General features: G+C 58.5%; 232 protein-coding genes, 2 tRNA genes and 1 pseudogene (1 of these 235 running past the window's edge). 114 read left to right on the top strand and 121 right to left on the bottom strand.

The features are described 5' to 3' along the window. Together HFP51_RS09935 and HFP51_RS09930 are read right to left on the bottom strand one after the other, a co-directional pair. On the bottom strand, window positions 1-1,799 hold the 5' portion of the coding sequence (locus HFP51_RS09935; RefSeq protein WP_176875579.1) for a hydantoinase/oxoprolinase family protein. Its footprint begins 244 nt before the window's first position; only the first 1,799 of its 2,043 coding nucleotides appear in the window; it begins with the start codon at window positions 1,797-1,799; its stop codon lies off the left edge, out of view. A gap of 25 nt (window positions 1,800-1,824) precedes the next feature. Further along, window positions 1,825-2,730 carry a hydroxymethylglutaryl-CoA lyase gene (locus tag HFP51_RS09930; protein WP_176875578.1) on the bottom strand — a complete coding sequence of 302 codons (906 nt, stop codon included), beginning with the start codon at window positions 2,728-2,730 and terminating at the stop codon, window positions 1,825-1,827. Window positions 2,731-2,795: 65 nt separating this feature from the next. On the opposite strand from HFP51_RS09930, the gene HFP51_RS09925 reads away from it, so the two are divergent. Beyond that, on the top strand, window positions 2,796-3,977 hold the full coding sequence (locus HFP51_RS09925; RefSeq protein ID WP_176875577.1) for a CaiB/BaiF CoA-transferase family protein: 1,182 nt from the start codon (window positions 2,796-2,798) through the stop codon (window positions 3,975-3,977). A gap of 4 nt (window positions 3,978-3,981) precedes the next feature. Further along, window positions 3,982-4,611 carry an isochorismatase family protein gene (locus tag HFP51_RS09920; protein ID WP_176875576.1) on the top strand — a complete coding sequence of 210 codons (630 nt, stop codon included), beginning with the start codon at window positions 3,982-3,984 and terminating at the stop codon, window positions 4,609-4,611. Here the strand turns inward: HFP51_RS09920 and HFP51_RS09915 are convergent. Then, the gene (locus HFP51_RS09915; RefSeq protein ID WP_176875575.1) at window positions 4,587-5,228 is read right to left on the bottom strand and encodes a GntR family transcriptional regulator; all 642 of its coding nucleotides are present in this window, start codon (window positions 5,226-5,228) and stop codon (window positions 4,587-4,589) included. The two genes, HFP51_RS09920 and HFP51_RS09915, sit on opposite strands and share 25 nt — an antisense overlap. Before the next feature lie 101 nt (window positions 5,229-5,329). On the opposite strand from HFP51_RS09915, the gene HFP51_RS09910 reads away from it, so the two are divergent. Genes HFP51_RS09910 through HFP51_RS09895 form a run of 4 tightly spaced genes read left to right on the top strand, consistent with a single transcriptional unit; the run spans window position 5,330 to window position 9,430 of the window. Further along, window positions 5,330-6,064 carry an aspartate/glutamate racemase family protein gene (locus tag HFP51_RS09910; protein WP_176875574.1) on the top strand — a complete coding sequence of 245 codons (735 nt, stop codon included), beginning with the start codon at window positions 5,330-5,332 and terminating at the stop codon, window positions 6,062-6,064. Beyond that, window positions 6,061-6,450, top strand: coding sequence for a nuclear transport factor 2 family protein (locus HFP51_RS09905; RefSeq protein WP_176875573.1), 390 nt, complete (start codon window positions 6,061-6,063; stop codon window positions 6,448-6,450). The genes HFP51_RS09910 and HFP51_RS09905 overlap by 4 nt, the downstream gene beginning before the upstream one ends. 24 nt (window positions 6,451-6,474) lie before the next feature. Then, window positions 6,475-6,873, top strand: coding sequence for a nuclear transport factor 2 family protein (locus HFP51_RS09900; protein WP_176875572.1), 399 nt, complete (start codon window positions 6,475-6,477; stop codon window positions 6,871-6,873). Between the two features lie 22 nt (window positions 6,874-6,895). Further along, window positions 6,896-9,430 (top strand): TonB-dependent receptor, encoded by a 2,535-nt coding sequence (locus HFP51_RS09895; RefSeq protein ID WP_176875571.1) that lies wholly within the window; start codon window positions 6,896-6,898, stop codon window positions 9,428-9,430. Window positions 9,431-9,513: 83 nt separating this feature from the next. On the opposite strand, the gene HFP51_RS09890 is transcribed toward HFP51_RS09895, so the two are convergent. The 3 genes from HFP51_RS09890 to HFP51_RS09880 all read right to left on the bottom strand — a co-directional run bounded on the left by HFP51_RS09890 (window position 9,514) and on the right by HFP51_RS09880 (window position 13,564). Next, on the bottom strand, window positions 9,514-10,011 hold the full coding sequence (locus tag HFP51_RS09890; protein WP_370462913.1) for a cytochrome c family protein: 498 nt from the start codon (window positions 10,009-10,011) through the stop codon (window positions 9,514-9,516). A gap of 90 nt (window positions 10,012-10,101) precedes the next feature. Continuing rightward, on the bottom strand, window positions 10,102-11,253 hold the full coding sequence (locus tag HFP51_RS09885) for an acyl-CoA dehydrogenase family protein (protein WP_176875569.1): 1,152 nt from the start codon (window positions 11,251-11,253) through the stop codon (window positions 10,102-10,104). A gap of 133 nt (window positions 11,254-11,386) precedes the next feature. Beyond that, a complete protein-coding gene (locus tag HFP51_RS09880) occupies window positions 11,387-13,564 on the bottom strand; it encodes a tetratricopeptide repeat protein (RefSeq protein ID WP_176875568.1) in 2,178 nt (725 codons plus the stop codon). A 1,007-nt stretch (window positions 13,565-14,571) separates the two neighbouring features. Here HFP51_RS09880 and HFP51_RS09875 point away from each other — a divergent pair. The 5 genes from HFP51_RS09875 (at window position 14,572) to HFP51_RS09855 (ending at window position 19,002) form a co-directional block, all read left to right on the top strand. Next, window positions 14,572-15,369, top strand: coding sequence for an enoyl-CoA hydratase/isomerase family protein (locus HFP51_RS09875; RefSeq protein ID WP_176875567.1), 798 nt, complete (start codon window positions 14,572-14,574; stop codon window positions 15,367-15,369). Between the two features lie 9 nt (window positions 15,370-15,378). Beyond that, window positions 15,379-15,726, top strand: a complete 348-nt coding sequence (locus HFP51_RS09870) for a molybdenum cofactor guanylyltransferase (protein WP_255454630.1) — start codon at window positions 15,379-15,381, stop codon at window positions 15,724-15,726. Between the two features lie 334 nt (window positions 15,727-16,060). Next, on the top strand, window positions 16,061-16,906 hold the full coding sequence (locus HFP51_RS09865) for a hypothetical protein (protein ID WP_176875566.1): 846 nt from the start codon (window positions 16,061-16,063) through the stop codon (window positions 16,904-16,906). An 84-nt stretch (window positions 16,907-16,990) separates the two neighbouring features. Continuing rightward, complete coding sequence (locus HFP51_RS09860; protein ID WP_218135295.1) at window positions 16,991-17,497, top strand: D-Ala-D-Ala carboxypeptidase family metallohydrolase; 507 nt, start codon at window positions 16,991-16,993, stop codon at window positions 17,495-17,497. Between the two features lie 140 nt (window positions 17,498-17,637). Then, window positions 17,638-19,002, top strand: coding sequence for an exopolysaccharide biosynthesis polyprenyl glycosylphosphotransferase (locus tag HFP51_RS09855; RefSeq protein ID WP_176875565.1), 1,365 nt, complete (start codon window positions 17,638-17,640; stop codon window positions 19,000-19,002). Window positions 19,003-19,052: 50 nt separating this feature from the next. Here the strand turns inward: HFP51_RS09855 and HFP51_RS14820 are convergent, their stop codons facing one another. The 7 genes and pseudogenes from HFP51_RS14820 to HFP51_RS09825 all read right to left on the bottom strand — a co-directional run bounded on the left by HFP51_RS14820 (window position 19,053) and on the right by HFP51_RS09825 (window position 25,204). Continuing rightward, complete coding sequence (locus HFP51_RS14820; RefSeq protein WP_370462966.1) at window positions 19,053-19,385, bottom strand: hypothetical protein; 333 nt, start codon at window positions 19,383-19,385, stop codon at window positions 19,053-19,055. Between the two features lie 3 nt (window positions 19,386-19,388). Beyond that, window positions 19,389-20,000, bottom strand: a pseudogene (locus HFP51_RS14815) (glycosyltransferase family 2 protein); the annotation flags it as partial. Between the two features lie 9 nt (window positions 20,001-20,009). Beyond that, entirely contained in the window at window positions 20,010-20,786 is a 777-nt protein-coding gene (locus tag HFP51_RS09845; protein ID WP_176875563.1) for an FkbM family methyltransferase, read from the bottom strand. Between the two features lie 116 nt (window positions 20,787-20,902). After that, on the bottom strand, window positions 20,903-22,243 hold the full coding sequence (locus HFP51_RS09840) for an oligosaccharide flippase family protein (protein WP_176875562.1): 1,341 nt from the start codon (window positions 22,241-22,243) through the stop codon (window positions 20,903-20,905). Continuing rightward, window positions 22,240-23,175 carry a glycosyltransferase family 2 protein gene (locus tag HFP51_RS09835; RefSeq protein ID WP_176875561.1) on the bottom strand — a complete coding sequence of 312 codons (936 nt, stop codon included), beginning with the start codon at window positions 23,173-23,175 and terminating at the stop codon, window positions 22,240-22,242. Before HFP51_RS09835 ends, HFP51_RS09840 begins: the two co-directional genes overlap by 4 nt. Then, window positions 23,172-23,924: a WecB/TagA/CpsF family glycosyltransferase gene (locus HFP51_RS09830; protein ID WP_176875560.1), complete on the bottom strand. Its 753-nt coding sequence runs from the start codon at window positions 23,922-23,924 to the stop codon at window positions 23,172-23,174. Before HFP51_RS09830 ends, HFP51_RS09835 begins: the two co-directional genes overlap by 4 nt. Before the next feature lie 41 nt (window positions 23,925-23,965). Then, complete coding sequence (locus HFP51_RS09825) at window positions 23,966-25,204, bottom strand: O-antigen ligase (protein WP_176875559.1); 1,239 nt, start codon at window positions 25,202-25,204, stop codon at window positions 23,966-23,968. A gap of 174 nt (window positions 25,205-25,378) precedes the next feature. Between HFP51_RS09825 and HFP51_RS09820 the strand changes: the two genes are divergently transcribed. The 27 genes from HFP51_RS09820 (at window position 25,379) to HFP51_RS09690 (ending at window position 50,500) form a co-directional block, all read left to right on the top strand. Then, complete coding sequence (locus HFP51_RS09820; protein ID WP_176875558.1) at window positions 25,379-26,155, top strand: DUF2569 family protein; 777 nt, start codon at window positions 25,379-25,381, stop codon at window positions 26,153-26,155. 354 nt (window positions 26,156-26,509) lie between these two features. Further along, window positions 26,510-27,301, top strand: coding sequence for a phosphatase PAP2 family protein (locus HFP51_RS09815; RefSeq protein WP_176875557.1), 792 nt, complete (start codon window positions 26,510-26,512; stop codon window positions 27,299-27,301). Window positions 27,302-27,780: 479 nt separating this feature from the next. After that, window positions 27,781-27,963 carry a Flp family type IVb pilin gene (locus tag HFP51_RS09810; RefSeq protein ID WP_176875556.1) on the top strand — a complete coding sequence of 61 codons (183 nt, stop codon included), beginning with the start codon at window positions 27,781-27,783 and terminating at the stop codon, window positions 27,961-27,963. A gap of 74 nt (window positions 27,964-28,037) precedes the next feature. Then, the gene (gene cpaB, locus HFP51_RS09805; RefSeq protein WP_176875555.1) at window positions 28,038-28,904 is read left to right on the top strand and encodes a Flp pilus assembly protein CpaB; all 867 of its coding nucleotides are present in this window, start codon (window positions 28,038-28,040) and stop codon (window positions 28,902-28,904) included. A gap of 1 nt (window position 28,905) precedes the next feature. Next, the gene (locus tag HFP51_RS09800) at window positions 28,906-30,417 is read left to right on the top strand and encodes a type II and III secretion system protein family protein (RefSeq protein WP_176875554.1); all 1,512 of its coding nucleotides are present in this window, start codon (window positions 28,906-28,908) and stop codon (window positions 30,415-30,417) included. Window positions 30,418-30,422: 5 nt separating this feature from the next. After that, window positions 30,423-30,701: a hypothetical protein gene (locus HFP51_RS09795; RefSeq protein ID WP_176875553.1), complete on the top strand. Its 279-nt coding sequence runs from the start codon at window positions 30,423-30,425 to the stop codon at window positions 30,699-30,701. Between the two features lie 10 nt (window positions 30,702-30,711). Beyond that, the gene (locus HFP51_RS09790; protein ID WP_176875552.1) at window positions 30,712-32,265 is read left to right on the top strand and encodes a pilus assembly protein TadG-related protein; all 1,554 of its coding nucleotides are present in this window, start codon (window positions 30,712-30,714) and stop codon (window positions 32,263-32,265) included. A 1-nt stretch (window position 32,266) separates the two neighbouring features. Continuing rightward, window positions 32,267-32,770, top strand: coding sequence for a TadE/TadG family type IV pilus assembly protein (locus tag HFP51_RS09785; protein WP_176875551.1), 504 nt, complete (start codon window positions 32,267-32,269; stop codon window positions 32,768-32,770). Between the two features lie 5 nt (window positions 32,771-32,775). After that, on the top strand, window positions 32,776-33,405 hold the full coding sequence (locus HFP51_RS09780) for a TadE/TadG family type IV pilus assembly protein (RefSeq protein ID WP_255454629.1): 630 nt from the start codon (window positions 32,776-32,778) through the stop codon (window positions 33,403-33,405). Between the two features lie 116 nt (window positions 33,406-33,521). Beyond that, a complete protein-coding gene (locus HFP51_RS09775; RefSeq protein ID WP_176875550.1) occupies window positions 33,522-34,616 on the top strand; it encodes an AAA family ATPase in 1,095 nt (364 codons plus the stop codon). A 2-nt stretch (window positions 34,617-34,618) separates the two neighbouring features. Then, complete coding sequence (locus HFP51_RS09770; RefSeq protein ID WP_176875549.1) at window positions 34,619-36,004, top strand: CpaF family protein; 1,386 nt, start codon at window positions 34,619-34,621, stop codon at window positions 36,002-36,004. Next, window positions 36,001-37,002 (top strand): type II secretion system F family protein, encoded by a 1,002-nt coding sequence (locus tag HFP51_RS09765; RefSeq protein WP_176875548.1) that lies wholly within the window; start codon window positions 36,001-36,003, stop codon window positions 37,000-37,002. Before HFP51_RS09770 ends, HFP51_RS09765 begins: the two co-directional genes overlap by 4 nt. 2 nt (window positions 37,003-37,004) lie before the next feature. Continuing rightward, window positions 37,005-37,967 (top strand): type II secretion system F family protein, encoded by a 963-nt coding sequence (locus tag HFP51_RS09760; protein WP_176875547.1) that lies wholly within the window; start codon window positions 37,005-37,007, stop codon window positions 37,965-37,967. Continuing rightward, complete coding sequence (locus HFP51_RS09755; protein ID WP_176875546.1) at window positions 37,967-39,184, top strand: LytR C-terminal domain-containing protein; 1,218 nt, start codon at window positions 37,967-37,969, stop codon at window positions 39,182-39,184. The genes HFP51_RS09760 and HFP51_RS09755 overlap by 1 nt, the downstream gene beginning before the upstream one ends. Then, on the top strand, window positions 39,181-39,993 hold the full coding sequence (locus HFP51_RS09750) for a tetratricopeptide repeat protein (protein ID WP_176875545.1): 813 nt from the start codon (window positions 39,181-39,183) through the stop codon (window positions 39,991-39,993). Before HFP51_RS09755 ends, HFP51_RS09750 begins: the two co-directional genes overlap by 4 nt. After that, window positions 39,990-40,547, top strand: coding sequence for a prepilin peptidase (locus HFP51_RS09745; protein WP_176875544.1), 558 nt, complete (start codon window positions 39,990-39,992; stop codon window positions 40,545-40,547). The genes HFP51_RS09750 and HFP51_RS09745 overlap by 4 nt, the downstream gene beginning before the upstream one ends. A 592-nt stretch (window positions 40,548-41,139) precedes the next feature. After that, window positions 41,140-41,772 carry a hypothetical protein gene (locus tag HFP51_RS09740; RefSeq protein WP_176875543.1) on the top strand — a complete coding sequence of 211 codons (633 nt, stop codon included), beginning with the start codon at window positions 41,140-41,142 and terminating at the stop codon, window positions 41,770-41,772. A gap of 31 nt (window positions 41,773-41,803) precedes the next feature. Continuing rightward, complete coding sequence (locus HFP51_RS09735) at window positions 41,804-42,394, top strand: hypothetical protein (RefSeq protein ID WP_176875542.1); 591 nt, start codon at window positions 41,804-41,806, stop codon at window positions 42,392-42,394. Window positions 42,395-42,436: 42 nt separating this feature from the next. Continuing rightward, window positions 42,437-43,033, top strand: coding sequence for a hypothetical protein (locus HFP51_RS09730; RefSeq protein ID WP_176875541.1), 597 nt, complete (start codon window positions 42,437-42,439; stop codon window positions 43,031-43,033). Window positions 43,034-43,071: 38 nt separating this feature from the next. Further along, window positions 43,072-43,659: a hypothetical protein gene (locus tag HFP51_RS09725; RefSeq protein WP_176875540.1), complete on the top strand. Its 588-nt coding sequence runs from the start codon at window positions 43,072-43,074 to the stop codon at window positions 43,657-43,659. Between the two features lie 39 nt (window positions 43,660-43,698). Then, window positions 43,699-44,310: a hypothetical protein gene (locus tag HFP51_RS09720; RefSeq protein ID WP_176875539.1), complete on the top strand. Its 612-nt coding sequence runs from the start codon at window positions 43,699-43,701 to the stop codon at window positions 44,308-44,310. A 46-nt stretch (window positions 44,311-44,356) separates the two neighbouring features. Further along, entirely contained in the window at window positions 44,357-44,908 is a 552-nt protein-coding gene (locus tag HFP51_RS09715) for a hypothetical protein (RefSeq protein WP_370462957.1), read from the top strand. A gap of 7 nt (window positions 44,909-44,915) precedes the next feature. Then, entirely contained in the window at window positions 44,916-45,509 is a 594-nt protein-coding gene (locus tag HFP51_RS09710) for a hypothetical protein (RefSeq protein ID WP_176875537.1), read from the top strand. After that, entirely contained in the window at window positions 45,506-46,069 is a 564-nt protein-coding gene (locus HFP51_RS09705; RefSeq protein ID WP_176875536.1) for a hypothetical protein, read from the top strand. Before HFP51_RS09710 ends, HFP51_RS09705 begins: the two co-directional genes overlap by 4 nt. Before the next feature lie 30 nt (window positions 46,070-46,099). Beyond that, window positions 46,100-46,855 (top strand): molecular chaperone, encoded by a 756-nt coding sequence (locus tag HFP51_RS09700; RefSeq protein ID WP_176875535.1) that lies wholly within the window; start codon window positions 46,100-46,102, stop codon window positions 46,853-46,855. A gap of 103 nt (window positions 46,856-46,958) precedes the next feature. After that, on the top strand, window positions 46,959-49,442 hold the full coding sequence (locus tag HFP51_RS09695) for a fimbrial biogenesis outer membrane usher protein (protein ID WP_176875534.1): 2,484 nt from the start codon (window positions 46,959-46,961) through the stop codon (window positions 49,440-49,442). A gap of 23 nt (window positions 49,443-49,465) precedes the next feature. Further along, window positions 49,466-50,500, top strand: coding sequence for a hypothetical protein (locus HFP51_RS09690; RefSeq protein WP_176875533.1), 1,035 nt, complete (start codon window positions 49,466-49,468; stop codon window positions 50,498-50,500). A 12-nt stretch (window positions 50,501-50,512) separates the two neighbouring features. Here HFP51_RS09690 and HFP51_RS09685 read toward each other — a convergent pair whose 3' ends face one another. Together HFP51_RS09685 and HFP51_RS09680 are read right to left on the bottom strand one after the other, a co-directional pair. Then, entirely contained in the window at window positions 50,513-50,920 is a 408-nt protein-coding gene (locus HFP51_RS09685; RefSeq protein WP_176875532.1) for a hypothetical protein, read from the bottom strand. 124 nt (window positions 50,921-51,044) lie between these two features. Next, entirely contained in the window at window positions 51,045-51,683 is a 639-nt protein-coding gene (locus tag HFP51_RS09680) for a LuxR C-terminal-related transcriptional regulator (RefSeq protein ID WP_176875531.1), read from the bottom strand. Between the two features lie 680 nt (window positions 51,684-52,363). Between HFP51_RS09680 and HFP51_RS09675 the strand changes: the two genes are divergently transcribed. The 3 genes from HFP51_RS09675 (at window position 52,364) to HFP51_RS09665 (ending at window position 55,181) form a co-directional block, all read left to right on the top strand. Further along, complete coding sequence (locus tag HFP51_RS09675) at window positions 52,364-53,674, top strand: sensor histidine kinase KdpD (RefSeq protein ID WP_176875530.1); 1,311 nt, start codon at window positions 52,364-52,366, stop codon at window positions 53,672-53,674. Then, complete coding sequence (locus tag HFP51_RS09670) at window positions 53,671-54,348, top strand: response regulator transcription factor (protein WP_176875529.1); 678 nt, start codon at window positions 53,671-53,673, stop codon at window positions 54,346-54,348. Before HFP51_RS09675 ends, HFP51_RS09670 begins: the two co-directional genes overlap by 4 nt. A gap of 233 nt (window positions 54,349-54,581) precedes the next feature. Then, window positions 54,582-55,181, top strand: a complete 600-nt coding sequence (locus HFP51_RS09665) for a MarR family winged helix-turn-helix transcriptional regulator (protein ID WP_176875528.1) — start codon at window positions 54,582-54,584, stop codon at window positions 55,179-55,181. 55 nt (window positions 55,182-55,236) lie between these two features. On the opposite strand, the gene HFP51_RS09660 is transcribed toward HFP51_RS09665, so the two are convergent. Both HFP51_RS09660 and HFP51_RS09655 read right to left on the bottom strand, forming a co-directional pair. Beyond that, window positions 55,237-56,148 carry a LysR family transcriptional regulator gene (locus HFP51_RS09660; protein WP_176875527.1) on the bottom strand — a complete coding sequence of 304 codons (912 nt, stop codon included), beginning with the start codon at window positions 56,146-56,148 and terminating at the stop codon, window positions 55,237-55,239. A 406-nt stretch (window positions 56,149-56,554) separates the two neighbouring features. Further along, a complete protein-coding gene (locus HFP51_RS09655; RefSeq protein ID WP_255454627.1) occupies window positions 56,555-57,013 on the bottom strand; it encodes a DUF4396 domain-containing protein in 459 nt (152 codons plus the stop codon). Between the two features lie 70 nt (window positions 57,014-57,083). Here HFP51_RS09655 and HFP51_RS09650 point away from each other — a divergent pair, with 70 nt between their 5' ends. Genes HFP51_RS09650 through HFP51_RS09640 form a run of 3 tightly spaced genes read left to right on the top strand, consistent with a single transcriptional unit; the run spans window position 57,084 to window position 60,176 of the window. Next, window positions 57,084-57,356, top strand: coding sequence for a metal-sensitive transcriptional regulator (locus HFP51_RS09650; RefSeq protein ID WP_176875525.1), 273 nt, complete (start codon window positions 57,084-57,086; stop codon window positions 57,354-57,356). Window positions 57,357-57,369: 13 nt separating this feature from the next. Further along, window positions 57,370-59,133, top strand: a complete 1,764-nt coding sequence (locus HFP51_RS09645) for a copper resistance system multicopper oxidase (protein WP_176875524.1) — start codon at window positions 57,370-57,372, stop codon at window positions 59,131-59,133. Next, on the top strand, window positions 59,130-60,176 hold the full coding sequence (locus tag HFP51_RS09640) for a copper resistance protein B (protein ID WP_176875523.1): 1,047 nt from the start codon (window positions 59,130-59,132) through the stop codon (window positions 60,174-60,176). Before HFP51_RS09645 ends, HFP51_RS09640 begins: the two co-directional genes overlap by 4 nt. 33 nt (window positions 60,177-60,209) lie before the next feature. Here the strand turns inward: HFP51_RS09640 and HFP51_RS09635 are convergent, their stop codons facing one another. The 4 genes from HFP51_RS09635 to HFP51_RS09620 are packed head-to-tail and all read right to left on the bottom strand — an operon-like array spanning window position 60,210 to window position 62,144. Then, window positions 60,210-60,935: an SDR family NAD(P)-dependent oxidoreductase gene (locus HFP51_RS09635; RefSeq protein ID WP_176875522.1), complete on the bottom strand. Its 726-nt coding sequence runs from the start codon at window positions 60,933-60,935 to the stop codon at window positions 60,210-60,212. Beyond that, window positions 60,928-61,338, bottom strand: coding sequence for a tautomerase family protein (locus tag HFP51_RS09630; protein ID WP_176875521.1), 411 nt, complete (start codon window positions 61,336-61,338; stop codon window positions 60,928-60,930). The genes HFP51_RS09635 and HFP51_RS09630 overlap by 8 nt, the downstream gene beginning before the upstream one ends. Before the next feature lie 15 nt (window positions 61,339-61,353). Beyond that, window positions 61,354-61,671 (bottom strand): hypothetical protein, encoded by a 318-nt coding sequence (locus HFP51_RS09625; protein WP_176875520.1) that lies wholly within the window; start codon window positions 61,669-61,671, stop codon window positions 61,354-61,356. After that, window positions 61,668-62,144, bottom strand: a complete 477-nt coding sequence (locus HFP51_RS09620) for a helix-turn-helix domain-containing protein (RefSeq protein ID WP_176875519.1) — start codon at window positions 62,142-62,144, stop codon at window positions 61,668-61,670. Before HFP51_RS09620 ends, HFP51_RS09625 begins: the two co-directional genes overlap by 4 nt. A 95-nt stretch (window positions 62,145-62,239) precedes the next feature. Here HFP51_RS09620 and HFP51_RS09615 point away from each other — a divergent pair, with 95 nt between their 5' ends. Then, complete coding sequence (locus tag HFP51_RS09615; RefSeq protein WP_176875518.1) at window positions 62,240-62,908, top strand: glutathione S-transferase family protein; 669 nt, start codon at window positions 62,240-62,242, stop codon at window positions 62,906-62,908. A 30-nt stretch (window positions 62,909-62,938) separates the two neighbouring features. On the opposite strand, the gene HFP51_RS09610 is transcribed toward HFP51_RS09615, so the two are convergent. Beyond that, entirely contained in the window at window positions 62,939-64,459 is a 1,521-nt protein-coding gene (locus HFP51_RS09610; protein WP_176875517.1) for an MFS transporter, read from the bottom strand. A 127-nt stretch (window positions 64,460-64,586) separates the two neighbouring features. On the opposite strand from HFP51_RS09610, the gene HFP51_RS09605 reads away from it, so the two are divergent. Then, entirely contained in the window at window positions 64,587-64,964 is a 378-nt protein-coding gene (locus HFP51_RS09605) for a DoxX family protein (RefSeq protein WP_218135294.1), read from the top strand. A 42-nt stretch (window positions 64,965-65,006) separates the two neighbouring features. Here HFP51_RS09605 and HFP51_RS09600 read toward each other — a convergent pair whose 3' ends face one another. The 3 genes from HFP51_RS09600 to HFP51_RS09590 all read right to left on the bottom strand — a co-directional run bounded on the left by HFP51_RS09600 (window position 65,007) and on the right by HFP51_RS09590 (window position 68,379). Then, window positions 65,007-66,020: a hypothetical protein gene (locus HFP51_RS09600; protein ID WP_176875516.1), complete on the bottom strand. Its 1,014-nt coding sequence runs from the start codon at window positions 66,018-66,020 to the stop codon at window positions 65,007-65,009. A gap of 3 nt (window positions 66,021-66,023) precedes the next feature. Beyond that, complete coding sequence (locus HFP51_RS09595) at window positions 66,024-67,397, bottom strand: vanadium-dependent haloperoxidase (protein WP_176875515.1); 1,374 nt, start codon at window positions 67,395-67,397, stop codon at window positions 66,024-66,026. 592 nt (window positions 67,398-67,989) lie between these two features. Then, complete coding sequence (locus HFP51_RS09590) at window positions 67,990-68,379, bottom strand: hypothetical protein (RefSeq protein ID WP_176875514.1); 390 nt, start codon at window positions 68,377-68,379, stop codon at window positions 67,990-67,992. 359 nt (window positions 68,380-68,738) lie between these two features. Here HFP51_RS09590 and HFP51_RS09585 point away from each other — a divergent pair, with 359 nt between their 5' ends. From HFP51_RS09585 to HFP51_RS09575, 3 genes are all read left to right on the top strand, one after another. Next, window positions 68,739-69,137, top strand: coding sequence for an MBOAT family protein (locus HFP51_RS09585; protein ID WP_218135293.1), 399 nt, complete (start codon window positions 68,739-68,741; stop codon window positions 69,135-69,137). A 32-nt stretch (window positions 69,138-69,169) separates the two neighbouring features. After that, window positions 69,170-70,714 (top strand): amidohydrolase family protein, encoded by a 1,545-nt coding sequence (locus HFP51_RS09580; protein WP_176875512.1) that lies wholly within the window; start codon window positions 69,170-69,172, stop codon window positions 70,712-70,714. Between the two features lie 133 nt (window positions 70,715-70,847). After that, window positions 70,848-71,504, top strand: a complete 657-nt coding sequence (locus HFP51_RS09575; protein ID WP_176875511.1) for a hypothetical protein — start codon at window positions 70,848-70,850, stop codon at window positions 71,502-71,504. Between the two features lie 241 nt (window positions 71,505-71,745). On the opposite strand, the gene HFP51_RS09570 is transcribed toward HFP51_RS09575, so the two are convergent. The 9 genes from HFP51_RS09570 to HFP51_RS09530 form a co-directional block, all read right to left on the bottom strand. Further along, window positions 71,746-71,821: transfer RNA gene (locus tag HFP51_RS09570), tRNA-Phe, on the bottom strand. 41 nt (window positions 71,822-71,862) lie between these two features. Next, window positions 71,863-72,060 (bottom strand): DNA gyrase inhibitor YacG, encoded by a 198-nt coding sequence (locus HFP51_RS09565; RefSeq protein ID WP_176875510.1) that lies wholly within the window; start codon window positions 72,058-72,060, stop codon window positions 71,863-71,865. Window positions 72,061-72,147: 87 nt separating this feature from the next. Continuing rightward, on the bottom strand, window positions 72,148-73,197 hold the full coding sequence (locus HFP51_RS09560) for a phosphotransferase (protein ID WP_176875509.1): 1,050 nt from the start codon (window positions 73,195-73,197) through the stop codon (window positions 72,148-72,150). Between the two features lies 1 nt (window position 73,198). Continuing rightward, on the bottom strand, window positions 73,199-74,296 hold the full coding sequence (locus HFP51_RS09555) for a hypothetical protein (protein WP_176875508.1): 1,098 nt from the start codon (window positions 74,294-74,296) through the stop codon (window positions 73,199-73,201). A gap of 51 nt (window positions 74,297-74,347) precedes the next feature. Then, window positions 74,348-75,352: a ribonuclease E/G gene (locus HFP51_RS09550; protein ID WP_176875507.1), complete on the bottom strand. Its 1,005-nt coding sequence runs from the start codon at window positions 75,350-75,352 to the stop codon at window positions 74,348-74,350. Beyond that, window positions 75,345-75,917, bottom strand: coding sequence for a nucleoside triphosphate pyrophosphatase (locus HFP51_RS09545; RefSeq protein ID WP_176875506.1), 573 nt, complete (start codon window positions 75,915-75,917; stop codon window positions 75,345-75,347). The genes HFP51_RS09550 and HFP51_RS09545 overlap by 8 nt, the downstream gene beginning before the upstream one ends. A 15-nt stretch (window positions 75,918-75,932) precedes the next feature. Continuing rightward, window positions 75,933-76,151, bottom strand: a complete 219-nt coding sequence (gene infA, locus HFP51_RS09540; protein ID WP_010162480.1) for a translation initiation factor IF-1 — start codon at window positions 76,149-76,151, stop codon at window positions 75,933-75,935. A 106-nt stretch (window positions 76,152-76,257) separates the two neighbouring features. Further along, window positions 76,258-77,121: a transcriptional regulator gene (locus HFP51_RS09535; protein WP_176875505.1), complete on the bottom strand. Its 864-nt coding sequence runs from the start codon at window positions 77,119-77,121 to the stop codon at window positions 76,258-76,260. Beyond that, window positions 77,114-78,352, bottom strand: a complete 1,239-nt coding sequence (locus HFP51_RS09530; protein WP_176875504.1) for a GNAT family N-acetyltransferase — start codon at window positions 78,350-78,352, stop codon at window positions 77,114-77,116. Before HFP51_RS09530 ends, HFP51_RS09535 begins: the two co-directional genes overlap by 8 nt. Window positions 78,353-78,787: 435 nt before the next feature. Here HFP51_RS09530 and HFP51_RS09525 point away from each other — a divergent pair, with 435 nt between their 5' ends. After that, complete coding sequence (locus HFP51_RS09525; protein WP_176875503.1) at window positions 78,788-79,249, top strand: PaaI family thioesterase; 462 nt, start codon at window positions 78,788-78,790, stop codon at window positions 79,247-79,249. Window positions 79,250-79,327: 78 nt separating this feature from the next. Here the strand turns inward: HFP51_RS09525 and HFP51_RS09520 are convergent, their stop codons facing one another. From HFP51_RS09520 to hisG, 7 genes are all read right to left on the bottom strand, one after another. Beyond that, complete coding sequence (locus tag HFP51_RS09520; protein ID WP_176876633.1) at window positions 79,328-81,430, bottom strand: sodium-translocating pyrophosphatase; 2,103 nt, start codon at window positions 81,428-81,430, stop codon at window positions 79,328-79,330. A gap of 175 nt (window positions 81,431-81,605) precedes the next feature. After that, window positions 81,606-82,547, bottom strand: coding sequence for a thiamine-phosphate kinase (gene thiL / locus HFP51_RS09515; RefSeq protein WP_176875502.1), 942 nt, complete (start codon window positions 82,545-82,547; stop codon window positions 81,606-81,608). A gap of 56 nt (window positions 82,548-82,603) precedes the next feature. Next, window positions 82,604-83,050, bottom strand: a complete 447-nt coding sequence (nusB, locus tag HFP51_RS09510) for a transcription antitermination factor NusB (RefSeq protein WP_176875501.1) — start codon at window positions 83,048-83,050, stop codon at window positions 82,604-82,606. Next, window positions 83,050-83,574 carry a DUF1993 family protein gene (locus HFP51_RS09505; RefSeq protein ID WP_176875500.1) on the bottom strand — a complete coding sequence of 175 codons (525 nt, stop codon included), beginning with the start codon at window positions 83,572-83,574 and terminating at the stop codon, window positions 83,050-83,052. The genes nusB and HFP51_RS09505 overlap by 1 nt, the downstream gene beginning before the upstream one ends. Before the next feature lie 70 nt (window positions 83,575-83,644). Continuing rightward, on the bottom strand, window positions 83,645-84,172 hold the full coding sequence (locus tag HFP51_RS09500; protein ID WP_176875499.1) for a DUF1993 family protein: 528 nt from the start codon (window positions 84,170-84,172) through the stop codon (window positions 83,645-83,647). Window positions 84,173-84,181: 9 nt separating this feature from the next. Further along, entirely contained in the window at window positions 84,182-85,480 is a 1,299-nt protein-coding gene (gene hisD, locus HFP51_RS09495) for a histidinol dehydrogenase (protein ID WP_176875498.1), read from the bottom strand. Next, on the bottom strand, window positions 85,473-86,135 hold the full coding sequence (hisG, locus tag HFP51_RS09490) for an ATP phosphoribosyltransferase (RefSeq protein WP_176875497.1): 663 nt from the start codon (window positions 86,133-86,135) through the stop codon (window positions 85,473-85,475). The genes hisD and hisG overlap by 8 nt, the downstream gene beginning before the upstream one ends. Before the next feature lie 47 nt (window positions 86,136-86,182). On the opposite strand from hisG, the gene HFP51_RS09485 reads away from it, so the two are divergent. Together HFP51_RS09485 and HFP51_RS09480 are read left to right on the top strand one after the other, a co-directional pair. Continuing rightward, entirely contained in the window at window positions 86,183-87,229 is a 1,047-nt protein-coding gene (locus HFP51_RS09485) for a DUF2332 domain-containing protein (RefSeq protein ID WP_176875496.1), read from the top strand. Between the two features lie 68 nt (window positions 87,230-87,297). Further along, complete coding sequence (locus HFP51_RS09480; RefSeq protein WP_218135292.1) at window positions 87,298-88,035, top strand: aspartate/glutamate racemase family protein; 738 nt, start codon at window positions 87,298-87,300, stop codon at window positions 88,033-88,035. 58 nt (window positions 88,036-88,093) lie between these two features. Here the strand turns inward: HFP51_RS09480 and HFP51_RS09475 are convergent, their stop codons facing one another. Then, on the bottom strand, window positions 88,094-88,393 hold the full coding sequence (locus HFP51_RS09475; protein WP_176875495.1) for a BolA family transcriptional regulator: 300 nt from the start codon (window positions 88,391-88,393) through the stop codon (window positions 88,094-88,096). A gap of 121 nt (window positions 88,394-88,514) precedes the next feature. Between HFP51_RS09475 and HFP51_RS09470 the strand changes: the two genes are divergently transcribed. Genes HFP51_RS09470 through cobT form a run of 3 tightly spaced genes read left to right on the top strand, consistent with a single transcriptional unit; the run spans window position 88,515 to window position 91,907 of the window. Beyond that, a complete protein-coding gene (locus tag HFP51_RS09470; protein WP_176875494.1) occupies window positions 88,515-89,024 on the top strand; it encodes a J domain-containing protein in 510 nt (169 codons plus the stop codon). A gap of 35 nt (window positions 89,025-89,059) precedes the next feature. Further along, entirely contained in the window at window positions 89,060-90,067 is a 1,008-nt protein-coding gene (gene cobS, locus HFP51_RS09465; RefSeq protein ID WP_176875493.1) for a cobaltochelatase subunit CobS, read from the top strand. Between the two features lie 10 nt (window positions 90,068-90,077). Further along, window positions 90,078-91,907 (top strand): cobaltochelatase subunit CobT, encoded by a 1,830-nt coding sequence (gene cobT / locus HFP51_RS09460; RefSeq protein ID WP_176875492.1) that lies wholly within the window; start codon window positions 90,078-90,080, stop codon window positions 91,905-91,907. A 133-nt stretch (window positions 91,908-92,040) separates the two neighbouring features. On the opposite strand, the gene HFP51_RS09455 is transcribed toward cobT, so the two are convergent. Next, a complete protein-coding gene (locus tag HFP51_RS09455; protein ID WP_255454626.1) occupies window positions 92,041-92,493 on the bottom strand; it encodes a glycine zipper 2TM domain-containing protein in 453 nt (150 codons plus the stop codon). A 194-nt stretch (window positions 92,494-92,687) separates the two neighbouring features. On the opposite strand from HFP51_RS09455, the gene HFP51_RS09450 reads away from it, so the two are divergent. Further along, on the top strand, window positions 92,688-93,686 hold the full coding sequence (locus HFP51_RS09450) for an esterase-like activity of phytase family protein (RefSeq protein ID WP_176875491.1): 999 nt from the start codon (window positions 92,688-92,690) through the stop codon (window positions 93,684-93,686). A 327-nt stretch (window positions 93,687-94,013) separates the two neighbouring features. Here the strand turns inward: HFP51_RS09450 and rpmB are convergent, their stop codons facing one another. Then, on the bottom strand, window positions 94,014-94,298 hold the full coding sequence (gene rpmB / locus HFP51_RS09445; protein WP_176875490.1) for a 50S ribosomal protein L28: 285 nt from the start codon (window positions 94,296-94,298) through the stop codon (window positions 94,014-94,016). Between the two features lie 119 nt (window positions 94,299-94,417). On the opposite strand from rpmB, the gene HFP51_RS09440 reads away from it, so the two are divergent. Further along, window positions 94,418-94,873, top strand: a complete 456-nt coding sequence (locus HFP51_RS09440; RefSeq protein WP_176875489.1) for a nucleoside deaminase — start codon at window positions 94,418-94,420, stop codon at window positions 94,871-94,873. Window positions 94,874-94,881: 8 nt separating this feature from the next. On the opposite strand, the gene HFP51_RS09435 is transcribed toward HFP51_RS09440, so the two are convergent. Next, window positions 94,882-95,577 (bottom strand): OmpA family protein, encoded by a 696-nt coding sequence (locus tag HFP51_RS09435; RefSeq protein ID WP_176876630.1) that lies wholly within the window; start codon window positions 95,575-95,577, stop codon window positions 94,882-94,884. Window positions 95,578-95,696: 119 nt separating this feature from the next. Between HFP51_RS09435 and HFP51_RS09430 the strand changes: the two genes are divergently transcribed. Continuing rightward, window positions 95,697-97,040, top strand: a complete 1,344-nt coding sequence (locus HFP51_RS09430; RefSeq protein WP_370462912.1) for a hemolysin family protein — start codon at window positions 95,697-95,699, stop codon at window positions 97,038-97,040. A 105-nt stretch (window positions 97,041-97,145) separates the two neighbouring features. After that, window positions 97,146-97,328: a hypothetical protein gene (locus HFP51_RS09425; RefSeq protein WP_176875488.1), complete on the top strand. Its 183-nt coding sequence runs from the start codon at window positions 97,146-97,148 to the stop codon at window positions 97,326-97,328. Here HFP51_RS09425 and rpoN read toward each other — a convergent pair. The 5 genes from rpoN to HFP51_RS09400 form a co-directional block, all read right to left on the bottom strand. After that, on the bottom strand, window positions 97,325-98,815 hold the full coding sequence (rpoN, locus tag HFP51_RS09420) for an RNA polymerase factor sigma-54 (RefSeq protein WP_176875487.1): 1,491 nt from the start codon (window positions 98,813-98,815) through the stop codon (window positions 97,325-97,327). The two genes, HFP51_RS09425 and rpoN, sit on opposite strands and share 4 nt — an antisense overlap. Window positions 98,816-99,091: 276 nt before the next feature. Further along, window positions 99,092-99,871 carry an LPS export ABC transporter ATP-binding protein gene (lptB, locus tag HFP51_RS09415; protein WP_176875486.1) on the bottom strand — a complete coding sequence of 260 codons (780 nt, stop codon included), beginning with the start codon at window positions 99,869-99,871 and terminating at the stop codon, window positions 99,092-99,094. 86 nt (window positions 99,872-99,957) lie between these two features. Beyond that, window positions 99,958-100,503, bottom strand: coding sequence for an LptA/OstA family protein (locus tag HFP51_RS09410; protein WP_176875485.1), 546 nt, complete (start codon window positions 100,501-100,503; stop codon window positions 99,958-99,960). A 5-nt stretch (window positions 100,504-100,508) separates the two neighbouring features. Continuing rightward, window positions 100,509-101,147, bottom strand: coding sequence for an LPS export ABC transporter periplasmic protein LptC (locus HFP51_RS09405; RefSeq protein ID WP_176875484.1), 639 nt, complete (start codon window positions 101,145-101,147; stop codon window positions 100,509-100,511). Then, window positions 101,140-101,757: a ribonuclease D gene (locus HFP51_RS09400; protein WP_176875483.1), complete on the bottom strand. Its 618-nt coding sequence runs from the start codon at window positions 101,755-101,757 to the stop codon at window positions 101,140-101,142. The genes HFP51_RS09405 and HFP51_RS09400 overlap by 8 nt, the downstream gene beginning before the upstream one ends. Window positions 101,758-101,883: 126 nt before the next feature. Here HFP51_RS09400 and HFP51_RS09395 point away from each other — a divergent pair, with 126 nt between their 5' ends. Both HFP51_RS09395 and HFP51_RS14750 read left to right on the top strand, forming a co-directional pair. Further along, window positions 101,884-102,396: a hypothetical protein gene (locus HFP51_RS09395; protein WP_176875482.1), complete on the top strand. Its 513-nt coding sequence runs from the start codon at window positions 101,884-101,886 to the stop codon at window positions 102,394-102,396. A 135-nt stretch (window positions 102,397-102,531) separates the two neighbouring features. Continuing rightward, window positions 102,532-103,230, top strand: a complete 699-nt coding sequence (locus tag HFP51_RS14750; RefSeq protein WP_176875481.1) for a cold-shock protein — start codon at window positions 102,532-102,534, stop codon at window positions 103,228-103,230. A 94-nt stretch (window positions 103,231-103,324) separates the two neighbouring features. Here the strand turns inward: HFP51_RS14750 and HFP51_RS09385 are convergent, their stop codons facing one another. From HFP51_RS09385 to HFP51_RS09365, 5 genes are all read right to left on the bottom strand, one after another. Beyond that, a complete protein-coding gene (locus HFP51_RS09385; protein ID WP_176875480.1) occupies window positions 103,325-106,471 on the bottom strand; it encodes an autotransporter domain-containing protein in 3,147 nt (1,048 codons plus the stop codon). Window positions 106,472-106,821: 350 nt separating this feature from the next. After that, window positions 106,822-110,187: an autotransporter domain-containing protein gene (locus HFP51_RS09380; RefSeq protein ID WP_176875479.1), complete on the bottom strand. Its 3,366-nt coding sequence runs from the start codon at window positions 110,185-110,187 to the stop codon at window positions 106,822-106,824. Between the two features lie 260 nt (window positions 110,188-110,447). Next, entirely contained in the window at window positions 110,448-111,254 is an 807-nt protein-coding gene (locus HFP51_RS09375) for a hypothetical protein (RefSeq protein WP_176875478.1), read from the bottom strand. A gap of 99 nt (window positions 111,255-111,353) precedes the next feature. Next, window positions 111,354-112,184 carry a DMT family transporter gene (locus tag HFP51_RS09370; protein ID WP_255454625.1) on the bottom strand — a complete coding sequence of 277 codons (831 nt, stop codon included), beginning with the start codon at window positions 112,182-112,184 and terminating at the stop codon, window positions 111,354-111,356. Between the two features lie 14 nt (window positions 112,185-112,198). Further along, the gene (locus HFP51_RS09365; RefSeq protein ID WP_176875477.1) at window positions 112,199-113,782 is read right to left on the bottom strand and encodes a cisplatin damage response ATP-dependent DNA ligase; all 1,584 of its coding nucleotides are present in this window, start codon (window positions 113,780-113,782) and stop codon (window positions 112,199-112,201) included. Window positions 113,783-113,833: 51 nt separating this feature from the next. On the opposite strand from HFP51_RS09365, the gene HFP51_RS09360 reads away from it, so the two are divergent. Continuing rightward, window positions 113,834-114,658, top strand: coding sequence for a metallophosphoesterase (locus HFP51_RS09360; RefSeq protein WP_176875476.1), 825 nt, complete (start codon window positions 113,834-113,836; stop codon window positions 114,656-114,658). Here the strand turns inward: HFP51_RS09360 and HFP51_RS09355 are convergent. From HFP51_RS09355 to HFP51_RS09340, 4 genes are all read right to left on the bottom strand, one after another. After that, window positions 114,655-115,152 (bottom strand): DUF6265 family protein, encoded by a 498-nt coding sequence (locus tag HFP51_RS09355; RefSeq protein ID WP_176875475.1) that lies wholly within the window; start codon window positions 115,150-115,152, stop codon window positions 114,655-114,657. The genes HFP51_RS09360 and HFP51_RS09355 overlap by 4 nt on opposite strands. 104 nt (window positions 115,153-115,256) lie before the next feature. Continuing rightward, the gene (locus HFP51_RS09350) at window positions 115,257-115,748 is read right to left on the bottom strand and encodes a Dps family protein (protein WP_176875474.1); all 492 of its coding nucleotides are present in this window, start codon (window positions 115,746-115,748) and stop codon (window positions 115,257-115,259) included. Between the two features lie 115 nt (window positions 115,749-115,863). Then, on the bottom strand, window positions 115,864-116,430 hold the full coding sequence (locus HFP51_RS09345; RefSeq protein ID WP_176875473.1) for a TMEM165/GDT1 family protein: 567 nt from the start codon (window positions 116,428-116,430) through the stop codon (window positions 115,864-115,866). Window positions 116,431-116,442: 12 nt separating this feature from the next. Then, on the bottom strand, window positions 116,443-116,775 hold the full coding sequence (locus HFP51_RS09340) for a hypothetical protein (RefSeq protein WP_176875472.1): 333 nt from the start codon (window positions 116,773-116,775) through the stop codon (window positions 116,443-116,445). A 252-nt stretch (window positions 116,776-117,027) separates the two neighbouring features. Here HFP51_RS09340 and rpmG point away from each other — a divergent pair, with 252 nt between their 5' ends. Next, on the top strand, window positions 117,028-117,195 hold the full coding sequence (rpmG, locus tag HFP51_RS09335; protein ID WP_176875471.1) for a 50S ribosomal protein L33: 168 nt from the start codon (window positions 117,028-117,030) through the stop codon (window positions 117,193-117,195). 33 nt (window positions 117,196-117,228) lie between these two features. Here the strand turns inward: rpmG and HFP51_RS09330 are convergent, their stop codons facing one another. Together HFP51_RS09330 and HFP51_RS09325 are read right to left on the bottom strand one after the other, a co-directional pair. Next, window positions 117,229-118,302 (bottom strand): phytanoyl-CoA dioxygenase family protein, encoded by a 1,074-nt coding sequence (locus tag HFP51_RS09330; RefSeq protein WP_176875470.1) that lies wholly within the window; start codon window positions 118,300-118,302, stop codon window positions 117,229-117,231. A 31-nt stretch (window positions 118,303-118,333) separates the two neighbouring features. After that, window positions 118,334-118,696, bottom strand: a complete 363-nt coding sequence (locus HFP51_RS09325) for a response regulator (RefSeq protein WP_176875469.1) — start codon at window positions 118,694-118,696, stop codon at window positions 118,334-118,336. A gap of 38 nt (window positions 118,697-118,734) precedes the next feature. Between HFP51_RS09325 and HFP51_RS09320 the strand changes: the two genes are divergently transcribed. From HFP51_RS09320 to HFP51_RS09295, 6 genes are read left to right on the top strand one after another with little or no spacing between them, the layout of a single operon-like run. Continuing rightward, complete coding sequence (locus tag HFP51_RS09320; RefSeq protein WP_176875468.1) at window positions 118,735-119,016, top strand: DUF3572 domain-containing protein; 282 nt, start codon at window positions 118,735-118,737, stop codon at window positions 119,014-119,016. Then, on the top strand, window positions 119,013-119,636 hold the full coding sequence (locus tag HFP51_RS09315; protein WP_176875467.1) for an HAD family hydrolase: 624 nt from the start codon (window positions 119,013-119,015) through the stop codon (window positions 119,634-119,636). The genes HFP51_RS09320 and HFP51_RS09315 overlap by 4 nt, the downstream gene beginning before the upstream one ends. Then, window positions 119,633-120,103: a RidA family protein gene (locus tag HFP51_RS09310; protein ID WP_176875466.1), complete on the top strand. Its 471-nt coding sequence runs from the start codon at window positions 119,633-119,635 to the stop codon at window positions 120,101-120,103. The genes HFP51_RS09315 and HFP51_RS09310 overlap by 4 nt, the downstream gene beginning before the upstream one ends. Next, on the top strand, window positions 120,096-120,815 hold the full coding sequence (locus tag HFP51_RS09305; protein WP_255454624.1) for a glycerophosphodiester phosphodiesterase family protein: 720 nt from the start codon (window positions 120,096-120,098) through the stop codon (window positions 120,813-120,815). The genes HFP51_RS09310 and HFP51_RS09305 overlap by 8 nt, the downstream gene beginning before the upstream one ends. After that, window positions 120,812-121,960 (top strand): GNAT family N-acetyltransferase, encoded by a 1,149-nt coding sequence (locus HFP51_RS09300; protein WP_176875464.1) that lies wholly within the window; start codon window positions 120,812-120,814, stop codon window positions 121,958-121,960. Before HFP51_RS09305 ends, HFP51_RS09300 begins: the two co-directional genes overlap by 4 nt. A 50-nt stretch (window positions 121,961-122,010) precedes the next feature. Further along, window positions 122,011-124,077 (top strand): prolyl oligopeptidase family serine peptidase, encoded by a 2,067-nt coding sequence (locus tag HFP51_RS09295; RefSeq protein ID WP_370462911.1) that lies wholly within the window; start codon window positions 122,011-122,013, stop codon window positions 124,075-124,077. A gap of 66 nt (window positions 124,078-124,143) precedes the next feature. Here HFP51_RS09295 and rpsU read toward each other — a convergent pair whose 3' ends face one another. Next, window positions 124,144-124,347: a 30S ribosomal protein S21 gene (gene rpsU, locus HFP51_RS09290; protein WP_176869605.1), complete on the bottom strand. Its 204-nt coding sequence runs from the start codon at window positions 124,345-124,347 to the stop codon at window positions 124,144-124,146. 234 nt (window positions 124,348-124,581) lie between these two features. On the opposite strand from rpsU, the gene HFP51_RS09285 reads away from it, so the two are divergent. The 6 genes from HFP51_RS09285 to HFP51_RS09260 all read left to right on the top strand — a co-directional run bounded on the left by HFP51_RS09285 (window position 124,582) and on the right by HFP51_RS09260 (window position 131,530). After that, entirely contained in the window at window positions 124,582-125,346 is a 765-nt protein-coding gene (locus HFP51_RS09285; protein WP_176875462.1) for a class II aldolase/adducin family protein, read from the top strand. A 71-nt stretch (window positions 125,347-125,417) separates the two neighbouring features. Then, window positions 125,418-125,996, top strand: coding sequence for a (2Fe-2S)-binding protein (locus HFP51_RS09280; RefSeq protein ID WP_176875461.1), 579 nt, complete (start codon window positions 125,418-125,420; stop codon window positions 125,994-125,996). A gap of 146 nt (window positions 125,997-126,142) precedes the next feature. Continuing rightward, window positions 126,143-127,168, top strand: coding sequence for an RcnB family protein (locus HFP51_RS14650; protein WP_255454623.1), 1,026 nt, complete (start codon window positions 126,143-126,145; stop codon window positions 127,166-127,168). Window positions 127,169-127,282: 114 nt separating this feature from the next. Continuing rightward, a complete protein-coding gene (locus HFP51_RS09270; RefSeq protein ID WP_176875460.1) occupies window positions 127,283-128,557 on the top strand; it encodes an amidohydrolase family protein in 1,275 nt (424 codons plus the stop codon). Between the two features lie 59 nt (window positions 128,558-128,616). Then, window positions 128,617-129,297, top strand: a complete 681-nt coding sequence (locus HFP51_RS09265; protein ID WP_176875459.1) for a 2OG-Fe(II) oxygenase — start codon at window positions 128,617-128,619, stop codon at window positions 129,295-129,297. A gap of 358 nt (window positions 129,298-129,655) precedes the next feature. Beyond that, window positions 129,656-131,530 carry a DUF885 family protein gene (locus HFP51_RS09260; RefSeq protein WP_176875458.1) on the top strand — a complete coding sequence of 625 codons (1,875 nt, stop codon included), beginning with the start codon at window positions 129,656-129,658 and terminating at the stop codon, window positions 131,528-131,530. A gap of 52 nt (window positions 131,531-131,582) precedes the next feature. Here the strand turns inward: HFP51_RS09260 and HFP51_RS09255 are convergent, their stop codons facing one another. Both HFP51_RS09255 and HFP51_RS09250 read right to left on the bottom strand, forming a co-directional pair. Next, window positions 131,583-132,128 carry a histidine phosphatase family protein gene (locus tag HFP51_RS09255; protein WP_176875457.1) on the bottom strand — a complete coding sequence of 182 codons (546 nt, stop codon included), beginning with the start codon at window positions 132,126-132,128 and terminating at the stop codon, window positions 131,583-131,585. Next, a complete protein-coding gene (locus HFP51_RS09250; RefSeq protein WP_176875456.1) occupies window positions 132,125-134,860 on the bottom strand; it encodes an ATP-dependent DNA helicase in 2,736 nt (911 codons plus the stop codon). The genes HFP51_RS09255 and HFP51_RS09250 overlap by 4 nt, the downstream gene beginning before the upstream one ends. A gap of 39 nt (window positions 134,861-134,899) precedes the next feature. Here HFP51_RS09250 and HFP51_RS09245 point away from each other — a divergent pair, with 39 nt between their 5' ends. Next, entirely contained in the window at window positions 134,900-136,480 is a 1,581-nt protein-coding gene (locus tag HFP51_RS09245) for a lysine--tRNA ligase (protein ID WP_176875455.1), read from the top strand. Here the strand turns inward: HFP51_RS09245 and HFP51_RS09240 are convergent. The 5 genes from HFP51_RS09240 to rpmF all read right to left on the bottom strand — a co-directional run bounded on the left by HFP51_RS09240 (window position 136,477) and on the right by rpmF (window position 139,430). Then, on the bottom strand, window positions 136,477-136,830 hold the full coding sequence (locus HFP51_RS09240; RefSeq protein WP_176875454.1) for a MerR family transcriptional regulator: 354 nt from the start codon (window positions 136,828-136,830) through the stop codon (window positions 136,477-136,479). The genes HFP51_RS09245 and HFP51_RS09240 overlap by 4 nt on opposite strands. Before the next feature lie 11 nt (window positions 136,831-136,841). Next, entirely contained in the window at window positions 136,842-137,141 is a 300-nt protein-coding gene (locus HFP51_RS09235) for an integration host factor subunit alpha (RefSeq protein ID WP_176875453.1), read from the bottom strand. Between the two features lie 85 nt (window positions 137,142-137,226). Continuing rightward, window positions 137,227-138,186 carry a beta-ketoacyl-ACP synthase III gene (locus tag HFP51_RS09230; RefSeq protein WP_255454621.1) on the bottom strand — a complete coding sequence of 320 codons (960 nt, stop codon included), beginning with the start codon at window positions 138,184-138,186 and terminating at the stop codon, window positions 137,227-137,229. After that, window positions 138,183-139,229, bottom strand: coding sequence for a phosphate acyltransferase PlsX (plsX, locus tag HFP51_RS09225; protein ID WP_176875452.1), 1,047 nt, complete (start codon window positions 139,227-139,229; stop codon window positions 138,183-138,185). Before plsX ends, HFP51_RS09230 begins: the two co-directional genes overlap by 4 nt. A gap of 21 nt (window positions 139,230-139,250) precedes the next feature. Then, entirely contained in the window at window positions 139,251-139,430 is a 180-nt protein-coding gene (rpmF, locus tag HFP51_RS09220; RefSeq protein ID WP_176875451.1) for a 50S ribosomal protein L32, read from the bottom strand. A 210-nt stretch (window positions 139,431-139,640) separates the two neighbouring features. Here rpmF and HFP51_RS09215 point away from each other — a divergent pair, with 210 nt between their 5' ends. Then, window positions 139,641-140,069, top strand: coding sequence for an MAPEG family protein (locus HFP51_RS09215; protein ID WP_176875450.1), 429 nt, complete (start codon window positions 139,641-139,643; stop codon window positions 140,067-140,069). Window positions 140,070-140,075: 6 nt separating this feature from the next. Here the strand turns inward: HFP51_RS09215 and HFP51_RS09210 are convergent, their stop codons facing one another. Continuing rightward, the gene (locus HFP51_RS09210; protein ID WP_176875449.1) at window positions 140,076-140,741 is read right to left on the bottom strand and encodes an MBL fold metallo-hydrolase; all 666 of its coding nucleotides are present in this window, start codon (window positions 140,739-140,741) and stop codon (window positions 140,076-140,078) included. Window positions 140,742-140,771: 30 nt separating this feature from the next. On the opposite strand from HFP51_RS09210, the gene pabB reads away from it, so the two are divergent. Continuing rightward, window positions 140,772-142,589 carry an aminodeoxychorismate synthase component I gene (pabB, locus tag HFP51_RS09205; RefSeq protein ID WP_176875448.1) on the top strand — a complete coding sequence of 606 codons (1,818 nt, stop codon included), beginning with the start codon at window positions 140,772-140,774 and terminating at the stop codon, window positions 142,587-142,589. Between the two features lie 9 nt (window positions 142,590-142,598). Here pabB and HFP51_RS09200 read toward each other — a convergent pair whose 3' ends face one another. Genes HFP51_RS09200 through HFP51_RS09185 form a run of 4 tightly spaced genes read right to left on the bottom strand, consistent with a single transcriptional unit; the run spans window position 142,599 to window position 146,272 of the window. Beyond that, a complete protein-coding gene (locus tag HFP51_RS09200) occupies window positions 142,599-143,330 on the bottom strand; it encodes a hypothetical protein (RefSeq protein ID WP_176875447.1) in 732 nt (243 codons plus the stop codon). 9 nt (window positions 143,331-143,339) lie between these two features. Then, window positions 143,340-144,518, bottom strand: a complete 1,179-nt coding sequence (locus tag HFP51_RS09195) for an aromatic amino acid transaminase (protein ID WP_176875446.1) — start codon at window positions 144,516-144,518, stop codon at window positions 143,340-143,342. Between the two features lie 9 nt (window positions 144,519-144,527). Beyond that, on the bottom strand, window positions 144,528-145,421 hold the full coding sequence (locus tag HFP51_RS09190) for a prephenate dehydratase domain-containing protein (protein WP_176875445.1): 894 nt from the start codon (window positions 145,419-145,421) through the stop codon (window positions 144,528-144,530). Beyond that, window positions 145,418-146,272: a prephenate dehydrogenase/arogenate dehydrogenase family protein gene (locus tag HFP51_RS09185; RefSeq protein ID WP_176875444.1), complete on the bottom strand. Its 855-nt coding sequence runs from the start codon at window positions 146,270-146,272 to the stop codon at window positions 145,418-145,420. Before HFP51_RS09185 ends, HFP51_RS09190 begins: the two co-directional genes overlap by 4 nt. Before the next feature lie 197 nt (window positions 146,273-146,469). Between HFP51_RS09185 and msrB the strand changes: the two genes are divergently transcribed. Then, window positions 146,470-146,964, top strand: a complete 495-nt coding sequence (msrB, locus tag HFP51_RS09180) for a peptide-methionine (R)-S-oxide reductase MsrB (RefSeq protein WP_176875443.1) — start codon at window positions 146,470-146,472, stop codon at window positions 146,962-146,964. Between the two features lie 5 nt (window positions 146,965-146,969). Continuing rightward, complete coding sequence (gene msrA, locus HFP51_RS09175) at window positions 146,970-147,662, top strand: peptide-methionine (S)-S-oxide reductase MsrA (protein ID WP_176875442.1); 693 nt, start codon at window positions 146,970-146,972, stop codon at window positions 147,660-147,662. A gap of 44 nt (window positions 147,663-147,706) precedes the next feature. Here the strand turns inward: msrA and pdeM are convergent, their stop codons facing one another. From pdeM to HFP51_RS09150, 5 genes are all read right to left on the bottom strand, one after another. Next, window positions 147,707-148,369 (bottom strand): ligase-associated DNA damage response endonuclease PdeM, encoded by a 663-nt coding sequence (gene pdeM, locus HFP51_RS09170; protein WP_176875441.1) that lies wholly within the window; start codon window positions 148,367-148,369, stop codon window positions 147,707-147,709. Between the two features lie 26 nt (window positions 148,370-148,395). Further along, window positions 148,396-149,802: an MFS transporter gene (locus HFP51_RS09165; RefSeq protein WP_176875440.1), complete on the bottom strand. Its 1,407-nt coding sequence runs from the start codon at window positions 149,800-149,802 to the stop codon at window positions 148,396-148,398. Between the two features lie 30 nt (window positions 149,803-149,832). Further along, window positions 149,833-151,056, bottom strand: a complete 1,224-nt coding sequence (locus HFP51_RS09160; protein WP_255454620.1) for a dipeptidase — start codon at window positions 151,054-151,056, stop codon at window positions 149,833-149,835. 159 nt (window positions 151,057-151,215) lie between these two features. After that, window positions 151,216-151,620 (bottom strand): hypothetical protein, encoded by a 405-nt coding sequence (locus tag HFP51_RS09155; protein WP_176875439.1) that lies wholly within the window; start codon window positions 151,618-151,620, stop codon window positions 151,216-151,218. A gap of 188 nt (window positions 151,621-151,808) precedes the next feature. After that, a complete protein-coding gene (locus HFP51_RS09150; RefSeq protein ID WP_176875438.1) occupies window positions 151,809-154,232 on the bottom strand; it encodes a ligase-associated DNA damage response DEXH box helicase in 2,424 nt (807 codons plus the stop codon). A gap of 104 nt (window positions 154,233-154,336) precedes the next feature. On the opposite strand from HFP51_RS09150, the gene HFP51_RS09145 reads away from it, so the two are divergent. Beyond that, window positions 154,337-155,245 (top strand): sulfotransferase domain-containing protein, encoded by a 909-nt coding sequence (locus HFP51_RS09145; RefSeq protein WP_176875437.1) that lies wholly within the window; start codon window positions 154,337-154,339, stop codon window positions 155,243-155,245. Between the two features lie 6 nt (window positions 155,246-155,251). Here HFP51_RS09145 and HFP51_RS09140 read toward each other — a convergent pair whose 3' ends face one another. Beyond that, window positions 155,252-155,791: an HD domain-containing protein gene (locus HFP51_RS09140; RefSeq protein WP_176875436.1), complete on the bottom strand. Its 540-nt coding sequence runs from the start codon at window positions 155,789-155,791 to the stop codon at window positions 155,252-155,254. A gap of 40 nt (window positions 155,792-155,831) precedes the next feature. On the opposite strand from HFP51_RS09140, the gene HFP51_RS09135 reads away from it, so the two are divergent. Further along, window positions 155,832-156,830: a ligase-associated DNA damage response exonuclease gene (locus HFP51_RS09135; RefSeq protein ID WP_176875435.1), complete on the top strand. Its 999-nt coding sequence runs from the start codon at window positions 155,832-155,834 to the stop codon at window positions 156,828-156,830. Between the two features lie 171 nt (window positions 156,831-157,001). On the opposite strand, the gene HFP51_RS09130 is transcribed toward HFP51_RS09135, so the two are convergent. From HFP51_RS09130 to HFP51_RS09115, 4 genes are all read right to left on the bottom strand, one after another. After that, entirely contained in the window at window positions 157,002-157,406 is a 405-nt protein-coding gene (locus HFP51_RS09130; protein WP_176875434.1) for a DUF1801 domain-containing protein, read from the bottom strand. Beyond that, window positions 157,406-158,788, bottom strand: coding sequence for a phosphoglucomutase/phosphomannomutase PgmG (gene pgmG / locus HFP51_RS09125; RefSeq protein WP_176875433.1), 1,383 nt, complete (start codon window positions 158,786-158,788; stop codon window positions 157,406-157,408). Before pgmG ends, HFP51_RS09130 begins: the two co-directional genes overlap by 1 nt. Before the next feature lie 78 nt (window positions 158,789-158,866). Next, window positions 158,867-159,283, bottom strand: a complete 417-nt coding sequence (locus HFP51_RS09120) for a DnaJ domain-containing protein (RefSeq protein WP_176875432.1) — start codon at window positions 159,281-159,283, stop codon at window positions 158,867-158,869. A 7-nt stretch (window positions 159,284-159,290) separates the two neighbouring features. Then, window positions 159,291-160,067: a division plane positioning ATPase MipZ gene (locus tag HFP51_RS09115; RefSeq protein WP_176875431.1), complete on the bottom strand. Its 777-nt coding sequence runs from the start codon at window positions 160,065-160,067 to the stop codon at window positions 159,291-159,293. Window positions 160,068-160,172: 105 nt separating this feature from the next. Here HFP51_RS09115 and panC point away from each other — a divergent pair, with 105 nt between their 5' ends. The 3 genes from panC (at window position 160,173) to HFP51_RS09100 (ending at window position 162,204) form a co-directional block, all read left to right on the top strand. Further along, window positions 160,173-161,018: a pantoate--beta-alanine ligase gene (panC, locus tag HFP51_RS09110; protein WP_176875430.1), complete on the top strand. Its 846-nt coding sequence runs from the start codon at window positions 160,173-160,175 to the stop codon at window positions 161,016-161,018. 119 nt (window positions 161,019-161,137) lie between these two features. Continuing rightward, complete coding sequence (locus HFP51_RS09105; protein ID WP_176875429.1) at window positions 161,138-161,434, top strand: hypothetical protein; 297 nt, start codon at window positions 161,138-161,140, stop codon at window positions 161,432-161,434. A gap of 146 nt (window positions 161,435-161,580) precedes the next feature. Beyond that, window positions 161,581-162,204: an FKBP-type peptidyl-prolyl cis-trans isomerase gene (locus tag HFP51_RS09100; RefSeq protein WP_176875428.1), complete on the top strand. Its 624-nt coding sequence runs from the start codon at window positions 161,581-161,583 to the stop codon at window positions 162,202-162,204. Between the two features lie 6 nt (window positions 162,205-162,210). Here the strand turns inward: HFP51_RS09100 and HFP51_RS09095 are convergent, their stop codons facing one another. The 6 genes from HFP51_RS09095 to pyrE form a co-directional block, all read right to left on the bottom strand. After that, on the bottom strand, window positions 162,211-163,329 hold the full coding sequence (locus HFP51_RS09095; protein ID WP_255454619.1) for an AI-2E family transporter: 1,119 nt from the start codon (window positions 163,327-163,329) through the stop codon (window positions 162,211-162,213). Continuing rightward, the gene (gene lepB / locus HFP51_RS09090; RefSeq protein WP_370462956.1) at window positions 163,326-164,198 is read right to left on the bottom strand and encodes a signal peptidase I; all 873 of its coding nucleotides are present in this window, start codon (window positions 164,196-164,198) and stop codon (window positions 163,326-163,328) included. The genes HFP51_RS09095 and lepB overlap by 4 nt, the downstream gene beginning before the upstream one ends. 62 nt (window positions 164,199-164,260) lie before the next feature. Then, on the bottom strand, window positions 164,261-164,662 hold the full coding sequence (gene acpS / locus HFP51_RS09085) for a holo-ACP synthase (protein WP_176875427.1): 402 nt from the start codon (window positions 164,660-164,662) through the stop codon (window positions 164,261-164,263). Then, complete coding sequence (locus tag HFP51_RS09080) at window positions 164,659-165,390, bottom strand: pyridoxine 5'-phosphate synthase (protein ID WP_176875426.1); 732 nt, start codon at window positions 165,388-165,390, stop codon at window positions 164,659-164,661. The genes acpS and HFP51_RS09080 overlap by 4 nt, the downstream gene beginning before the upstream one ends. Then, window positions 165,387-166,460: a serine hydrolase gene (locus HFP51_RS09075; RefSeq protein WP_176875425.1), complete on the bottom strand. Its 1,074-nt coding sequence runs from the start codon at window positions 166,458-166,460 to the stop codon at window positions 165,387-165,389. The genes HFP51_RS09080 and HFP51_RS09075 overlap by 4 nt, the downstream gene beginning before the upstream one ends. Further along, window positions 166,457-167,041, bottom strand: coding sequence for an orotate phosphoribosyltransferase (gene pyrE / locus HFP51_RS09070; RefSeq protein ID WP_176876622.1), 585 nt, complete (start codon window positions 167,039-167,041; stop codon window positions 166,457-166,459). The genes HFP51_RS09075 and pyrE overlap by 4 nt, the downstream gene beginning before the upstream one ends. Before the next feature lie 179 nt (window positions 167,042-167,220). Here pyrE and coxB point away from each other — a divergent pair, with 179 nt between their 5' ends. The 12 genes from coxB (at window position 167,221) to HFP51_RS09015 (ending at window position 176,534) form a co-directional block, all read left to right on the top strand. Continuing rightward, on the top strand, window positions 167,221-168,291 hold the full coding sequence (coxB, locus tag HFP51_RS09065; protein ID WP_176875424.1) for a cytochrome c oxidase subunit II: 1,071 nt from the start codon (window positions 167,221-167,223) through the stop codon (window positions 168,289-168,291). Between the two features lie 11 nt (window positions 168,292-168,302). Continuing rightward, entirely contained in the window at window positions 168,303-169,958 is a 1,656-nt protein-coding gene (gene ctaD, locus HFP51_RS09060; RefSeq protein WP_176875423.1) for a cytochrome c oxidase subunit I, read from the top strand. 48 nt (window positions 169,959-170,006) lie between these two features. Continuing rightward, window positions 170,007-170,957, top strand: coding sequence for a heme o synthase (locus HFP51_RS09055; protein ID WP_176875422.1), 951 nt, complete (start codon window positions 170,007-170,009; stop codon window positions 170,955-170,957). Then, window positions 170,954-171,085 carry a hypothetical protein gene (locus tag HFP51_RS14715; RefSeq protein WP_255454618.1) on the top strand — a complete coding sequence of 44 codons (132 nt, stop codon included), beginning with the start codon at window positions 170,954-170,956 and terminating at the stop codon, window positions 171,083-171,085. Before HFP51_RS09055 ends, HFP51_RS14715 begins: the two co-directional genes overlap by 4 nt. A 62-nt stretch (window positions 171,086-171,147) precedes the next feature. After that, entirely contained in the window at window positions 171,148-171,633 is a 486-nt protein-coding gene (locus HFP51_RS09050) for a cytochrome c oxidase assembly protein (RefSeq protein WP_370462955.1), read from the top strand. Window positions 171,634-171,678: 45 nt separating this feature from the next. After that, window positions 171,679-172,560 carry a cytochrome c oxidase subunit 3 gene (locus HFP51_RS09045; RefSeq protein ID WP_176875421.1) on the top strand — a complete coding sequence of 294 codons (882 nt, stop codon included), beginning with the start codon at window positions 171,679-171,681 and terminating at the stop codon, window positions 172,558-172,560. An 18-nt stretch (window positions 172,561-172,578) separates the two neighbouring features. Then, entirely contained in the window at window positions 172,579-172,965 is a 387-nt protein-coding gene (locus HFP51_RS09040) for a DUF983 domain-containing protein (protein ID WP_176875420.1), read from the top strand. Continuing rightward, window positions 172,962-173,549, top strand: a complete 588-nt coding sequence (locus HFP51_RS09035; protein WP_176875419.1) for an SURF1 family protein — start codon at window positions 172,962-172,964, stop codon at window positions 173,547-173,549. The genes HFP51_RS09040 and HFP51_RS09035 overlap by 4 nt, the downstream gene beginning before the upstream one ends. After that, window positions 173,546-173,866 (top strand): hypothetical protein, encoded by a 321-nt coding sequence (locus HFP51_RS09030; protein ID WP_176875418.1) that lies wholly within the window; start codon window positions 173,546-173,548, stop codon window positions 173,864-173,866. The genes HFP51_RS09035 and HFP51_RS09030 overlap by 4 nt, the downstream gene beginning before the upstream one ends. A gap of 11 nt (window positions 173,867-173,877) precedes the next feature. Further along, window positions 173,878-175,275 carry a threonine synthase gene (thrC, locus tag HFP51_RS09025; RefSeq protein ID WP_176875417.1) on the top strand — a complete coding sequence of 466 codons (1,398 nt, stop codon included), beginning with the start codon at window positions 173,878-173,880 and terminating at the stop codon, window positions 175,273-175,275. Next, complete coding sequence (locus tag HFP51_RS09020) at window positions 175,272-176,135, top strand: class I SAM-dependent methyltransferase (RefSeq protein WP_176875416.1); 864 nt, start codon at window positions 175,272-175,274, stop codon at window positions 176,133-176,135. The genes thrC and HFP51_RS09020 overlap by 4 nt, the downstream gene beginning before the upstream one ends. A 78-nt stretch (window positions 176,136-176,213) precedes the next feature. Beyond that, entirely contained in the window at window positions 176,214-176,534 is a 321-nt protein-coding gene (locus tag HFP51_RS09015; RefSeq protein WP_176875415.1) for a hypothetical protein, read from the top strand. Here HFP51_RS09015 and HFP51_RS09010 read toward each other — a convergent pair. The 3 genes from HFP51_RS09010 to HFP51_RS09000 are packed head-to-tail and all read right to left on the bottom strand — an operon-like array spanning window position 176,531 to window position 178,166. Continuing rightward, window positions 176,531-177,178, bottom strand: a complete 648-nt coding sequence (locus HFP51_RS09010) for a heme exporter protein CcmB (RefSeq protein WP_176875414.1) — start codon at window positions 177,176-177,178, stop codon at window positions 176,531-176,533. The two genes, HFP51_RS09015 and HFP51_RS09010, sit on opposite strands and share 4 nt — an antisense overlap. Next, complete coding sequence (gene ccmA / locus HFP51_RS09005) at window positions 177,175-177,759, bottom strand: heme ABC exporter ATP-binding protein CcmA (RefSeq protein WP_176875413.1); 585 nt, start codon at window positions 177,757-177,759, stop codon at window positions 177,175-177,177. The genes HFP51_RS09010 and ccmA overlap by 4 nt, the downstream gene beginning before the upstream one ends. After that, a complete protein-coding gene (locus HFP51_RS09000) occupies window positions 177,756-178,166 on the bottom strand; it encodes a metallopeptidase family protein (RefSeq protein WP_255454617.1) in 411 nt (136 codons plus the stop codon). The genes ccmA and HFP51_RS09000 overlap by 4 nt, the downstream gene beginning before the upstream one ends. Window positions 178,167-178,221: 55 nt before the next feature. On the opposite strand from HFP51_RS09000, the gene HFP51_RS08995 reads away from it, so the two are divergent. Further along, complete coding sequence (locus HFP51_RS08995) at window positions 178,222-178,512, top strand: 4a-hydroxytetrahydrobiopterin dehydratase (protein WP_176875412.1); 291 nt, start codon at window positions 178,222-178,224, stop codon at window positions 178,510-178,512. 12 nt (window positions 178,513-178,524) lie between these two features. Here the strand turns inward: HFP51_RS08995 and HFP51_RS08990 are convergent, their stop codons facing one another. Then, window positions 178,525-179,319, bottom strand: coding sequence for an SDR family oxidoreductase (locus HFP51_RS08990; protein ID WP_176875411.1), 795 nt, complete (start codon window positions 179,317-179,319; stop codon window positions 178,525-178,527). A gap of 165 nt (window positions 179,320-179,484) precedes the next feature. Here HFP51_RS08990 and HFP51_RS08985 point away from each other — a divergent pair, with 165 nt between their 5' ends. The 3 genes from HFP51_RS08985 to HFP51_RS08975 are packed head-to-tail and all read left to right on the top strand — an operon-like array spanning window position 179,485 to window position 182,952. After that, window positions 179,485-180,540, top strand: coding sequence for a serine hydrolase (locus HFP51_RS08985; protein ID WP_176875410.1), 1,056 nt, complete (start codon window positions 179,485-179,487; stop codon window positions 180,538-180,540). 58 nt (window positions 180,541-180,598) lie between these two features. Next, entirely contained in the window at window positions 180,599-181,375 is a 777-nt protein-coding gene (locus HFP51_RS08980; protein ID WP_176875409.1) for an ATP-binding cassette domain-containing protein, read from the top strand. After that, window positions 181,372-182,952 carry an ABC transporter permease/substrate-binding protein gene (locus HFP51_RS08975; RefSeq protein ID WP_176875408.1) on the top strand — a complete coding sequence of 527 codons (1,581 nt, stop codon included), beginning with the start codon at window positions 181,372-181,374 and terminating at the stop codon, window positions 182,950-182,952. Before HFP51_RS08980 ends, HFP51_RS08975 begins: the two co-directional genes overlap by 4 nt. Window positions 182,953-182,976: 24 nt before the next feature. On the opposite strand, the gene HFP51_RS08970 is transcribed toward HFP51_RS08975, so the two are convergent. Then, on the bottom strand, window positions 182,977-183,957 hold the full coding sequence (locus HFP51_RS08970; protein WP_176875407.1) for a calcium/sodium antiporter: 981 nt from the start codon (window positions 183,955-183,957) through the stop codon (window positions 182,977-182,979). 121 nt (window positions 183,958-184,078) lie between these two features. Beyond that, entirely contained in the window at window positions 184,079-184,999 is a 921-nt protein-coding gene (locus tag HFP51_RS08965; RefSeq protein ID WP_176875406.1) for a hydrogen peroxide-inducible genes activator, read from the bottom strand. A gap of 213 nt (window positions 185,000-185,212) precedes the next feature. Between HFP51_RS08965 and nhaA the strand changes: the two genes are divergently transcribed. Further along, complete coding sequence (gene nhaA, locus HFP51_RS08960; protein WP_176875405.1) at window positions 185,213-186,418, top strand: Na+/H+ antiporter NhaA; 1,206 nt, start codon at window positions 185,213-185,215, stop codon at window positions 186,416-186,418. Here nhaA and HFP51_RS08955 read toward each other — a convergent pair. Together HFP51_RS08955 and nrtS are read right to left on the bottom strand one after the other, a co-directional pair. Then, a complete protein-coding gene (locus HFP51_RS08955; RefSeq protein WP_176875404.1) occupies window positions 186,400-187,311 on the bottom strand; it encodes a formylglycine-generating enzyme family protein in 912 nt (303 codons plus the stop codon). The genes nhaA and HFP51_RS08955 overlap by 19 nt on opposite strands. Continuing rightward, window positions 187,308-187,559 (bottom strand): nitrate/nitrite transporter NrtS, encoded by a 252-nt coding sequence (gene nrtS / locus HFP51_RS08950; protein ID WP_176875403.1) that lies wholly within the window; start codon window positions 187,557-187,559, stop codon window positions 187,308-187,310. Before nrtS ends, HFP51_RS08955 begins: the two co-directional genes overlap by 4 nt. Before the next feature lie 144 nt (window positions 187,560-187,703). Here nrtS and HFP51_RS08945 point away from each other — a divergent pair, with 144 nt between their 5' ends. From HFP51_RS08945 to HFP51_RS08935, 3 genes are read left to right on the top strand one after another with little or no spacing between them, the layout of a single operon-like run. Then, window positions 187,704-188,375: an ImuA family protein gene (locus tag HFP51_RS08945; protein WP_176875402.1), complete on the top strand. Its 672-nt coding sequence runs from the start codon at window positions 187,704-187,706 to the stop codon at window positions 188,373-188,375. Continuing rightward, complete coding sequence (locus HFP51_RS08940; RefSeq protein WP_176875401.1) at window positions 188,293-189,831, top strand: DNA polymerase Y family protein; 1,539 nt, start codon at window positions 188,293-188,295, stop codon at window positions 189,829-189,831. The genes HFP51_RS08945 and HFP51_RS08940 overlap by 83 nt, the downstream gene beginning before the upstream one ends. Window positions 189,832-189,833: 2 nt before the next feature. Next, a complete protein-coding gene (locus HFP51_RS08935; protein ID WP_176875400.1) occupies window positions 189,834-193,217 on the top strand; it encodes an error-prone DNA polymerase in 3,384 nt (1,127 codons plus the stop codon). Between the two features lie 7 nt (window positions 193,218-193,224). Here the strand turns inward: HFP51_RS08935 and HFP51_RS08930 are convergent, their stop codons facing one another. From HFP51_RS08930 to HFP51_RS08895, 8 genes are all read right to left on the bottom strand, one after another. Then, window positions 193,225-193,692, bottom strand: a complete 468-nt coding sequence (locus HFP51_RS08930) for a cytochrome c family protein (protein ID WP_176875399.1) — start codon at window positions 193,690-193,692, stop codon at window positions 193,225-193,227. A 40-nt stretch (window positions 193,693-193,732) separates the two neighbouring features. Next, on the bottom strand, window positions 193,733-194,710 hold the full coding sequence (locus HFP51_RS08925) for an XdhC family protein (protein WP_176875398.1): 978 nt from the start codon (window positions 194,708-194,710) through the stop codon (window positions 193,733-193,735). Between the two features lie 8 nt (window positions 194,711-194,718). Next, complete coding sequence (locus HFP51_RS08920) at window positions 194,719-196,995, bottom strand: molybdopterin cofactor-binding domain-containing protein (protein WP_176875397.1); 2,277 nt, start codon at window positions 196,993-196,995, stop codon at window positions 194,719-194,721. After that, window positions 196,992-197,477, bottom strand: coding sequence for a (2Fe-2S)-binding protein (locus HFP51_RS08915; protein WP_176875396.1), 486 nt, complete (start codon window positions 197,475-197,477; stop codon window positions 196,992-196,994). The genes HFP51_RS08920 and HFP51_RS08915 overlap by 4 nt, the downstream gene beginning before the upstream one ends. Beyond that, entirely contained in the window at window positions 197,474-198,088 is a 615-nt protein-coding gene (locus HFP51_RS08910; protein ID WP_176875395.1) for a TetR/AcrR family transcriptional regulator, read from the bottom strand. Before HFP51_RS08910 ends, HFP51_RS08915 begins: the two co-directional genes overlap by 4 nt. Before the next feature lie 136 nt (window positions 198,089-198,224). Further along, window positions 198,225-200,558 carry an EAL domain-containing protein gene (locus HFP51_RS08905; protein ID WP_176875394.1) on the bottom strand — a complete coding sequence of 778 codons (2,334 nt, stop codon included), beginning with the start codon at window positions 200,556-200,558 and terminating at the stop codon, window positions 198,225-198,227. 99 nt (window positions 200,559-200,657) lie between these two features. Continuing rightward, window positions 200,658-200,951 carry a PilZ domain-containing protein gene (locus tag HFP51_RS08900; RefSeq protein WP_176875393.1) on the bottom strand — a complete coding sequence of 98 codons (294 nt, stop codon included), beginning with the start codon at window positions 200,949-200,951 and terminating at the stop codon, window positions 200,658-200,660. Between the two features lie 80 nt (window positions 200,952-201,031). Then, window positions 201,032-202,366, bottom strand: coding sequence for a FecR family protein (locus HFP51_RS08895; RefSeq protein ID WP_176875392.1), 1,335 nt, complete (start codon window positions 202,364-202,366; stop codon window positions 201,032-201,034). A 240-nt stretch (window positions 202,367-202,606) separates the two neighbouring features. Between HFP51_RS08895 and HFP51_RS08890 the strand changes: the two genes are divergently transcribed. Beyond that, window positions 202,607-204,217, top strand: coding sequence for a ShlB/FhaC/HecB family hemolysin secretion/activation protein (locus HFP51_RS08890; protein WP_176875391.1), 1,611 nt, complete (start codon window positions 202,607-202,609; stop codon window positions 204,215-204,217). 18 nt (window positions 204,218-204,235) lie between these two features. Here HFP51_RS08890 and HFP51_RS08885 read toward each other — a convergent pair whose 3' ends face one another. From HFP51_RS08885 to HFP51_RS08865, 5 genes are all read right to left on the bottom strand, one after another. Continuing rightward, window positions 204,236-205,090, bottom strand: a complete 855-nt coding sequence (locus HFP51_RS08885; protein WP_176875390.1) for an SDR family oxidoreductase — start codon at window positions 205,088-205,090, stop codon at window positions 204,236-204,238. Window positions 205,091-205,105: 15 nt separating this feature from the next. Further along, window positions 205,106-205,615: a VOC family protein gene (locus HFP51_RS08880; protein WP_176875389.1), complete on the bottom strand. Its 510-nt coding sequence runs from the start codon at window positions 205,613-205,615 to the stop codon at window positions 205,106-205,108. Window positions 205,616-205,735: 120 nt separating this feature from the next. Next, window positions 205,736-206,812, bottom strand: a complete 1,077-nt coding sequence (locus HFP51_RS08875; protein WP_176875388.1) for a glutathione S-transferase family protein — start codon at window positions 206,810-206,812, stop codon at window positions 205,736-205,738. 50 nt (window positions 206,813-206,862) lie between these two features. After that, window positions 206,863-207,657 carry an SDR family oxidoreductase gene (locus tag HFP51_RS08870; protein ID WP_176875387.1) on the bottom strand — a complete coding sequence of 265 codons (795 nt, stop codon included), beginning with the start codon at window positions 207,655-207,657 and terminating at the stop codon, window positions 206,863-206,865. Between the two features lie 11 nt (window positions 207,658-207,668). Then, window positions 207,669-208,313: a 2-hydroxychromene-2-carboxylate isomerase gene (locus tag HFP51_RS08865; protein WP_176875386.1), complete on the bottom strand. Its 645-nt coding sequence runs from the start codon at window positions 208,311-208,313 to the stop codon at window positions 207,669-207,671. Between the two features lie 134 nt (window positions 208,314-208,447). Between HFP51_RS08865 and HFP51_RS08860 the strand changes: the two genes are divergently transcribed. Then, window positions 208,448-209,080, top strand: coding sequence for a TetR/AcrR family transcriptional regulator (locus tag HFP51_RS08860; protein WP_176875385.1), 633 nt, complete (start codon window positions 208,448-208,450; stop codon window positions 209,078-209,080). 46 nt (window positions 209,081-209,126) lie between these two features. Here the strand turns inward: HFP51_RS08860 and HFP51_RS08855 are convergent, their stop codons facing one another. From HFP51_RS08855 to HFP51_RS08825, 7 genes are all read right to left on the bottom strand, one after another. Continuing rightward, window positions 209,127-210,083: a sulfotransferase family protein gene (locus HFP51_RS08855; protein WP_176875384.1), complete on the bottom strand. Its 957-nt coding sequence runs from the start codon at window positions 210,081-210,083 to the stop codon at window positions 209,127-209,129. After that, entirely contained in the window at window positions 210,083-210,991 is a 909-nt protein-coding gene (locus HFP51_RS08850) for a rhamnan synthesis F family protein (protein ID WP_176875383.1), read from the bottom strand. Before HFP51_RS08850 ends, HFP51_RS08855 begins: the two co-directional genes overlap by 1 nt. A gap of 153 nt (window positions 210,992-211,144) precedes the next feature. Further along, entirely contained in the window at window positions 211,145-212,191 is a 1,047-nt protein-coding gene (locus tag HFP51_RS08845) for a hypothetical protein (protein ID WP_176875382.1), read from the bottom strand. Between the two features lie 521 nt (window positions 212,192-212,712). Next, a complete protein-coding gene (locus HFP51_RS08840) occupies window positions 212,713-213,507 on the bottom strand; it encodes a WbqC family protein (protein WP_176875381.1) in 795 nt (264 codons plus the stop codon). Continuing rightward, window positions 213,494-214,438, bottom strand: a complete 945-nt coding sequence (locus HFP51_RS08835; RefSeq protein WP_176875380.1) for a hypothetical protein — start codon at window positions 214,436-214,438, stop codon at window positions 213,494-213,496. Before HFP51_RS08835 ends, HFP51_RS08840 begins: the two co-directional genes overlap by 14 nt. Window positions 214,439-214,514: 76 nt before the next feature. Continuing rightward, on the bottom strand, window positions 214,515-215,693 hold the full coding sequence (gene rffA, locus HFP51_RS08830) for a dTDP-4-amino-4,6-dideoxygalactose transaminase (RefSeq protein WP_218135290.1): 1,179 nt from the start codon (window positions 215,691-215,693) through the stop codon (window positions 214,515-214,517). A 39-nt stretch (window positions 215,694-215,732) separates the two neighbouring features. After that, on the bottom strand, window positions 215,733-217,244 hold the full coding sequence (locus HFP51_RS08825; protein WP_176875379.1) for a hypothetical protein: 1,512 nt from the start codon (window positions 217,242-217,244) through the stop codon (window positions 215,733-215,735). Window positions 217,245-217,438: 194 nt separating this feature from the next. On the opposite strand from HFP51_RS08825, the gene HFP51_RS08820 reads away from it, so the two are divergent. Genes HFP51_RS08820 through HFP51_RS08800 form a run of 5 tightly spaced genes read left to right on the top strand, consistent with a single transcriptional unit; the run spans window position 217,439 to window position 222,191 of the window. After that, on the top strand, window positions 217,439-218,158 hold the full coding sequence (locus tag HFP51_RS08820) for a WbqC family protein (protein ID WP_176875378.1): 720 nt from the start codon (window positions 217,439-217,441) through the stop codon (window positions 218,156-218,158). Continuing rightward, window positions 218,137-219,279: a sulfotransferase gene (locus HFP51_RS08815; RefSeq protein ID WP_370462910.1), complete on the top strand. Its 1,143-nt coding sequence runs from the start codon at window positions 218,137-218,139 to the stop codon at window positions 219,277-219,279. The genes HFP51_RS08820 and HFP51_RS08815 overlap by 22 nt, the downstream gene beginning before the upstream one ends. Continuing rightward, window positions 219,276-220,274 (top strand): DegT/DnrJ/EryC1/StrS family aminotransferase, encoded by a 999-nt coding sequence (locus tag HFP51_RS08810; protein ID WP_176875376.1) that lies wholly within the window; start codon window positions 219,276-219,278, stop codon window positions 220,272-220,274. Before HFP51_RS08815 ends, HFP51_RS08810 begins: the two co-directional genes overlap by 4 nt. Window position 220,275: 1 nt before the next feature. Beyond that, window positions 220,276-221,268, top strand: coding sequence for a sulfotransferase (locus HFP51_RS08805; protein ID WP_176875375.1), 993 nt, complete (start codon window positions 220,276-220,278; stop codon window positions 221,266-221,268). Continuing rightward, the gene (locus HFP51_RS08800; RefSeq protein WP_176875374.1) at window positions 221,265-222,191 is read left to right on the top strand and encodes a glycosyltransferase; all 927 of its coding nucleotides are present in this window, start codon (window positions 221,265-221,267) and stop codon (window positions 222,189-222,191) included. The genes HFP51_RS08805 and HFP51_RS08800 overlap by 4 nt, the downstream gene beginning before the upstream one ends. Window positions 222,192-222,223: 32 nt before the next feature. Here the strand turns inward: HFP51_RS08800 and HFP51_RS08795 are convergent, their stop codons facing one another. After that, a complete protein-coding gene (locus HFP51_RS08795) occupies window positions 222,224-223,414 on the bottom strand; it encodes an acyl-CoA dehydrogenase family protein (protein ID WP_176875373.1) in 1,191 nt (396 codons plus the stop codon). Window positions 223,415-223,536: 122 nt separating this feature from the next. Then, window positions 223,537-223,627: transfer RNA gene (locus HFP51_RS08790), tRNA-Ser, on the bottom strand. A 104-nt stretch (window positions 223,628-223,731) separates the two neighbouring features. Between HFP51_RS08790 and HFP51_RS08785 the strand changes: the two genes are divergently transcribed. Continuing rightward, entirely contained in the window at window positions 223,732-224,634 is a 903-nt protein-coding gene (locus HFP51_RS08785) for a peptidylprolyl isomerase (RefSeq protein ID WP_176875372.1), read from the top strand. Window positions 224,635-224,775: 141 nt separating this feature from the next. After that, a complete protein-coding gene (locus HFP51_RS08780) occupies window positions 224,776-225,894 on the top strand; it encodes a cell wall hydrolase (protein WP_255454616.1) in 1,119 nt (372 codons plus the stop codon). On the opposite strand, the gene HFP51_RS08775 is transcribed toward HFP51_RS08780, so the two are convergent. Continuing rightward, window positions 225,891-226,406 (bottom strand): TIGR02281 family clan AA aspartic protease, encoded by a 516-nt coding sequence (locus HFP51_RS08775; RefSeq protein WP_176875371.1) that lies wholly within the window; start codon window positions 226,404-226,406, stop codon window positions 225,891-225,893. The genes HFP51_RS08780 and HFP51_RS08775 overlap by 4 nt on opposite strands. Window positions 226,407-226,445 lie beyond the last annotated feature (39 nt).

Below are 226,445 nucleotides of genomic sequence, written 5' to 3'. Positions count from 1 at the left end.
TTGGCCGCCTTGCCCAAGGCCACAGCCCGGATATTCACAAGCTCATGCGGCAGCGAGAGGTTGAAGGTGAATAATCGCTCATGCTCGGCGTCGAACTCATCCGTCAGCGCCGAGATCGCGAAATCGGCCGGATCGAGCGACAGCGGAATCTCAAAGGCCTGGCCGGAATAGCGGAGATCCACTTCATAGCGCAGCTCGACATCAGCAGGATCGACATCCTCGGCGATCAACTCGTCGCGGACTTCGCCGCCCAGTTCGTCGAGCAGGGCCTTGAGCTCTTCGTCGGTCGTATTCTTGGCCAGCGTATTGAAGCTGCGCTGCGTTTCCACCCGCTGGCGTGTCGTCGCATCGCCATAGGCGCACAGAACGCCGGGAGAGGGTGGAATGACCACTGGCCAGCTGCCCATCAGCTTACCCATCGCATTGGCGTGGAGCGGGCCTGCGCCGCCAAAGCCCATCAGCGCAAAATCGCGCGGGTCATAGCCCTGCTGCACCGAAACGAGCCGCAAGGCGCCAAACATATTCTCATTGACGATATCGATGATTCCGGCCGCCGCCTCCATCAGCCCGATGCCAAGCGCATCGGCGATCGTCTGGACGGCTGCCTTCGCGCCATCGCGATCCAGCTGGAAGCTACCACCGAGCAGCGCTTCGGGGAGATAGCCGAGAACCACATTGGCATCGGTCACCGTCGGTGCTTCGCCGCCCTTGCCATAGGCCACGGGGCCCGGGACAGCACCGGCACTTTCCGGTCCCACGCGCAATGCACCGGTCAGCTCCGGCACAAAGGCAATCGATCCGCCGCCCGCGCCAACCGTCTTCACGTCGATCGATGAAGCGCGCACATTGAGATCGCCAACCGATGTCTCGCGTTGGAGCCGGGCCTGACCGTCTTCGATCAGTGCGACATCGGTTGAAGTGCCCCCCATATCGAGGGTGAGGACATTTTCGATCGCGGCATTTTTGGCGACCCAGACCGCGCCGGCCACGCCGCCTGCCGGGCCGGACATCAACAGGTTCACCGGGGCGGCGCTGCTCTTTTCGGCTGACATCAGTCCACCGTCCGAGCGCAAGAGGCTGAGCTTCGCGCTCGATCCCCAGGCATCCAGCTCGGTTTTGAGATTACCGACATAGCGCGCGACGGTTGGGCGCACGGCGCTGTTCGCGACGGTCGTCAGCGCGCGCTCATATTCCTGCATCTCGGGCAGGATGTCGGCGGAGATCGACACTGGCAGGTCGGGGAAGACTTCGGCGCAGATTTCGGCGACACGGCGCTCATGGGCGTCATTCACATAGGAATTCATCAGGCAGATGGTGAGCGCTTCGACATCTTCATCGGCTTTTAGCTGTTCGAGATTCTGGCGCAGGGCCGATTCATCGATCTCGCGCACCACTGAGCCATCGGCACCAATGCGTTCGGGGACTTCGATCGTGCATTCGAGCGCCGCCATGGGCTGGGGTTTTGGCCATTGGATCCATGCAGCGAGGCCGCCTGGGACAAGGCTGCGCGCGATTTGCAGGATATGGCGATAGCCTTCGGTAACAACCAGGCCGACGCGGGCAATCTTGCCTTCGAGCACGGCGTTGGTGGCGACCGTCGTACCGTGCAGGAACAGCGAGAGGGAGGCGGGGTCGATACCTTCGCGTTCGCACAGGCCCTTGGCTCCGGCAACTACAGCTTCCGACGGATCGTGCGGGGTCGATGGGAGCTTGTCACGAACCGCGCGTCCGCTGGCTTCGTCGATGATCAGCAAATCGGTAAATGTGCCGCCGACATCGCAGCCCAAACGATAACTCATGCAGGATTTCCCCTCATCATTTCTATCATGCCGCCCGCGCAACGAGCGAGGGAAGCTCCCGACCCATTATCGTGGCAAACCAGTGGTTACATTCAATGGCACGATCCAGATCAACGCCATGCGTCACGCCGGACTTGTCCAGCAGATAAACCAGATCTTCCGTGGCGATATTGCCGGTCGCATTGGGCGCAAAGGGACAACCGCCCAATCCGCCGAGCGAACTGTCTAAGGTCTCTACACCCGCTTCGACCGCCGCCCAGGCATTGGCGATCCCGGTATTGCGCGTATCGTGAAGATGCGCGCGCAGCGGAATCTCCACGGGCACGATCTCGCGCAAGGCACCGACGATATCATGCATCTGCTGGGGCACACCGACGCCGATCGTGTCGGCAATCGCAATCTCGGTCGGTTCAGCGTCAACCATCGCTTTGGCAATATCGATCACGCGTTGCACGGGTACATCGCCTTCGAACGGGCAACCAAAGGCGGCCGAGATCGTAACCTGACCGATCATGCCTTCGGCTTTGGCAAAGCGGATCATCTCCTGGCTCTCGGTAATGCCTTCGTCGATCGTCTGGCCCTGATTCTTCTGTCCGAACGTGTCACTAGCAACGACAACGCATCCCACTTCATCCACACCGCGTTGCCCGTTTTCGCGCGTTGCGAGTGCTCGAAGTACACCCCGCTTATTGAGGCACAGGCCGATGTAACTGGCATCCTCTTGGTTCGGCAGTCCGGCGATCACTGCTTCGGCATCTGCCATTTGCGGCACGCGCTTAGGGTGAACGAAGCTCGCGACTTCGAAGCGCCGCAACCCGGCAGCGTACATTTTTTCAATCAGCGCGATCTTGTCCGCCGACGAGATGATCTCGGGCTCGTTCTGAAGACCGTCGCGCGGGCCAACTTCCACCAGGCTGACTGTTTTGGACATTGGTTTTGTATACAAAGCTGGTATCGGCTTGTATAGCCGCATCATTGCAGTGGGAGATTGAGGTCATGGCGCAAGGGGCATTGGATGGTCTGAGACTGATCGAAATGGGCCAGCTTATTGCCGGTCCTTTTTGCGGGCAACTGATGGCCGACCATGGCGCCGAAGTGATCAAGATCGAACCCCCCAAAGTCGGCGATGCGATGCGTGCCTGGGGTCAGGGTATCCCGCTCTGGTTTTCGGTAGTGGCACGCAACAAGAAGTCGATAACGCTCAACCTGCGCGAGAAAGAAGGCCAGGATATCGTCCGGAATCTGGCGGCAAAGAGCGATTTCCTGCTTGAGAATTTCCGTCCCGGCACATTGGAGAAATGGAATCTCGGCTGGGATGAGCTGCATGCAATTAACGAGGCGCTGATCATGATCCGGGTATCGGGCTATGGGCAAACCGGCCCTTATGCGAGCCGCGCCGGTTATGGCGGTATTGGTGAGGCGATGGGCGGAATGCGCTACATTGCCGGTGAGCCTGATCGACCACCGAGCCGGGCAGGAATTTCGATCGGCGATTCGCTGGCGGCTACTTATGCCTGTCTGGGCGCGCTTATGGCCCTCAACCATCGCCATAATACGGGCCAAGGTCAGGTTGTCGATTCGGCGATTTACGAGGCGGTGCTGGCGATGATGGAATCGACGGTGACGGAATATACTGTGGCCAATCATATCCGCGAACGGACCGGTTCAATCCTGCCCAAGATTGCGCCGTCCAATGTCTATCCGACCAAGGATGGCAGCGTGTTGGTGGCTGGCAATCAGAATAGCGTATGGACGCGCATGGCGGCAATGATGGGCGTGCCCGAATTGGGCGATGACCCGCGCTACAACAGCCATATGGCGCGCGGCGAGCGGCAGGAAGAGCTCGACATCATGATCGGCGAGTGGACCCAGCAACGGACCAGCAACGAGGTGCTCGATTTGTGCGAAGAGCATGGCGTCCCGGCTGGGAATATGTATCGCGCGCCCGAGATGCTCGAGGACCCGCAGTTCCAGGCGCGTAATGCCCTGGTCGAACTTGATCATCCCGAGCATGAGAACTTCGTCATGCAGAATGTTGCGCCCAAACTTTCCGAAACCCCGGGGAAGATAGAATGGGTCGGGCCGGAACTGGGCGAGCATAATGAGCAGATCTATGGCGAGCTGCTCGGCATGGACTCTGCCACGCGCGTTGACCTTGAAGATCGAGGAATAATCTAGCGTTATGAGCCGTTTGGATGAAGACTATTCGAATGCCGGGTTCAATAAGAGCCTGGGCTTCGGGGCCACTCCTGTCCTGCTCGTTATCGATTTTGTCATGGCCTATCTTGAGCCGGATTCACCGCTTTACGCAGGCGTTGAAAAGGAGCTCTCCGTCAATGAACGGCTCGTCGCTGCGGCGCGAACAGCAGGCGTTCCTGTCATCTGGACCAATGTCGAATACGAACCCGGCGGGGCCGATGGCGGTCATTTCTATCGCAAGATCGGCGCGCTGACGGTATTCGATCGGGGCAGTCCGCTCGGCGCTTTCCCGCCCAGCCTGCAGCCAGAGCCCGGTGAACACATCGTCACCAAGCAATACCCCAGCGCGTTCTTTGATACTGGCCTTGCCGATGCATTGCGAGAGATTGGCGCAGATTGCTGCGTTGTTACCGGACTTTCGACATCCGGGTGCGTGCGAGCTTCGGCGCTCGATGCGCTACAGCATGGGTTCATCCCGCTGGTCGTTCCCGACGCCTGTGGAGATCGGGATCAGGGCGTCCATGATGCGAATATCTTCGACTTGCAGGCCAAATATGCCGATTTGCTTACGGTCGATGAAGCCGAAGCCTATTTCTCACGGCTGAGCGATTGAGTGGCCGCTTCGAATACATGAAATGCGCGCCGGATATGGCTGGTCATGACGGACCGGGCCCATTCCGCATCACCCCGATCGATCGCGTCGACAAGCTCGCGATGCTCGGCCAGGCTGCGTTCAAACTGGCCCGCATCATAATTGCGAGCTGTTCGGTGAACGATCGGCTGGCTGACGAGGCGCGCCAGCATGGTCGCCAGACGCTCTGAACCGGCGCCGGCCAGTACCTCGGCGTGGAAATCGGCATTGTGATCGAGAAAGGCATCGACATCGCTGGGATCTCCGGCGCTATCGACGATTTTCCTGAGTTTTGCTGCCAGTCCCGGACCGCCCACAGTGGCCGCGCGCGCCGCGACATGGCCTTCCAGCATTGCCCGCAATGTGAAGATTTCGTCGATATCCTCAACCGATTGGTCTGCAACAAAGCTCCGCTGGCTATCGCTGCGCGTAACGAAAAACTCGGCTTCCAATCGCCGCAATGCATCACGGATAGGCGTGCGGGACACACCGATCCGGTCGGCGAGCTCCTCTTCCTTCAACTGCTCCCCAGCGGCCAATGTGCCATCGAGAATGAGCGCCCGGATACCGGAATATGCTTTATCGGCTGCGGTTGACATCAATAGCCTATTTCCCTTTTTGCAAAAATTGTATACAAAACGCCCTGTCGCGCCTAGAGCATATCCAATCATAGGGCCAAGCGGGACCAAAGGGGAGTGGCATGCACCGGATAAAGGTCATTGTACCGATACCGATGGACGAAGCGGGCATAGCGAACCGCGCCGAGCAATTGCCGCCTCCGATGGTCCGTGACGGTTTTGAGCCGGTGTTCGAGGCCGTCTCCTGGGGTGCGGCGCTCGGCGATAGCTATCATGACATGTTGCTAATGGACTGGACGGTGTTCCAGGCTGGGATCTCAGCTGAGGAAGATGGCTTTGACGGTGTGCTGATTGATACGGTTAGCGATTCCGGATTGCGCGCATTGCGTTCGCGCCTTTCAATTCCCGTGGCTGGCCCTGGTGAAAGCGCCTTCTACGCGGCTTGCATGATGGGCAAGAAATTCTCGATCCTGACGATGTGGGATGAATGGTTCCCGCTCTACGAAAAGACGATCACCGAATATGGCTTGGAGAAACGTCTGGCATCGATGCGGTCTATCGATACGCGCCCCGATGTCACCGAGCTGCTCGCTGGCAAGGAAGAGGTGATCTTCGGCAAGCTCGAAGAAGCGGCCAATCGCTGTATCGAGGAAGATGGCGCCGATGTGATCGTGCTCGGCTCAACGACGATGCATCAATCGGCGGCACATCTCGATAGCCAACTGCCTATCCCGGTGATCAATCCGGGCGTGATCGCATACAAAATGCTCGAGACATTCGTCGAGCTGGGCATGACGCACAGCAAGAAAGCCTTTCCAACCCCCGAAGTTCCCAAAGATGCGGAGATCGCCGGATGAGCAATCCCTATCCATATTATATCGATATCGTCACCAAGCGGTATTTCGATGGTGTCGACAATAAGCGCCTCGATCAGGTGCTCGACTGTTTCCACGCCGATGCCGTGCTTCATGAGATGACATCGGACACCAAGCATGACGGGATCGATGCCATCCGGACCATGTTCGAAGGGCTGTTCTCCACCAATGGTCGGATCTGGCATGGCAATTTCGTCCATAGCGCAGACCCCGAAAGCAATTCGGTCTGCTCCCAGTTCACGGTCGAGATCGAACCCAATGAGCTCGGCGAGGAGCTCGTCTACCAAAACTGCAATCGCTTCTACCTGGAAGGCGACAAGTTCCAGACTGTGTACGTCTATATGAGCGGCGACAATCTGCTGAAATAGGCCAGAAAGAGGAAAGTCTGACACATGCAATATCCAAGCACACTGGACCGGGACGGCCTGATCGAGCTGGCGACGAAGACCTATTTTGGCAATGTCGATGCGAAGAATATGGAAGCGACGCTGGCCTGCTTCCACGATACCGCGCTCTTCACCATCCAGACCGATCACACCATCCATGAGGGTAAAGCGGGCATCCAGGAGATGTTCGAGACCTTTTTCGGTAGCTTCGAAACCATCGTCCATCAGGATTTTGTCTGCACCGTCGATGAGAAAAACGGCCGGATCGCGGCCTCCTTTGAAGCCGTGTTGACCGACGAAAATGGCGAAGTGACCCGGCTCTACAACACCAATTTCTGGCGTGTCAGGGGCGACAAGTTCCAGGAAGTCTATGTCTATATGAGCGGCGCCAACGTCCTCGTCTAAAAGAATAAACAGGGAGACAATCATGTTCAATCGGATCGCACCGACGCTATTGGCCGCAACGGCCACCATGGCCATCGCGACCTCTGCCCAAGCGCAGACAAGTAGCGAAGATCAGGCGTCTGGGCTCGATGCCGGCAACGCGCCGATCATCGTTACCGCTCGTCGGCAGAATGAAACGCTCGCCGATGTGCCGGCTTCCATCACGGTTTTCACCGAGGAATTGTTGCAGACGAACAATATTCGTCGTGCTGAGGATTTCATCGGCCTGACGCCGGGCGTCACTATCGTGACCAACACGGCCGAGGCTGGCGATAGCCAGATCAACATTCGTGGCATCAACGGGACCCGCGATGCGGAAAGCTCAGTCGCACTTGTCGTCGATGGTATCTTGCGGACCAATACCGCCGCGCTGAACCAGGATCAGGGTACGCTGCGTCAGGTTGAAATACTCAAAGGTCCGCAGGGCGCTCTTTATGGTCGTAACGCTGCGGCCGGGGCGATTGTTATCACGACTGTCGAGCCGTCCGATGTCCTCGAAGGCAGTGTGCGTGGCAGCTATGGCAGCGAAAACACTTGGGAGCTCAACGGCTATATCGCCGGGCCGCTGACGGACAATATTGGCTTTGTCCTGTCAGGCGATTATCGCTCCACTGATGGCTTTTATGAGAACCTCTTCCTCAACAACAGCAATGTCGTTGACGATCAGGAAGTCTGGAACGTCAATGCTCGCCTAATGGCTGATCTCGGCCCGGATACTGAGCTTGATTTCAAGGTCCGCTATGGTGAGCTTCGCGGCGCATCGATCAACTTTAATGCCGCCTTCCATCTGCCTAACTTTGCCGGTGCTAATCCCGCCTTCTTTGAAGATGTGGATGACCACGAGTTCCGCTATTACAGCAATATCCGGCCAACCAACTCGCAGGATACGCTCGAAGCATCGATCAAGCTTGAGCATGATTTCGGCAATGTGCAGCTCACGGCCTGGGCGCTCTATTCGAATATCGAAAACGCGCTCACCGCCGATGGCACATCTGCTGATTTTGCGCGATACATCTCGGCAGCATTCGCTTTGCCCAATATCATCAGCCAGACATCAACTGATGCTTCCAATGCCTGTTTTGCAAGCACCGCTGCGCTGACCGGATTTCCGGTGAACCAGCCGGGCTTTATCGGCGCGACGCCAGTGCCATTTATCTTCGCACCGGCAACGGGCTCTACCTTTGGGCCCTATTCCCCGACGACCTGTGACGGGACGCAATATCAAATCCGTGATCAGGAAGATATCAGCGTTGAAATTCGCCTCTCCTCGACCGACGGTCCGATCGATTGGCAGCTCGGCGCCTATTATCTGCATATTGATAGACAGGTTGGCGTCAGCCTTGGCGCAGACCTTGGCCAAGGCATCATTCGTGAGCTTTACAATGCACCGGGAACAGCAAACCCAACTTCACAGCTTTTCCATGATGATTTCTCGACCGATGTGTTTGCGGCATTCGGCTCGGTCGAAGCAGAAGTCACCAGCCGCCTGACGCTTGGCGCCGCTGTCCGCTATGATGTCGAAGAACGCAGCGTCAATAATCTGGTGCCAAATGTTCTCGATCCGATTACTGGTGGGCCGATCAACCCGGGCCAGGCATTCGGACCGATCCAGCCGCAGGACGCGAGCTTCGATCAGATCCAGCCGCGGCTCAGCCTCAACTATGGGTTGACCGACGACATCAATGTCTATGCGACCTGGGGCATTGGATTTAAGTCTGGCGGTTTCAACAACCAGGGTTCGGCGGCAATCGTCGACCAGAACTTCAACCAGTTCCTCGGCACGAACATCCTGATCCAGGATCAGTTCAACCGGGAGCGGTCAAGCGCCTTTGAGCTCGGTATTCGTGGATCATCGGGACCGTGGACCTTCGATCTGGCCGGTTATTATACCGAAATCGACGATATGCAGTTCTTCGAATTCTTCGTTGGACCGTTCGGCCTGCTCCGCGTCGTTTCGAATATCGACGAAGTTGAGGTGATGGGCCTTGAGTTCAACACCAATGTCGAAATCGTTCCAGGCTGGGATGTCTTCGGTTCGTTCAACTGGACGGATTCAGAGATCCAGGCGAATAGCTCACGGCCCAATACCATCGGCAATGAGTCGCCCTATACGCCGGACTATACGATCAATGTCGGCAGTCAGATTATCGCGCCGATAACGCGCGATTTCGATATCCTGGTGCGCGGCGATTATCGGATAGTCGGCCCAACCTGGTTCCACACGGTCCAGGATCAGATCACGCCGACGCTGTTCTCGGGTCTGTTGCCGGGTTCGGCACTGGCATTGCCCGCCTTTGTTGGCGACGCCGACAACAGTGCGACCCTGCGTAACTCCTACTCGGTGTTCAACTTCAGAGCCGGTTTCCAGAATGATCGCTGGCGGCTGATGTTCTTTGCCGAGAACCTGTTCGACGAACGCTACCCGGCAGAAGTGATCCCCGCGATTGAATTTGGCGGATCATTCATCTCGCCAGGTCCGCGCCGCGTAATCGGTGTCGAAGCAGGCATCACTTTCTAAATCCGCTGCGGCACACGGCAAAAAGGGGGAGTGGCCAGATATCCCCGGCCACTCCCCCTTTTTTGTGCGTCAGGCCGTGCGCCTTATTCTGAATTCGCCTCCAGATAGGCAATCAGGTCCGCCCGGTCCTGTGGGTCGGATAGACCGGCAAATGCCATACGCGTGCCCGGAATGATCCGCTGAGGCCGCTCAAGATACTGGAACAGTTTTTCCGGCGTCCAGACGATGCCGCTATTCGCGTTCGCATCGGTATAGTTGAACCCGTCAATCTGCCCGGCTTCAGCCCCGACAATATTATGCAAGGTTGGCCCGGTCCGGTTTACGCCTGGATCGACGACATGACAGGCACGGCATTGCGAAAACACGGTTTCGCCCGCAGCTGCGTCGCCAGTGAACTCGGCAAACACGGTGCCGTCCATCGTATCGGTGGAATCGGCGGCCGGTGTTTCCTCAGCCTCCTCTACGGTTGCGGTTTCTTCGCTGTCGCCATCGCTGCTCGGAGGCCCTTCATCGCCGCCGCCAGAACAGCCTGCGGTTACAATCAGACCAGCCGCTGCCAAAGGCGCTAGAATTCGGTGCATCTTTCTCATCGCGTTCCCTTTCTCGGATGATGTGCGCTTGCGGGTGTAGAAAGGTTCCTGTCGAAGCTCAACGGTTTGTGTCGCCAATCCTCAATAAGACCGCGGCAATCCAAGCACATGTTCGGACAGATAAGACAGGATCAGGTTCGTCGATATCGGCGCGACCTGATAAAGCCGCGTTTCGCGATATTTGCGCTCCACATCATATTCCGCGGCAAAGCCGAAGCCACCAAATGTCTGGATGCAGGCCTCGCCTGCGGCCCAGCTGGCATCGGCGGCGAGCATCTTGGCCATATTGGCTTCTGCTCCGGCATTCTCGCCGGCCTCATATCTGGCAAGCGCATCCTTCACCATCAGCTCGGCAGCGCGCATCTGCGCATAGGCCTTTGCGAGCGGGAACTGGACGCCCTGATTCTGGCCAATGGGCCGACCGAAAACCTCGCGTTCCTTGGCGTAATCGGTAGCGCGGTCTAGGAAGAATTTCGCATCGCCAATGCACTCAGCCGCGATCAAAATGCGTTCGGCGTTCATGCCCGACAGGATGTAGCGAAAGCCTTTGCCTTCCTCGCCAATCATGTTGGCTGCGGGGACCCGCATATCGTCAAAGAATATCTCGGTTGTGGAATGGTTCATCATCGTGTCGATCGGCTTGATCGTCAGCCCGTTGCCCAGTGCTTGGCGCATATCGACAATGAAGACCGACAGGCCGCCGGTACGTTTTTCGGCCTGTTCGCGCGGTGTCGTCCGCGCGAGCAGGAGCATGAGATCAGAATGTTCGGCCCGGCTGGTCCAGATTTTCTGGCCGTTGACGACATAATCATCGCCATCACGTTTCGCGACAGTCTTCAGCGACAGCGTGTCGGTGCCACTGGTCGGCTCCGTCACGCCAAAAGCTTGCAAACGGAGTGCGCCGCTTGCGATTTGCGGGAGATACTCGGCTTTTTGCGCGTCCGATCCGTGGCGCAGCAAAGTGCCCATGATATACATTTGCGCATGGCAGGCCCCGCCATTGCAGCCGCGATACTGGATTTCCTCCAGGATCGCTGCAGCGCCAGAAAGCGGTAGCCCCGCTCCGCCAAACTCTTCGGGAATTAGCGCGGCAAGATAACCAGCCTTGGTCAGAGCATCGACAAATTCGCCAGGATAGTCGCGCGTCTTATCCTTCTCCTGCCAATAGGAACCGGGAAAATCGGCACAGAGCTTTGCGACCTCTTCGCGGATCGCCGGAAAATCGTCTTGCATTGGACCTATCCGCTGTTTCTCGTCGCAGTCGCTATAGCGTTGTCCGGCAGTTGGATACCCTCGAAACCGAAGGCTCAGTCGATCTTTCTGTTTCTCTTTCGCGCCCAAATAGGGAGGGCGCTGGAATTGCCTATCATATGGTTTCGCTTGGTCGTCCGGGATTGGTTACAAATAATCGCTCAAACAACCGATCACGATCATCCCCAGCCAGCAATCCACCGAGAAGAAAGTCAAACAGATCGATGTCTGAACTGTCCGCTTCAATCATATTACTGCGGCGTACTAGGCGATCCCAGTCGCGACGGATCAAGCGATAGAGTGACAGAAACAGAGTGTCGGCACGTTTCGCCGTAGGCAGGTGACCGATGTTCAGATGGGTCGCGCGCATTCCATCGATAAGTCTGGTGCGAGCTGTCAGGCTATTGGTGACCGAGCCTGTGTGGATCCGATAGTCTGCCAGCGGCTCGGGTTCATGCCAGATCGGACCCAACGCAGCCAGACGGCCCCACATCTCAAGGTCAAAAGCAAACACCAGTGAATCGGCAAAACCGCCTGCCGCCTCATAGGCCCGGCGACGCACAATCATCGATGGAAACAATATGCGCTGGCGCAGGGCGATCTTCGTCGAGAAATCTTCGATAAGGCCTGGAGTATTCCGTGCCATGCTCTGATCATTTCGGTATTCCCCATCTTCAGTAACAAGCCTGGCCCGCGAGAAGCCGGCTACTATCGATGAGTCAGCGAGTAACGGTCCGGCAATGCGCGTGTAGAAGTCTGGGTGGAGACGGTCGTCCTGATGCAGGACATGGACAAGCTCACCGCGAGCGAGGCGGATGCACTGGTTGTGGTTTCCAACAATTCCAAGATTGCTTCGATTGCGCACATAGCTGACCAGAGGGCCGAATTCGCGCGCAACGCCCGCGGCTACGTCATTGGTTGAAGCATCGTCGACGATCGTGATCGAAACTTCACCGCCATCAAAGTTGCTGGTCGAGGCACTTCTAACCGCGGCGCGCAACCAATCTGCGTTCTGGACGTCATATACCGGGATCATCACCGCAATGGCGGGACGAGCGCGGAACTGCTCTCGATAGGATATCCCCGGGTTACGCAAGGCAGCAATCAGGCGATTCCACCGATCTGACACGCTTCCATATTTGGCGATCCGATCGTAGGTCCGGTCCGGAGGCACTGCACCCACTGGCCAGATGTCGCCCGATCGAGCAGCCGCGGTGATGGCGGCGTGATCGGCGCTTGATGAGACAAGGGTTGCCGCGCGCCGTGCAGACAGCACAGTCAACAGATCTTGAAAGCCTGTTGGCCCATCCGCGTCATCGATCAGCACGCTGCTCGAAAACACGGAATTCAAATCACCTGCAGCATCAACCTGCAGCGAAGCCTCACTCAATTCTGTCGCTGCCGTAAGCGCTGCTTTTGCGCTGTCGACTTCGCCAAGGTCTAGATGATGGTTGGCGAGCTGGTTCTTCACGCCGACGGAACCGGGATCGAGTATTGCCAGTTTCTCGGTTAGCGGCTTGGCATCCGCATCGCGGCCACGACGAACCATCAGATCTCGATAGGATTCGATAATATTGATGGCTTGGGGTGCGTTGGCCATTGCTTCAGCGAATACGGCTTCTGCGGCGTCAAAATCACCATATTCTATATAGTATTTCGCTAGCTGGACGCGGTAGTCACTATTGTCGGGTGCCGCCTCTACCGCATTTCGGATAGCCCCAATTGCTTCCTCGATGCGGCCAAGCCGCTGCAATGTTTCGGCATGGGCTCGCGCATAGCGAGCATCGGATGAATCTAGTGCCGCAGCCTTACGATATTCGATTTCGGCGGCGGCAATCTGCTCAGACTGAGCATAAAGGATGCCGAGGAAGAAATGAGAGCCAGCGACGTCCGGAGCGCAGGCCACGGCAGCCTGCGCCGCCTGTACTGCACCGGGCATATCTCCGCGATCCCGCAGAAGTCGCGCCAGCCCATCATGAAAAACCGAATCAGCCGCATCGATATCGATCGCTTGGCGATAGGCTTTCTCAGCTTCGGGTAGCATCTCATTTCGGTAGAAGAGTGTTGCAAGGAAGAAATGATTTCGTGCGACCTCAGGATCGGCATGGACCGCTGCTTCAGCTGCTGTGATAGCATCGGGCAGTCGCTTGTCGTCAGCAAAAGCACGGCTTTTGGCCAGAAGGTTGCGCGAGAGATTATCGCCAAAATTGGACCGCCCTAAACCAGGACTGCGCTCGCTCCACTCGTGCGCCCATCGTTCCCGATAGACATCAAATTCCGATTCATGATTCAAACCGGATTGTATCAAGGTTTGAAGGGCATCTATGCGCGGTTTCACCTCGAATGCTTCACCGGGTGCTTGCAACTTGGCGTCGCGGCGAGCCGAATAGACGTCGATAACCCTCTCGATTTCAGTTGCCAAATCGGGAGTTTCTGCTTCGGCTGATCTGATGCTTGCTCCCAGCAAGGGAGCTAACGCAGCTTGCCAGTTCTTGGACAGTGCATCTTCTAAGATCATTGCCCTTGGCAGGTCACGAGAATGCAATTCGGCATCAAAAAAATAACTCTCCCACAGCAGCATCGCATGTCTTGCGGTAATGCCAGAGCGATGATGCAGCGTTTGTGTAACGGCTGAGAGTGGCCGTAAGGGAAAAATGCATTTGACCGCTGCTTGATGGGAATCGAGCAACGGTAGCCACAGCGGTAACAAGCGCGAAACGCGCGGATCGTCGAGAATGATTTGATTGTTCTGCTCAAATCCTTGAGCCACCATTTGGTCGGCAGATGCAAAGGCTTCGACAGTGTCATCCTTGCGTGCCCAGCCGCTCGGCATCGGCTTGGGATCAGCCCAGTTGCGGTTTGACAGCCTGAATATCGCGTCATTCAACTGGCGGAGGGGCGCTGGTGCTGATGCCAACTCACGGTCAGCCAGCTCATCTAACGGGTTCGCCCCAATACGGTGCCAACCAAGGCGCTCAACAATATGCGCAAGCCTTGTGTTGCCCGAACCACGGGGCCCCAGAATCAGCAACGCTGTCCGCCCGCCAGACTCCAAACCATCTTCCCCCGCATATCGGCTTGTGCAAACCGTCGTCGGAATTGCAGCAAACCGGCTGCCACTATCGTCCCCTTGGTGCGCATAAGGCCATATCTACCTGGTCCAAAACGCACTTTTCCGATAGTCTGGCAGACGAGGTAAACCGTAGAGCGGGACATCGAGCAGCGCAACTCGCGGACCAACGGGTTGCGGACCGTATTGCTTCTGGTCAAAACAGAATCGGATTGATTGGAGGCTGGGACATGGGTGAAGCACCACTGCATATTGATACCCGAGACGCTATCGAGGTCGTTGCACTCAATCGGCCTGACGCGCTCAACACAATGGACGAATCCCTGATCTTTGCGCTTCAAGATTATTTTCGAGGATTGTTAGAGCGGCCCGAGATCAGAATAGTCGTCTTGCGAGGCGAGGGACGTGCTTTCTGTGCGGGGCTCGACTTCAATGGCTGGCGCAATGATGGATCTCACGGCGTCATCGATCATGGCTGGCGTACCCAGCGATCGATAGCAACGGTGATGCAGTTAATGCGCCAATGCCCGCAGCCAATCATTGCGCTCGGCCATGGCGCGGCCTGCGGCGGCGGCTTTTCGCTGCTGTTAGCGAGCGACGTGCGATATGCCGCGCCAGACCTGCGAATGAACGCCGCCTATATCAAGGTCGGGCTCGGCGGTTGTGACATGGGATCGAGCTATTTTCTGCCGCGTCTTGTCGGTGCTTCGGTGGCCTCGGAATATCTTCTGACCGGAAAGTTCATGGATGCGGAGAAAGCCCTGTCCTGTGGCCTGGTTAGTGAAATTGTCGAGCATGATTCGCTGATGGACAGGGCGATGGCGCTTGCCGATGAGATGTTGGCGACGGCACCGATGGGGCTGCGGCTCACGAAGGATGCGCTTAATCGAAACATCGACGCGAATGGCCTCGCCGACGCGATGGCGATCGAAGATCGGCAGCAAGTAATGATGGCTGTGACAGAAGATCACCGCGAGGCAATTTCCGCCTTTCTTGAAAAGCGTCCGCCCAAATTTGCGGACCAGTGAGAGATTGGGATGGTAGGCATAGGTGCTATCCTGGCCGGCGGTCGATCGGAACGATTTGGCAGTGACAAAGCTGATGCACGAATTGGTGGGCGACGTCTTATCGATCATGTTGCAATTGCGCTGGGCAGCCAAGTCTCCGAAATTGTCGTCTGCGGCCGCAATGAATCAGGACGACGGTGCTTGGTGGACCACCCTGCGCCTGGATTGGGCCCGCTAGGTGGTTTGGCTGCCGCGTTGCAATTCGCCGATGAGATGGCTGCCGATTTCGTCTTGAGCTCGGGCTGCGACACACCCAATTTGCCGACTAACCTACTCGGACAGCTGCATGGCGAGGGGCCGGCGATCGTCGAATCGTAGCCCGTTATCGGCGTATGGCCTACGAATCTGTTACCTAGCCTCGTCGCCTTTATCGCGAATAACGGGCGATCGCTTTATCGTTTTGCCGACCATGTTGGTGCCAGACGCATGACATTGGACCGCGAAGTTGCGAACATAAACCGCCCAAGCGATCTATCAGAAAATCACATCTAAGACAGGTGATTAGCGCGGCGTTGCGGCTCTCAAACATGCTCGCGGAATTCATCTTCTGCCAATGTCTATCGGCAATTTCGGCCATCCGCATTTGGAAATTCTCTCCTGAAGCTCTATTCTTGTCGGCTTACTGCGTATTCCAAGGGGTTGGAGCAGGTAGATGGAGTGTACGGGTAAAACCGTTATTGTCGTCGGAAGCGGTCTCGAGGCGGGCGTACTTGCGCTGCTGCTGGATCGGATGCTTCCGCATAGCGATGTGATGCTTGTGAGCGAGGAGCCGATGGTTGGCGGCGCTCACCAGAAACCGGTACTGCTCTCGGCAATTCCCAATTCCTTTCTCGATTTGTTCGATCCGCTCATCGTGAAAGCGTGGTCGACCTTCTGCGTGGAGGGTGCGCTACGTTCGGAACGTTTCAATGCACAATTGGTACTCCTCGCTGGAGAGCAGCTCCATGTCGAGCTGCTGGAGCGTTTTGCCCCCTCGCGTCTGCGCTTGTCGACACCGATTGCCCGCGTAAGTCATCAATCAATCCACCTCGCCTCAGGCGAAATATTGAGCGCCCGTGAGGTTGTCGACGTGCGGCAGCAAGGTAGCATTGTGCCGCTGGCCAAGCATTGCCCGCGTTACAGTGTGATCGTGCGCGATCTCGACCAGGAGCAACCCCATGGGTTAGCGGAGCCAGTGCTGTACAGCGAATTGGAACGGAGCGTTGAGGGCATTGTTTTCGCGCAATATCTGCCGCTGACGGCGACAATGTTGCGGGAGGTCATATACAGCCCCGAACAAATTTGGGTCGATGATGGCCCGACGTTCAAATCAACCGGGACCAAAGTGCTGCGCATGGAGCGGACCACTATCGCTGCTGGAGAGCTTTTTGACGGAAATGAATGTGCGGGGTGCGGGGCAGATGCGGTCAATGTCGCAAGTCTCCTAGACGGCGGGATCGGCAGCCTGGCGTTGCAGGCGAACCAGATTGCCGCGCGCCAGATTCGGATCGTCGCTTAGAACGATCCTTACTCGGCTGTACCGAACATTGAGAATGTCGCATCTGAACGGCCAGTTTGGTATCGTCCGTGTAGGGGAAGGGACATGATGGGGATAGGATTGGCTCTCGGATTGGCGGTTGCGGGATTACAGGCAGCGCCAACCGATTTCGGTATCCGCGCTGCACCTGGCTCGGCACCCTTGGATGTAAATGAGCGTCGGCACGGACCGGCAAGCGTGACGGTTGTGACCGCAAATGCCATGAATGAGGCGATCGAGATCGGGCAAGATATGGGCATTGTCACCAGCACGGTGCGGACGCCGGAACATAATCGGCGTGTCGGCGGCGTACCTAACAGTCATCACCTCTCCGGTCGGGCGATCGATATTGCCCGCCGCCCGGGCGTGCGTTACTCCGAAATTGATACGGCGTTTCGCCAGCGGGGCTTTGACTTGATTGAGTCACTCGATGAGGGCGATCATAGCCATATTGCCTTTCGCCGGTCGGCTCCGACACCGGATGTTGCCGATCCTGAATCCGATGAACCTGAATTGGATCCGGCACCCAGTCATCCTGGCTGGACGCAAATAATCGCGCCAGGTGGAAACTAGCGCGGCGCAGATTCTTATCGGCGCGCGGACGCTATCGAAATCGATTTGAACAGCGCAATTGCTGGGTGCTACCAAATGTGCGAAATTGCCCAGATTGACCATTTGGGGGGCAGGAACCGATCGACAGCAAATCGGACATAGTGTCTGGGCATGCCAGGCGTGACCTGACCACGAAAAACTATCACAAGCTGCGGGCACAGCTTTATGCATTCCTTCTGGCCGTCGATGGCATAGTGATGGCACTGGCCCTGGCGGCTGCGAACCTCATCCGCTTTGGCGATCCGCTTTCGGAGCCCGGAATTCGGACTTGGGTAGTGCTTTTCCCGATCTATGCGGTGGTCGCGATCTATAATCGCGCTTTCTCAATCGAAGCGCTGACTTGGCCTCGGCGGAGTGCGCTGCGATCGATGAGCGCGATGGCGTTCGCGTTGGTGCTCATGGCGTTGCTCTTGTTTGCCCTGAAAGTTGGTGCGGATTTCTCTCGACTGGTCTTTGGTATCGGATCGGTGCTCTCCGTTTTCGGGATGGCCACCAGCCGTTTTCTCGTTGGCCGTGCAATCGGCCCGCGCCTCAACTGGACCTTCCGGCGTGACATCCTGTTGGCTGACGAAGTGGATGTGAGACCAAGAAATTCGGAAATATTGGTATCAGCGGCAGAAAATCAGCTGGCGCCAAATCTGGACGACCCAGCCATGCTGGATCGGCTGAGCAACGTGATCGGTGAATGTGATCGTGTGATCCTGGCCTGCCCGGACGACCGCAGGGCGGCATGGTCGGAAATGCTGAAGGGCGCCAATGTCGATGTTGAAATCCTTGCTCCCGATCTGCGTGATATTGGTGCGCTCGAGCTGAGATCGCTTGATGGTCGCACCACCTTGTTGGTTGCGTGCGGACCGATTGGTATGCGGGATCGTGCAGTGAAACGTACGCTGGATCTGGCGATTGCAGTACCGGCCCTCATGGTGCTGGCCGTTCCAATGGTCCTGATTGCCCTATTGATTCGGATTGGATCGCGCGGGCCAGCATTGTTCCGCCAGCCGCGGATGGGCCATGGCAACAGTATGTTTCAAATGCTCAAATTCCGGACGATGCGGGTCGAGAATGAAGACAGGGATGGGGTTCAATCAACCAGCCGGGACGATGCTCGGATAACCCGCATCGGCAGTTTCTTGCGCCGGACCAGTATTGATGAACTGCCCCAACTGATCAATGTGTTGCGCGGTGAAATGAGCATCGTCGGACCGCGACCGCATGCCCTTGGGTCGACGGCAGAAGATGAAGCCTTTTGGGAGATCGATCGACGTTATTGGGACCGCCATGCGATCAAGCCCGGGATCACCGGCCTGGCCCAGGTCCGCGGCTTGCGCGGAACGACCGAAAGGCGCGAGGACCTTCGCGACCGGTTGCAAGCCGATCTTGAATATCTGGCCGGCTGGAGCCTTGGGCGGGACCTTCTGATTATCGCCCGCACCGCAATGGTGCTGGTGCATCGACGGGCTTATTAGAGGGGTTAGCGTTTCATTGATCATCTTTCGTGGAATCATTGTTGTTCGGGTCAGGATTGCCGACCACGGATCGCCACAAATCTGTTGACCATCCACCGATAGAATCTGCGCGGTAGGAATGCGCGCGCCAGTTGGCGCATCGTTGTGCGACCGGATACACCGGCATGGGTCCAGCCGCATATGATGTCGATCAGCGCGCGGATTGGACGGTGTCGGGACATGTAATATGCTAAAACCGTAGCCCGGTATCCGCGATAGGCGCGCTTTGATAATAATGGTCGAGATTTTTCCAGCCAAGCAAGCGGTGCTTCATAGCCGCGCGTTCGCGAGGCACGTCCGCCCTCGCTGGCGTCATTCCAGATGACGAGTGGCTGTGGGATCATGAAGAATCGTGCTCCAGCATGTTGGAGACGCAGGCAAAAATCTAGATCCTGGCCCTTTCGCAAGCTAGGGTCGAAGAGGACCTGCTTCGCTAGGCTTGCCGGAAGAACGATTGTTGGCGTGGGGATGAATTGATTATCGACAAACAGATATTCGGCGACATCTTGATCGGATCTGATGGCCCTGTTCGGGCGAATCCAAAATTTACCGACACCACGGTCGACGCGTGCTTGTGAATAGATGACCAGTTTCTCATCACTGTCAGAGAGAAACGCTCGGCATTGCTCCAGTTTCTCCGGCAGAAAGCAATCATCGCTATCGAGAAACGCAATGTATCGGCCCCGCGCCAAATTGATCCCGCAATTCCGTGCCGCGCCCCCGCCACCATTGGGTTGGCGCACATAGCGAAACCGCTCGTCGCCTAAGGCAACAACCACGTCTTGCAAAGCTGCTCCATCATCCGATCCATCATCGACGATGATACATTCAAAATCTCTACAACTTTGTTGCAAGACGGAATCCAGTGTGGGCCCAATCCTGTCTGCACGGTTGAATACCGGTATTACGATAGAAAATAGCGGCGTGCTGGTGCCGGCTTGGGCGGAGACAGTCGCCATGCCGCTTTACTATCCAATATCCAGGGGAACAGGCGTCGCCAGAATTGCCGGATAGTTGCGTTTCTCCAGGCCGTTCAAGGGACTGATACGGCACCGAACTTTCCCGGTCAGCAGAGTTATGAGGTTGTGGATTATGCCCACTGAACTGTACTTTCGGACGACAAGTTCATTAACCGAATAACCACTTTCCAACAGCATTCGAAGCGCATCGGAAGTGCCAGTATCTTCGTCGATTGGCGTGGCGAGCTGTTCGAACAATATAGTCGGGCGACAGCGCCTGATAGTTTCCCTCAGACCCCTCAGCACCGAATACTCGGCACCTTCGACATCAATCTTGATGAACTCGACCTTGGCCTCGGGTGCGACAATGCTGTCTCCGGTTACCAGTTCGACGTCGAAATGCCGTTGCACCAGCGCATTGTCAGGATCTGCAATTGCGATTTCCGCTAACGCGCTACTACCCAGGTTGGGAAGGTTCATCCGAAACTGGCTGGTTCCGCCCCGGTCCGACAATGCCGACGATACAATCTCAACATTCTGAGCATCATTGAGATCGATGTTAAGTTTTAGGAGTGCACGCGCGACCGGATTAGGTTCGAAGGCAAGGACGCTGCCAAACCGGTGAGAAAGGAAGATCGCATGGTTCCCGATATTTGCTCCGATATCGAGTGCTACCGCGCTTGGATCCGGCGCGCTATCCAAGACCCAGGCGTCGAGCAGTTCGAGGATTTCATTTTCATAGCGACCATGCGCGCGAATTTCGTCGGCGATATGATCTCCGATCATGGCTGCCATAATAGGCCGTTTCTGGAAGTCATATGGGTTCCGACGAGCGGCCTTTCGAAGGACGAGCTCGTTGAACCGCTGCCTACGCCTGATCCGGATGTCATGGCCTCTAGCCGTCACCGCTCTTCACCCCTTTTCAGCCTGTGCAAGGCCGCGCCCCATATGGAGGTATCCACGCCCAGCGTCTTGAGCGCAACGGCCCAGTGCAAGAGTGACCAGACCAGAATGGCCGTTATTAGCGCGATAGCTGCGCCTTCAGCGCCAAACCGCTCGATAAGCGCCAAGCCAATCCCTGCCTGCACGATTAAGGTCACGGCTTGGACGGCAAGCCGGTCGCGCATGCGCCCAGCCATGGCCAGTAACATTGGGCCGGCCCCCGCCGCGGCGTTAACGATCTGCGCGGCGCCTATCCAGTATAGGAGATAGTTGTACTGCTGGAACTCGGGGCCGAAGGCCGCAAGTATCCAAGGTGATGCGAGCATGATGGTGCCGACGATTGCTGTCGTCGAGAGTGTGGAGAGCATAGTCGATCGGCGCACCGTCGCTTTCAGTTCGTCGATAGCTTCTTTTTGCCAGAGTTCGGCCATGGTCGGCGCCAAAGGCATGGCAACGGCTTGCACAGCAAGCAGCATAATCGGTGCGATCTTCGCAATCGGTTGGTACAGGCCGGTCTCGCGCGGGCCGGCAAAGGAGCCGAGCAATAGGGTGTTGATCTCGGTTCCTATGATACCGAAGGCGGCAAGCCCGAAAAACGGTGTGGCCGCGATCATCCAGCTCCGCCCGCGAGGTGCGGATTGCTGGCTGCTGGGTATATTGCGGATCAGGCGCAGATAGAAAACCAGAGCTACCGCCAGTGCGGCGGCATAGGAAACCAGCGCGACAGTTACGATGTCGATCGGGGCAAGTTCGGCGACCATCAAGATTGTCGCTCCAAGGGCCACAAAGAGTATCAGCCAGCGCACGACATCGATAGGAAGTTGCGCCGCTACAACGCCTCCCGCACCCTGTTGCAGGCCGCGAAGGATGAAGAGCAGGCTGACCAGCGGTGTGATGGCAGCCGCAAGAGCCACCTCATCGGCATATATTCCAGCGCGGCTGGAGCCCAGGTACAGGACAAACCCAACCATGATCGAAGCTCCAGCTCCCACCAGAAGCGCCCAACTCCCAAAGCCTCTCAATATACCCCATTCTTCGGCCGCCTTAACTCTGGCCATTTCGCGCACAGCCAAGCCGTCAATACCAGCACAGGCGAGGGTTGCCGCGATCATCATGGCCGACAATGCAACTGCCACTTCGCCATAGCCGCTCGGTCCCAGCAACCGCGCGGCCACGACCGCAAATACGAAACCGCACCCCAGATTAGTCAATTTGATGACGAGGCTGATTGCAGCTTGGCTCTCAAAGGATGCTGGGATCAGCTTGGCGATCAGGCTGGCGGAGAACGGTTCTTGGCTCACGATTTCGGAGACGACCTCCCGTCTGGCAACGAATATTCTTCATACGATCCACCGATGGCGCCGCAGATCTTGCCCATTGCTCGTGACCAGCGCCGCAACAACCAGATTCTTAGGTTCGGGACAATCAGCAGGAGCGCTAGCAGCGGCATTGTCAGAAGCACCGCCAACGCCTTGAGTAGAGAAACGACTGTCGCGCGATTGCCGTCATGAAGGCGGGTTATTCGATAGTCGCAATTGCCGGTTCGGAAGGCGCGCCTCATGACCCATCCCAATGTCGTACGCTCTGGCGGGACATGTTCGTGGGCAATCGCATTATCGGCCCAAGCGAAGGTTAGGCCTAGGTGTCTGAGCCGTGTAAAAAACTCCTTATCTTCTCCGCCGGTCAATCCGAATTTCGGATCGAACTTGGGGAACCCCACGGATTTAAGGGCGTCGAGCGAAATCAGGACATTGCCGGTTGCTTCGATCATACGGACCTTCCCGCTCTCTTGGTGTTTGTCCGGAAAGGCGCCCGAAACTAGCATTGAGCTCTCCGGCGGCCGTTCATATTCGTAAAGCACGGGTCCGCCCACGATATCAGCATCGAGGTTCTGGGCTTGATCGAGCAGCTCGCGGAGCCATTGTGGTTCTGCCCGTTCATCATCATCGACCATTGCTAGGTAATCAGCTGAGCTGCCTTCGGCGCTCTGCAAAATGGCATTGCGGACTGCCGTCAGGCCGCGGGCATCGACAATTATGTGGGATAGCGGCCAAACAAAGTCGGGAGCCAATCGCTCACAAACTAAGACGCCGTGCCGATCTTCTCCATCGTTATCAGCGACCAAAATATCGACATCGATTCCGTCAAGCCGCTCCTGCTTTTCCAAAGACCGAAGCAGCGCCTCAAGCAATTCTGGCCTGCGGAACGTAGGAATACCAACGACGATCTTCACCTGTTATCGCTCCGGCCCGTGGCCAGCCCCCGATCCCGTCTCCGCACAATCAACCACAACGCATGCGGTGAGCTGGTGAGGTAGCGGCCGATGAGTGAGGGATTGGTGAGCGCTCTGTGCAGCCATTCGAGATGCATTCGCTGCATCCATTTGGGCGCACGCCGGTAATGGCCGGTGACATAATTATAGCATCCTCCGCAGGTCACAGCCCAAGTTGCATTTAAGGCATCACGATGCCGAACGGCGAAGAATTGCTCTTTGGGTTTGCCAAGACCAATCCAGAGAATGTCCGGCGCGGCATCCGCGATTGCGGCAACAATGTCAGCTTCCTCGGGCGGCTCGAAATAGCCATGGCGGCGTCCGACGATATTGAGGCATGGATAGAGCTCGCCCATTCGCGCGGCGCATTGTTCGTTCACCTCTTCCGTGCCGCCCAGCAGATAGAATGAGAGATCTTCCGTCTCCGCCCGCCTTGCGAAATCGTGGAACAGGTCCGTCGTGGCTGATCGCTCGGTGATCGGGGCGCCAGCGAACCAGCGCGATGCGGGGATCAGGAAGCCGCCATCTGCATGGACGATATCCGCCTCGCCGAGTGCGTTCCTGAACTCCTTGTCCCGGCCTGCCAGTGACAGGCCATGTCCGTTCGCGTCGAACACCAGGCGGGTGCGAAATCCATTGCTTTGCTGTTCACGCTCCGCACAGTCGGCTGATAAGGCATCGACAAGGTCTGCGCGCGAGGCAGTTGTCATGCGGAGGCCGCCAAGGAAAATGTCAGGCGTGGCGGACACGGTCACGCTGTCTGAGAGCCGTTGTCCGCACGGACCCAATGCGAAGCGATCATGCCGGCACACCCAGCCAGAATACTGAGTGAGATCGGATGAAACAGTGTTCCGTCGAACGCCGCATAGGCAGCCAGGTTGAGCATGGCGAGAAAGGGTGCGGTGAGCTCGTTCGGGGCCGACAGGACCGTCCGCCAAGCGGGCAGGGCGTATAGCAGGCCTAGCGCGGCAATCAGCGCTGTGCCGACAAATCCCCAAGCCAAAAGGAACTGCATCAGGGCATTATGCGGTTGATCGATCGATCCATAAGGGGAGACATAAGACATCTGTCCCGCGCCATAACCGAACAATGGCCGCTTGCGCACTTCGGCAAACACATTGCGCCAGATCTCAACCCGCCCAGTCGTCAGATCTCCGCTGGCCGGTCCCGTGGTCGCCACCACTGTTCTGGTCAGTCCCATATTGGGGGCGGGAGCGGGTAAAGTTGACGCAACGCCAACGGCCAGTCCGGCCGCCAAAAGGAAACCTCCGATTGTTCGCCATTTCCGAAACGCAGGAAGCAAGATCAATCCAACAATCAATCCGCCAACCATTGCCGCCGCCGCGCCGCGTGTTCCGCACCAAAGCACGAACAGGATCGCGAGAAAGAGGACAACGAGATTTGTCCATGACTGTCGCGACGAGCTTGCCAGCGTATATCTGCCAATCGCTAACCCGCCGATCGCTGCCGCGAGATATCCCATGTGCCGAATATGGCCGAAGCCGGGAAAGCCGTTTGTCCAGTTGAATTCTGCTGGGTCGGGCACGCCCAAGGCGAATATGGTGATAAGCCCCAGCAAGGCGAGAAAACCCCAAAGATAGGCGGATTGGAGATCGCGCCCCTCAAATTCCCGTCCGCATAGCAGCGCGACCGAACCAGCGAAGCACAAATGCACCATCCAATAGCTCGTCAGGATGAGGGCCATCATGCGATTGGGAGCGGCGAAGAGTGCGGTACCGAACCCAATTGCCACCAATGCGGCAAGCGGCAACCAGATGATCGGGCGAGCCATCCAATGACGTGCTGAGCGGATCAACCCTTCGCGCAGTGCGATGATGATGACGACAATTTCCATCCCGATAATCGGAACGGAATAGCCGCTCAGGATTTGCGTCAGTATCGGTCCCGGAGACGCGTAGGTCCACCCAGCCAAGGCGAGAAGAACGGGTGCAAAGCCGATCAGTACTGGAACAAAATACCGCTCGATCATCCGCACGTCCTCCCCCGGCTGCATGGCCTTTATTCCGGCCTGGTGTGGCCGGGCATGCATCGCGGAATCACAAGCTGACTGCAAGCATATCTCCGATTTGCAACGTTTATTAACCATTCGCCGTCATACCGCCTTGTGCATTGCAGGCGGAGATGACTAATGTTGCAAGCGGTCATGGATAGGTTTTCTACAAATCTCTACGCCCGCAGCGTGGAACTGGTCAGCTGGCTTGACCTCAAGCATCGATCGATCCTGCTGTACTGGACGATCATTGCGAGCGCTGCCTGCGGCGTACGTCTGTCGGTTGGCGATTTTGCCATGTTGCCGGCGACGTCGCAGCTTGTTGCGGCGATTCCCTATATTCTTGTGGTTTTCGCGCCGATCGTCTCGCTGCTGTTGGCATTCCATTGGTTCCGAGATGGCGAACGACAACCGCAACCAGAGTTCCGCCTGGCGCTGTTCGGTTCATGGAAGAAGGTTACAAGCTTCGAAGCGCGGTCATACCGTTTTTACGGAGTTGCCGGCATAATGGCGTCGCTGATCGGCGGCTTGTTGCTGAACATTCCCGTCCGGGTACTTGAGTTTCTCGCAGCGATGCCGACCTTACCGGAAGCGCCGCCTGTATGGCTGTCCATGCTTTTTGCCTTGATGCTGGCCGATGTCGTGCTTCTGACCAGCTTTTACGCCATCGCATCAGTGGCAGCGCTTAAGCGGGTGCCATTGTTTCCGCGGCTGCTATTCGCAGTCTGGATGTTCGATATTCTAATGCAGATCCTGATTGCACACGCAATGGGCGCGGTTCCCGAATTGCCGGCAGAGGTAGGTGCTGCGCTGCATCAGTTGCTCCAGGGCAATCTTCAGAAGGTGCTCATCAGCTTCGCAATCTGGACGCCATATCTGCTGCTGTCCAAACGCGTGAATGCGACGTACAGGAATCGCATATCGGACTAGGTTGGGCACCGAGCCTGCGTTTGCCGCGAGGATAAAACGATTTCGACAGGACCGCAGGGACCAGAAACTGACAACCCGCCAGCTGCAATTGGTCAGGCATTTGCCGTATATGGCAGCGCCATAAAATCATCGGCAGCGTTTCTTGTCATTGTTGCCGCATATGCAATTGCCACCTCATTCTATCTGAGCGGCTTTGGGCTGCCGCAAAGCGCAGCTGTTTCCTATGTCGTCAATGCGATCCTTTATGGCGCGGCTGGTCTGATCATTCTTGCTGTTGCGTTGCCCGCCCATGCAATCGTGCGGCGCACTTATAATCCAGTCCGCGCCGTGACGGGCTTTTATCGCGATTTGCAATTGGCGGATCGCGTCATATTCGCCTTGCCCGCTATCCTGGGGGCTTTGTTCCTGGGTACTGCATTTACCGGTGTGAAAAGCGCCATTCCACATGTCGTACCTTTCAGTTTCGATCCCTGGTTTGCTGACGCTGATGCGCTGCTCCATGGCGGTGACGCGTGGCTGTTGATTCAGCCGATTGTCGGCTATCCCGCAGTCAGCTTCGTTATCAATATCGTTTATGATTCCTGGCTGCTGGCGCTGTATTTTGTCTTCCTTCTGTTCGCGCTTTGGAAGGAACGACCTCAGCTGCGAAGCCAGTTTCTCGTGAGTTATGCCCTGTGCTGGATCGTGTTGGGATCGTTTGCCGCGACGCTTATGTCATCTGTCGGTCCGTGTTTTTACGACGATTTCTTCGGCTCAGACCGGTATGCGCCGCTGATGCATTATCTTGGTCATGCATCAAGCCAATATCCAATGAGCGTGCTGGAGGTACAACAGCGCTTGCTGGACTGGAGCAATGCAGAAACCGTGAATGTCGGCCGCGGCATTTCAGCCATGCCGTCCATGCATATCAGCATCGCCATGCTCTATGCGCTGGCCGGCTTTCGGGTTTCGCGATTCTGGGGAGTTATCGGTTCGCTGTATGTGTTGCTTATCTTGGTCGGCTCGGTTCATCTCGGCTATCACTATGCCATCGACGGCTATCTCTCCATTATCGCAACAGCACTCATCTGGGTCGGCGCTGGACGCGCGCAACAATATTTCCTTAGAAAAAACAAAGTGTCGCGGGAAAATTTGACGCGGGGCTGATGGTAATTCTGCAACAATAGCTGATCAGTCGCCCGTGCTGCGTGCATCAAATCGCGAGGAGTTGTGGGCCTTCTAGCCGATCGCTGCTATCGGAAAATGCGGCTCGGAAGCCAGCCTGGCACGGGCATTTCGCGTGGCGGATCACAGAAAAAAACCTCCAGAAAAGATAGTAAATGCGCATGGCTGCACGTTAATTCGTGCGATTCGAGCGACCAAATCGCACCTTTTTGGCAATTTACTCCGATTCGAGAGCGATTTTTTGTCCCCACAAAAGTTAACAAAGTTATAAACATATATAAACAAAGCATAAAAGCGTCTGGTTGACAAAATCTGAAAATCAGCAAGATTCAGGGGAGTGGTATGGCCGCCATTCCCATGATTTTATTAACCTTTATGGGAAAGCGCGGAGGGTCGCCAAATCCACGTACTTGAGAAACTGACAATTGGTGTCGGTAAGTAAGCAGTGTGGGGAATGTTTAATGACTATGATCAAGAAACTTTGGAATGACGAAAGCGGTGCATCGGCAGCAGAATATGCTCTGATCCTCGCCGTTGTCGGCAGCGTTATCGCGATTGCAGCTCTTGGCCTGGCCGGCTCGATCGGTGGCGCCATGGATGATGCTGGCGATTGTATCGACAATCCGAACAGCACAAACTGTTAGTTGTCATAGACCCCGGTTTCCCGCTAGGGAGGCCGGGGTCGCTCCGCTAACAAGGTCAAAGGGGGGAGTGACCAATGCGCAGGCAATCCATTATTGTGATAGGCGTTGCCGCGTTGCTCGGCCTCTTGGCCGTCTTCCTCGTAAATCTATATCTCACCCGCGCGGATGATACATCCAGTGCCGACGCAGCCCCAGCCGGATTGACGCAAGTAGCCGTCGCTCGGGTACCGTTGGAATTCGGAGCTGAGATAAACTCCCAGAATATCCGGTTTGTCGATTGGCCCGCGGACAGCGTACCGCCCGGTGCCTTTGGATCGATGGATGAGTTCACGACGAATGGCGTGGCTCCCGTGGTTATCCGCCCGGTCGAGATTGGGGAGCCAATTTTGCGTTCACGGCTTGCAGGTGAAGGCGGGCGCGCCACGTTGTCCGCGCTCCTGCCAGCCGACATGCGCGCCATCTCAATCAACATCACGCCGGTACTTGGCGTCTCAGGTTTTGTCTTGCCGGGAGACCGCGTCGACATCTTCCTGACCCATGCCGAGGGTGAAGAGCAGGTGACAGATGTTCTGCTGCAAAATGTTCCGGTGATCGCCATCGACCAAATGGCCAGCGAGAATAGCGACGAACCGGCACTCGGTAGTACGGCGACATTGGAAGTGTCTCGTGAAGACGCACAGAAACTCGCGCTTGCACGGCAATCAGGCACTCTTAGCCTAGCGCTGCGTTCCGTCCGGGCAGAAGAAGAATTCAGTTATGCGACCGCCCTCAGGGCAAGTGAGCTCACCAGCGGCTTTAGATATTCGCCCGCAAGCCCGGCCTATACGCGGCCGTTGCGGAGGGCAGCAGCCAGTCAAGCCAGACCGAATACGTCGGGTGTAGAGGTCGTTCGAGGAACAACGGGAACCGAATATCAGGTACGCCCGTATCGGGGGAATTGATATGCCGAATTGGGGGACATTGGCGATCAAGATCGTTGCGGCGGCGAGCTTTGCGATTGCTTCACTGACAGCCGCTTCAGCGCAATCCGTGGTCTCTGTTGGCGATGGCGCGGGCATGCATGGCGGCCAGCTTACTGTTGCCGTTAACAAGAGTGAGATTTTGCGGATCGATCGGCCGTTCGCACGGGCCCTGATCGGCAATGCCGAGATTGCAGATGTCCTGCCGCTAACCAATCGCTCCCTTTATGTGCTCGGCAAGCAGACCGGGACCACGAGCCTCACGCTTTATGACAGCAACCGAAACCTGATCTCGGTTGTGGACGTTGTCGTCGGGCCGGACATAGTGTCGCTGCGCCGCCAACTGGCGGAACTGGTTCCTGGCGAACAGATCGGTGCTCGATTGTCGAATGACTCGATTGTACTGACCGGTATCGTATCCAGCGCGCCGGCCGTCCAGCGCGCCGCGCAGATTGCCGAAACCTATGCGCCTGATCGGGTCATCAACATGATGTCCGTGGGTTCGACCCAGCAGGTGATGCTGCAAGTACGCTTTGCTGAAATGCGGCGTTCTGCCGCGCGCCAGCTCGGACTGAATTCGGCCTTTATTAGCGGCAATGGCGATTTCCAGGGCGGCATCGGTTCTACCGCACCGTCGACCGCGTTGCTGACTAACCAAAATGGCGTTCCGACAATTGATATTGGCGGTATCCTCAACTCGTTCGGGATCGTCGCGGGTGCATTCAACATTGGCGATGTCGATATCTTTACGGCGCTGGACGCGCTGGAAAGCAATGGTGTGTTGACCACACTCGCAGAGCCGACGCTGATTGCGCTTTCGGGCGAAACGGCATCCTTCCTGGCCGGCGGTGAATTCCCGATCCCGGTTCTGCAGGGCAGTGGCGGCGGCGACGGCGGTAACGGGATCACTATCGAGTTCAAACCATTTGGCGTGAGCCTGGCGTTTACGCCGACCGTGTTGGCTGATGGTGTCGTTAGCCTGGTCGTTGCACCGGAAGTCAGCTCAATTGATCAATCGGCTTCGATCAACGTCAACGGCCTAACCATCCCGGGACTACAGGTTCGGCGCGCCCGGACGACACTGGAGCTGCGCGATGGTCAGGCATTTGCCATGGCCGGACTGCTGCGACAGGATTTTCGCGAAACGGTCAGCCGTTTCCCGATCCTTGGATCGATCCCGATCATTGGCAGCTTGTTCCGTTCAACCGATTATGAGCGCGAGAATACCGAGCTGGTGATCATCGTGACGCCGCGACTTGTCCGGCCGATGAGCCCCGACAATGTCCGTCTGCCGACAGATGGATATCTGCCGCCGAGCCGTGCCGATCAGTATCTGATGGGTGGCAGCGAAGACATTACGGGCGAGCCGCCAATTAATCCGCGCGTTCCGCAAGGCAATAATCGCATGCCGATTGAACAGACGCCCGCCGGGGGCAATGCGCCGATCGAATCTGACGGCGGTGTCGACGGCGAGCACGGGCATATCATGGAGTAGATGACATGGTGAATGTGAAGCAGTCTATCGCAATTGCGGCTATCGTCATGCTGTCGGCCTGTTCGACAACCATGGATCCCATCGATCGTGACTTCGGTGAAGCGCATCGCTGGAACTTCGAACAGCAGGTGGTCAATCCTGATCCGGAATATGCGGAAGATGCCGCAATGGAAGGCGGGAACGGAGAACGGGCGGCCGAGGCGGTCGAACGCTACCAAAGTGGCGATGTCGAGCAGCCGGCCAATATAGACACGACGAGTAACGTGGGTGGCGGACCGAATTAGGAAATGGCGTATGTTTGCCTTGTTAGGACGATTTTGGAGGAGTGACGACGGCGCTGTTGCGCCTACCATCGGCTTGGCTCTTTTCGGCTTGATTGCGGCTGGCGGCGTTGCAATCGATTATTCGCGCATGGCCGCTCTTGATACCGAGCTTCAGAATGCCGCTGACCAAGCCGCCCTTGCGGCAGCTGGGCAGTTGGACGGCCAAACCGGTGCCCAGACACGGGCAACCGCTGCCGCTCAAAATCTTGTAACAAACCTCACCTATTTCGCGAATGACGGCGGCGGGACCAATCTGACGATTGAGGCGCCCGAATATTACAGCAGTTATGATCCGAACCGTGCGGACATAACCGACCCACCGGGTACAACGACGACTGATGATGAGGACTCCGATTATGTCCGGGTCACAGTCGCCGCACGGCGCGCGCAATATGCGCTTACACCTATTATCGCGCTAATCGAATCGCCGGAGATGACGGCCCGCGCCATGGCTGGCCTCGGCTCGGCGATTTGCAACACGCCGCCGGTAATGATCTGCAATCCGGCGGAAACCTCTACCAACACAGATATCAACCTGCCGTTCAATGCGGCCCCTGGCACGGGCTTGCTGCTGATCGCCGGTAACGCCGATGCGCCTGGAAACTTTGGGTTTCTGGAAACCGGTTTTGGTTCTGGCGCCCAGGACCTGGCGCGCGCATTGGGCTATAACGCACCTCCTGGTGAATGCGCTCCGATCAATGGTGTGACGACCAAGCCAGGCTTGTCAGCTTCTGTGATGGCTGCCGTAAACACGCGGTTCGACGTGTCAGAAAATGGTGGCAACACCTGCCCGGCTGGTGGAACCTGTTCGCCGTCGATTAACTCACGGAAGGATCTCGTGCGCGGCGCCGGTTGCGGCATAACCGGCCAGGGCTGGGACGAGCCACCCAATCCCTATCGACCGACCAGCCCGACAGTTCCGCTCAGCAGCAACTATCCTGACACGATGGGCCATCCGCGGGACATGTGCCATGCGACGCAGCTCAACGGTCAATGCGCCGGCGGTCGGATCGGCACCGGGCTCTGGGATCGCGACGCCTATTTCCGGGTTAATTATGGCTGGACGACAGCGGCGGCCTGGCAAACAGGGACCGGTCTGTCGGCAACCGCGACACGCTACGAAGTGTATCTTTGGGAAATCGCCAATCCTTCGGGCCAGGGAGCCGGTGGTAATCAGGGCATCAATGTTCCGCAGTCGGTTGGCTCGCGAACCGGCTACGGCGCCCCGGTATGTCGGGCGCCTGGTATCACGCCAGGCGGAACCAATGTAGACCGGCGCCGCATATCGGCCGCCGTGATCAACTGTGAAGCGCAGAATCTCAATGGCCAAGAAACTGGGGTCCATGTCGCGCACTGGCTGGACCTGTTTCTCGTCGAACCATCGATCAGCAGGGGTAATGGCGGAAATCAGCGCACCCGGGCGGCCGAGGTTTACACCGAAGTTATCCAGACGACGACCTCAGGTGCGGGTGATGCGACGGCTGGACAGGTGATCCGCCGCGATGTGCCGAGACTTCTGGAATAATATGATGGCTTTCCCCTCACCCTTCCTTTGGACTGATCGCCGCGGCAGTGCCGCGGTTGAATTGGCATTGGTTGCGCCGATGCTGATTATCCTGAGCTTTGGTGCGATGGAGGTCGGCAAATATTTCATGGACGAACATGCCGTCAGCAAAGCCGTTCGCGATGGCGCGCGCTTTGCTGCCCGCCAACCCTTTGCCGGTTATGTCGGTTGTGCGATGCCATCTGCCGTCGAGACGGCGACCAAGGATATCACTCGCACTGGTGAAATTGGGGGCACCACGGCGCGGATCCCGGGTTGGCAAGATAGCGATATCACAGTGAGTCTGAACTGCGACTCAGGCGGTTCATACTCCAATGCCGGCATCTATCGTGGTTCGGCTGACGGCGCGCCTGTGGTCACCGTTTCGGCCAGTGTCCAGTATCGCTCGATCCTTTCCTATATTGGTTTTGACTTCAGTACGGCGACGCTCAATGCGCAGTCCGAGGCAGCGGTGACCGGCATATGATGCGCGTGCGGACCATATCGTTCAGGAAAGATGAGCGCGGCGCGACGGCGGCGGAGTTTGCGATGGTTGTGCCGCTCCTGTTGCTTTTGATTTTCGCGGTGATCGATGGCGGCCGCGCAATGTACACCTGGAACCGTGCCGAAAAGGCCACTCAGATGGGTGTGCGCTATGCCGCGGCGACAGAGATGGTGCCCGAAGGTTTGGAAACCTATAGCTTCGTTACAAATGGAGGCATTCCACAAGGCCAGTTGATCGGCGCGAGCGCATTTGGTGGAACCGAATGTTCGTCGACCGGCGGCACCGTGACATGCACCTGTCACGAAAGCTCGGCATGTCCGACCGGGAGTTCGCCTTTCGACACCGTCGATAGTACCGCCTTTCAGAATATCGTTGCGCGCATGAATGCAATCATGCCGGAGATCGGCCCGGATAATGTGGTGATCGAGTATAATTATTCCGGACTTGGATATGCAGGGGACCCTAATGGTCCTGATGTCGCGCCGCTTGTTGTCGTCCGGCTGAGAAACGTAAGATTTGAACCGGCGACTTTTTTCGTTTTCGGAGGGGGAATAACCCTCCCGGATTTTCGGGCCGCATTAACTCTCGAGGATGGCGCTGGCGCCTTATCGAATTGAGATGGGATGAGTAAAGAGTGACAGAAGCAGTGGCCAAATTACCAGCATGGCGAGCATCGCGCTCGCGGACGGGCATCGAATTTTTCTTGTCCGCACCAGCGATAGCATCGTCCGAAATGCCCGACGGCAAAGTCGCCGGGCTCGACACGCACACGACGATTGTCGCGACCGAAGAACCGATCTCGAGTGAGGCCGGATTGGCGGCCCGTGCTGTGATCATCGAGGTCGTGCCTTCGCATAGCGGTTCGATAGATCGCTTGCGGCGGTTGATTGATGCGGCGCCGAACCGGCCTGTGATTGCCGCAGTCGACAAGGCGTCCGTCGCCGAGATTCGCATGCTGATGCGTGAGAATGTCGAAGATATCATTCAGCTCCCGCTGACCCGAGCCGATCTCAATTCCACGATCGAGCCGATCTTGCGCAAGGCCGAAGAGCGCGCGAGCGGCAGCGAAAGAAGTTCGCAGATAATAGTAGGTACCAAGTGCCGCGGGGGCATTGGTGCAACGACGATCCTCACTCAGCTGGGATGCTTGATGGCAAACCGGCCAGAGGAATATGGGCGCACCTGCCTGGTCGATCTGGACGTGCAGTTCGGTAATGCTGCGCTCTATCTTGGGCGCTTACCAAGCGTTGGCGTGAAGGATCTGTTGGATGCCGGCCTGCGGGCGGACAGCGCAATGACCGATTCCATGGCTGCGCATCATGACAGCGGGCTGCACTATTTTGCCGCGCCGAGCGAGATTATGCCGCTTAATGCAATTGACAGTGATCAGGTACTTTTCTTGCTTGATCTGTTGGCATCGGAATATGACACAATCCTCGTCGATCTCCCGATGAGCTGGACCAATTGGTCGCTTTCTGTGCTGGCCCGGTCGGATGCGGTATTGATGGTTGGCGAGCTGACGGTCGCCAGCCTGCATCAGGCAAAACGCCAGATCGATTTCATGCGCGAACAACAGGTTTTGGACAGCCGTTTGCAGATCATCATGAACCGCACCGAAAAACGGATCTTCAAGACGATCGGCTATGATGATGCCGCGGAGATTTTGGGTGAAGAGGTAGCGTTCGATATTGCTGACGAACCGCGCATTGTTCAGTCAGCGCTCGATCAAGGTGTCCTGATCTCGGAGATTGAAGCGCGAAGCAAAGCCGCGCGCGACTTGACAAAAATTGCTGATGCATTGCCGGCCCTCAGAGAGGCAAGAGCATGAGCATGTGGGAAATTAAACGGAAGCCTGTGGGCGAATCCGCAGAGCCCGTGCCAATCGATCAGGCGAAACTCAGAGATTTTTCGGTTGGGGATTCGCAAGCATTTGACGGTGTCGACCGTCATACGGATCTCAAGGTGGAGCTTCACAAGAAGCTGCTTGATCTCATCAATCTATCGGCCCTTGAAGGCATGTCGCATGAGCAAATTGAGGCTGAGATCGGTGATATTGTCGCCGAGCAGCTCACCTTGGAGCATAAGGCGCTCAATCTGGCCGAACGAAAGCAGCTTACCGCCGATGTGCTGGATGAACTGTTGGGCCTGGGGCCGCTCGAACCATTGCTGAAAGATCCGGCGATCACCGATATTCTGGTGAACGGCTCGGATAATGTCTTTGTCGAGCGCAATGGCCTGCTTGAACGTAATCCAACGCGGTTCAAGGATGATCGGCATCTCATGCGCATAATCCAGAAGATCGTCAGCGCCGTTGGCCGACGGGTCGACGAAGCATCACCGCTTGTCGATGCGCGGCTTGAGGATGGTTCGCGTGTCAATGCAGCGGTACCGCCGCTTTCGATCGACGGGCCGCTATTGTCGATCCGGAAATTCGCCAAGATACCGATCCACATGGATCGGCTTATCGAGCTGCAAAGTATCCCGATCGAGATTGCCGAAGTATTGCGGGCAGTGGTGACAGCGCGTCGTAACGTCCTGATCTCGGGCGGTACCGGCTCGGGTAAGACGACGCTGCTCAATGCTATGTCAGCCTTTATCGATGCAGCCGAACGTATCGTCACAATCGAAGATTCAGCCGAGTTGCAGTTGCAACAGGAGCATGTTGCGCGGCTTGAGACCCGCCCGCCAAGCATTGAGGGAACCGGGGAAGTTTCACAGCGGGATCTTGTGAAGAACGCGCTTCGTATGCGCCCCGATCGCATCATCGTCGGCGAGGTCCGCGCCGGTGAGGCATTTGACATGCTGCAGGCCATGAACACCGGTCATGATGGATCGATGACCACGGTTCACGCAAACACGGCGCGCGATGCATTGTCGCGCGTAGAGCAGATGATTGGAATGAGCGGGATCGATATCTCGCCCTTGTCCGCACGCATGCAGATGGCTTCGGCAATCAACGTGGTCGTCCAGATCGGGCGATTGTCGGATGGTCGGCGCAAATTGCTGAGCCTGAGCGAGATAACCGGCATGGAAGGCGAGGTTGTCACCATGCAGGAGATCTTCCGCTTCAAGCGTACTGGCCTGAGCGAAGATGGTGTCGTCCAGGGCCATTTTGAGGCGACAGGGATCCGTCCCCAATTCTATGAAAACCTTGTTGCCTATGGCATTGAGTTATCGCCGGACCTGTTCCGGCCCGACAGGAGACTTGGCGAATGACGCCGGAGATCCTGCGCCTCTTCATTCTCTTGTTGGTATTTGTTGCTGTGCTGCTGATCAGCGAGCGGGTGATTGCATATATGCGATCTTCGAGCGGTGAATCCCGAACGATCAACAAACGACTGAAGCTGATTTCGAAAGGTGTCAGTCGCGACGAAGTCGTTGCCCGGCTGCGCCGCGACAAACCGGACCGTAATCCCTATCTACCCGCGACGATTTCTGCGTTTTCAGAACGCCTGGAGCGCACGTTGGGTGCTGCAGGTCTGGTCTACAAGGCGAATGCGATCCTCGTTGCGCTCGCAATTGCGGTCCTCACCATTTTTCTTTTGGTGATGCTGCTGCTCTATTTTCTCGGATCCGATATCAACACGGGCAAGATTTTTCTTGCAGGGACATTTGCTGTCGCTGTCGGATTTGGTTTTCCGTTGATGTTGTTCGCGCGCATGGCAGACAAGCGCAAGAAACTGCTGACCGAACAATTCCCAGTCGCGCTGGATGTGTTTGTTCGTGGGTTGCGCGCGGGGCATCCTGTGGCAGCGGCCTTGGAACTGCTCACCACCGAGATGAGCGATCCGATCGGATCCGAATTTGGAATTGTAACGGACGAAGTCACCTATGGCGCCGATTTGCGAGACGCGTTGCAGGACATGGCGGATCGATGCGATCTCGATGACATGCAAATGTTCGTGGTGTCCTTGTCCATTCAATCCGAAACGGGCGGGAACCTTGCTGAAATCCTGGAAAACCTGTCTCAGGTCATCCGCGAACGGGCCAATATGATGTTGAAGGTTCGCGCGCTGAGTTCAGAGGGGCGGATGACGGCCCTGATTCTGACGGCTCTACCGATCTTTTCCTTTGTCGTCCTGTTCCTGGCTAACCCGCTATTTTATCTCGATGTGGCTGAGGATCCGATGTTCATCCCCGGCTTTGCCGGATTATTGGTCGCTTTCACGATCGGGGTGATCTGGATCCGTCGCATGATCGATCTGAAGGTCTGATCATGATCGATTTTGTCAGCCTTGTCCGCCCAATCCTTTTGCTTCTGGTTTTCCTGTTTGTGATGCTGGTGAGTTTCCGGATCTTGAGTGCAATTGCGACGCGGCAAAATGTCCGCACGCGCGTCACGGAACAGCTGGCGCCCCCGAGCGAAAGCGACGCGGGTTCATTAAGGGGTCATGAGACAAACAGCGCCTGGGTCCGTCTTGTTAATACGATTGAAGAGCGGGGCTTTTCGCTTGCCGACACCAAAGATGATCAGCTGCGGGAAAAGCTCCGCGCAGCAGGATTCACGCATCCTTCGGCGCCCAGAATATTTACACTGACGCGGCTCGTGATGACATTGGCCTTGCCGGCAATCTTTGTTGGCGTAGCCCTGTTCATGGGTAATACGATTGGTTTTATCCGGCTCTATGTCGGCGGCGTGTTGCTCGCTTTGCTGGGCCTCTATCTGCCCAATCTGTTTGTCACTGCGAAAGCCGATCGCCGTCGCGAAGCCATGACAAACGGATTTCCCGATGCCCTCGATCTGATGCTGGTTTGTGTCGAGGCGGGATTGGGACTGGAATCTGCATTTGACCGGGTCGGGCGTGAAATGACCAAGTCCCATCCGTTGATTGCAGACATGCTTGGGGCGGTGGTCCTAGAGCTGCGGGCTGGCCAGAATCGCGAAGATGCGTTGCGTCGTATGGCCGAACGGGCCGGGATCGATGAGATCCAGTCCTTTGCCACCTTGATGATCCAATCGAGCAAGCTCGGATCGAGCATTGCCACAACGTTGAGAATCTACGCATCAGAGATGCGCGAGAAACGCCGCCTGCGCGCAGAAGAAAAGGCGCATCGTCTTCCCGTGCTGCTCTCGCTGCCCCTTGTCGGTTGTCTATTACCGGTCATGATCGGCATATTGATGCTTCCAGCTGTAATCCGCGTCGTCCGTAACCTTATCCCGACATTGGGAGGACCGTGATGTCCCGCAAACTTCTCAACATATCCGCACTTGCACTTTTGGTCGGCTGCACCTCAGGGAATGTCGAACTGCGAGCGGTGCAGACTCATCCCGATGCAGCAGTGGAGCAAAACCGATTGCTTGAGCATGCGCGCGGTTTGTTTCGGTCGGGCAATTATGCCTTGGCGGCCCAGCAATTTCGTGCGGCTATCCGTCACGATAATCAAAATGCTGCAGCCTATAACGGCCTGGCGGCCTGTTATGACCAGATGCAGCGGTTCGATCTTGCCGATCGCTACTACCAAGAGGCGCTGGCACTAGCACCGGCTGACCGTGCGGTCCGCCATAACTATACCCTGTCTTTGCGCATGCAGCGGCGGACGGACGAAGCCGAAGCATTCGAACTGGAGACAGCAGCGCTTGAGAGGCAAGCGGTGGAGCAGCGAGCAGAGGCGCTGCGATCTGAGGAACAGGTCGCGCCTTCAGTCGCACCGATCATTGTTGCATCTGCGACCATTGTGGACGTTGAACCTGAAGTGGATCCGGAATTGATCAGTGCGCAGCTCGTCGGAGAGCTAGCCGAGGCTGTCCCGCAAATCACGGCCCAGGCACCGGAAGAGATCGAGCCAATTCGGCCGATTGAAGCACGCGCCACAGTTCAGACAGCAGAGCTCACCACATCGGTCAGCCTGGTACATGACCCCGACGAGCAGCGTGAATGGAGCTGGCAAATTGCCCAGGCTACGCCGAGTGTTTCCCGTGACGAAGCATGGGAACGCATTGCCAGCGCCGTCGCTCCGGCAATGGCAATGGATCTTGTGCGGCGGCCAATCGGCAGAATGATCGCGAGCGCAGACTATGGGGATGCCAGCTTGAAGACGACGAAGGCTGGTCTTCAGGCGAGTTGGGGCATTGCAAATGCCGAGGTGCCCGCCATTGACCAGCCAATAACGGTTTTGAACGGCGTCGGACGTCGTGGTCAGGCTGCACGAATGCGGACGCATCTCAGAACACTCGGTGCATCGCAGATTCGTGTTGGTGACGCGCGGCGCATGCGGGAAGGTACCGCGCTCTATTTCGCGGCATCAGACAGGGACGAAGCCGAAACTTTAGCTCAGGCGATCCCCATCCCGATGGAAATGCGCGAACGCAATTCAAACCGGCAAATCACGCTGGTGCTCGGTGAGAATTCGGTTCCGTTCGACTATATGCTGCAGGCCCGGTTTATCGCGTTATGAGGCTGTGGGCATGGGCTATCTGCGTCTGTGCGCTGCCCGCCAGCCCAGCCCATGCATGCGCGTTCGCCGATCTCGATTTTGCTGAACAGGCTATCGCAGCAAATCGTCTGATCCAGGCGCAAGAGATGCTGGAAGCGGCGACTACGGCCTGCTCGAGCGAGGAGCGATATCTTGCGCTAGCTGCAGCGCTGAGATTGCAACAAGGCGAACTTGCCGACGCACGATCGCGCTTTGAAGCGCTTGCTGTCGATAATCCGGAAAATCCGCAGTACGCGTCTGGCGCTGGTCGTGCGGCAATGCGGCAGGGCGATAATGCGGCAGCTCTCGATTGGCTGATGCGCGCCACTATGATGCCGGATGCGGACTGGCAGGCATGGAGTTCGCTGGGTATTGTGCTTGATAGCCGACGCCATTGGGCGGAAAGTACGCTGGCCTACGAACAAGCCCTCGCGCTCGCGCCCGAGGAGCCATCTGCTTGGAACAACAGAGGCTATTCACTGATCATGCAACGCAGGGCTGAAGAGGCATTGCCGTTCCTCGAAGCAGCGCAGCGCCTGGCGCCTGACGATAGGCGCATCGGGCGCAATCGCCTGATCGCAGCGGCAATGCTTGGCAATTATCCCCAGTATCAGCTCCCGGCGGAGAGCGCGCGGGATTGGGCATCACGCCTCAATGATGCGGGGTATGGCGCCATGCTGGCGGGCAATTATGCAGATGCAGAACGCCTTTTCGACCAGGCGATCGAGGCCAGCGATGTCTATTTTGCCCGTGCAGCGCGCAACCGTAGCTTGGCTCAGGAGGCCCAATGACACCCATTATCGACACACCTGCATTGATGATCGCCTATATCGTTATCCTGATTCTGGCAGCGATACAGGACCTGAAAAGCCTTAGAATTTCGAACCTGCTGTCCGTTGCTCTTCTGCTGGTCTCCGGAACCGCAGTCGTGTTGAGCCTTCCGCCTGGACAATGGTGGCAGCATCTGGCGTCCTTCATTGTCGTGCTGGGTATCGGAATTCTGCTATTCTCGCGCGGATGGATGGGTGGTGGCGACGTGAAATTGTTGGCAGCCAGCTCGGCCGCCTATGGGATATTCAACATCCTGTGGCTTTTGACGGCGGTTGCCATTTTTGGCGGGGTTGTTGCCCTACTGTTGCTGCTCCTGAGAGCAGCGGTCCCGCAAGTCTGGGTGCAGGTGACCGGCTTTAAGGGCCTGCAAAAAGGGAGTCTTATTCCCTATGGGCTGGCTATTGCGGCTGGGGCGATTGCGTCGACTCTGATTGCCGACCGCGAAGCAGAGCCTGTGTCGGTTCTCGATCAGGATCCATTTGCCATGGGCTCGGAATCCGAAGCAGAGCGCTAGACAGGTTCGGACCGCCGCCCCGGGCAATGAGACTCATGTGGTTGCAGCACCGGCAACTGAAAAACGACTCGCGAAATGAAACCGATTCGTTCCAGGGGATAGTCCCGATTCGTCCATATCTGAATCGTTTTGAAGCGCCCGGAAAGCTCGTAACCCTAGATTAACCTTCATTTTTCTCAATGTAGCAACCATAGCGACCTCGCCTGAATTTCTTCGGTATTTAAATATAAATATGGATATTAAAGAATAGAGGTACAGAGAATTCCAAGTGATACTAATAAGACCGAGCAAAAATGAAATTAGTGTTAGGGCTAGGTAAGTAAATAAAACAAAGGTTAACAATAATATTCCTAACTATCACCTATAAACGAGCAATTATGGGCTTCTATAGTATAACCAAGCCAATTTATTAGCCTTCTATACAATAGTCAGATCCGCTCCGAATTGGGGCAATGGTGAACAAATTCTTAAATTTTCCTTGCATTGAGTCCCGATCGGCGGAATCCTTATGTGCGACGAGGGCGAGGCGGTTTAGTTGAGTTTATTCGCCTCCCGTCACTCAAGGTCGCAAATATTGTTGGGGGGGAAGTTGATGCGAGCATCGGCTCACATCGTGATCGGAATTTTTGGTGCCGCGCTCCTGGCGACCCAGGCGAGCGCGCAGGCGCAATTGCAGACCGGTGTTGTTTATAGCTCCGATCAGGCAGGTCTTGGTGCGCCCCCGCCATATACGGGACAACTAAGTATCCCGGTAACGGCGCAGGTTACAGCCCGGTGCGGTTTCGCCCAGGCGCCGAACGGTTCGGTGAACCAACCCGATTTCGACGTAAACGGAATTCCGCAGACTGACTTCGCATTCCAGCTGGAATGTTCGGGTCCGTCGCGCGTGGCGATTACATCACAAAATGGCGGCTTGCTGACGAACGGCACAGTGCCGACCGGCTACACGACGCTCGCGCCCTATAATGTAGAGCTCAACGTTGTCGCCAACGACAGCAATGACAATGTCAACGATACATGTGCCGCGGCTGAACTTAACGCCGGCAATACATGCACCTTTTTCGGTACGGCTACCGAGACGGTGGGCGCTTATGTCGCGTCGCCTTCGGTCGGCCAGAGCGGTTCCTATGTGCGGGTCAGTGCGCCGGTTTATGCCGGCGTCAGTGTCCTCGTGGATGGCGCCTATTCGGATATTTTGACGGTAACCCTGAGCGCGGCGCCCTAATCGGTTCGTGCAGTAGATTGGAGTTAATGAGATGAAGAAGATTGTTTTTGGATCGATGACGGCAGCGCTTGCCTTGGCAGCGACCCCGGCACTGAGCCAATCGGTCAATGGCGTGGTGAATATCACGGCCAATGTACCGGGCAAATGCCAGGTGGTTTCGCCGGGGCCGGCTGGCTCGAGCTTCACCAGCACGGTGGATCTGGGCGATATTTCGGCCGCTGACGGCACATTGCTGCCGAGCGCGACGCTTGCAGCCCTGTTCAATGCGGGTGGATCGCAAACGGCTAATCTGCAGTTCCAGGTCGTGTGCAACACCGCAACGCCGCAGGTGACTGTCGATTCCGACCCGATCGTGAGCGCAACCCCGGCAGCTACCGGCTATGCCAATCGCGTTGACTACACCGGCACCGTAGTTTTCACGACAATTCCGGGCAGCGTGACTGTCAACAACGCATCGACCGCGGCTTCGGCAACCAGCACGGCATTGAACGGCCGCCTGGTAACCGGTGGTTCCAATGTCACCGTCACCGCCAGCAACTTTGCAACGGCGAACGCAACCGACGTTCTGGTGGCGGGTGCTTATGCGGGCGTGATCAACATTACGATCGCACCGGCACCATAGGTCGAGAGCAGATAGGCGAGAGTGTCCAGAGGAATGCATGATATGAGAAAGATCGGACTAGGAGCATTGGCAATCGCGATCGCGACGATCGCAGCCCCTGCGTCTGGCCAGATCGTCTCTGGCACGATCAATGTCAGCGGAACGGTTGCGCCGAAATGCCAGGTCGTATCGCCTGGTCCGGCCAGCCAGAGCTTTCTGAGCACGGTTGATCTTGGCGATATCTCGCGGGCCAATGGCACGCTTGAAGATGATGGCGTCCTTACCGCACGGTTTAACGCGGGCGGGACGCAGGTCGCCAATCTCCAGTTCCAGATCGTCTGCACAACCGCCGCGCCGTTCGTGACGGTTGACGCTGACCCGATCCTGAATGGCGGCGGCACTGCGCCGACCGGATATTCGGCTCGTGTCGACTATACATCTCAGGTCACACTGAACCTTGTAAATGGCGGTTCGCAGGCCGTCTCGAACCTCTCATCGGCGGGTGCTGCTTCATCGCAATCGCTGAATGCGCGGCTCGTGACGGGTCAGAATAATCTTACCGTTACCGCAACAGGATTTACTGCAGGCAACGCAAGCGACGTCCTCGTCGCCGGTGCCTATTCGGGGGTCATCAACATCACCATCGCGCCATCAACATGAAGGCGCGGTCGCTACAGAATTTGAATGGGAGAATATCAATGCGTACCACTTTACTGATTGCAACGGCGATTGCCATGACGGCAGCTGCCCCGGCTGCGGCTCAGTCCGTAACCGGCACCGTTAACATTACCGGCAGCGTTGGCGAGAAATGCCTCGTCACCGATCCGGGCCCGGCTGGAAACACATTCACCACGACCATCGACCTTGGCGAGCTGGCCCAGGCAGACGGTACGCTGCGCACGGGTATCGAAGCGGACTTTAACGCTGGCGGCACGGGCGCTTCCGATGTCGACTTCCGCGTTGTTTGCACGACGGCCAATCCGGCAGTGACGGTTGACGCAGATCCGATCGTTTCGGCTAACTCTGCTCCGGCGGGTTATGCCAACACCATCGACTATCAGGCGGACATCACCTTCTCGCTGGTCGCAAATGGTTCGCAGACGGTGAGCAACGACACCACAGCTGGCACGCCGGCTGCTGCATCGTTGAGTGATCGCCTCGCAACTGGTGGCACCAACGTAAATGTCGCCGGATCCAATTTCCGGACGCCGAACGCGACCGACGTTCTGGTCGCAGACCCGAACTATACCGGTCTCATCACGATTACGATCGCCCCGACCACCTAGTCGGAACGATTGACAAAGACGTTACTCAAGGAGCGTAAAATGAGGAAATCAGTTCTTGTTGCAGCAGCCGCTACCGTTGCATTTGCCGGCCCGGTTGCCGCGCAGACGGAAGGCGGAAGCTCGGTCACTGGTGCGGTCAATGTGACCGGCAGCGTAACCGGCATCTGCGCAGTGATACCGGACGGCGGCAGCCCGACGGATTCCTTCACCGGCACGATTTCGCTGGGTGAACTGAACGATTCAGACGGTACCTTGAAAGACACGCTGATCGGTTCGTCGTCGGCCTCTCCCGCCGGCACGTTCACGACCCGCGTTGTCTGCACGGACAATAATCCGCAGGTTACGATCAGTGCGACGCCGCTCGAAGAAGCGCCGGATCAGATCACACCAGCCGCAGGTTATGCCGATATGATCGACTATACCGCGCGCGTTGCGATCAACACGGCGTCTGGCGGGGTTGTCCCATTCGATACCCGCACATCAGATGCAGTTGGTGGCGGTGGTCCGCTGAACGATCTGATCGCTGCTGGGCCGCAGGATAATGTGTCGGTTAGCGTCTTCGATCTCGATACGGTTGGCGGCAACACCAACATTCTCGTCGTCGGCCAGTATCTGGGCGTCATTTCGATCACGATTTCGCCGAACACGTAAGCTGAAGAGCTGCGACGAAAGCCATTTGGAGGTTGAGTTGAAGGATATGATCAAGGAGTTGAAAATTCCGGCCATCGGAATCGCCGCCTTGCTTGCGTCCATGCCTGCTCATGCGCAGGTCGGTGGCCAGGTCAATGTGGAAGGCTTCGTGACGAATCTCTGCTTCGCCGGAACGCTTCAGGGTGGAAACGATGTGTTCGACCTGGGGATCCTGAGTGAAACGTCGAGCGGCCGGTTGCGGTCCGATCTGGCGGCTCCTCCCAAGACATTGGTCGGCGCATTCTGCGGCGGGGCGAGTACCTTGTCGATTACGGCAACGCCGCTGGTTTCGCAGAACTTCACGTCCAATGCTCCGAACGGTTTTTCGCGGACGATCCATTATACGGCCCAGGCCAGTGGATGGACGCAAACGCCGGCTACATTTGTGACAGGGTCTTCGACCAATCCGGATGCATCGCAGGACCAGCCGGTGGCATTTGCAGGCGACATCGTTGTAGCGATTAGCGAGTTCAACACAGATGGCGGGCAATCGCTGCGTCTTGTGTCCGATCCCAGTTACCAAGGTCAGATTGTCGTGACCCTGGCAGCGGCGAATTAGGAGGACGATGATGCGGCTAGGACTTCTCATCGTTGCGAGCCTCGCCATGGCACCGGCCATGGCCGCGGCCCAAAGCAGCGTAGATACGCGTAACTTCACCGTGATCGGTAACGTTCCGGGTGGTTGTGCGCTTGGAACGCCGGAAGTGGCGGCTGGCGAGCAAATCAATTTCCGCGGCATCAACGGCAATACGCTTCAGATTGCTGAATTGGTGGACCCTTATACCTTGTCCACCAAAGCAGCGTCGGTGCAGGTTTCCTTCGATGCAGTGTGCAATTTCCCGCACACATTGTCGCTAGAATCGCAGAATAATGGCCTGTTCCAGACCTTTGAATTTAGCCAAGACCCCGCCGAAGGCTTTGGCGATGGCGTGCCCTATACTGCCAATGTCGATTGGTCGGATGAGAATTTGATCCTCCTCGCAGACGCCCGCGAGCGGCGTGTAGCGGAATCGCGGATCTTCATTGACAGCACGTCGGCCGGCGAACTCATTCTCCGGTTGGATATCGGTTCGGGTGCCACGAACTTGCGGAATTTCTCGCCGCTGCTGGCCGGTATCTATGGCGACACAATCCGTATCACTTTGGAGCCACGCACATGATCAGGCAGACTGTATTCGCGCTCGCCCTGGCCTTGCCGTCGGCTGCCATGGCGCAGATTGACAATATTCCCGAGCAGCGGCTCGAAGTGCTGGGTGAGGCTCTGCCTGCCTGTGTCATTCGGACGCCGTCAGCCACGTCGGGCAATAACGCGACCTTCACACCGGTTAGCGGAACGACTGGTGAGATCCAGATTGTTGAGTTTGTGAACCCGAGCAATGCCCAGCCGCGGGCCGCGTCGATCAATGTCGCGCTTCCGGTGATCTGCAATTCGCCGCACCAGCTGGTGCTGCGCAGCACCAATGGCGGTTTGCGTCGCGAAGGTTCCAGCGGTGGCAATCAGGGACCATTTGCTGAGTTCAAGCCCTATACGATTGCGGCCGATTGGGCCGGCAATTCTTTGAATGTCGCGAGCGATGCCGGAGGCGCTGTCACGATCAGCTCACCCTTCGCCCGCGCCGGTGACGTGTCTGTTTCGATCGATGTCCAAGGTGGCGGGGCCCCATTGGTGGCCGGCACCTATTCGGACGAGATCGTAGTCGAGTTTACGGCGGCATACTGAATGCGGCTGAACGCTATTGGGGGATAGCAAGTGATTAATCTGTTGCGTAAATATATGCTCAAGGTCCTGCTGCTGGTGGGACTGGGAGCGATAGCACCGACGTTGGTGGCGATGACCGTCCAACCGGTGGTCATCGATCTATCAACTGCTGGCCGAGGCATGAGCCAGGTCATCACCGTCGAAAATACGTTTGCGACCGCGCTGCCGGTCGAGATGCGTGTCCAGGACCTTGCCTTTACCGAAGATGGTATCGTTGGCACTGGCAATGAATCAGAAGACCTGCTGGTCTTTCCGATGCAGGCGCTGATTGAACCGGGCCAGACTCAGTCGTTCCGGGTCCAATATGTCGGTGATCCGGAGCTCGCGCAGAGCAAGCATTTCTACGTGACTGCAGCGCAGCTGCCCGTCGAACTGCCCGAGGGCCAATCGGCGATTCAAATTCTATACAATTTCCAGGTCCTGGTGAGCGTAAGCCCGACAGGAGCGGAATCGAGCCTTGTGATTACTGGAGCGGAGATCGGCCAGAATAGTGCCGGTGCTCCAGTACCTGTGATCACGGTAGCCAATGGGTCGGCGGCGCATGGTTATCTGTCCAGCGGCCGCCTTCGGATAATCCAGCGAGACTCAACCGGCGACGTCATTTTCCGGCGCACCATTCCGGGCCCCGAAATCCAGCAGACAATTGGATTTGGGCTTGTAGGTGCTGGCCAGACACGACGCGTTCTGGTGCCAGTCGAACTTCCGACCAATGGGGGGACAATTGAAGCAGAATTCACACCAGCATAGGGGTCGCATCCGCCCGGCTTCTATCCTGGGCGTCTTGCTTACCTCTGCATCATCGATTGCTTGCGCAACCGCGGCGAACGCACAATCCGCGTCGCCCTATCTCATGCTTACGGCCGACACGGCGTTGATCGTAGCGAATGCGGGTGCCGCAAGCTTCCAACCGGGGCAGACAACACAGGCGCAAGAACGTCGCGTTGTTATGCCCGGCTCCACGGCGCAAGCGGCCAATGCCGGCGTCCAGCTGAACCCGACGGGCCAGCCGATAACACTTACGGTTCCGGCGCGGGATGGCGGGATCTATCTTGGCGATGTTGTGATCCGGATCGATACCAACGATCAGATCTCATTTTCATCGCAGCGCTTGCTCGACCTTCTGTCCAATGTGGTCGATCCGGACGTACTCGAAAATCTCAATGCACAGTTTGGCGATAGCGGCACATTGTCGCCCTCCGATTTTGGCGCTTATGGCATTGGTGTTGAGTATAACTCCCAGGATCTGACGCTTGAGCTGTCGGTTGCTGCCGAACGCCGCGCGACGCGGACCGTTCAGGTCAGCCCGCTGGATCGAGACCGGATCGGTACTTTCGCCCAACCGGCTGATTTCAGTGCCTATCTGAATGTCCGCGGCAATGTCGATTTCCTCTGGGAAGGCCCCGATGATGGCATCCAGGAACCGGTGATGTTCCTTGATGGCGCAATCCGCCTCGGCGGTCCGGTGCTGGAATCTGAAGCGATTTGGCAACCAGGCACATCGGGTACAGATTTTCAGCGCCTAGGCTCGCGCCTTGTCGTCGATGATCAAACTAATCTTGTCCGTTGGACGGCTGGTGACCTTGAACCGGTTAGCCGCAGTTTCCAATCCGTACCGGAAATTGCCGGTCTTTCGGTTTTTCGGTCCTATAGCACCTTGTCACCACAACAATTGGCAAGGCCGCGCGGCGATCGGACCTTCCAGCTCGATCGCGCATCCACGGTCGAAGTGCTGGTAAACGGCCAGGCAGTCCGCCGATTGCAGTTGCAGCCGGGCACCTATGACTTGCGCGATTTCCCGTTCACCCAGGGTGCGAACGACATCCGTTTGGCCATTCTGGACGATGCGGGGCGCACCGAGGTGCTGCGGTTCAACGTCTTCCTCGATCAATCGCAATTGGCCGAGGGCCTGACCGAATTTGGCGCTTATGCTGGTGTGCTCGCACCGCTCGCTTTTTCAGGGCCGGACTATACTGATAATTTTGCGTTTAGCGGCTTCGTCCGACACGGCGTGAGCAACTATGTAACGCTCGGCGCCAACTTCCAGGCCGACAGCAATGTCCGCATGGGTGGTGTTGAAGGTGTATTCGGAACGCAAATCGGTACATTCGGGGCCAGCTTGTCCTTGTCCGATATTGATGGGTTCGGCGTTGGTCGCGCTACCCGGTTCACCTATCAAAGGCTGATCCGCAAGAATGACGGTCAATCCGATTCACTCAATGTGTTCTTCGAAAGCCGGTCTGCAGATTTCGGGTCGCTCGGTAACATCATTCCGTTCAACGCCTTTAAGTGGGAAATCGGTGCCGGCTATTCGCATGCCTTCACCCGCAACCTCTATGGCGGCCTCGACATGCGCTATTCGCAAGGGCGCGGTGCCCAGCGCGATATCGGCACGATCCGGGGAACATTGGGCTGGCGGATAACCGATCGCGTCAGTGCGACCGGCGATCTTCGCTTCGAACGCGACAATCAGGGATCACGGGTTTCGGGACTTTTCTCGCTGACCGTCCGGATTGGGTCGCGGTCTAATGCACGGGCCGAATATGACACGCGGTTCGATCGGGCGCGTGTTTCGTACAATACGCTCGGCGGCAGCGGTGTCGGTTCCTATAATGTTGCAGCTGATATCGAACGCAGCGATTTCGGCTCCGGGGTCAACGCAACAGCCAATTATTATGCCAACCGCGCCGAACTGGGTCTCAGTCATTTCGGCACATTCGACAATGATTTCGCATCATCGGTTAGCCAAAGGTCGTCGTTCCGCTTCGGTACGTCGATTTCGGTCGCCGACAATGCGGTGTCGGTCGGGCGGCCAATTTATGACAGCTTCGCGATCGTCCGGGCGCATGAAAATCTCGATGATGCGGAAGTCGTCCTCGAACCAACGCCGTTCGGCTTTACCGGCACAACCGGTGTGCTTGGTTCGGTCGTTCAACCCAATATCAGCTCCTATGCTGAGCGCACGATCACGTTTGACGCGCCCTCAGCGCCGGCGGGCTATGATCTGGGGCAGGGGTCATTCCGACTCTTCCCGCCCTATCGTAGCGGTTATGTGCTGACGGTCGGTTCAGACTATAGCATCACAGCAGTCGGCACCTTGCTGGCTGCCGATGGCACGCCTGTTTCCTTGGTTACCGGTACCGCCACAGAAGTCGCCAATCCGGAGCGTGAACCGGTTACGCTGTTTACGAACCGTTCGGGCCGCTTTGGCGCGGTCGGACTGGCACCGGGCCAATGGCGGATCGAGATGCTCGACGATGCACGCAGTACATTTGTGATCGATGTTCCGGACAATGGAGAGAATATCCTCCGTGTCGGAGAGTTGAGAGCTCAGTAGAGATAGTAGAGAGAGTGAGATCAATGAAGAAGCTTATCCCGTTCACAGCAGCCGCGATCCTAGCGGGCATGCCGCTTTCCCAAGCTGCTGCGCAAGCGCAACGTGACTGCAACTTCACATTTTTCTCCGGCTCGGCGAACATTATTTTCGATCCTTTTGGACAGGTGACAGGCAATCAGCTCCAGGTGAACATTGACGTTACGCGTAACAATGATGCCGGGGGTGCCAAGGCATCGGATGTTGATTTCTATCTGAGAACGACCGATCCCGATCTTGTGGGTGTGCAGGTTGTTCCGATCAGCGCAGTCGGTAGCGGTAGTGGCGAAGGCTATGGCGTCGACATTCACTATGATCAGAATGAATCGCCGCCGTTGTTGCAAAAGCCGATTCAGACAAACCAGCCCGTCACGCCGGGTGCCCTGCGCTGGCGTTATACAGGTAACAACGTCGCGTCAGACACGTTCACAATCATCGCCAATGTGATCATTCCGCCCGGCGCTGATTTCGATTCCACACAAACCTTTACATTCACGCCTGAGGGTGTGTGCAACGGTACGGGTGGTGGACAACCCTTTACAGGCGATATCATTGTAAATGGCGGCATCAATCTGAACATCATCGTGCTGAGCGCGCTGCGTGCCACCTATGTTGGACCGGCGCTCGATTTCGGTGAAGTCGGCGATGTCGATGATACGGCGGCGCTCAGCCTGACGCGCGCCGGCAATATCCGGGTTGAAAGCTCGGACGTCTACGAAGTCTCGATGACGTCGCAGAATAATTATCGGATGACATATCCGACCGGCAATCCGGCGCTGCCTGATCAGAATCTTGAATATCAGGTGTCATTCCTGGGACGGACCCGGAACCCGACCAACACATCGGCAATTAATGTGAATTGTTCGCGCGCCGGGATCGGCACCGGATCTTTGGTCCCAGTGTCCGTTTCCCTGCTCGAAGGCGGTTTGGACGAAGCGCCGTCGCCTGACTATCAGGATTTCCTGCTGGTGACCTTCACGCCACGCGTCAATCTGTCGCCAACTGAAACCTGTGGTGCGTAATCGTCGCGCTGATTAAAGCGCGACGATCCGAACCGAAAGCGTACCAGCAGCAGCTGTTTCCGGCAGGTTAAGCGCAACATTGCGCGATGCGATATCGGCGTGTGAAGACGTCGAGATCAGGGTCGAACCCTCATCTGCAATATCAACACGCTTGCCGTCGATCACCAGGCTGGCTTCGGCCAGTTCAGGCGATGCATCAACATAGACCTGATAGCCGTTCGGGCTGTTACAGAATTCGTTGAGCTGACCCAGGCTAACCTGATCACCGGTCATCGGAACAACCGAGGCATCAAGCGTCGCGTTGCAAATAACCGGGACATAGCCCGTAATCCGCAATGTGTAATTACTGGAGGGAGCAGTCGCGGATGCACTCCCGGCCAGGACTAGTGCGCAAAGCGCTGTCGTTAGTTTCGTTCTCATGACAAGACTCCCTTTTCGTCTCGCCAGTTGAACTACGCACCTATCCCCAAAATATGCTTTCGAGATTAGGTAAATTTCATTTTAACCCGCCAAGCCATTCAAAATGAAAGGTAAAATGGGGTGGCTAATTTCTGGTTCTTTCCTCCAAAATGAGCCTTATCAGCTGTCCGCGATCCGGGATGGCCAGTTTCTTGTAAATATTGTGGAGATGCACCTTTACGGTACCGGCTGCCATTTCGAGCTCAGACGCGACTGTGTCGGTGGATCTGCCGGCCGCAATCAGGTCGGCAACCTGGCGTTCCCGTGCTGTCAACGGCGCGTAGAGTGATTGGTGTTGGTCCAAGCCCCTGTTCAGCGCGGCGCTGATCACGGATTGGGATACCCATTCCCGACCGCGCGCGATCTCCCGCACACATGTTACCATGCTGTGTGCGTCATCATCCTCGTGGATAATCCCGCTCGCGCCCGCCGCGATCGCTGAGAGTGCGGCACGATGATCATCTTGAGAAAGCACCAGCACGATTGGGGTAGGGCCGCGCGCATCTGATATCATCTGGATATGTTCGGCAATTTGCTGATCGGGCCGGTCTGCACCAAAGATGATTATCGCATCGTCAAATCTGGGGTCATTCCAGTCGACCGTTTGGAAATCCCCATCGGTGAGGCGGGCGCGAAACCGTTCGGCGCGCAACAACGCTTCGATCCCGCTCCACAACAGGCTGGTCGGCGCAAAAATCCAGACTTTCTCTATCGGTTCTTGCAATTCCACCCCAGTTCGTCGGCATCATGGTTTCGGCACGCAAGCTATTGGCCAGACTCCGAAATTCAATCGTTCGAAACGCGGGCTAACACTCATTGAACCGCGCAGACAATAAGTCCGTAGCCCGCCATTGGCGGCCATACTGACAGAAATCTCGGTACAGGCGGCAAAAGTTTAGTGGGAGAGTTAACCGATTATAAACCATATCCGCCCAGAATCCGATCAACGGCCAAACCAGGGAGCCTCGCAATGTCGGAAAAGATTACCCCGAAAGTGGAACGCGTAGCCCATATGATCATGCACATCATGTCGCCTTCTTATCGGCGCGTACGCGAACGTTTGGCCATGCTGTCGGCGATCGACTAGACCTTCGCCCGCACCAATTGTTGATCGTCGTCCTGTCGCTGGCCGCGTCGGCTTTTCATAAAATATCGTCCGATCTGAACCGCCTAGCGCACCCGCGGTCGCGGATGCGAACTTGGCGCACCGAGTTTAGAAAATTCACTTCATATTGGAGTATTTATTTCGGTCAAATTCGTCGATTTTGGCCGATTTCTGCTACTCTGCGCCATAACGGATGATATGAAAGATCATCGCCGCCCAAAAAGGGCTGCACCACGGGAATCGCATTTCACCTGACGGACACAGTTCGTCGAACCGGACACACTCGACCTGGATGCACCATGGCTGACAATAGCGTGTCAAAGAATGCGAGGTTTCGTGCCGAACTCGTGCCGCGACGGGAAACCTGGTTCGCCATCATGGTACTGGCATTGCTGGCCATGGCCGTAATGCTGTCATTTGGAAATTTCATTCTCAACTTCCGTTCGATGACAGATGCGCAGGATCGAGTGATTCTGTTTGAGGCCCAAGAAATGGCAATCATCAGGGTCGCCGATGATCTTGAATTGAATGCGGCAGCAGACCGGTTATCTGATTCACTCGATCGCTATGCGCAATCGGCCGACCAAATAGCGGGTCTTCGGATGGCCGGACCCAGCAATGCACGGGATGGATCGAGTGGGGATTCCAGGTCTGGACAACTCGTTGCGCTCGCATCGGGCAGGCGTGACGCCGAATTTCGCGATCTGGTTGCCCGATTGGGCGATGATGCGGCTCGTGATGCCGACCTCGCCCGGGGCAATTTTGCTGCGGAGTATCGTGATACCGTCCGCGCAATATTGATTCTCGGCGGCGTCATCGTGGTCGCCCTCTTTGGTGGCCTATGGATGTTTCTCCGACGCTCGCTGCGCCTGCAGGAGCTGCTGAAAAGCCGAACGGCCGATCTGGAAGAAGTCGATCGGTCGCGACGGCTCTTCTTTGCCAAGGCAAGTCACGAGCTGCGGACGCCGGTCACGACCATGCAGGGCGAAGCGGAGGTCGCCCTTGCCGATAGCGGAACCGATATTGAAGCGATGCGGGAATCGCTTGAGCATGTTGTCGCGCATGCAGGTTTTCTTGGTCACCGGATCGAGGAAATGATCGGTCTTGCGCGTACAGCCGATGGTCAACTGCATCTTGAGATGGATCCGCTGGATCTGCGGTCGATCGTAACCGCGGCGATCGAGGATGCGCAAATCTACGCTGACTCTGTCAATGTCGCCATTTCTGTCACCGCTCCTTCGGCCAATATTGGGATGACCGGGGACAGTCTTTGGCTGCGCCGCGCCTTGCTGGCGATCATAGAGAATGCCCTCAAATTCTCGCCCATGGGCGGCGCTGTGGACATTGCAGTGGAGGTCGATGCAGGTTCGGCCCGCATCGCAGTGACCGATCAAGGCCCGGGGGTTTCACCCGATGAATTGCCGCTGATCTTTGACGCCTATTACCAGACGGATGTTGGCAAACAGCGCGGCGGCAGCGGTCTCGGCCTCGCCATGGCGCGGTGGGTGATCGAACAGCATGGCGGCAGCGCCGCCGCCAGAAATATCGGAAACCTTCGACGCCGGGGGTGCCGTGTGACGGTCACCGTACCGATCGGGCGAAGCCGATGAAGATTTTACTAGTCGAAGATGATGTCGGTATTGGCCGCTTCATTTCGCAGGGCCTGCGCGCCCGGGGATGCGATGTGCGCTGGGAACGGGAGGGCAGGGATGTCGTCGCGCTGGCCGGATCTGGAGAATTTAATACGATTATTCTTGATCTCCTGCTCCCCGATAGCGACGGAATCGACCTCTGCGCGGACATCCGGGCCGCCGATGTCGGTACGCCGATTTTGATTTTGACGGCGCGGACCGGGTTGGATGATCGTCTCGACGGATTTGCTGCCGGGGCCGATGATTATCTGCGCAAGCCGTTCGCCTTTGCAGAGCTGATCGCACGTGTCGAAGTCTTGCTGCGGCGCGATGGCTCCCGGAAGCCGGATCCTATCACTTATGGCCGACTGGTAATCGATCCGCTGACCGGTCAAGCCGAATGGGAAGGTCGTCCGGTCGAGGCTGGGCGTCGAACAAAAACGCTCTTGTTGGCGCTGGCCCGGGCCTCTGGCGATGTCGTCGGGCGGGATGCTTTGATTGAGGAGATTTGGGGGAACAACGCCGAAATCACCGACAATTCCCTGGATGTCTGCGTCAGCGCCTTGCGTCGAATATTGAAGGCATCATCCGTCCCGCTCGAAATCAAAGTCTATCGCGGGCAGGGCGTGGCCCTGCGATTGTCAGACGATTAATATTTGTTGTTAACCTGAACCTAATTTCAGGTTTGGCGCGCTCGGTCCTGCTAACAATATCCGCTCATGGAATGATAGGGAGCGGACTATATGGCCTTGTATTGCCCCATAATTCTGGAATCCAGTCTCCCATCTGCGTGCGCTCTGGCCAAGCCGCCGCATAGGCCTGTCACAGACGGCAATTTCACGGCCCCCATCCTGCGGCCTCCCCCCCGTTCATGGTTAGGTTCAGCATGAACGATCTGTCCGAGTTCACCCGCATTTCGGCAGAGGAGGCCGCAGGTAACCTCCGCGCATCATTGGTCCGCTTGATGGCTGTCTATTGGCGCAAGGTGCGGGGGGAGAATCAACTTGCGGAAGCCCTGACGCTCCGGTCCATTCCAGTTCAAGTGGACGAGATTACTGCGCGGCTGGATCCGTCGGCCTCACGGAATGGCCCCCAAAAGGTCGAGCGGTTCGCAAATGGGAATAATGGCGCTGAGCGTAGATTGCCGGATCCGTATCTGATCGCAAAAATGATCCGTGTTCGCCGTCTCCGGGAACGGTTTTTTGACAGCAGACTCTTTTCCGACCCTGCATGGGACATGTTGCTCGAGCTGACCTCCGGCTATGCCGAAGATCGACCCTTAACGGTTTCGTCTTTGTGCGATGCTTCTGGCCTGCCTATGGCCACGGCCTTGCGCCGGATTGATGAAATGGTCGAGAGCGGATTGATAGAACGGAAACGCGATCACCTGGATCGCCGCCGTATCTTTGTCGTGCCGACCGAAAAGGCCATTGAAGCCATCAGCGGCTTTTTCGCCGAACTGGAAACCTCAACCTGCTTGGTATGATCCGAGGGACTGCGCGCGAGCGCAGTACACCACGAGCCTCACTAGATTTTTGGTCTTAGGCCGCCTGCACAACAGACAGATGTGTCGGTCGGCGGGCGAGCGATAGCTGGATTTGTTCGACGACAAAATCGATGACAGCGCGAATATGGGGTTGGCGACGGGCCTCGTCCGTCGTCACCATCCAGCCTGGCGTTGTGAGTTCTTCAATCGGCGGCATCAGGCGCACAAGGCCCTTAATGTCATCGCCCATCAAGCAGGGCAGGATCGATGCGCCCAAACCCGATTGAACACTTGCGATAATGCTCGAAAGCGTACTTGCCCGCTGGGCGATCGTGGCTCCGGGAACCCGCTCGGCAACCCATCTGGATGTGCTGCTTTCGCCATCCAGGGAAGATACCAGCGGATAGCGGGCCATGTCCGGGATATCTTCTGGCATGCCGATTTGCGCCACCAGCTGTTCGCTTGCGTAGAAGCTTTCCAACATGTCGATCAGGTGGCGCACGATCAGTGTCTCCTGGGTTGGTTTGGGCCCGAAGCGGATAGCGATATCGGCCTCGCCCCGCGCCAGATCGAGATATTGATCCGACGTCATGATCTCTACACTGATCTCCGGATAGCGTTCTCGTAAAAGGCCGACGGCCGGGATCACCCAGGCATTGGCGGCCGATTCCACCGTCGTCAGTCGGACCGTTCCGGCGAGCCGCCGCGATTCCGCTTCGATTCCGTCGGAAAAGGAGAGAATAGCCGCTTCGACGCTTTCAGCCGCGGGGAGCACCGATTCTCCGCGCGGCGTAAGGTCATAGCCGGACGGCTTGCGTACGAAGAGCTTGACGCCGATATCTTCTTCGAACGCCGTAATCCGGCGCGAAACGGTAGATTGGCTGACTTTCATCTGTTTCGACGCGGCAAGCGTACTGCCTGTCCGGGCCACCGACAGGAAATATCGCAGGTCGTTCCAGTCCAACATCGCTGATTCTCCACGATTCTTTAGGCTATGCATTCGTGCATAGCATAAGCGCAAGACTAGTGTTAGCGGGTAGGGGGGAGAGCGCGTATCTAAGGGTCAAGACGATGGATTGGTCCACCGCCTGCATCGAAAAAGACTAATTGGAGATACGCCATGACCAAGATTTACCCAGCAGCTTTCATCGCTTCTGTTCTCGCTACGGTTTCCAGCTTCTCGCTGGCCCTGGTGAGCTCACCGCTGACGATCCTCGCTGCCTAACCGATAGCGCGCTTCCGCGAGCCCCCTCTCCCGGGTCGCGCATCACTACCCAGCCTCTCATCCTCCCCGGATGCCCTGCGCCCTCGCCAGTCCCCCTGGCGGGGGCGCTGTTTTTTTGGGCGACGCGGTAGCCGCGGCTATGTCTCCATCAATGACAGGCCTTGAGATTGCGGGACAACAGCCAGGCATTCACGGGCCATGCCGCAAGGAAACCAGCGGGTACCGCAACGGCAAGGGCGATCGCGAACTGCCAGGTGAAGATACTGCCGGCTTGCATGCCGCCCATCCAATAGTCCGCGCCGTTCATGGCGATTTCCATAACGCCGATTGAGACAGCTTCGCCGATCCAGATCAGCTTCAATGCCGGCCAAAAACCCATATTCTCGCGCCGCATGACCGGCAAAACACCGAGCGTGAAGCCGGAGATATAGGCCAACAGCGTCGCCAGGCCGATCGTTGCCCAGACCGCGAGGCCCAGCGAAACACCGATAGCCAATCCGGCGACTTCCCCTATGATACAGCCCGATAGGCAGTGCAGCGTCGCTTGGGCGGACGTCACCCATTTGTTTGAGTCGTGAGTGTCCGGATGGTGCGCGCAATCGTCCATAATTACCTCTGGCTTACTATACCCCCCCTATGTATAGGGAGCGTGACAATTCGACAAGTGAGGTGAGTAGATGGCGAGCAAGTTCGATAAGGAAATTGCCCGGATGAAACGTATTGAGGGCCAGGCGCGCGGGATCGCGAAAATGATGGAGGAGGATCGATATTGCATCGATATCTTGCAGCAAATGACTGCGACCGAAGCGGCGTTGCGCGCGGCCAAGTCCAAGATACTCGCGATCCATGCCGGTCATTGCATCGAAGAAGCAGTTGAGAGCGGTGACAAGGCATCGCAGCGCGAAAAGTTCACCGAGCTGGTGGACTTGTTCGGTAAAGTCGGGCGCTAGCAGGAAACAGATCATGACAATCAGCAGACGCCGGATTGTGGGCGGCGCATTGGGCCTTGGCGGCGCACTGGCAATCAATGCCCTTCGTCCCGGATGGGCCCAGGCCCAAAATCATGCGCATCACAGGCCGATGGCCGCCTCTGCACCCGGCGTATTGACCGGAGAAGAGATCACCCTTTCTATTGGCGAGACGCCATTCACCGTTGGCGGGCGAACCGGCCATGCCGTCACCGTGAATGGCACGCTACCGGCACCGTTGATCCGGCTGCGCGAAGGGCAGAATGTTCGCATTGCCGTTACCAATCATCTCGATGTCGACAGTTCGATCCATTGGCACGGCATCCTGCTCCCATTCCAGATGGATGGCGTTCCGGGCATCTCCTTTCCCGGCATTCGGCCCCATCAGACATTCACTTATGAATTTCCGATCCGCCAGGCGGGTACCTATTGGTATCACAGCCATTCCGGCCTGCAGGAGGCGATGGGCCATTATGGTCCGATCGTGATCGATCCCGCGCATGATCCGGTAGAATATGACCGCGAGCATGTGATTGTCCTGTCGGACTGGAGCTTCATGCATCCGCACCAGATCATGCACCGGCTCAAGCAATCACCTGATTTTTTCAATCGGCAGCAAAATGCGCTGTTCGATGGCCGCGCGATGACAGCCGGTCAGCGCGCGATGTGGGGCGGCATGCGGATGATGCCGTCGGACATCGCCGATGTTACCGGTGCCACCTACACCTATCTCATCAACGGCCATGGGCCGGACGAGAATTGGACCGGGCTGTTTGAACCTGGCGAACGGGTGCGGCTGCGCATCATCAATGCATCGGCCATGTCGATCGTGAACATCCGGATCCCGGGCCTGCCGATGACGGTTGTCAATGCGGATGGCGAGAATGTCCGGCCGGTTACCGTCGACGAGTTCCAGATCGGGGTTGCCGAGACCTATGACGTGATCGTCACGCCGAACGCAGATCGCGCTTACACGATCGTCAGCGAGAGTATTGACCGGTCAGGACTGGGGCGGGCTACGCTGGCGCCGCGTGCAGATATGCAGGCCGACATCCCGCCGTTGCGCGAGCGCCCAACGCTCACCATGCGTGACATGGGCATGGCTGGAATGGCGCATGAGGGCGATACCGCAATGGATCACACGGCAATGGGGCATGGCGGTATGTCCAACACCGATACCGCGATGGATCACGGGTCGATGGACCATTCGATGCGAGACGGATCGGTGGCACCCGAAGTGGATCTCACCCCAGGCGTCGATATGATTTCGCCAATGCCGATGGATCGCACCGGCGATCGCGGTCTGGGTCTCGATAGCGTGCCGCACCGGGTGTTGGTCTATACCGATCTTGTCGCCTTGGAGCGCAATCCCGACCCCCGCCCGCCCAGCCGTGAGCTTGAAATCCACCTCACTGGGAATATGGAACGCTATATGTGGTCGTTCGACGGCCGTCGTTTCAGTGAGCAGGTCGAGCCAATCCGTTTTGCGCGCGACGAACGCGTCCGGGTGAAACTGGTCAACAATACGATGATGACCCACCCGATCCATCTGCATGGCTTTTTCTTCGAACTGATCAACGGCCATCACGGCCGTCACCCCCGCAAGCACACGGTGAATGTGCTGCCGGGTGGCTTTGTGCACTTCGATCTCACTGCCGATGCGCCAGGTGACTGGGCCTTTCACTGCCATCTGATGATGCACATGCATGCCGGTATGTTTAACGTCGTTACGGTGCGCCCGATGGGAGATCCGGTATGAGCCGGCTTATCGCGGCGCTGCTGCTCGCCACTGGCGCGCCGGCTTTGGCCCAGCATCAGGGTCATGGCGATCACGGGCAAATGGATCATGGCGCGCATCAAGATCAGGCGGCTGGGACGGAAGAAGCTGCGGATCCCCATGCAGGTCATGCGATGCCCGAGGCAACAGACCCCCATGGGGGCCACGCAATGCCCATGCAGACCGATACACCGCCCGACCCTCATGCCGGACACGCTATGCCGGCGCCGGCCGATCCGCACGCCGGTCACCAGATGATGCAAGATGGTGACAGCCTTCCGCAATCCGGGCCGCCACCCGAAGCCTTTAGCGGACCGGATCATGCGGCAGACATGATTTTCCCACCGGGCGAGATGGCTGAGGCGCGCGCCGCATTGCTGCCGATAACGGGCGGGGCGACGCATCACTTTTTTGGCATGGATCGACTGGAAGCGCAGATCGCCAATGGCGAGGACGGTTATGTCTGGGAAAGCAATTTCTGGATCGGCGGCGATATCGACAAGCTTTGGATCAAGACAGAGGGCGAAGGCGAGATTGGCGGGGATCTGGAGGAAGCGGAAATCCAGGCGCTTTGGAGCCATGCGATCGGCCCGTTCTTCGATCTTCAGGCGGGCATACGCTATGATCTTCGTCCCGAGCCGGATCGCGCGCATGCGGTGATCGGCGTGCAGGGGCTGGCGCCGTACTTTTTTGAAATCGATGCCGCCATGTTTGTGTCAGATGAAGGCGATGTCACGGCGCGCGTCGAAGCGGAATATGATCAGCGTCTGACACAGCGATTGATCGCGCAGCCGCGCATTGAGCTCAATCTGTCGGCCCAGGATATTGCGGAGATAGGTATCGGTTCGGGCGTCACCGATCTCGAGGCCGGGCTGCGTCTCCGTTATGAAATCAGTCCGCAATTTGCGCCCTATGTCGGGCTGGAATGGCAAAAACAGTTCGGCGACACCGCTGATTTCACGCGGGCAGCAGGCGGCGATGCGGATCGTTTTGTGGCCCTGGTCGGATTACGATTCTGGTTTTGAGTGAATGGGCGGCCTTTGGCTGCGGTCCGCTCCTCACCATTTCTCCTTAAACGGCCGCAGATCCAATTCGTGCGTCCAGGCGGAGCGCGGCTGGCTGTGCACATACCAATAGGCCTGGGCGATCGCATCGGGTGACAGGCTGCCATCATCGCCCAGACTCTCAAGATATTCGCCAAAGCGGCTGCGCACCATTTCGCCATCGATGGCGCCGTCGATGATGAAGTGCGCGACATGCACGCCTTGTGGACCATATTCGCGCGCGAGGGACTGGGCGAGCATCCGCAGGCTCGCTTTGGAAGATGCAAAGTGCACGAAATTCGGATTGCCGCGCCGCGACGCTGATGCACCAGTGAAGAACAGGCTGCCTTCCCCCTGTTCCTTGAGAAGCGGTATCGCCCGTTTGGCGGTCAGGAAGCCGCCGAGGAAACCGACTTTCCAGAAACCTTCCATCGTTTCGGCATCCAGCTCTTCAAACGGTATCACCGCATTGTTGCCAGCATTGTAGATGACAGCGGCAATCTTCCCGCGCTCCTGTGCGAGGGCGAACAGGCGGTCCTGATCGGCTTCAGAGGTGACATCGACCCGCACGGCTTCAGCCGAACCTCCGGCCGCTCCGACCTCATCGGCCAAGGCTTGCACTTTTTCTTCTGTGCGTCCGGCCATGATCGCATGCAGGCCGTTGTCCGCAAAGCAGCGGGCAAGCGCGCCGCCAACGCCTTTCGAGGCGCCGGCGCCGAGGATGATCGCGCTATCAGCCATGGTCCGCGGCGGCTTTCGCTTCATGGGCTGCAAACCATTCAGCTTCTTCTCCAGGCTCGGGCATGATGTCTCCACCTTCCATGACCCAGCTGGCTGGCGTGTCGCGGATCATGACCTGAATATCGTCCACCGGGATACTGGCATTGTCCCGGATCGATTCGGTGATCTCGCTGATAATCTGAGCTTTCTGCTCGTCATTGCGCCCGGCTCGGATGCTGCCCATCAGGAAGACGCGCTTGTCGTTAAGCGGCATGTCGGGCGCGTCTTCGCGGAAAAAGGCATGGACGAATATCGGTGGGGCGTCGGTAACCTCGCAATGGGTGCGAGTGATGTCAGCGGCGATCGTCTCCTTCGCCTCGTCAGAAATCGCGCCTTTGGCGGCGTTGCACATATAAAGGGGCATGATTGTCTCCGATCTTCAGGCGGGGTCGTTGACGACGCCGACAATTTCATTGAGTGTGCAGCCCGTTTCCCGAGACCACAGACCACAAAGCTCATCGAGCAGTGATACGCGCGCCGATTGCTCAAGCGATGATGGCCCGGCGACGGACACAATCGACGAAGTAGATGGTTTGGTCGCGGTAAATCCGCTTCCCTTGTGTATCTCGACCCAGTTGATCGTGGCGGGCGCGTCAAAGTTGCGCGTGGTGAAATCGTCGAGGCTGCTGCGCAGCGCAGCTTGGGTCTCGGCCGAAATCTGATCGGCTTGGACGATACAGGTGCAGTTTATCATCATCTTTGCTCCTTCGAATGGGCTTCGGATTCATCTTTCAGGGGGTGCAAACCGAGCTCGTTCAGCTCGACTCGCTCGCCATCAGCGCGGCGCGGCCAGACTTGCAGCAATTCTCCGCCGGTCACTTCGTCGACAAAGGCATAGGGCGGTCCTTCGGGATGGGCGGCCCATTTATCGCCCCATTGCGACAGGGCGATCATCACCGGAGCCAGCTCTCGGCCCTTCTCGGTCAGCACATATTCCTCGAATTTCGAGCCGTCGGAGGAGGGCGCACGGGTCAATATCCCGCCGTCCACCAATGCGCTCAATCGGCTTGCCAGTGTGTTTTTCGCGATCCCGAGCGACGCCTCAATCTGTTTGAATCGGCGTATGCCCATCATAACATCGCGGATGATCAGCAGCGACCACCATGATCCGACATGTTCCAATGTCCGGGCTATCGAACAGTCCATTTCTGAAAAGGATTTTGTCTTCATCTCACCAACCTGGTTGCAATATAAAACCATCTAATCTAGTTGGTTCAATAATGCAACCACATATTTGATTCGCTGTTGAACTGGGAGATGAGACTATGACAATCGCCATTCACGGAACTTTGCTGTCGCCATGGGTGCGGCGGTTGCTGGCTTTCTGCGAGGAAAAGGGCGTCGAATATGACATTGTGAATGTCGTTCCATTGGGCGAACCGGATCCTGAGTTTCTGAAGATCAGCCCGCTTGGTAAAGTGCCCGTGCTGGAGGTCGATGGTCGGTATCTGCCGGATTCACTTGCTGCCTGCAGCTATCTCGAGAGCAAGATCGATAGCCCCGTGCTGTTCCCGTCAGACGGCTGGGAGCGCGGATGGATGCTATGGCTATGCGACTATCTCGGCACCGGTCTCTTTTCCAAAGTTGAAGCGCCGCTCTTCATCCAGCGCTTCATCAATCCGGCATTCCTCAATATGGAAACCGACGATGCAGTTGTCGCCGAAGCGCTCGCGCAGATGCCGGCGCATTTTGATTATCTCGAAAGCCAGTTGAGCGAGGGCAAGGAATTCCTTGTCGGCGATGCGCTGAGCCTGGCCGATCTGACGGCGGGCAGCATCTTCGTCAATTTCTGCCATGCCGGCGAAATCGTCAATGCCGATCGCTGGCCTGCGCTCGCCGCCTTTGTCCAGCGGGTCCATGCGCGGCCGTCCTTTGTGCGCATCCTTGAACGCGAGAAGGAAGCGGTCGGCGCTGTCTCACCGATGTTCGCCTGATCGGGATCGATAGGCTGGGCCGAAATCCTCCTAGCTATGGGTGTTGGCGACCATATCGTCCTGCAGCGTGCGGCCGGCGAGGAGGTAATGGAGTGCCGCCCAGCCATAGCCGCAGATGAAGATCACAATCGACCATTGTAGCCCGCGGGCGTCCGCGCTTGCGCAGGCCGCAAGGCTGTCTGCTTCGCCACTGGCGAGGACGGCGCGTGCGTCGGCGCCCAGTGCAAGCAACGGTCGGCATGCTTCCAGCGTCAGCCCAAGTCCATAGCCATCGAGGAACACGGTCTTCAGGAAGGTCGAGAGGATCCCGATCAGCGGCGGGCCAAGGCCATAGCCGAGCAAGTTCACGACAAACAGCGTGATGGCCACCGAAGTTGCGCGCATCCGGCTGTCCACGACACCGCCTGAAACCGCATACATCGGCCCCAGATAATAATAATGGATCATTGCCGCGATCATCAGCGCGGGCATTGCCAGCCATAAATCGCCGACAAGAAAGCCGAAGGCATAGAGCGGCACAGACGCCGCCATGCCGAGCGCGGGTAGCCAAGAAAGCGCCTTGGGATAGCGTTGTGACATTCTGTCCGCGAGCCAGCCAGAACTGAACACACCGATCGCGGCCATCACGCCAAGGATGATCCCGAACAAAAGCGAGGCCATTTGGATCGACAGGCCATGGGTGCGGATCAGGAATGACGTGGTGAACTGGCCCACGCCATAGCCAACAAAGGATGCGAGCATCGCACCGAACACGACATGGCGGTAAGCGGGCTTTCTCCAGAGCACGCGCATCGCTTCGCCAAAGCCGGCTTTTTCCAGGCCCTGCAAGGCAGCCGGATCGGTATAGCCGCGCGGTGGTTCCTTGATCGTTCGCCAGACAATGAGCGACAGCAACAAGCCGGGTACGCCGACCACGACAAAGGCGATTCGCCACCCTTCGACCTGCGACCAATCCAGGCTACCGAACAGGAACCCAAGGCCGATGCTATTGATCCAGGCGCCAAAATCTGCGCCGTCGAGACCGGCCAGCTGGCCGCCGAAAATCGATGCGAACATGCCGCCCAGTGGAACGCCCAGCGCATAGATGGAAACCGCCGTGGCCCGGCGGGAAGGCTTGAAATAATCGGCGATCAGAGACTGCGCCGGCGGCGTGCAGCCCGCTTCGCCAATGCTGACACCGACACGGAACAGGAACAGCATGAGGAAGGACATTGCGAAGCCACATAACGCCGTAAACAGGCTCCATATGGCCACGGCGGTCGCAATGATGATGACCCGGTTGTACCGCTCTGCGCTGCGCGCAATCGGAATGCCAAGAAAAGTGTAGAGCACCGCAAATGCCGGACCGCCCAACATGCCCATCTGCCAATCTTCAAGCCCAAAGCTGAGCTTGATCGGCTCGGTCAGGATATTGACGATCGTGCGGTCAATGAAATTGAATATGTAGACCATTAACAGGGCCATGAGCACATAGTTGCGATAGCCCGCCGTACCGAAACCTTCGGACGCAGCCCCGGTGGTTGGCGGCGTATCCGCCGTCAATTCCGCCATATTCATCCTCCCGACACCTGCGCTGGCAATCCGCCGGAGACTGTTTGTCCCTCAAACACATGCACTGTCTTTTTCGGAGGTTACCTTGTGCGCTTATCGGGTTCGCGTAAAGCCCGGAACGGGACCGATGAACTCCGATGATATGTCGCTCGAAAGGACGATCATGAAATATGTGTACTGGGTGATTTTGGCACTGCTGGCGCTGATGAGCTTAGCAGCCGGCGGCGCCAAACTGGCGATGATGCAGCAAGAAGTTACATTCTTCGCTGAAGCAGGGCTTGATGCGAAATGGCTGTACCCGCTGGGTACAGTTCAGGTCATCGGCGCGCTCTTGGCAATCTATCCGCGTTCACGCGCGCTTGGCGCGGTTGTAATGGCGCTCGGTTTCTTCGTGTCTTCGGTGGTAATCTTGATGACGGGGAATATCGGTTTTGCCTTGATTTCCCTTATCCCGGTCATCCTGTCTGGCTTTGTGGCCCGTTATGCGAGCCGCGCCAGCACATAGGATCGGACCGCACGACGCCCTTCAGCCGGACCCCTTGGCAGATTAGAAATCGAATCGGAGGGACCCGACTGCTTCGGTTTCCTCCTGGTTGAGAAGCTCTACACCGTTCAGCGTGACTTGCGCATCGCTATGATTGATCCCGAGATTGAGCGACAGGCCCCGCGCTACGTCATAACGCACGCCAAAGGCACCGGACTTCTCTTCTTGGCCTTCTGTTTCGCCATAATGGGCGCCGAGTGAGAAGGTGAGCGATCCCGTCTTGGTTTGCCAGCCAGCCGATACAAACCATCGATCTGCGTTGAATGCCGGGCTCTCCAGTCGCTCATAGCCCGCAGCAAGATCATACAGGCTGCTGCCATAGACGATCTCGGCCGTTCCCGTGATCGCATTGCTGTCGGCGTTCAGGAATTCACCATGGCGATAATGGGCACTGAAGCGCAAATCCTTGTTCCCGATCGGACGCGACCAGGAAAAGCCAAGATCGAAATCGCCATCTTCGACGACGACGGCGCTGACCCGCGCGGGCCCGAACTGACCGAAATATCCGCCACCCCAGTTTGAAAGCTGGCCAAGGCCTTCATCAAAGGCCAGCACGGCATTGCCGGCTCCGCGCCGACGCCGGGTTTCCTCGCGGACGACCCCGCTGACTTCGCCGCCAACCAATGTGCCCCAGGACCCGCCGATAAAGCCTGCGACATTGTCGCTATATGTGTCGGAGCCGTCATCATGCTGATATTGGCCGAAATAGGCGACGCCAACATTCCAGCGATTGCCGAGCTGGGTTGCGGCGCTGACCTCGAAATTGCCTATAAAGCCGGGATGGAAATCGTCCATGCCTTCAAAATCATAGGTGAGGCGCGCATCGGTGACGCCGGTCACCTCTACCGTCACTCCAGCAATATCGGTCGCCAGCGGCTCTTCGAGGGATGCCAGCGCGTCGCTGTTCAGCGAAAAGCCTTGGGCGCGTGCTGTATCAGGTACTGCGAACTGGGTGCCGATGATCACAGACAACGGCACCAGGAAGCGAAGCGGAGTTAGGTTTGAAGAATTTTCCATCGGTCAGACCCTCGCCGGAAAGACTGTGTGGAAGGCTTGGCGCGCGATCGCGCGGCCTGCGGCCATGGCCGCGACATGATCGCGTTCCCAATGGACGCCGCCATAGAGGCGACTGAGCCCGTTTTCTTCGGCTGCCTGGCTGAGGCTGGTCCAGCTGCGGCGAACACCGCGCAGCTGCGGCCACAACACCTGGTCTGGCGATTCATGCGAGAAGGATACTTGATCGGTGCCCAACAGCAGCGCAGTAAGCTCTGTGCCCGCCGCACCAAATGTCGAATGACCGGATGTGTAGGCCGGGAACTCAGGTGTCGGGATGTAGCTGCGCCAGCCCCGTTGCCGTTCAACCCGCGGATCGGCATTGCCAAAGCGTTCGGCCCGGTGCCGGATTGCAGTTTCGGGGCGCAAGATATCGTGATGATATTTTGCATCCCAGGCATTTATCGCCGCGTCGCATTGCGTCATGCCGAGCAGGGCAAAGGCGCGCGCCAGGTCCAGAAAATCAAGGCCCCGATCCTGGAGAACCTGCACGGCCGTCAGGATGAAATGACCGGGTGGCGTGATGCCCCATGGACCATCTTCCCAGAATAATGCGATCTCGGACTGGTCGGGGGTGCGAACAGGGCTGTTCGATGCGCCGAGCATGCGGATCGTGTGAAACTCTTCGGCAAATTCCGGGCTTGCCGGGTCAAGGAAATCGGCGGGCCGGAACTGAGTGCCGCTGCGCATCGTCCACGGGGTGATCTGCCCGAGGCCCGGAAACAGTCCGCGATCATAGGTCGCAAATGCGGGGCCCGGTGATGCGCTGTAAAATGGCCCGGTCGGCGTCCATTTCAGTGCGTCGCGACGCCGCGGATAACGGCCGAGATAGTAATTGATCCGGTTGGGCTCTGCTCCGTCATTGGTACGCATGCGGACAATCTGCATGCCCACGCGGCGGCCCCATTCAATGCCAAGCGATTTCGCGTCGCCGTCGGGGAACCGATCTTTGAAAGCATTGCGCTCGAACAGGAATGGCTGTTGGAAATTTTCGGACGCGGCGGTTGCGAAGGCGACACCGTAAGCGACTTCCGGATCGGCCCCGCGCGGGCCCTGGCCGATACCGAAAGGCTCTGCATAGCGGCCGATAATGCCATTCGCTGCCAGGAAGCCGGCGGCCATGGGCGCGGCCAGATTATAGGCAGCCCGTGGCGGTGGTACGCGTTGATCGCGGATCTGTTGGAGCGCGATATCGGTCCAATGGAACACTGAATTGCGATGGGCAGGGCGAAGGATCGGCGTGAGATAAGAAGATCGGCTGCCAAATGGCGCGGTACACCCGGATGCCAACATCGCGGACGCAGCAGCTGCTGCGCCAAGGACGCGTCTTCGATTCCACATCTTCATCCCCCTTCGTTTCTCGATGATTCACCGCGCAAGCGCAGTGAGGCCCCCGTCGAGAATGTTGAGGCAAACTAACCAGAGAGCATTAATATTGGCTCAATGCGGCCGACCGGGATGAATACTGCAAGGCACCGACGGATCGAGCGTCACTGAAAATCACATAATCAGCGCGGGATAGTCAACAAAATACTGATAAATATATATAATATAGGCTATGCATTCGTGCATAGCATAAGCGCAAGACTAGTGTTAGCGGGTAGGGGGGAGAGCGCGTATCTAAGGGTCAAGACGATGGATTGGTCCACCGCCTGCATCGAAAAAGACTAATTGGAGATACGCCATGACCAAGATTTACCCAGCAGCTTTCATCGCTTCTGTTCTCGCTACGGTTTCCAGCTTCTCGCTGGCCCTGGTGAGCTCACCGCTGACGATCCTCGCTGCCTAACCGATAGCGCGCTTCCGCGAGCCCCCTCTCCCGGGTCGCGCATCACTACCCAGCCTCTCATCCTCCCCGGATGCCCTGCGCCCTCGCCAGTCCCCCTGGCGGGGGCGCTGTTTTTGGGAAGCCGGCAAGATTCGATCTGCGGGTCTAGCCCACGCGTTCAAAGGGAACCGCCAGGCCCGGCAGGCCGATCGGTTCAAAGTCTGGAAGATTTCGCTTCTTGCGATAGAGCTTCGGAAAATCTGCCAGCAGCTCTTGCTGCTGTTGCTGCGCGGAGACCGAAATTCGGGCGTACATCCGCATTTCGAAATCATCGTCACGCCAGAGACGCGTCCAATCGCCAGGCGCAACGCGGCCGATTTCAGTCTCGATGGCCTTGAAGTCGCCGCTGCCCCCAAAACTATGACCAAAACCGAGCAGATCGACGCGATCTAGGGCGAAGGGCTCATCATTGATAATGAAGATGCTCCACTCACAGCCGTCATCGCGCTGTTCGATGCACGCTGCAGCACGGAGAGAAAGAGCAGAGCGGCGCATGTGTATCAACCTCCCTTCATTCGGTTTGACGGGAGTATTGCAACCATCGCCTCAACGCCAGTCGCGGATTGCAAGGCTTGTGTTTGGGAAATGGCGCGGGACGCAGTCTGGAGCGTACCAATCTCCACAGCTTTCGCCCGAGAATTTTGAAGATACCCGCACTGTCTGCTTTGCGCCCATTGCGGACATTGGATTGCAAGGGTAACGCAGCGCGAGCGTTGTGCGAAAAAGTGTTGTATGATGCCAGTTACTTGCCACACTTACCATTGCTCCAACTTCCAATTAGGACATCGATGAGGTCTGTTTCGAAGAGTAGGCGTACAATCTCGCTTCGGCAGTATGTGAAGCGCAGGAATGGCGTGCCGTTAGGCGCCAACGGCGCACTTCAAAACATGCTGCAGCGTTCCTTCGGTGCGGGATCATTCGCTGGTTTTTGGCGGTATTGGAACCCGATCTTTGGCTACTATCTCGGCAGATATGTCTATCGACCTGCGAGTGACGTAATGCCGCGCTGGCTGGCGCTGATTATCACATTCCTAGTATGCGGCAGCCTGCACGACCTCGTAACACTTCTAGTCAGGGGGTCGACCCAGTTCCTGTTCACTTTGTGGTTCTTCTTTTTTTCTATCGGCATATTGATTGGTGAAGTAGCAGGACTGGATATTGCCGGATTGCCGACCTGGCTTCGCGCGGCCATCCACATCGGGTATTTGTCGATCTGCCTATTTTGCGCGTTGTCGATGCAACGCCTGTTTTAGGCGCAGCTGCGGCAAGGTCGGCAAGGAAAAAGATGATCTGGAAATCAATTCTCGGAATACTCGTTGTTGCTATTGCCATTGTTGTTCTTGCGATCGCCATCCCTTTGGCATCACCTCCAAACGACGCAGTCCGCACCGATATCGTCATTGCAAACGTGAATATCGTAGACGTCGAAGAGGGACGGATCATCGAGGGTCAAGACGTCTTTGTACGCGACGGAACGATTGCGCAGATCGCACCGGCTGGCACGGTCGAAGCGAGCGGATACACTGCGATTAACGGACGCGGCCGCTATTTGATGCCAGGCTTATGGGATATGCATTCCCATTCCATCCAGCTGTCGCCACAGTTTCATCACCCGCTGTTCATCGCCAACGGCGTGACCAGCGTGCGAGACATGTCAGGCTGTATGGGGGAACCGGACAGTTTCTGGGCATGCACACAAGACAGGCTGCGTTGGAATGACAGGTTGGTGAATGGCACCGGTATTTCTCCGCGCTATCCGCTGCAGAGCAGCTATCAGATGGATGGCGGAGATGAAGTGCCCAGCGGTTTTCCAGATTTCTTTCGTGCCAATGATGTTGCCGGGATCACCGAGATTGTCGCCTATTATCGCAGTGACGGAGCCGATTTTCTCAAGACATATTCAGACTTGTCTGTTGACGCTTATCAGCAGCTGTCGCGAGCGGCTGATGCCAATGGCCTTTACATTGCGGGGCATCGGCCAATTCGCGTGTCGCTCGATCAGGCAATTGATGCAGGACAGCGCAGCATCGAGCACCCGCGACTATTTCTCTTCGAATGCTTTCGGGGAGCGGCAGACTTTCGAGCGTTGCCGGATCCACTCGCTGTGTATGACCCTGATCTGAAGCGACGTCTGATAGATGAGCATGATCCGGCTGCCTGCGATGCATTGATGAACCGGATGGCGGAATCCGAGGTGTATTGGACACCAACGATGCAGGTGCTCAGCGTTCCGGCGCGCGCAGGCGATGGCTCGCTCGAAGACGATGAGCGATTGAGGTACATACCCTATGTGCTCGAAGCAGGCATGTGGCAGGGCGATGTCAGTCGTGCGCTTCGCGATGGCGAGGCCTCTGATCGCCTTACCGTAGATCAGGAGCTCCACGCTTTGGCTCAGGAGAACTTGGTTGCAGCTTATGAGGCAGGCGTAAACCTCCTGATCGGCACCGATTCCGGGGATAGTTATATCTATCCCGGTTTTGCCGTACATGACGAGCTCGCAGCTTTTGTGGAGGCGGGTATTCCCGCCGAAGCGGCGCTACGCATGGCGACGATTGAAGCCGCTCGCTTTGCCGATGCAAATCTCGTCAATGGTTCGATCGATGTCGGAAAAGCCGCCGATTTAATACTACTCAATGCCAATCCCTATGCTGATATTGAAAATAGCCGTTCGATTGAAGCGGTCGTCCTAGATGGCCGATATTTAGACCGGGACGCGCTCGACGAACTGTTGCAATTTGCTGAGCGCCAAACCGGCAGTATCCGGTTCAATCTACAGATGGTCTGGGCTGCCATCGCGAGCCCCTTGATGCGCGTCCAGCTGGCAGACTAGGTAACACAGCACTGCCCAATAACGTCCGCTTTCCACCCATTGCGGACATTGACAACTGCAACCGGCGCGCATGATAGTCGCGTGTCCAAACGTCAGCTGAGGTTTATCGATGATACCCGTAGATCCAGTTGATTTGGCCAGCTCAGCCCCGTTCGATCCCATCAGCTATTACCTGCATATTTCCGTCGGTATAGTCGGGTTGCTGGCTGCCCTGATTGCCCTGTCGACCAAAAAAGGGAGCCGAGTTCATATTTTCGCTGGCAGAACCTTCGCGGTCAGCATTTTGGTCGTCGCAATCTCATCGTTGGTCCTGTTGTCAGTTCGTATGGCTCCACCGCTGCTGGTGGCGGCTCTGACATCAGTTTATGCGGTTGGAACGGCTCTCTTGGCCTTGAAGCCCGCAACGCGAAGAATTCGCACGTTCGAAACTGGATTTTTCATTTTTGAGATCGGCGTAGTTTTGCTGTTTCTTAGCTTCGCCATCCCTCAGGTCGCCGCCGGAAACATCCCATTGATCGGCCCGCTGGCAATCCTTGCCATACCGATAATATTGTTGGCCGGTGACGTTCATTTCTTTCGTAATGCGGACCGCAGAGCGGCGTTGCGAATACGTCGCCATCTAGCCCGAATGATCTGGGCCTTTGCAATCGCGGTCCGGGCGCCATTAGCTGAAGTGTATTCTCAGCTTGAGATACCCATCCCCTTCATCTTGATCGGTCCGCTCATCGTCGCTCCGATGCTAATCGCTGTGTTTTTGCCGCGTTACCCCGTTGCTTCGCAACCGAGGTAGGCCAGCTCGTATCTCGAGGTCAGGCATATCCTGTTTCGCGCCCTAACCAAATGTCCGCTTTCGGCCAGAAACGGACGTTTGCCCTGATAGCACAATGCAGTGCTGGCATTTCATCCCATGGAGGGCTGAAGTAGGGCTAAGGTAGGTGTCAGCATCGGCAAAGCCGCGAACGAGTGCGCAACCGCCGAATGCCAATGAAACTGGGGCGCAGCCATGTATGTCTGTACTTAGGCTGGAATGGTGGTGCCCGGGGACAGAATCGAACTGCCGACACTGCGATTTTCAGTCGCATGCTCTACCAACTGAGCTACCCGGGCATAACCGCAAGATCGTGCGGGAACAGCGCCTATAGGCCGGGTCAACTATCGCTGTCCAGCCCGTTTTGTTGCATCGCAATCGCCTCCGGATCGGCGGGCGGGCCGGCGACCCGATAGCCATCGCCCAACCATTGCAAGAGATCGCGATCGCGGCAGCCAGCGCTACAAAATGGCCGGTGGTCCGTACTGGGTGGTTTCCCGCATAAGGGGCAGTTTTTGGAGCGAGACGCTTTTGTCATGGTGGCAAAGATATGGGGGGATAGAGGCGCTTGGCAAGCGCGTCGACGAAAGAGTTGGGGTCGCTCCGGTCGGCAGGTTTCGACGGGCTAAAAGGATCCGAGGCTGTCGAGGTCCAATATCTGCTGGGCCGGGCGTTCGGCCATTACCGCGAACATTTCATCGCCGCGTTCGGTGCGCTCGACATTCATCGATGCAAAGATCGCCATGATAAATCCGGAAAAAGCGCTCCGGCGATAGGCAAGTCGGTTGGCGTCGAGGTCTATCTCAGCTCCTTGTTCGGCAAGCTGGTCGAGATAGGCGCCGAACAAACGGCCTTCTTCGGCTGCGCGGATCTTGGGATCGGCAATGCTGGTGCCGATCAGATAGGCGATATCGCCCGGTCCGGAACCCAGGCCGACGGTCTGCCAGTCAACCACGGTCACCGCGCCACTCTCCGCATTGAACAGCAGGTTATCGATCCGGAAGTCGCCATGGACCACGGTGGGCGTTGTCAGCGGCTGGTCGAGATAGGGATTGATACGATCGATAAACTCGTCGCCCATCTTGAATATCTCGGGCGCGAGGCGTTCGCGGTAGCGATCCTTGAACCCTTGATACAGGCCAGGAAGCAGGGTGCGCACCAGCTCCTTGTTGGCCGATCCGTAGTTGAACCAGGGATAGTCGGACAGCCGCGGGGAATCCCATAGCGGCGCATGGAGTTTGGCGGCCTCCCGGATTGCGGCCTGGATCATGTCGAGCGTTGCGCCCTTGAGTTGATCGCCCTGGCGAGCCGGGCTCATATCGCCGAGCAGCAAGGCGAAATCGACCTCATTCTCGGCAATCTCGGCATGATAGCAGGGCGGGCAGGAAACCGAGATCTCGTCAGCCAGATCCTGGTACCAGCTGATCTCGAACAGATAATTGCGCAGCGTCTTGGCGATCTGGCGACTGTCCGGATTGGTGCTCGGGCATTTGGCAACGATATGCTCCGGCCCGTCATGACCATCCCATTCGAGCGAGATGCGGAAGCTGTCACACATCTGGCCGGTGCCGATTGTCTCATGAGAGAAGCCGGACAGCGAACCGGAGGGTGCCTTTAGTGCGCTTTCGAGCCAGGCCGTATCGAACTGGTCAGGATGGGTCGGGATGGCGCTCATATCAGTCTGCCATGTCCAGCAATTCGGAAAATCCGCTGGGTGCATGCGGGCCGACTATCGCCTGTTCGAGCACGCCATGGCCCTGATGCGCGGTGCCATTGATGGTCAGCGTTGCGCGGGAGAAGGCCTGGATATGCCAATGCAGCTGTTCGTGCGGCGCGGCAGCGGCAGCCTCAATCGTGTCATACGCCGTTTCGAGACCGCCATGATCCAGCCCGTGACCCCAGACCGGATGCATATAGCCAAGCCCGGACATATGGAAATCTGGGCCAACGGGCTCGATCGTGAGCGACGCGCTGCCATCCGGAGCAAGCATTGCATCAAGACGGGCCACGCGGCGGGTGCCGGATGTGTAGCTGACCGTATAGTCTATCCGGTCATATTCGATGGCATCGCCTCCAATTGTGTCGATCACCCCGCGGCGGTTCCAGCCTTCGCCATCGCCATCGTCATTTGTGTGAAAGAAGCTCACCCGGTCAGAGAAGTTGAGCGGGGCCCAGAGCCAGTAGAATTGCGGCAAGGTACCGCTGGGTGGCGGCTGTGATTCTGGCGCACCGATCGGTCGAATACCCCAGCTGCGATCGCGCGTACCGAAATGCGTGTCGCTGGAAAGCGCGTGATCGGTCCCGTCATGCGTGATCGTGCCGGACCAGCCGCCATTCTGCGTCATCCGCGTATAGTCCATAAACATCCGAGGCCCGTTGCGGCGGGTGAAACGCGGTTCCTCGATCGGCGCATGGCGCGCGGTGAACAGGATATCGGCGGTGATAGGGCTGTCATTGTCGGCAATGGTGAGGCGCAGCTGCGCAAGCGCTTCGACGATTTCCACGCGGATCGGTCCGACTGTCATGTCGAGCCGTTCAGATCCCATGCGGCGCGACGCGCGGATATTATGCTGCACCCCGTCGATCAGCAGGCAGAAGCTCGCATCGATAATGTCGAGTTGCGGATAGATGCCCATGGCGGCAGCAAAGAAGATGCTGCCGTCCGCGCTATAGCCGTTGAAGAAATAGCGGTCGTAGAAGTTGCGGTCCGCCCCCGAAACAGCCATCGGTTCCGGCGTCTGGTGCAGCGGATAATCATCGCCCTTGGTCAGCATCTATCTTTCTCCCTTGGCGCACGTTGGCACAATCTGGGCGCAAGGCAAATATCACCCCGGATGAGGATTGCTGGCATGGCCAGCCCACAGGGCGATGGTGACATCGGCTTTTATCTCTATACCTGTGCCGATGCGTCGTTCGAGCGTCGCGATCCAGTCTGGCTGGGACGCGAGCCGGGCGGCAATATCGGGATGAACGGTCAGCGTAAGGGGGCCGACACCGGTCACGCGCTCCGCACGGCGCAAAAGCGCCCGGGCAGCCGTCGAGACAGCATCATATTGCGCATATTCGAGCAGCGAGGGGCGCGTGCGTTTGCGCACGATCTGCAACAGGCCAAATCCGTTCACCGAAGTTCGCTCAAAAGGGTGATGGAGGGCAGCATCGAATGCGTCTGCTGCGGCCTGACGGTCGGTCTTGGCCGATAAACTCGGCAAGTCGATCACCGTCGCGCCGCCAATGTCGAGCCGCCGGATAGCTTCAGCGCTGGCTCGCGCGCCAGCGATCGCGAGTTCTGCAGGTGGCAGTGCACCATCGACATCAATCACGGTCATCGCCGGGGTGAGAGCGATACGCAGCGCGCCGCCGGAGAAAGGCACGGCGCCGGTTGCTGCCTGCTCGATGAGTTCGGACCAGCCCGCGTCTTCCAGTGGATCTTCGCCCGGATTGAGGAGCGTTTTGATCGGACAGTTGGTCTTCGCAATCCGATCATGGAGAGTCGGCGCTGGTCTGGCGGTCCGACCCTTCGCTGCCGGGCGGGTACGGGGGCCTTTTATTTTTCCAGGCTCGGGAATGGCGCTACGACTGATCTCGACCAATATGGTCGCGCCTTCGGTGGTTCCTGTTGGGATCGGTTCGAGGAGCCCGTTTGTGCCATCTTCGAGCATGACGCGGCCAACCCGGTTGCCGGGCAAAATATCGCTCAATTGCGCTTCGCACACCATCCCCGCGCGTACGCCGTCTTCCTCCGGCTCAATATGTGCTTCGATGATCTCGCCATTATCGACGAGCGCCGCCCGGGCCTCACCAATGCCCGCTTCATAGAGCCACTCAGTCAAGGGGATATCCGGCGGTTTCGAGAAGTATGCGCGTCTCGAAAAGCGGCAGTCCGATGACGCCTGAATGGCTGCCCGAGAGAAAGCGGACCCAGGCTTCCGCATATCCTTGGATCGCATAGCCGCCAGCTTTGCCGTGCCATTCACCACCGGCGACATAGGCATCGATCTCGGCGGGTTTGAGCTGTTTGAAGGTGACGATGGTCGAGGATGTTTTGTGCCGCGCGATGCCCTCTCTATCAACCAACGTAACCGCTGAATGGACGCGATGGCGTCGACCGCTGAGCAGCGAGAGGCACTCGCGCGCTTCGGCTTCCTGTTCCGTCTTGGGTAAAATCCGGCGACCAGCAGCGACAACCGTATCGGCGGCTAACACCAGCGACCCGGTGTGACGCGGCGCCACGGCGGCGGCCTTCTCTGCGGCAATGCGGCTCGCGTAGACACGGGGAAGTTCGCCCGCACGCGGGGTTTCATCGATATCAGCCGGGTCGATCGCATCCGCCTCGATACCGATCCGTGCGAGCAGCTCTTTGCGGCGCGGACTGGCAGAGGCAAGGATCAGGCGCATCGGAGCGCGGCCTGCCTATTTAAAGCGATAGGTGATGCGGCCCTTGGTCAGGTCATAGGGCGTGAGCTCAACCAGCACTTCGTCGCCGACGAGCACCCGGATGCGGTTCTTGCGCATCTTGCCGGCGGTGTGGCCGAGTATTTCATGATCATTTTCGAGTTTGACGCGGAACATTGCGTTGGGAAGCAGTTCCACAACCTGTCCGCGCATCTCGAGGAGTTCTTCTTTTGCCATAACTGTCCATATAGTGCCGAAATTTGGCGCTGCCATAGCGGTAAGCCGCAGCAAAGGGAAGGGATTGGCTAAATTCCGACGATTGGGTGAGATTCTCGCCTACCTGCTAGCCCGTTCGACCCAAGGTCCGACGCGCCTTTTCAATCGTTCGCCAGGCCAGAGATTTGGCATGGTTCTGGTGCGGGAAACGCTTCGGCGATGCAGGGTTCAAACCCATACGCCGCAGCGCCGCGTTCATTTCCCGGGCATAGCGCTCGCGATAGGTCCATTCGGACCGCCAGGTAATCGACAGGGACAGGGACGGTTCAGGGCCATTTTTTACCCAATGCGGTGCTTTTACAGGGACATAGATTGCTTTGCCGGCGCTTAGCTCGAAAGCCCGGCCGCGCGCGGCAAAATCGTCCCGCCATTGCAGGTTGCGATGGCCGCCCGCATGAAAGGCTTCATGATCCTCACCCGATGCCAGTTCTTCGTCATCGGCCGGAAAAACTGTCATCGTCTTGCTGCCCTTGAGCTGCAGCAGGATATTATGCTCGGGATCCATATGAAACGGCGTCACCGCGTCCGGCGAGGACAGGAAGATAAAGCCTTCCAGTTTTAGCATATCGCCGGTGATATCGCACACGATCGGTTCGATCTCGGCCAGTGTTTCGGCAAGCAAATCGCGATAGGCAGGGATTTGCTCGATGAATTTCAGCACCATCCAACTGCCATTGCTCTCGATATTGTCGAGCGTCTCGGCGATACCAAGACCATTGTCCGGCACATCTGTCGGGTCGATGCCCACGGGCAGATCGGCGCGATTATATTCGACATCCACGGGTCGGATTGAGAGCGCCAGTGATTTGAGCGCTTCCGGGGTCAGCAACGGATGCTCACGCAGCTGATGATCGAGCAGGGCCGGGCCTTCGGGATATACGGAGCGCAAGCTGGCCAGGGATTGGGCCGCAAAGACGATCGGCTTAGTCATTGGCCCTACCTCCGAACCGCGCGACCCAGCTGCGTAGCGTTGAGGATGCATCCTCGGCCATGCGGCTGGCGCGAAACACCCAGCGGTTGCGCTGGCTACCGATCGGTACCGTCACACGGACAATCTCACGCCGCTCTGCCCAGATACTCTCGATCATCGCATGGTTTTCGGTAGCGCAGCTATCGACCCAGTCGATGTCCGATCGATCAAGGATGCGCAGATTATACTGTTCGATCAGAATGCCAGGAGAATAGCGGGCATAATCCTCGTCGAATGCGATCTTATAGGAAAACCCGCCTTTTCCGGTCAGGAAATTAATCAGCATGGCAATCGGTTTGCCGTCGAGATCCATGCGGTGAAAATCGAGCTTGCGGGCGGCGTGCGCCCCCTGGGCCACGGTCATCAGGAATTCCGCCTCGTTCGGATTACAGGCAAGCGCGGTGCCTTGCCGGCCTTTCCATCCTCGGCGTTCCAGTTCGAGAAACGCTTCGATCCACGGCGTAGCAGATTCATCGGCTTCGAGCGTTCGGAAACTCAACTGGCCCTGTTCGCTCAGCCGCTTGGCGAGCCGGTTGAGTTCCTTGCGCTTCTTTTTACGGACATTGGCTTCCCAATAGTCGGACGGGTTTGCGTTGCTCTTCAACATCGCCCGCTGCTTGCGCAGCACCGTGTCGCAAGGGCGGCCGAGTTTTGCGGCGGCATTTTGCAGGCCATATAAGCTGCGGCTGTTGGCAGGCAGATCCGATATGTGCATCAGATTTGCGGACCAGGGCCCCATATCAAGCGCTGTGATCAGCGCGATCCAAAAGTCCGTCTCCATCCCCCGCCGGACTATTGGTGACCCGAGAAAACTGTGATGATGGCGCCAGTTCATGACATTGCCGACCGGGAGGCGGCCATAGGTTGGATCATAGGCCAAGGGGATCAGTCCGACCAACAGGCCATCCATCGAAGTGACCAGTGCGAGCTTCACTTCATCCTGCTCGGCGAGCAAGGCAAGGGAGGGTTCCAAGAACCATCGCTCAGCGAAACAGTTTGGATCAGCGGCCTGGTCTGCCAGAACTGACCATTGGGCACAGAGTGCGGGGGAAATATTCGCTGGCAAAACGAAATCGCAAGACAGGAAATCTTCAACCTGCCTGCGCGGTGCGCGAACATATCCGGCTGGCAATTCGCGCGATGGACTGAGCGGCGGATATGCCGGTGTCGTAATACGCTCGCGCTGATACATATGTTCTTCCCCAAGTACAGGTTGATGAACAGTCTTTAAGCGCGCGCGGTTAATTCATTTTTGAGAAGTGCGGTTATTGAGAAGGGTTAATTTTCGCGCCTCCAGGATGGCCAGCCAGATCGGTTGCAAGTCTGGATAATGAGCAAGTTTTCAACACAGGCCAGGGAGTAGGCATCGAGCTAAACCTAATGCTCGACCGGCAGCAAATAACTGATATCTGGTGCTTTTAGGGCAGCATGCCCGGCTTACCGCCGCTTGAACCGTTGGTGCGGATGGTGTGGGAGACGGCTGCAAAAAGAAAAAGCCCCGCCAGACGAATCCAGCAGGGCCAAGGTTCAGGAAGCGATTTGGTGCAACAAATCTGTCGCAAATGCAAGTCGCTCTGCCGCTTGCATGGGCACTCGCCGGGTCGGAAGTTTCTGCTATGTTGCGCAAATGGAACAGGATCCAATTGCCATTATCCAGACGATCATCGACGGCACGGTCGAGGGTGGCGGCCCGCCGCCCTATATCGAAGGAATGCGGCTTCAGGGCATGGTGTTTACCAGCGTCGAGCCGGGGAAGTTCTCGATGGAATGGACGCCCGAGATGCATCATTGCCAATATGACGGATTGGTCCAGGGCGGCGTCGTCAATGTCATCGCCGATACCGGGCAGAGCTTTGCCTTCTGGTCTACGGCGGAGGGAGTGGAAAGCTATTCAACCGCGGAGTTCTCGACCCGCTTTTTCCGCCCGATCAAAGCGGGTGAAACGATGCTGGTTGATAGCCTGATGCTCAACCGTTCCCGGCGCCTTGGCGTAATCGAAACAACCTTTGTCCATGCCGAGACCGGGAAATTACATGCGAAGGTCACTGGCAGCTGGATGCTGGCCAAGCGGGATTTCGACGAGAGCTGAGGTCGGCAATAAGACGGCAAAGAAAAAGCCCGCCCGGATCGCTCCGGACGGGCTATTTCGTTGGTCGTGATGCCGTGCTTAGTGCACGCCGCCAGCCAGGGCAGCGAGCAGCAACAGGGCCACGATGTTGGTGATCTTGATCATCGGGTTCACGGCCGGGCCAGCGGTATCCTTGTAGGGATCGCCAACCGTATCGCCAGTGACAGCAGCCTTATGGGCTTCAGAGCCCTTGCCGCCATGATGACCGTCTTCAATGTGCTTTTTCGCATTGTCCCAGGCACCGCCGCCACTCGTCATTGAGAGGGCAACGAACATGCCGGAAACGATCACACCAAGGAGCAGCGCGCCAAGAGCGGCAAAGCCGTTCTCCTGGCCGCCAACAGCGGTGATCACGAAATAGACAACGATCGGTGCAAAGACCGGCAACAGGCTCGGTACGATCATTTCCTTGATCGCGGCCTTGGTCACCAGATCAACCGTACGGGCATAGTCAGGACGGCTTGTGCCTTCCATGATGCCCGGATTGTCGCGGAACTGTGCGCGGACTTCCTCGACCACCGCGCCACCGGCACGGCCAACCGCCATCATGCCCATCGCGCCGAACAGGTACGGCAGAAGCGCACCGAGCAGCAGGCCGACAATCACATAGGGATTGGAGAGCGAGAAATCGACGGTGACGTCGGGGAAGAATATCCCGAGGTCGGTCGTATAGGCACCGAACAGCACCAGCGCGGCCAGGCCGGCAGAGCCAATGGCATAGCCCTTGGTGACGGCCTTAGTCGTGTTGCCAACCGCGTCGAGCGCGTCCGTGCGGTTACGCACTTCTTCGTCAAGCTCGGCCATTTCGGCAATGCCACCGGCATTATCCGTAACCGGGCCGTACGCGTCGAGCGCAACGACCATGCCGGCAAGAGCCAGCATAGAGGTGGCGGCAAAGGCGATACCGATCACACCGGCGAACTGGTAGGCAACGATGATGCCGATGCAGATCACGATGGTCGGGAGCGCGGTGGCTTCCAGGCTGACAGCCAGGCCCTGGATCACGTTCGTGCCATGGCCCGTTTCCGAAGCCTTGGCGATCGATTTCACCGGACGATAGTTGGTGCCGGTGTAATATTCGGTGATCCAGATGATGATACCGGTGATCGCAAGACCCAGCAGCATGCAGTAGAACAGGCTCATGCCGGTAAAGCTGGTTTCACCAACCGTACCGAGTACCGCGTTCATGTCGCCAACCGTCGACTGGGTGACGAAATAGAGCGCCACAGCCGAAGTAACGGCGGTCACGATGAAGCCCTTGTAGAGCGCACCCATGATCGAGTTGCTCGATCCCAACCGCACGAAATAAGTGCCGAGGATCGAGGTGATGATGCACACCCCGCCAATTGCGAGCGGCAATGCCATGAGCGGCAGCAGGTTGGCAGAGGTGCCAAGCAGCAGCGCGATCAACACCATGGTGGCACCGACGGTCACGACATAGGTCTCGAAAAGGTCAGCAGCCATGCCCGCACAGTCACCAACATTGTCGCCAACATTATCGGCGATGGTTGCCGGGTTGCGGGGATCATCTTCCGGGATACCGGCTTCGACTTTACCGACCAGGTCGGCCCCAACATCGGCACCCTTGGTGAAGATGCCGCCACCCAGACGGGCGAAGATCGAGATCAGCGATGCGCCGAAGGCCAGCGCGACAAGCGCGTCGACAACTTCGCGGCTATTGGCTTCCTGAGCCATCGGGCCAGTCAGTACATAGAAGAATACCGAGATGGCCAGCAGGGCAAGGCCCGCAACCAACAGGCCGGTAACGGCGCCGGCGCGGAACGCAACGGTGAGGCCACTCTGCAAGCTTTCGCTGGCAGCCTGGGCCGTGCGGACATTGGCGCGAACCGAGATGTTCATCCCGATATATCCGGCCACGCCTGACAAGACGGCACCGAGCACAAAGCCCGCTGCAGATAGCGTGCCAAGGAACACACCAACCAGAACCGCGACCAAAACGCCAACAATGGCGATGGTGCGATATTGGCGACCCAGATAGGCGTTTGCGCCTTCCTGGATGGCACCGGCGATTTCCTGCATTTTCTCATTGCCAGCGCTTGCAGCAAGCACCTGGCGGCTGGTTACGATACCATAGAGTACGGCAAGAAATCCGCACACAATAGCAGCGATAACAATCGTCATCGGTTCAAAAGTCATTTGGCTTACAGCCCCCTTAGAAGTTGCGTTTCCGCATAGAAAAATGCGCCCGGAACCGGACGCGTGCGGAGTCCAGCGCGCTATAGAGGCAGCGACCCACTTTGTGCAAGCCGCAACATTGCTCTCAACAGATTGGAACTAAGGCTGGGGCAGCCTCCGGCTAGTGCTCCCAACCCAGGCTATCAGGCAGGGGTAGCGGCCGTCCGCCCTCCTGCAGGACAAGCCCAGCGCCCGCTTCGACAATGCCAACGCATTGAATCTGTGCATCAAGGTCTTCTGCCACCGTTTCGATCTGACGGCGCGAGCGCGGCGGTGATGCGAATAGCAGTTGATAATCATCGCCGGTCGTGGCCGCTTCGACAGAAGCCTCGCGGGTGTCACCCCGGACGACAACAAAATCTTCCGATAGCGGAACATCAATGCTTTCGATGGCAATCGCAACCTCACTGGCCTCGGCCATACGCCGCGCGTCAATCAGCAACCCGTCTGACACGTCCATCATCGCCGATACGAGTGGTGCGAGTTTTTGGCCAAGCTCCAGTTGCGGGTCAGGACGACGATAGGCCTCGAGCAGGGTATCGGGGCCGTCAATGTCACCCTTGGCAATCAGCAACCCCAGCCCCGCATTGCCCAAGGTACCGCTAATCCACAGATCATCGCCGGGCGATGCGCCATCACGACCCGGCACGATCTCCGCCTCGCCGATTGCGGTCATGCCAAATTGGCGCGCTGCTCCTTCGGGTGCGCGAACCGTATCACCGCCAAATAGCGGGCAACCGAATTTAATGAGCGCCTCGCCCAGCCCCTCTGCAAAGCGTGCGTCCCAATCGCTGTCGCCGGACAGGCTATACGCCATCAAAGCACCGGTTGGTTTGGCCCCTTTGGCGGCAAGGTCCGACAGATTAGCTGCCACCAGTTTCCAGCCGATAGTTTCCGGCGGATCGCTGGGCAGGAAATGCACATTCTCGACGATCACATCATGGGTGAATACCAAAGTCCGCCCGCCATGGCTGAAGGTGGCCGCATCATCGGTTAGCCCGCGGGCTGCCGGATGTGTTGCCAGGGCTCGAAGCCGATCGATAAAGTCCGATTCGCCGCTCATGAGTGGAAAGCTAGCAGGAATTGCCGGCGAATATCTCTACAAAAGCTTGACGCTGCTCAACCGCGGACAGTCTTGGCGATCGCGTCCAGCAGCCCATTTACAAAGCCCTTTTCACGTTTCTCGTAAAAGGCATCGGCGACATCGACATATTCACCGATAATCGCGGCGATCGGCACATCGGCCCGTGCCAGGATTTCGTATGTCCCGGCGCGCAATATCTGTTTTTGCGGGCGATCGAGCCGATCGAGTGACCAGCCATCAGCGAGCTTGCTGCCGATCAGCTCATCGATTTCGGCGAGCCGCTTGTTCACTCCAGACACGATATCGTCGAAAAAATCGATCTCAGCCTCGGCGAACTCCATCTCCTCGATCACCGCGCCTAGCCTATGGTCATGAAATTCCTTCAACAAACGGGCGAGCGGAGTGCCCTCCATCTCTTGCTGGTAGAGCGCCTGTACGGCACCGAGCCGGGCCGCTGATCGGGATTGGGATCGTTGATTCATCAACCCATCTTCATCTGCAGCTTGCCCAGATAGTCCATCTTGCCAATCCTGACGCCTTCGGCGCGCAAGATATCGTAGGCTGTCGTGGCGTGGAAAAAGAAATTGGGCTGGGCAAAAGAGAGGAGGAATTTTTCCGCGGTGAATGGTATCCGCATCTCGCCAAAGGAAAACAGCGCATCTTGCCCGATAAAGCCATCGATTTCAGCCGGATCGATCTCGTTGAGCGCTTCGGTTGCGGCGACCAGCTTGGCCCGCAAACCGGCAAAATCCTCGGGGAACGGTCCGGTGTCAGGTGAATAAGTGCCGCTGCGTACACCTTCAATTGCCCCGATAGAATGTTCGGCCACACATTTCACCTGATAGCCAAAGGGCAGCATGTCATCGCGCAGCCGCGCATTGATGATGTCCGCTTCGCTCCGTCCAGTCTCGGCGCAAAAAGCCTCGGCCTTGTCGAGCAGCGCGGCTACCGACCCGATTATCTGCAGCTGGGTCGGGATGATGGTGTCGTAAAGGGAAATGGACATGATCGTCTCCTTTGGAGGGCTTAGCGATGAAGCGGTCTTTTGGCGACCGATGGTAATCGGACGTCCTGGCTTACCCGTCCATCCTCATCTGCAGCTGGCCGAGATAATCGCGCTTGCCGATCCCAAGACCCTGAGCCCGCAATATGTCGTAGGCTGTTGTTGCATGAAATTGGAAGTTCGGCATCGCAAAGCTCATCAGGAATGTGTCTGCGGTAAATGGCATCACCATTTCGCCGAGTTTGAACTGCATGGGCTGGTCGACAAGCGCCTCGATGGCCGCCCGATCCCAGTTTCCCACCGTAGCAAGTGCATCTTCGATCCGCCCATGCATCGTGGCGAAGCTGTCCGGATAGTCGCCCGGCGTGGGTGAGAAGCTACCCGCCGCGACGCCGTCCAATGCACCTTTTGAGTGCATCGCAATGGCTTTGACCTGGAAACTGAGCGGTTCCATATCATCGATCAGCCGAGCGCCAACAATGTCTGCCTCGCTAGCTTTTCCATCCGCGCAATGGGCTTCTGCCTTGGTGATCAGACTATCCGCAGCGCCGAGCAGCTGTTGGAAAACCGGGATGGTGGCGTCGTACAGGGAAAAGGCCATAATATTCTCCTATTTTCTGCCCGAAGACAGTCGCTTGGTGACCGATTGGGCGTGAGCGGGCAATCCTTCGGCATCGGCCAGCGCCACGGCAGCTGGGCCGATCGCGGCAAGTCCCTCGGCTCCGCATTCGAGAAAACTGGTCCGCTTCATGAAATCGAGCACTGACAGACCCGACGAAAAACGGGCTCGGCGACCGGTTGGCAGAACATGGTTGGGTCCACCAACATAATCGCCAATCGCTTCGGGAGTCAGTCGGCCGAGAAACACAGAGCCGGCATGTCGGACCTTGGCAAATAGTGCGTCGGGATTGGATACTGCGAGTTCCAAATGTTCCGGTGCCAGTCGATCGGACAAGGCAACGGCATCATCGAGCTTGTCCACCTGGATAATTGCGCCATTCGCGTCCCAGCTTGCGCGTGCTGTCTCGGCTGTGGCCAGTTCGGCGAGTTGCTGATCCACCGTTTCCGCGACCGCATCGGCGAGAGAGGCATTATCGGTGAACAAGATCGACTGGCTCGTCGGATCATGCTCAGCCTGGGACAGAAGGTCCGCGGCGATCCACTCTGGATCATTGTCGTGATCGGCAATAATCACAATTTCGGAGGGGCCGGCGACCATATCGATGCCGACCGTGCCATAGAGCTGCCGCTTGGCCTCAGCGACCCAGGCATTTCCGGGCCCAACTACCACGTCGGCGCGCGGGATCGTATCGGTGCCATAGGCCAGCGCCGCGACCGCCTGAGCGCCGCCGATGCGGAAAATCCGGTGGATGCCAGCAATCTCTGCAGCCGCGAGGATCAAGGGGTTGATCTCGCCGCCCGGGGTCGGGGTGACCATCACGATATTTTCAACACCGGCAACCAGTGCCGGAATGGCGTTCATCAGCAAGGAGGAGGGGTAAGCGGCCCGTCCGCCCGGTACATAGAGCCCGGCGGTTTCGACCGCAGACCAGCGCGAGCCCATGCGAATGCCATCAGCGTCGATGGTTTCGCTGTCCTCGGGCTTTTGCTTCTCGTGAAAGGCGCGAATTCGCGACGCCGCCAGGGTAAGGGAATCGCGCAGGCTCGGGTCCAGGCCATCCAGCGCCATGCAGCCCTGTTCCTTGGCAATCTCGAGGTCGAGCGAAGCCGGATCAAAGCCGTCAAATTTGACCGTAAAGTCTGCGACAGCCGCGTCGCCGCGTTCGTGAACATCGGCAATAATGGCCGCCACATCGCGGGAAACATCCGCTTCCGTTCCGCGTCCGGCTTCCACAAGGGCAGTGAACCGCGTTTCGAAATCGCTATCGGCGGTGCTGAGCCTAATCACTGGCCCTGCCGCCCATTATCTCCCGGAATCGCTCTACGATCGCCAGAATTTCAGGCCGAGTCTTGAACGCCGCGCGATTGACTATCAGGCGCGATGTCACGTCGCAGAGCTTGTCGACCTCGACGAGGTTGTTCGCCTTGAGTGTGCCGCCGGTCGATACAAGATCGACAATACGCCGGGTCAAGCCCAGCGCCGGAGCAATCTCCATCGCACCGTTCAGCTTGACGCATTCGGCCTGCACGCCTTTGGACTCGAAATGGCGGCGGGTGAAATTCGGATATTTGGTAGCGATGCGGACGTGGCTCCACTCGCTCGGATCGTCTGTCGCAGCAAAATCAGCTGGTGCCGCGACCGACAGCCGACAATGGCCAATATCGAGATCCACCGGCGCATAGATTTCCGAATAACGGAATTCTTCAAGTACATCCGACCCCACAATGCCGAGCTGCGCCGCGCCATGGGCCACGAATGTGGCGACATCGAAGGCACGCACGCGGATGATGTCGATATTCGGGTTGTTGGTCGAAAAGCGTAGCGCGCGCGAATTTTTGTCATGGAAATCCTCGCTGGGTATAATTCCGGCTTCGGCGAGGATCGGTAAGGCCTCGTCGAGTATCCGTCCCTTGGGGATTGCAAAGACAACATCTGCGGTCATGAGAAACGCGCTTTACTTGGGGGCGATGCGACCGGCAAGCTAGGTCTATGGACGAAAAAGAATGCGAAGTTCGGGCGGCATTCCGCCAACAAGCCAGTTTTTGCCGCGGTTTGGGATCCGAAATTACAGCGACTGTGCTGGAGACCGTTGCCGAAAAACTCAATTGCGAAACGCAATGTGGCCAGCTGTTGCTGAACTGGTCTGGCGATCCGACATCAAGCGGCGACAATGTGACGCTGCGATTGGCCGGGGGCCTTCATGCGCTGGCACGATCTGGCGCTGATGCCGCACTTGCGGCTGCCTATCGGGACCAGACCAATATTGATCGGGCGGTGGCGGATGCGCTGGTCGCGCATGACGACTATCTTCTTCCATGGCTGGACAATGCGCCGCAGACCAATGAAGTCGCGCGCGCTGCGATCGTTATGGCCGGGCTGCATGTCGCCGCCGCCCGCTATCCCTTGCCGATCGAGCTGCTCGAACTGGGATCGAGTGCCGGGCTGGTGCTGAACCTCAATCATTATCGCTATGATCTGGGCGGTCTGGCCACTGGCGATGCTGACTCGCCCCTGTTGCTGACACCGGAATGGAAGGGCACGCCGCCGCCGGGTGCACAGGTGAATATCATCGAGCGGCATGGTGTGGATCTCAATCCAATCGATCTGTCGTCAACCGGGGCTGCCGAGCGTCTGACGGCTTATGTCTGGCCGGACCAGCTAAAACGATTGGCCATTGCCGAGACGGCGATCCGCCTGGCTCAGGCGGATCCGCCACCGATAGAGCAGGGCGATGCGGCGAGCTGGACCGAAGCGCTGCTTGCGAAACCGCAGAAGGATGGTGTGATGCGGATCCTGTTTCACACGATTGCGTTCCAGTATTTTCCCGAAGAGCAAAAGCAGCGCATTCGGGACGCCGTCGCACAGGCCGGCGCAGCGGCGAGCGAAACGCGCCCTTTTGGCTGGCTGTCCTTCGAGTTTGTTGAAGAGAGCAAAGCCTGCGAATTGCGTCTAACCCTGTATCCCGGCGGCGAGGAACGCCATCTCGCCGACGCCCATCCGCATGTCGCCAATGTCGACTGGTACGGGGCCAAGTAAATCTGGTTCGTAGGGCATGGGCCAAGCTGATATCACCCAAGACGAGGACGCATGCTGGGGAGGCGCAAGTGGCGGCGAACAAACATATCGGTATTGTGATGCACAGCGCGGAGGGCGCTTTGCTTTGCTACCGAACGGCGGTTTTCGAAGGCATTGCGAAACTTGGATCCCATAATCACCCGACGATCACAATGTCCGGCCAGGCAATGTATCATTCGCTCGACCTTTGGGATCTGCTAGACCTGCCGGCGCTCAGGGCGATATTTGCCGAGGATGCCGCGTCAGTTGCAGCGGCGGGTGCAGATTTCTTCGTCCTGCCCGACAATACATCACATCTGGCACTGGAATCGGCCGGTCCGGATTTTGCCATACCGTGCTTGCACATCGCCGAGGTTGTCGGCGATGCGGCGCGCGATCGCGGCTATGGGAAAGTCGGCATACTCGGCACGAACTGGACGATGGAAGGGTCGGTATATGAAGGGGCGATGGCGCGCCGGTCGATTGACCGGGCGATTCCCGATGAAGCCGCACGCAAAGTCATCCATGACACGATTATGGACGAATATTGCATGGGCGAATTCGACCCGGCGAAAACCGAGTTCCTGCAAGCTGAGATTGAATTGCTCGCCGAACAGGGCTGCGATGCCGTTGCCCTTGTCTGCACTGAACTGCCAATCGTGTTGAACGATGGCAATTCGGCATTGCCGGTCATCGATTCGACACGATTGCTGGCCCGGGCAGCGGTAGAAGTTGCGATCGGCGAGCGGCCAATGCCCGGCTGGCGCGGCGGCCCGCTAAACGGCTGAATACCACGCCTTGCGCGGCTCAGCGCTGGATCAAACTATCGGAAGCTTCATCGCGATCTTATGCCAGGTTCGCCACCTCGCTCGGGGCTTTCGCCCGAATCTGCATCGCATGGACGCGCTCGGTCATCAGGTCTCCCAGCGCAGCGTTGACGGCGCGCTGCCGGTCAATCCGGCTCATCGTTTCAAACTGCTCTGCAACAATCTCGACAGTGAAATGCGATTCTCCGCTGCCATCGTCTCCAGCATGCCCACGATGTTGGGCGCTATCGTTGATCACCCGCAGCTCGGATGGATTTAGTGCGTCGGTAAGACGCTTCTCAATTTCGGCCGCAACAGGCCCTTTCGATTCTTCGGTCATCGCTCCTATATAGGTGAGCTGAACGAAAGGAGCACCCTTGGCCTCGCACGCACGCCACGACAAATATCATGGCCGGATCGATGATAGAGAACGGCTATGCGATTATCCTGATTGCTCGTCGATGGGAGAATTTCGTGCGCCCAAGACTGGCCACCGTCGCGGCGGATTTGATGGTCCTGGTGAATATCACTGGCTGTGCCTTGATCATGTCCGCAGCTTCAACGCGGGATATGATTATTTCGAAGGGATGAGCGAGGACGAGATATATAGCCAACAGAGGCCCTGGTCTGGCTGGGATCGTGAGACACGTGCATATGCTGGCAATGGAGCCAGCCCGACACCGCGCTGGAACGACTTTGTCGATCCGCTGGACGCAATTGGCGCCCGATTCAGAACCACCGTTCGCGCACCACGCAAGGACGGTAAACCGCTCACTGACCGTGATCGCGAAAATTTACAGATTCTAGGCTTGAAGCCCGATGCCGACCGAAAGACGCTACGGCGTCGCTATGCTGCGCTGGTTCGGAAATATCATCCGGACAAGAATGGCGGCGATCGTAGCCATGAGAAGATGTTGCAGCGGGTCATCGACGCCTATACGCAGCTCAAGGACGCGCCGGCCTTTGCCTGATCGGCGCTGAGAATTTCGAAGCACTAGGAAGCACAATGAATAGCATCGCCAATACGCAGCCCGATAGCCGGGCCGAACCGATCATGGCCGAACCCGACAAGATGATGAAAGTTCGCGAACTTTTCGGCATCGATTCCGATATGGAAGTTCCCGCGTTCAGCGAAGCGGATGAGCGCGTGCCGGATCGCGACGAAAGCTATGTCTTCGATCCGGATACGACTTTGGCGATTGCGGCTGGCTTTGCCCATAACCGCCGCGTCATGATCCAGGGGTATCACGGCACGGGCAAATCGACCCATATCGAACAGGTCGCTTCGCGCCTCAATTGGCCCTGCATCCGGATCAACCTCGATAGCCATATCAGCCGTATCGATCTTGTCGGCCGGGATGCGATTGTGCTGCGCGATGGTCAGCAGGTCACCGAGTTCCGCGAAGGCTTGCTGCCTTGGGCGCTGCAGACCCCGACGGCGCTCGTGTTCGATGAATATGATGCAGGCCGACCGGATGTGATGTTCGTGATTCAGCGCGTTCTGGAGGCCGACGGCAAGCTGACATTGCTCGATCAGAACCGAGTCATTCGCCCGAACCCATATTTTCGCCTGTTTGCGACGTCGAATACGGTCGGGCTTGGCGATACGACAGGGCTCTATCATGGCACCCAGCAGATCAACCAGGGCCAGATGGACCGCTGGAACATCGTCGTCACGCTCAACTATCTGCCGGCAGTGACCGAGGCGAAGATTGTCCTCGCAAAGAATGAGCAGTTCGATGATGAGGCCGGTCACAAGACGGTCGATGACATGGTCAAGGTAGCCGATCTGACGCGCCAGGGCTTTATGGCCGGTGATATCTCGACGGTCATGAGTCCGCGTACGGTGATCACCTGGGCGCAGAACACGTCGATCTTTGGCGATATCGGCTTTGCCTTCCGCCTGTCATTCCTCAACAAATGCGATGAGGCCGAACGCCCCTTGGTTGCGGAATATTATCAGCGTGTATTTGGGACGGACCTGCCCGAGAGCGTTGTCGGGAGCACGGAATAGATCGTTTTAGATGGCCGATCCCAATCCTCTTGATGACTTGAAGGCGGTTCTAGCCGGCACGGCTCGAGCGATGGCGGAAGATCCGGAGGTCGAGCTGGCCTTTACGGCCGATATTCCGATTTCCAATGGCCGCCATATCAAGGTGCCCATGCCATCGCGCACATTGCCGGCAGACCAAGTGGCTGAAGCGCGCGGATTTGCGGACGCAGCGGCGCTCATGCTGCGCCACCACAATGAAGACGTTCATGCGTCCCGCCGACCTACCGATGCACTGGCTCGAGCGGCATTCGACGCCGTCGAAAAGGCCCGAGTCGAAGCGCTTGGATCGCGGCGATATGCCGGTGTTCGCGAAAATCTCGCCGAAGCGTTGGATCATCGGTTGAAATCCGATCCCATCTCAAAAGCGCGCAACCGAGACGAGGTTCCCATTGCCTCTGCAATCGCGTTGATGGTGCGCGAACGCCTGACTGGCGAAGCGCCGCCTGCGCGCGCTCAGCCCGGCCTTGATCTGCTGCGCGACTGGATTGAGGAAAAGGGTGGTGCCGATCTCGATGCGCTCGAGTTGTTGCTCGATGATCAGCAGGGCTTTGCCGAACTGACAACGCGCCTGCTCGAAGATCTGGAATTGATTGATGGCGACCTGCAACCCGATGATGCCGATGAAGGTGGTGACGAAGATGAGGGCGAGGATGACGAGGATGGCGATACCGATGAGTCCGATGAGGGCGATGCCGGTGCCGAGTCTCAAGCGGATGCTCGGGCAGAGACCAGCGATGAAGAGGGCGATGAGGGCGATGGTGAATCGCTCGACGATGAATTTGGTGACATGGACGGCGATCCTATGGATGAAGGCGAGGAAGGCATGCTTCCCGTTCGCCCAAACCGTCCGTTCAGCGATCTGACGCCCCAGTTCAATTATTCGGCCTTCACGACCCACTATGATGAGATAACTGCCGCGACTGAGCTTTGCGATGAAGAGGAGCTTGGCCGATTACGCTCCTATCTCGATCAACAGCTCGTGCATCTGCAGGGCGCGGTGACCAAGCTTGCCAATCGGCTTCAGCGGCGCTTGATGGCGCAACAATCGCGATCCTGGAACTTTGATCAGGAAGAGGGGCTGCTCGACGCTGCCCGACTATCGCGGGTCATAGTAAATCCCGCGCATTCGCTGTCTTACAAGGTCGAAACCGATACCGAGTTTCGTGATACCGTCGTGACCCTATTGATCGACAATTCCGGATCAATGCGCGGTCGTCCGATCTCGATCGCCGCGATTTCAGCCGACATCATGGCGCGGACGCTGGAACGCGTCGGTGTGAAGACCGAGATCCTTGGCTTTACGACACGTGCATGGAAAGGCGGCCAGGCGCGTGAACAATGGTTGTCGGAAGGGCGTCCCGCCAACCCTGGGCGGCTGAATGATTTGCGCCATATCGTCTATAAACAGGCGGATGAACCCTGGCGCCGGGCCCGCAAGAGCCTTGGCCTGATGATGCGCGAAGGTTTGCTGAAAGAGAATATTGACGGTGAGGCGCTGCTCTGGGCGCATAATCGCTTGATCGCTCGGGCTGAGGAGCGGCGTATTTTGATGGTGATTTCAGACGGCGCACCGGTCGACGATTCCACATTGTCGGTGAACAGCGGAAGCTATCTCGAAAAACATCTGCGACAAGTCATCGCCTGGATCGAAAACCGGTCACCCGTTGAGCTGGTGGCGATCGGCATCGGACATGATGTGACGCGCTATTATGAGCGCGCCGTGACGATCATGGATGCGGAGCAGTTGGGTGGAACTATGGTCGAGCAATTGGCCAGCCTGTTTGACGAACCGCCCAAATAAGGTTGCTCTGAAAGTCCCGGCCCGCGAACTGTTGGAATCCAACACAAGTTCGGGGGCCGGCGCAGATACGCGCACCGGCCCCCTCATCCTCGATACGCCACCCGAGGACTAGTTCAGCAAATGGAAAAGTGGGTTAGCAGTCGCGGTCGATCGCGCGGCCTGCGAGAGCTCCCGCAACACCGCCGATAATAGCGCCGGCCGTACCGTCGCCTCGGCGGCCATAGCGGCCTCGGTCACGGGCGATTTCTCGGCCGAGCAAAGCGCCTGCAATTCCGCCGATTACCGTGCCGCCGGTGCCATTGTCACGGCAGCGGCCACGATAGTAGCGACGATCGCGATACCGCCGGCGATCATAGCCGTTGCTGTAATAGTCACCGCGCCGATAGCCTCGGCCCTCATAATAATCGCCCCGCCGATAGTCGCGCCGATAGTCGCGCCGCCGATCTCGACGGTCATAGCGATCATCATAGCGGCTTTCATAATAGCCATCGCGATCATAACCATCGCCGGCCTGTGCAGCGGTTGGGATCAGCATCGCGCCAGCCAGGGCAGCAGATGCGGTCAAAGTGAAACTTTTCAGCGACATTTTCGAATTCTCCCAATGCGCGATCGCGCAATTCGTTCCTGCGTGACTGGAGCCGCGCCCATGCTGCTCCCGTTGACGCTGTTGCTCTATGGAACAGCCTATCGGAACCTATCCTGAACGGCCCGGTTGTCCGAGGTTCAGATTGGAGCGCCTTTCTACTGTGCGAGCCTTCAAGCGAGTGCTAGACGCTCGCCATGCTTCGCCGTGTTGCCGCTGCTCTTGTCGTGTTTTTCGTCGCGGGATCCGTGGTCCTGATGGGGGCAGGTCAACGCGCAGAGCCGGGCAACACGCTGGCGATCCAGGCCGTTCCGACGGTCCTTGATCCGACGAATCCTGACCGTCGAGACATGGGTCCGTTGCGCTTTCTGGCGGGCTGGACGCTGAACAGTGGCGATCCTGACTTTGGCGGCATCTCGGCTATTGCGCGCGTCGATGATGGCTTTGTCGCGATTGGCGATGCGGGCGGCATATTCCGCTTTGCATTGGACGAGCGCGGCCAGATCAGCCGCGCGGATATTGGAGAGGTGCCTGCAGGTCCGATACCACCTAATGGCGGTGCGGTGCAGAAGCGCGATCGCGATGCAGAGGCAATGGCGTTCGATCCGGAAACCGGTCGCTTCTGGGTAGCCTTTGAACGGGCCAATGGACTGTGGCGCTATGATCGAGACTTTACCGGATCGGATGCCAATCATGCGCCCGATGCCATGGACGATTGGCCCAACAATGGCGGGGCCGAAGCTGTCGTCCGCTTCGACGATGGTCGCTTTCTTGTATTTTCGGAAGCCGGCAATGGCCCGGGATCATCGCGCGAAGTGTTGCTCTTTGCGAGCGATCCCAGCGACGCCGATGTTGGTGCACCGATTCGGCTTGGCTATCACCCACCGGCCGAGCATCGCATAACCGATGCCGCACTTTTGCCGGATGGTCAGCTGCTGGTTCTCAATCGTGATTTCAGTGTCGTGCGCGGGGTTTCGGTGATCATCTCGCTCGTTGATATTTCGCAGCTCGATTCCGGTACGATCCTGACCGGTGACGAAATAGCGCGGCTGGTACCACCGTTGACCGTCGACAATATGGAGGCGATTGCGATCGAAGAGGTGGATGGCCGGACGATTGTGTGGATCGCATCCGACGATAACTTTAATCCACTCCAGCGGACCTTGCTGATGCAGTTTGAATGGACCGGTGGCTAAAACGTGAAACGGCGGCCATAGGGCCGCCATATGTTGGAGAAACTGGTGGGCGGGGTAGGGGTCACACCTACATCAAACCGTAATCCGCGGCACGCTCTAATTGAGCTACCCGCCCGAACCGATAGCTTTCTTCTATCCCATTCATATAGCAATACTATTATTCTCAGCCTTGCGGGCTGTCTCGAATAGGGACAGGCTGGAGACCGCCATTTTCCGAGGATTTTCCGTAGAATCTCTGTGGCTTGGCGCAAAAAAAGCGGCGCTGGTCCAATTGGACCGCGCCGCACGATTGCAATTTTTGAAATCGTCTCTTGACGATGAGGCGCTCTACGCGGCCTGTTTTTCGGCAATTTCCTTCTTGATCTTGCGGGCCTTCGGGCTGAGCTTGTCATCAGCCGTTTTCAGCAGCCAATTGTCCAGTCCGCCGACATGTTCGACCGAGCGCAGACCGCTGGTCGATACGCGAAGCTTGAAGCTCCGATCGAGTGAATCAGACAACAAGGTGACATTCTGCAGATTTGGCAGAAACGTCTTCTTGGTCCGGTTGTTAGCGTGGGACACATTCATTCCCACCAGCCGACCTTTGCCGGTCAGTTCGCAAATACGCGACATAATCTTAATCCTGAAATCTCGGGTTTCCCGGGAAAGCGGGCCAAATAGCTTTGAACGGCCTGCGCGTCAAGCTTTGCCCCCTTTTCCAAGGCCCGTGCAACCACTACGGCTCTATGGTCATGGCATTCCCTCTTCCCAATCCGATGCGCCGCGCGCTGCAGCTCGCCAAAACCGCCGCTGACGCTGGCGAAGTGCCAGTCGGGGCAGTCGTCATGCAAGGCGATACCGTAGTGGCCGAAGCAGCCAACACGATGCGGGCGAGTGGCGATCCAACGGACCATGCGGAACTGCGGGCCATCCGGCTCGCTGTCGAATCACTCGGCACCGGCCGGCTTGATGGCTGCGATCTATGGGTGACGTTGGAACCCTGCGCCATGTGTGCAGGCGCGATTGCCCATGCCCGGCTGGACCGGGTCTATTATGGCGCGCCGGACGAGAAGGGTGGGGCGGTTGAACATGGCCCGCGTTTCTTTGGCCAGGAAACCTGCCACCACCGCCCTGAAATCTATTCGGGAATCGGGCAGGATCAAGCCGCGGCTTTGCTTAGAGAGTTTTTCCAAGCGCGCCGCGGCTAGACTCAATCTCAGTCGCCAACCGCGTTCACATCCTGTTGCGTGATCGGCACGATTCGAATTTCGACGCGTCGATTCTGCTGCTTGCCGGCGGCTGTGTCATTGGTGGCGATCGGCTGGCTTTCGCCAAATCCTTCGGTGGCGATGCGGACACGATTGACGCCGCGACCAGCGAGATAGCCGGCCACTGATTCCGCCCGCCGATTCGACAGGTCGAGATTATAGGCATCCGAGCCATCCGAATCGGTGTGACCATAAATGTCGATATAGGTTTCGGGATAACTGGCGAGGGTTTGGGATATCTCGTCCAGGGTCGCTCGAAACTGCGGGCGAATCGCACTTGAGTTCACATCAAACTCGGCCACCGATCCCGGCATCTGCAGATAAAGATTATCCCCATCGCGAATAACATTGGTGCCGGTGCCTGCGGTTGCTTCTTCCAGCTCGCGTTGCTGGCGGTCCATATAGGTGCCGATTGCAACGCCGGCGACAGCGCCAAGGCCTGCGCCGACAATGCGTTCCGTTCGGTCGCGTCGGCCGCCGACGAGATCGCCGATCAGATATCCGCCCACGGCGCCGGCGACACCGCCAATCGCCGCGCGCGAGATGCGCTGCTCGCCTGTCTGTGGGTTTGTTGTACAGGCGGCGGTGCCGCCGAGAACTGCAAGTGCTGCTGTGCCTGCTAGAAGCCCCTTGGAAATCTGCATCATTACCTCCTCAATGCGTGATCCATCTCATGATTAACTATCGTGATCGATAGCTTGTTCCCCGGTTATCGTGAACAGAAGCTGATCATTGGCTTGTCCGGGAAGATAAAAGCGGGCAAATGGGTCGGACCGGTATTATCATGCCACCTGACCTAACTCCCTTTCCCTGGTTCGATCTGTGCATCATTCTTGCGCTGGTGTTGCTGAACGGCGTTTTTGCGATGTCCGAACTGGCCATCGTCTCCTCGCGCCGTGCGCGATTGCAGGCGCTGGCCAAGGATGGAAAGTCTGGTGCGCAGACGGCGCTCGATCTTGCCGCCGAACCGGGCCGATTTCTGTCGACCGTACAGATCGGCATTACACTGATCGGGATCCTTGCTGGTGCCTATTCCGGCGCGAGCCTGGGCGGGCCGGTGGGCGAACGCCTGGCGGTGTTAGGCGTGGAACCGTCGCTGGCGCAAACGCTTGGTTTTGCGCTCGTGATTATCCTGACAACCTATGCCTCGCTGGTGATCGGCGAGCTGGTGCCCAAGCAGCTCGCCCTCAGAAATCCGGAACGTGTGGCTGTTGTGGTCGCCTTGCCGATGCGGTGGCTGGCGACCTTTACCGCGCCGCTCGTCTGGTTGATGGATCGCACCAGCGCGCTGATCTTCAAACTGCTCCGCTTGAACCGCAATCCACAATCGCGGGTTACGGCTGAAGAACTTCATATGCTTGTTGCCGAGGCAACCAAATCAGGGGTTATCGAGGAAAGCGAACGGGCAATCATCTCTGGCGTCGTACGCCTGGCCGATCGGCCTGTCCGTGAAGTGATGACCCCACGCACGGAGGTGGACTGGATCGAAGCGTCGTCAAGCCCGAACGAGATTCGCGAAGCACTGCTTGCAACGCCACATACCCGGCTACCGGTGGCCGAAGGTTCTGTTGATGAGATTATCGGTGTCGTCCAGGCGCGCGATATCGTCTCGGCCCTGTTCGAAGGCCGCTCGCTGGATCTGCACCAGTTGATGCGCGAGGCTCCGATTATTCCCGATCAGGTCGACGCGATGGACGCACTGGAAGCGCTGCGCGAATCCGATGTTCCAATGGCGCTGGTCCATGACGAATATGGCCATTTCGAGGGTATCATGACGCCGCTCGATCTATTGATTGCGATCACCGGTGAATTTGTTTCGGACCAGGAAGTCGGAACCGATCCCGCTTTTGTCGAACGGGCCGACGGGAGTTGGCTATTCTCCGGGTCCTTGTCGGCGGACAATATGGCCGACAAGCTCGGCGTCGATCTTCCTGATAATCGTGAATATGCGACCGTTGCCGGCTTTTCGCTGTCCGTTCTCAAACATCTTCCCACCGTGGGAGAGGTATTTGAACAGGATGGCTGGGAGTTTGAAGTGATGGATATGGATGGCCGGAAAATCGACAAACTTCTGGCCAGTCCGCTCAATGGCGATTCAACCGCATAATCATTGCCTTAGTGGCAATCACAGCCTGGACAAACCCAGCGTCACAGCTGCGCTTTCTTGACTCTCCTTAGTGTATTGCATAAATAATACAGCAAGGAGCTTATTATGGGTGATCTGATTAAAAATCTGCTGCTGCTCGTCGCGGCACTCGCGCTTGTCTATATCGCGGTCAATTTCGTCGTCTCAATCGCTGGCCTGCTTTTCTATGCCGGTGCGATCGGCCTGATTGGTTATGCCGGATATCGCCTGATCAAGGGCAAGGGCGACGATACAAAACGCCTGCGTTAAGCGGCGTTATTCTGCAGCTTGCGCTGCCTGCGCCGTTCGACCGACGAACCAATACCCATGGCCTCGCGATATTTCGCGACGGTGCGCCGAGCAATATCGAAATCCTTCTCCTTGAGCAGGGCGACCAGCTTGTCGTCTGACAGGATCTTGTCCTCATTCTCGATCAATGTGCGGATGTGGCTTTTCACCGCTTCGCTGGATGCCGCTTCGCCGTCCTCGCCGGTGCTGATGCCGCTGGTGAAGAAGAATTTCAGCTCGAACAATCCGCGATCGCAGGAGAGATATTTGTTCGACGTTGCCCGGCTGACGGTGGATTCATGCATATCGATCGCTTCGGCGATCTCGCGCAGCGTCAGTGGTTTGAGATGGGTCACGCCTTTGCGGAAGAACTCTGCCTGGTGCTTCACCAATTCGCTGGCAACCTTGATGATCGTGCGCGCCCGCTGATCCAGTGCCTTGGTGAGCCAGTTCGCATTGGTCAGGCATTCGTTGAGCCAGGCCTTGCTTTCCTCATCGTCGCCGCCCGCTTCGGACATTTCGTGATAATAGCTGCGATTGACGATCAGCCGCGGCAGGGTGGCGTTGTTAAGTTCGACGGCCCAGCCCTTTTTGCGCTCGGCGACAAAGATATCGGGAACGACGGCCTGGATCGGCTCGCCGCCAAATTGGAGGCCGGGTTTCGGATCATAGTCGCGCAGCTCGCTGATCATGTCGGCGATATCTTCATCATCGACCCGGCACATGCGCTTTAACCGCCCCAGTTCTCCGCGCGCCACCAGATCAAGATTGTTGATGAGCTTCGCCATGCATGGATCATAGCGATCCGCTTCGCGCGCCTGGAGCGCCAAACATTCGGACAGATCCCGCGCGCCGACGCCCGTCGGGTCAAACCTCTGGATTTCTTCGAGTACACGCTCGAGATCGGCCATCGGTACGCCCAGCTGGTGCGACAGGCGCAACAGGTCTGCGCGGAGATAACCGGTTTCGTCGATCCGTTCGATCAGCTGGCCGGCGATCAAGAGATCCTGGCCCGATAGCGTCCCGCCGGCTTGCGACAGAAGATGATCGTGGAGCGAGACATCCGCAGCCGCCAGCAGGTCCAGATCGGCCTCGCCATCGCCGCCCGTCCGGCTATCGATCCCGGACATGCCGAGCGCGCCGTCCATGCCCGCGTCAGAACCCGTATCATCGGAAAGAGCGCTTGGTTCGATGTCGAGCTGCGCTTCATTGTCACTGCCGCCATTTTCAAGCAGGCCGTCGGCGGTCATAGGGTCCGGCGCATCCTCAAATCCATCGCCTTCGGTTGGCGCGGCTTCCTGGCTTTCCTCCTCGCCGGTTTCGAGCAGCGGGTTCTTCTCCAGCTCCTCGGCGATAAAGCCTTCGATTTCGAGATTGGAAAGCGCGAGCAGCTTGATCGCTTGCTGCAGCTGCGGCGTCATAACCAGAGACTGGCTCTGCCGGAGGTCGAGGCGCGGTCCTAGTGCCATATCGGCAACTTAGGGTCCGGGTTCATGATGGGCAGGTCCGCGGCGTCGAAATGGCGAACAGATCGGGCCGAGCCGCGCGCCTCGCGTGGTGGTTCCACGGGAAAGCGCGGATTGGTTCGAGATGGGTGCCCTTTTCGGCGTCCCTGCGGGATTTGACCGATTTGGCCCATGGCCGCGTCGGCAGAGCTTGCAATATTGACATATTCCCGCGCTCTCCCTCCTAACTCTGAACCAAATCGCTTCAAACCTCGGGCCTGCCCATCATGAACCCGGACCCTAAACTGTGAACCCTTCGCCGAGGTAAAGCCGTCGCACCTCGTCATTGGCGACCAGATCGTCCGGCGATCCCGAAAACAGCACCTTGCCGTCGTAGATAATGCAGGCCTGGTCGACGATGCCCAGCGTTTCGCGGACATTATGGTCGGTGATAAGCACGCCGATATTGCGGTTTTTGAGATCGTGGACCAGCTCGCGAATATCGTTGATTGAGATCGGATCGATTCCCGCAAAAGGTTCATCGAGCAGCATGATCGACGGATTGGCGGCCAGTGCCCGGGCGATTTCGCAGCGCCGTCGTTCGCCGCCGGACAGCGCCATGGCCGCGGAATCGCGCAAATGGCCGATCGAAAACTCGTCGAGCAGTTGCTCAAGCCGTTCGGCCCGCGCATCGGGGTCCGGCTCGCTCATCTCGAGCACGGCCGCGATATTCTTTTCGACGCTCAATCCGCGAAAGATCGAGGTTTCCTGCGGGAGATAGCCAAGGCCGAGAATGGCCCGGCGATACATTGGCAAGCCGGTAATATCCGCACCATCCAGCATGATGCGACCCGAATCCGGTCGCACCAGACCCATGATCGAATAGAAGCATGTCGTCTTGCCTGCACCATTGGGCCCGAGCAGCCCGAGCACATGGCCGCGTCCGATATGGAGCGATACATCCGACAGGACCTGCTTCTTGTCATAGGATTTGGCGATCGAGATGACGGACAGGCCTTCAGTCTCGGCCTCCAGCGCAGCTGGGTCCTCTAAAGGGTCGATCGGGTCGGCTCTATTCATCGCTTCGCTATTTGGCATCAATCATGCATGTTGGGAAGGCGCAACGCCGTTTCAATGGTGTGCATTATGGAAGCGGAAATTAGGCCCTAATTATTGCGTTGGGGCACGGTAAAGCGTCCGGTGACCCGGCCAGAGGGCGTTCCTTGCGTCACAATCCCGTCGCCGCCCTGGGAGCGCCCGTCAATGACCGCTCGCCCGGTATTGAGATCGATGACCAACCGGCCGCCGCGGATGATATTGCCACCCTGGTTGAGCTCAACACCACCTACCAATGTGATCAGTCGCCGATTGAGGTCATATACGCCAAACTGGCCACGCGCGGTTTCGCTGGGGCTGCGGACAAACACCCCGCCGCTTGCATCGAGACGTTGCACTTCGACACCATCGGTTACGCTGCCCGAATAGGCGACTGTGATCCGCTCGGCATCAAGCGCCAGATTGCCCTGGCGTACTTGCACATTGCCGGAGAAGATCGCCCGGTCTGCGCGGTCCTGCACTTCGATCCGGTCAGCTGCGACATCCACCGGGGCATTGGTGTTCAGGCCTTCAAGCGCGGATTGGCTTGATGCCGGCACGGCAGCAAGGATCGTCAGTGCGAATCCAGTGGCCAAGGGCAGGAGAGAATGGTTCATGGCCTTTATCTGCCTTCGCCTTGCACGATACGCAAGCGCGCATCACCTTCAAGAAACACTGTCCGGGAAGGAAGATCGACGCGCATATTTTCGGCGCTAAACGCCCCGAGCGGAATCTGCCCATCGACTTCGCCGGCACTGCGCATTTCGCGATCTTCCAGCTCGACCAGTACATTGCTCGTGCGCAGTCGATAGCCATCCGCGGCGCGGAACTCGAGCGGTCCGTCTATCGTGACGACTTCGTCTTCAAGGTCATATAATCCGCGATTGGCAACGATGAAGGCGAGGCCATCATCAAGCTCCAGCTGCGCGGACAAGTCTTCCAGTTCGACGATGGGCGTCGATGAGCTGCGCTGAAGGGCATAGGCGGCATTGAGCTCAAACGGCCGTCCTGCGCCATCTGAGCCACTATAGCGGGCCGATTCAACGCGCAGTCGCTCGGTCGCAATCTCGACATTGTCGCGCGAGAGCAGGAAGCTTAGTTCATTGCTCGTCTGGAGCGGGGCCATGGCAAGGAATGCCAAGAGCACACCGACCGAGGCGGGCAGGATAATCTGCAGATATTTGACGAGCTTGTCGTGCCGGCCACCGGGCGCTGCCCAGTGCTGGCGCCGATCAAGCTGTCTGCGGGCTGCCTCAGACATGCGCGAAAATATCGATTTCCGGCCAGCCTGCCAGATCGAGACGGGCGCGATGTGGCAGAAAGTCGAAACAGGCCTGGGCCAGTTCGGTGCGACCTTCTCGTTCAAGCCGAATGTCGAGCTTTTCCTTCAGCCGATGCAGGAACCGTACATCGGATGCGGCATAGTCTTTTTGCGCATCACTCAGTTCCGGCGCACCCCAATCCGAGGATTGCTGATGTTTGGAGATGTCTGCGCTCAACACTTCGCGGCATAATTCCTTGAGCCCGTGCCGATCAGTATAGGTGCGCACCAGCCGCGACACGATCTTCGTGCAATATACCGGCGCGGCTGTAACATGCAGATAATGTTCGATGGCGGCCAGGTCGAAACGGGCGAAATGATAGAGTTTCAGGCGCTCAGGATCGCCCAGCACGGCTTTCAGATTGGGAGCGGCATAGTCGCTGCCCGGCGAAAACCGCACAAGATGCTCATCTTCGCCGCCATCGGAGAGCTGGACCACGCACAGCCGGTCACGCGGCGTTTGCAATCCCATGGTTTCGGTATCGACGGCGATGGGACCCGGGCCAAGCGCATCGGCTGGCAAGTCTTCTTCATGAAAATAAACAGTCATGTCTGCGCACATAGGCGCAATAGGCCGGTCGCTCAATGGGCGGCGAAACTGTGAGGGTTGGCATTGCCATTGCGGGTCACAGCGTGCAATTCCCTGCCAATCAGTCATTTACAGGGGCATGGGACGATGAGTGACGATCGCGAACGCGGCAGCAAGCTGGAATTTGATCCGCCCAATAGCTCAGCGCCGCGTCCAGAAGACCGGGAGACCGTTCGACCGCGAGCGGCACAGTCTGAGGAGCGCGGCGAAGGACTGCCGCCGCGCGGCGAGCCACGCAGATCGGCGCACGCCACAGCCACGTCCGATTCCAACAAGCCAATGATTCTATCGATCCTCTACCTGACGAGCTTGATTGTCGGCCTGACCGGGCTTGTCGCCTTCATTTTGGCGCTGATCTGGAAGTCGGAACCCGGAGCAGATTGGGAAGCGTCCCATTATGAATATCACATCATGACGTTCCTGTTGTGGCTCGGGATGACCGTGTTGAGTGTCATTCTAATCTTTACAATTATTGGCGCCTTGATTGGCATCCCATTGCTTATTCTCGCCTATGTTTGGGTGCTCGTTCGCGCGATCATGTCTCTGGTCCGCGCCTCGAACCGCGAACCGATGCCGAACCCGAGCACGTTACTCGCGTAAATTGCTCGCGAAAGCGGCGTTTTTCGGTTATACCGAATCACGGTACGGCAGATTCGTGCCATGAAGTTGGCGCGCACCGCCCGGCGCAAACAGCTTCGATTTGAGATTTGGGCGAACAGGAAGACTTTAGGACAAATGAGTTTCGATAGGGACCGGCGTGGACGCCGAAGGGATAAGCGCGACAGTTTCGGCGACGAGAACTACCAAGGCTACAGCGAACCAAATAAATTTGGCGGCGGCAGAGAATCCGGCGGTTTTGACAATCGCGGCGGAGGCGGCGGTGGCGGCTATGAGAACCGCGGTGGCGGTGGCGGCGGCGGTTTCCGCGGCGAACGCATGCCAGCCCAGGTTGTTGGCGAAGGCAAAGGCGTTGTAAAATTCTTCAACGGCCAAAAAGGCTTTGGCTTCATCGTCCGTGACGATGGTGGCGAAGATGTGTTTGTGCATATCAGTGCCGTTGAACAGGCCGGCCTGACCGGCCTTGCTGAAGGCCAACCGCTCAGCTTCAATCTCGTTGACCGGAACGGTAAGGTATCGGCCAGCGATCTGGTGATTGACGGGGAGCCGATGCCGGTTCCCGAGCGCGATGAGCGCGGCCCGCAGCGCGAGCTAACCGGTGAGAAGGCAAGCGGTACGGTCAAATTCTTTAACAGCATGAAAGGCTTCGGCTTCATCCAGCGTGATGACGGCCAGCCTGATGCATTTGTCCATATCAGCGCGGTCGAACGTGCTGGCATGCCGACGCTCAACGAAGGCGATCGGTTGGATTTTGAACTGGAAGTGGATCGGCGCGGCAAGCATGCGGCGGTCAATCTCGTGCCTAAGCACGACTAAGCGATATTGGTCGGTCGTACTGGCCGGACAGCGCAAGCAAAAAAGGGGCCCCCGGCCGGATTGGCCGGGGGCCTTTTTTGTGTGGCGGTGGTGCCTAGAAGCGGAGGCTGAGTTCCGCGACGGCGCGATCGTCGCGCAGTTCGGAGCGGCCGATATCGGTCTCGAACGCGGTCGTGATCGATAGATTGCCGCGCTCCAGGCTCAGCCCGCCGCGCATCTCGGTCCACTGATTGTCAGCGGCGAGACCCGGGAGCAGGATCGGTACGCCGCCGGCCTGGGCAAAGCGGACCGTCATGTCCCGCTCGCTCTGGCCGATCGCCCGGACATAGTCCGCCGAGATCTGCGGCCGCAGCGACCAACCACCACCGATTGTCGTGTCACCACTGAACGCGAACCCAACCCGGCCTTCCAAGCGCTGCTCGCGTATATCTTCAATCGACAGGGCGATCTCCGATCCCACTTCGTCATAGCCGCCAAATTCGGAATGGCTGTAGCGCATCGCCGTCCGGGGTGTGACCTCGAACCCATCAGCAATCCCGATGGTAATGCCTGCTTCCATACCGCCCACATAGTTGAGCGCGCGGGTTTCATTGCCAAAGCGCGCCGTTTCCAGGCTGCCCGATGCATAGCGGGCCGTCTCGATGTCGGTCACCGATGCGGAACCCAGACCGGCGACATAAGCGCCGCCGCCCAGCTGGTAGCTGGCATAGACCATGGCCTGGTTGGTCATGAGCTGGGCCTGGGACCCCTGGAGTGTCGTGCGGCCGTTGATAAAGGCCGATGCACCGCCCACGGTCAGATTGTCAGCCAGCTCGACCTCCAGGCCCATTGCGATGTGCCAGTTGGCCTGATTGTCGGATCGGCTGCCAAAGCGCGTTGCGCTGCTGCGGGCCTCATAGCCACCCGAGATGAACCCGCTGACATTCTCCGGCAGCGTGCCCAGCGTGCGGCCATTGGAGACCAGCCGTCCGGCAAAGCTCATCTGGGTTGCGGTTGCCCGCGATACATTTGCGTTGCTCGCTGCAACACCGAGCATCTCCGGCGCACCGACCACGCTGAACGTGCCGCTTTGCAGCGATCCTGTACCGAGCATCGACAGACGATCCGAGACCACATCGACCATCATGTCATATTGGCCAACACTCACGGCCTGGGCCTCGTTGACAATCGTCGGCGCGAGATTGTTCAGCGTCGCCGTAAGCCGCGCCGCATCCATCACGTCGATAGCGCCGTACAGACCGTAGAGCGCATCGTAATTATCGCTGCGCAGGCTATCGAGGCCGCGCGCAAAGGCGCTGGCCTGGGCATTGTCTTCAGACAGGTTCTCGGCCAGCGATCCAGCGGTGAGGGAGATTATGACATTGTTGGCGCCATAGGTCAGTTCCGGGACGAGGACGCCGAGTCCGCCCAGTACAACCTCATCATATGTGCCCTGGATACCGTCTTCTGCTGTAATGATTTCCTGCGTGGTCCCATCGCGCGGGGCTGAACCGGACCGATGCAGGAAGCGGGCCGTGCCCCCCAGCGATATGACACCGCTGGCATCGGCGTCGCCATAGACTTCGATGCGATCGGAGCCGACATGCCTGAGATCGAAGACACTCAGCGTGTCCGATGAAAGTATGAGGCCACCCATGACCGTGAGCGTGCCTACCGAGGAATTACCGGGCTGGATGCTGCCGCCCACCAGGGTCAGGAATGTCGGATCGAACGTCCCGCGACCGCGCAACAGGCCGTCGACGATCAGGGCTTCTCCGGTCGTCAAGCTTCCATCGACGCGCAAGATCCCGCCCGCCTGCGTAAAGTCGCCGAGCACCGTGATATCGCCCCGGCCATTGATATTGAGCTGGGCCGGGCCGACCAGGCTGAGACGGTCTATCGTATAGCTGCGCGATACCCGCGTGCGGCCCGCCTCCCGAAGCGTCACGTCAAAATAGCGGCCCGGCGTGCCGTTTGCTGGGTCCGGATCGATATTGTTCGGTACGAACACGGTGGCACCAGGCAGGCCATTCTCAATTGTCGCGGCGGGAAGCACAAGCGGACTTGAGGCCGGTACCGGATTTCCTGTTGCAAGGTCGATACAGCCGTCTCCCGGATCGCCCTCGATCGAGCAAACCTCGCCGAAATCCGGCCCGTCGCCGGCAATTCCATCACCCAGATCATCCGGAATGCCATTCACCACATTGCCGTTCGAATCGATGATCCGATAGGCTGGATCGAGATCAGTGATCCAATGGTTGCGGTCGGCCCAGCGGCCATCGCCGGGCTGCGCCGATGCATAGCGATAGGGATTGTTCGCTACGACATAGTCCCAGAACAGGTAGAGCGGCTGGTAATAGGCTTCCGTGCCGTAGCTGCTGAACTCCTGGCTGTTATCAAATTTGCTGCCGCCGGAAAGCACGCCGATCACAAGATCTTCAGTCGACAGGCTATTGTTCGCCGCATCGAGGATCAGCGGCCCGCCGGAATCGCCGCCGGCGGTGGTTGCTTCGCGCGTCAGTGCCTCGTCGCGCCACAAGTTGAAATCAAACTCATTGCTCTGGTCGGGATCGTCGAAATCGATCCGATAAAGATTTTGGGTCAGAACACTGCCCGAATTGAAAATGGCGTTGCGATCATCTGCCGATGCCAATGCGCCCAGCATGTTTTCTGCCGCGCGACGACGCCAATCGATGTCGGTGTCATCCCCGACAGAACCGCTACCGGTGCGGCCATAGCCGGTAATGTTCACATGATAGCCGGTACCGGTCGTCGGATCGATCGTTGGTGTGGGGAGGGGCGAGAAGAGCAACGCCCAGGTCGGGATGTTGTTCGCCGGGGTATCGAGAGTTGCGATCGCGATATCCGCCTCAAGAAAGCCTTGCGCCTCTGGCCGCAACAAGGAATCGGGATGATAGACGATCTGGCTCAAATTATAGACAAACAAGTCTGGGTTGCTGGCAAAGCTGTTGCCAAGCCAGCTCTGGAATCCCGGCAATGCATTCACGTCGAATGAGGCGGCGGCCGGTACGGTGGTTGCGAAATCGCTTTCCGGCCGGTCGTTCACGCAATGTGCGGCGAACAGGAAGGTCCGCGGATTGATAAGGCTCCCGGTGCATACACTGCCGTCGTCGCGAAAGAACATGCCGACGCCATTCACTCCGCCTGCATTGTCGACAATGTCAGCGGGTGTGAAATTATCGTTCGGAACAACGGCATTTGCGGGCGCCGTCGCCAAGAGCGAGACAGCAATCGCACTCACAGCAGAACATCCGGCCCAACAGGATCGTGAAAATGGCTTGCGCATTACGGTTTCCCCTTGTTCAGCCGAACTATAGATCTGGTGAGGTTCAAAATGCCCCAACAATCAAGATTTATCTTTCTTTAACAGCATGATCGGGTGCCAAGAAATGCGGCGAAGCCGGACCTACCACCGGATTGGCCTGAGAAAATATCGATTCTCGGCAGACCGTGTATGAAGCGAGCCTGATATTTTCACTGCAATTGACGATTGGGGTGCCTCGTGCCGGCCCATCGCGTTGCTGGAGCGCGCACAAAAAAAGGGCCCCCGGCCGGATTGGCTGGGGGCCCCCTTTTGTGTGGCAGCGTTGCCTAGAAGCGGAAGGTGAACTCCGCGACTGCGCGATCATCACGCAGTTCGGAACGGCCGATATCGGTCTCGAACGCCGTCGTGATCGATACATTGCCGCGCTCCAGGCTAAGCCCGCCGCGCATTTCGGTCCACTGATTGTCGGCTGCCAGACCCGGGAGCAGGATCGGAACCCCGCCAGCCTGGGCAAAGCGCACCGTCATGTCCCGCTCGCTCTGGCCAATGGCCCGAACATAGTCCGCCGAGATTTGCGGACGCAGGGACCAGCCATCGCCAACGGTGGTTTCACCGCTAAAGGCGAAGCCAACCCGGCCTTCGAAGCGCTGCTCGCGGATATCATCGATCGACAGTGCGATCTCCGATCCCACTTCACTATAGCCCTGGAACTCAGAATGGCTGTAGCGAACAGCGGCCCGCGGCGTGAGTTCGAAGCCATCGGCGATGCCGATGTTCATGCCTGTTTCCACACCAGCCATATAGTTGAGCGCGCGCGTTTCGTTACCGAAGCGTGCCGTTTCAAGGCTGCCCGTTGCATAGCGTGCCGTCTCGATGTCGGTCACCGATGCGGAACCCAGACCGGCGACATATGCGCCGCCACCGAGGCGGTATGACGCATAGGCCATGGCCTGGTTGGTCTGCAGTCGGGCTTCGGAACCCTGGAGCGTCGTACGGCCATTGATAAAGGCCGATGCACCACCCACGGTCAGATTGTCAGCAACCTCGACTTCCAGGCCCATGGCAATGTGCCAGTTGGCCTGATTGTCCGAACGGCTGCCAAAGCGCGTTGCACTGCTGCGGTTCTCATAACCACCCGAGATGAAGCCGCTGATATTGTCAGGCAGCGTACCCAGCGTGCGGCCATTGGAGACCACCCGTCCGGCAAAGCTCATCTGGGTTGCCGCGGCCCGCGATACACTGGAGTTGCTTGCTGCAACACCGAGCATCTCAGGCGCACCGACCACGCTGAACGTGCCGGTTGGCTGTGAACCCGTACCGAGCATCGACAGACGATCCGATACCACATCGACCATCATGTCATATTGGCCAACACTCACGGCCTGAGCCTCGTTGACGATCGTCGGCGCGAGATTGTTCAGCGTTGCCGTAAGGCTGGCTGCGCTCATCACGTCGATATTGCCATAGAGGTTGTAGAGATCCGTGTAGCTGCCACCGCGCAAGCTATCGAGCGCCGTTGCAAAGGCCGAGGCCATCGGATTGCCGCCCTCAAGATTCTCGGCAAGGCTACCGGCATCCAGGTTCACCACGACATTGTCGTCGCCGTACACCAGGCTGGCTTCCAATACACCAAGATTGGCGGTCATGACGTTATCGAACTCGCCGATAACCTTACCGTCGGTCGTGATGATCTCAAAGGATTGACCATCGCGCGCCGAGGTCCCTCGGCGATTAACGAACCGGGCGTTGCCGCCGAGGACGATGCTGCCAGCATTGTCGCTGTCGCCGGTAATGGCGAGCGCGTCATTCCGGTTCAATGCCAGATCGAACACTGTGTTCGTGGCCGAAGACAGGATCACATCGCCCTGGATTGTCAGGGTGCGATAATCCGAACCGCCTGGCTGGAGGCTGCCGCCTACCATCGTAAGGAAGGTCGGGTTGAACGTACCACGGCCGCGAATGATACCGTCGATCACCAGCGCTTCGCCGGTGTTCAAGGTACCGTCAACGCGCAGCCGGCCACCGATTTGGTTATAATCGGCGATCACGGTCAAGTTGCCGATTTCGCGAATTTGGAGATACGCATCGCCCAGCAGGGTCAACCGATCAACGGTCGGCGCAGTGCGAACGCGGGTTCTGCCCGCCTCACGCAGCGTGACGTCGAAATAGCGACCATCTTGGCCAATTGACGGATCCGGATCGATATTATCCGGAACGAAACCCGTCGCCCCTGGCAGACCATTGTCGAGCGTTGGCGCACCCACTGGCGTCGGGAAGAACACGCTTGGTGCGTTTTCAACCCCAGCCGGAGACGCAAGTGCCGGAGAGTTTACCGGACCCACGGCGGCTGCCGCTGCTGGCTCAGAGCCGTCAAGCGATGCAACACCGATTCTCGAGGTTACACCCCCCGTCACTGTAGGCGCATTCTCACGCACCGGCGGGGTCAGTGTGCCATCTGAAAGATCGCCACAGCCGTCACCTGGATTGGCGCCAACCGGATCGAAACAGACTTCACCAAAGCCCGGGCCGTCACTTTCGGTGCCAGCACCGAGGAAATCAGGCAGTCCATTCACCACCTCGCCGTCGCCATTGATGATGCGGAAAGCCGGGTCGAGATCGGTTACCCAGTGGCTGGGATCATCCCAGTTACGATCTCCCGCTGCAGCGGAAACATACCGGTACGGGCTCGTTGCGACGATATAGTCCCAATAATTGTAGATCGCCTGATAGAAGCTCTCCGTGCCGTAGCTGCTAAATACCTGCGGTCCGAAGAAGCGGCTGCCGCCAGACAGAACGCCGATCACCAGATCTTCGTCCGACAGGTCGTTGCTAGCCGCATCAAGGATCAGCGGTCCGCCCGAGTCACCACCCGCGGTGGTTGCTTCGCTTGCGCGGGGCTCATCCTTGTACAGGTTGAAGTCGAACGGATTTGCGGCGTTCGGATCATCGAAATCGAGCCGATAAAGGTTGTTAGGAAGATCGCCAAATGGCTGGCCGAACAGGAAGTTGTTGCGATCATCGAACGATGTCAGCGCGCCCAGCATATTTTCTGCTGCGCGGCGGCGCCAGTCGATGCCCTGGCTTGCGCCGGTCGTGCCGCTGCCCGAACGGCCATAGCCAGTGATGTTGACGTGATAACCAGTGCCATCCACCGGGTCGATCGTGTCGGGATCGGGGAGGCGCGAGAAGAGCAAGGCCCAAGTCGGGATATCCGATGCCGGCGTGTCGAGCGTTGCGAGCGCGATATCGCCTTCCAGGAAACCAAAGGCGTTGGGATCTGCAAGCGAGCGCGGATCATAATTGACCCGGCTGATATTGTAGACGAACAGTTCGGGATTGGACGCAAAGGCGTTGCCGATCCAGTCCTGGAAGCCCGGAAGCGCATTCACGTCGAACGAGAAGGCCGATGATATCACGCCACCCGTGTCATAATCGCTTTCGGGGCGATCGTTGACACAGTGTGCAGCGAAAAGAACCGTCCGCGGATTGATCAATGTGCCGGAGCACACAAAACCGTCATTGCGGAAAAACATGCCAACGCCGTTCACGCCACCATCATTGTCGACGATATCGTCGGGCGTCTGATTGTCGTTGGGAACAATCGCATTGGCTGGCGCTGCCAGCGTGAGTGCCAGCGCACCAACTGCGGTGGTCGTAGCGAGTGAAAGTATACGGCTTGAAATATTCGACATTGTCGAACCCCCCCCTGTGTAAGTTCGGAACAAAAAACCCTGATTTTTCATTTGTGAACAGCGGTTAAGGATTCATCAAGACTTTTTTGGCCCAAGATGGCAGGTCCTTGGAATCAATGGATTCTTGATGGTTAATTTCGCACTGCAACATTGGCGCGTAACGAGACGCTGCCGCGCGACTCGACTCTCAAATCGTTACAAACAAAAGAAAAGCCCGGCAGGATTCTCTCCTACCGGGCTTGGATTCCGGGACGATTATCTTACTCGACTGTCAGCGTGTAAGCGCCGGTCGCTCCACCGCCCAATGTGGTGGCCCTGATCATCAATGTACCGGACCGTTGGAAGGTGACTGTCAGGCGGGAATCGAGGCCAAGGGATTCTTCCTCGCCGACGGCCATGCCATCGTCATTGCTATCCACCAGGGCAAAGCCAAGTGGCGACATCGCTCCGATCTCGAGGAACGCATCAAAGTCGTCCGAACGTAGCGTCACCGCGCGGGTATCGCCTTCGCGGCCGCGCAGCTCATAGAATGCATAGTGGCGATCATTGCCGCCATAGCCGTCCATCTCATAGGTTGCGCTGTCCGTCGTCAGCTCGCCACTTGCCGTGCGGCCGGGACGAATACGGATTGGCGGCGGCGGAGGCGGTGGCGGTCCGAGCTCACTCAGTTCAATCGAATAGGGGCCCGTCGCATCGGCACCGAATGTCCGGGCACGAACCACATAGTCTCCGGTCTCCGGGAATGTGAAGACAAGGCGCGAGTTCAGGCCATCGCCGCCATCGTCATCGACGCTGATCTGCTGGAATTCACCATCCACCATCTGGCCGATCTCAAGCAGCGTATCGAATTCGTCGGATTGCATGGCGATCGTGATCCGGTCACCGGCTCTGCCGCTGACTGCATAATTGTCGAGATAATAGACATTGCTCGACACGCGCGCGCTTTCGAGCGTGAGCTCGCCTTGAACGGGCTCCCCTGGCGCAAGTGAAGATTGTGCCAGTGCGGCGGCCGGCAGCGCTCCGGCAAGCGCAGCGGCGATAGCGATTTTGGAAATCTGGGTCTTCATTGGAATGTCTCCCTGTGTCACGAGCGAATTTCGCCCCTTGGAACTTCATGCGACCCGCAGCCCCTATCGGTGAGCCGTTCTGTATGGACGATGAACGGTTCAGAGTAAAATCAACACCGCCCCGATCAGTATCGCGGTCATCGCAAGGATACGGCTGATAGTCACCCGTTCTCCGAACACTGTGATGGAGATCACGGTTGCGGTGATCATTCCGGTTTCCCTAAGCGCGGCAAGCTCAGCCGTCGGCCCGAGCGAGAGGGCGTAAAGGGCAAGCCCGAATGTCCCAAGCGATAGAATCCCGGCGAGAGCAGCGCTGCGGCCATAGGCCTTTGCCGCATCGCCGAGCCGAGCTGTCGTGAAGCGCGGCAATAGGATCATATTGCCAATGCCCATCAGCAGGAACAGCCAGAGAATGAAGCTCAGCGGGTTCTCGACGGCGCGCACCCCTTCGGCCCCGATCACCGTATAGCAGGCTGTCATCGCTCCCGTGGCGAGCGACAGCAGCACGATCTCGCGGCTCGCATGGCGCCCCTGCAGCATCAGCAATATGCCGCCGCCGATCATCGCAATACCGATCAACACCAGCGGTGTGGACGGCTCGCCCAATAGTCCGATCGTGACGAGCGCGGTGATCAATGGCGCGCTGCCCCGATAGATCGGATAGGCGGATGAGAGTTCGCAGCGATCCAATGTCCGGGCAAGCAGCACGAAATAGATGAGGTGAAAGACTGTCGCGATGCCGAGCCATCCCCAAGCACCGTTTGGCAAAGGCACGAAAAACAGGATCGGTACGGCGATCACCGCGCTCGACAGCGACATCAGTGCGGTATGGAGGTAGCGATCGCCGCCGCTCTTGATCATTGCATTCACGGTCGCGTGCAGGCTGCCCGACAGGATCATCAGCAATGCGGCGAGAGTGAAGGCAGACATCGCCACCCTATTACCTAGCTGATCAATCCCCGCAACGCCGCAATCGTATCGGCTTCTGCGGCGGGCTTGTCGCGGCGCAGGCGAGAGATCCGCGGGAAGCGCATGGCGAGGCCGGACTTATGGCGTTTCGATTCATGGACCGAGTCAAAGGCAACCTCGACGACCAGCGTCTTTTCGATTTCGCGCACCGGCCCGAAGCGGTTGAGCGTGTTGGTGCGGACGAAACGGTCCAGCCATTTGAGCTCTTGGTCAGAGAAGCCCGAATAGGCTTTGCCGACCGGATACAGCTCGCCATCCTCCGTCCAGCATCCGAAAGTGTAGTCGGAATAGAAGCTGGAGCGTCTCCCTGATCCACGCTGCGCGTACATGATCACACAATCCACGACCAAGGGATCGCGCTTCCATTTGTACCAATGGCCGGTCTTGCGGCCGCCGAGATAGAGGCTGTCGCGGCGTTTGAGCATGACCCCTTCGATTGCGGCATCGCGCGCACCGTCTCTCAGCTTCGCCAGCGCCTCGAAATTATCGACATCGATCAGCTCGGACAGATCAAAGCGATCTGTGGGCAGGCGTGGATGAAAGGCTTCGAGGCGTTCGCGCCGCGCGTGCCAGGGCAGGGCCCGCAGATCCTCGCTGCCATCGAAGAGAATATCATAGAGCCGGACAAAGGCCGGATAGTCCGCCTGCATCTTCGCCGATACCTTCTTGCGCCCGAGCCGCTGCTGCAGCGCATTGAAGCTGGCGGCACCGCCCTCCGGCCCGCCCTGCGCCTCTCCGCGTACCAACAACTCGCCGTCCAATGCGCCGGTCTCGCAAAATGCAGCTGCAACATCGGGAAAGCTGTGCGAAATATCGTCGCCCGTCCGGCTGAACAGGCGCGTTTTGCCAGCCACATGAACCAGCTGGATACGGATGCCATCCCATTTCCATTCAGCGGCATAGTCATCGATCGACACCTGCGTGTCGCCAAGGGGATGGGCGAGCATGAACGGGCGGAACACCGGAATATTCTCGATATTCGGCGCAGACCCGCCTTCGCCCCATTGGAACAGTTCGGGATAGGGTGGCTTGAGCCCGTGCCACACCTCTTCGACCGCTTCCACTTCAAGGTCGAACGCCTGGGCGAAGGCGGTCTTGGCGAGCCGCGCCGAAACGCCGACCCGCAAGCCACCCATTGCCAGTTTCAGCAGCGCATAGCGGCCGGTTGGATCGAGCCTGTCGAGCATATCAGCGAGGGCCGCGGGCGCGTTGGCCCTTCCAAGCTGGGTCAGCCGATCGACGACCGCCGAGATATTCATATCCTCAGCGGTGCTAGTATCCGCCTCGCGGCCTGGCCAAATCAGCGAAACGGTCTCGGCCGTATCGCCGACATAATCGCGGCTCATCCGAAACAGGACCGGATCGACACGCTCATCGACGATTGCACTGACAGCAGCGCGTTTCACGCCGGGGATATCAACGGCCCCGGTCAGAGCGGCCAGTGCCCAGCCGCGATCTGGGTCGGGCGTCGTTTTCAGATAATTCGCAATCAGCCGCAGCTTGGCATTGCGCGATCGCGTATATACGAGGCGGTCAAGAAGATGGGCGAAACGCTGCATGGCCGTGACAACATGGCGAAGCGCGCGCTGCTGCGCTAGGGCGAAACGGTTATGGTGAAACGCGTTTTCTTGGTGCTGATCGTGCTGGGCCTGTCGGTGACGGGCTATGCCTATTGGAGCGCGATAAGCGATCCGGTTCAGCGGGACACACAGATTACTTTGGCGGGCTGGCCAGAGGGAGCGGCCCCGATACGGATTGTGCTGATAAGTGACATCCATGTGGCCGGGCCTGACATGCCGCCCGAACGGCTTGAGCGGATTGTAACCAGGCTTAACGCGTTGGAACCGGATCTTGTATTGATCGCCGGTGATTTCGTTAGCGACAAAGCGCTTTCGACGCATCGCTATGCTGCCGCCGAGGCAGTCACCCCTCTTGCCGGGCTCGAGGCAGAATATGGCGTCTTCGCGGTGCTCGGCAATCATGATCATTGGCGCGATGCCCCGGCGTTTCGGGCGGCACTACCCGATGCGGGTGTTGTGCTGCTCGACAATGAAGCGGTGGCGGCTGGTCCGGTGGCCCTGGTTGGTATTGGCGATGACTTCACCGGCCATGCAGATGTCGATGCCGCGATGGCGACGGCATCGGAGATTCCCGGTCCGGTCGTGGTGCTCAGCCATAGTCCCGATATCGTTCCCGACCTGCCGAACCCGGTTGCGTTGGTCGCGGCGGGCCACACACATTGCGGCCAGATTAGCCTGCCGATCATCGGGCGGCTGGCGACGGCGTCGCGCTACGGAGAACGGTTCGCCTGCGGGCAAATCGACGATGAGGGCCAGGCTGTGGTGGTCACAGCTGGGCTCGGAACCAGCATTTTGCCGATCCGATTGGGCGTGCCCCCGGATTTCTGGGTGATCGAGCTGGGCCCGGAACGCTAGTCGAGACGGGTTAGCTCAAAAGTCTCGATCCGGCTTTCGCCATTGCTGTTGAGGCGTAAATGGATGTGCAGCCCGGTTTCCCCGACGCGTTGGTAGGTCAGGCCTGAGAAATAAGCGGTCTCGCCTTCGATCGCGACCAGAGGGAATTCGATCGCGGATTCGGCGCTATTGTCTTCCCAGCCGGATAGATCGCGATTGAAATGCTTGAGCCGCACGACCAGCGATCCGTTCCGTTCGACGATTTGGAGTATCTCATAGAAGAGTAGCTCGCTGTCGCTGCTCTGGTGGAAGACGCCGGCCATCTGTCCATGGATTGGCGGTAGCCATGCTTCGTGACTCTGGCCACCAAGGCCGGTGCCAGCCCAGCCTCCTGCGAGCCAGGCAACATCATCAAGTGTTGCCGGTTGCGAAGTCCCCTCGCCGAGTGATCGCACATCCTGGGCCGCAAGCTGGCTGGGCATGACGAGACAGGCCAAGATGATGAACAGTCGCATGACGATTTCTCCCTCGGTACCTGTCTATCCCAGCAGGCCCCCTCAACGCAAAGGGGCCAGCCCGTTAAGGCCAGCCCCTGTCGTCTCGAGTGAGAGTAGCTGACTTAGCCAGTGCGACCGGCTTCGAGCAGGAACCAGGCGCGTTCCTCAGCCTGGTCTGTCCAATCGTCGAGCAGGCCTTCGGTGGCATTGTCATTGGCTTCGGTCGCCAATTCCTTGGCCTCGCGATAGGCTGCGACAAGCTTCAGATTATCACCGCGCAATTCGGTGAGCATATCGGCGGCACTGACAAATTCTTCGTCATTGTCGCTGATCGTCTGGTGCCGGCTGATATCGCCGATCGAGCGAAGCGTGGTCCCGCCGGTCTTGCGCACCCGCTCGGCAATGATGTCGGTCGTGAGAAGGATCGCCGCGGCATGCTCATCGAGCATCAAATGATAGTCGCGGAAATGCGGGCCCGAAACGTGCCAGTGGAAATTCTTGGTCTTGAGGTACAGCGCATAGCTGTCTGCAAGAATACGGTTCAATGCATCGGCCACATTCTGCACGGCGTTGCCGTTTGAATGCGATGACGGCGTGGGATTGGCTTCTGACATGGGGTGCCTCCTGTTGGATCTGTCTGCGTCTTTTCGCTTGAGACCTATATAGGAGTAATTGCTCAGGAAATCGCGGTTTTTCGCTCGAAAAGTCTCACAGACTGTAATCGGATAACTAAATCAATCCGAGAGCATTAATTGCTACAATCGATGAAACGATCAGAAACAGAAAGCCTGCGCTGCGGCGGATCGTCAGGATTGGCAGGGTATCCCGGAATGCGGCACCCATCATGACGGCGGGAGCGCAGCTCAGCAACACGCCCAGCGTCGATGCAAAGGCGACGATTGGCCAGCTCCCCGATACTGCGCCGAAGCCGACGGCGATGAACTGCGTCTTGTCGCCAAATTCGATGGCGAGGAAGGAGGCCGCACTGGTGAAAAAGGCACCCAGTTTCCATTTTTCTCCCGAATAGGGATCCGAGATTGGAATAATCGACGCCACGGCTGCGAACAAAAAGCCGACGGCAAGGAATAGTCGAGCGGCTTCTGGCGTGATCATGCCGGTCAGCAATGTGCCGGCAAAGGCGGCAATGGTCATGTTGATAGAAGCGGCCAGCGCGATTCCCAGGAGGATCGGAAGCGGCTTGGCGAAGCGCATCGCCAATAGCATGGCCAGGATTTGGGTTTTATCGCCCCATTCGGCGAGTGCCGCAGCGGCAAAAGGCATCAGGAACTGGTCCATCGAAGGCTGAGACTAGCCGGCCAGTCGAACCGAAATGGCAGCGAGCATCGTATCCCGGGCTTTGGCATCGTCATTGTCGATGCAGCCAGTCGCCAGTTTCAGCTGATCAAAATAGAGGCTGAAGGCAGTCGCGTCGCGGTGCTTTGCGATTGAGCGCTCAAATGCGTGCGCGATACCTTCGAGAGCGACCATGCCATGGGCCGTTGCCTTGTTACGGATTTCGTCGATTGCCTCGTGCAAGGCCGGAAGGGTCATCGATCGGCAATTCTGCTCAAGCTGTTCGATCTGCACAAACAGATCGGCACAAATCGGCGTGCGGGCATCTTCGTGAAGCTGCATATCCATCGCTCCTCTATATCCTGCACCCATCTGTGCGCCTTTATGGTTAGCAAAAGGTTAAAACCGGTGAATTGCGTGATGGTCGGCACGGTGCGCTCAATTACCGTGTTGTGCCGCGGTCGCCATGCCCGGGCTTTTCGCGGCTTCACTACTTGACTTTCAGGCCCTCCGGCGGCAAAGCCCCGCGCTTCAAGCAGACAATGGCTCGAGAGCCATCTGTGTCTGCGATACAAGCAATTATTCGAAAAGGTTCGGGTCATGGCCAAATCGGCGACCGTGAAAATCAAACTCGTCAGCTCGGAAGGAACGGGCTTCTTCTATGTAACGAAGAAGAATCCGCGCAATCTGACCGAAAAGATGGTGATGCGGAAATATGATCCCGTCGCCCGCAAGCATGTCGATTTTAAAGAAGCGAAAATCAAATAGGCTGGTTTCGCGGGCCGGTATCCCGGCGCGCGGCTAGTTTCTTTTTGCACCCTCGACCATGCGGTTGAGGCCGAATCTGTCCTCGCCACGCAGCAGGACACATCCCCATCGTCCCAGATTATATTTCTGGCCCATATGCCGGGCCCGATGGACGGTCTTGTCTTTATAGACTTTGGTATCCGGCCGGATCACGCGAAAGTTGAACGCGCTCCGGCTATGGTCCGTTGTATTCGCACCGGATCCATGGATCGTGCGCTCGCTGAAGATCAGCGCCTGGCCCGGTTTCATCTCGATGCAATCGGGTTCAGCGCTCGAGAAATCGAAATCGCTGGCATAACTCGCTTCGTAGAAGCTTTCCTCGCCCGCACCGAAGGTGATCGTCCGGATCCCGTCTGCGGTCCCCGGTATCACTCTTAGGCATCCATTCTCCTTGGTCGCCGGATCCACGGCTACCCAGATGGTCAGCTGGAACAGCTCATCGCGATTGGGCGGGATGAGCGCCGGCGACATATAGTCTTCGACAAGATAGGTGCTGGCCTGATGCCATTGGATGGCTTCGCCATGCGGCGCTTTGTAGAAAAATTGCGATCGCCACATCAGAAGGTCAGGCCCGAGCAGCTGGGCGCAGCGTTCGACGATCGCCGGCCTTTGGATAAACTCCATCAGGGTCGGCAGGCTCAGATGATGGTCCCTGTCGGTTACGATGTCGTAATGTGGACTCTGTGCCTGGCGGGCGACCTCAATCTCCTCGTAAAAAGACTGCATCTCCGCTTCGGTGAAAGCATCAAAGGGTCGCACATAGCCCCGCTCGTAAAAGTGCCGAATATCGTCTTCGGTCATTTTATGCGCATCATCGACCTCGACCTTGGGCGCATAGCTTTGCGGATGGTTCAGCGTGCAAGGCTGGTCAGGATAGGCGCGTTTGAGCCGGGATCGGATCAGGATGCCGAACATCCGGTCCGTCCAATTGGTCAAAATCAGACGGATCTGACGGGAAAAGGGCGAGAGGGGCAGCCTGAGTTTGCGCCAGACGAACAGGAAGCAGAGCCCGAGCGTCAGAGCCCATCGTTGCAATCTTGGCCGTTTGATCGGCTGGCCGATCTGCATCGCGCATCCCCAAAGTTGCGAACCAATGTGGCTAGATGAGCGCTTTCACTTCTTCAATGAACTTCACAACGGAAATGGGTTTGGAGACATAGCTCTCGGCGCCCGCTGCGCGGATCCGTTCTTCGTCGCCCTTGGCGGCATAGGCCGTTACCGCCATGATCGGAATCGATTTGAGTTCGGCGTCTTGTTTCAGTGCGCCAATCAGATCGAGACCGCTGACATGCGGCATCTGGATATCCATGATGATGAGATCAGGGGATTGCGATTGGGCCGTCTCTACCGCCTCGCGCCCATCACCCAAGGGCTGCGGCTCATAGTCATGCGCCTTTAGTAGATCGCAAAACAATTTCCGGTTGAGATCGTTATCCTCGACAACGAGCACCTTTTTCGTCACTTGCCACCCCAGTTGGTTGTTCGGGAAATATCTAGGCGATGCAGAAGCACGATACAAATGACGGTGGACGCGCTGGCGCCGAAGCATTGGCGCTACAGGCACTTATATGGACGTTGAGTGAGGAAGATCGCGCCCAGCGCCTGCTCGCGCTCACCGGATTGACGGCCGATCATATGCGCGCAGCGATCGGCGATCCGACTATGCTTGCAGCCGTCATCAAATTCCTCGAAGCCTTTGAACCCGATCTCGTCGCTTGCGCTGAGGCGATTCAATGCGCACCTGAGGAGCTCGTCATTGCGCGAAGGGAATTGGAACGATGAACCGGCCGCTGGTTATTTGCGACTGTGATGAAGTGCTGCTCCATATGGTCAGCCATTTTGGTGAGTGGCTGGATGAAGTGCATGATCTCGATTTCGTACTCGAGGGCGGTAATTTCATCGATGCGGTACGTCCAAGGGATGGTAGCCCTGCATTGAAGGGCGAAGAGATATGGCCGCTCTTGAACGGTTTTTTTGATACCGAGATGCACCGCCAGACGATTGTGCCCGGAGCCAGCGAGGCGCTGATTTCCATTTCCGAATATGCCGAGGTCGTGATCCTGACCAATTTGCAGGACGAGTTCCGCACCGCCCGAGCCAAGCAGCTCGCCAATTTCGGCATCGAGTTTCCGGTCCATACGAACCAGGGCGGCAAGGGGACCAAGGTCGAAAACCTGCTCGCCGACCATAGCCCGCCGCTTGCGTTTTTCATTGATGATCTCGGTGTCCATCACGAATCGGTGGCGCAGACCGCGCCGCATGTCTGGCGCTTGCACATGATTGCAGAGCCGACGCTCGCGCCGCATATCCCGCAGGCAGATCACGCCCATGCCCGGATCGACGATTGGCACGAAGCCCAGCACTGGATTATTGATCGGATAACCGAAGGAGACTCGCCATGAGCAGTACGATCGCGGCGCGGCTTGAGGAATTGGGCCTGACGCTTCCCAAGGCTGCTGCCCCGGTGGCTGCCTATGTTCCAGCTGTCGAACAGGATGGATTTCTCTACATCTCCGGCCAGCTGCCCTTTGATGCGCAGGGCGATCTCATGCTCGGTCGATTGGGCGAAGATCGTGACATTGCATTTGGCCAGAAAGCGGCACGCGCCTGCGCGATGATGCTGGTAGCACAGATGCAGGCCGCTCTCACCGATCTTGATCGCGTCGCGCAAATTGTGAAGCTCGGCGTCTTCGTCAATTCAGATGGTCGCTTTACCGATCAGGCCCAGGTCGCCAATGGCGCGTCCGAGCTGATGCAGGATATTTTCGGCGATAGCGGACGCCATGCCCGCAGTGCGGTTGGCGTGCCGGTATTGCCGCTTGGCGTTGCCGTGGAGATCGATGCCATTGTCGCAGTCACCGATGGCTGATCTCGATTTTCTAACGCGCGCGCCCTTTGCCCATCGTGGGTTGCATGGGTCGGGCGTGGTCGAGAATAGCCGCGCGGCGTTTGAGGCGGCGATCGCTGCAGGTCACAGCGTCGAGACCGATGTCCAGGTCAGCAAGGATGGCGAGGCCATGGTCTTTCACGACTATGAGCTGGATCGGATGACAGACAAATCCGGCCCGGTGATCGATCGCAAGGCCGCCAAGCTTGAAAAGCTCATGCTCAAGGGCTCGGACGAAACCATGCCCCGCTTGCCGGAAATGCTCGCGCTTGTTGACGGGCGTGTGCCGATCATGATCGAGCTCAAGGCCAAGGACCGAAAGGTCAAGAAACTATGCCGCTCGGTGGCAGCTGCACTGGCCGACTATCGTGGCGAAGCGGCTATCATGTCCTTCAATCCCGAAGTGGGCCGCTGGTTCATGCGCAACGCGCCAGCGGTTGTTCGCGGTCTGGTGATTACCGAAAAGTTTGAAGTGACGCTCGCCCAGCGATTGAAGGGCCCAATGCAGCGCTCGCTCTCCGTATTCCGCGCCGAACCGCAGTTTCTAGCTTATGATATTCGCGATCTTCCCTCGGCATTTGCGGAGTCGCTGCGGGAGAAAGGCATGCCGGTCGTAACCTGGACGGTCCGAATTGAGGACGAACATGCGCGGGCAGCCGAAAGCGCCGACCAGATCGTCTACGAGACTTTATGAGCGAAGGTGACCCCGAACAGATTGTCGCGCGGATAGCCGATGGCGTTCGCTCGCTCGATGCGGACCAATGGGATGCGTGCGCTGGATCGGACAATCCGTTTCTCAGTCACGCCTTCCTCTCGATTCTCGAAGAATCGGGCAGCGTGTCACCTCAGACAGGCTGGCAGCCGGTGCCGGTGTCGATCACCGGACCCGACGGAATGCTGGACGCAGTCGCGCCCGCCTATGCGAAAAGCCATAGCCAGGGCGAATATGTGTTTGATCATTCCTGGGCCGATGCGTGGGAACGGGCTGGGGGCAGCTATTATCCCAAGCTTCAGGTCGCGGTGCCGTTTACCCCGGTTCCCGGACGGCGCTTGCTGGTGCGCGACACGGGACGCATACCGGCGCTGATCGCTGCGCTTGAAGCGATTACGCGCGACAATGGCATGTCATCGGCCCATGCGACGTTCGTCTCGGAAGATGAACTCGTCTGGTTTGAAAATGCTGGCTGGCTGGTCCGTGAAGGCACCCAGTTTCATTGGGAAAATGATGGCTATGAGGATTTCGACGCGTTTCTCTCAGCGCTAGCCTCACGCAAGCGCAAGGCGATCCGCAAGGAACGGCGCCGTGCGGTCGAAGGGCTGGAGATCGAACATCTGACTGGCGCGGAGCTCAGCGAAGATCATTGGGACATCTTCTGGGATTTCTACCAGGACACCGGCATGCGCAAATGGGGCCATCCCTATCTGACACGCGAATTTTTCTCGCTGCTCGGAGAACGCATGGGCGATCAGACGCTGTTGATCCTCGCGCGCCGCGACGGCGCACCGATCGCCGGCGCGCTCAACCTGATCGGCGCGGACACGCTCTATGGTCGCTATTGGGGCTGTCTTGCCGACGTCCCGTTCCTTCATTTTGAGCTCTGCTATTATCAGGCGATTGATGCGGCGATCGCGCGGGGGTTGCAGCGCGTGGAGGCGGGAGCCCAGGGTTCGCACAAATTGGCGCGCGGTTATCGGCCGGTCAAAACCTGGTCGGCCCATTTCTTTCCGGATCCGGGTTTCCATCGTGCGGTGGCAGACTTTGTCGCGGCCGAACGCCAGGCGGTGGATCGGGAAATCGAATTTCTGGGCGAGATGACGCCGTTTCGTAAAGGCGGATAGCCGGGGGCACGGTCTTCGATTATGCCAGGGCCAGAACAAGGGGGATGATAATGCGGTGTGTTGCGATACTATTGGGCCTGGTGCTGGCGACATCTGCAGCGGCACAATCGTCTTCGCGTTTCAGCGGTGCCGATCTGTTTGCGCTGGAATATGCATCCGATCCGCAGATCAGCCCTGATGGTCGCCAAGTCGCCTATGTTCGCATGTCGGGCGATATCATGGTCGATCGGTTCGTTCCCTCGATCTGGATCGTCAACACCGCCACGCGTGAGAATCGGCCGCTGATTACCGGGCCGGGCGCGCATATGGCGCCGCGCTGGTCGCCCGATGGATCGAAGCTCGCTTATCTCTCAACCGCCGAGGATGGCCGCGCGCAACTGTTCGTGCGCTGGATGGATAGCGGCGCAACGGTGCGGATCACGACCCTGCCTAATACGCCAGGTGGGCTGAGCTGGTCTCCGGATGGCGAGCATATTGCCTATACGATGCTGGTGCCGGGGCAGACGGATACGCTCGGTGAAGCACCCGCTCAGCCTGAAGGGGCTGAATGGGCCGACCCTCTCTCGCAGGAAACCAGCCTGATCTATCGGACGGATGGCGCTGGTTATCTCCAGCCGGGTTACTCTCACATCTTTGTCGTGCCTGCGGAAGGTGGGACGCCGCGCCAGATCAGCAGCGGCAACTTCCATCATGGCGGGCCACAGGGGGCGGGCAATGCGATCAGCTGGGTCCCTGATGGATCGCAAATCGTAACAGCGGTGAACCGGCAGGAAGATTGGCAGATCGATCGCCAGGAAAGCGAAATCTACGCGCTGTCGATCAATGGTGGCGGGCTGACCCAGCTCACCGATCGCAACGGCCCGGATTTTGCGCCGGACGTTTCGCCCGATGGCCGCTATATCGCCTATCTCGGGTTCGACGATCAGCTACTCGGCTATCACAATAGCGAGCTCTACGTCATGAACCGTGATGGATCGAACCGGCGCTCGCTGACCGTTTCGCTCGATCGCAATGTCGACGGTTTTGAATGGGCGAGCCACGGGCGCAGTCTCTACATCAGCTATGATGATCGCGGGTCGACGGTGATCGCACGCGTCACGCTCGACGGCACGATCAATGTGATGGCCAATGAGCTTGGCGGTCGGTCGATGGATCGACCTTATTCGGGTGGCAGCTTCAGCCTTGCCGATAATGGCTTGATTGTCGCGACCGACGAACAGCCGACCCGGCCGGCCGATCTTGTGCTTGTCCGTCGGGGCGATCTCCGGCGTATCACCGATCTCAATAGCGATCTGATGAACCATCGCAGGATGGGAGAAGTGCGGCGGATCGAAGTCCCGTCCTCACATGATGGCCGGATGATCGAAGCCTGGGTTACGCTCCCGCCGGACTATGTCGCAGGTCAGCGCTATCCGGTGATCATGGAGATCCATGGCGGGCCTTATGCGGCCTACGGCCCGCATTTTGCGACCGATAACCAGCTCTATGCAGCGGGTGGCTATGTCGTCATTTCGCCCAATCCACGCGGCTCGACCAGCTATGGTGCCGAGTTCGCCAATCTTATCGAGAATGCCTATCCTGGCGATGATTATCACGACCTGATGAGCGTCATCGATCATGTGATTGCCGAGGGCATTGGTGATCCCGACGGCTTGTTCGTTACCGGCGGATCGGGCGGCGGCGTGCTGACCAGCTGGATAGTTGGCCAGACGAATCGCTTCCGCGCAGCGGCGACCCAGAAGCCGGTGATCAACTGGACCAGCCTGACGCTCAGTTCTGACCTCCCGGCCTTTGTGAACCGCTACTGGTTTTCTGCCGATCCCTGGGACGATCCGATGGCCTATTGGTCACGCTCGCCGCTGTCGTTGATGAACAATGTCGAGACGCCGACTTTGGTGTTGGTCGGCGAGAATGATTATCGCACGCCGGTGAGCGAGGCTGCGCAATATTATTCGGCGCTGCTCCTTGAAGGCGTGCCGAGCGCGTTCATCGTCATTCCGGGCGCCAGCCATGGCGGCTATGCCAGCCGGCCATCGCAGAGCGCGGCGCGCGTCTCCGCGATTCTCGATTGGTTTGATCGCTATCGGGAGAATGCCTGGGTCCGACCCAGCGAATAGGCGCATGGCGGGCACAAAAAAGGCCGCCCTGAGGCAGCCTTTTCGGTTTCGATTGTATCGGAAGATCTAAATTCCGTCGCGTTCCATCCGCTTGCGCTCCAGCTTACGGGCGCGGCGAATTGCAGCGGCACGCTCCCGGGCGCGCTTTTCGGACGGCTTTTCATAATGCCGGCGCAGCTTCATTTCGCGATACACACCTTCGCGCTGCAGCTTCTTCTTGAGCGCGCGGAGCGCCTGATCAACATTATTGTCGCGAACTGAAACTTGCATAAACCCGTCTGACTCCAATCGAACCATATTGTCCCGCGGGCGCATGATGCCGGCGGATATTTGTCTGATATCACAATAAAGATTGCGCCGCGAACTCGCGTTCTGCAGCGCTTCGGGAGGCCAGCTAGCAACCGATTGCTCAAATTTCAAGCAAAAAGCGCGTTTTGACCCTCTCGACATTATCGCCGCATTCAGCGAAAATACGAGAAATCCCCGGAATTTATGGAGATAGTGATGGCCACGACAATCGCCCCGTCCAATGATGAGATGACCAAGGAAGAATGGGAGGCACGGCAGGAGCTGGCCGCCTGCTATCGAATCTTCGCCATGATGGGCTGGGACGAAGCCATCTTCAACCACATCACGGTTAAAGTGCCCAATGAAGACGGGGCCTTTCTGATCAACCCCTATGGGCTGCATTTTTCAGAGGTGAAGGCCTCCAATCTCGTCAAGATCGATATCGAGGGCAACAAGCTCGATGGCAGCGAGTTTCCGGTCAACAAGGCGGGCTTCGTCCAGCACAGCCTGTTCCACAAGCATTTGAAGGATGCCCATTGCATCATCCACACCCATACCACGGCGACCATGGCGGTCTGCTCAATGGAGGGTGGGCTTCAGCCGGTGAACTTCTATGCCTGCAACTTTATTGGCCGGATTTCCTATCATGACTTCGAAGGCGTCACGGTGCGCGAAGAGGAAGGTGAGCGGCTGCTCGAAAATCTCGGCGACAACCGGATCCTGATGCTCAAGAACCATGGTCCGGTCCTGATCGCGCGCAGCCTGCCGCTGGCGCTGATCCAATATTGGGCGCTGCAGCGGGCCTGCGAGATCCAGGTTGCCACGATGACTGCCGGCGATCCGGTCGTCGTATCGCAGGAGGTGGTCGATGTGCACCAGCGCGATCTGTTCCAGACCCAGGCTTCGGCCGAACCGGGTCGGGCGGAATTCGATGCCTGGGTGCGCCAGATCGACAAGATCGACACCAGCTGGCGGGAGTAACGCCGCGACTATTCCACGGGGCGGCTCAATCGCCCCCTAACATTGTGATCAATCCGCGCTAGAGTCGTTCCATGACCCGCATGACCGTCAACGGCCAGCCCGTGCATTATCGTATGGATCCACGCACGCCTCTGCTTTGGGCGCTCCGCGATGCCTCAAACTTGACCGGAACCAAATATGGCTGCGGGATCGGCGTATGCGGAGCGTGCACGGTCAATCTTGATGGTCGGGCCGTCCGGTCCTGCCAGCTCACCATTGCTGATGCGGAAGGCGCGTTCATCACGACGATCGAGGCGCTGTCCCGAGCCCGAGACCATCCCGTCCAGCAGGCATGGATCGAGAATATGGTGCCGCAATGCGGCTATTGTCAGTCCGGTGTGATCATGGCGGTGGCTGCATTGATCGACAGTAATTCCAATCCCAGCGATGATGAGATTGACGAGGCCATCACCAATATCTGTCGCTGTGGAACCTATCCACGTATGCGCGAAGCGATCCGGCTGGCCGCGCGTGTGTCGCGGGGAGAAGAGCGGTTGGCAGCCGCACCGCCACCGGGAATTGATCCTGAAGATGCGGCCGCAAATGTCGATGCGCTCACGCCGCCAGACGATAGCGAAACCGATGATCCTGGGCGTATCGTTTCGGATTAATTGCTGAGCTAGCCCGTTTGAGCTGTCGTTAATGAAATCTTGCTGTTTCCTGACTCAAGGGTTCAGGCTCGTCTCATAGCGATGTCCGTACAAGGCTTTCATGAGGTGGCCAGTCCCGTGCCGCCAGAGATGGAAGGACGTAACTTATGCGTATCAAGCTGGTCGCTTTGTTGCTGGCGGCGAGTGCGGGAATACCGGCTCTCACCGTTCCGGCACAAGCACAGAATTTTAGGGAAGGCGCACTTGCCAATGCCAATGCACCTGCGATTGAAGTAGCGATGCTGCAGCGTGGCGAACGCCGGGCCAATCGGCAAGGCAACCGCGCTAACCGAACAGAGCGTCGCGCCAATCGTGCGAACCGCCAAGCCAATCGCGCCAACCGGGCGGAACGCCGAGCCAATCGTGCGAACCGTCAAGCCAATCGCGCCAATCGGACGGAGCGTCGCGCCAATCGTGCGAACCGCCAAGGTAATCGCGCGAATCGCCAAGGAAATCGCGCGAACCGAACCGAGCGTCGCGCCAATCGCGGGAACGCCCAGGGCAATCGGGTAAATCGGACCGAGCGTCGCGCCAATCGCGGGAACGCCCAGGGCAATCGGGTAAATCGGACCGAGCGTCGCGCCAATCGCGGGAACGCCCAGGGCAATCGCGTAAATCGGACCGAGCGCCGCGCCAACCGACCCAATCGCCAGGTCGATCGCCGCCAGGATCGGCGCGCGGATCGCCGCATTGATCGGCGTCAGGACCGGCGTGCAGATCGCCGCTACGAACGCCGCCAGGATCGTCGTGCGGATCGTCGCTATGAACGGCGCCAGGATCGTCGCTATGATCGTCGCCGGGCAGAACGGCGCTATGATCGGCGCTGGAACCGCAGGGCATGGCGTTCGGATCGTCGCTACAATTGGCGGCATTATCGCAACTATAACCGTAACCTCTATCGGCTTGGTCGCTACTATGCGCCGTATCGGGGATATCGCTATCGGCGGTTCGACATCGGCCTCTATATCGGCGCTGCCTTCTTCGGATCGCGCTACTGGCTGGATGATCCATGGCGCTACCGCTTGCCTGCGGCCTATGGGACCTATCGCTGGATCCGTTACTATGACGATGTCCTGCTGATCGACACCAGAGACGGCTATGTCGTCGATGTGATCCACGACTTCTTCTACTAGGTCGCCGATCCATCCTAACTGAGAACGGCTCGAAGCACCCCGCTTCGGGCCGTTTCTCTTTGGGCTTGCCACAGACGCACCAAATCCGCAGCATGGATGGAAAGGGGATACGCCATGCTACGTCTATTTTCGATCGCTGCTCTGTTGTGCGCTGCCACTGCCGCTCCGGCACAAGACGGCACCACCTTCATCCATGCCGGAAGCGTGATTACCGAAGCTGGATCAGCTGCGCGCGGTCCTTCTACGATCACCGTCCGCGAAGGCCGTGTGGTCAGTATCGATGATGGTCATACGCCCGCCGATGAAGGCACGGAACTGGTCGATCTTTCCGGGCACACCGTTCTCCCAGGTTTGATCGAGATGCATTCGCATTTGGGCGGCAATCCCGGCACGGATTATCGTGACCAGACGGTGGAGACCCAAGAATGGAGTGCCGTACTTGCCGTGACTAATATGGCGATCACGGCGCGCGCAGGGTTCACCACCGTCCGTGTTCCGGGCATCGGCAGCGATGTCGGCCATGCGTTGCGCCGGGCCACCGCCGAGGGACGATTGCCGGGTCCGCGCATCCTGACATCGGGTCGCGGCCTGTCGATCATTGGCGGCCATGGCGATGTGTCGGGGTTCCGTGAAGATGTCCTCGCCGTGCTCGATGGCCATAACACCTGCACAGGCGCAGTCGAATGCGCCGCGCGGGTCCGTGAGGCAGGGCGGCGCGGAAGCGATTTCATCAAAATCACCGCAACCGGCGGGGTGCTGAGCCAGCAGGCGCGCGGCCTCGACCAGCATTTCACCGATGAAGAGATGCGCGCGATTGTAACGACCGCGCATGGGCTTGGCATGCATGTCGCGGCGCACGCCCATGGCCCGCGTGGGATCGAGGCGGCTGCACGTGCCGGCGTCGATACGATCGAACATGGAACCTTTGCCGATGATGCTGCGCTTGAGGCGATGCGCGTGAACGGAACCGCCTTTGTGCCGACGCTGATGGCCTATACCGGAATCCGCGAACGGCTGGGTACCGGGGTCTTTACGCCGCAAGTCGAAGTGAAGGTTCGCGAAACATTATCGGTCGTCGGCCAGGCAGCGCGCAATGCCCATGCGCGGGGTGTCCGGGTTGTCTTCGGCACCGATGCTGGAGTGTTTGAGCATGGTCGCAATGCCGAAGAATTTGCCATGTATGTCGATCTGGTCGGCATGACGCCAACCGAAGTCTTGCGCTCGGCGACGATTGGAGCGGCAGAAGTGCTTGGCATGGAAGAAGAGATCGGGCGCCTGGCACCTGGTTATTCTGCCGATCTGATCGCCGTGCGTGGCGATCCGCAGGCTGACATCTCTGCTTTGAACGATGTCGATTATGTCATGGTGCGCGGTCGGCCGATCGAATAGCTGGAGCGCGCAATCAAACGGACTAGGAACGAATCGCGTGATTTGATAGCGCAACGACCATGAGCATCACCGACAAGTCCATATTGGCCGAGCGGAACCGCGAGATTATCGCGCATATTGAGAATCATCCGGATATCCAGCGGGTGCCGACGCGCAATATCGATATTTATACTTGTCGCAATTTCCTGTCCGATGAAGAATGCCAGTTGCTGGTCGAGAAGATCGATCGCGATGCGCGGCCGTCAACACTCCTCTCGAGCACCGACGATACCGAGTTTCGCACCAGCTCCAGCACCGATTTCAATCGACAGGAACCGGCGATCGATCGGATCGAAAAGAAGATCACGCAATTTATGGGTATTCCAGAGGTCAATGGCGAAACGATTCAAGGCCAGCGTTATGAAGTTGGCCAGCAGTTCAAGCCGCATAATGACTGGTTCTACCATGACCAGGATTATTGGAAGACCGAGAAGGATCAGGGCGGCCAGCGGATCTGGACGGCGATGGTTTTCCTCAATGACACCCAGGTCGGCGGTGCGACGCGGTTCAAGCGGCTCGGCAAGATGTTCCATGCCGAGAAGGGTAAACTCCTATGCTGGAACAATTTGACCTATGAGGGCGATCCCAATGAATGGGCGCTCCACCAAGGGATGAAGGTTCGCAAGGGCGTCAAATATATCATCACCAAATGGTTCCGCGAGATGCCCTGGATCCAGGGTGCGCCCAGCCAGTACGGATAATCGACCTGCCAACCGCAGAATTCTGCCTGTCGTTCGCCGATGGGCACCGGTGATTGGTGGATTGATCGTGGCGCGGGCGGCGCTGTTGCTCCATCTCCGTTCGAATAACTGGGGATCTATCATCTATGAGACAGGCCGTATTCGTACTCTCGATCGTCCTTTTCGTCGCGGTAACGGCGGCTGCTCTGCAACATCAGCCGGGCAGCGCCATAGCGGCAACAGATCGTATGGCGACGACCCCGGACAACCAATCTGAAGCGCCCCGCAACAGCTGCTAGGGCGCGCAACAGTAAATCCTCTAGACATTCTGAACTGTATTGCCTAGGCAACACACATCGACTTCCAGGAGCATGACATAATGAACCGCACACCCTTTCGCTATTTGAGCATAGCCCTTCTCGCTTCGACCGCCTTTGCGGCTGTACCGGCTCAGGCCGATCATCATGGTGCCACTGAGGCCGCCGATGCTGAAATGACAGAAGATCAGCGCCTACGTGCCCTCTTTGCGGCCAGCGATGAGGACAATCTCCGCCGCAACCCGATCGCCGCCTTGTTCCGCGGGGACATGCGCTATGCTGATCGCCTCGGTGATTTCCTGACCGATGAATATATTGCTGGCGAACTCGGTGCGGCGCAGAGCGAACTTGCCGCCCTTCGTGAAATCGATCGCGACGCGCTCACCCAAACCAACCAGATTGCCTATGATATTTTCGAACGCGGTCGCGAAGAGCAGATCCGCGATTTCTCGCCGGAGTTGCTGGCGCTGACACTGGTTCGTCCCGTCAATCACTTCTCCGGATTCCACACTTTCTATCCGACCATCGCGACCACCAACGGCCCTGTGCCGTTCGGTACGGTCGAGGATTATGAGAATAATCTCAGCCGTCACCGGGATTTCATCGCAATCAGTGATCGCGCCATTGCACGGTTCCGCGAAGGGATGGAATCGGGCGTTTTTGAAAGCCAGATGACGATCGGCCGGGTGATCGAACAGCTTGACGGGCAGCTCGCCCAGGGCGTGGACGAAAGTCCTTACTTCACCCCGGCACAAAACTTCCCGGAAGATTTTTCGGCGGAAGATCAGACCCGGCTTGAAGCCGCCTATCGCCAGGCAACCCAGGATATTCTCGATAGCTACACGCGGATGCGTGATTTCCTGCGCGACGAATATCTGCCGCTTGCGCGCGAAGGGGTTGGCCTGAGCCATATGCAGGGCGGCGATCAGCTCTATGCCCAGATGGTCCGTGATACGACGACGCTCGATCTGACGCCGGACTATATTCACAATCTCGGCCTTGCCGAAGTCGCGCGCATTACGCGTGGGTTCGAAGCAGTTCGCGATGAAGTCGGCTTTGAAGGCACGCTTGCAGAATTCTTCGAGCACATCCGCACCGATCCGCAGTTCAAACCGGAAACCCGTGAATGGCTGGGTGAGGAATATTACCGGATTGGCGAACGCGTCGATACGCGCATCAATGAGCTGTTCCAAACCTTGCCGACCAGCCCGCTGGAAATTCGTGCGGTTGAGCCGTTCCGCGAAGCGACAGCAGCCGGTGGATCCTATCGCGGTGGTACGCCCGATGGATCCCGTCCGGGCATCTTCTATTACAATGCCTATAATCTCGAAGAACGCCTGACACCGGGAATGGAAACCCTGTATCTCCACGAAGGTGCGCCGGGACATCACTTCCAGATCAGCCTTGCCCAGGAAAATGAAGATCTACCGAACTTCATGCGCTTTGGTGGCAACACGGCCTTTGTTGAAGGTTGGGCGCTCTATTCCGAAACCCTTGGACCGGAACTGGGTCTCTTCACCGATCCCTATCAGCGCTTTGGCCATCTCAACGACGAGATGCTCCGCGCAATGCGGCTGGTTGTCGACACTGGCCTGCATTCCAAGGGTTGGACGCGGGAACAGGCGATCGAATATATGCTTGCCAATTCAGGCATGACCAATGTCGAGGCAACATCGGAAGTCGAACGCTATATCGCGATCCCGAGCCAGGCACTGGCATACAAGGTCGGCGCACTGACGATCCAGGCACTGCGTGCCCAGGCCGAAGCCGCACTTGGCGATGCGTTCGATATTCGCGCGTTCCACGAACAGGTGCTCGATACCGGCGCGCTGCCGATGGCTGTGCTTCAGAACAAGATCTATGATTGGATCGAAGCCAATGGCGGCGAACGTCCAAGCGGTGTCGACTTGATGGCCGTGCATGGATCAGCCGACTAGGTTCATTACCGATATAATGGAGAGGGCGTTCCGGGTGGCCGGGACGCCCTTTCTACTTGGGATCGTCCGGGCCGAGCTCTGAATCAAGATCACGCGGTCGCACATAGCGGAGCAATCTGCCGGTGCCTGGCGCTAGATCTTCCCAACCATCGACGTCGAACTCCATCTCAGCGAGCGCACAGGTCGGGAATTTCTCCTCGACCGCAGCGCGGGCCGCATCGCCCTTGCTGTCCGGCACGAGCAGAAGGACCAGGTCCTCAAGCCCGGAATTATGGCCCGCCAGGATGATTGCGTCATGTTCATCGGACGCCTCATGGACAATGTCGAGCAGTGTCATGTTGGAGGCCAGATAGGCGCGGCGATCCCATTCAGGCTCGATCTTCTCGCCATAGCCCTTGGCCACGCTTTCCAGGGTTTCAACGACGCGGACGGCCGGTGAGGCGATGACGGCATCGAACATCACGCCTTCCTCTTGCATATGCTCGCCCATCAGCTGCGCCGCCCGCTTGCCCTTGGCATTGAGTGGGCGGTCAAAATCGCGCTTAACCGGGTCATCCCAGCTCGATTTGGCGTGACGCAGCAGGATCAGGCGCTTCATTTAGTCTCCACGGGTTTGGGCTTTGTCACCTGTTGCCCGAAATCCGTGACAGAAGAAAGTCGCGCGGCCACGCGGGCAACGGCTTCGTCGAGCGGGACGCGTGCAACTGGTGTCCCTTCGGGAAAGGCGGTCAGGAGGCGAGACGGGGTGGCGGCCGACAGCAATACGAACATGCCCTTATCATCCGTGCGTCGGATCAACCGCCCAAAGGCCTGGGCAAGGCGCGCACGGACAACCCGGTCGACATAGGCGTTTCCGCCATTGGCCAGCTTGCGCGCCGCATGGAGCACGGTCGGCCGCGGCCAGGGCACGGTTTCCAGGAGAACGAGTCTCAGCGAGTGGCCGGGCACATCAACCCCGTCGCGCAGCGCGTCTGTGCCCAAGAGCGAGGCGTGCGGATCGTCGCGGAATATGTCGATCAGCGTTCCGGTATCAATCGGATCCACATGCTGGCTGAAGAGCGGCAATCCGTTGCGCGCCAGCCGATCCGCGATCCGGGCATGGACGGCTTTCAGGCGCGCGATAGCCGTAAACAGACCGAGCGTCCCACCATTGGCCGCCTCGATCAACTTGGCATAGGCACCCGCAAGGGCGGCAAGGTCGCCTTTTTTGACGTCCGTAACGATGAGCACCTCGCTATTGGCGCCATAGTCGAACGGGCTCGGCGCATCGAAACGATCGGGTGCAAAATCGAGATGCTGAGCGCCCGCGCGCGTCTCGGCGGCATCCCAATCCTCTCCGCCTTTCAACGTGGCTGAGGTGACGATCAGCCCATGGGCGGGCTTGATGACGGTGTCGGCCAGTGGCTTGGTCGGGTCCAGCCAGTGGCGATGGAGGCCGATATCATATTCGCGGCCTTCATAGCGATCGATCGCGAGCCAATCGACAAAATCGGGATCTGCCGGTCCACCTAGCCGGGCAAGCAAGGCAATCCAGGAGGCGATCATCTGGCCGCGCAGCGTGAGCCCCATCATCGCGCCTTCGATCCGCGCTCGGGCCTGGCTGTCGAGCCAATCGGGAGCATCCTCGAGAACCGCTTCCAGGCGTTGGCGCAGAATAGCGAGCGGTCGGTGCAGGCTTTCCAGCGCCTCGCTGGCCGCGCCGACGGCGGCGATCAGCGCGCCGTCGAGCTCCGCGGCCTCGGTCTCAAGCCCATAGCCCGCATCCTGAGCGCTCGCCCGTGAATAGACCGTCGCGCGAACAGCAGCGAGCAGCTTCTCGATCGGCCCCAAGGGAATGCCCTCGGCAATTCGGCCCAGCCAGCTATCGCCCGGCAAGGCGGCAGCGGCGGCATTGGCGGCCTCGATCGCTTCGCCGCCGGCCTCATCATAGGAGGCTACATCCATCAACCGGGCGGAGAGGCCCCGCCGCCTGCCGCGATGCTTGCCCTCCGGCCCGATGATCCAGCGCCTTAGCTCGATCGCTTCTTGACCAGTCAGTGCCGCAGAAAAGGTCGAGTCCGCGGCGTCGAACAGGTGATGGCCCTCATCAAAGACGATGCGGGTGAGCGCGGCTGAATCCTCGCGTCGCCGCTCCGCCATGATCATCACCAGCGCGTGGTTGGCGATGACAAGATCGGCATTTTCTGCGGCGCGCGACGAGCGTTCGATGAAACATTTGCGGTAATGCGGGCAGCCAGCAAAGACGCACTCACCGCGCCGGTCGGTCAGCGCGGTGGCACCGGCCCGGCGGAAAAGTGTTGTCAGCCAGCCCGGCAAATCACCGCCGACCATATCGCCATCCTTGCTGTATGCGGCCCAGCGCGCGACGAGCTGAGCCAGGATCGCAGCCCGCCCGGCGAACCCACCTTGCAGCGCATCTTCAAGGTTGAGCAGGCAGAGATAATTTTCGCGCCCCTTGCGGACCACGACCTTTTCGCGCCGTTCGACAGGATCGGGGAATATCCGCTCGGTCTCGCGATCGAGCTGGCGCTGCAGTGCCTTGGTATAGGTGGAGAGCCAGACCGCGCCGTCCGCCTGCTCGGCCCATAACGAAGCCGGCGCCAGATAACCGAGCGTTTTGCCAATCCCGGTGCCGGCTTCGGCGATCAGCATATTGGGCTTTCCGGGTGCGGGGCGTGGGTTGAATGACTGGGCCGCCGCGCGGGCATAGTCGCGCTGGCCTTCGCGGCGTTCGGCATCTTCGCCGACCAGTGTTTCCAGCCGATCGACGGTTTGATGCTCGTCCATGGTTAGAGTTTGCGGCGCCGGTCGGGGCGGCTGGTCCTCCCATTCGGGCAGGCGGGAGAAAAGCCAGCGCTCGGCCTGTTTCGGTTTCTCGATCCGCTCCGCCACTGCGGCTGCCCAGGGCCAGCGCAAGCGGAACAGGCTCTGCGCCGATGTCCAGGCGCCTTCACGCTCTCCCCAGTCTTTCCAGCTCAGCGTGTCGAGTAAATGCTTCGCTGCGTCGAGGAGCAGCATTGCAGCATCCTCATCGTCCTCGGGAACAGGCAGGCCAAGGGTGCGCGCAATGCCGGTCGGCGTTGGCACAGTGAAACGGGCGGGATGGACAAAGGCAAAGAGTTCAAGAAGATCGAGGCCGGATAGTTCGGAGTAACCAAGCCTTTGACCCGTCATCGGGGCGTTGAGGACGATCATCGGCGTTTCGGCGGCTGCGGCAATGGCTTCGCCGCGTCCGCTTTCGCGAATCTCGCCATCGGACGAGGCTATCCAAATGCCGCCATGGGTGGCATGGAGCGCGCGATAGGGTAGAGGGACGTCTGATTCAGCCACGGGCCTATCCCAATCGCCCAATGAGAACGAAAGAGCAACATGAACGCGCTGCGCGACGCTGCATTGATATCCAAAGCTTGGCCCTATGAGGAAGCGCGCAAGCTGTTGAAACGCTATCCGGACGGCAAGCCGGATGGCTCGCCGATCCTGTTCGAAACCGGCTATGGGCCGAGCGGCCTGCCGCATCTGGGGACTTTTCAGGAAGTCGCGCGGACGGAGATGGTGCGCCATGCATTTAGCGAGCTGAGCGATTATCCGACCAAGCTTATCGCCTTTTCCGACGATATGGACGGGATGCGCAAGGTCGCCGAGAATCTGCCGAACCAGGGCATGCTGGCCGAACATCTGGATGAACCGCTGTGCCGCGTACCCAATCCGTTCGATACGGAGCATGAAAGTTTTGCCGCGCACAACAATGCGATGCTGCGCCAGTTCCTGGATCGCTTTGGCTTTGACTATGAGTTCCTGGCGTCATCCGATTGCTATCAGTCGGGGCGCTTTGACGAAGCGCTGACGCTCGTGCTGACGCGTTATGACAAGATCATGGATGTGATGCTGCCAACGCTGGGTGAGGAGCGGCGCGCGACCTATTCGCCCGTGCTGCCGATATCCCCGGTCAGCGGTAAAGTGTTGCAGGTCCCTGTCGAAGTCGTCGATCCGAGTGGGGGCATCGTCCGCTTTGTGGATCCGGCAACCGATGAAGCGATTGAGCATTGCATTCTTGGCGGTCAGGCCAAGCTCCAATGGAAGGTCGATTGGGCGCTGCGCTGGACGGCGCTGGGTGTCGATTACGAAATGGCGGGCAAGGATCTCATCGATTCGGTGACGCAGAGCTCAAAGATCACCCGCGTGCTGGGCGCCAAGCCACCCGAAGGCTTCAACTATGAGCTGTTCCTTGATGAGAATGGCCAGAAGATATCAAAGACCAAGGGCAATGGTGTCAGCATCGATGAATGGCTGACCTATGCGCCGCAGGAATCGCTGAGCTTTTACATCTATCGCGATCCGAAAAAGGCCAAGCAGCTGAGCTTCGGGGTCATTCCGAAGGCAGTGGACGAATATCATCGTTTTCTCAGCGCTTACCCGGACCAGCCGATCGAACAGCGTCTGCCAAACCCTGTGCATCATGTGCACAATGGCAACCCGCCGGCGCCGCATATGCCGATCAGTTTTGCCCTGCTTCTCAATCTGGTTGGCGTGGCGAGCACCGATGACACGGATCTGATCTGGGGCTTTGTCCAGCGCTATGCGCCCGATGCCAGCCCGGAAACAGATCCGGCACTCGATGCGCTGATCGGCCATGCGCTTGCCTATTTCCGGGATTTCGTCGCCGATACATTGCAACGCCGTGCACCAGATGAACGCGAGGCGGCCGCCTTGCGGGATCTCGATAGCGCGCTGGCCGATATGCCTGCAGATGCGGATGCCGAAACTATCCAAAACGCCGTGTTCGAAATCGGCAAACGACACGAATTTGAACCGTTACGTGACTGGTTCAAGGCACTGTACGAAACCTTGCTCGGCACGAGCCAGGGGCCGCGCATGGGCAGCTTTGCTGCGCTTTACGGTATCGACAATGTGCGCAAATTGATCGCTGAAGCGCTGGTTTTGGCCGACTAGCTCAGCGCTTTGGCCAAATTGGCGCGTGCCGATTTGAGTTTGCTCACCATATCGGCCGTGACACCGGTTTCGGACTGGTTTGGGCTGGCCGTGGTGGGCGCACGTTCTGCCCGCTTGCCGGCCAGCACCTTCTGAACGCCACGAATTGTGTATCCATCTTCGTTGAGTAAGCCGTGTATGCGCTTTACCAGCGCAACGTCTTCTGGCCGGTAATAGCGGCGGTTTCCCGCTCGCTTTAGCGGCTGGAGTTGAGGAAAGCGGGTTTCCCAGTAGCGCAGGATATGCTGGGCGACGTCCAGTTCGTCCGAAAGCTCACCGATTGTGCGAAAGGCGTCAGCGTCTTTGGACATCGCTCTCCGATTCAGCTGCCTTGCGAGATGGTTTCACGCATCGATTGGCTGGCCCGGAAGGTCAGCACCCGGCGCGGTGCGATTGGCACTTCGATACCGGTCTTGGGATTACGTCCGATGCGCTCTCCCTTGTCCCGCAGGACAAAACTGCCAAAACCGGAAATCTTCACATTCTCACCATCGGTGAGTGCATCAGACATATGGTCGAGCACGGATTCCACCAATTGCGCAGAATCTGCACGGGACAATCCAAGTGTCTCATGTACTGAATCTGCAAGGTCCGCACGCGTCAATGTTCCTGCATCGCTCATCACAACCCCCCCAAAGACTTATTTATGAAACAATTTATACCGCACACGGGCCCATCGGGCAAATCCCATAGGCAATTGATTTGTATCAGTATCGGACGATTGATGCGCCCCAGGTAAAGCCCCCACCCATGGCCTCCAACGCCAATATATCCCCGCGTTTGATGCGTCCGTCACGAATCGCGGTATCAAGTGCAAGCGGTACCGATGCCGCAGATGTGTTGGCATGTTGGTCCACAGTGATCACAATTTTTTCTGCCGGAAGACCCAATTTCTTGGCTGTTGCATCAAGAATTCGCCGATTCGCCTGATGCGGAACGACCCAGTCGACATCCTCTGCAGCGAGCCCGGCTGCATCAAGCGTCTCATGCAAGACATTGGCGAGATTGACGACTGCATGGCGGAATACCTCGCGGCCCTTCATGCGCAGCTTGCCAACGGTGCCAGTCGTTGACGGACCGCCATCGACATAGAGGAGCTGATTGTGCCGGCCGTCGGCATGGAGGCGCGACGCCAATATGCCGCGTTCTCCGTCTTCGCCACCCAGCACGATTGCACCGGCACCGTCGCCAAACAGGACACAGGTGCCGCGGTCTTCCCAGTCGAGGATCCGGCTGAACGTTTCCGATCCGATCACCAATGCCTTGTGCGCGCTACCACCCCGAATCATATTATCCGCCACTGTCACCGCATAAAGAAAACCGGAACAAACGGCCTGAACGTCAAACGCGACGCAGTCGGCAATACCGAGATTCGTCTGGATGATCGTGGCGGAGGCAGGGAAGGTTTGATTGGGCGTGGATGTCGCCAGTACAATCAGGTCGATATCGGCGGCGTCGAGCCCGGCTGCCTCCAGAGCCCGTTCCGCGGCGATCGTTCCAAGGCTGGCTGTTGTCTCGCTGTCATCGGCGATATGGCGGCTATGGATGCCGGTCCGCTCGATAATCCATTCGTCAGACGTGTCGACCGTTTCCGCCAGCTCATCATTGCTGACGCGCCGTGCGGGCAGGCAAGAGCCTGTCCCGAGGATCGCCGATTTCATGGTCATTCAGCTGCGTCCTTGATCGCTTGCTTCGGAAAATTCTCAAGATCGGTGGAAATCTTTCGTGTGATATCGGCCATCGCCATTTTTGCCGCGACGCCGATCGCATTGCGCACGCCATTGGCATCGGCTCCGCCATGGCTCTTCACGACAAGTCCGTTCAGGCCGAGGAACACCCCGCCATTATGATTGTTGGGATCCAGCGTCCGGCGTAGCAAATGCGCAGCGGGGCGTGACAGCAGGAATCCGAATTTTGACCGTAGCGAGCTGGTAAAAGCTTGCCGGATTAGGTCGGCCACGAACCGTGCCGTGCCTTCGATGGTCTTGAGCGCGATATTGCCGGAAAACCCATCGGTTACAATCACATCGACATGACCGCGCGACAGGCGATCGCCTTCAATGAACCCGGTAAACTCAAGCGGCAATGCTTCGGCAGCGCGCAGCTGAGCCGAGGCCTCTTGCAGGATACCGGTGCCCTTGAGCTCTTCCGTACCGATATTGAGCAGCGCGGTTCGCGGCCGCTCGATATCGAGCACGGTGCGTGCATAGGCCGCGCCCATAACCGCGAACTGGACAAGATTTTCGGCGTCACACTCTGCATTGGCGCCGAGATCGAGCATCACCACATCGGTCTTGCCCAACGTTGGCAGCAAAGCGGAAATAGCGGGCCGTTCGATACCTTCCATTGTGCGCAGGGCAACTTTGGCGATGGCCATCAGCGCGCCGGTATTGCCAGCGGACAGGGCGGCTTCTGCATCGCCCTGTTTTACCGCGGCGATGGCGAGGCCCATGGACGAATCTTTGGAACGCCGAAGCGCTTGGCTCGGCTTGTCCTCGCCCGCAATCACGCCATCGGTATGGATAACGTCGACATTGTCAGAAAGATTTTTATGTTTCGCGATCTCGGTGCGGATCGCCGCTTCATCGCCAAAAAACAGGAAATGCAGATCAGGGAAATCAGCGCGGGAAGCGGCTGCGCCTCCCACCATCACTTCCGGACCCACATCGCCGCCCATCGCATCGATGGCGATACGGGGCGCCTGGTTCATTCGATCTGCTCCGGCCCTCGCCTAAGCGTCAATCGGCAGAATTTCGCGGCCGTTATAATGGCCACATGCCTGGCACATATGGTGCGGGCGCTTCAGCTCACCGCAATTCGGGCATTCGCCGAATGCTTCGGCTTTCAGCGCGTCATGTGCGCGGCGATTGCCACGGCGGGAGGGCGATACTTTTCTCTTCGGAACGGCCATGTCGGCACCTTAATTGCTTGCAAATACCAAAATACTGTTTCGCCAACGGCATTACGAGTTTCTCCGGCGGCCATCAAGGCTGCCGCACGATCTCAATCCCGTTTAGCGGTGAAGTCGGGCGCATATAGCGGATTTGACCGCGCTTGCAACCTTTCCGGCTGCATGCGAGGGGCGACAACCATACAAGAATGACAATGGACGGGGATCGCCATGAAGCTTGAAATCACACTCATTATCGCCGCAGCCGCCGCGCTGCTGAACATATGGCTCGCTGTGCGCGTCGGTCGTGTCCGCACGTCAGAAAAAGTTTCGGTCGGCGACGGCGGCAATGAAGCGGTTATCCGTCGGATGCGCGCCCATGCGAATTTCGTTGAATATACGCCGTTTTTCCTGATCCTGCTCGGCCTGGTCGAACTAGCCTGGGGCAGCAATATCTGGCTCTGGGGCGCGGCCATTATCTACATTCTCGGCCGTATTGCCCATGGATTCGGGATGGACGGCATCGGCAAGCTCAGGGCCTTCGGCACGATATCGACACTGCTCGTGCTGCTCGGCCTGGCGATCTACGCGCTCGTCATCGCCTATTCGGGCACATCTTTTGTCGGCATGGAGACAGTGCCTACGTCAAGCGCCGGCTAAGCTGGCTCAGGCGTTTGCCAAAATACGATCGGCAACGAAGCCATTGGTCTGACGTTCGCGGCCAAATGTGGACATCGGGCCATGGCCCGGGACGAATGCGGTCTCATTACCCAGCGGCCACAGCTTCTGGGTAATCGCATCGATTAGGTCCTGATGATTGCTCATCGGGAAATCGGTGCGCCCGATTGATCCCTGGAACAGCACGTCGCCGACAATCGCGAATTTCGATTCGGGATGATGAAAAACGATATGGCCGGGCGTGTGGCCGGGGCAGTGATAGACGTCGAGCGTTAGCTCGCCGACCGTGACTTGGTCGCCATTGTCGAGCCAGCGATCGGGCTCGAACACCTTGCCGGCAAAGCCCCATTTCTTGCCATCATCCTCGAGACGCGAAATCCAGAACCGATCGGCTTCATGCGGACCTTCGATTGGAACGCCCAGCTCGTCAGCGAGGATCTTGGTTTGCCCGCAATGATCGAGATGCCCATGGGTCACCAGCAATTTTTCGATCGTGACGCCCATCTGCTTTGCAGCCGCTTTCAGCTTGTCGAGATCGCCACCTGGATCGGTAAAGGCTCCGCGCATTGTCTTGGTGCACCAGATAAGCGTGCTATTCTGCTGGAGCGGCGTTACGGGAATAATCGCTGCTTTGAGGGGGGCTTCATCAGTCATGGCCGGTGACATGGCAATTGTCGGAAGCGCATGCAACTGGCGATCCGCGTCAATGCTTGGCATGGGGCAGGGGTGAGCGAGTTGATTTCCACCGATGCGCCCTTTGTGCTGCTCGACGATGCCCGCCGGGACGGCGCCGATGCACGGCTGTTTACCCGCCCCGTCGAAACCGTCGAAGCGCGCTCATATGACGAGATTGAACCAGCGCTTGAGAGGTTGGAATCGGCCCAAACCAGCGGCCTGCATGCAGCCGGCTATTTGGCCTATGAAGCGGGATTGGCGATCGAGGACAAGCTCGCGCCATTGCGCCGAGGCATGCCCGATGCCGCCCCGCCATTGCTCTGGTTCGGATTGTTCAAGGGGGTTGAACGGATTGCCCCGGACAGCGTTGCCGAACGGATTCCAGATCCAGCTGGTGCCTGGGCTGGTCGTCCGGAACCGCGGATCACGCAAAGCGGATATGAGAAGATTTTCGAACGCGCGCAGCGCTATATCGCGGCCGGCGATATCTATCAGACGAACCTGACCTTCGCCTGTGATGCAAAGCTCGTGGGCAGTCCGATGGCTGTCTATGCGCAGCTGCGATCCGGATCGCTCGCCGGTTATGGTGGAATTGTGTGGACCGGCGCGCACTGGCTGCTATCCCTCTCACCCGAGCTATTCTTTTCGCTTGCTGATGGTGAAATCACCGCACGCCCCATGAAGGGCACCGCGGAGCGCCACGACGATCCCGCACAAGATGCGGCGGTGCGTGAGACACTCAAATCGGATCCGAAGCAACGCGCGGAAAATCTGATGATCGTCGATCTGTTGCGCAATGATCTCAGCAGGGAAGCCGCACCGGGCAGTGTCGATGTTCCATCGCTCTTCCATGTTGAAACCTATCCGACGGTGCACCAGATGACATCAACAGTGCACGCGAAACTGAATCCGGGCCGCTCTGCCATTGATCTTGTCCGGGCCATCTATCCCTGCGGATCGATAACCGGTGCGCCGAAGATTCGCGCGATGGAAATCATATCCGAACTCGAGGCCGGGCCGCGCGGAGCATATACAGGGTCGATCGGCTGGATTGATCCGAGCGGCGATGCGGCGTTCAATGTTGCCATCAGGACGCTCGTGCTGGAGAATGGCGCATCGAGCGCGACGCTGGGATTGGGATCGGGCATTGTCGCGGATAGCGTGGCGGAGGATGAATGGCGCGAATGCCTGGCCAAGGGGGCCTTTGTGACTGAAGGACAACCCCGTTTTGACCTCATCGAGACGATGCGCTTTGACCCGGTGGAGGGTGTCGCGCATCTCGAACAGCATCTCGCCCGGATGCGCGCAAGTGCGCGGGCGCTTGGTTTTGCCTTTGATCGCCACGCCGCGCGTAACGAGCTGCAAGCCGCGACATTTCGGGTCAAGGAAGCCTCGAAGGTTCGCATGCTGGCTTCTGTGCAAGGGCGGCTGGCGATCGAGATCCGACCGATTGCCGACCCGCCGAAAGAGCCTGTCCCAGTGGCAATCGCGCCGCGTAACGCGGTGGCCGAAGATTTCCGGCTCAACCACAAGACGACCGCGCGCACTGTGTATGCGGATGCCTGTGTTGGTGGCGAGACGTTTGAAACGCTGCTCGAGGATGATGAGGGCTTCCTCACCGAGGGCTGCTTCACCAACCTGTTCGTCGAGCGCGACGGGAAGCTGGTCACCCCGCCGCTTAGCCGCGGGTTGCTACCCGGAATTTTGCGCGAGACACTGATCGCAGAAGGCAGGGCGGTCGAACAGGACCTGACACGCGCAGATCTTGCTGGCGGCTTTCTGATCGGCAACGCGGTGCGCGGCCTGATCCGTGCGACGCTGGCCTAGCAGCAAGCCTCAGACACCCAGCCGATAGAAATCGAGCGCCAGGATGCGTTCGATATGGGCAAGCCATTCGCGGATCCCGTCATTCGCATGCGCGCAATCGAGCTCGATCACGACATTCTGGCCCCGGCGTCCAGTGCGGACTTTCACGCCATCGGCCAAGAATACACTCTTCAGTGCTATCGCGGTGCGGCTGTTCGCACCGACCAGCTTGGGCGCGTAGATATTGGCATCATCGAACGAATATTGCCCGCCGGCACTCTCGCTCGCTGCGGTTTTTTCCATGCCCATATAGACATCCGCGCGATGGAGCGCGCTTGCTGACCGGCTGATCCCGGCATGGCGGAAAAATTCAATCGCCTTTTGGGTGTCTTCGAGCGCGCCAACCGCAATATGCTGGCGTTCCTCGAGATAACTGTGCCAGCGCTCGACATTATCGAGGCTCGAAAATTCGCTGTCGAACAGGGCGCGGAAGCTGTTCGCATAGCTGTAGCGCAGCGACTCATCGTCAACGTCGAGCGTTACGAGCTTGACGATCTTGCGCTGGGATCGAGCCATCAGGATCGCATTGGTGAACAGGAAGGCGGTCGCGAGTGTCTCAGTCAGCTCCGCGCTCGCCGGAAGATTGTGACAGCGCAGTGCGAACACGCTGGCCTCGCCCGACGCGATGTCGGCGACGGCTTCGTCAAATTCGCGCTTCTCGCTATCGAGAAACAGGTTCGGAACATTGGGAAGCGATGCCATGATGCGCTCCTATACCGCTGTGACGAGTTTGGCGGCAATCTCGTCAATCTTGTTCAAATCGATCCCGGCAATATTCATCCGGCCATCGGGAATGATATAGACGCCATGATCTTCACGCAGCTTTTCTGCGGCTTCCGGCGTGACATCGATCAGCGAAAACATGCCCCGACCCGTGTCGATATAGGTCCAGTCGCGATCCTGCTTGGCGCGCGCCAGCGCGAGTGCCAATGCGGAGCGGCTCTTGTTGATGATCTCGCGAATCTCTGTCAGCTCGGCGAGCCAATCGGCCTTGAGTTCGGGATCTTCGAAGATCGTGCGGACGATTGCGGCGCCATGATCGGGCGGCATGGAGTAGTTCGCCCGGGCGAGCGCAAGCAGGTTGGAATTGGCTGCCGCGAGATTGGCATGTCCCTTGCCGACCAGCAGCGCGGCGCCGGTCCGCTCGCGATAGATGCCGAAATTCTTTGAGCAACTAAGTGCAAGCAGCATTTCGGGCGCGCGGTCTGCAACGGCTGCGACACGCGCAGAATCCTCTTCCCAGCCATCGCCAAAGCCCAGATAGGCCGCGTCCACAAAAGGAATGAGGCCGCGTTCGCCAATACCGTCGGTCAGTCGGCCCAGCTCTTCAATCGATGGATCAATGCCGGTCGGATTGTGGCACCCGCCATGGATGACGACGACATCTCCGGGCGATGCACCGTCCAGCGCGGTCAATATCGCGTCGACATCAGGCTCAGCGGTGAACTTCGCATAGGGATAGTTCGCCATCTTCGCGCCGACAGCGCCGATAATCGCCTTGTGATTGGGCCAGCTTGGATCGGGGATCCAGAAACAGGCGTCTGGGTTCAGGCTATGGGCGAGCTCAGCGAGTACCCGGACCGCGCCGGAGCCACCGATCGACTGAATACCGATGATATCAGTACCATAGGCATGATCAGGCAAGACCTGGTTGGCGAACAGCTCAACAAATTTCTGGTCACCGCCAACCCCGACATAGGTCTTGGTTTTCTGCGTATCGATCAGCCGTTGTTCGGCGGCTTTCACCGAGCGCATGATCGGCGTCAGGCCGGTTTCGTCCTTATAGACGCCGATCCCGAAATCGACTTTATCGTCGCGCGGATCTTCCTGATAGGCGCGGCTGATGGCGATGATCTGATCGATCGGACGGGCAACTGCTGTATCGAACATGGGAGATCCTCAGGGCTTTACCGATTTGACGGGGAGGAAACCGGAATTGGCGTTGCGGACTTCGCTCGCGGTGTAGCTGCCGAGCAGCTTCACATAGCGCGCCTTTTCTTCGAGCGCGCGCAGGGCTGCCTGCACCGCATCATCTTCGAGCCCACCGCCAATATCGATGTAGAAGGTCGGCAGCGCCGTCTCTTCGGAGATCGTGTAGGTTTCAAGCGTGGTGATGTTGATCCCGGCATCGCGGAACACGGCCAGCGCTTCGATGAGTGCGCCCGGCTGGTGATCGATCTGGAAGATGAGCGTGGTGATGTTCGCATCGGCATAATCCGGGTCGAGCGACGGTTTCTCGAGCGCCAGGAAGCGGGTGTAATTATTTTTCTGATCGGCAATGTCGCGTTCGATAACGACGCCACCAAAAACCTGCGCGGCAACCGATGATCCGATCGCGGCAACATTTGGGTCGCCCAGCTCGGCAACCTGTTTGACGGCCGAAGCGGTGTCGACGGTTTCGACCTGCTCGGCATCGCGGCAATGCGCTTCAATAAAGCCGGAGCTTTGCAGGAAGCCCTGACGATGGCTGAGAATACGGGTGATGCTGCCTGGCTCAGACACCGGCTGCGGCCCCGAATGCGCCTGGATCAGGCAATGTTCGATCCGCTGCATATGTTCCTGGACAATCGCCATCTCGGTGGAAAGCATCAACCGGTGAACATCCGGGATGCGGCCGCTGGTCGAATTTTCGATCGGAATGACAGCGGTTTTGTGCGCGCCAGCCTCGACTGTTTCCATTATCTCGCCAAAAGTACGCAGGCCAACATAGTCCGCATCAGGAAACATGCTGATAGCCGCCTGATAGCTATAGGTGCCGGGCGAACCCAGATAGGCGATAGTGTCTGCAGTCATTCCTCATTCTCCAGCGCATCGATCCGGGCTTTTGCGTCAGACAGCGTCTCGAGCAAATTTCCGGGCACAGGCTCGTCGGCCATGGCGGCGATCAGATCAAGCCGTTTTTTGAATTCCGTGAGCGCCGCCTGCATTTCTTCGCGATTGGCGCGGAAGATATCGGCCCACATTTGGGTGTCCGAACCGGCGAAGGCTGCGATCCCGCGATAGGAGGCCGGCAGCAGGTCCGCGGGTTCGTCGGTTGCGATTCCCGCGAGCGCATAGGCGATCAGATGCGGCAGATGCGATCCGAGAGCGAGCAACCGATCATGGGCGTCCGGCGTCATCTCAACCGTCTTCGCGCCCAATTGGTTGAGCAGGGCTTTCGCAACGTCCAGGGCTTCGGCCCCGGTGCTCTCGGTTGGCGTCAGGACGAATGGCCGCATGGTGACAATGTCGCTGCTCGATCGTCCGGGACCTGCGGAAATGCCGCCGGCGAGCGGATGGCCGGGCACAAAGCGGGTAGCGTCAACATCGGCCGCGGCGACGTGATCAATAACCGCACGTTTGGCTGAACCGGTATCGATGATCACAGCGTTACTCTCGGGAAGTCCCAACAGGGCGACTAGCTGATCGCCGATGGTTGCCACCGGCGTCGCCACGAAAATCGCGTCGCAATCGCCGAGCGCAGCAATCCCGGTGGAGATGCTCGCATTGGGGTGCCGTTCGGCCACATAGGCTGCATTGCCCGGGCTCGCATCGTGCACCAGCAGCGCACAATCCGGCAGCGCATAGGCGAGCCGGGCCGCAATTGAGCCGCCGATCAAGCCCGCGCCGACCAGGCCGATTCGTTGGAAATCGATATTGCTCATCGCGCTTATGAAGATTTTCCGTGTCGCATTGCACTGCACAAAAGCCGGTTCACCGCCTAAATGCAATGAGTATTGACGGCATGGTGTAACGAAACCAGGCCTGTCGCCGAATGAAGGCATGGGGCGTGTACGCCCGGGTTTCAGTGCCGGTTAAGCCAGCCCAGCGGAAACTCGGGTGCAGTAAAGAGGTGAAGCCTATGACGATTGATCGACGAACGATCCTGAGCGGCGGCGCTGTCGGCATGCTTGCCAGCCTTATCGGCTGCAGCGGCCGGGCCGATGCGACCAATAGCGGCGATTTTCCCGTCCGCTATACCGAAGCGCAATGGCGCGAGCGACTGACGCCGGAAGAGTTCCGCATCTTGCGGGGCCATGGCACCGAACGGCCCTTTACGAGCCCGCTCGACGATGAGAGCCGGCGCGGGACTTTTACGTGCGCTGGTTGCGAAAACCGCCTGTTCAGCTCCGCCACAAAATTTGACAGTCGGACTGGCTGGCCGAGTTTCTACCGGCCGCTTGATGGCGCAATCGGCACCAGCACCGATCGCAGCCTCGGAATGGTGCGAACCGAAGTCCATTGCGCGGATTGCGGCGGGCATCTCGGTCATGTGTTCCGCGATGGGCCCCGCCCGACCGGCCTGCGTTACTGTATAAATGGCGTCGCGATGGATTTCGTGCCGGCTAGGAGTTAGTTTCGATGATTGTGAAAAAGCTTGTCACCTTTGCACTCGGCACGGGCGCAGCGATTGCTGCGATCGCCGCATTATCCCTGCCCACCACGCATCAATCCGTTGAAGCGGCTGTCCCTATCCCTGGCCCGCGCACCAATGTGATCGCGACCGAGGAAGCCCAGGTCGCCGTGTTTGCGGGTGGATGTTTCTGGGGCATGGAAGCCGTGTTCCAGCATGTGCGGGGCGTCCGCAGCGTCCGATCCGGCTATGCTGGCGGCAGCGCGGAGACGGCCACCTATGAACAGGTCGGAACCGGCCGGACAGGCCATGCCGAGGCGGTCCGCATCGTTTATGATCCGAATATCGTCACCTATGGCGAACTGCTTCGCATCTATTTCTCGGTTGCCCATGATCCGACCCAGGTCGATCGCCAGGGCCCCGATGTTGGCTCAGACTATCGCTCAGCGATCTTCCCGCAAAATGCTGCCCAGCGCAGTGTTTCGCGGCGCTATATCGCTTTGCTGAACGATTCCGGACGCTTTTCCCGCCCGATTGCCACCCGGCTTGAAAGCGGGCGTTTCTACGATGCCGAAGATTATCATCAGGACTTCATGAACCGGAACCCGCGCCACCCCTATATTCTCGCCCATGACGTCGAGAAGGTGGAAGATCTCCAGGCAACCTTCCCGCAAATGTTCACGAGCACGCCAGCGGCTTGATTATCTGTCAGAAAGGCGCCTGAGCGCAGCGAAGGCCTGACGAACTAAGCAGCCAGCGGGAAGCGCAACAACCGATCCTGAACCGGTACGAGCGCCTGCGCATCTGGTCCGACAGCCCGGATGATCTCCGGATGGCCAGCATCCAGACCGCCGGTCAGCGCGCCAAATGCGGGCAGGATCAGCTTGCGTTCCGTCGCTACGAAACAGCGGCGCGATACACCCTTGCCGCGAAGACGGATGCGCAGCTTGGGATGGAAATGTCCGGAGAGTTCGGGTCGCGTCTCTCTTGGATCGGCCTCATGACGCAGCAGCAGCCCATCGACCTCGGCTTCCTCGATCACCGTGCCACCGTGATCGGCATTGATCGCTTCATCGTGATTGCCGGTGATCCAGGTCCAGTCGATACGGTCGGTGAGCGATGCCAATGTATCGCGCGCCTTGGGAGACATGCGCTCGCTGCCCGCGCTGTCGTGGAAACTATCGCCGAGACACCAGAGTTCACGCGCATCGGTAGCGGCGACGAGCGCCTCAAGATCGGCGAGTGTAGCTTCGCTGTCATAGGGTGGCAGCATCTGTCCGAACCGCGCAAACCAGCTCGCCTTTTCGAAATGGAGGTCGGCGACCAGCAATGCCTTGCGCGCCGGCCAGAAGAGCGCCGCCTGGGGCAGCGCGACCAGATCATGACCGGAGAACGAAAAGCGAACCATGGCCCTGTGTGCCGCGCTGGGCTTACCTAATCAAGGGCCTGGATGCGGGTCAGGCGCATGGCGGTGACAAGACCCAGTAGCGCCAGCGGGATACCGATCGCGCAGACCCAGAAGCCGGTCAGCGCGACGCTTTCAGCCGTTAGTCCATCGGCAAAGCCGACAAGGTTCGCGGCGATCCCGGCAATGGCCGCGCCCGTCGCAGCGCCTGCATCGCGTACTGCGCCAATGCCGGCCGAACCGGTCGCCCGCTCATCTTCGTCGAGCGAAGCCATAACAGCACGGCTGATAAAACTGTATGCCAAGCCAAAACCGGCACCGAGCAGCGCGCCGCCGATAATCACAAGGAACAGCATCGGTCCAGCGAGCACAAAGCTCAACAGGGTCAGCGATAGCGGCACACAGGCCGCGCCAATCACAATCCAGCGCCGTCTCCACCTTTCACCCGATCCCGCTACCGCTAGCGCAGCGATGGTCCAGGCGAGCGCCTCGACCGCGACGACATAGCCGGCTTGGGTGGCCGTTAGTCCGTGCGTGAATTGCAGGATCGCCGGTGCATAGATGGCGAACCCGACTTCGCCCGCCAGCAACAGGAAATAGGTCGCATAGGCCGCCCCGATCAACGTGCCAAAACGCGTGGCCGTGCGCGGCAATAGCCGGGCGCGGGCTGTCCGGTCATAAATTACTGCGACGGCGAGCAGAACAATGCTTACCGGGATAAGAATTAACTGGACCGTGCCGGAATCGATAACGCCGGCGCTCGATAACCCGCTTACCCCAAGCACGATGAGCGTGATCTGGAGGAGGGGTAAGCCGCCTTCGCCAGGTTTGCGTTCGCTTGCCGGCACGAGCCGCGCCGCCGCGATCGCGAAGAGCACGGCCTGTCCGGCGAACAGCCAGAAGACGCCGCGCCAGTTTCCGGCATCGGCGAACAAACCACCAACGAGCGGCCCGAGAAACGTCGCCACACCCCAGATGCTAGTCGCGGCTGCAAACACGCGCACCAGGTAACGCGCTTCGAACACCAGATTGATGGTGACATAGCAAAAGCCCGCGACCCAACCCGCGCCAACGCCCTGGATCATCCGTCCCGCGACAAAGGTCGGCATGTCGGGGCCGGCTGCGCTGACGAGACAGCCAATGGCGAGCAACAGGCCCGAACCGATCATTGCAGGTCGCAACCCGATCCGGTCAGAAAGCCAACCAGCGCAGGATGCAGCGGCGACGACACCGACCAGATAGCCTGACGTCGCCCAGCCGAACCAGGCATAGCCGTCGAGGTCCCGGCCGACGCTTGGCATGATCGTGGTGGTGACAAGCGCGTCAGCGGCCATCAGCCAGATACCGAACATGATGAGCGTGAAGCTCGGCCAGCGACCGCCCGCCAGCGTTTCGCGCCAGCTGGCCGTGTCTTCTTCGGTATCCGTTTCGCTCATCCGCTGCCGATCATGCGGCGCAAATTGCGCTTAGCTGCCGTGGCCAGCAGCATGCGCTTCGGCGGCCCGCAACAGTCGCAGCACATTGCCACTCCACATCTTGTTGAGTTCGGACATGGTGTGCCCAGCGGCCAGCAGGCGGGCCGTGATTTGCGGCAGAGCCGTGATGTCACGCATATTCTCGACACCGCCGCCACCGTCCCAGTCTGCACCAAAAGCGACATGGTCGACACCGGCAACCTCGATCAGATGCATGAGGCTGGCCATGAACATTTCGAAATCAGCATCTTCGCGCGGTGTGACAGCCTCGAGCGCGCGTAGATCGCGGACATAGGCTTGTTGAACCTCGGCGGATTCGGAGAACATTTCCATGAAACGGCGGCTGATTGCCTGCCATTCTGGAGCATTGCTGCGCGGCGCAAGATAGATGCTGTTGACCGCAATCACGCCGCCTGACGCGGCCAGGCGCCGGATCCGCTCGTCATCGAGGTTGCGAGGATGATCATGCGCGACCTTGGGACCGGAATGCGAGAGGATGATTGGCGTTGCTGAAAGCTCGATCATCTGATCAAAGGCTGCGTCCGAGGCATGGGACCCATCGGGAATGATGCCGAGGCGATTCATCTCAGTAATCAGCGCGCGGCCTAACGGGCTCAGGCCGCCCCACAGTTCCTCGCCGGTAGCACTGTCAGAAAATTGGTTCGTCGCAGAATGGACAGGGCCCACCATGCGAACGCCATTATTGTAGAATTGCTCGAGCCCGCTGACATCTTCGCCCAGCGGATAGCTATTTTCGATACTTTGATAGACGAAGCGGCGACCCGTCGCCGCGATCCGCGCGGCATCATCCGCGGTGCGCGCGCGTTCAACCTGGTCGGAGTTTGCTGCGAGCATCGCCAGGATAATCTGCTGGCGTGATGCAGCCATACCGGCGGCGCGCGCATAGCCTTCGTCGGTCAACGGACCTTGCGGCGTCCAGATAACAAAGAATCCACCGTCCAATCCGCCTTCGATCATGCGCGGAATATCGACCTGGCTATTGTCGGTTTCATAATCATGGCGGTCGGCCATGCTCCAGCCGGGGCGCATCATATGGAGCGGCGTATCGAGATGCGTATCGAGGGTCAGCAACTGTTCGTGAACTGTAGCGCCATCCACTGCTTCTGGCGCTGGATCCTGCGCACATGCTGCTGTCGATGATGCTATAATTGCCCAAGCCGCTGCACCCAGTCTCAATCCGAATGTCCGCACCACTAGCTCCCCTCAAATTTGCACTGATGAGCGGAGCTAGCGGTTTTTTGCCCAGCTGTCGCGGGCAAAGCTAACCAGCCGCTCGGCGCTAGCGAAGAAATATTCGCTGGCACCGAACGGCTGGCCCGGGTCGCAGGAGGGCGACCGGGTGACTGGCGGTCGCTAGAGGCCGCGCATACCGACGCCGAGAACTTTGTCGGGTCGACGTCCATCCATGAGAACACTGATTGCGTGGGTGCGTCCGCTACCGTTGCGGACCTGCAAGACCATGCCGCTGTCCAGCTCGGCGACCTCAACCAGGGTCAAGTCGCCGGTACGCCGGGCAATCCGGTTCAACTGGGTCAATCGCTGGCGGAAGCCACCGTCGGACAGCATGTGATCGCGGGCCCAACGGCTGCGATCGCCGCTGCCACCGTTGAGGGCGGCGACAAGGCCTTCGGCCATCTGTTGTGCATTGACCGCTTCGGCCTGTGCATGGGCTGGCGCTACATAGGCCGCCATGCTGGCCGCCGGTAGCGCAAAGGCGGCAATCACAAGGCGGGATTTGGCACTGATTTTACTAAACATGGGTACACTCCTGAACCGATTATTATCGCCCGCTCCGAATCAGGCGGGTCAGGGTGTATTATGATTACAATACAGCTGTGTCGCGCCCGTTTCGACGGGCGGTACATCTGTGTCGATAAACCGATTCGTAACGACAAATGTCGCAATACCGTCGATAAATGGCATTAAATTAGATCGAATCGGAGTAACTAGTCCGATTTCATTGCGATATCAGCCAGCGCTTCCGCTTCAATGAGCAGGGCGTCATCAACGCTACCCTGGGCCACATGTTCGCGTCCGATCAGCACCAATACGGGAACCGCGAGGGGCGAAACGCGCGGGAGATCGACATGCACCATTGTCTCGGCTGCGCGTTCGAGCAGGCTGGCGAGGCGACCGACATCGGTGAGCTTGGTCCGCGCATCCGCCCAGGCCGCCTGAAGCAACAGATGATCGGGTTCGTATCGCCGCAACACGTCATAGATGAGATCGGTCGAGAAAGTGACCTGCTTGCCGGTTTTGCGCTTGCCGGGATGCTGGCGTTCGACCAGCCCGCCAATCACGGCCACATCGCGGAAGGCGCGCTTGAGAAGATGGCTGTTCTGGACCCAGTCGACAAATTCATCCTCCAGTATATCGGTAGAGAATAAAGGCACTGGGTCGCGCACGCGCTCGAGTGAATAGGTCGCGAAGCTGTAATCATTGGCAACAAAGCCGATCGGTTTCAGGCCAGCACTCTCCATCCGCCGGGTCACCAGCATGCCGAGCGATTGATGGGCATTCCAGCCTTCGAAACTATAGGCGACCATGAAGTGGCGATCCTCATGCGGGAATGTCTCGATCAAGAGCTCGCCCGGCTTGGGCAGGACAGAGCGTTCGGACTGGACACGGAGCCATTCTTCAACATCTTCGGGAAAGGCTTCCCATTCCGCCGGGTTGTTCAGAAACCCGCGCACCCGATCGGCGAGATTGGTCGACAGCGCCATGCGGGTGCCGCCATAGGTCGGTATCCGCGCTGGTCGTGTGGAGGCGCGCACGAACAGGTCCGTATCCTTCATCGACAGCACTTCCAGGCTGAGGCCGGCAAAAAAGAATGTGTCGCCGACCGATAGCGAGGCAGCAAACATCTCCTCGACCGTGCCGAGCTTGCGGCCATTTTTGAAGCGCACGTCCAGGATCGGCGCATCGACGATGATGCCGGCATTGAGGCGATGCTGCTTTTCGAATTTGGGGTGGCTGACGCGCCAGATTGTTTGTCCGTCATCATCGACCATGCTCACCAGCCGCTTGTAACGGTCATAGGCGCGCAGGGCGTATCCGCCATTGGCGATATATTCGAGCTCACGGCTGAAATCGGCTGACCGCAAGTTGCGATAGGGAGCTGCCGACCGGATTTCGGCGAGCATGTCGCCTTCCTCGAACGGTGCAGCGCAGGCACAGGCCATCAGATGCTGGGCCAGCACATCAAGGCTGCCGGGACGGAAGCTCTCGGTATCCAGCTCCCGCTCGCTTACCGCATCAAGCGCGGCTCGGGCCTCGAGATATTCAAAGCGATTACCGGGAACGAGGATCGCCTTGGACGGTTCGTCAAGCCGGTGGTTGGAGCGGCCAATCCGCTGCAGCAATCGCGAGGCACCCTTGGGCGCACCCATCTGCACAACACAATCGACATCGCCCCAATCAACTCCCAGATCGAGGCTGGCGGTCGCGACGAGTCCGCGCAGCTCGCCGCGCGCCATGGCCGCTTCCACCTTGCGGCGCGCCTCGCGCGAGAGCGAGCCATGATGGATGCCGATCGGGAGCTCGCCGCCATTGGCTTTCCATAGCTGCTGGAAAATGAGTTCCGCCAAGCCGCGCGTGTTACAGAAAACGAGCGTCGTCTTGTGCTGGGCGATGATGTCCATCACCTGTTCGGTCGCATAGGCTCCCGAATGACCAGACCAGGGCACGCGATCTTCGGGCAGCAGGATCTCAATCTCGGCTTCGGCACCGTCTTCGCCGATCACCTTTTCGACCGAACCCGTATCGCCATTCGGTGCCAGCCATTCCGCATAGCCATGCGGATCGGCGACAGTTGCCGATAGCGCGACACGGCGCAGACCCGGCGCAAGGCTTTGCAGGCGGGACATGGACAGGTTGAGGAGATCGCCCCGTTTCTGGGTGGCAAAGGCATGCACCTCATCGACGATCACGGTTTTCAAGTCTGCAAATAGCGACGCGCTATCCGCGTAAGACACCAGCAAGCTCAGCGATTCCGGGGTGGTGAGCAGCATATGCGGGGGCCGCTGCCGCTGCCGCACCTTGCGATTATGGGGTGTGTCCCCGGTGCGTGTCTCGACCCGGATGTCGAGGCCCATCTCGTCGATCGGTCCAAGCAGGTTGCGCTGCACATCAACCGCCAATGCCTTGAGCGGAGAGACATAGAGGGTGTGCAATCCGTCGCTGGGATTGTCCACCAGATCCGCAAGGCTGGGGAGGAAGCCAGCTAAAGTTTTGCCTGCTCCGGTCGGCGCGACGAGCAGGGCATGTTTTCCCGCTCGCGCGGCATGGAGCATGTCGAGCTGGTGGCGGCGCGGTTGCCAACCGCGTTCATCGAACCAGCTCAGGATGGGTGAGGGCAGGGGGGAGGACACGGTCCCAGTCTAGACGATTGATCGAGAGTTGCGAGACTCTAGAGCGCCGCTTGCCTTTCGGCAGGTCCGCACCGATACAGCGATCCAGCACAAGGGGGACATAGATGACGGATGGCACACCACGGCGGGCGCAAAGTGCGCCTGAATTTGGCGAATTGATGGGCAAGATGTTCGTGCCGGAACAAGTGGCCAGGGCCATTGAATCCTATCAGCCGCGGCCAAGCGATGTGATCATCTCCCCCTATGGAAAATGCGGGACGACCTGGCTCCAGCAGACCTTTCACCAGCTGCGCACCGGTGGCGACATGGATTTTGACGATATTTCGCGCGTCGTGCCATGGATCGAACCAACGATCGGCCTGGAAATCGACATCAATGCCGAGCAACGCGCCGAACCGCGCGGCTTCAAGAGCCATCTCTCCTACACCGCCATCCCCAAGGGCGCGCGCTACATCGTATCGCTGCGCAACCCGAAAGACGCCTTCGTCTCGATGTTTCGTTTCATGGAAGGCTGGTTCATCGAGCCCGGCACCGTGCCGATCGAGCATTTCTTCGAAGGCTGGAAGATCGGTGGGCCCGAAGGCGGCGGCTATTGGGATCATCTGCTCAGCTGGTGGGAACAGATCGATAATCCGAATGTCATGCTCGTCACCTATGAGCATATGATCGAAACACCCGAAGACCATGTTCGCGGGGTTGCCGATTTTTGCGGTATCGCGCTTTCCGACGATCTTCTTGCCCTCACCCTGGAGCGATCATCGCTTGCCTATATGCTCGAGCATAAGGATCATTTCGACGATGCGATGAACCGGCGATTGTCGGAACGCCGGTGCAACCTGCCGAGCGGCAGTGACTCAGCAAAAGTCAGAAAGGGTGGGGTTGGCGGGCACAAGAAAGAGCTGCCGGTCGAGATCGCCGACGCCATGGATGCGATCTGGGCCGAGCGGATCGAGCCTGCACTGGGCTTTGCCGACTATGCAGCGCTCGATGCGGCGCTTAGGGCGCGCGGATAACGCGCCTTATTCGGTCGGCCGCTTCGCATAGATCGCGTCGAAGGCCGCTTCGAGTTCAGCATTGATCCCGCGCATGAGGTCGACAACGTCTTTCGCCCAATCGAAATAATCCTGTTTGCGTTCGAGTGGCCAGCCCGGCGCCGAATGCACAATATCGGTGAGATTGCTGGTCTTGTCAGCAATCTTCACCAAGCGCGCGTCCGGCGATTTGTGTGGCGCATGCGCGACTTGCAGCCGTTTGCGTTCGGCCTTGGGGAGTGCCTTGTCATCGGTCACTTCGGCGACGATCGCGGTCACCCGCGCGCCGAATTTGATCTCAAGTTCTTCAAAACTCGTTTCGGTATCCTCGACCGTGTCGTGAAGGAGCGCGGCGGCCAGCACTTCGCCATCGACTACGCCATGTTCAGCCAGCAATGCGGCCACAGATAGGGGGTGGTTGATATAGGGCGTCGCGTCCGCATCTTTGCGGCGCTGGTTGCGGTGGCGCTCTGCAGAAAAGCGCGCTGCTTCAAGCAGCAGGGCGGGGGAGTTTGGATATTCGGTCATTGTCTGTGTCTACTCCGTTATGATTGACTATATAGTTGAAATGGCCCGTCTTGGACATTGGATCGATCCGCGCCCTGAAGGCATTTATGTGCCGGTCGCGGATATCTGGATTGACCCGTCCCGGCCGAAGGACAGGGCTCTGGTCACCCATGGCCATGCCGATCATGCGCGCGGCGGCCATGGTGCGGTCTGGGCGACCACCGAAACGCTCGCGATCATGGAGGTGCGCTACGGCCCGCAATCCGCAAACCCTGTCACCTATGGTGAGCCGGTTATGTTCGGAGAGGTCAGCGCGCGCTTTGTCCCGGCCGGGCATGTGCTCGGTTCAGCCCAGATTGTCCTTGAATATGCCGGAGAAACCGTCGTCATATCGGGCGATTATAAGCGCCGTCCCGATCCGACATGCCCGCCCTTCGAACCGGTACCTTGCGACATCTTCATCACCGAGGCGACTTTTGGACTGCCCGTATTTTGCCATCCCGACACGGCGGACGAGATTGCCAAGATCCGCGATGCTCATGCCGCCAATCCCGATCGCTGTGTGCTGGTCGGCGCCTATGCGTTGGGCAAGGCGCAGCGGGTGATCACCGAGTTGCGCGCCGCGGGGCATAGTGAACCGCTCTATATTCATGGCGCGCTCCAACGGCTGTGCGATCTCTATGAAGACCATGGTGTAGCTCTCGGAGAGCTGCGTCCGGCGACCGATGCATCCAAGGAGGATATGCGCGGTGCGATCGTGATCGCACCACCCAGCGCGTTAAACGATCGTTGGTCGCGGCGGCTGCCGGATCCGATCACGGCGATGGCATCTGGCTGGATGCGCATTCGCCAGCGGGCCCGCCAACGCAATGTCGAGCTTCCGCTTATTCTATCGGATCATGCCGATTGGGATGAGTTGACCAGCACGCTTGAGGAGCTGCGCCCGAAAGAGGTTTGGGTCACCCATGGCCGCGAAGATGCGCTCGTGCATTGGTGCGAGACTCGCCAGATCAAGGCACGTGCGCTCGCAATGGCCGGTCGTGAGGACGAAGACGATTAGGCGGAGCAATTATGTTGCGCCGCACCAGGCCAATCCAAAAAAATGGGGCTGCTCGCAAGCGGGCAGCCCCTAAGTATAGGAGAGGATGCCTTAAAAGGCAGGACCTTGATAGCCTCGCCTCTGTTTTGCTGCAAGTGCGAAATCATATTGTGCGTTGCAAAAAATGCAGCCTTAAGCTTTCTGATGATAGAGCAGGGCCATTGCGATACAGTGGCGCAGTGGATCGGTTGGTAATCGGGCGGCGCCATCAAAAAGGATCGCCCGATTCCCGTCGAACTCGAGTTCTTCCGAATAGAGCGCGCGATAGCGGTCGAGCAGATCGGTCTGGCAATGCACATAGAGGGCGTACTCGGTCTCGGACTTTTTATGCGCGTTGATCCGGATCGTGGTCCCGGTTTTGGCTATATAGGCAGGCTCATTCCATTTGAGTGTTTCTTCAATTGCGCCCACACCGTCGGTGGCGGCTGCCGTTTCGAAGATCAGGGCGCGCAGTGCAAGCAGCCGATCGCGCATTGGCTCGGCATAGGCAGCGAACCGATTCTCGACCGCGTCCGACTGGAAGGCCGGCTCGACCATCAATGCCCGGCTTGCGGTCCGCGTTCGAGGCCGGAGGCGGCAAGCTGACTGTCAATCTGCGCCATCAGCCGTTCGAGACCGGCTTCGCTCTTAGCCTCGGCGCGGGCAACCAGTACGTCCTGCGTATTGGACGCGCGCAACAGCCACCAGCCATCCTCGGTGTTAACCCGGGCGCCGTCCGTATCGTTGACGTTCGCGCCTTCCGTGCGCAGGCGCTCCAGCACCTCATCGATCACGGCGAATTTGCGGCTCTCATCCACCTGGAACCGCATCTCGGGCGTATTGATCATATCTGGAATGGCATCGCGCAATTGGGTGACACTCTGGTCAAGAATATGGGCCGAGGAAATCAGTTGGACGGCGGCATATAGCGCATCATCAAAGCCGTAATAATCCTGCGCAAAGAAGACATGGCCACTCATCTCGCCGGCCAGCGGACAGTCTGTTTCCTTCATTTTGGACTTAATCAGCGAATGGCCGGTTTTCCACATCAGCGGATTGCCGCCCAGTTCCGCGATCCGGTCATACAGCGCCTGGCTGGCCTTCACATCCGCGATAATCGTTGCGCCCGGGTCCTTTAACAGGACAGGTTCCGCCAATATCGCGAGCAGTTGGTCGCCCCAGATTACGCGGCCTGTGCCATCGATCGCACCGATCCGGTCTCCATCCCCGTCAAAAGCCACTCCGAAATCGAGATTCTTCTCCGCGACGAGCTGCTTGAGATCTGCGAGATTGGCTTCTTCTGTTGGATCGGGATGATGATTAGGGAAAGACCCATCGATATCGGTGAAAAGCGTGAAATGTTCGCCCGGAAGCCGAGCGACAAGCCGTTCGACAATCTCGCCGGCCGCACCATTGCCCGCATCCCAGCCGATCCGAAACTCGCCGCCCGCATGGCTCGCCACGAGGCGATCAACATAGGCGTCAGCGATATCGACCGTTTCGCTCGTACCGGAACCGCTTTCCCAGTCTCCCGCGAGCGCCATCGCTCCCAGCGCCTGGATATCGCTTCCAAAAAACGGTCCATGCTGAAAGACCATCTTGAAGCCATTATAATTGGCGGGGTTGTGACTGCCGGTTATTTCTATGCCGCCATCAACTTCTAACACGGCTTCGGCATAATAGAGCATCGGTGTGGGCCCGAGCCCGATCCGGACCGCATCGACACCGGCGGCATTCAATCCTTCGACCAACGCTTCTTCCAGTATCGGAGAACTGGTCCTGCCATCATAACCCACAACCACGCGACTGCCCCCGGCACGCCGGATCATCGTGCCAAAGCTACGTCCGATCGCGCGTGCGTCATCCTCACTCAATGTCTCGCCGACGATACCGCGAATGTCATATTCGCGAAGTGTTGTGGGATCGAACTGATGGGTCATTAAGGCTCCAATTTGCGGAATAGCTTAGAAGCTTTGCGCCTTTGCCGATGCCCCTGCACCGCGCAAGGCGAAAACGGATTATTCGCTACTGTCAGGGATCTGATTGCGCACCTCTGAAAGAAGGATTTCACGGGCCGCATTGACCCGGCGGGCCAATTCGGCCGATCCGCCGGCATCCGGATGAACTTTTGCGATCAAGCGACGATGCGCAGCGCGAATTGTCGCCTTATCGGCATCTTCGCCGACCCCCAGAAGCTCTCGCGCTTCAGCGACCGGCATCATTGCGCGCCGAAATTGTTGTGATCGATAGGCCGCCCATGCGGCAACGCCAGAAAAACAGATTAGTGCGAGGAGCCCCTGACCGGTTGTAAACAGCTTGAATCCGAGGATAACCGCCGCAATTGCCGCCCAATCACCACTGTCGCTGCGCTGCAATCGCCCGGTCCACCAGGCCCAGATCGCGATCGCGCCAAATGCGAGCAGCAGGAAATGCATGGTCTCTCTATACCGTCTCAAACATCTCTTGCGTAACCCCCTTTTCGGGAAGCTGCAGCGCCGCGACCATTTCGCGGAGCTCCTGCCGCGCGGCGACATGGCTCATGCCAACGGATTCAAAATGATCAATATCAAGCAGCGTCAATCCGCTTGGGAATAGCTCGCGATAGATAACCCGCTCGGAAAGCCCAGGAATAACCCGGAAACCGACCCGGCGGGAAAGGTCGCGCAGTGCGTCTGCCACGCGGAGCATATTCCGCGCACCGATATGCTGGAGCCGATTGCGCAGGACGACCCAGTCGACCTCGCCCCCCGTCTGCGCCTTTGCCTTGCGGGCCTCCCAAACCAGTTCTGCATAGAAGCTGGGTTTACGCACCGTATAATCTTCCGGATCGACTTCACCGATCAGGTCGAGATCGACAAAGCTGTCATTGATCGGTGTCACCAGCGTATCGGCGCGAGCAGCAGAAATGCGTGCCAATGGGTCGTCACGACCCGGCGTGTCGATGATCAGAAACTCGCTATCCTCGGCAAGCGCTTCGATGCTGCGTTCAAAACCGACCAGATTATCCGCTTCATGCACCATGAAGCGCGGCGTAGGCAGGGCGCAATCGAGCCGGTTCGCGCTGGATTCGCGGTTTTCGAGGTAACGAGTCGTTGTCCGTTGGCGCGTATCGAGATCCAATACCGCGACCTCCCGCCCGGCAGCTGCCAGCGCAACGGCTGTATGCACGGCGGTCGTAGACTTGCCTGTGCCGCCTTTTTCATTGGCGAATACGATCATGTGGCAGTTGGACAAAGTGCCTGGTCCCCGAGAAAATGATCAAGCTTGATTCGGGCCCCCCGGCCCCGCACAAGCGACCCTTGCTTTATCGGAGGACCGAAACCGGTGCAATTAAAGAGACGCTTAACCGAAATTCGCGCGGCGATTGGCGAACTGCGGTCGAATGGCGGCACGATAGCATTGGTTCCGACAATGGGCGCGCTCCACGCCGGACATATCTCGCTGGTTGAGCGGGCCTGCGAGGTTGCCGATCATGTGGTTGCGTCGATCTTCGTCAATCCGACCCAGTTTGGCGAGGGTGAAGATTTCGATTCCTATCCGCGCACCGAGGAAGAGGATGCAGCGAAGCTCGAGGCGGCGGGTTGCGATCTGGTTTGGGCACCGACACCGGATGAAGTCTATCCAGACGGCTTCTCGACCTCGATTGCGGTTACCGGTGTCAGTGAGGGTCTGTGCGGGGCGGCTCGGCCCGGGCATTTCGATGGCGTTGCGACTGTCGTTGCCAAACTCTTCAACCAGATCCTGCCGGATTATGCGCTGTTCGGTGAGAAGGATTACCAGCAACTCGCTCTGATCCGCCGTATGGCGCGTGATCTTGATTTTCAGATCGAGATAATTGGCGTGCCGACCATGCGCGAGACGGACGGCCTCGCCATGTCATCGCGCAATATGTACCTGACGGCTGACGAGCGGGGGCGCGCCGTCGCACTGCGCAATGCCCTTCGTTCGGCCGCAGATGCGATCATCGGCGGTGCGGCTGTCGGCGAAACACTAGGCGCGGCCCAAGCATCGCTGATCGATGCAGGCTTTGCCTTGGTCGACTATGTCGAGCTGCGCGACGCGGACACGCTTGACCCGGTTGACCGACTGGAGCGACCCGCCAGGCTGCTCGCAGCGGCGCGGATCGGCCAGACTCGGCTGATTGACAATATTGCCGTGAATCCAGCCTAGAGAGATCATGGTAGCTGAGCTGACCGTCGTGACGAAAAAACCGTTAATCGCGTTAACCTTTTATTATCCATAACCCGCCATCCCTGTTTTCGACGACAGTCAAAAAGGGGAACAGGGACATGGCGCACAGTGCCGCAACCGCGAATTTTCTGATCGAGAGCCGCTTGAGAGATGCAGCTGCTGGAGACGAGAACGCCTATTTCGATCTTGGCATTGCTTACTCCGCCGGGACGGACGGGCTCGATATCGATCTCATCGAAGCCCATAAATGGTTCAACCTTGCCGCAGTTCGCGGACATGAAAAGGCCCAGCGCTGTCGCGCAGAAATATCCGACGAAATGACCGCTCGCGAAATTGCCGAAGCCCAGAAACAGGCCCGCGCCTGGCTCTCTTCGCTTGATCGGCAAGCTGCCTAATCTGCCAAATCCGGGCGACCCTCGCCTGGTTTGATCTGTCGATCGATAATTTACGGCTGGATTTTTCCGGGGCCGCTCCATAGGGGTGGCCCATTATTTTTGCCTGACGCGCAGATTGCCGCCGCGCAGATAATTGGGAAACCGCCATGACTGTTACCGCCGTTCCGCTTCGCCCCATTCAGAAAGGCACACTCAGCAAATTATGGCTGGGGATCATTGTCCTGCTGCTCGCGGCGGGGGCATTTGCCTGGCACGCAACTGCGCGGACGATTGCGATGAACGGTACATCCGAAGATTTCCTCGCCTGGAATGGCGGCCAAGCTGGCGTCGTAACGACAGATAGCGGTCTCCAATATCAGGTGCTCGAAACCGGCGACGATGCGGGTAGCCCGGGTCAGGGCGCTGGGGTGATCGTCAATTATGAAGGCCGGCTTATTGACGGCACAGTGTTTGACTCCGGCGAGCAGCAAGGCTTGCCGCTCGATCAGGTCGTGCCCGGCTGGTCGGAAGGCATTCAATTGATGACCCGCGGCGCGCGCTATCGTTTCTGGCTGCCGCCTGAACTCGGCTATGGTGAAAACCCGCCACCGGGCAGTCCGATCACGGCGGATTCCGTGATGGTCTTCGATGTCGACCTGATCGATTTCATCACTCGCGAGCAGATGATGCAGATCCAGATGCAGCAAATGGGCTTGCAAGGTGGCCCGGGTGGACCACCGCCAGGGGCCGCACCACCGCCGGGTGCTTTGCCGCCCGCACCGGGTCAATAAGGCTCGCTAACCAGGATCGGTTGGTGTTGCGCCCGCTTCGGCGGCGCGCCGCTGTGCTTCTTCATCCTCTTCGTCATTATGCTCAGACCGGCGCTCGAGCGCGGCTTTGGCCATGGCCACGATCGGATCAGCGAGCGCGAGGCCAATGATCCCGAACAGCGCGGCGAAAAGGATCTGCGCCGACAAAGTGAGAGCTGGCGGCAAATCTACCGTCTGCTTGGCGACCAACGGGATCACGACATAACCGTCAAAGGTCTGCACCACGAGATAGATGATAAAGGCATAGAGGCCGAGTTCGGGGCTGGCACTCAGGCCGACTGCCACCATCAACACGCCGGTGATAAAGGCGCCGATGTTCGGGATGAAGGCGAGGAGCCCGGCCAGGATCCCCAACAGTAACGCCATCGGCACACCGACGATCGTCAGCAGCAGCCAGGTGATGAAGCCTTCGAAGATCATGCCGAGCACACGTCCGGCCAAAAGGCGTTGCAGTGTCTTGGCCATCCGGGCTGTTGTTTTGCGAAACTCCGGCCGGGTGCCGCGCGGCAGCATCCACTGCACACCGCGATCATAGATGTTCGGGTCGACAGCGATGAACAGGCCGATCACCATGATAAGGAATAGCGTCGCAACCCCGCTGACAGCCGAGGTGAGGGCGGAGGTCAGGCTTCCAACCGACCCCAGAACATCGCGCAGGATTTGCGTGATCTCTGTGCCGCCCGGGGTCATGCCGAGCTCGTCGAGCATCGCGAGCAGTCGCCCAAATTGTTCGCTCAATGTGTCGCGCAATTCTTCCGCCTGGTTGGCGATTTCGATACCCGCCAGCCAGCCGATCCCGGCAAGACCGCCGACAATCATCAACACGACAATCAACAATCGGATGGTGCGGTGACGGGGGATGATGGGCCGGAGCAGCTTGGAGCCGCCATCGAGCAGGGACGCAAAGACCAGGCCGGCAACGATCAACAGGATCGCCTGGGCCAGTTGCCAGATTAGGAGTACCGCGATCGCTACCATTGCCCAGGCAATGGCGCGCTTCAGCTCTTGCCGAATTATCGGGTCGCGAACCTCAGCCGGGCCCGCCTTGCCGTCATACGGCCCGGGACTATCGTCCCGCTGACTCACTCGCTGCTATCCTCACCGGGATGAAGTCCGGTGCCCGCGCGGCCACTGCGCATCGCAGTGAACCAGCTGATCGGGTTGTACCATTCGGACGTCCCGTCGAGCGAGAAGGTGATGAATTCAGCGCGCCCGCCGATACTCTCAACAGGTACCGGACCGCCCAGCCCGCCCCCCATCAGAGACGCGCGGCTATCGGCCGACTGATCGCGATTATCGCCCATCAGGAAGACATGGCCTTCGGGGATTGTGACTGGCCCGTAGAAATCGCTTGGCGAGGGGCCAAGATCGATCGTGTCATAAAAACGGCCCTCGGGCGTATATTCGCGGTGCACCGGCATGCGGCAATAGCGCAGGCCGTCTTCCCCGGTGATCGCGAGCGCCGGGAAATCGGTGCAGGGGACATTTTCGTCGATCGGGATCATCGCCGGCTCGCGCTCTTCGCGCCGCAAGGCTGTGCCGTTCAGATAGACAATACCGCCACGGACTTCGAGCGTATCGCCCGGCAGGCCGATGACGCGCTTGATATAATCGGCCCTGGCACCGCGCGGCACGGCAATGACGACGTCGCCACGTTCCGGCATGCGGCCGAACAGCCGCCCTTCGATAAAGGGCAGGACATGGAAGGACGGCGATACATAGGACCAGCCATAGGGATATTTGGTGACGACCAGGCGATCGCCCTTGATGAGCCCCGGCATCATCGATTCTGACGGAATATAGAAAGGCTTGGCGACGAAGCTGTGAAAAGCGAGCACCGCCAGTACCAGCCAGAAGATGCCCTTGATCTCACCCCACCAATCGGTTGGCTTTTTCTCATCCGCATCCTCTGCGACAGCCGCGCAATCCTCGCTGGCCTTCAGGGCCGCAGCCAATTGTTCTTCGCTGTCGCTTGCGCGTTCTTGATCCAATTCACTCACTCGCTTTTTCGTCTTTTCTATTCAGGGCGGGCGTAGAGGATGACAAATGCCTGCGCCCAGGGATGATCGTCGGTCATCGTTAAATGCACTTCCAGCCGGTGGCCGGGTGGGGTCAGCGCGTCAAGCCGCTTTTTTGCGCCGCCCGCCAGTTCCAGTGTCGGTGCACCCGATCTGGCATTCACTACACCAATATCCTTCATGAACACACCCTGACGGAAACCGGTGCCCACCGCCTTGGAATAGGCCTCTTTGGCGGCGAAGCGTTTGGCATAAGTGCCGGCAATGGTGAAGGGTCGGCGCTGCGCCTTGGCGCGTTCGATCTCAGTGAATACGCGCATTTCAAAGCGTTCACCAAAACGGTCGAGCGAATTCTGAATCCGCTCGATATTGCAGAGATCTGATCCGATGCCGACAATCATCGCGCCAAATCCATCAATTCACGCATACGGCTCACACTGCTCTCCAGTCCGGTGAAGATTGCTTCGCCCATCAGGAAATGGCCGATATTGAGTTCGGCGAGCTGCGGGATCGCCGCAATCGGGCCGACATTGTCAAAAGTCAGCCCATGGCCGGCATGCGGTTCGATGCCATTCTTCGCCGCCAGTGCCGCGGCATCGGCGATCCGGCGCAGCTCTTCGGTCCGCTCCTCGCCTTCGAGATGCGCGTAGCGCCCGGTATGAAATTCCACGACCGGTGCGCGCAGATGGATCGCGGCTTCGACCTGTGCAGGATCCGGCTCGATAAACAGGCTGACCCGGATGTTGGCGTTTCTGAGTTCGGTAACGAAGGGCGCAAGGTGATTATGACCGCCGGCCGCATCCAGACCGCCTTCGGTGGTGCGCTCTTCGCGTTTCTCCGGGACGATGCAGGCGGCGTGCGGGGTGTGGCGCAGCGCAATTTCCAGCATCTCATCGGTCGCCGCCATTTCCAGATTGAGCGGAATGGTCAGCGCGTCGCTTAATCGCTCGATATCGCCATCGGTGATGTGGCGGCGATCTTCACGTAAATGCGCGGTGATGCCGTCGGCGCCAGCCCGGGCCGCCTGTTCCGCGGCGCGCACAGGATCGGGATGATCACCACCGCGCGCGTTCCGGATAGTCGCGACATGATCGATATTCACACCAAGGCGAAGCGGCTGCGTGGTCATTCGGACTGTCCTCGACAGACCGCAGCCGACACGACATCAAATCCAAACGCCTGTTCATGCGCGATATGGCCAAGCGGGAATTCGCCTTCGCTGCGATTGGTGAAGAGGATTATGGCCATGTCCAGCTCCGGCAATAGATAGTTGCGCCCCTGCACGCCGATAATGGCACCGGGACGTTCGACAAGCCGTTGCGGTTCCCGGCAGCCAGCCAGCGGAGCCGGAAAAACCCATTGGCCAAGCGCGACATAGCCGATTGCCGGATCGCCGGTCCACATCTCATCGCGCAGATTGGCTGGTAAAAGTTCACCGCGCATCAAGGCGCGATCAAAGCGCCACAGATCATGGATCGTACCGTTCATGCTGCCGGCTCCGCCGTAGCTGGCGAAATTGACGGGCGGCTCGGGCTGATCGTGATGATAGCCTGAAATCGTTGGTTGGCCTTGCGGATAAAAGGCGTGGTTTGCGGGAAACAGGTCGGCGGCCAGCTGGTCGAGCGATTGCCCGCTCACCCGTTCAATCACGCCGCCCAGAACCACATAGTCGCAATTGGTGTAGCTATAGGTCGAGCCGGGCGTGGTTCGGTTGGGTCCGGCGCAAAATCCGCTGGGTGATATATCCAGCGTTCCATCGATCGAATAAAATTCTGGCACAGAGCCTGGCTCAACTTGGGTGCTCTCGGGATCCGGCAGCCCCGACATATGTTGAAGCAGGTGCCGCGCTGTCAGCGTGTCGCGATTGGCATTGGGAAAGTCGGGCCAATATTCGGCGATTGGCGTATCGATATCGAGACGCCCAGCGGCAACTTCGCGCATCGCCAGCGTGGCTACGATCTGCTTGGTGATCGATGCCCAGCGCCAGCGGCTATCGAGCCGATGACGCTCGCCGCTGCCGGGTCGGACCTCACCATGCGCGCCGGCGTAGATGATCGTATCGCCCTGCGAGATCAGGATCAGGCCATTAAATCCGGCCAGTTCGGCGAGTCCGTCAATCCGCCTTGTGTCCAACCCCTGAGACAGGGCGGGCGTCGCCAGGCCGATCAACCCGAGCAAGGCGACCAGGATGCGGGTCATGCCTTCTCACGGCTGCCCGGTTTTATGGCGGGAATAGCGGCCAGTTCGTCCGGTAGGTCATCAGGATCATAGACCGGAAAATCGAGAGAAATCAGCGGAATGAACGGGACTCCGAGATCGACCTCTCCGCCGGACCGGTCGACCAGAGCGGCTTCGGCGATGACCTCGCCGCCGGCATCGGCGACCGCCTTGATGGCTTCGCGCGACGAGAGTCCGGTGGTGACGACATCTTCGACCATGAGAACCTTCTGGCCAGGTTCGATGGCGAAACCCCGGCGCAATTCGAACGTGCCTTCGGGACGTTCCAGGAACAGGGCATCGAGGCCCAGTGCGCGGCCCATCTCATGGCCGATAATCACGCCACCCATGGCCGGTGAAACAACCACATCAATCTCACTGCGGATTTCTCGCGGCAAGCGCGATGCGAGGGTTGATGCCAGACGCGATGCGCGCATCGGATCCATCAACACGCGCGCGCATTGCAGATAGCGCGCGCTGCGCTTTCCGGACGACAGGATGAAGTGGCCCTCAAGAAGCGCCTGTGCCGCGCGAAACTCAGAAAGTATGTCGTCGTCGGTCATCATGCGTTCCCTTGTCGTTTGCCCGGGGCGACATAGGCGGCTGCAAACTTGGCTTCAACCCGCACATTTTCCCGAAAGTGAAGGTTGAGGCTATGAAAACTCGGCACTATAAGGCGCCCAAGTTTCACTATGGCGTGAGCTCTATCGACCGCCATCAGAGCGGATCCAACGGGGATGAAATGCATATTCTGAAGACCTTGACGCTAGCTGCAGGTTTGGCCGTGGCTTCGCTTTCCGTAACGTCGGCGGCCAGCGCCGCTGCGCCGCAGCCGGATCTTGCACCGGCCCCGCAAGCTGAATTGGCTCCGGCACCCGGCGCCGAAGGCGATGTGGCCGAGTCGGTTGCTGCCGAAACACCGGCATTTGATTATGCTGCTCCCGATCCGGAAATTGGCCAGCCAACCGGCGGCATGGGCTTGCCCGTCCAGGTGACGGAGATCGGCCAAGACGCCCGCTGGTTTCATGATGCGCTGCTGATGCCGATCATCACGGTTATTTCCCTGCTCGTCCTGTTCCTGCTGCTCTGGGTGATGGCCCGCTACAATCGCCGGACCAACCCCAATCCGTCCAAAACGACACACAATACGACGCTCGAAGTGATCTGGACCCTGGTTCCCGTGCTGATCCTTGTCTTTATTGCGGTTCCGTCGATCGGATTGCTCCAGGCGCAATATGATTTGCCGGAAGGCGAAACCGTTACGGTGAAAGTCACCGGCAACCAGTGGAACTGGACTTACGAATATCCCGATCATGGCGATATTCTGCTCGTTTCCAATATGCTGGAAGAAGAAGGTGAGCAGCAGGAAGGTGCGCGTTTCCGCACCGATCAAGATGGCCCGCGCCTGTTGGCGGTTGATGAACGGTTGGTGATTCCTTCGGGAACCAATGTCCGCTTCCTGATCACCGCGAGCGATGTTTTGCACAGCTTTGCCGTGCCGGCATTCTGGCTGAAGATGGATGCCGTACCCGGACGCCTTAATGAAACCTGGACACGAGTTGATCGCGAAGGGGTATATTTCGGGCAATGTTCGGAACTGTGCGGCGCCCGCCACGGCTTCATGCCGATTGCCGTAGAAGTGGTCTCGCCAGAAGAGTTTGAGCAATGGGTCGCCCTGCAGGGCGGCACCATGCCCGGCGACGAAGCGGCGGCCGAAGACGGCGCGGAAGACGCGTCGGCCGATGATGAAACAGAAACGGCTGACGATGCCGCAGAAATTGCCGTGGCTGATACCGCCGCGACAGCAAGCTAAGGGTTCGCATAATGACTGATACTGCAGCCACTCCCTCCCATTTCGAAGCCAGCCAGGATGATGCGCATCACGACGCGGATCACAAGCCCGGCTTCTTCGTTCGCTGGTTCATGTCCACGAACCACAAGGATATCGGCACCCTATATCTTCTGTTCGCGATCTTTGCCGGGATAGTCGGCGGCGCGATTTCAGGCATGATGCGGATGGAACTGGCCGAGCCGGGCATCCAGTATCTGGAAGCCTGGACAGGTGAGACCGGCAATGCCGCGCTCCATTTCTGGAATGTGATGATTACGGCCCATGGCTTGATCATGGTCTTCTTCATGGTGATGCCGGCGATGATTGGCGGCTTTGGCAACTGGTTCGTGCCGTTGATGATTGGCGCACCGGACATGGCCTTCCCGCGGATGAACAATATCAGCTTCTGGCTGCTCGTACCGGCGTTCCTGCTGCTTCTCGGATCGACCCAGGTGATGGGATCGACGGGCCTTGGTGGTGGCACCGGCTGGACGGTCTACGCGCCACTATCGACGCAAGCCTCCGGGCCGGCCACCGATATGGCGATCCTCTCCTTGCACTTGGCAGGCGCGAGTTCGATCCTGGGTGCGATCAACTTCATCACGACCATCTTCAACATGCGCGCGCCGGGCATGACCCTGCACAAAATGCCGCTGTTCGTATGGTCGGTCCTCGTCACCGCATTCCTGTTGCTGCTGGCGCTTCCGGTGCTGGCTGCGGCGATCACGATGCTGCTGACGGATCGTAACTTCGGCACGACCTTCTTCGATGCGGCCGGTGGCGGTGATCCGCTGCTCTACCAGCATCTGTTCTGGTTCTTCGGCCATCCCGAAGTGTACATCATGATCCTGCCGGGCTTTGGCATGGTAAGTCAGATCGTGGCGACGTTCAGCAAAAAGCCTGTCTTCGGCTATCTCGGCATGGCCTATGCCATGGTCGCGATCGGCGTGGTCGGCTTTGTCGTCTGGGCGCACCATATGTTCACGGTCGGCCTGTCGCTCAACATGAAGCTCTACTTCACGGCGGCGACAATGGTCATCGCAGTGCCAACGGGCATCAAGATCTTTAGCTGGATCGCCACCATGTGGGGTGGATCCATGTCGTTCAAGACACCGATGATGTGGGCATTGGGCTTCATCTTCATGTTCACGGTTGGCGGTGTCACTGGCGTCGTTCTCGCCAATGGGGGCTTCGACGATATTGTCCACGACACCTATTATGTGGTTGCCCATTTCCACTATGTGCTCTCGCTTGGTGCCGTCTTCGGGATCTTCGCCGGCTGGTACTATTGGTTCGGCAAGATGTTCGGGAAAATGTACAACGAATTTCTCGGTCAGCTCCATTTCTGGGTCTTCTTTATCGGCGTGAACGTCTTGTTCTTCCCGATGCACTTCCTCGGACTGGACTCCATGCCGCGTCGTTATCCGGACTATGCGGACAGCCAGGCCTATTGGAATGAAATCGCGAACTATGGCTATTGGATCATGGCCGCAGGCATGGCGATCTTCTTCGTCAACATGATCTGGTCGCTGATTGCCGGTAAGAAGGCGGACGACAATTATTGGGGCGAAGGAGCGACCACGCTCGAATGGACGCTGTCTAGCCCACCGCCATATCACCAGTTCAATACCTTGCCGAAAGTCGACTAGGACCAGGCCGCCGCCCGCTTCGCCGGGTGGCGGACCCGGATGGAATGAATGAACACTAACACCGCCTCTAATCCGGTTTCGTCTGCGACGAGCCCGATAATCGCCGATTGGCGCGATTTCTACGCGCTGACCAAACCCGGCGTGATGAAGCTGGTGGTGTTTACGGGGCTCGCCGGCATGCTGGCAGCGCCGACCCAGTTACATCCGATCCTCGCATTCAGCGCGATCCTGGCTATCGCCCTGGCGCATGGTGCGGCAGCGACCCTCAACCAATGGTATGAAGCCGATATCGATGCCGTGATGCAGCGGACCTCCGATCGACCGCTGCCCGCTGGCCGCATGGACCGGGAAACCGCGCTGCATTTCGGGGTAGGCTTGGGTGTCTTTTCGGTTATCCTGATGGGCATGGCGGCCAATTGGCTGGCTGCTGCGACACTGGCCGCTGCAATCCTCTTCTATGTCTGCATCTACACAATCTGGCTGAAACGCCGCACGCCGCAAAATATCGTGATTGGCGGCGCCGCTGGCGCGTTTCCGCCACTGATCGGCTGGGCCGCTGCAACCGGCGAGATCACGATGATGCCGATCCTGCTGTTCGCCCTTATCTTCCTGTGGACGCCGCCGCATTTCTGGGCCCTGTCACTCTATGTGAATGCCGATTATGCGCGCGCTGGCGTACCGATGATGACAGTCGTGGCGGGCACCCGCTCCACCCGGCGTCAGATGCTGGTCTATACCTTGCCGATGGCAGCGGTTGCCATTGCACCCTGGCCGCTTGGACTGGCCGGCGCGATTTACGGGCTGACGGCGACCGGCCTCAGCGCGATTTTCCTGCTTCTGGCTATTTCAGTGTGGCGCAATCCATCGACCAAGACCGCGCATATGGTTCCGGAAAAGCGGCTCTTCCTCTTTTCGATCCTCTATCTTTTCGCCCTGTTCGGTGCGCTCGTTGTGGATGCATGGGTGCCGGCAATCCTGGCTATGGGAGCGGCTGCATGACCCCTGAAGAACAAGATATCATTCGCAAGCGCCAGAAAAGCCGGGCGCTGGTTACCGCGCTGATCCTTGGCGGTCTCGCGATCCTCTTTTACCTGATCACGATCACCAAATTGGTGGTGGCATCGTGAATCTGGCGCTCCAGCAGAAGAACCGGCGCAGTGCCGTCTTGGCGGTTCTGCTGGTCGCCGGCATGGTCGCGCTCGGCTTTGCTTCGGTCCCGCTGTACCGGATCTTCTGTCAGGTTACGGGGTTCGGCGGCACGACCCAGAGGGTTGAAGCCATGTCGACCGATATGGCGGCCACCGGCCAAATGATCCGGGTGCGTTTCGATTCGAATATTTCGCGGGACCTGCCATGGAATTTTGCCCCGGAGCGGAACACCGAAACTGTCCAGATCGGCGAGCGGTCACTGGCATTTTACCGGGCTGAAAATCTCGGCACCCGGCCTTTGACGGGTACGGCGACATTTAATGTGACGCCACTCGAAGCCGGTCGCTATTTCAACAAGATTCAATGCTTCTGCTTTGAGCGTCAAACGCTCGAGCCCGGGCAAGATATTCGCATGCCGGTGACCTATTTTGTCGATCCGGCAATTCTTGACGATCCCGATATTGGGGATGTCGAGGAGATTACACTGTCTTATACCTTCTACCCCGTGGACGACGAGACGTCCTAGGGCTAGAAACCCGATTCACACGCTTTCTAAAGGGAATTGAGCGCAATGGCTGGAGCCGCCCCGCAACATGACTATCACCTGGTAAATCCCAGTATTTGGCCGTTGATTGGCGCATTGAGCGCGCTTGTCATGGCCGCTGGCGGTATCATGTGGATGCATCAGCCCGCCGAGGGCATGGACCCGGCCGGGGCGATCTCGTCGCTCGGCAACCTCAGTTTCCTCTCCGGATTCCTGATGAATGCCGGCTGGATATTCTTTGCCGGTCTGATCGGTGTGCTGTTCACGATGTTCAGCTGGTGGGTCGATGTGATCCGCGAAGCCAATGGCGGCGATCATACGCCGGTGGTCCAGCTGCACCTGCGCTATGGCATGATCCTGTTCATCGCGTCCGAAGTGATGTTCTTCGTCGGTTGGTTCTGGGCCTTCTTCAATGGCGCGCTGTTCCCGGCGGAAGTTCTCGGCAGCACCTGGCCGCCCGAAGGCATCGAAGTCTTCGATCCGTTCACCTTCCCGCTGCTCAACACGCTGATCCTGCTATGCTCGGGCACTACCGTGACTTGGGCACACCACGCATTGTTGAATGGCGATCGCCAGGGCCTGAAGGCGGGCCTGTGGCTGACGATCATTCTCGGCATCTTGTTCAGCGCGGTACAGGCTTATGAATATGGCCATGCCGCGTTTGATTTCTCGGGCAATATCTACGGCGCGACATTCTACATGGCGACTGGTTTCCATGGCTTCCATGTCATCATCGGCACCATCTTCCTCGCCGTCTGCCTGCTGCGTGTTTATCAGGGTGATTTCACGCCTAAACAGCATTTCGGCTTCGAAGCCGCAGCCTGGTACTGGCATTTTGTCGATGTCGTATGGTTGTTCCTCTTCGTCGCAGTCTATGTCTGGGGCGGTGCAGGTGGGGTCATCCATTAAGCACCCGGTCGGGTTCGCATGGTGAGCGAACCCACCCCCCTGCAATCCGGCATTTCGGGTTCGTGTCCGCGTTGCGGCGAGAATAGGCTGTTTGACGGGCCAGTGCATTTTGCAGACCGGTGTGGCGCGTGCGGCCTCGATTATTCGAGCTTCAATGTCGGCGATGGCCCAGCCGCTTTCTTGACGCTCATTATCGGCGCGCTCGTTGTTGCGCTGGCCATGGCAGTGGAATTGACGATCCGGCCGCCATTCTGGGTGCATATACTATTGTGGGTGCCGTTTACTGCTGCTGCCGTGGTATATGGTCTGCGCGTGGCGAAGGGCGTCCTGCTGTCGCTTGAATATCGCAATGCCGCGCATGAGGGGCAGCTGAAACAGGATGACGGTCCCGGAGATGCAGAATGAAGTTCCCGATCCTTCCAACCATCTTTGTTGCGGCTGCCGTGGCGACGATGATTGGCCTTGGGGTTTGGCAGTTGCAGCGGATGGGCGAAAAAGAAGCCCTGGTAGACACCTATCTGGCCGCCGCCGATCAGCCGACGGTCGCTTGGCCGGACACACCCGACACTGAATTGCTCTATCGGCGCGCCACAGGCTTTTGTGTCGAACCGATGAGCTGGCGAGCGCTGGCCGGCAGCAATCGTGATGGCGAGACAGGATGGCAGCATATCGCCGCATGCCGAACCGGTGGCGGCGAGGGGCCAGGCATGCAGGCCGTGATGGGCTGGTCGCGATCGCCAACATCACCGGACGATTGGATGGGTGGCGAAGTGACCGGGATCATCGCCCTTGATGCCGAATATGGGCTGCGTCTGGTGTCCGAAGATCCGGCTCCAGGATTGGAAGCGGTTGCACGGCCTTCGGCTGAAAATATCCCGAACAATCATCTGCTGTATGCGATCCAATGGTTCTTCTTCGCAGCAGCAGCCCTGGTCATCTTCGTCCTCGCCGTGCGCCGCCGCCGTGCCGAGCTTGAGGAGATATTGTGAGCTATGCGGGCTTCGCCGCGCTGGCTGTCGCACTGATCGCGACGCCGCTTGCCGCTCAGACTCCGCTACCACCGCCAGGGCCAGGCCCCGGAAATGGGGCCCAGCCGCCGCCCGGTCAGCCCGATGGCCCCCGAGATAGGAGGCGTCCGGCGGAACTTGGCTGGTACAATGGCGATTACGCGGTCGATTCGATCGATGCGATCGTGATGATCGACGATCCGGTAACCGGATTTGGCAATGAATCGCTGTGGGAATCCCCGGCTGCCGAGATCGCTAGGAGCCAATCCGATATTGCCGCGAGCGGAGCGCCTGACTAAGGCCGATCCCCATGCACTATATTAGCACCCGAGGGAGCGCACCGGCGCTCGATTTTGAAGGCGCAACGCTGGCAGGCCTGGCATCGGATGGCGGGCTCTATGTGCCCGAAAGCTGGCCGCGATTTTCGACCGAGGAAATCGCCGCGCTCGCTGGACTTTCCTATGCCGAAACTGCGGTCCGCGTACTGGGGCCCTTTGTCGGTAATGCGCTGAGCGAAACGGAGCTGAGAGATTTGTGCGAGGCCGCCTATGGCCGGTTCTCCCACACAGCCGTCACGCCGCTCAAGCAACTCGATGAGCAGAATTGGTTGCTCGAACTGTTTCATGGTCCAACCTTGGCGTTCAAAGACGTAGCGCTCCAACTGCTGGGCCTTTTGTTCGAACGCTTCCTGACCGGCAAGGACAGCCATCTGACGGTGGTTGGAGCGACTTCCGGGGATACGGGTTCGGCAGCCATCGATGCGCTCGCGGGGCGCGAAAAGGTCGATATCTTCATGCTGCATCCCAAGGGGCGTGTCTCCGAGGTGCAGCGCCGCCAGATGACGACGGTGTTGGCGCCCAACGTCCACAATATCGCGATTGAGGGAAATTTTGACGACGCCCAGCGGCTCGTCAAAGCGATGTTCGGTGATGCGCAATTTGCCGGCCGTTTCACCCTGTCGGCGGTCAATTCAATCAACTGGGCGCGGCTCGCGGCCCAGATAGTCTATTATTTTTATTCGGCCGTTCGGCTTGGCGCGCCAGAGCGATCCGTGGCCTTCTCCGTACCGACTGGCAATTTTGGTGATGTCTTTGCTGGCTATGTCGCTGCGCAGATGGGGCTTCCCGTTGCGCGGCTGATTGTTGCGACCAACATCAACGATATCCTGCACCGGGCAATGGTCGCTGGCGATTATTCTGTGGGCGAGCTGACACCCACGGCAGCGCCGTCCATGGATATCCAGGTGAGTTCCAATTTCGAACGACTGCTGTTCGACATGTATGACCGCGACGGCGATATGATGGCGTCGGTGATGCGCAGCTTCGATGAAAGCCGTTCGCTCCGCCTTGATGATCGCGCACATACACGGATCGGCCAGCTCTTTTCTTCGGCGCGGATCGACAATGACGCGATGGCGCTCGCGATGCGCCGGGCGTCCGAAGAGATGGGCGAAGTCATCGATCCGCATACTGCAATCGGCCTGTCTGCTGCACTGTCTTCAGATCTCGCACCCGATATTCCGATCGTCACCCTGGCGACTGCCCATCCCGCCAAGTTCCGGGATGCTGTTGAGCGGGCAACCGGGCAGCGTCCGGTTCTGCCGCCACGCGTTTCCGGGCTTTTCGAGCGCGAAGAACGCTATGAGACATTGCCCGGTGAGTTGCAGGCGATCGAAGCCTATATCGCCGAACGCGCGACGGAAAGATGAGCCTTACTACCTTGACCGCGGAGCCTTGGGCCGATTACGGGCTCGTGGACTCTGGCCATGGTCGAAAGCTGGAGCGCTATGGTCGCTTCCGTTTCATTCGTCCCGAACCGCAGGCCATGTGGGCGCCAGCATCGGATAATTGGCGTGCGGATGGCGAGTTTATACCCGCATCGGATGAAGATGGCGGCGGACGTTGGCATCTCAATCGCAATGTGCCGGACGAAGGCTGGCAGCTCGGCTGGGAAGAGGTGCAGTTTCAGGCGCAATGCACACCGTTCCGGCATTTGGGCTTCTTTCCAGACATGGCGTCGCACTGGGGCTGGATGCGAGAGCAGATCGAACCGGGCAACGAAGCCCTAAACCTGTTCGGCTATACGGGTGTCGGCAGTCTTGCTCTGGCCGCGCGCGGGGCCAAGGTCACCCATGTTGATGCCTCCAAGAAATCGGTCGAAGCCGGCAAGGCCAATGCCGAACTTTCCGGCATGCGCGATAAACCGATCCGCTGGCTGGTCGACGATGCCGCCAAGTTCACCGCCCGCGAAGTGCGGCGTGAGCGGCGCTATGACGGGATCATGCTGGACCCGCCCAAATGGGGCAGGGGTCCCAAGAAGGAACTCTGGCAGCTCGAAGAGGGACTGCCCGGGTTGATCGCAGATTGCGCTAAGCTGCTGGATGAGAATAGCCGCTTTCTGGTGCTCACAGTTTATGCAGTGCGGATGTCCGCTCTGTCGATTGGTGAACTCGTCTCACAATCGCTCGCCCATCTCGGCGGGAGTGTGGATTATGGCGAGATGGCGGTGCGCGAGGAAGCGCGCGGCCTGATGCTGCCGACGGCGATTTTCGCGCGCTGGTCTCGCTAAACTGGCAGGGCGCCGCATTTTGCGCCGGTATCCGCGTGCGAGACTCCACAAAAGTCTGACTCAGTTTATGGTTAACCGATGGTTATCCGAGTCGTTTCGCTTTTGGCTGTCGCTGCCCTGGCTGCACCCGCATCTGCGGAAAGCTTGCCCTATGACATCGGGAATTTTTACCGCACGCCGGCCTATACGCCAGAAATCGGCTATGATATCAGCAGCTTGCTCTATGATCGTACGCCCGATCATGCGGCCCTTGGTTATCGTACGGAGGCGATCACAGGCGGCAGTGCCACGCACCGGGTGGTTCGCGAATATGGTCCGCTCGACTATGATACTGACGGCTTGCTGGCCGTGATTTTTGCCAAAGCCGAGATTGACGAAACGCGAGACGCGGCAGACTAATCCCGCATCGCGCGGATCGCTGCGCCGGTCGCAAAGGGCGCTGCTGCGAGCAATATCAATGCCGACGCACCGAGCAATGGGAATGCACCTTGCTGAAATTCATCCAATGCACCCGCTCCGAAGATCAGGATCGGGACGGCCAGTGGCAGCATCAATAGTCCCGCGAGCGCACCACCGGACGGGAGTCCGGCGACTAATGCACTGACCGTCACCGCGAGCGCGGCAAACCCAAGGCTGCCAATCGCGAGGCCAAGTTCAACCTGCCACAGCGTTTCGGCATCCATCGCCAGCAGCGCAGACGCAGGGAGTGCGGCGATCATCAGTGGTGGCCCGAAGCTGATCCAATGGGCGACGATCTTGCCGATCGCGACCAGTTCCTCGCTAATCCCGCGCACCGCATATTGATCGAGCACACCGGCGTCCCGGTCTGGCGCAATCAGCCGATCGATCGGCAACAGAGCGGCCAGCAGAGCGGCGGTCCAGAGCACGCCGCCGCCAATCCGGCCGAGGATTGTCGGGTCCGGCCCGATCGCGAACGGGAAGAGGGTGGCGACAAGCAGGAAGAAGACTAATGGCAGCAGCCAGCCGCCGCCTGCAAAACTGCGCGCGAGATCGCGGCGCATGATGGTGAAGACGGCGCTCATGCCGCCTCTCCAATCGTCACCGGTACGGCGTCGGGCAGGTCGACTGGTTGATGGGTCGCGACCAGGGCAATCCCGCCGCGAGCGCGATGATTGGCAATCGCTGATTCCAGCCGTGCGCGGGAGTCTGTGTCGAGACCGTTAACCGGTTCGTCGAGCAACCAGATATCCGCGCCGCTCAAGATGATGCGAGCCAGTGCAGCGCGCTTGAGTTGGCCGGTCGACAGCATGCGAACCGGCACATCAGCGATCAATTCGAGCGCCATTGCGTCCAATGCCGCATCGATCTCAGCCGGTTCGCGCCGATCGAGCTGCGCCCAATAGCCAAGCGCCTGTTTGAGCGGCAATTCGCGATCAAGGGCGCTTTGTTCGGCAAGAAAGGCCATGGACCCGGACATCGACACTTCGCCAGAATGCGCACTGAGTAGCCCGGCGATCAGGCGCAACAGGCTGGTCTTGCCCGCGCCATTGGGGCCGGTGACAAGTGCTGCACCGCCGGGTTCAAGCGAAAGATCGAGCCCGGTGAACAGGACGCGGTCTCCGCGGATACAGCTCAATCCGGTAAGGGTGAGCGCAGCGCTCAACTTGGTTCATCCTCTAAAGCATGCATGTCCGCATCGCTGAGGCCGAAATGATGGCCCACTTCATGGATCAGCACATGATGGACGAGGCGTTGGATGCTAATGCCGCGCTGTGCGGCTTCGGCCAGGATCGGCTGGCGATAGAGATGGATGACATCGGGCAAAGTCCCGAAATCCGATACGCTTTTGTCGCCGATCGGTCGGCCCGAATACAGGCCGGATAGTTGCATCGGATGCGTCAGGCCGACAGCCTTGAGCGAGTCTGGATCGGCATATTCCTCAACCCGCAGCACGACATTGCCCATCTTCTCGCGAAAGGCGAGCGGCAGCCCCTCGAGGGATTGACGCGCCATTGCTTCCATCGCATCGGCGCTGGGCGGGGTGGCCATAAAGCTTTCGTCGAACCGCATATTGAGGCAGATAAGGCGCTGAAGCCTGCATGGGAAGATCGGAAGGACGATAAGCATGGTCGCACGATTGAGCGATAGCGAGCGCGAGACCGCCCTGGTGGGCCTCGCGGGTTGGGAACATGATCCAAAGCGGGATGCAATTTCCCGGCGGTTCGAATTTGCCAATTTCAGCGAAGCCTATGCCTTTATGACGCGCGCGGCCCTGCTCGCCGAGCAGATGGATCACCATCCTGAATGGTTCAATGTTTACAATAAGGTCGATGTCACGCTCACCACCCATGATGCCGATGGCCTGTCCGAAAAGGACATAGCCATGGCCACAGCAATGGACGGTTTTGCGGGCTAGCCGCCTTTCACCCTAATCTTCGATCGTGCGCGCCATGCCGAGGCTCTTGCGGAGCCGGTTCGGTGTCCAGCGAGCCGCAAAGGCCAGCCGCTTGGCGGTCTTGCCCACCGTGGTGTGGATCTTCTCCTCATGCACGGCATGCCAGGCGGCGACGGCCACTTCTTCGACCGGCGTGATCTCCATGCCCGATTCCGCGATCATCTCGCGGACCGAAGAATTTCCACCAGTGAGTGGGCCATCGAGGATCGGCGTTTCGATAAAGCTCGGCATGAGCGAGCGCGAGCGGATGCCATAGGGTGCAAATTCGATATCCAGCCCCTCGGTCAGCGCGCGGACAGCGAACTTGGTGCCGCTATACACAACCAGGCCAGCGGCGCCGTATATACCGGCGGCCGAGCTGGTGTTGAGGATGCAGCTGTCAGGGGTATCGCGCAGCATATCGAATGCCGCGCGGGTGCCATCGATAACCCCGGTAAAGTTGATCGCGATCGTCCGGTCGATATCTTCGTCGCTCATTTCCTGGAGCGGCCCGCCAACACCGATACCGGCATTGTTGAACAAGACATCCATCCGCCCGCCTGTCCGCTCGCCAAAGGCGGCGATCGCGGCCTTCCATTCTGCGCGGTTCGTCACATCGAGATGATGGATCGAGAAGCGACCCTGGTCCATCGTCGAGGCGGTTTCTTCCATCCCGGCATCGTTGATATCTGCCAGCCCGACAAAATATCCGCGCTCACCGAAATAGCGCGCCACAGCGCGACCGATTCCGGACGCTGCCCCGGTAATGAAGATGGTTTTGTCTGACATAAGGCTATCCCTGCTCCGATTTTTTCTGTTTGGCCTGTCATAGACTGATTCAAACGCAAACGGGAATGGCAATATCGTTCGACCAACGACGATAATCGCCTCTTGCTGCGCGGCGTCAGCAGATTATCATTACGACCATTGTCATAATGATCCAAAGGACTGCATATGCGCCGCCCTCATGCCTGGCTCAGTCGGGCCCTGTTGATCCCGCTCCTGATGCTGCCGTCGGCCGTTATGGCCCAGAGTGAAGCAACCGACGAGCCGCCGCCCATCACGCTCGCCGTCGATACGCTGGAAAGCCAGATCGATGCCGTGATGGCGGAAAATGGCTATGCAGGAGTCGTTTTCATTGCGATCGATGGCGAGACTTTGGTCGAAAAGGCCTATGGGCTTGCGCATAGCGATCCCGAAACTCCCATCACCCTTGATACGGCATTCGGTATCGGTTCCCGCCCGATCGATTTCACGATTGCGGCAATCTATCTGCTCGAGCAGCGCGGTCTGCTCAGCCAGGAGGATAGGCTCGGCGATTATCTCGAAAATGTTCCCGACGATCGATCCGGCATGACGATCCGCCATATGCTCAACGGCCAATCGGGATTGCCGGACTTTCCGGCCAATGAGAGCGACTGGGATGCCGATCTCGCCTGGATCGATCGTGAAGAGTTTGAACGGCGGACGCTTGAGATACCCATGTTGTTCGCGCCCGGCGAAGGCGAGGCGCATTCGCATTGGGCCTTTGGCATGCTGGCCGCCATTGTCGAGCGGGTCAGTGGCCAGAGCTATGGCGCATTCCTGCGCGAAAATTTCTTCGATCCGGCCGGGATGGCGCGGACGGGCAGCTATGGCGAAACACGCGATCTAGCCATGACCGACTTTGCCGCCGGCGGCGGGGCCCAGCACGGCCTGCCCAATATCCCGCCCAATTGGGGGCCGACCTCCTGGCTCGTCATGGGCAGTGGGGGGATGTTCTCGACCCTTGGCGACCTGCGCCGCTTCTATGTGCATGTTACGCAGAGCGGTGTGCTCGAACCGCGCAATACCGAGCTGTTTCTCAGTCCGCGCGCGGGGCTCGACGGATCGGATCGCGGGTTTGAGCTGTTCAGCTTCTCCGACGAAGAATTTAGCGACCAGGCTTATGTGATGCTGAGCCGTAGCGGTGAACCGGGCTCGATCATGCAGATTGTGCGGCCACTTGTTACTCTGCTGCGAGACAATTGACGAAGGCCGGTGACACTGGCCTTGACCGTCTCGCCACGCGCCGCGATGGTCGCGCGCGATGGACAGGAAGAACGGCCCCGCAGTTCGCTTTAACGGCTTAGCCAAGAGTTTCGACGACGAGGCAAGTTTTGCCGTCGCCACGCTTGATCTGGAGGTTGAAGGCGGTTCGTTTGTCGCATTGGTCGGCGAATCCGGCTCAGGCAAATCGACCCTGCTCAAGATGATCAACCGGCTGGTCGATCCGAGCACTGGCACGGTCATGGTCGGCGATGAGGCCATTGACGAGAAGTCGCCCGCCGATCTGCGCCGTCATATTGGCTATGTCTTTCAGAATATTGGTCTGTTTCCGCATATGAGCATCGCGGAAAATATCATGATCATTCCGCGGCTTAGCGAGGCCAATAGCGTCGATCAGGTGCCCGAATTGCTCGATCTTGTCGGATTGCCGTCGGAGGTTTCCGATCGCTTGCCCAGCGAGCTATCGGGCGGACAGCAGCAGCGGGTCGGGGTCGCGCGGGCATTGGCCGGCGAGCCGGGTCTGATGCTGATGGACGAACCCTTTGGCGCGCTCGATCCGGTGACCCGGGACCAGCTCGGCAACGCTTATCGCGATCTGCATGACCGGCTTGGCCTCACCACCATCATGGTGACGCATGACATGGCAGAAGCGCTGCTGGTCGCCGATCGCATATTGGTGATGAGCGAAGGGCGCGTGGTGGCCGATGGCACGCCAGAAGCCTTGCTGGCAGGTGAGGGCGGTGAGGAAGCAAGCGCGCTGATCGCGGTTCCGAAAGGCCAGATGGCGAAGCTTCGGCAGTTGGAGGTGCGTAGATGAATCCGCGCCTCTCCGAAGCCTTGTCGCAAGTGCCCGCGCTCTTGGCCGACCATGTGTTGTTATCGGCGTCGGCTTTGCTCCTTGGCCTTGCGGTCGCACTTCCACTTGCCGTCGGCGCATCGCGTAATGATCGACTGCGGCGCATCGCTTTGGGCGGCGCAAGTCTTGTTCAGACGATCCCGGGGCTGGCTCTGCTTGCGCTCTTCTATCCGTTGCTACTGGCGCTCAACTCACTGTTCGCCCCAATTGGTGTCGTGCTTCCCGCATTGGGCTTCCTGCCCGCTTTGCTGGCGCTTGGGCTCTATGCGGTGCTGCCGATCCTGCGCAACGCGGTAACCGGGATAGTTGGGATCGATCCGGCGATCATCGAGGCGGCCGATGGTGTCGGGATGACACCGCGTCAGAAATTGCGCCTCGTTGAAGCGCCGCTCGCCGCACCAGTTGTGATGGCTGGCATCCGGACGGCGACCGTATGGACGGTCGGTGCGGCAACGCTCTCAACCACGGTCGGCCAATCGAGCCTGGGCGATATGATCTTTGCCGGTCTCCAGACCCAGAATTGGACGCTGGTGCTGGTCGGTTGCCTGGCGGCGGCGGCGCTCGCGCTCACCGCAGATGCGCTGCTCGGCTTGATTGAGGCCGGGATTGCCCAGCGCAGTAAATGGCGGATACGCGGCGGACTGATTGCATTGGCGGCCGGCGTTGGCCTTGCCCTCGCACCGCTCACCATGGGCGGATCGCGGGCTGATACCATCACGATCGGGGCCAAGGGCTTTAGCGAACAATATATTCTCGCCCGGCTGATTGGGAACCGCCTGTCCGAGGCCGGTTACTCGGTCCGCTATCGGGAAGGGCTCGGCTCAGCGGTGGCTTTTGAGGCGCTCGCGAGCGGCGATGTCGATGTCTATGTCGATTATACCGGGACGCTTTGGACCAATATGATGGAGCGCGAAGATAATCCGCCGCGTGATGAGATGCTCGCCGAGCTCAGCCAATGGGTGTCCGATACCCGCGATGCGATGGTGCTCGGCCGGATGGGTTTTGAAAATACCTATGCCTTCGCCGTTACGCAGGAAACCGCGCAGCGCCATGCGCTTGAAACGATGGACGATCTCGCCCGGGTTGCGCCGGACTTTACCATGGGCACCGATGTTGAGTTTCTGAACCGCCCCGAATGGGCGACTATCCGCGATGCATACGGCTTCGCCTTTGGCGGCACCCAATCCTATCAGCCGACATTTATGTATCGCGCCGTGGAAAGCGGCCGGGCGGATGTGATTACCGCTTTCTCATCCGATGGCCGGATCGCGGCAAGCAACCTTTTCGTGCTTGCTGATCCGCGCGGTGCGGTGCCCAATTATGATGCGGTGTTGCTGGTCGCGCCGGATCGCGTCGACGATGCGCGCTTCATTGCCGTGCTCGAACCGCTGATCGAAGCCATTGATGTCGAAACCATGCGCGAGGCCAATTACATGGTCGACCGTGATGACGATAAGGCGAGCCCCGCAGAGGCCGCACGCTGGATCATCGAAACGCTCGAACTTGATGGCGCTGCCAGTCCGGAAACCGCAGATTGAAGCGCTGAAGTCGATCAATCATGGTCATAGATTGGCGATTAACAGCGATCCGATATAGCCGAAATAGGCAATTACCATCAGGCCACCCATGACGCGACCAAGATGGCGGCTGAACCAGAGCATGAGCATCAGGGCCATTGCCAGGCCCAGCAGCAAGGGCAGGTCCTGCGTGACGAACTCCGCTGGCATGCCGCCATTGGCCGCAATGGCCGTAACCCCGCCAATACCCAGAATATTGTAGATATTGGATCCGATCACATTGCCAAAGGCGATCTCGCCCTCGCGCCGTATGGCAGCGATTACGGATGTCACCAGCTCGGGCAATGATGTCCCAATGGCAACGATGGTCAGCCCGATTACGCCCTCGCTGAGCCCGGCAATGCGGGCAAGGTCGATTGCGCCAAGCACGAGGAGGCGACCACCCATGACGATTGCTGCAAGGCCCACTATCGTGAACAGGAGGGGCTGGCCCCATCCATTGAATACACCATGGAGACGCGGGTCGGCCGTCTCATAGGCAACCGTCCGGTCATAAGCGGCGCCATGATCCTCCGCGCTTCCGCGCTCGTGGAGATAGGCCATGACGATATAGGTGGCGAGCAGCGCCAGGAGCAACAAGCCCGTCAGGATGCCGACGAGATCGAGATAGGCGAGCATGACGAGCAGCGCTGCCGCGCCCAGCGCCACACCTGTATCCCGCGATACGGCCCGACCGGTGACCGCAAACGGCGTCAGGAGGGCAGCCGTGCCAAGGATCAGCAGCGTATTGGCGATATTTGAACCGACGATATTGCCCCAGGCAATCCCGGGAGCGCCAGCGAGCGATGCTTCGATGCTGGTGACAAGTTCGGGCATGGACGTGCCGAAGCCCAGCACGACAATACCGACCAATAGCGGCGCGACACCCGCTCGTTCCGCCAATGCGACGGCGCCGCGGACAAGCGTTTCCCCGCCGAGAACAAGAAGCGCAAGGCCACCAACTATGCCGAGAAAGATCAGAAACAAATGCGGGGTTCCTGCATGGTGAAGCCGGGTCGGGACAAGAGAGACGAGATAATAGCGCCCCTGGAGCGATGACAGTGGTGGTTCATAGATTGCGCATAACCGTGCCGATAGGCTGGTGCGATCAATCGAGTACCGATTCCTCGGCGAGCAACGCGCGCGCCTCGGATTGGATATGCTCGGCGATCGCGCGATAGGCCGGTGCATAGGCTGCACCATCGCGCCAGCTGGCGGCGATCGCGCGGCTGGCCGACCAGTCTTCAATGTCCAGCACCTTCACACCGGCCTTCCCGCCGACCTCGGACTGGATATAGAATTCCGGGAGGATCGAAAGGCCAAGGCCCGAGCCCGTCATCTGGCGCAAGCTATCGAGACTTGTGCCCTCATAATCGCGGAGCAGTTCAAGATTTAGGTCGGCGCAGATAGAGACGACATGGCGGTGGTAATTGTGGCGCCGATCAAGGCTGAGGACAGTCTCGCCGTTGATGTCTGACCGCTTCACCCGGTCCATTGCGGATAGGGGATGGTCGGCCGCGGCCACCACGAAGAGTTTCTCGCTGAAGAGCGGCTCGACGTTCAGCGCTGGCCCATCAATCGGGAGCGGGCCAAGCAGCATGTCGATCGCGCCGCGCGATAGCTCCATTGCCTGGTCATCAGGAATGCCTTCGCGAATATAGAGGCGCAGGTCCGGCTGCTGCTGATGCAGGGCCGCGACAATTGATGGCATCAGATAGGGTCCCAGGGTCGGGCTGACACCAAAGCGCAGCGTGCCGGCGAGCCGCTCACCAGCGCGCGTGGCGAGGGCGCGCAGTTCGCGGACCTCGACGAGAATCTTGCGTGACCGCTCGACCAATTCGCGTCCGATCGGCGTTAGTTCCGCATTCGGCGCGCGTCGCTCGATCAGGACCACGCCAAGGCGTTCTTCCAGGGTTCTGAGTTGTTGGCTGAGGGTTGGCTGGGACACATGGACGGCCTGGGCGGCTCGTCCGAAATGCTGATTATCAGCGATTGCTACAAGATATTCGAGCTGCCGCAACGTTGGCATTGACGGGCCTTTCGCAAATAGGCGTTGTCTATCGATAAATCATATATCATTCGATTGGATCGATGGCAACGCTCGCCCTATATCCGTTTCATCACGCGGTCACACCAATCCAGTTCCCTCCCTGGGTGGCGCGCCATGCCCCCTCATTCCGGCGCGCCACCCTTTTCTATTTGTGCCTCTGACAGGCATCCCCATCTCCCATAAGGGTTTGATATGATTCGCCAGCTGCGTCCCGCCATGCGGGAATTTCTCGCCAAGGAAACGACCGGCGGTTACTTCCTGTTTCTGGCCGCGATCCTCGCGATGGTGGTCGTGAACTCGCCCCTTGCAGGGATTTATTCCGGCCTGTGGCAAACCCCGGTCGAGGTGCGCGTTGGTGCGCTGGAGATCGCCAAGCCCTTGTTCCTCTGGGTCAATGACGGCTTGATGGCCGTCTTCTTCTTTTTGATCGGCCTTGAAGTGAAGCGCGAGATTATCGAGGGCGAGCTATCCTCATTCGACAAGGCTGGCTTGCCGATTGTCGCCGCGATCGGCGGCATGGCAATCCCGGCGATGGTATTTGTTGGCATCAATTGGGACATGCCGGCCAATCTCACCGGCTGGGCAATCCCGGCCGCGACCGACATCGCCTTTGCGCTTGGCGTGCTCGCCTTGCTCGGCAACCGGGTACCGGTGGCGCTCAAAGTCCTGTTACTGGCGATCGCGATCATCGATGATATCGGTGCGATCCTTATCATCGCGCTCTTCTATACCGCCGACCTGTCGATGATGGCTTTGATGCTGGGTGCGGTCGCGGTGGTCGCCTTGTTCCTGCTTAACCGATTGGGCGTGATGCGGGTCGCGCCGTACATATTGATCGCGACGATACTGTGGGTCTGCGTGCTGAAATCGGGTGTGCATGCAACCTTGGCTGGCGTTGTGGCGGCACTGGCGATCCCGTTACGCGGACAAGGCGAGGGCCAGTCTCCGCTCAAACATCTTGAGCATATCCTCCATCCCTGGGTCGCCTTCATGGTGTTGCCGATCTTTGCCTTCGCCAATGCCGGGGTCGATCTGTCCGGGATCAGCGTTGCCGATCTGATGGCGCCGCTCCCGCTCGGCATTGCGATGGGGCTTGTGGTCGGCAAGCAGGTGGGCATTTTCGGCTTTGCCTATGCGGCGACCGCGACCGGACTGGTCAAGAAACCGGAGGAAATCAGCTGGTTGCAGCTTTATGGCCTGGCGTGCCTGGCCGGTATCGGTTTCACCATGAGCCTGTTCATCGGGACGCTCGCCTTTGGCGATGGCGCGCAGATGGAGCAGGTGAAGCTTGGCGTGATCGTCGGCTCGCTGGTCTCCGGATTGCTCGGCTATCTGCTGCTCAGGATGTCAGGACAAGTGACGCGAGAGCCGGTGTCCGCTCAGCCGGCAGGCGGATAGACGAGACGAAAGCCGATATGATTGGCGCCCAAACCGCGCTCCTGAAACTGGCGGGCGGCGGGCCGGTAGCGGGCGCAATAATTGGCCGCACAGAGAAATGAGCCACCCTTGATCACCGCGGTGCCGGGGGCGCGGCGATCCGGATCGGCCGTCCATTCCCAGACATTGCCGATCATATCGTACAGGCCATGGCTGTTCGGTGCGAAGCAGCCAACCGGCGCGCGAGTGCGATAGCCGTCCTCGCCAAGATCGCGCTGCGGAAAGATGCCCTGATAATAGTTGGCGGTTGGAGCGCCGTCTGCATCGACAGGGATGGCATTGGCCGGCGCATCGGCGCGGGCGGCATATTCCCATTGCGCTTCATTGGGCAGCATCCCGCCCGCCCAGTCGGCATAGGCGAGCGCATCTTCGTACGCGATCTGCACCACGGGCAATTGCTCATGGCCCTCGATACTGCTGTCCGGGCCTTCGGGATGGCGCCAGTTCGCGCCGGGCACCCAGCGCCACCAGCGCCGGTCGTTCGCGTCCGGGGTGTGAAAGACGGCGGATCCCGGCTCGAGCATTTCCGGTGGCGCTCCGGGTATCGCGGGCGGCGGGCGTTCGGCGACGGTCACATAGCCGGTCGCGTCGACAAAGGCGGCGAACTGCGCATTGGTCACTTCATGCGCATCGATGGCGAAATCAGCTAGGGTCACACTGACCGGCGGGCCTTCTTCGGGATAGCGGGGGTTCTCGCCCATGGTGAAGCTGCCACCCGGGATCGTGACGCGGGGGGTGTTGGCGGGGTCGAGGCAGATGGTGGCTGCGAGATCGTCAGTATCGGCGGCTTGCGGGCTGCAGGCGGCAAGCGCGGCCAACAGTATCAGACCGGCAGAGGGAAAGCGGCGGATCATCCGTTCGCACCAGCCGTTTCGCGCAACAGAGCGGCGGTCGAATAGCTGCTCACTCCATAGGGCACGAGATAGGTGAGGATGATTTTCCAGAGCGGCGGCATCGTTCCGGCGAGCAGGAGATCGGCCTGGTTGATCAGGACCAGCAGGGTGCCGACGAGCAGCGCCACCTTGATCGCACGTCGCACGGCGGTCGGGTGAAAGAGCAATTGCGAAAATCTGGGGCCGGGCTGGCCGCTGCCATCTGTCATGCATGGGTCCTTGTTGCTGATCGGAGCATAGGGAAAGCAGGCCGCGGTGCGCAATTGATGATGTTGGATGCGAGGGCAGCGCATCATTGGGGATTGCATCTCGGAACAAGATAGAACAAAATAGGAACATAGGCGATTCTCTCGATGTATAATGATCCATATTTGTCACCCAAAACTGCCCGTAAATGGCCGGATTTCGAGCCTCAGGGGCCGATTCTGCATGAATTGTTCGCGAATCCCGGCGATGGCAGCTTTTGCGGCTTTGCCCTGGCCCAGATCGCGGCCCGCACCAAACCGGCTTTGCTCTGGGTGCAGGAATATCACGCACTCCGCGAAGCCGGACGCCCGTTTCTGCACGGCATGCCGGCGGCGCTGCGCGACAGTTTCATCCATGTCGTCACGCGCGACACGAAACAGACATTATGGGCCATGGAGGAGGGACTGAAATGCCCGTCCTTATCGGCCGTTATCGGGGAAGTTCATGGCGATGCGCGCGCGCTCGACTTTACCGCGACGCGTCGGTTGGCGGTGGCCGCCGAACGCTATGGCGTGTCCGCTTTTCTGGTGCGGATCGGCGGCCATGCGGATCTGAGCGGCGCGCGCCGTCGCTGGCGAGTGGCGAGCCGGCCTTCGCTGACCCATCCGCTCGACGCGCATGCGCCCGGTCGCCCCGCCTGGTCGCTCGATCTGTTCCGGGCCCGCGATTTACGACCCGGCAGCTGGGACGCGGCCTATGACGCAGCGGCGCATCGTCTCGATCTGGTTCCCGCAACTGGCGATGAACCGGTGGTGCAAGGCGCATCCCAGGCGGGATGATGCGCTGCCCTTCGCGCTGGCGTCGGAAACCGCGCATGGCATTGTGCTCGATGCGATCAACCGGTCCGCGCATGATGAAGGCGTAAAGCCCGGACAAAAGCTCACCGATGCCCGGGCCATTTGCCCGCCGCTGCAGATCGAACCCTCTGATCATGATGGGGATGCGGCCTGGCTGACCGCGATCGGCCATTGGGCGCGCCGCTGGTGCCCCTGGACGGCGGTGGACGGGACGGATGGGTTGCTGCTCGACATTACGGGGGCCGCGCATCTCTTCGATGGTGAAGCGGCGATGCTCGCGGATATGCACGCGCGTTGCCATGCGCTGGGCCTGGTGGCGCGGATCGCAGCAGCGCCCAGCATCGGCGCAGCCTGGGCGCTGGCGCGCTTTGGTGGGGACAAGACCAGGCGCTGCCAGCCCGATGATCTCGACGCGCAGCTCGCGCCACTACCGATCGATGCCCTGCGTCTTGATGGCGATACGGCGCTATTGCTGCGCCGCATGGGGCTGAAAACGATCGCTAATCTCGCCGATATCCCACCGCTGTCGCTGGCCCGGCGGTTCCGCAAGTTCGAAGCGCCGGGCCGCAATCCCCTGCATCGTCTCAACCAGGCGTTGGGCCGGATCGAGGAGATGGTCGCGCCGCTGGTGAAGGACCCCGCTCCGCGCGTGGCCAAGCGCGTGCTGGAACCGATATTGCATGTCGCGATACTCAAGCCTGTTTTGCTGGAACTCGCGCAGCGCCTTTGCCAGCAGCTCGAAGATAGGCAATCGGGCATCCGGCAGGTGCGGTTCGAGGCGTTTCGCGTCGATGGCCATGTTGGTGCGCTGGAGGCGGAAACTGCGTCTGCCGTGCGCGATCCAGCGCATATCGCACGGCTGTTCGATGAAAAGATCGATACGCTGGATGCCGGTTTCGGTTTCGATAGCTTTGCGCTGACCGCGCTTTGGCATGAGGCCATGGCCGCCCGCCAGACCCATCTCGATGAAGAACGCTATGAAGGCATAGCACTCAGCCATCTGGTCGACCGGCTCTGTGCGCGGATCGGTGCGCAAAATGTCAGCCGCCCGATGCCCGAAGCCAGCCATATTCCCGAACGATCGATCAGCTGGCAGCCTGCGCTCCGCATGCCGGCCCAGGATATTGCCATGCCGGTTACCACCAACCGGCCGCTGCGCCTGTTCGATCGGCCCGAACTGATCACCGTGCTCTATGCCATGCCCGAAGGCCCGCCGCGGCGCTTCCAGTGGCGGCGCTGCCAGCACCAGGTGGTCAAGGCCGAAGGGCCCGAACGGATCGCGCCGGAATGGTGGCGTGAACGATCGACGGTACGGCTGCGCGATTATTATGTGATTGAAGACGAAGACGGGCGGCGCTTCTGGATATATCGCAATGGGCTGGCCGATGATGGGCGGGGCGGCGTGCCGGATTGGTATATTCACGGGCTGTTTGCCTGATCATGCCCGATATTCGACTGATCCCGGCCAAGCGATCGCTGCGCCAGATAGGGGGCGATTTCGCGCCCAATCCGCCCACGCCATTTGTCGAGCTTGGCATTACGAGCTGCTTTTCCTTCCTGCGCGGCGCATCGGATGCCGTTGATCTCGTCCTTGCCGCACTTGCCCAGGGCTATGACGCAATCGGGATTGCCGATCGCAATACGATGGCCGGCATTGTCCGGATGCATGTCGAAGCGAAAGAGGCGCGGATACGGCCAGTCATCGGTTGTCGGTTGGACCTGATCGAGGGCCTGTCCTTCCTTGCCTATCCCAAGGATCGTGTGGCCTATGGGCGGCTATGCGCGCTGCTTTCCCGGGGCAAGATGACGACTTCGGACGGGGAGTGGCAGGAGAAAGGCGAATGCCATCTCACCCTTGCCATGCTGGCCGATCATGCTCGGGATGTGCAGCTCATCCTCATCCCGCCAGAGGATCTGTCGAGCGCCTATCATCTGCATCCGGGTGTCCCGCCACAAGAGGATAGCGTCTCGCTGGTCGCCGAAAGCGGCACAGTGGCGCAGCTATTGCCGATGCTGGTCGAACACCTGCCATCGCTCGGCCATATCGCAGCCAGCTATCTTTATCGCGGGGGTGATCGCGCGCGCATTGCGGCGCTGGACCGGTTGGCGCGTGACAATGGGCTCTCGATCCTCGCCACCAATGATGTCCATTATCATGCGCCGGATCGTCGTCCTTTGCAGGATGTGATGACCTGTATCCGGGAAAAGACGGTGATCGATGCGGCAGGGCTGGCGCTGCATGCCAATGCCGAGCGCCATCTTAAATCGCCGGACGAGATGGTCCGCCTGTTCGCCGATTGGCCGCATGCGATCGCCGCCACGCGCGCGGTAGCCGATGCCTGCGATTTCTCGCTCGACGAGCTCAAATATGAATATCCCGAAGATACCGTGCCCGATGGCCGCGATCCGCAGGAATATCTGACCGAACTGGCCTGGGCCGGGGCGGAATGGCGCTATCCCGATGGGGTGTCGGACAAGGTGTGCAAGCTGATCCGGCATGAGCTTCGCCTGATCGAGAAGCTTGATATTGCGCGGTATTTTTTGACGATCCGGGATATTGTGCGGTTCGCCCGCCGCCAGGATCCACCGATCCTGTGCCAGGGGCGCGGCTCGGCGGCCAACTCGGCCGTCTGCTTTTGCCTTGGTATCACAAGCGTCGATCCGACCCAGGTCGAGCTGTTGTTCGAACGGTTCGTATCGGAGGAGCGCAAGGAGCCGCCCGATATCGATGTCGATTTCGAGCATGAGCGGCGCGAAGAGGTGATCCAGCATATCTATGAGCGCTATGGCCGCGATCATGCCGGGTTATGCGCGACTGTCATCCACTATCGGCCGCGCTCCGCCATTCGCGAGGTCGGCAAGGCGATGGGCCTGTCCGAAGATGTGACCTCCGCGCTCGCCCGCACCGTCTGGGGCAGCTGGGGCAGCAGTACGGAGGCGGCGAGCACCGAAGAGGCGGGGCTGGATCTCGACGATCCCTATCTGCGCCGCGTGATCCGGCTCACCGACCAGCTGATCGGCATGCCGCGCCATCTCTCCCAACATGTCGGCGGCTTCATCCTGACCCGAGAGCCGCTCATCGAAACCGTCCCGGTTGGCAATGGCGCGATGGCCGATCGCAGTTTCATCGAATGGGACAAGGACGATATCGAAGCGCTCGGCATATTGAAGGTCGATGTGCTGGCGCTCGGCATGTTGACCTGTATCCGCAAGGCGCTGGACCTGATCGCCGCGCATCATGGCAAGCGATACACGCTGGCCAGCGTGCCGCGCGAAGTGCCGACGGTGTATGACATGCTGTGCAAGGCGGATACGGTGGGCGTCTTCCAGATCGAAAGCCGGGCGCAGATGAGCATGCTGCCGCATCTCAAGCCCCGATGCTATTATGATCTCGTCATTGAGGTGGCGATTGTCCGCCCCGGTCCGATCCAGGGCGATATGGTGCATCCCTATCTCCGCCGCCGATCGGGCAAGGAGAAGGTCAGCTATCCCTCGCCAGCGCCCGACAAGGGCCCGCCCGATGAGTTGGAACGGATATTGAGCCGCACGCTCGGCGTCCCGATTTTCCAGGAACAGGCGATGAAGATCGCCATCGATGCCGCCAAATTCACGCCCGCTGAAGCCAATCAGCTGCGCAAGGCGATGGCGACTTTCCGTTCGCGCGGCACGATTGGCAATCTGGAAGACAAGATGGTCGGGCGGATGATCGAGCGCGGCTATGAACCCGATTTCGCCAAACGCTGTTTCGATCAGATCAAGGGATTTGGCGATTATGGCTTTCCGGAAAGCCATTCGGCGAGCTTTGCCGATCTTGCCTATGTCTCGAGCTGGATCAAATGCTTCTATCCCGATGCCTTTGCCGCCGCGCTGCTCAATTCGCAGCCCATGGGTTTTTATGCGCCGGCCCAGATTGTCCGCGATGCCCGGCAGCATGGCGTGGATGTGCGCCCGCCGGATGTGAATTTCAGCGATTGGGATAATTTGCTGGAGCCGATCGAGCCGGGGCGCTGGGCCGTGCGGCTGGGATTGCGCCAGATCAGCGGGGTCCGGCAGGACGATGCCGCCCGGATCATGGCCGCGCGCACCGCGCCCTATGGTGATGTCGAGGATCTGAAAAACCGGGCCGGTATCTCGGTCGCGGCGGTCCAGAAGCTTGCCGCCGCCGATTGTTTCCGCTCGATGACCCTCGATCGCCGCCAGGCATTATGGGACAGCCGCGCGCTCAAGGCGGCGCCCGATCTGCCTCTATTCAGCTTCAGCGAAACCCGGGACGAGGGGAGCGAGGTGCCGGTCATGCTGCCCGCCATGCCCTTATGCGAGCATGTCGTGGCCGATTATCAAACGCTCCGCCTCTCGCTCAAAGCACATCCGTTTGAATTTCTGCGCGGCGGCTATGAGAAACGCGGTTTCACCCGCAATGTCGATCTCAAGGACAAGAAGTTCGGTGCGCGGGTCAGCATCGCCGGTATCGTCCTGATCCGTCAGCGGCCGGGCACTGCCAATGGCGTGTGTTTTGTCACGCTGGAAGATGAAAGCGGCATCGCCAATCTCGTTATCTGGCCCGATGTCATGACCCGGTTTCGCAAGGTGATCATGGGTGCGCGGCTGTTCGAAGTGCATGGCACGGTGCAGCGGAACGAGGATGTCATCCATGTCATCGCGGTTAAGCTGGTCGATGCAACGCCAGCGCTGCTCGCCCTGTCAGACGATCTGTTGGAGGCCGAGGTCGACCATGCCGATCATGTGCTGCGGCCGGTTGGCAAGGGGCTCAATCGCCATCCTCGCGATGTCCAGCTGATCCCGAAATCGCGGGATTTCCACTGATCGCCGGTTAGCTCTCGTCCCCGAGCGAGGAAAGATAGGCGATGATCGCCGCGCGTTGCTCCGGCGCCGAAATCGCTCCCGACACCATCGTCGTGCCCGGCACAACATCCATCGGTGCGGCAAGGAATGCATCCAAGTCGCCCTCGGCCCAGACAATGCCAGAGGATTGCAAGGCGTCGGAATAGGCGAAATCGTCCCGCGCTCCAGCCTCGCGGCCCACCACGTCAAACAGGTTGGGGCCTGCCGCCGAGGGCGCATCGGCGTCCACCGAATGGCAACCGGTGCATACCGCAAAAGCGGATCGGCCCGCGGCCACCAGATCTTCGCCAGCGTCGGCCGGATCGGCATCGGCGGCCGGGGCTGCTTCAGCGCCAATCTCCCGCACGATGATCTGCTCGACCGGTTCGGGATTGGCAGATGAACTACATGCCGCCAGTGCCAGAGCAAGGGCGCCCAGCCCAATTCCCGTCTTCATGCCCATATGTCTCTCCATCGAAAATCCTGTGCGCGCGGCGCTAGCCCGCAAGCTGCAGATGCGAGGCCGCAGACTTCGCGCCCGCCTTGGTTGATTGGTGATATGCGTCGATAATCTCGGCCAGTGCGGACACCGCCAGGGTATGGGGATCGCGCGCGGAGGGGATCAGTCCGATCGGCGCATGGACCGCGGCAATCTGCGCGTCGCTCAGCCTAGCCTGGCGGAGCATGTCGGTGCGCCGCTGATGGACCGCCCGGCTGCCCATCGCGCCGACATAGAAATGCTCTTCGCTTAAGGCTTTGGGGAGGAGATGCCGTTCCCATTCATGATCGTGGAACAGGAAGAGGATGGCTGACCATGGATCAGAAGCCAGCCGATCCGTATCGCGCAGCGTGTGCAGCAGCGATGCGTTGATCCCAGCGGCTTCGGCCCGCTCAATCATCTTCGCGTCAGGCGACAGGATTTCGACTTCGACACGGGCGGGCGCTGCCATCTCGGCCATCGCCCAGACATTCGTCCCTTCGCCGACGATGATCAGCTTGGGATTGGGCAGATGGGTGACGAAATACTGCGCATCATCTTCGCCAATTCCAGTTTCAGTAGCGGATTCCTGATATCCAGCCGCACCGTCTGATTTCGACAAGGTCAGGGCGAAGGGGCGCCGATTGTCGATGGCGGCGATAACGCGATCCGCCAGTCCGATATCCATAACCGATTGAAAATGAAGGTCGATACCGCCACCACAGGGCAGTCGGATATCGATATAGTTGGATCCCTGGCCAAAGCGCACCGTCCGGGCCTGCTTCGCTTCGAGAGCCTCGAGCGCTTCGGCGACAATCGCGGTTTCGATGCACCCCGCGGACAGGGCGCCGACATACGCACCATCCTCGCGCACAGCCATATGGCCACCGACTTGCCGCATGCTCGGGCCAATCGATGCAACCAGCGTCACCAGCACCGCCGCTTTACCGTCGCGCTCGCACGCGGCGAGGAAGGAGAAGATCTCGAGATTATCCATCGTTCGGCTCAGCTCACCGCGAACTGGTGTTTGGCGATTGGCAATTCGCGGATCCGTTCACCGGTCAGCGCGAAGATCGCGTTGGTAACAGCCGGCGCGATCGGCGGCACACCGGGCTCACCCGCTCCACCCAGATTTTCATGATCCGCATCGATGATCTCGACCTGGATTTCCGGACATTCATTCATCCGGAGCATCGGATAGTCATGGAAATTGCTCTGCTGGACCCGGCCATCGGCGAGCGAGATTTCGCCATAAAGCGCCGCAGTCAGGCCAAAGACGATGCCGCCTTCCATCTGCGCGCGAAACCCGTCCGGATTCATCGCATAGCCGGGATCGGCTGCACAATGGACTGTGCGCACGCGCGGGCGGCCATCGACCATCTCAACCTCGGCAACTTCGGCAACAATCGTCCCGAAACAACGGAACAAGGCGATACCGCGGCCAATGCCGTCATCCGCCGGGCTGCTCCAATTCGCCATCTCAGCGGCTGTTTCCAGAACCGCACGGAAACGCGGCGCATTGCCGAGCATGGCACGGCGATATTCAAACGGATCCTGGCCCGCGCGATGCGCGAGTTCGTCGATAAAGGACTCGGTGAAAAAGCCGTGCTGGCTGGCATCGACTGACCGCCATGATCCCAGATGGAGATGCCCAGGCACATCCCCCAGCGACCGGCTGCGGATATTGGCGATGTCGTAATAGGTCGTGTCGAGCGCTTCAGGTGGGCCCTCGCGATGGACATAGAGATGATCCCAACCAGTGATCGCGCCATTGCTGTCGACGCCCGCTCTTTGCCGACTGGTTTCGGCCGGGCGGTAGTTGGATTTCTGCGTGTCTTCCTCACGCGAGAAGATCATCTTGACCGGATAGCCGGTGGCCATGGCGATCCGCGCGGCCATCGGCTCATAATCGCCAACCAACCGGCGACCGAATGATCCGCCGATGAACGCGTTATGGATGATGACGTCGCTGGCACTGTACCCCAGTGCGTTCGATACGTTGGTGCGGACGCGGAGCGGCACCTGGGTACTGGTCCAAACCTCGGCGATGCCATCATGCACCCAGGCCGTGGCGACAGGCGGTTCAAGCGGCGCATGGGCAAGGAAGGGCACACGATATTCGGCGCTGAAGCTATCTTCGGCCTCTGTAATCGCACCGTTCACATCGCCCTGATCGACAGCCGCGTCTCCGCCGCTATCGCCGGCTGCATCAAGAGCCGTGGCATAGCGTTCGAACAGACCAGCGGAATCCAGACCGTCATCGTCCGTCGTACTATATTCGACGGAGATCGCGTTGAGCGCCTGTTGCGCTTGCCAATAGCCATCGGCGACGACCGCCACAAATTCACCCATATTGAGGATCTGGAGCACGCCCGGCATTTGCGTGGCGCGCGATGCGTCCATCGATTCCACCCGCGATCCGGGGACCGGTGGTTGGAGAACGGCGGCATATTTCAGCGCTTGATCGGGAATCTCCGCATCGATACCGAAAACGGTCGATCCGTTGGTCTTTTCCGGAATATCCGTCCGCTTCATGGGGCGGCCCATCAGCTTGTAATCGTTGGGCGATTTCAACTGTGGGTTACGCGGAAGGGTCTGCTCGGCAGCGAGCGCAGCGAATTCGGCATAGGGCGCCGTCTGATCGCTGGCAGCATGGGAGAGCATGCTGTTTTCCGTGGTGATCTCGGATACCGGCACATTCCATTGCTGTGCGGCGGCTGCGACCAGCATTTCGCGTGCCGCGGCACCGGCGATCCGCATGCCATGTTGGCCTGTCGTGCGAACCGACGAGCTGCCGCCGGTGATCATGCCATCGGCCAGTTCGGCAAGCTCTTTGAACGCACCCTGATAGGTGGGTTCTAACCAATCAGGAGCACCGAGAGACCAGGGGGCGACAAATTCGCGCGCGGCTTCGGTCGAGACATAATCGCCGGTCGCCGGGGCTTCCATCACCTGGATCTTTTCCCAATCCGCGTCCATTTCGTCGGCGAGCATCTGGGCGAGGGTCGAGTTGGCCCCCTGGCCCATTTCGCAATGCGGCGTAATCGCGGTGATGACATTGTCAGGGCTGATCAGCACCCAGCTGTTCACCAGCGCATCATCGGCATTTTGGGAGACGAGCGGCAACAGCCTGTCGACCGGATTGCCGGGTCGGACGAGCACGCCAACAGCAAGCACACCGCCAGCGGCTACTCCTGCGCTGATAAAGGCGCGCCGGCTCCATTTCCTGCCGCGGCTTTCAGGCTTTGCGTCTTGCGTTTCGGGTTCGGAGGTCTCGGTCATGCCTGCGTCTCCAGTTCGGTGGCTTGGTCACCGGCGGCCGCCCGTTTGATCGCCCTGCGGATGCGCACATAGGTGCCGCAGCGGCAGATATTGCCGCTCATCGCCGCATCAATATCGTCATCGCTTGGCGCCGGATTGTCCCGGAGCAAGGCAGTGGCCGACATTAGCTGGCCTGACTGGCAATAGCCGCATTGTGGCACTTGTTCGTCGATCCAGGCCTGTTGCAACCGGCTGGATGCGCCGCCTTCGTCAGCCAGCCCTTCTACGGTCGTCAGCGCCCGTCCATCCGCTTCGGACACTGGGGTTGAGCAGGAGCGGATCGGCTCGCCATCCAGCAACACGGTACAGGCCCCGCATTGCGCGATCCCACAGCCAAATTTCGTGCCGGTCATGCCGAGCGTTTCGCGCACGACCCATAAAATGGGCGTTACCGGATCGACATCGACGTCGACCGCCTCGCCATTCATCGAAAATGTGATCATGCCTGTCTCCGTTTTTTCTTGGCCGGATTGTCCTGAATTTCAAATGGCATCATGAAGACCGAGATGACCGAGCGCACCTTGCGCCGGAAATCCCGTTTCGATGTTGCCGATTTCTTTTGACCGGTAATCGAGGCCATCAGCAGCTCAACATATTGCCGCGTGCCAAGGCCGATATCGGGCAGTCTGGCTTCGCCCGCTTTCACCGCCGCATCGATACTGTCGGCCAATGTGCCGATCAGTCGGTCATGGCCTTTTTGCATATCTTCGGACGCTATGCTCATATTGACGTCCATCAGCTCTTCGCCATGAGGCGATGTCGATACGGGTTCGTAATAGATCGCCTCATAGGCCTGGATCGCCGCCGGTATGCGTTCCGAAATAGTCCCGTCTCCGGTCAGCGCCTTGGCCGCGCCATCTATCGCCTGATTCTGACGAAAGGTGGTCAATTGCCGAAACAGATCTTCCTTGTTGCTGAACATCAGATAGAGGGCAGGCCGCGAAATTCCGGCTGCTTTGGCAATGTCGTTCATTGAGGTACGGCGATAACCATAGGCCGCGAAGACATCCGCCGCGGAGTCGAAAACTGAATCTCGCCGATCTTCCTGTGCCATGCAGCGCCCTAAACGAACTGACATTTTGTGTTCAAAGTGTCAGTGACGTTTTAGAACGATTATGTCAAGACGTCACAGATTGTTCGCGACTGTGTGATGATCCGTCCGTGCCGTCGGCCCGCATGGTAGATGTGTGCTAGGCGGCTTGCCCCAGGGCGAGAGGCCTGTCTTCCCGGACCATGATCTCCAGATCGGATTGCGGCATCGCCTTGCCAATCAGATACCCCTGGCCGACATCGCAACCCAGTTCTTTGAGAATAGCAAGCGTCGCTTCATCCTCAATGCCTTCGGCGACAACTTTCAGGCCAAGATCATGCGCGAGTTCGATTGTCGAGCGGATAAGGATGCGGTCGCTTGAGCTGTCTTGGACGCTCAGCACGAAGCTCTTGTCGATCTTGATCTCGTCGACCGGTAGATGTTTTAGATAGGAGAGGGTGGATTGACCCGTGCCATAATCGTCAACCGACAGGCTAATGCCCCAATCGCGCATCATATGCATGGCCGCGATCGCGGAATCCGCATCGTCCATCGCCGCGGATTCGGTGATTTCAACCGTAAGGCGCGAGGGATCGATGGCAGATTGTTCAACTTTAGTGAGCAGCGAATCCATAAACTTGCGGTCGTCCAACAATGTCGCCGAGACATTGACCGACAGGCCCAAAGTGATTCCCTGTTCTTTCCATTTTGACAGGACCTCCAATGTCCGGTCGACGGTGAACAAGGTCAGATCATCGATACGGCCACGGTCTTCGACAAGCGGAATGAAGCTATCGGGCGGGATCAAACCGCGGACCGGGTGCTGCCAGCGCACCAGCCCTTCCGCACCGATAATCTTGCCTGTCGCGATATCGAATTTCGGCTGGAAGGCGACCCTGAGATCTTTGTTTGCCATCGCATCATCAAGCTCACCCAATAATGCGAGATTCCACCGTCCATCGGCATCATCGCCCTCGATATAGCGCTCCCATCTGTGTCCGGCAGTCGTGGCGCGTTCTGCGGCTACGCCAGCACCTGTGATCAAGGCGTGGGCGTTGTTAGCCGCACCGGATGCGACACCGAGGAACATGTTCGCATCAACCCGCTGGGTGCCGAGCAATATGGGTGTGCGCATCATCATTGCGATGGCATCAAGGTGATCGCTCAAATCTTCGTCGCACATATCATCGCAACGCCAGGCCATCATGCTTTCGCTGATGCGATAGATACGCCCCTGTGCGGCAATCCCGATCCGGCGCGATAGCTGGTGGAAGAACATACCAATTTCGTCCGAAGACAATAAAGCTGCGGTCTCCGAAAAGCCCTGTATCCGCCCGACGACAATCGTGGTTTGCCCATCGCCGCTGACCTGACGAACAAGAGCTGCCTGGTTAGGCAGGCCCGAAACACTGTCTTCCAGGGCGGTGCGGCGATATTTACGCAAGGCCACAAGTGTCGATCCTGCGGCTGCTGTGGCAAACAACATTGCCAGGGCCGGAACTATGGCGATCGTCGCCTGATAGCTGGCTTCAAGCACCAACGGCAGGACAAGCACGGTGATCCCGGATGCAGCGAAAGACGTGCTGCGGATCCAGGTGGCACCAGGCCCGACCAGGACGAGTACGCCAACCAGGGCGATGAGGAGGGGGATCTCAGGCCCATATTCGGCTGGAATTCCACCTGCGATCAGCGTTTCGGCAGCCACGGCCTGGATGACAACGCCGGGCAAGACGCCATGGCCAGGCACCCCATAGCGATCACCCATCTCGATCGCGGTCGCGCCGACCAGTAATGTCATGCCATTGATGGCGTCCGGATCGGCACGACCGGCAACAATATCGGCATAGCTGATGCGCGGGATTGTGTTGGGATCGATCGCGAAGTCGATTGGAAAATCGGAATGGGCAAATCCTTGCGTGTTGGACAGCATTGACGCGATCGAGGGTCTGGGCAGTCCATTGGTTTCAACCCCTACCAATGCGCGGCGGACCATACCGCTCTGATCGGCCTGGATATTGACGGCGGCCAGAAAAGCATTGTCGCGCAAAATGGCAATCGGTTCGCTGTACACCGTGTCGGAGTTTCCAGATCCAGCGACCTGACGGAAAGCGGGAAGCATGACCAGGGCATCACTTCGGCCCAGCGCATCGGCAAATTCTTGATCTTCTTCGGGATCCGACTGGCTCGAAAAATCGATATCGAACGCGATCATCTCTGCGCCGGCGGCGTTGAGTTGGTCGACCAACTGGCCATGTACGCCACGTGGCCAGGGCCAGCTGTCTATCTCGGCCAGGCTTTGTGCATCAATTTCTACAATTGCGATTGTGCCGCTGGCCGGTTGCGAACGGATGGAATCGCGAACCGTGTCCAAAGCCAGTTCTGCTGAATCGGTGGCTCCGGGCGTTAATGCGGAAAAAGCCGCGACAAGCGCGGCCGCAAGGACAAGCCCGTGATAGCCAAACAGCCTTTTTCGAATTGAATGCAACAGATGCATGCCGCCCCCTTGGGCAGCACCTTAGCTACGATTTCTTCCGTTTCCGTTACCGGGATTGTTGTCATCGAGACTGACACCGAAATACGGATAAATCTCGATCTAGGACAGGTGCTTGATTAGATTGTCGAACACCGCATCGTTGAGCGGTCGTTCGAAGGCACACCCCGCTTCGTAGCCATCAGTCCTGGTTACGGTTGCCGGAATTGATTGTAGCCCGGGAAGGTTCAGCCACACTTCCTCCCCTACCGCTAGGCTCATTCCGGAATCGATCAAAAAGCCGGTAACGGACAGGTTGCGAACATCCGCTTTCGACCGGCGATATCCTCGCTTCCGAAAACCGACGCGTATGTCGACTTGCTTTCGGACCCTCCGATCACCGTCTTCATCTGTCACCGATGCGCCCCTGCGAATGCCTTACTGATTTCACAGCGCAAATATAAGCAAGTGAACTCCATTTCACTTGCCACGGTGAATCAGTTGTTATTGCGGTTCCCGCCACCGTTGCCGTTGCCGTTTCCAGCGCCGCCACCGTTGCCGTTTCCATGGCCGTTGCCGTTGCCCGGGTTACTATTATCAACGCCGCCATCGTCATTGCCATGGCCATTATTACCGTCACCGCCACTGTTGCCGTTGCCGTTGCCGTTGCCGTTGCCGTTGCTGTTGCCGTTGCCGTTGCCGTTTTCGGCACCGCCTCCGTTTCCGGCACCGCCGCCGTTCTCCGCACCGCTACCGTTGCCGTTTCCGGCACCGTTGCCGTTCTCCGTACCGCTACCGTTGCCGTTTCCGGCTCCGCCACCGTTCTCTGCGCCGCTACCGTTGCCGTTTCCGGCACCGCCACCATTGCCACTTCCGCCGTTGCCATTCTCGGCACCGTTGCCGTTTTCTGGGCCATTGCCGGGATTGCTTTCGTCAAAGCCATCCGCGTCATTGCCATGGCCATTATTGCCATCGCCGTCGGCATCATTGTTGTCCGAACCCATCGCAAAGATAATGGCATTCTCACGTCCGCCAGTGCCGCTTTCGCCGCCATTACGGGCTTCGACGAAATCCGCGCCTGTCTCTGTATCGCCGGCAACAAGGCCATTGGTTAGCATGCCGACAGATACCGGAGCCGCGCGAATTTCAGACTGAATCTCGCCGGTAGAGAAACCCGCCACCGGGACTGTGACCGCTGCGGTCACGGTGTTCGGTGCGCTTACGGCTGGCGTTGTGACGCCACCTTCCGGTGCGTTGGGAGACTCGATGACAGTCGTTTCGTCGCCTTCGACCGTCAGGCGATACCGATCGCCTGTGGCGACCAGAGCGACTTCACCCGGCTCGACCAGGTCGCTGGCTCCGCCATCCAGAGTCGACACTTCGACCAGCCCTTCGAGCACCTGGACCGATGAACCATTCTCATCGACAGTCACCGAGAAGGTCGTGCCTTTGACGACAGCCGCCAGATAGGGCGTTTCAACGCTGAAATGCTGATGATTGCGGCGCTGCACATTGTAGATAACATTGCCGATTTCTTCGATAATCTGCGTGATTCCGCCAGACCGCGTATCACCCGGCATACGCAGGCGCGACGACGGTGAAACGATCATATATTCCTCACCGCGGGTCACTACGGCCCGGCCACGATTGCCAGTAACAAGGATATCGCCAGCATAGAGCATTCCGCCGCGTGTTGCGGCGCGCGAAACCCCGGCGCGCATTACTTGGACATCGCCTGATGCCTCAGAAACCTGCCAACGCGGGCCATCGGCCCAAGCCGGCTGGCTGGCTGCTAAAAGTGCTGGAATGGCGCAATATATAAGTTTGCGCATAATGATTTCCCCCGGTGTGATCCGTTTCCGCGACCCAATGCGCGGTTTTGTGCTGATGCCTGAAATAGGGGGCCGGTCTTTATGACTTCTGTGGAAAGCGGGTTAACAACACCTTCACGATAACCTCTGCGTAAAGCCTTTCTTAGCGATACCCCTGTAAACGCGCGATTTAGCACGATTGGGGGAATTCTGACTTTTATGCGGTGCGCGACGCTTCTTTTCGCCAGTTCTGCCCTTTGGGTGACGTTTGCGGCTCCCGCCGTGGCGCAGGATGCGCTCGACCGCACGGATCCCGGCCTTATCGAAGAAGAGTTCGAGCTCCGTATTCCGCTGGATGTCCGGACGGACGTGCCACTGCCGGTCGCCGAACCGCACAACGCGACCAATGTCGACACAGGCGAGGGCGTGTTTGTCGGTGCTATTCACGTTGCGAGTGACAGTATTCCGGCCAGCCGTTTCGTATCTGTCATTGAGCCCTTTGTCGGCCGGACATTATCGCCGCAGCAGCTACAGGACCTCACCTCTGCCGTGGCCGATTTGGTGCGCGACGAGGGCTATGTCTTTGCCAGTGCCTGGATTGCCGAACAGCGGCTCGATACCGGGATGCTCCGCGTATCGGTTGACGAAGGCCGGATCGCCGAAATTCGCTACACCGAACCACCGACCGAAGCTGTCGATGCGATCCTCCAGCAACTCGCAGATGGAAACCCGGTAACCGAGGACAATCTCGAGCGCCAACTTCTTCTGGCTGGTGACGTCCCGGGCATTCGGGTCGTCGGCACGCGCTTTCTGCGCGAAGAGGGCCGCGGAATTCTTGAGGTCGCAATTCAGCGCAATGACGTGGCGGGATGGGCCCGCGTCACCAACGAGGGCAGCGAAGCGGTTGGTCCATGGCGGCTCTACGGCGGGGTGGCGTTCAATAGCGCGATCACGAGCGGCGACAGGGTTAGGATTTCCGCGAGCGCTACACCGATCGAACCCGGCGATTTCAGCCTGGTGCGGCTCACCTATGACGTCCCGCTGAATGATGATGGAACGACGGTCAGCATGAGCGGCTATGTCGCTCGCTCCAATCCCGAAGACGGTGCTCAGATCAATGATCGCGACGGGGACAGCCTGGGTGCGTCGATCACGGTCCGTCACGCTCTCGTCCGCGGCCAGCAAGCGAGCCTATGGGGCAGCGCGACGCTGCGTTATCGCCAGACAATGCAGGATGATGCCGGTATTCCCATTCGCGAAGACCGGATCACGACCGCGGAACTTGCCCTTAATGGCTATGTCCGGGTCGGCAACGGTCATCTGAGCGGCGGTGGCCGACTGGTCCAGGGACTGGGCATTTTTGGCAGTTCTGAAGACGGCGATCCTTTGCTGTCCCGCTTTGACGGCAGTGGGCGCTTCACCAAGGTCGAGCTGTATGGCCGGTGGTGGCAGCCCATTGGGGCGGGCTTCAGTTTCGAGCTGCGGGGCCGCGGTCAACTTGCGTCACGCGCGCTGCTTGCAAGCGATGAAATGGGTATTGGCGGCCCCTATTATGGGCGCGGATATGACTATTATGAACGCGCAGGCGAAAATGGCATCGCTGGCTCGCTAGAACTGCGGCACGATATTGCCGAGGTGTCGAATACCATCAACAATATCCAGCTTTATTCCTTCCTCGATGGCGCCGGTGTCCGCAATCTCGGTGATGGCGGTGGCGGGGGTCGGCTTGCCTCAGCCGGCGGTGGTGTGCGTATTCGCATCGCCGACGCCATCAGCACCGGCCTTGAAGCTGGCGTCCCGCTCAACGAGGATCGCTTCGACAGCGATGATCGCAGCCCAAGGGTGCGTGTCACGCTGGGCGCCGATTTCTAGACCAGCATGGGCAGCGATCTAGTCGCTCCCGGCCGCCATAAACCGCTCAAAAGCTTCTGCATAATCCGGATGCCATCGCGACAAGGCCGGGCGGTTTTCGATGATGTCATCGGCATTCCACTGAATGCGTTTCTCATCAATCTCTCGCGTTGCATCACCATCGGGGCACAGAATGTAGAAATCTCCCCGCTCAATCGCTGGCAAGGCAAAGTCCACCGTCTGCTCAGCGGTCCAGGCGGATGGCGGCTTTTCGGGTAGGAAGCTGGAAATCATCGGTGTGTAGACAAAGCCGGGAACCAGCAGATGCGCGGTTAGCGGACAGCCCTCCATCGTCGCAAAAGCATGGGCAACGCTTTCGGTATAAGCGAGCACACCGACCTTGGAGAGATTATAGCCATAATTGCCCGGTGGCCGGGTAATGCCCTGTTTCGAGCCGGTATTGATGACGACGCCGGGCTCCTTGCCCTCCAGCATGCGCGGGATGAAGCAATGGCAGCCAAGGATAACGCCGCCCATGTTGATGGACATCATCTGCTGCAACTCGTCCATGCTCTCCCAAGGCGCGCCGGTTGGCCGTCCCATGCCGGCATTGTTCATCAGGCAGTGGACCGCGCCGAACTTGTCATAAACGGCATCGCACAGGCTTTCGATCTGATCGCTTTCGGAGACATCGCAGAGCTGCGCCATGATCCGCTCGTCATTGCCCGCGATCGCGATCAGTTCGTCGCGTGCCGCGTCCAATGCTTCTGAATTGCGGTCGGCAATGGCGACATTCATGCCGGCCGATGCATAGCGCCGCGCAAATTCAAGCCCGATACCGCTTGCGCCGCCCGTGATAACAGCCGTGTTCCCGGCCGATTTCCAATCCGTCATAATATCCTCGTCTGATTAATTGCCCTCAAGCAGCGGTGCCCAGCGTTCCAGATAGACTTGCAGCAATTCGATGAGCGTCCCGTCCGGATCCTTGCACACGGCTAAGTCCGCAAGCTTCATATGGCCCTCCTTGGGCGCGGAGATAAATTCGACCCCCTCGGCGGTCAGCCGTTCCACTTCGCCTGCCAGATCCTCCGTCACCAGGCAGATACGCACCAGGCCAAGGTCTTTGTTCGCTAACGGCTCCGCCTGATCCTGATCGGCAAGCTCTGTGAGGTCGATCTTCGGAAAGCCTTCGTCGAGCTGCATGATACAGGCCCGGCCATGGGTATTGCCTTCAACCCCAAGGGCTTCGGCCGCACCGCCCGGGATGGGCTGTGCGGTTTCATCGGTGCTCAGCCCGACATAGGGCACGCCCGGAATGAAGAGCTCGAAGCCAAGCTTGCGATAAAAGGCGATAGACTGTTCGAGATTGCGCACATTGATATTGATATGGCCCCAGCTGAACCGGCGATCATCGCTCATTTTTGCTCTCCCGTGTCTATCAGGGATCAACCGTATCAGACCCTCGGGCACCTTCAATGAGTCATTCCTGCGTGCCTTCGAACGAATGCCTGAATAGCCGAGCAGCGCGGCGCAATTCGCCTAGGGCAACCCGTCCTTGAAAACATTGATCGCCGGTCCGAAAGGCAGGTGGTTGTCGCGATTATAATCAGACACGGCGGCAATCTTGTCAGCCCAGAGTATCTTCGCCTGTTCAAACGGAAGCAGCGCCTTCACTTTCGCCTTATGGTCGGCCGACAATGCTGCGAACCGTCGGCGCAATTCCTCAAGGCACCAGACGCGATAGCGGGACACGGCAATGTCCTTATAGTCGCAGCCTTGCACGGTCATATCGAAGCGATCGGCGCCCGCAGCAAAGGCATCGGCATTGGCAATCAGCTGGACGAGATGGGTTTCGCATATCTCCTTGAGTAGCGGCGCAGCATCGCTCGGTACTTCGGAGCAAAATTGCGGCTGTTCGGGCCGCTGGGCCCGCCACATCCGGGCGACCCATTCAAACACCAACGGCGCGGTGTTGCGCATGATCTCCTGCGGCGTCGGGTCCTGGCCATAATGGCGGAACATCGGCCCCATCATGCCATAGTCCGCGAGTGATGGCGCATTTCCAAGCAGGAAGGGGCGGTTGTCGAGCATCGCCGTCATCGCCGCGAGAGCATTGTGATAGGTCTGCTCAATATGCCCACGGGTGGCGTCTGTAACGCCATCGCGATCGACATAATGCCGCACCTGACGCCGCACGATCATGCGCCGCTTCATCCATCGCGGCGCCTTGAGATGCCGGGCCACTTCATCGGTAAGCGTGCTGGATGCGAGCATCCGATCATAGCTGTACCACCAGCGATAATACATGGCGGAACGCCACAGCCATTCATCGCCATAATCCTCGATCAGATAGGCGATGAACGCGACAACCGGATCATCTGGAATAACGTGATTTTCTGGATGTTCACCTTCAAGATGTTCGATGATCGGGGTGGTGTCCGACATCCATGTGCCGTCATCATCGACGATCGGCATCTGCACCGCGCCGACTTTTTCCTTGAGCATCTCCGCTTGCGCATAGGGGGTGGGCAGGGGCGTATAATCGATGCCCTTGTAGCGCAGATAGGCTTCAAGCTTTCCGGTGTAATAGGAAATTCGCGATCCATAGACTTTCATAATATCCTCACGCGTTGGGGCCGGCCTTTGTTTCAGACCTTGGGGACCGCCTAAAAAATCGAACTGTGCTGGCCGCCATCGATCACGATATTCTGGCCGACGATGAAGCGTGACAATTCGCTGCACAGGAACGCTGCCATCGGCGCCAGATCGTCGGCATTGCCCATAAAGCCGGCCGGTATGTGATTATGGTCCCGGAAATGCGCTCCTACGATTTCGGGCTTCGGTTCCAGGCCAAAGGCTTCGGCATAGGCACCCATGATTTCCGACGCGCCTTCGGTCGCAAACATGCCGGGCAGCAGGTTGTTCATGATCACGCCATGGGGCGCGACTTCGCGGGAGACGCTGGCCGTATAGTTGAGCAGGGCAGAGCGGGCCGGGCCCGACATCAGCCGCCAGATCATCGGATTCTTGGCCGAGAAGGTCGCGATATTGACGATCCGGCCCCAGCCCTTGTCCTTCATCACCGGGATATAGTTGCGCATGATCTCAATCGGCCCGATCAGCGCGGTTTCAACGGAATCGCGCCACATCTCTGCCGAGACTTTCAGGAAATCGCCATTGGGGTCAGGCGGTTTGATCGTGATTGCCAGGATGTCCGGGTCGGGGCAGGCGGCGAACAGGGCTTCGCGGCCGGATTGCTTGGAGGAATCCGCCACGACAGGGGTCACCGACACAGCATATTTCTGGGCAATCTCCTCCGCTGCCTTGTTAAGCCGCTCTTCGCCGCGCGCGGTGATCACCAATTCTGCGCCAGCCTCGGCCAGTCGCTCGGCGGTCGCACGACCCATGCCAGCACTGCCGCCGGCCATGATCGCCTTCTTCCCCTTGATCTGCAGGTCCATCTCAAACTCTCCTAGTTCTTCTGCAAGCCGGCCTGGTCGAGCCGCCAGCGCAAAGTGTCGATCCGGTCCTGACCGAAAAAAGGTTCGCCCTTGAACGCCATGGTCGGCACGCCCCAATGATGGGCTGCCTCGAGCATCTCATGATTGCGCTCAATCTCGGCGCGAACATCATAACCCGCGATCGCGGCTTCGAGATCGGCGAGATCGAGGCCGGCGTCTGCGGTTGCCTCAGCGAGCAATTCGCCCTGATCCCAGCCCCGCGTACCGCCCCAGATCAATGTCGACACATGATAGGCGAAATCGATGCCGCGCCCACGCCGTTCCGCTTCCACGCCGAGCGATGAGAGCCGCCAGATATAAGGCTGCTCCTCCGGCACTTCGAAGGTTGCCATATCCTGGACCACCGGATCGGGTTGCGGCCAGGTGAAGGGCAGGCCCAGAAACTGGGCGCGGCGCATCGAGTCCATCACGATATATTGTGGCCGCTTCTTGTCCGACGCGTCAAAGATCGACTGTTTGGCGCGCAAGGCAATCGGCAATACCGGTCGCAGGACGACCGCCACGTCATAGTCAGCGCGCAGCTTCAACAAGTCGGGCGTGACGAGATAGGAATAAGGGCTTCTGAACGACCAGAAGACATCGATTGTTTCGGACATCGTGTTTCCTCTCACTGTCTGGTATCTACCCGAATCGATTTATTAGGTAGCCAAACCTAAAAATAGGTATTATATCCTAATTTGCAATCCCGTTATGTGATTGGGCTCGCATGACAGGTGAAAGAAGGGATTGGATGAAGCAACGTTCTGCCACTGCTGACCGGATCTTGGACGCCAGCCGCAATCTGTTCAACGCGAAGGGCTATGCGGCAACATCGGTGACGGAAATCGCTGCATCGCTGGGGATTTCCCAAGGCAATCTCACCTATCATTTTCCGACCAAGCGCGATCTCGCGCTGGCGCTGGAGGATGACATATTGGCGATAATGCGGGAGCATCGCGCGAACCAAAAGCGTGGTTCACTGGCTGAAGATTATATCGATCATGTGACCTTCGGGATAGAACTGACCTGGCGCTTCCGCTTCCTCATGCGCGATCGGATCCACTATTCGGATTCGCCAATCGGGCAGCGCCCGGATTCAGAGCTCAATACCGATTTCCAGGGGCTGGTCGCACTGCTCAGTCGGATCCGCGACGCGGATCTGTTCTTGCGGGGCCAAGGCGAGGACCTGGAAACGCTCGGCCGATCGCTGTGGATCGTCAGCCGCTTCTGGATCGATTATCTGCGCGAGCTTGAAGGCCTGACCCAGATCAGCTGGGCCGATCAGACGCGCGGAATACGGCAGCATCTCTCCATTCTTCTACCCCGCCTGAAGGCTTCGGCCAGGCACGATTTCGAAGCGGCGCTGGAGCAGCGTCAGCAATAACATGTCGCATCGATGGTTGTGCATTCCTGCCGTGCAAGCGGACCGATCAGCGATCGTCGCGTTGCACCGATGATTGCAGGGCTTTGGCCATTTTGAGCAGGCCATCAAAGTCAAACGGTGGAGGGTTCTTACGTTCAAAAAGCATGGCGATATCAAACAGGGGGCGAATCCTTTGCAACTGGCAATCCAATGACTGCCAATCGATTTCAATCTCACGATCGTCGGATGCGGTTGCCGCCAACACCACAAGTTGCTGGTACAATTCGGCAACAAATGGTGGAACCATTATCGAACGCGCCAACTCTGCTGCGCTTGAATCATGTCGCCGTAACCGCTGGTCCAGAAAATCATCGCGATACTCGTCGATGGCGCTCGGCCGACCAGGGTCGGGGGACAGGTCAAGCCAGTCGGCGATGCGTTGCAGTTCGGTTTCTGGCGAAGACAGCATTTGCTGATATCCGACGCAGAGCTGGTGATGATCTTGGGTCCAGCGGATCGCGTCTATCATGTGCTTCGCCCATAGGAGTACGCCACGAACCAGATGAAATCCATCGCGATTATGTAGCGATTGCGCACATTCCAGCGGGTTGCGCACCCCAATAATGAAATGCGGTTCTGCCGCAATCTGATCACAGACCTGCAACCAAAAAGGCAGGAAAACTGCCGTCCGCGGGTCCTTGAAGGCAAATGATTGGCAATTCTCAAACTTTGAGGTGAGGAGGATTGCAGCCTTGGTCCTAAGATCGGCAAACTGTTCGCCAGTCCGCAATGCGGTCTCGTCGATCCAACTCAGATGGTGCCATTTCGCACCAATCTCGCCGAGTAATGCTTCGTTGATTGCGTTGAGATCGAGATCTTCGAAAAATCCCTTGCTGTTGTTGTTCTCGGCGGGCGGCATCAGATTGTCACCCAGGTCGATGCCCAGGGCCTGCACGCCGCATGTAATGATGCTGCTACCCGTTCGGTGCATGCCAATCACGAGGATAAGATCTTTGGTCGGCATCAGATTTCTCTCGCGTTTGCTCCATCGGCACCCGCGAACCCAATCAGCTGGGCTGCATATCCTGCATGGGATGCAATTTCACCGACAAGGCGTTCCAAAGCGTGTGCGAGCGTCCGATCTTGCTGACCTTGCTCCTCGGGGAAATCACCGGGTCCGATATCGGAATTGATCAAAGGTAATAAGGCGTCGCGGCGGGCCCAGAACATCGATCCTGCGGGAAAGGGAATAAGAGACTCTTCGCACACTTCAAATCCCATGCGCCGCGCAGCCGCCGCTGCCATCTCGCCGTTCTGGCCCCAATGGATATGCCGGACGATCGGTGGGAAATATTCCGGAAATACAAGCCCGATATCACCATCGGAGTTGAGCATATGGAGGATGCCGGCGACGGCGTCAGGGGTTGCGAAAAGCTTTCCCAGCAGATCGCTGCGCCAACCTTTCAGCCGTGCCGCATGGATGCTTTTCTTGGAATGAGCATGGCAGACAATGTCGTAGTCAGGCCCGGCTCGTCTGAGTACTGTGATGAAGGGAAGAATGTCGCGCCCCTGGTTCGGCACTCGCAGGACAGTCACTGAATCAACCTGCGTCGACCGCTTTGCCAGTGCTGATTTGACCGTTTCGTTTAACCGATCATCGACAATCGTGACGACGAGATCAAATTGCATAGGGATCGAGCACAGGCATTCGATCAGCTCATCGACAAGATCTTCATAATAAATATGAAAATGGACAAGGATTTTGGAATTCGGACGCACATTGCCCGCAAGTGAAGGATGCTGGCGAAGCGGACTTTCCATCACCATCCCGCTCTCTCGGAGCTTGGAAATCAGCATGTCCTCTTGATCAGCTTTAAAACCGGTAATCCTGAAGCGTTGGGGAGCAGACGGATCGGGATTTGAAGACTGCATTGAACCCTTTCCAATTTCGCCAAAGCCAGCATAGCGGACACGACACAGTCAAAGCTGCAATCTGCCTATTAAGAGTAACTGCCCAGAATTGAAATGATGCACCATGTGCGGGGCAGGCTATTATCCCGCCAATCAGCGTAGCGCGCAGACAACCTACCCATCAGCCACTTCCTTCTCGCGCTTTCGAGCCAGGAAGATATCGACCGTGCGCCGAAACACATTTTGCATCTCCCTGGCCTTCGCCTCGAGGTCCGTGCGTCCATTTATATTGTCGATTTGATCGGCGAGAAAGGCGGTGCGTTTATCGATATCATCTGCCCAGACAGCCAATAGCTGCACAATTACAACGAATTCCCGATGTGCTGGTGGCGTGGGGAACATATTGGACATGTCCCTGTCCCCATTACGGCATACGAGTACAGGAACATTGCTGCGTATCGCGAGCTTTGCGGTTGTGCCGCTTCCGCCGACCCCTGGCAAAGCAAAGAAGGCGAACGCTCCTTCGAAAATATCTTCAAGTTCAACCATCCCGCTCACGGTGATCCGGTCCGCGAACGTCTTGCGAAATCCGGGTGCCAAAGCCGACCAGACGGCATCAATGTCTTGGGCCCCAATCAGGTGCCATCGAAATTCGGGGTACGTCGCAAAGAGATCTGACAAGGCATCCCAGTCATCGGCGCCCAAGGCGAGCAATCCTCTTTCCAGTTTGTCATTTGCATAGCCCGTGAGCAGCAATTTGGTGCCATCGTCTGGCGGGACGAACACCATGCGCTCGGGCACGATTGGAAATTTGGCCAAGGGACGCAAAAAATGCATTTCGCGATCATGGTGATCGCGATTTGCCGGGGTAATCAACAGGTCCGTGTCCGGAACCCTGGAAACAGCCGCGGTGCCAACGGTTGCCAGAATAGGCCGTTGTTCAAACATGGCTTTGCTGCAGAACCGGCATTGATGGGTAGGCACAGTGCCTTCGTAGCGAATCACCAGTTGCCCGATTAGGGTACGGAGTATGTCGGCCTCCGGTGCGACGGTGATATGAATTTTGCGATCCATGGATTCATGATGGGCCGTCGACGACGCAAAACCGTCCAGCGCGGATTCCAACGCCGCAGAAATTGGAGCGTGGTGTTGCCGTTCGTTGGAGGAATTCCAAAATCCAGGACGAAGCTCTGCGGTTATCACAAGATCGATTCGATCCACGCTTGGCATCCAGGCGAGAAAGCTGGCGAAAATGGCGATGGCATCAGCATGGGCCCCGCCGCCTGGATGTTGGAACAAGATCGTTACATGGCGAACATCATACGGATCTGTTTCGAGAGGAGCCAATTCAAGCGGTCTGGCGGACAATAGCTGCGTATATGTCTCGATTACAGTGTCCGGAATGTTGCGAATATTCTGAGCTGAAATCAGCTTGGCAAATAGCGCTCGCAACCTGACGAGCTCCGAAATCGGCAGCTCCCGCAAATTGATATCTTGGAGACTGTGATGGAGGATCACCGCTGATCGCGATTTCCGCAGCTCCTTGAAATCCAACCCCGATTGCATTCACGTCCCCCAAGTCGCTCAATCAAGACATTGATCGAGGTGGATATTGCTACGGATATCCCTGCAGTCCGTCCACAAGCTGTCGAAAGATTCTGAATTGCAGGGCCATTGGGACGCGCTGCGCGACAAACTGACCTGGGTCACATTGCCTCATGCTGACCGCGCGGCAAATCCCGCTAGAAATTGGACGATGCGCGCAATATTCCAGGGGCCTGGGGTCCCGTATTCATGATCAGGTCGATTGCAGATTGATGCGATAAGAAATCACCATGCGCCTGCTGATAGACTGGATGATCATAGTCCTGGAAGAGGACAGTGATCCCCCGCTGTGCGAACCGCTCCAAATCCATATAGGATTGACCAGCCGGCCCCTGGTATAGCGTTCCTGCACCCTGCAACTGGCAAATTTCGATAAGCCGGTCATTTGGCTCGTCCGGTAAGTCGGGCAGCTCGGACGTGAACCTTATTGGTGTGTCTATCTCCAAGAATCGGCAGATCAGCTTGATAATGCCGTAATTGATATCAACGAGTTTTGTCGACGATCTGTTCAACACTTCGGAGAAATCGGAAAAGAACGGAGCGAAGTGCGGGCATTTGCCATAGCTTTGTTCGATCGTCAGCAGGTGACGCCGCCGCCAATTTTGTCGCTCGTCGACCTCAATTTCATTGATCAGGGTCGACAATGGTGAGCGCTTGACGGGAACCGTCAACCAGACAGAGCCATTCGCCGTTTTCACCCGGTTGCGGTTTCGCCAATCCTGCTTGGTGTACTGGACATCGTCCAACAAGAAAAAGTGATCGGCCCGTGCGATTTGCTTGAAATACCCCAGCCACGGCATGTACACGGGTTGCTGAATGGCGATGAACTGTGCGCCTAAGGACATAGGTGGATGCCTGCCTCCTGGCGCACGCGTATCTTCAGTTTTGCCCGATTCGTCGTCAATGTGCAGGCAATTTTCACGAGACCGCAAAGCGCTTCAGTCGGGGTAATTCGGATCGATCAACATTATCAGCCACGACATAGCGTCGGCCAAAGGTTGAAGCCTTCGAAACATATACTGCGGCAAACATGGTGCGTTCATTTCTGGTGCTGAAACCGCCGCGATGGATCGCATTTGTGTCTGCAAAGATGACGGTTCCCGCTTTCCCGGTCACGGTTATTATCTCATCCTCAGACACAGCATTCCCGACTTCTTCATCGCCTGGATAAAAGCCGAATGGCGGGGTTTGGGGAAACAAAGATTTGCGTGTGCCGCGATCGTGGCTGCCACGCACATATTGAAATGGTCCGTCAGACGGCTCTTTGACCCCGTTGACATAGATGAACATCTTGAAAATTCGGCGGTCATCGGGATCCCGGTGCCAGCATTGGGAGGCCTTACGCTCGGCATCGGGAGCTTGTCTGAAATTGGATTGCAGTGAAAAGCGAACGAATTTGGCGGCTGAGCCCAAATGTGCTCCGCCAATGTTCAGGACAGGATCCGACAGAAATTCCGCGATTCCGGGTTCACTAAGGTCGATCTCCGGTTTGGTGCCACCTCCGCCGAACAGAAAGCGGATAAACGCCGCTTTCTCAAAACCGCTTTCCGTTGGCGCATTGTCATAGGCTTCCCGTTGGCTGGCCGCGAACGCTTGGATACGGGCTAGTGCGCCCTGGCCCGGGAACAATTCTTCAAGCGACGAAAGAGCGATACCGTCGCGTGCGAGATCATCGACAATTCTGAGTTCGGCCGTCTCCAAGTTAGGATTGGCCGCTTCCCAAACCCGACGCGAATCCTTGTTAAGGGTCTCGCTCCAAAAGGGTTCCGTCTGACGACGGCGATACCATTCCATTAACAGTGCGTGCTTGTTTTCGGTGGAGAGATCGAGCTGCCTGATCTCTCTCGGCGTCGATTTCGCCATAATGTCGAAATCCCTCAAGATTGTATCAATTTGCTCGCCATCCATTTGAGATGTCTCCAATGCCGTTTGTTCGCTGTTAGGCTCGATCGTAGAACTTCCCGATCTCGCCGACCACGATCTCAACGTCACATAAGCCATAGAATATCGGGAGTCGAAGCAACCGATCCGCCTCGGAATAGGTGTGATCCAACGCCCCTGATACGCGGCCCAGCCGTTCTCCGGCATTGGATGAATCTAACGGTACATAGTGAAAAACTGCCTGGATACCGTGTGATGCGAGGTGGGCAATCAGCCCGTCTCGTTTCTCTCTGTCGCGTGCCTTTATCCAAAAAATTTGACCATTGTTGCGACCATTTTCGGGAGGGGTCATGAGCTCGATCAACTCGCGATTTGCGAGCGGTGTGAGCAGGCGATGATAGCTTTGCCAAACGTCACGTCTGTCCGCGAGAATGTTATCCGATTCCTGAAGCTGGCCGAACAGGAATGCCGCTCTGAGATTGTCGAGTGCGTATGAGGAACCGATGTCGCGCCAGCTATATTTGTCGACCTGATTGCGGACGAACCTGCGTTGGTCGGTTCCCTTTTCAAGGATGACCTCAGCCCGATCAACATAGGTGGGATCATTGATCACCAATGCTCCGCCCTTGCCGCAATGAATAACTTTGGTCTCATGGAAACTCAGGCATCCGAAGGTGCCGGTCGTACCGCATTTCTTACCACGATATTCTGAACCAAAACCATTGGCGGCATCTTCGACCAACGCGATATTGCGATCGGCGGCGAGTGCCGCCAGGCGATCCATGTCGCACGGTGTTCCACCATAATGAATTGGCACGATCGCCTTGGTCGCCGGGGTGATTGCGGCTTCAACGCAGTCCGGATCAACATTCATCGTCACCGGATCAATATCTACAAATACGGGCGTAGCACCGGTTCGCGCAAAGCTGCTCGCAGTGGTTGGGTAGCCGAATGAGGGTGTTATGAACTCATCTCCCGGCTCAAGATCAAGGAGCATCGCCGCCATTTCGAGGGCGGCAGTGCAGGAACCGGTTGGCAACGCCAGCGGGGCATTAAAATGCTCTGTGAGCCAGGCTTCAGATGCTTTGGAAAAACTTCCGCCCGCCCCCAGCTTCTGTGTATCGATCGCTTCGGATACGAATGCGGATTCCGTACCAATGACGCAGGGGCGATTGAAGGGAATGCGTGACAACTGACGCATCGACCCTGCTCGCTGACCTTGCGCTTCAACGTCCATTACATTCCCCCAGTTGCACACTTGCCGAAGATAAATAGTCTAACCAGTCCCAATTCTCTTCATCAACTGCCAATTTCGACCGAGGCCCGGCACTTCGACAATCTCGAACCGGTCGCAGAGATAGCGCCAAACAAGCCGATGTGTGTTGCGGAAGCGCAGTTCATCGCGCCCGTCCAGCGCATGATCTTGGATCAGCGCCCAGGTAACCGCTTGGTCCTCTAGATCAGCGATCACGGATTCCTGTATGGCGTCACCTTCTGGAAAATGCATGAAATCGCTGCGCACTGGGGTTTGCAGATCGAGGATGGGATACATCATCGCTGCCATTGGAGCGACGAAGATGCCATCTTCAGGCTGAAATCTTTCTGCTTGCACCTCAATGATACGCGATATGTTGCCGGCAATCCCCTTTTGAACGCGGACAATGTCTCCGCCCACCTCGATTGGGACAAATTTTTCCGGCTGTTCGAGGCGTACTATCGCCATGTTGAACTGTCGGGTTGTCAGATAGGCGATGGCGATCAGCAGGGCCGCGACCACAACACTGAGGCTGGTTGGTGCGAACCCATATATGGCTGCGAACAGGCCGATCAGAAACGGCTGCATGCATTGGCACAGGTGCGGAAGGTCCGACCGGCTCACCATGTGATGCGTGTAGAATAGACCAACGAGGGTGGCGGCAACCAATAAGTCATTGTCTGGTGCTGACGGATACAAGAAGATCCAGGCGAGCGCCCATAGATAGAAGGCCGGCACCGCAATGAAATGACAACCAATCAGAAACTGGGTGATCTTGTCCGCGACAGACAAGTCCCGATAATCTGTCCGCCACGGAAATGGTGCAGCTAGGGTCAGGTCAATGCCGCCGCGCCGGATAAAGACCAATATTTTGTCGTTCAGATACCGTTTGGCCATGCCGGGAATAAAGACCCACATGAGCAGCATCGGTGAATAGCCGATGATGATCCCGCCGCCGAAAGCCGCCACCAACGGCCAGCTCGGCATGAAATCTCCGCTGATCGTCATCCATCCAAACACGGAAACCATGCCAGCGACAGCATAGGTGCCGTGATTGCGACCGAAAAAACCAGCAAGTCCTACCAGACAGCCGGCAAACAATATGGACCAGAAAGACGGGTCACGAATTACAATCAGCGCGGCCGCAATTGTAAATAACGCGATCGCATGTTCGAACACTTTGTGTCGGGGCAATACCCATGACACTAAAACAATTCCGGCGAGAGCGAGTAGCAACAGATTGGTGGTTACCGACTGCAAAACCCAGAGCGCCGCCCACAATCCGAAAAACTGGAAAATCGCAGCTGAATGGCGGACACCCAGCAATCCCCGGCCAAGCAGCTGCATCCATATCCAGCACCAATAATAGCGGCCAGGATCATATGATTTATAGTCGCGGACCGGGATTTTCCCTTGGGATATCCGGGATATGCCGTTCCAAAGAAACCCCTCATCGCCGAGGTTCAGACCGGTCCTGTACTGGAGCAGATGCGCTATCGCAGTGATGACCAGCGCCAGTGCGAACGCTTCCATTCTGTGGCCCCCTTTGCGAATCTCACCATCAGCTAGCCTCCGTCTCTTGCCGGAAGCGATTGTTCAGTCGCGACTGGGATAGTCATACGGAGCGGGTCGTCGTTGACAAGCAGAGCGTGGGTATGGAGTATTCTTCATCAAGCCGAGGATTGAGATGGCGGGCTTAACCGCGGCGATTTCCCCGGAACAGGGGAATGATGAAGACTATAGCAATCATGCAACCGGTCTATCTTCCCTGGCTCGGCTATTTTGAACAGATGGCACTGGCCGATGAGTTCATGTTTCTCGATGACGTTCAATATACCAAAAATGACTGGCGAAACCGCAATCGGATCCGCACGATTGATGGCTGGATGTGGGTTACTGTTCCAGTGCGCCGGGCATCGCTCAAAAAACATCTGGGCGCGGTAGAGATCAACTATGATCATCAATGGCCCCGGCATCAGCTGCGGGCAATTCGTCGTAACTACGCGCCGACACTGTATTTCGGCGAGTTCTACGGGATGATAGAGGCCGCATATGGGGAGCGACCCAAGCGGCTCGTGGATCTGACCATCCCATTGGTCCGAGCCTTTGCAGATTTTCTTGGAATTAACCCGCCAATCACTCTGTCATCTGCTGTTGCGCGATCATCGAATTCCCGGCTGGAGCGGATCGTCGAACTGTGCCGTGCACGCGGGGCCGGTCGCGTCTACACGGGACCGGCGGCGCAATCCTATATGGACATCGAATTCATGCACGACCATCAGATCGAGATCGCCTACCAGGATTACCAGCACCCGGTTTACCGGCAGCATTTCGAGGGGTTTGAAAGTCATATGTCGATCATTGACTTACTCATGAATTGCGGTCCGAAATCCCGGGATATCCTTCTCTCGTCGCCAAAGCCCAAATGGTTTCCCCGAACCGACTAATGGCCAGCGGAATATTCATAACCGGCATGGCTCGATCGGGTACAACCCTGCTCTGCAGATTGACGGGCGGTGTAAGTGAGACAACGGCCTTCTCTCAGCCTCTGCCACTGCTTCTTGTCCAGGCTATGCGCGATTTTCTGTCATTCGCCGGTATTGCCGACGATCGCCTCGACTATCCGATTACGGATGAACAGTTCGGTCACGCCTTCAATCATGCTCAATTTGAGAGGTTCGTCCAAGACCACCAGATTTCGCGAGAACAGGCTGGTCAGGCGCTCAACGAAATGAAGGGTTATTCTGGCCAGAAATTCAAACCCTCCGATCCCATGGCGGCACTTGATGACTGGCCAGGAGGAAATCTGGCCCAGTTTGTACGCCATTATCTCCACTTCCACACGGCAGCAGATTGCCGATATTTTACATGGAAGGAAGCGATCGCCGAAGCCTTCCTGCCGCATCTGCTCGCTGCGGATTATCGCGCGATACTCATTGTGCGCGACCCCCGCGACGTAGCAGCATCGCTGATGAGTCCGGCATCATTGCCTTTCACCGGAGACCCTCGGCCGCTTCTATGGATTGTGCGCCACTGGCGAAAGTCAGTCGCCTATCTCCACGAATATGCCGCAGATGATCGTGTTTTTATACTGCGCTATGAGGACCTTGTCGCCGACCCTGACGGGATGATGACATCGATCGCCGCTTGGATCGGGACAGAAGTACCGAAAAATTCATCGATCGACGATCTGCTCCGCGGCTGGACCGGAAATTCCTCGCAAGGTCCTGTCACTGGAATCTCAAACCAATTGTCGGGAAGGCACAAAACAGAGCTTTCCGGTGATCAGCGCCAATTGATCGAGGCGCTCTGTGTCTCGGAAATGGCGGCGTTGAGCTATGCCAACGAAACCACATTGGCAGGATCGCAGGACATCATCGCGAATTCCGTCTTGCTTGAATCGGGGACCAGCCGGCCCGAACTTTCCTATTTCAACTTCGATGATCGCCGTAGGGAGGAGGAATTGACGAGATTGAAGATGCTGCAATCGACGACCGAAGCCTCGCAATCCTCCCTCTTCATCTACAATAGCAATCTTGCTGCATTGCGCCGGGCCCTCGGGGTGTGACCGAAATCTGCATTATCACCGCACCACGGGCATCGACGCTGATCTATGGATTGGTTCGCAACGCCCCTCCGGGCCGCTGGCTAGTCCCGGCTAATGTGTGCCCGGCAATCCCCCTTGCCCTGGCGGAAGCAGAGGCGGAGTTCGAGTTTGTCGATATCAATCCCGAGACGCTCTGCCTCGATACGCAGCTTGTGGCCGATCGGATCGCCGACCGGTCTCAGCCTAGCGTGTCGGGAATAATCTATGTCCGCAGCTATGGAATCTCTGGCCCGGCAAGCGATGATCTGGGTGCGCTGCGGGCCGCTCTTGCGCCCAGGGGAATATTGATCGACGATCGCTGCCTGGGCGCACCGGAAACTGATCTTGGTGCGCTAGACTTGTTGGGTGCAGACGCCGCCATCTTTAGTACCGGATATGCCAAGGTTATTGACATTGGCGGCGGTGGTTATGGCGTTGTTGCGCCTCACCTGACCTATAGCGCACCATCCAAGTCTCTATCGGCAAGCGCTTTTGAGGCTGTTGTCAAAGAGTATCAGGCTGCCATGGATCACGGAACGGCAATCTATGTCGCACCCGGCGGCGGCAGCGCACATCGTTGGGTTTCGGGCGGCGCGGGACCCGAATGGACCGACATTCGCGCACGGATCGACGACGCGGCTCCCGGCGTTTTCGCCCATAAGGACACGCTTAATCTGTGTTATCGCAGTCGCCTTACAGCGTTTGGTACATTGCCGGAGGATTCCCTGGCTTGGCGATTTTCTATCCGTGTTGCCAATCCCAAAGCCGTGCTCCGCGCGATATTTGACGCTGGGCTCTTTGCCTCAGATCATTATTATCCGGTGACCAGGCTTTGGGGCGCACCGCCGGCACCGGAAGCCGACCTCCTTCATCAGTCCGTTATCAACCTGTTCAACGATCATCACTTCACGCTATCGCAGGCGGAGCGCACTGCCGACATTGTCGCTCATATCGGAATTCCCAAGGAGCCCGCCTGACATGAATTTCGTGTTTCTCTTTTGCAGTGAGCGATCTGGCAGCAATTTGATCACGTCAATGGCCGGCGCGCACCCCAATATGTGCGGTCCGCCACCCTCTCACTTGTTCCGCTTATTTGGACTCAATGAGGCCAGTTACACGCCGATTGAGCAGGACCGAAACTGGGACGCATTTGTGGCCGACCTGGCGGACGCGACCGCCTATATGATTGGCGAATGGGAGTCTAAGTTTAGCGCCGACCTCCTACGCGACCAGTGCCCCGAACGATCCGTCGCCGCGGCTCTGGAATATCTGTACCGAGCGGAATGTTCATCCAGTCAACATATTGCTTTTGTGAAGGAAAATTACAGCTATTCCATCGCGGATTTCCTCAATGCCAATTGGCCAGATGCAAAATTTGTTCATCAGGTCCGCGATCCTCGAGATGTGGCGGCCAGTTGGGTGCGTACAGCCGAAGCCAAAGGCGGTGTCGAAGAGGCGACCGAGACATGGCTGCGCGATCAGCAAGAAACGATCCGTGTTTTCGAGGAAACCGACGATACACGCAAAGCCTCTTGGCGGTACGAGGACCTTATCTCCAACCCCCAGCACGTCATGGCGAAGCTGTGCAAGCTTGTCGGCCTCAGCTATGATTCTGCCATGCTCAGATTTCATTCCAGCGAGCGCGTCAAACGCAACGCGGAAAGAGTGCCAGCATGGCGCAATCTGTCCAAGCCGGTGCTCGCGACGAATTCCGGCAAATATCGAGCAGTTCTGTCGACGGACGATGTTCGGTACATCGAACTATGCTGCGGAGCATTGATGGATAAATTTGGCTATCAACGAGAAACTGCGGCGGTTGGACCAGATATCAGCGACGCGGAGATCGCCGAACTTCGGCCATCGCTGTCGCGCGGGAGCGCATCGACGCCAACATCGAAGGAACAGGCCGCTATTCGATCAAATCGCCAACAGTTGATTGATCGTGTCATTGGTCGAGCAAAATCGCTGTGACGGCTCCCAATCCGGAATACAGCATTGTCGTACCGGTTTATCAAAGCGGTCCGCAGCTCCGCGATCTGGTAGAGCGTTTGGCGATTGTCTTCGATCAGGTCTTGAATACCAGCCACGAAATCATACTGGTTGACGACGGATCGACCAGCCCGGTCACGCTCGCACTTCTGCCTGAACTTGCCGCCTCGCCTAATGTTTGTGTCGTGCGGCTAACCCGGAATTTCGGGAAGCCGGGTGCGGTGCTTTGCGGCCTGGCCCATAGCAGCGGGGATTGGGTCGTGACGATCGATGACGATCTCCAGCAGCTTCCGGAAGACATTCCCAAACTGGTCGTGCATCGCGACCATGACATGGTAACAGCCACGCACACACGGCATCACAGCGGCGGCGCACGCGAAATCACAAGCAGAATCAAACGATTCTTCGACACCCATTCGCTGGGCTACAGCGTTTCCCTTTCTGCGCTGAAGGTTATCCGCCGACCGATCGTCGATGGCATGCTGAAAATTTCCACCAATAAGCCGTTTATCCCGGCACTCATTCGCGAAATAACCACCGATGTTGTTGCCGTAGAGACGGAGCTGCAGGAATCCGCCTATCCGCGATCTCGCTATACTTTTCGTGCGCGATGGGTTCAGTTCTCAAGCCTGTTGTTCGGAAATTCGGGATTCCTGTTACGCTGTTTTGTCTGGCTTGGCGGTAGCCTGGTGGCGCTCGGGCTGATGCTGGCGATCGGCCTTCTCAGCTTTATGATCCTGGGGCGCGATCCGGGATTTGACGGCGGCTGGTTATCCGCGCTGATCCTGTTTGTCGGCGGTGCGAATATGATGGCGGTTGGCACGACCGGCGAATATCTCATTCGCATAATGGCGATCAGTTCTGGAAAGCCGGCATATGTGGTGCGCGAAACGCTGAATGAATAACGATAGTCGGACCGCAGCAAACCGAGTGGCAGCTAAAGCCCGAGTACCCGTTTTGCGATAATGTTGCGTTGGATTTCGTTGGTGCCGCCATAGATGCTTTGCGCGCGGGTGCCGAAATATGTCGCTACGGCCGGTGCCGCGAAACTCGCATCGCCCGTCCATTCCGGGCTGACGCTGTCCTCAAATTTTCGGATACCATGATCGGCGGCCGCTTCCAGGAACAACGTCGTGATTTCCTGCGCAGCTTCAGTCGCCATGATCTTCAGCGTTGATGCCTCGTTGCCCGGCGCTCCGCCGTCGCGGACCGACACAAGGACGCGCAAAGTCGTGATTTCCAGGGCATCGACATGGATTTCCGCCTGGCTCAACCGCTGCGCAAACAAGGGATCGTCGATGAGGCGCTGGTTACCCCCAGTGGGGATATTCGATGCGATCGCGCGGATGCTCGCAAGCTGTTTGCGCTTGCCGCCGATCCGCGCATAGGAAGTCCGTTCATTGCCGAGCAGATATTGCGAGTAGGTCCAGCCCTTGCCCTCATCGCCAATCCGATTGGTAACCGGCACCCGGACGTCGACAAATTCGCACTGGCTCAGCACATATTTGCCATCGATGGTGATGATCGGTTTTATCGTCACACCGGGCTGATCAATCTTGCAGCAGACGAAACTGATCCCCTGTTGTTTTTTCTCTTCCCGGGACGTGCGCACCAGCAGGAAAATCCAGTCCGCATGTTGAGCGGCGGACGTCCAGATTTTGGTGCCGTTGAGGACATAGTCATCGCCATCGCGAACCGCCGAAAACTGCAATGATGCGAGATCAGAACCCGCTTCCGGTTCGCTATAGCCCTGCGCCCAACCAACCGATCCGTCTCGGATGCCCGGCAACCATTGCGCCTTTTGTTCGTCAGTTCCGAAGGAGTAGATGAGCGGGCCGACATAGACGACACCCATGGGCGTTACGGTTGGGGCTCCGGCGCGCTCCAATTCTTCATCGAAGACATATTGTTCTTCGATCGACCAGCCAGGGCCGCCATATTCAGCCGGCCATGCGCTCGCCAGCCAACCCTTTTCGCCGAGCGCCATTTCCGCGCGGCGCACTTCTGCAGTCGTGAGGCTGGCGCCGGTCGCCACCTTCTCCAAAATATCCTGCGGATAATCCCGCTCGAAATAGGAACGAACTTCGTTTTGGAACGCGTCCAGCGCAGCGGTTTGATCAAGGTTCAACCGATTAGGCTCCTGTCAGTGTGATCCTAGCGTTACAAAATGTCGGGACGATGTGCCAGTGGGTCTCTCGGACGGAAAAGCACCGGATTATGATGTGAGAGGAGATGGGTGCTCGGACTGGCTGGCGGAGCGGGTGGGATTCGAACCCACGATAGGGGGTTACCCTATACACACTTTCCAGGCGTGCGCCTTCGACCACTCGGCCACCGCTCCGCTTGCCCGGCAAGCGGTTGCACCTAGAGCGGCGGCGGCCCCGGCGCAAGGCCACTTTGCCTCATTTTCTGGCATCATGTTGAGAGGCGTGGCAGAAGAGGGGCATGAAACAGCTTCTCCTTCTTGCCGCCGCACCACTCCTTCTTGCCGCCCAGGCCAGCGAGCCCCCGGCAACCCCGGGTGAAATCGTCGCCGCGACCGCGGACGAGGACTGGCGACCGATTGCTGCCGATAATCTCCTCGTGATGACGCTGGGTGACGGATCGGAAGTCTTTATCGAGCTCGCGGCCAGCTTTGCGCCGATCCATGTCGCCAATATCCGGCGCCTTGCGCGCGAAGGCTGGTATGACGGGATCACCATCAATCGCGTGCAGGATAATTATGTCGTCCAATGGGGCGATGCGACGCAAAGCAAAGCCGTACCGATCGGGATCGAGACGGAGCCGCCGGCGGAATATGATTTTGCCATGGGCGATACTTATCTCGCCGCGTTTACGAACGTGCAGGATGGAAATTACGAGCAATATTCCGGCTATCTTGGCGGCTGGCCGGTTGGCCATAGCCCGCGCGAAGATGGCCAGCGCAGTGGCACGCTGGTCCATTGCTACGGCATGGTCGGTGTTGGCCGGGGCAATGATCCGGACACCGGCAATGGGGCGGAGCTTTATACAGTCATCGGCCATGCGCCGCGCCATCTTGATCGCAATATTTCGCTCGTTGGCCGGATCGTGGAAGGTATCGGCGCATTGTCGAGCTTACCGCGCGGAACCGGGCCGTTGGGTTTCTACGAGGAAGAGAGCCAGCGTGTGCCGATCGCATCGATAGCGCTCGCGAGCGCCTTGCCGGAAGCAGAGCAACCGCGTTTCGAGGTGATGCGCACCAATAGCGACGCATTTCGCGCCTATGTCGATGCGCGCGCCAATCGCACCGGCTGGTTCGTCCGGCCCGCCCGCGCGGTGGATGTGTGCAATGTTAACCTGCCGATCCGGCGCGTGCGTGGCGGTTAAGCATCTTTCCGGCGCGAAACGCCGCGGTTAACCATCTATTATTGTTACTTTTGTCTCTATTTCGCCTAGCCCGCAATCTGCGGATTTTCGGATGAAAAGGGCGATTAAGTGGCGGCTGGCGAAACAGTATTGCCCCGTTGGATGCAGGGGAGCTGGGCGGAGCATGCATTGCTGCGCCCATCCACGGCGCGCGATCTCCATCCGGTAGACGATGCAGAAACTCGCATCAGCGAAGATTTTGTTCTTGAGCGGATGGCACCAGACCAACCGCGCACCAGAGGCAAATCCCCGTACACGATCGCCGCTGCCTTTATCGGCATGATTGGCCTGTTGACGCTGAGCGCCGCGAGCCTTGCGGTGCCTGAGCGCGGGGTGACGGTTGCGCTGCCCGAAGCGCGGCCTTTTTCGGAACTGGTTGGCGAAGCGGAGGATGGCTCACAATTGCCGCTCACGCTGACGCCCGCTGAGGAAGCAGCAGTCCGCGCCGCGATCGAGGCCGAACTGGCTGCGCAATCCGGATATGACGGGCCGCGACCACGCGGGATTGCCTTTCCGCAAGCGAGCAGCGCCGATCGCGAACGCGCGCTCCAATGCATGACGCAGGCCATCTACTACGAAGCCGGCAACGAACCCGAGGCCGGGCAACGCGCGGTGGCGCAGGTCGTGCTCAACCGGGTCCGCCATCCCGGCTATGCCAATACGATCTGCGGCGTCGTCTATGAAGGCAGCGAGCGGAGCACCGGCTGCCAGTTCACTTTCACCTGCGATGGAGCGCTGGCGCGGCGTCCGGTGCCCAGCGTCTGGGCGCGATCCCAGCGTTATGCGCGCGAAGCGATTGCCGGGCGTTCCTTTGGCGAGGTCGGCTATGCGACCCATTATCATACGCTCGATGTCTGGCCCTATTGGGGGCGCAGCCTGACCATGACGAACATGATCGGTCGCCACCTGTTTCACCGTCTCCGCGGCACGGCGAGTTCACCAGGTGCCTTTTCGGTTCGCTATTCGGGCCGGGAGCCCGCGCCGCGGCCCTGGCGGCCCAATGCCGAGGAGCAGCAAGCGGACGGTGAGGGAGAACTGCTGATCGAGGATCTGGTGGAGGATAATCTTCCACCCGCGCCGCAGCTGCGTGGTGAACTGGCCGAGGCAGAGGTAGATGCGGTCAGCAACAATCTGCCGACCAGCCAGGTCATCGAAAATGCCTTGCCGGATTCACAGGTCCGTCCCGAACATCGCAACAGTGGACAATGGATTGGCAGCTAGCGCAGCCGCATTTCGTCGCCGCTAATCTCGACCGTACCGACGCGTTCCAGGAATGACTGGCCGAGCAAGGATATCGGGAGATCATTTTCCGCGACCATGGCCGGCACATTGCGGCTATCGACGCTGCCCAGGGCCATACGGTCAATCGTCACACTTTTGAGCGCGATTTCTCCGCCAGCGGTTTGCGCGGTAGCCGTAAACTCGCCACGCCGCGCCTGGATACCCGCCCGCTGCGCATCTTCGCGGGTAAGCACAACGCTGCTCGCGCCGGTATCGATCATCATCCGGCTGGTTGATCCATTGACGCGAACATCAGCGTAGAAATGACCATCAGGCGCGCGCTGTGCGACAAAATCGACCGAACCATTGCCGGCGCGTTCGACCATGCGCTCCTGCTGTGGCGCGATTGTCGCTGAGGCGAGTTCGACCGGTTCGCCAGCAGGTTCGCGCTCAGCGCCGAAAATGGCGTAAGCGAGCATCACCAGTGCTGCTATCGATACAAACTTCTCCATGGCGCCATCATAGCGCGAGGAGGTTAAGCAGCTCTTGCT

The organism is Parasphingopyxis sp. CP4, from assembly GCF_013378055.1.
In the GTDB taxonomy this organism is placed as follows: Bacteria; Pseudomonadota; Alphaproteobacteria; order Sphingomonadales; family Sphingomonadaceae; genus Parasphingopyxis.
This window is presented reverse-complemented; position numbering and strand designations above follow the sequence as displayed.

Excerpts from the sequence above, each read along its gene's own strand:
- HFP51_RS09930 (WP_176875578.1), bottom strand. The coding sequence starts at position 2,730 with ATGTCCAAAACAGTCAGCCTGGTGGAAGTTGGCCCGCGCGACGGTCTT.
- HFP51_RS09925 (WP_176875577.1), top strand. The coding sequence starts at position 2,796 with ATGGCGCAAGGGGCATTGGATGGTCTGAGACTGATCGAAATGGGCCAG.
- HFP51_RS09920 (WP_176875576.1), top strand. The coding sequence starts at position 3,982 with ATGAGCCGTTTGGATGAAGACTATTCGAATGCCGGGTTCAATAAGAGC.
- HFP51_RS09915 (WP_176875575.1), bottom strand. The coding sequence starts at position 5,228 with ATGTCAACCGCAGCCGATAAAGCATATTCCGGTATCCGGGCGCTCATT.
- HFP51_RS09910 (WP_176875574.1), top strand. The coding sequence starts at position 5,330 with ATGCACCGGATAAAGGTCATTGTACCGATACCGATGGACGAAGCGGGC.
- HFP51_RS09905 (WP_176875573.1), top strand. The coding sequence starts at position 6,061 with ATGAGCAATCCCTATCCATATTATATCGATATCGTCACCAAGCGGTAT.
- HFP51_RS09900 (WP_176875572.1), top strand. The coding sequence starts at position 6,475 with ATGCAATATCCAAGCACACTGGACCGGGACGGCCTGATCGAGCTGGCG.
- HFP51_RS09895 (WP_176875571.1), top strand. The coding sequence starts at position 6,896 with ATGTTCAATCGGATCGCACCGACGCTATTGGCCGCAACGGCCACCATG.
- HFP51_RS09890 (WP_370462913.1), bottom strand. The coding sequence starts at position 10,011 with ATGCACCGAATTCTAGCGCCTTTGGCAGCGGCTGGTCTGATTGTAACC.
- HFP51_RS09885 (WP_176875569.1), bottom strand. The coding sequence starts at position 11,253 with ATGCAAGACGATTTTCCGGCGATCCGCGAAGAGGTCGCAAAGCTCTGT.
- HFP51_RS09875 (WP_176875567.1), top strand. The coding sequence starts at position 14,572 with ATGGGTGAAGCACCACTGCATATTGATACCCGAGACGCTATCGAGGTC.
- HFP51_RS09870 (WP_255454630.1), top strand. The coding sequence starts at position 15,379 with ATGGTAGGCATAGGTGCTATCCTGGCCGGCGGTCGATCGGAACGATTT.
- HFP51_RS09865 (WP_176875566.1), top strand. The coding sequence starts at position 16,061 with ATGGAGTGTACGGGTAAAACCGTTATTGTCGTCGGAAGCGGTCTCGAG.
- HFP51_RS09860 (WP_218135295.1), top strand. The coding sequence starts at position 16,991 with ATGATGGGGATAGGATTGGCTCTCGGATTGGCGGTTGCGGGATTACAG.
- HFP51_RS14820 (WP_370462966.1), bottom strand. The coding sequence starts at position 19,385 with ATGATCCCACAGCCACTCGTCATCTGGAATGACGCCAGCGAGGGCGGA.
- HFP51_RS09845 (WP_176875563.1), bottom strand. The coding sequence starts at position 20,786 with ATGATCGGAGATCATATCGCCGACGAAATTCGCGCGCATGGTCGCTAT.
- HFP51_RS09830 (WP_176875560.1), bottom strand. The coding sequence starts at position 23,924 with ATGACAACTGCCTCGCGCGCAGACCTTGTCGATGCCTTATCAGCCGAC.
- HFP51_RS09825 (WP_176875559.1), bottom strand. The coding sequence starts at position 25,204 with ATGATCGAGCGGTATTTTGTTCCAGTACTGATCGGCTTTGCACCCGTT.
- HFP51_RS09820 (WP_176875558.1), top strand. The coding sequence starts at position 25,379 with ATGGATAGGTTTTCTACAAATCTCTACGCCCGCAGCGTGGAACTGGTC.
- HFP51_RS09810 (WP_176875556.1), top strand. The coding sequence starts at position 27,781 with ATGACTATGATCAAGAAACTTTGGAATGACGAAAGCGGTGCATCGGCA.
- cpaB (WP_176875555.1), top strand. The coding sequence starts at position 28,038 with ATGCGCAGGCAATCCATTATTGTGATAGGCGTTGCCGCGTTGCTCGGC.
- HFP51_RS09800 (WP_176875554.1), top strand. The coding sequence starts at position 28,906 with ATGCCGAATTGGGGGACATTGGCGATCAAGATCGTTGCGGCGGCGAGC.
- HFP51_RS09795 (WP_176875553.1), top strand. The coding sequence starts at position 30,423 with ATGGTGAATGTGAAGCAGTCTATCGCAATTGCGGCTATCGTCATGCTG.
- HFP51_RS09790 (WP_176875552.1), top strand. The coding sequence starts at position 30,712 with ATGTTTGCCTTGTTAGGACGATTTTGGAGGAGTGACGACGGCGCTGTT.
- HFP51_RS09785 (WP_176875551.1), top strand. The coding sequence starts at position 32,267 with ATGATGGCTTTCCCCTCACCCTTCCTTTGGACTGATCGCCGCGGCAGT.
- HFP51_RS09775 (WP_176875550.1), top strand. The coding sequence starts at position 33,522 with ATGCCCGACGGCAAAGTCGCCGGGCTCGACACGCACACGACGATTGTC.
- HFP51_RS09770 (WP_176875549.1), top strand. The coding sequence starts at position 34,619 with ATGTGGGAAATTAAACGGAAGCCTGTGGGCGAATCCGCAGAGCCCGTG.
- HFP51_RS09765 (WP_176875548.1), top strand. The coding sequence starts at position 36,001 with ATGACGCCGGAGATCCTGCGCCTCTTCATTCTCTTGTTGGTATTTGTT.
- HFP51_RS09760 (WP_176875547.1), top strand. The coding sequence starts at position 37,005 with ATGATCGATTTTGTCAGCCTTGTCCGCCCAATCCTTTTGCTTCTGGTT.
- HFP51_RS09755 (WP_176875546.1), top strand. The coding sequence starts at position 37,967 with ATGTCCCGCAAACTTCTCAACATATCCGCACTTGCACTTTTGGTCGGC.
- HFP51_RS09750 (WP_176875545.1), top strand. The coding sequence starts at position 39,181 with ATGAGGCTGTGGGCATGGGCTATCTGCGTCTGTGCGCTGCCCGCCAGC.
- HFP51_RS09745 (WP_176875544.1), top strand. The coding sequence starts at position 39,990 with ATGACACCCATTATCGACACACCTGCATTGATGATCGCCTATATCGTT.
- HFP51_RS09740 (WP_176875543.1), top strand. The coding sequence starts at position 41,140 with ATGCGAGCATCGGCTCACATCGTGATCGGAATTTTTGGTGCCGCGCTC.
- HFP51_RS09735 (WP_176875542.1), top strand. The coding sequence starts at position 41,804 with ATGAAGAAGATTGTTTTTGGATCGATGACGGCAGCGCTTGCCTTGGCA.
- HFP51_RS09730 (WP_176875541.1), top strand. The coding sequence starts at position 42,437 with ATGAGAAAGATCGGACTAGGAGCATTGGCAATCGCGATCGCGACGATC.
- HFP51_RS09725 (WP_176875540.1), top strand. The coding sequence starts at position 43,072 with ATGCGTACCACTTTACTGATTGCAACGGCGATTGCCATGACGGCAGCT.
- HFP51_RS09720 (WP_176875539.1), top strand. The coding sequence starts at position 43,699 with ATGAGGAAATCAGTTCTTGTTGCAGCAGCCGCTACCGTTGCATTTGCC.
- HFP51_RS09715 (WP_370462957.1), top strand. The coding sequence starts at position 44,357 with ATGATCAAGGAGTTGAAAATTCCGGCCATCGGAATCGCCGCCTTGCTT.
- HFP51_RS09710 (WP_176875537.1), top strand. The coding sequence starts at position 44,916 with ATGATGCGGCTAGGACTTCTCATCGTTGCGAGCCTCGCCATGGCACCG.
- HFP51_RS09705 (WP_176875536.1), top strand. The coding sequence starts at position 45,506 with ATGATCAGGCAGACTGTATTCGCGCTCGCCCTGGCCTTGCCGTCGGCT.
- HFP51_RS09695 (WP_176875534.1), top strand. The coding sequence starts at position 46,959 with ATGCTTACGGCCGACACGGCGTTGATCGTAGCGAATGCGGGTGCCGCA.
- HFP51_RS09690 (WP_176875533.1), top strand. The coding sequence starts at position 49,466 with ATGAAGAAGCTTATCCCGTTCACAGCAGCCGCGATCCTAGCGGGCATG.
- HFP51_RS09685 (WP_176875532.1), bottom strand. The coding sequence starts at position 50,920 with ATGAGAACGAAACTAACGACAGCGCTTTGCGCACTAGTCCTGGCCGGG.
- HFP51_RS09675 (WP_176875530.1), top strand. The coding sequence starts at position 52,364 with ATGGCTGACAATAGCGTGTCAAAGAATGCGAGGTTTCGTGCCGAACTC.
- HFP51_RS09670 (WP_176875529.1), top strand. The coding sequence starts at position 53,671 with ATGAAGATTTTACTAGTCGAAGATGATGTCGGTATTGGCCGCTTCATT.
- HFP51_RS09665 (WP_176875528.1), top strand. The coding sequence starts at position 54,582 with ATGAACGATCTGTCCGAGTTCACCCGCATTTCGGCAGAGGAGGCCGCA.
- HFP51_RS09660 (WP_176875527.1), bottom strand. The coding sequence starts at position 56,148 with ATGTTGGACTGGAACGACCTGCGATATTTCCTGTCGGTGGCCCGGACA.
- HFP51_RS09655 (WP_255454627.1), bottom strand. The coding sequence starts at position 57,013 with ATGGACGATTGCGCGCACCATCCGGACACTCACGACTCAAACAAATGG.
- HFP51_RS09650 (WP_176875525.1), top strand. The coding sequence starts at position 57,084 with ATGGCGAGCAAGTTCGATAAGGAAATTGCCCGGATGAAACGTATTGAG.
- HFP51_RS09645 (WP_176875524.1), top strand. The coding sequence starts at position 57,370 with ATGACAATCAGCAGACGCCGGATTGTGGGCGGCGCATTGGGCCTTGGC.
- HFP51_RS09640 (WP_176875523.1), top strand. The coding sequence starts at position 59,130 with ATGAGCCGGCTTATCGCGGCGCTGCTGCTCGCCACTGGCGCGCCGGCT.
- HFP51_RS09635 (WP_176875522.1), bottom strand. The coding sequence starts at position 60,935 with ATGGCTGATAGCGCGATCATCCTCGGCGCCGGCGCCTCGAAAGGCGTT.
- HFP51_RS09630 (WP_176875521.1), bottom strand. The coding sequence starts at position 61,338 with ATGCCCCTTTATATGTGCAACGCCGCCAAAGGCGCGATTTCTGACGAG.
- HFP51_RS09625 (WP_176875520.1), bottom strand. The coding sequence starts at position 61,671 with ATGATGATAAACTGCACCTGTATCGTCCAAGCCGATCAGATTTCGGCC.
- HFP51_RS09620 (WP_176875519.1), bottom strand. The coding sequence starts at position 62,144 with ATGAAGACAAAATCCTTTTCAGAAATGGACTGTTCGATAGCCCGGACA.
- HFP51_RS09615 (WP_176875518.1), top strand. The coding sequence starts at position 62,240 with ATGACAATCGCCATTCACGGAACTTTGCTGTCGCCATGGGTGCGGCGG.
- HFP51_RS09610 (WP_176875517.1), bottom strand. The coding sequence starts at position 64,459 with ATGGCGGAATTGACGGCGGATACGCCGCCAACCACCGGGGCTGCGTCC.
- HFP51_RS09605 (WP_218135294.1), top strand. The coding sequence starts at position 64,587 with ATGAACTCCGATGATATGTCGCTCGAAAGGACGATCATGAAATATGTG.
- HFP51_RS09600 (WP_176875516.1), bottom strand. The coding sequence starts at position 66,020 with ATGGAAAATTCTTCAAACCTAACTCCGCTTCGCTTCCTGGTGCCGTTG.
- HFP51_RS09595 (WP_176875515.1), bottom strand. The coding sequence starts at position 67,397 with ATGTGGAATCGAAGACGCGTCCTTGGCGCAGCAGCTGCTGCGTCCGCG.
- HFP51_RS09590 (WP_176875514.1), bottom strand. The coding sequence starts at position 68,379 with ATGCGCCGCTCTGCTCTTTCTCTCCGTGCTGCAGCGTGCATCGAACAG.
- HFP51_RS09580 (WP_176875512.1), top strand. The coding sequence starts at position 69,170 with ATGATCTGGAAATCAATTCTCGGAATACTCGTTGTTGCTATTGCCATT.
- HFP51_RS09565 (WP_176875510.1), bottom strand. The coding sequence starts at position 72,060 with ATGACAAAAGCGTCTCGCTCCAAAAACTGCCCCTTATGCGGGAAACCA.
- HFP51_RS09560 (WP_176875509.1), bottom strand. The coding sequence starts at position 73,197 with ATGAGCGCCATCCCGACCCATCCTGACCAGTTCGATACGGCCTGGCTC.
- HFP51_RS09555 (WP_176875508.1), bottom strand. The coding sequence starts at position 74,296 with ATGCTGACCAAGGGCGATGATTATCCGCTGCACCAGACGCCGGAACCG.
- HFP51_RS09545 (WP_176875506.1), bottom strand. The coding sequence starts at position 75,917 with ATGCGCCTGATCCTTGCCTCTGCCAGTCCGCGCCGCAAAGAGCTGCTC.
- infA (WP_010162480.1), bottom strand. The coding sequence starts at position 76,151 with ATGGCAAAAGAAGAACTCCTCGAGATGCGCGGACAGGTTGTGGAACTG.
- HFP51_RS09535 (WP_176875505.1), bottom strand. The coding sequence starts at position 77,121 with ATGACTAAGCCGATCGTCTTTGCGGCCCAATCCCTGGCCAGCTTGCGC.
- HFP51_RS09530 (WP_176875504.1), bottom strand. The coding sequence starts at position 78,352 with ATGTATCAGCGCGAGCGTATTACGACACCGGCATATCCGCCGCTCAGT.
- HFP51_RS09525 (WP_176875503.1), top strand. The coding sequence starts at position 78,788 with ATGGAACAGGATCCAATTGCCATTATCCAGACGATCATCGACGGCACG.
- HFP51_RS09520 (WP_176876633.1), bottom strand. The coding sequence starts at position 81,430 with ATGACGATTGTTATCGCTGCTATTGTGTGCGGATTTCTTGCCGTACTC.
- thiL (WP_176875502.1), bottom strand. The coding sequence starts at position 82,547 with ATGAGCGGCGAATCGGACTTTATCGATCGGCTTCGAGCCCTGGCAACA.
- nusB (WP_176875501.1), bottom strand. The coding sequence starts at position 83,050 with ATGAATCAACGATCCCAATCCCGATCAGCGGCCCGGCTCGGTGCCGTA.
- HFP51_RS09505 (WP_176875500.1), bottom strand. The coding sequence starts at position 83,574 with ATGTCCATTTCCCTTTACGACACCATCATCCCGACCCAGCTGCAGATA.
- HFP51_RS09500 (WP_176875499.1), bottom strand. The coding sequence starts at position 84,172 with ATGGCCTTTTCCCTGTACGACGCCACCATCCCGGTTTTCCAACAGCTG.
- hisG (WP_176875497.1), bottom strand. The coding sequence starts at position 86,135 with ATGACCGCAGATGTTGTCTTTGCAATCCCCAAGGGACGGATACTCGAC.
- HFP51_RS09485 (WP_176875496.1), top strand. The coding sequence starts at position 86,183 with ATGGACGAAAAAGAATGCGAAGTTCGGGCGGCATTCCGCCAACAAGCC.
- HFP51_RS09475 (WP_176875495.1), bottom strand. The coding sequence starts at position 88,393 with ATGACCGAAGAATCGAAAGGGCCTGTTGCGGCCGAAATTGAGAAGCGT.
- HFP51_RS09470 (WP_176875494.1), top strand. The coding sequence starts at position 88,515 with ATGGGAGAATTTCGTGCGCCCAAGACTGGCCACCGTCGCGGCGGATTT.
- cobS (WP_176875493.1), top strand. The coding sequence starts at position 89,060 with ATGAATAGCATCGCCAATACGCAGCCCGATAGCCGGGCCGAACCGATC.
- cobT (WP_176875492.1), top strand. The coding sequence starts at position 90,078 with ATGGCCGATCCCAATCCTCTTGATGACTTGAAGGCGGTTCTAGCCGGC.
- HFP51_RS09455 (WP_255454626.1), bottom strand. The coding sequence starts at position 92,493 with ATGTCGCTGAAAAGTTTCACTTTGACCGCATCTGCTGCCCTGGCTGGC.
- HFP51_RS09450 (WP_176875491.1), top strand. The coding sequence starts at position 92,688 with ATGCTTCGCCGTGTTGCCGCTGCTCTTGTCGTGTTTTTCGTCGCGGGA.
- rpmB (WP_176875490.1), bottom strand. The coding sequence starts at position 94,298 with ATGTCGCGTATTTGCGAACTGACCGGCAAAGGTCGGCTGGTGGGAATG.
- HFP51_RS09440 (WP_176875489.1), top strand. The coding sequence starts at position 94,418 with ATGGCATTCCCTCTTCCCAATCCGATGCGCCGCGCGCTGCAGCTCGCC.
- HFP51_RS09435 (WP_176876630.1), bottom strand. The coding sequence starts at position 95,577 with ATGCAGATTTCCAAGGGGCTTCTAGCAGGCACAGCAGCACTTGCAGTT.
- HFP51_RS09430 (WP_370462912.1), top strand. The coding sequence starts at position 95,697 with ATGGGTCGGACCGGTATTATCATGCCACCTGACCTAACTCCCTTTCCC.
- HFP51_RS09425 (WP_176875488.1), top strand. The coding sequence starts at position 97,146 with ATGGGTGATCTGATTAAAAATCTGCTGCTGCTCGTCGCGGCACTCGCG.
- rpoN (WP_176875487.1), bottom strand. The coding sequence starts at position 98,815 with ATGGCACTAGGACCGCGCCTCGACCTCCGGCAGAGCCAGTCTCTGGTT.
- lptB (WP_176875486.1), bottom strand. The coding sequence starts at position 99,871 with ATGAATAGAGCCGACCCGATCGACCCTTTAGAGGACCCAGCTGCGCTG.
- HFP51_RS09410 (WP_176875485.1), bottom strand. The coding sequence starts at position 100,503 with ATGAACCATTCTCTCCTGCCCTTGGCCACTGGATTCGCACTGACGATC.
- HFP51_RS09405 (WP_176875484.1), bottom strand. The coding sequence starts at position 101,147 with ATGTCTGAGGCAGCCCGCAGACAGCTTGATCGGCGCCAGCACTGGGCA.
- HFP51_RS09400 (WP_176875483.1), bottom strand. The coding sequence starts at position 101,757 with ATGACTGTTTATTTTCATGAAGAAGACTTGCCAGCCGATGCGCTTGGC.
- HFP51_RS09395 (WP_176875482.1), top strand. The coding sequence starts at position 101,884 with ATGAGTGACGATCGCGAACGCGGCAGCAAGCTGGAATTTGATCCGCCC.
- HFP51_RS14750 (WP_176875481.1), top strand. The coding sequence starts at position 102,532 with ATGAGTTTCGATAGGGACCGGCGTGGACGCCGAAGGGATAAGCGCGAC.
- HFP51_RS09380 (WP_176875479.1), bottom strand. The coding sequence starts at position 110,187 with ATGTCGAATATTTCAAGCCGTATACTTTCACTCGCTACGACCACCGCA.
- HFP51_RS09375 (WP_176875478.1), bottom strand. The coding sequence starts at position 111,254 with ATGAAGACCCAGATTTCCAAAATCGCTATCGCCGCTGCGCTTGCCGGA.
- HFP51_RS09370 (WP_255454625.1), bottom strand. The coding sequence starts at position 112,184 with ATGTCTGCCTTCACTCTCGCCGCATTGCTGATGATCCTGTCGGGCAGC.
- HFP51_RS09365 (WP_176875477.1), bottom strand. The coding sequence starts at position 113,782 with ATGCAGCGTTTCGCCCATCTTCTTGACCGCCTCGTATATACGCGATCG.
- HFP51_RS09360 (WP_176875476.1), top strand. The coding sequence starts at position 113,834 with ATGGTGAAACGCGTTTTCTTGGTGCTGATCGTGCTGGGCCTGTCGGTG.
- HFP51_RS09355 (WP_176875475.1), bottom strand. The coding sequence starts at position 115,152 with ATGCGACTGTTCATCATCTTGGCCTGTCTCGTCATGCCCAGCCAGCTT.
- HFP51_RS09350 (WP_176875474.1), bottom strand. The coding sequence starts at position 115,748 with ATGTCAGAAGCCAATCCCACGCCGTCATCGCATTCAAACGGCAACGCC.
- HFP51_RS09345 (WP_176875473.1), bottom strand. The coding sequence starts at position 116,430 with ATGGACCAGTTCCTGATGCCTTTTGCCGCTGCGGCACTCGCCGAATGG.
- HFP51_RS09340 (WP_176875472.1), bottom strand. The coding sequence starts at position 116,775 with ATGGATATGCAGCTTCACGAAGATGCCCGCACGCCGATTTGTGCCGAT.
- rpmG (WP_176875471.1), top strand. The coding sequence starts at position 117,028 with ATGGCCAAATCGGCGACCGTGAAAATCAAACTCGTCAGCTCGGAAGGA.
- HFP51_RS09330 (WP_176875470.1), bottom strand. The coding sequence starts at position 118,302 with ATGCAGATCGGCCAGCCGATCAAACGGCCAAGATTGCAACGATGGGCT.
- HFP51_RS09320 (WP_176875468.1), top strand. The coding sequence starts at position 118,735 with ATGCAGAAGCACGATACAAATGACGGTGGACGCGCTGGCGCCGAAGCA.
- HFP51_RS09315 (WP_176875467.1), top strand. The coding sequence starts at position 119,013 with ATGAACCGGCCGCTGGTTATTTGCGACTGTGATGAAGTGCTGCTCCAT.
- HFP51_RS09310 (WP_176875466.1), top strand. The coding sequence starts at position 119,633 with ATGAGCAGTACGATCGCGGCGCGGCTTGAGGAATTGGGCCTGACGCTT.
- HFP51_RS09305 (WP_255454624.1), top strand. The coding sequence starts at position 120,096 with ATGGCTGATCTCGATTTTCTAACGCGCGCGCCCTTTGCCCATCGTGGG.
- HFP51_RS09300 (WP_176875464.1), top strand. The coding sequence starts at position 120,812 with ATGAGCGAAGGTGACCCCGAACAGATTGTCGCGCGGATAGCCGATGGC.
- HFP51_RS09295 (WP_370462911.1), top strand. The coding sequence starts at position 122,011 with ATGCGGTGTGTTGCGATACTATTGGGCCTGGTGCTGGCGACATCTGCA.
- rpsU (WP_176869605.1), bottom strand. The coding sequence starts at position 124,347 with ATGCAAGTTTCAGTTCGCGACAATAATGTTGATCAGGCGCTCCGCGCG.
- HFP51_RS09285 (WP_176875462.1), top strand. The coding sequence starts at position 124,582 with ATGGCCACGACAATCGCCCCGTCCAATGATGAGATGACCAAGGAAGAA.
- HFP51_RS09280 (WP_176875461.1), top strand. The coding sequence starts at position 125,418 with ATGACCCGCATGACCGTCAACGGCCAGCCCGTGCATTATCGTATGGAT.
- HFP51_RS14650 (WP_255454623.1), top strand. The coding sequence starts at position 126,143 with ATGCGTATCAAGCTGGTCGCTTTGTTGCTGGCGGCGAGTGCGGGAATA.
- HFP51_RS09270 (WP_176875460.1), top strand. The coding sequence starts at position 127,283 with ATGCTACGTCTATTTTCGATCGCTGCTCTGTTGTGCGCTGCCACTGCC.
- HFP51_RS09265 (WP_176875459.1), top strand. The coding sequence starts at position 128,617 with ATGAGCATCACCGACAAGTCCATATTGGCCGAGCGGAACCGCGAGATT.
- HFP51_RS09260 (WP_176875458.1), top strand. The coding sequence starts at position 129,656 with ATGAACCGCACACCCTTTCGCTATTTGAGCATAGCCCTTCTCGCTTCG.
- HFP51_RS09255 (WP_176875457.1), bottom strand. The coding sequence starts at position 132,128 with ATGAAGCGCCTGATCCTGCTGCGTCACGCCAAATCGAGCTGGGATGAC.
- HFP51_RS09245 (WP_176875455.1), top strand. The coding sequence starts at position 134,900 with ATGAACGCGCTGCGCGACGCTGCATTGATATCCAAAGCTTGGCCCTAT.
- HFP51_RS09240 (WP_176875454.1), bottom strand. The coding sequence starts at position 136,830 with ATGTCCAAAGACGCTGACGCCTTTCGCACAATCGGTGAGCTTTCGGAC.
- HFP51_RS09235 (WP_176875453.1), bottom strand. The coding sequence starts at position 137,141 with ATGAGCGATGCAGGAACATTGACGCGTGCGGACCTTGCAGATTCAGTA.
- HFP51_RS09230 (WP_255454621.1), bottom strand. The coding sequence starts at position 138,186 with ATGACCATGAAATCGGCGATCCTCGGGACAGGCTCTTGCCTGCCCGCA.
- plsX (WP_176875452.1), bottom strand. The coding sequence starts at position 139,229 with ATGAACCAGGCGCCCCGTATCGCCATCGATGCGATGGGCGGCGATGTG.
- rpmF (WP_176875451.1), bottom strand. The coding sequence starts at position 139,430 with ATGGCCGTTCCGAAGAGAAAAGTATCGCCCTCCCGCCGTGGCAATCGC.
- HFP51_RS09215 (WP_176875450.1), top strand. The coding sequence starts at position 139,641 with ATGAAGCTTGAAATCACACTCATTATCGCCGCAGCCGCCGCGCTGCTG.
- HFP51_RS09210 (WP_176875449.1), bottom strand. The coding sequence starts at position 140,741 with ATGACTGATGAAGCCCCCCTCAAAGCAGCGATTATTCCCGTAACGCCG.
- pabB (WP_176875448.1), top strand. The coding sequence starts at position 140,772 with ATGCAACTGGCGATCCGCGTCAATGCTTGGCATGGGGCAGGGGTGAGC.
- HFP51_RS09200 (WP_176875447.1), bottom strand. The coding sequence starts at position 143,330 with ATGGCATCGCTTCCCAATGTTCCGAACCTGTTTCTCGATAGCGAGAAG.
- HFP51_RS09195 (WP_176875446.1), bottom strand. The coding sequence starts at position 144,518 with ATGTTCGATACAGCAGTTGCCCGTCCGATCGATCAGATCATCGCCATC.
- HFP51_RS09190 (WP_176875445.1), bottom strand. The coding sequence starts at position 145,421 with ATGACTGCAGACACTATCGCCTATCTGGGTTCGCCCGGCACCTATAGC.
- HFP51_RS09185 (WP_176875444.1), bottom strand. The coding sequence starts at position 146,272 with ATGAGCAATATCGATTTCCAACGAATCGGCCTGGTCGGCGCGGGCTTG.
- msrB (WP_176875443.1), top strand. The coding sequence starts at position 146,470 with ATGACGATTGATCGACGAACGATCCTGAGCGGCGGCGCTGTCGGCATG.
- msrA (WP_176875442.1), top strand. The coding sequence starts at position 146,970 with ATGATTGTGAAAAAGCTTGTCACCTTTGCACTCGGCACGGGCGCAGCG.
- pdeM (WP_176875441.1), bottom strand. The coding sequence starts at position 148,369 with ATGGTTCGCTTTTCGTTCTCCGGTCATGATCTGGTCGCGCTGCCCCAG.
- HFP51_RS09165 (WP_176875440.1), bottom strand. The coding sequence starts at position 149,802 with ATGAGCGAAACGGATACCGAAGAAGACACGGCCAGCTGGCGCGAAACG.
- HFP51_RS09155 (WP_176875439.1), bottom strand. The coding sequence starts at position 151,620 with ATGTTTAGTAAAATCAGTGCCAAATCCCGCCTTGTGATTGCCGCCTTT.
- HFP51_RS09145 (WP_176875437.1), top strand. The coding sequence starts at position 154,337 with ATGACGGATGGCACACCACGGCGGGCGCAAAGTGCGCCTGAATTTGGC.
- HFP51_RS09140 (WP_176875436.1), bottom strand. The coding sequence starts at position 155,791 with ATGACCGAATATCCAAACTCCCCCGCCCTGCTGCTTGAAGCAGCGCGC.
- HFP51_RS09135 (WP_176875435.1), top strand. The coding sequence starts at position 155,832 with ATGGCCCGTCTTGGACATTGGATCGATCCGCGCCCTGAAGGCATTTAT.
- HFP51_RS09130 (WP_176875434.1), bottom strand. The coding sequence starts at position 157,406 with ATGGTCGAGCCGGCCTTCCAGTCGGACGCGGTCGAGAATCGGTTCGCT.
- pgmG (WP_176875433.1), bottom strand. The coding sequence starts at position 158,788 with ATGACCCATCAGTTCGATCCCACAACACTTCGCGAATATGACATTCGC.
- HFP51_RS09120 (WP_176875432.1), bottom strand. The coding sequence starts at position 159,283 with ATGCATTTCCTGCTGCTCGCATTTGGCGCGATCGCGATCTGGGCCTGG.
- HFP51_RS09115 (WP_176875431.1), bottom strand. The coding sequence starts at position 160,067 with ATGATCGTATTCGCCAATGAAAAAGGCGGCACAGGCAAGTCTACGACC.
- HFP51_RS09105 (WP_176875429.1), top strand. The coding sequence starts at position 161,138 with ATGGCGCACAGTGCCGCAACCGCGAATTTTCTGATCGAGAGCCGCTTG.
- HFP51_RS09100 (WP_176875428.1), top strand. The coding sequence starts at position 161,581 with ATGACTGTTACCGCCGTTCCGCTTCGCCCCATTCAGAAAGGCACACTC.
- acpS (WP_176875427.1), bottom strand. The coding sequence starts at position 164,662 with ATGATTGTCGGCATCGGATCAGATCTCTGCAATATCGAGCGGATTCAG.
- HFP51_RS09080 (WP_176875426.1), bottom strand. The coding sequence starts at position 165,390 with ATGACCACGCAGCCGCTTCGCCTTGGTGTGAATATCGATCATGTCGCG.
- HFP51_RS09075 (WP_176875425.1), bottom strand. The coding sequence starts at position 166,460 with ATGACCCGCATCCTGGTCGCCTTGCTCGGGTTGATCGGCCTGGCGACG.
- pyrE (WP_176876622.1), bottom strand. The coding sequence starts at position 167,041 with ATGACCGACGACGACATACTTTCTGAGTTTCGCGCGGCACAGGCGCTT.
- coxB (WP_176875424.1), top strand. The coding sequence starts at position 167,221 with ATGCATATTCTGAAGACCTTGACGCTAGCTGCAGGTTTGGCCGTGGCT.
- ctaD (WP_176875423.1), top strand. The coding sequence starts at position 168,303 with ATGACTGATACTGCAGCCACTCCCTCCCATTTCGAAGCCAGCCAGGAT.
- HFP51_RS09055 (WP_176875422.1), top strand. The coding sequence starts at position 170,007 with ATGAACACTAACACCGCCTCTAATCCGGTTTCGTCTGCGACGAGCCCG.
- HFP51_RS14715 (WP_255454618.1), top strand. The coding sequence starts at position 170,954 with ATGACCCCTGAAGAACAAGATATCATTCGCAAGCGCCAGAAAAGCCGG.
- HFP51_RS09050 (WP_370462955.1), top strand. The coding sequence starts at position 171,148 with ATGGTCGCGCTCGGCTTTGCTTCGGTCCCGCTGTACCGGATCTTCTGT.
- HFP51_RS09045 (WP_176875421.1), top strand. The coding sequence starts at position 171,679 with ATGGCTGGAGCCGCCCCGCAACATGACTATCACCTGGTAAATCCCAGT.
- HFP51_RS09040 (WP_176875420.1), top strand. The coding sequence starts at position 172,579 with ATGGTGAGCGAACCCACCCCCCTGCAATCCGGCATTTCGGGTTCGTGT.
- HFP51_RS09035 (WP_176875419.1), top strand. The coding sequence starts at position 172,962 with ATGAAGTTCCCGATCCTTCCAACCATCTTTGTTGCGGCTGCCGTGGCG.
- thrC (WP_176875417.1), top strand. The coding sequence starts at position 173,878 with ATGCACTATATTAGCACCCGAGGGAGCGCACCGGCGCTCGATTTTGAA.
- HFP51_RS09020 (WP_176875416.1), top strand. The coding sequence starts at position 175,272 with ATGAGCCTTACTACCTTGACCGCGGAGCCTTGGGCCGATTACGGGCTC.
- HFP51_RS09015 (WP_176875415.1), top strand. The coding sequence starts at position 176,214 with ATGGTTATCCGAGTCGTTTCGCTTTTGGCTGTCGCTGCCCTGGCTGCA.
- HFP51_RS09010 (WP_176875414.1), bottom strand. The coding sequence starts at position 177,178 with ATGAGCGCCGTCTTCACCATCATGCGCCGCGATCTCGCGCGCAGTTTT.
- HFP51_RS09000 (WP_255454617.1), bottom strand. The coding sequence starts at position 178,166 with ATGCGGTTCGACGAAAGCTTTATGGCCACCCCGCCCAGCGCCGATGCG.
- HFP51_RS08995 (WP_176875412.1), top strand. The coding sequence starts at position 178,222 with ATGGTCGCACGATTGAGCGATAGCGAGCGCGAGACCGCCCTGGTGGGC.
- HFP51_RS08990 (WP_176875411.1), bottom strand. The coding sequence starts at position 179,319 with ATGTCAGACAAAACCATCTTCATTACCGGGGCAGCGTCCGGAATCGGT.
- HFP51_RS08985 (WP_176875410.1), top strand. The coding sequence starts at position 179,485 with ATGCGCCGCCCTCATGCCTGGCTCAGTCGGGCCCTGTTGATCCCGCTC.
- HFP51_RS08980 (WP_176875409.1), top strand. The coding sequence starts at position 180,599 with ATGGACAGGAAGAACGGCCCCGCAGTTCGCTTTAACGGCTTAGCCAAG.
- HFP51_RS08975 (WP_176875408.1), top strand. The coding sequence starts at position 181,372 with ATGAATCCGCGCCTCTCCGAAGCCTTGTCGCAAGTGCCCGCGCTCTTG.
- HFP51_RS08965 (WP_176875406.1), bottom strand. The coding sequence starts at position 184,999 with ATGCCAACGTTGCGGCAGCTCGAATATCTTGTAGCAATCGCTGATAAT.
- nhaA (WP_176875405.1), top strand. The coding sequence starts at position 185,213 with ATGATTCGCCAGCTGCGTCCCGCCATGCGGGAATTTCTCGCCAAGGAA.
- HFP51_RS08955 (WP_176875404.1), bottom strand. The coding sequence starts at position 187,311 with ATGATCCGCCGCTTTCCCTCTGCCGGTCTGATACTGTTGGCCGCGCTT.
- nrtS (WP_176875403.1), bottom strand. The coding sequence starts at position 187,559 with ATGACAGATGGCAGCGGCCAGCCCGGCCCCAGATTTTCGCAATTGCTC.
- HFP51_RS08945 (WP_176875402.1), top strand. The coding sequence starts at position 187,704 with ATGTATAATGATCCATATTTGTCACCCAAAACTGCCCGTAAATGGCCG.
- HFP51_RS08940 (WP_176875401.1), top strand. The coding sequence starts at position 188,293 with ATGACGCAGCGGCGCATCGTCTCGATCTGGTTCCCGCAACTGGCGATG.
- HFP51_RS08935 (WP_176875400.1), top strand. The coding sequence starts at position 189,834 with ATGCCCGATATTCGACTGATCCCGGCCAAGCGATCGCTGCGCCAGATA.
- HFP51_RS08930 (WP_176875399.1), bottom strand. The coding sequence starts at position 193,692 with ATGAAGACGGGAATTGGGCTGGGCGCCCTTGCTCTGGCACTGGCGGCA.
- HFP51_RS08925 (WP_176875398.1), bottom strand. The coding sequence starts at position 194,710 with ATGGATAATCTCGAGATCTTCTCCTTCCTCGCCGCGTGCGAGCGCGAC.
- HFP51_RS08920 (WP_176875397.1), bottom strand. The coding sequence starts at position 196,995 with ATGACCGAGACCTCCGAACCCGAAACGCAAGACGCAAAGCCTGAAAGC.
- HFP51_RS08915 (WP_176875396.1), bottom strand. The coding sequence starts at position 197,477 with ATGATCACATTTTCGATGAATGGCGAGGCGGTCGACGTCGATGTCGAT.
- HFP51_RS08910 (WP_176875395.1), bottom strand. The coding sequence starts at position 198,088 with ATGGCACAGGAAGATCGGCGAGATTCAGTTTTCGACTCCGCGGCGGAT.
- HFP51_RS08905 (WP_176875394.1), bottom strand. The coding sequence starts at position 200,558 with ATGCATCTGTTGCATTCAATTCGAAAAAGGCTGTTTGGCTATCACGGG.
- HFP51_RS08895 (WP_176875392.1), bottom strand. The coding sequence starts at position 202,366 with ATGCGCAAACTTATATATTGCGCCATTCCAGCACTTTTAGCAGCCAGC.
- HFP51_RS08885 (WP_176875390.1), bottom strand. The coding sequence starts at position 205,090 with ATGACGGATTGGAAATCGGCCGGGAACACGGCTGTTATCACGGGCGGC.
- HFP51_RS08880 (WP_176875389.1), bottom strand. The coding sequence starts at position 205,615 with ATGAGCGATGATCGCCGGTTCAGCTGGGGCCATATCAATATCAATGTG.
- HFP51_RS08875 (WP_176875388.1), bottom strand. The coding sequence starts at position 206,812 with ATGAAAGTCTATGGATCGCGAATTTCCTATTACACCGGAAAGCTTGAA.
- HFP51_RS08870 (WP_176875387.1), bottom strand. The coding sequence starts at position 207,657 with ATGGACCTGCAGATCAAGGGGAAGAAGGCGATCATGGCCGGCGGCAGT.
- HFP51_RS08865 (WP_176875386.1), bottom strand. The coding sequence starts at position 208,313 with ATGTCCGAAACAATCGATGTCTTCTGGTCGTTCAGAAGCCCTTATTCC.
- HFP51_RS08860 (WP_176875385.1), top strand. The coding sequence starts at position 208,448 with ATGAAGCAACGTTCTGCCACTGCTGACCGGATCTTGGACGCCAGCCGC.
- HFP51_RS08855 (WP_176875384.1), bottom strand. The coding sequence starts at position 210,083 with ATGCCGACCAAAGATCTTATCCTCGTGATTGGCATGCACCGAACGGGT.
- HFP51_RS08850 (WP_176875383.1), bottom strand. The coding sequence starts at position 210,991 with ATGCAGTCTTCAAATCCCGATCCGTCTGCTCCCCAACGCTTCAGGATT.
- HFP51_RS08835 (WP_176875380.1), bottom strand. The coding sequence starts at position 214,438 with ATGGCGAAATCGACGCCGAGAGAGATCAGGCAGCTCGATCTCTCCACC.
- rffA (WP_218135290.1), bottom strand. The coding sequence starts at position 215,693 with ATGGACGTTGAAGCGCAAGGTCAGCGAGCAGGGTCGATGCGTCAGTTG.
- HFP51_RS08825 (WP_176875379.1), bottom strand. The coding sequence starts at position 217,244 with ATGGAAGCGTTCGCACTGGCGCTGGTCATCACTGCGATAGCGCATCTG.
- HFP51_RS08820 (WP_176875378.1), top strand. The coding sequence starts at position 217,439 with ATGATGAAGACTATAGCAATCATGCAACCGGTCTATCTTCCCTGGCTC.
- HFP51_RS08815 (WP_370462910.1), top strand. The coding sequence starts at position 218,137 with ATGGTTTCCCCGAACCGACTAATGGCCAGCGGAATATTCATAACCGGC.
- HFP51_RS08805 (WP_176875375.1), top strand. The coding sequence starts at position 220,276 with ATGAATTTCGTGTTTCTCTTTTGCAGTGAGCGATCTGGCAGCAATTTG.
- HFP51_RS08785 (WP_176875372.1), top strand. The coding sequence starts at position 223,732 with ATGAAACAGCTTCTCCTTCTTGCCGCCGCACCACTCCTTCTTGCCGCC.
- HFP51_RS08780 (WP_255454616.1), top strand. The coding sequence starts at position 224,776 with ATGCAGGGGAGCTGGGCGGAGCATGCATTGCTGCGCCCATCCACGGCG.
- HFP51_RS08775 (WP_176875371.1), bottom strand. The coding sequence starts at position 226,406 with ATGGAGAAGTTTGTATCGATAGCAGCACTGGTGATGCTCGCTTACGCC.